This window comes from Burkholderia sp. BCC1972, assembly GCF_905339605.1.
Classification (GTDB): Bacteria; Pseudomonadota; Gammaproteobacteria; order Burkholderiales; family Burkholderiaceae; genus Burkholderia.
This window is the reverse complement of sequence record NZ_CAJPGH010000006.1, coordinates 1-228373: the sequence shown is the minus strand read 5'-3', so window position 1 is coordinate 228373 and position 228373 is coordinate 1. Positions and strand designations below refer to the sequence as shown.

Annotated in this window: 202 protein-coding genes, 2 tRNA genes, 3 pseudogenes and 3 riboswitches (1 of these 210 cut by a window edge); of the genes and pseudogenes, 117 read left to right on the top strand and 90 right to left on the bottom strand. The window is 67.0% G+C overall.

Going from position 1 to position 228373, the window contains the following annotated elements; all coding sequences use genetic code 11:
- The 4 genes from U5798_RS12305 to U5798_RS12290 form a co-directional block, all read left to right on the top strand.
- Positions 1 to 229 carry the 3' end of a MarR family winged helix-turn-helix transcriptional regulator gene (locus tag U5798_RS12305; RefSeq protein ID WP_124454588.1) on the top strand. It extends 410 nt beyond the left edge of the window, so only the last 229 of its 639 coding nucleotides appear in the window; the start codon falls outside the window, past its left edge; the stop codon is at positions 227 to 229.
- A 28-nt stretch (positions 230 to 257) separates the two neighbouring features.
- A complete protein-coding gene (locus tag U5798_RS12300; RefSeq protein WP_124454589.1) occupies positions 258 to 968 on the top strand; it encodes a glutamine amidotransferase in 711 nt (236 codons plus the stop codon).
- A gap of 213 nt (positions 969 to 1181) precedes the next feature.
- Complete coding sequence (locus tag U5798_RS12295; protein WP_124454591.1) at positions 1182 to 2294, top strand: NADH:flavin oxidoreductase/NADH oxidase; 1113 nt, start codon at positions 1182 to 1184, stop codon at positions 2292 to 2294.
- A 178-nt stretch (positions 2295 to 2472) separates the two neighbouring features.
- A complete protein-coding gene (locus U5798_RS12290; RefSeq protein WP_124454593.1) occupies positions 2473 to 3003 on the top strand; it encodes an SET domain-containing protein in 531 nt (176 codons plus the stop codon).
- 133 nt (positions 3004 to 3136) lie between these two features.
- On the opposite strand, the gene U5798_RS12285 is transcribed toward U5798_RS12290, so the two are convergent.
- Together U5798_RS12285 and U5798_RS12280 are read right to left on the bottom strand one after the other, a co-directional pair.
- Positions 3137 to 4621: a sensor histidine kinase gene (locus U5798_RS12285; protein WP_124454595.1), complete on the bottom strand. Its 1485-nt coding sequence runs from the start codon at positions 4619 to 4621 to the stop codon at positions 3137 to 3139.
- A gap of 120 nt (positions 4622 to 4741) precedes the next feature.
- A complete protein-coding gene (locus tag U5798_RS12280; protein WP_006401494.1) occupies positions 4742 to 5434 on the bottom strand; it encodes a response regulator transcription factor in 693 nt (230 codons plus the stop codon).
- Between the two features lie 122 nt (positions 5435 to 5556).
- On the opposite strand from U5798_RS12280, the gene U5798_RS12275 reads away from it, so the two are divergent.
- Positions 5557 to 5787, top strand: coding sequence for a DUF3717 domain-containing protein (locus tag U5798_RS12275; RefSeq protein ID WP_006401493.1), 231 nt, complete (start codon positions 5557 to 5559; stop codon positions 5785 to 5787).
- 92 nt (positions 5788 to 5879) lie between these two features.
- On the opposite strand, the gene U5798_RS12270 is transcribed toward U5798_RS12275, so the two are convergent.
- Positions 5880 to 6254 carry a 4a-hydroxytetrahydrobiopterin dehydratase gene (locus U5798_RS12270; RefSeq protein ID WP_124454597.1) on the bottom strand — a complete coding sequence of 125 codons (375 nt, stop codon included), beginning with the start codon at positions 6252 to 6254 and terminating at the stop codon, positions 5880 to 5882.
- A gap of 61 nt (positions 6255 to 6315) precedes the next feature.
- Entirely contained in the window at positions 6316 to 7242 is a 927-nt protein-coding gene (gene phhA, locus U5798_RS12265; protein ID WP_322082167.1) for a phenylalanine 4-monooxygenase, read from the bottom strand.
- Positions 7243 to 7347: 105 nt separating this feature from the next.
- Between phhA and U5798_RS12260 the strand changes: the two genes are divergently transcribed.
- Positions 7348 to 7833, top strand: a complete 486-nt coding sequence (locus tag U5798_RS12260) for an Lrp/AsnC family transcriptional regulator (RefSeq protein WP_006408082.1) — start codon at positions 7348 to 7350, stop codon at positions 7831 to 7833.
- Positions 7834 to 7887: 54 nt separating this feature from the next.
- Here the strand turns inward: U5798_RS12260 and U5798_RS12255 are convergent, their stop codons facing one another.
- Together U5798_RS12255 and U5798_RS12250 are read right to left on the bottom strand one after the other, a co-directional pair.
- Positions 7888 to 8421 (bottom strand): class IV adenylate cyclase, encoded by a 534-nt coding sequence (locus U5798_RS12255; protein WP_124454601.1) that lies wholly within the window; start codon positions 8419 to 8421, stop codon positions 7888 to 7890.
- Positions 8422 to 8539: 118 nt separating this feature from the next.
- A complete protein-coding gene (locus U5798_RS12250; protein ID WP_322082166.1) occupies positions 8540 to 9439 on the bottom strand; it encodes a LysR family transcriptional regulator in 900 nt (299 codons plus the stop codon).
- A 187-nt stretch (positions 9440 to 9626) separates the two neighbouring features.
- Here U5798_RS12250 and U5798_RS12245 point away from each other — a divergent pair, with 187 nt between their 5' ends.
- The 26 genes from U5798_RS12245 to U5798_RS12120 all read left to right on the top strand — a co-directional run bounded on the left by U5798_RS12245 (position 9627) and on the right by U5798_RS12120 (position 38694).
- Entirely contained in the window at positions 9627 to 11312 is a 1686-nt protein-coding gene (locus U5798_RS12245) for a GMC family oxidoreductase (protein ID WP_124454605.1), read from the top strand.
- Between the two features lie 437 nt (positions 11313 to 11749).
- Positions 11750 to 12529 carry an ABC transporter ATP-binding protein gene (locus tag U5798_RS12240; RefSeq protein ID WP_006477266.1) on the top strand — a complete coding sequence of 260 codons (780 nt, stop codon included), beginning with the start codon at positions 11750 to 11752 and terminating at the stop codon, positions 12527 to 12529.
- Positions 12526 to 13281 carry an ABC transporter ATP-binding protein gene (locus U5798_RS12235; RefSeq protein ID WP_124454606.1) on the top strand — a complete coding sequence of 252 codons (756 nt, stop codon included), beginning with the start codon at positions 12526 to 12528 and terminating at the stop codon, positions 13279 to 13281. The genes U5798_RS12240 and U5798_RS12235 overlap by 4 nt, the downstream gene beginning before the upstream one ends.
- Positions 13282 to 13358: 77 nt before the next feature.
- Positions 13359 to 14558, top strand: coding sequence for an ABC transporter substrate-binding protein (locus U5798_RS12230; RefSeq protein WP_124454608.1), 1200 nt, complete (start codon positions 13359 to 13361; stop codon positions 14556 to 14558).
- Between the two features lie 128 nt (positions 14559 to 14686).
- The gene (locus tag U5798_RS12225; protein ID WP_027783150.1) at positions 14687 to 15571 is read left to right on the top strand and encodes a branched-chain amino acid ABC transporter permease; all 885 of its coding nucleotides are present in this window, start codon (positions 14687 to 14689) and stop codon (positions 15569 to 15571) included.
- The gene (locus tag U5798_RS12220; RefSeq protein WP_322082165.1) at positions 15571 to 16548 is read left to right on the top strand and encodes a branched-chain amino acid ABC transporter permease; all 978 of its coding nucleotides are present in this window, start codon (positions 15571 to 15573) and stop codon (positions 16546 to 16548) included. Before U5798_RS12225 ends, U5798_RS12220 begins: the two co-directional genes overlap by 1 nt.
- Before the next feature lie 574 nt (positions 16549 to 17122).
- A complete protein-coding gene (locus tag U5798_RS12215) occupies positions 17123 to 17545 on the top strand; it encodes a hypothetical protein (protein WP_322082164.1) in 423 nt (140 codons plus the stop codon).
- Between the two features lie 76 nt (positions 17546 to 17621).
- Complete coding sequence (locus tag U5798_RS12210) at positions 17622 to 18779, top strand: ABC transporter substrate-binding protein (RefSeq protein ID WP_124454612.1); 1158 nt, start codon at positions 17622 to 17624, stop codon at positions 18777 to 18779.
- A gap of 198 nt (positions 18780 to 18977) precedes the next feature.
- Positions 18978 to 20033, top strand: a complete 1056-nt coding sequence (locus tag U5798_RS12205; RefSeq protein WP_322082163.1) for a branched-chain amino acid ABC transporter permease — start codon at positions 18978 to 18980, stop codon at positions 20031 to 20033.
- Between the two features lie 4 nt (positions 20034 to 20037).
- Positions 20038 to 21822, top strand: a complete 1785-nt coding sequence (locus tag U5798_RS12200) for a branched-chain amino acid ABC transporter ATP-binding protein/permease (protein WP_322082162.1) — start codon at positions 20038 to 20040, stop codon at positions 21820 to 21822.
- Positions 21822 to 22577, top strand: coding sequence for an ABC transporter ATP-binding protein (locus tag U5798_RS12195; RefSeq protein ID WP_322082161.1), 756 nt, complete (start codon positions 21822 to 21824; stop codon positions 22575 to 22577). The genes U5798_RS12200 and U5798_RS12195 overlap by 1 nt, the downstream gene beginning before the upstream one ends.
- Positions 22578 to 23084: 507 nt before the next feature.
- Complete coding sequence (gene mnmG, locus U5798_RS12190) at positions 23085 to 25055, top strand: tRNA uridine-5-carboxymethylaminomethyl(34) synthesis enzyme MnmG (RefSeq protein WP_322082160.1); 1971 nt, start codon at positions 23085 to 23087, stop codon at positions 25053 to 25055.
- On the top strand, positions 25052 to 25738 hold the full coding sequence (gene rsmG, locus U5798_RS12185) for a 16S rRNA (guanine(527)-N(7))-methyltransferase RsmG (RefSeq protein ID WP_322082159.1): 687 nt from the start codon (positions 25052 to 25054) through the stop codon (positions 25736 to 25738). The genes mnmG and rsmG overlap by 4 nt, the downstream gene beginning before the upstream one ends.
- Before the next feature lie 51 nt (positions 25739 to 25789).
- Positions 25790 to 26569, top strand: coding sequence for a ParA family protein (locus U5798_RS12180; protein WP_322082158.1), 780 nt, complete (start codon positions 25790 to 25792; stop codon positions 26567 to 26569).
- Between the two features lie 31 nt (positions 26570 to 26600).
- Positions 26601 to 27494 carry a ParB/RepB/Spo0J family partition protein gene (locus U5798_RS12175; RefSeq protein ID WP_011546803.1) on the top strand — a complete coding sequence of 298 codons (894 nt, stop codon included), beginning with the start codon at positions 26601 to 26603 and terminating at the stop codon, positions 27492 to 27494.
- Positions 27495 to 27504: 10 nt separating this feature from the next.
- The gene (locus U5798_RS12170; protein ID WP_322082157.1) at positions 27505 to 28635 is read left to right on the top strand and encodes an SLC13 family permease; all 1131 of its coding nucleotides are present in this window, start codon (positions 27505 to 27507) and stop codon (positions 28633 to 28635) included.
- A gap of 568 nt (positions 28636 to 29203) precedes the next feature.
- Positions 29204 to 29725: an ATP synthase subunit I gene (locus tag U5798_RS12165; protein WP_124454626.1), complete on the top strand. Its 522-nt coding sequence runs from the start codon at positions 29204 to 29206 to the stop codon at positions 29723 to 29725.
- A 109-nt stretch (positions 29726 to 29834) separates the two neighbouring features.
- On the top strand, positions 29835 to 30686 hold the full coding sequence (atpB, locus tag U5798_RS12160; RefSeq protein ID WP_039351439.1) for a F0F1 ATP synthase subunit A: 852 nt from the start codon (positions 29835 to 29837) through the stop codon (positions 30684 to 30686).
- A gap of 75 nt (positions 30687 to 30761) precedes the next feature.
- Positions 30762 to 31034 carry a F0F1 ATP synthase subunit C gene (gene atpE, locus U5798_RS12155; RefSeq protein WP_021160442.1) on the top strand — a complete coding sequence of 91 codons (273 nt, stop codon included), beginning with the start codon at positions 30762 to 30764 and terminating at the stop codon, positions 31032 to 31034.
- Between the two features lie 129 nt (positions 31035 to 31163).
- On the top strand, positions 31164 to 31634 hold the full coding sequence (locus U5798_RS12150; RefSeq protein ID WP_006751767.1) for a F0F1 ATP synthase subunit B: 471 nt from the start codon (positions 31164 to 31166) through the stop codon (positions 31632 to 31634).
- 2 nt (positions 31635 to 31636) lie between these two features.
- Entirely contained in the window at positions 31637 to 32176 is a 540-nt protein-coding gene (locus U5798_RS12145; RefSeq protein WP_124454628.1) for a F0F1 ATP synthase subunit delta, read from the top strand.
- 44 nt (positions 32177 to 32220) lie between these two features.
- On the top strand, positions 32221 to 33762 hold the full coding sequence (atpA, locus tag U5798_RS12140) for a F0F1 ATP synthase subunit alpha (protein ID WP_021160444.1): 1542 nt from the start codon (positions 32221 to 32223) through the stop codon (positions 33760 to 33762).
- A 68-nt stretch (positions 33763 to 33830) separates the two neighbouring features.
- Complete coding sequence (gene atpG / locus U5798_RS12135; RefSeq protein ID WP_124454630.1) at positions 33831 to 34706, top strand: F0F1 ATP synthase subunit gamma; 876 nt, start codon at positions 33831 to 33833, stop codon at positions 34704 to 34706.
- Positions 34707 to 34772: 66 nt separating this feature from the next.
- Positions 34773 to 36167, top strand: coding sequence for a F0F1 ATP synthase subunit beta (gene atpD, locus U5798_RS12130; protein WP_006477287.1), 1395 nt, complete (start codon positions 34773 to 34775; stop codon positions 36165 to 36167).
- A 118-nt stretch (positions 36168 to 36285) separates the two neighbouring features.
- Positions 36286 to 36711 carry a F0F1 ATP synthase subunit epsilon gene (locus tag U5798_RS12125; RefSeq protein ID WP_006477288.1) on the top strand — a complete coding sequence of 142 codons (426 nt, stop codon included), beginning with the start codon at positions 36286 to 36288 and terminating at the stop codon, positions 36709 to 36711.
- A 255-nt stretch (positions 36712 to 36966) separates the two neighbouring features.
- Positions 36967 to 38694 carry an AMP-binding protein gene (locus U5798_RS12120; RefSeq protein ID WP_124454632.1) on the top strand — a complete coding sequence of 576 codons (1728 nt, stop codon included), beginning with the start codon at positions 36967 to 36969 and terminating at the stop codon, positions 38692 to 38694.
- A 301-nt stretch (positions 38695 to 38995) separates the two neighbouring features.
- Here U5798_RS12120 and U5798_RS12115 read toward each other — a convergent pair whose 3' ends face one another.
- Together U5798_RS12115 and U5798_RS12110 are read right to left on the bottom strand one after the other, a co-directional pair.
- Positions 38996 to 39184: a hypothetical protein gene (locus U5798_RS12115; RefSeq protein ID WP_322082156.1), complete on the bottom strand. Its 189-nt coding sequence runs from the start codon at positions 39182 to 39184 to the stop codon at positions 38996 to 38998.
- Positions 39185 to 39431: 247 nt separating this feature from the next.
- Entirely contained in the window at positions 39432 to 40229 is a 798-nt protein-coding gene (locus tag U5798_RS12110; protein WP_322082155.1) for a transporter substrate-binding domain-containing protein, read from the bottom strand.
- A 150-nt stretch (positions 40230 to 40379) separates the two neighbouring features.
- Between U5798_RS12110 and hemE the strand changes: the two genes are divergently transcribed.
- The 4 genes from hemE to U5798_RS12090 all read left to right on the top strand — a co-directional run bounded on the left by hemE (position 40380) and on the right by U5798_RS12090 (position 49712).
- Positions 40380 to 41474: a uroporphyrinogen decarboxylase gene (gene hemE / locus U5798_RS12105; RefSeq protein WP_322082154.1), complete on the top strand. Its 1095-nt coding sequence runs from the start codon at positions 40380 to 40382 to the stop codon at positions 41472 to 41474.
- A 451-nt stretch (positions 41475 to 41925) separates the two neighbouring features.
- Positions 41926 to 44187, top strand: coding sequence for a primosomal protein N' (locus tag U5798_RS12100; protein WP_124454640.1), 2262 nt, complete (start codon positions 41926 to 41928; stop codon positions 44185 to 44187).
- Positions 44188 to 44555: 368 nt separating this feature from the next.
- Entirely contained in the window at positions 44556 to 48488 is a 3933-nt protein-coding gene (putA, locus tag U5798_RS12095; protein ID WP_322082153.1) for a trifunctional transcriptional regulator/proline dehydrogenase/L-glutamate gamma-semialdehyde dehydrogenase, read from the top strand.
- A gap of 84 nt (positions 48489 to 48572) precedes the next feature.
- The gene (locus tag U5798_RS12090; protein ID WP_124454643.1) at positions 48573 to 49712 is read left to right on the top strand and encodes a branched-chain amino acid ABC transporter substrate-binding protein; all 1140 of its coding nucleotides are present in this window, start codon (positions 48573 to 48575) and stop codon (positions 49710 to 49712) included.
- 228 nt (positions 49713 to 49940) lie between these two features.
- Here U5798_RS12090 and U5798_RS12085 read toward each other — a convergent pair whose 3' ends face one another.
- From U5798_RS12085 to U5798_RS12055, 7 genes are all read right to left on the bottom strand, one after another.
- Positions 49941 to 50348 (bottom strand): hypothetical protein, encoded by a 408-nt coding sequence (locus U5798_RS12085; RefSeq protein ID WP_322082152.1) that lies wholly within the window; start codon positions 50346 to 50348, stop codon positions 49941 to 49943.
- Complete coding sequence (locus U5798_RS12080) at positions 50345 to 50824, bottom strand: hypothetical protein (protein ID WP_322082151.1); 480 nt, start codon at positions 50822 to 50824, stop codon at positions 50345 to 50347. Before U5798_RS12080 ends, U5798_RS12085 begins: the two co-directional genes overlap by 4 nt.
- 4 nt (positions 50825 to 50828) lie before the next feature.
- The gene (locus U5798_RS12075; RefSeq protein WP_322082150.1) at positions 50829 to 51554 is read right to left on the bottom strand and encodes a M35 family metallo-endopeptidase; all 726 of its coding nucleotides are present in this window, start codon (positions 51552 to 51554) and stop codon (positions 50829 to 50831) included.
- Between the two features lie 4 nt (positions 51555 to 51558).
- Complete coding sequence (locus U5798_RS12070) at positions 51559 to 52104, bottom strand: hypothetical protein (RefSeq protein ID WP_322082149.1); 546 nt, start codon at positions 52102 to 52104, stop codon at positions 51559 to 51561.
- A gap of 10 nt (positions 52105 to 52114) precedes the next feature.
- Positions 52115 to 52774: a PAAR domain-containing protein gene (locus U5798_RS12065; protein WP_322082148.1), complete on the bottom strand. Its 660-nt coding sequence runs from the start codon at positions 52772 to 52774 to the stop codon at positions 52115 to 52117.
- A gap of 172 nt (positions 52775 to 52946) precedes the next feature.
- A complete protein-coding gene (locus tag U5798_RS12060) occupies positions 52947 to 54455 on the bottom strand; it encodes a class I adenylate-forming enzyme family protein (RefSeq protein WP_322082147.1) in 1509 nt (502 codons plus the stop codon).
- A gap of 33 nt (positions 54456 to 54488) precedes the next feature.
- Complete coding sequence (locus U5798_RS12055) at positions 54489 to 56141, bottom strand: acyl-CoA dehydrogenase family protein (RefSeq protein WP_322082146.1); 1653 nt, start codon at positions 56139 to 56141, stop codon at positions 54489 to 54491.
- A 120-nt stretch (positions 56142 to 56261) separates the two neighbouring features.
- On the opposite strand from U5798_RS12055, the gene U5798_RS12050 reads away from it, so the two are divergent.
- The 4 genes from U5798_RS12050 (at position 56262) to U5798_RS12035 (ending at position 60593) form a co-directional block, all read left to right on the top strand.
- Complete coding sequence (locus U5798_RS12050) at positions 56262 to 56930, top strand: TetR/AcrR family transcriptional regulator (protein ID WP_322082145.1); 669 nt, start codon at positions 56262 to 56264, stop codon at positions 56928 to 56930.
- Positions 56931 to 57158: 228 nt separating this feature from the next.
- Complete coding sequence (locus tag U5798_RS12045) at positions 57159 to 58313, top strand: pyridoxal phosphate-dependent aminotransferase (protein ID WP_124454653.1); 1155 nt, start codon at positions 57159 to 57161, stop codon at positions 58311 to 58313.
- Positions 58314 to 58360: 47 nt separating this feature from the next.
- A complete protein-coding gene (locus tag U5798_RS12040; RefSeq protein WP_124454655.1) occupies positions 58361 to 59149 on the top strand; it encodes an ABC transporter substrate-binding protein in 789 nt (262 codons plus the stop codon).
- 13 nt (positions 59150 to 59162) lie between these two features.
- Positions 59163 to 60593, top strand: a complete 1431-nt coding sequence (locus U5798_RS12035; protein WP_322082144.1) for an FAD-binding oxidoreductase — start codon at positions 59163 to 59165, stop codon at positions 60591 to 60593.
- 45 nt (positions 60594 to 60638) lie between these two features.
- Here U5798_RS12035 and U5798_RS12030 read toward each other — a convergent pair whose 3' ends face one another.
- Both U5798_RS12030 and cadR read right to left on the bottom strand, forming a co-directional pair.
- On the bottom strand, positions 60639 to 61211 hold the full coding sequence (locus tag U5798_RS12030; RefSeq protein WP_322082143.1) for a PadR family transcriptional regulator: 573 nt from the start codon (positions 61209 to 61211) through the stop codon (positions 60639 to 60641).
- A 68-nt stretch (positions 61212 to 61279) separates the two neighbouring features.
- Complete coding sequence (gene cadR, locus U5798_RS12025; RefSeq protein WP_128844787.1) at positions 61280 to 61711, bottom strand: Cd(II)/Pb(II)-responsive transcriptional regulator; 432 nt, start codon at positions 61709 to 61711, stop codon at positions 61280 to 61282.
- An 82-nt stretch (positions 61712 to 61793) separates the two neighbouring features.
- Between cadR and U5798_RS12020 the strand changes: the two genes are divergently transcribed.
- Positions 61794 to 64355 carry a heavy metal translocating P-type ATPase gene (locus tag U5798_RS12020; protein WP_322082142.1) on the top strand — a complete coding sequence of 854 codons (2562 nt, stop codon included), beginning with the start codon at positions 61794 to 61796 and terminating at the stop codon, positions 64353 to 64355.
- A 10-nt stretch (positions 64356 to 64365) separates the two neighbouring features.
- Complete coding sequence (locus U5798_RS12015) at positions 64366 to 64737, top strand: zinc ribbon domain-containing protein (RefSeq protein WP_322082141.1); 372 nt, start codon at positions 64366 to 64368, stop codon at positions 64735 to 64737.
- Between the two features lie 83 nt (positions 64738 to 64820).
- Here the strand turns inward: U5798_RS12015 and U5798_RS12010 are convergent, their stop codons facing one another.
- The gene (locus U5798_RS12010) at positions 64821 to 65702 is read right to left on the bottom strand and encodes an AraC family transcriptional regulator (protein ID WP_322082140.1); all 882 of its coding nucleotides are present in this window, start codon (positions 65700 to 65702) and stop codon (positions 64821 to 64823) included.
- 291 nt (positions 65703 to 65993) lie between these two features.
- On the opposite strand from U5798_RS12010, the gene U5798_RS12005 reads away from it, so the two are divergent.
- From U5798_RS12005 to eutC, 4 genes are all read left to right on the top strand, one after another.
- A complete protein-coding gene (locus U5798_RS12005; RefSeq protein WP_124454669.1) occupies positions 65994 to 67457 on the top strand; it encodes a mechanosensitive ion channel in 1464 nt (487 codons plus the stop codon).
- A 184-nt stretch (positions 67458 to 67641) separates the two neighbouring features.
- Entirely contained in the window at positions 67642 to 69051 is a 1410-nt protein-coding gene (eat, locus tag U5798_RS12000; RefSeq protein ID WP_124454671.1) for an ethanolamine permease, read from the top strand.
- A 96-nt stretch (positions 69052 to 69147) separates the two neighbouring features.
- The gene (locus U5798_RS11995; protein ID WP_124454673.1) at positions 69148 to 70545 is read left to right on the top strand and encodes an ethanolamine ammonia-lyase subunit EutB; all 1398 of its coding nucleotides are present in this window, start codon (positions 69148 to 69150) and stop codon (positions 70543 to 70545) included.
- The gene (gene eutC, locus U5798_RS11990) at positions 70542 to 71336 is read left to right on the top strand and encodes an ethanolamine ammonia-lyase subunit EutC (protein WP_124454675.1); all 795 of its coding nucleotides are present in this window, start codon (positions 70542 to 70544) and stop codon (positions 71334 to 71336) included. The genes U5798_RS11995 and eutC overlap by 4 nt, the downstream gene beginning before the upstream one ends.
- Here the strand turns inward: eutC and U5798_RS11985 are convergent, their stop codons facing one another.
- Positions 71337 to 72221: a LysR family transcriptional regulator gene (locus U5798_RS11985; protein WP_124454679.1), complete on the bottom strand. Its 885-nt coding sequence runs from the start codon at positions 72219 to 72221 to the stop codon at positions 71337 to 71339.
- Between the two features lie 163 nt (positions 72222 to 72384).
- Here U5798_RS11985 and U5798_RS11980 point away from each other — a divergent pair, with 163 nt between their 5' ends.
- The gene (locus U5798_RS11980) at positions 72385 to 73998 is read left to right on the top strand and encodes an MFS transporter (protein ID WP_322082139.1); all 1614 of its coding nucleotides are present in this window, start codon (positions 72385 to 72387) and stop codon (positions 73996 to 73998) included.
- Positions 73999 to 74114: 116 nt separating this feature from the next.
- Here U5798_RS11980 and U5798_RS11975 read toward each other — a convergent pair whose 3' ends face one another.
- Complete coding sequence (locus U5798_RS11975; protein ID WP_124454683.1) at positions 74115 to 74543, bottom strand: pyridoxamine 5'-phosphate oxidase family protein; 429 nt, start codon at positions 74541 to 74543, stop codon at positions 74115 to 74117.
- A gap of 321 nt (positions 74544 to 74864) precedes the next feature.
- Between U5798_RS11975 and U5798_RS11970 the strand changes: the two genes are divergently transcribed.
- The 3 genes from U5798_RS11970 to U5798_RS11960 all read left to right on the top strand — a co-directional run bounded on the left by U5798_RS11970 (position 74865) and on the right by U5798_RS11960 (position 78357).
- Entirely contained in the window at positions 74865 to 76391 is a 1527-nt protein-coding gene (locus tag U5798_RS11970; protein WP_124454684.1) for an aldehyde dehydrogenase family protein, read from the top strand.
- 180 nt (positions 76392 to 76571) lie between these two features.
- The gene (locus tag U5798_RS11965) at positions 76572 to 77117 is read left to right on the top strand and encodes a hypothetical protein (protein ID WP_322082138.1); all 546 of its coding nucleotides are present in this window, start codon (positions 76572 to 76574) and stop codon (positions 77115 to 77117) included.
- Positions 77118 to 77322: 205 nt separating this feature from the next.
- Entirely contained in the window at positions 77323 to 78357 is a 1035-nt protein-coding gene (locus tag U5798_RS11960; protein WP_124454688.1) for a helix-turn-helix domain-containing protein, read from the top strand.
- Between the two features lie 93 nt (positions 78358 to 78450).
- Here the strand turns inward: U5798_RS11960 and U5798_RS11955 are convergent, their stop codons facing one another.
- Positions 78451 to 79545, bottom strand: coding sequence for an ADP-heptose--LPS heptosyltransferase (locus tag U5798_RS11955; RefSeq protein WP_322082137.1), 1095 nt, complete (start codon positions 79543 to 79545; stop codon positions 78451 to 78453).
- Positions 79542 to 81245 (bottom strand): thiamine pyrophosphate-binding protein, encoded by a 1704-nt coding sequence (locus U5798_RS11950; protein ID WP_322082136.1) that lies wholly within the window; start codon positions 81243 to 81245, stop codon positions 79542 to 79544. Before U5798_RS11950 ends, U5798_RS11955 begins: the two co-directional genes overlap by 4 nt.
- 279 nt (positions 81246 to 81524) lie before the next feature.
- Between U5798_RS11950 and U5798_RS11945 the strand changes: the two genes are divergently transcribed.
- The 4 genes from U5798_RS11945 (at position 81525) to U5798_RS11930 (ending at position 83023) form a co-directional block, all read left to right on the top strand.
- A complete protein-coding gene (locus U5798_RS11945) occupies positions 81525 to 81986 on the top strand; it encodes a hypothetical protein (protein WP_124454696.1) in 462 nt (153 codons plus the stop codon).
- Positions 81983 to 82267 (top strand): type II toxin-antitoxin system RelE/ParE family toxin, encoded by a 285-nt coding sequence (locus U5798_RS11940; protein WP_124454698.1) that lies wholly within the window; start codon positions 81983 to 81985, stop codon positions 82265 to 82267. The genes U5798_RS11945 and U5798_RS11940 overlap by 4 nt, the downstream gene beginning before the upstream one ends.
- 118 nt (positions 82268 to 82385) lie before the next feature.
- Entirely contained in the window at positions 82386 to 82622 is a 237-nt protein-coding gene (locus tag U5798_RS11935; RefSeq protein ID WP_322082135.1) for a type II toxin-antitoxin system VapB family antitoxin, read from the top strand.
- Positions 82622 to 83023: a type II toxin-antitoxin system VapC family toxin gene (locus tag U5798_RS11930; protein WP_124454701.1), complete on the top strand. Its 402-nt coding sequence runs from the start codon at positions 82622 to 82624 to the stop codon at positions 83021 to 83023. Before U5798_RS11935 ends, U5798_RS11930 begins: the two co-directional genes overlap by 1 nt.
- Before the next feature lie 67 nt (positions 83024 to 83090).
- Here the strand turns inward: U5798_RS11930 and U5798_RS11925 are convergent, their stop codons facing one another.
- The 8 genes and pseudogenes from U5798_RS11925 to U5798_RS11890 form a co-directional block, all read right to left on the bottom strand.
- Entirely contained in the window at positions 83091 to 84479 is a 1389-nt protein-coding gene (locus U5798_RS11925) for an L-serine ammonia-lyase (RefSeq protein ID WP_124454703.1), read from the bottom strand.
- A 31-nt stretch (positions 84480 to 84510) separates the two neighbouring features.
- A complete protein-coding gene (locus tag U5798_RS11920) occupies positions 84511 to 85653 on the bottom strand; it encodes an alginate lyase family protein (RefSeq protein WP_124454705.1) in 1143 nt (380 codons plus the stop codon).
- 151 nt (positions 85654 to 85804) lie between these two features.
- Positions 85805 to 88732 (bottom strand): aminomethyl-transferring glycine dehydrogenase, encoded by a 2928-nt coding sequence (gene gcvP / locus U5798_RS11915; protein WP_322082134.1) that lies wholly within the window; start codon positions 88730 to 88732, stop codon positions 85805 to 85807.
- Between the two features lie 58 nt (positions 88733 to 88790).
- Positions 88791 to 89171, bottom strand: coding sequence for a glycine cleavage system protein GcvH (gene gcvH / locus U5798_RS11910; RefSeq protein ID WP_124454709.1), 381 nt, complete (start codon positions 89169 to 89171; stop codon positions 88791 to 88793).
- 116 nt (positions 89172 to 89287) lie between these two features.
- Complete coding sequence (gcvT, locus tag U5798_RS11905) at positions 89288 to 90406, bottom strand: glycine cleavage system aminomethyltransferase GcvT (RefSeq protein ID WP_322082133.1); 1119 nt, start codon at positions 90404 to 90406, stop codon at positions 89288 to 89290.
- Positions 90407 to 90489: 83 nt separating this feature from the next.
- Positions 90490 to 90623: riboswitch (glycine riboswitch) on the bottom strand.
- A gap of 33 nt (positions 90624 to 90656) precedes the next feature.
- A riboswitch (glycine riboswitch) is annotated at positions 90657 to 90760 on the bottom strand.
- 131 nt (positions 90761 to 90891) lie between these two features.
- Positions 90892 to 91260 (bottom strand): hypothetical protein, encoded by a 369-nt coding sequence (locus U5798_RS11900; protein ID WP_124454713.1) that lies wholly within the window; start codon positions 91258 to 91260, stop codon positions 90892 to 90894.
- A gap of 200 nt (positions 91261 to 91460) precedes the next feature.
- Positions 91461 to 92513, bottom strand: a complete 1053-nt coding sequence (locus U5798_RS11895) for an oxidoreductase (RefSeq protein ID WP_322082132.1) — start codon at positions 92511 to 92513, stop codon at positions 91461 to 91463.
- Positions 92514 to 92732: 219 nt separating this feature from the next.
- Positions 92733 to 92856: pseudogene (locus U5798_RS11890) on the bottom strand (SGNH/GDSL hydrolase family protein); the annotation flags it as partial.
- Between the two features lie 286 nt (positions 92857 to 93142).
- Between U5798_RS11890 and U5798_RS11885 the strand changes: the two are divergent.
- The gene (locus U5798_RS11885; protein ID WP_322082131.1) at positions 93143 to 95230 is read left to right on the top strand and encodes a UvrD-helicase domain-containing protein; all 2088 of its coding nucleotides are present in this window, start codon (positions 93143 to 93145) and stop codon (positions 95228 to 95230) included.
- A gap of 91 nt (positions 95231 to 95321) precedes the next feature.
- On the opposite strand, the gene U5798_RS11880 is transcribed toward U5798_RS11885, so the two are convergent.
- Positions 95322 to 96212, bottom strand: a complete 891-nt coding sequence (locus U5798_RS11880) for a c-type cytochrome (protein WP_322082130.1) — start codon at positions 96210 to 96212, stop codon at positions 95322 to 95324.
- A 252-nt stretch (positions 96213 to 96464) separates the two neighbouring features.
- On the opposite strand from U5798_RS11880, the gene U5798_RS11875 reads away from it, so the two are divergent.
- Positions 96465 to 96540 (top strand) — tRNA-Arg (locus U5798_RS11875).
- Between the two features lie 15 nt (positions 96541 to 96555).
- Here U5798_RS11875 and U5798_RS11870 read toward each other — a convergent pair.
- The 9 genes and pseudogenes from U5798_RS11870 to U5798_RS11830 form a co-directional block, all read right to left on the bottom strand.
- A pseudogene (locus tag U5798_RS11870) lies at positions 96556 to 97596 on the bottom strand (site-specific integrase); the annotation flags it as partial.
- Positions 97596 to 98567: pseudogene (locus tag U5798_RS11865) on the bottom strand (toprim domain-containing protein); the annotation flags it as partial. The pseudogenes U5798_RS11865 and U5798_RS11870, both read right to left, overlap by 1 nt.
- A gap of 324 nt (positions 98568 to 98891) precedes the next feature.
- Positions 98892 to 99737 carry an N-acetylmuramidase family protein gene (locus U5798_RS11860; RefSeq protein WP_322082129.1) on the bottom strand — a complete coding sequence of 282 codons (846 nt, stop codon included), beginning with the start codon at positions 99735 to 99737 and terminating at the stop codon, positions 98892 to 98894.
- 3 nt (positions 99738 to 99740) lie between these two features.
- Positions 99741 to 100007 (bottom strand): phage holin family protein, encoded by a 267-nt coding sequence (locus tag U5798_RS11855; RefSeq protein WP_322082128.1) that lies wholly within the window; start codon positions 100005 to 100007, stop codon positions 99741 to 99743.
- Position 100008: 1 nt separating this feature from the next.
- Complete coding sequence (locus U5798_RS11850) at positions 100009 to 100353, bottom strand: putative holin (protein WP_069246837.1); 345 nt, start codon at positions 100351 to 100353, stop codon at positions 100009 to 100011.
- A gap of 16 nt (positions 100354 to 100369) precedes the next feature.
- Entirely contained in the window at positions 100370 to 100576 is a 207-nt protein-coding gene (locus U5798_RS11845) for a tail protein X (protein WP_322082127.1), read from the bottom strand.
- A 764-nt stretch (positions 100577 to 101340) separates the two neighbouring features.
- Positions 101341 to 103194 carry a beta-galactosidase gene (locus tag U5798_RS11840; protein WP_322082126.1) on the bottom strand — a complete coding sequence of 618 codons (1854 nt, stop codon included), beginning with the start codon at positions 103192 to 103194 and terminating at the stop codon, positions 101341 to 101343.
- A gap of 725 nt (positions 103195 to 103919) precedes the next feature.
- The gene (locus U5798_RS11835) at positions 103920 to 104774 is read right to left on the bottom strand and encodes a hypothetical protein (RefSeq protein WP_322082125.1); all 855 of its coding nucleotides are present in this window, start codon (positions 104772 to 104774) and stop codon (positions 103920 to 103922) included.
- A 9-nt stretch (positions 104775 to 104783) separates the two neighbouring features.
- Positions 104784 to 105485: a phospholipase A2 gene (locus U5798_RS11830; protein ID WP_322082124.1), complete on the bottom strand. Its 702-nt coding sequence runs from the start codon at positions 105483 to 105485 to the stop codon at positions 104784 to 104786.
- A gap of 873 nt (positions 105486 to 106358) precedes the next feature.
- On the opposite strand from U5798_RS11830, the gene U5798_RS11825 reads away from it, so the two are divergent.
- Complete coding sequence (locus U5798_RS11825; protein WP_124454772.1) at positions 106359 to 106688, top strand: helix-turn-helix domain-containing protein; 330 nt, start codon at positions 106359 to 106361, stop codon at positions 106686 to 106688.
- A 140-nt stretch (positions 106689 to 106828) separates the two neighbouring features.
- Positions 106829 to 108340, top strand: coding sequence for a TIGR04222 domain-containing membrane protein (locus U5798_RS11820; protein ID WP_322082123.1), 1512 nt, complete (start codon positions 106829 to 106831; stop codon positions 108338 to 108340).
- Between the two features lie 70 nt (positions 108341 to 108410).
- Here the strand turns inward: U5798_RS11820 and U5798_RS11815 are convergent, their stop codons facing one another.
- Genes U5798_RS11815 through U5798_RS11790 form a run of 6 tightly spaced genes read right to left on the bottom strand, consistent with a single transcriptional unit; the run spans position 108411 to position 116542 of the window.
- Positions 108411 to 111779, bottom strand: a complete 3369-nt coding sequence (locus tag U5798_RS11815) for a glycosyltransferase (RefSeq protein WP_322082122.1) — start codon at positions 111777 to 111779, stop codon at positions 108411 to 108413.
- A 2-nt stretch (positions 111780 to 111781) separates the two neighbouring features.
- On the bottom strand, positions 111782 to 112939 hold the full coding sequence (rffA, locus tag U5798_RS11810; protein WP_322082121.1) for a dTDP-4-amino-4,6-dideoxygalactose transaminase: 1158 nt from the start codon (positions 112937 to 112939) through the stop codon (positions 111782 to 111784).
- A 58-nt stretch (positions 112940 to 112997) separates the two neighbouring features.
- A complete protein-coding gene (locus tag U5798_RS11805) occupies positions 112998 to 113645 on the bottom strand; it encodes a class I SAM-dependent methyltransferase (protein ID WP_124454744.1) in 648 nt (215 codons plus the stop codon).
- A gap of 10 nt (positions 113646 to 113655) precedes the next feature.
- Positions 113656 to 114378 carry a WbqC family protein gene (locus tag U5798_RS11800; RefSeq protein WP_124454749.1) on the bottom strand — a complete coding sequence of 241 codons (723 nt, stop codon included), beginning with the start codon at positions 114376 to 114378 and terminating at the stop codon, positions 113656 to 113658.
- Entirely contained in the window at positions 114375 to 115760 is a 1386-nt protein-coding gene (locus U5798_RS11795; protein ID WP_322082120.1) for an FAD-dependent oxidoreductase, read from the bottom strand. The genes U5798_RS11800 and U5798_RS11795 overlap by 4 nt, the downstream gene beginning before the upstream one ends.
- The gene (locus U5798_RS11790; RefSeq protein WP_124454753.1) at positions 115757 to 116542 is read right to left on the bottom strand and encodes a TylF/MycF/NovP-related O-methyltransferase; all 786 of its coding nucleotides are present in this window, start codon (positions 116540 to 116542) and stop codon (positions 115757 to 115759) included. Before U5798_RS11790 ends, U5798_RS11795 begins: the two co-directional genes overlap by 4 nt.
- Before the next feature lie 406 nt (positions 116543 to 116948).
- On the opposite strand from U5798_RS11790, the gene U5798_RS11785 reads away from it, so the two are divergent.
- The 3 genes from U5798_RS11785 (at position 116949) to U5798_RS11775 (ending at position 123659) form a co-directional block, all read left to right on the top strand.
- Positions 116949 to 118736: a tetratricopeptide repeat protein gene (locus U5798_RS11785; RefSeq protein WP_322082119.1), complete on the top strand. Its 1788-nt coding sequence runs from the start codon at positions 116949 to 116951 to the stop codon at positions 118734 to 118736.
- 241 nt (positions 118737 to 118977) lie between these two features.
- Positions 118978 to 121176 (top strand): tetratricopeptide repeat protein, encoded by a 2199-nt coding sequence (locus U5798_RS11780; RefSeq protein ID WP_322082118.1) that lies wholly within the window; start codon positions 118978 to 118980, stop codon positions 121174 to 121176.
- On the top strand, positions 121173 to 123659 hold the full coding sequence (locus tag U5798_RS11775; RefSeq protein ID WP_322082117.1) for a tetratricopeptide repeat protein: 2487 nt from the start codon (positions 121173 to 121175) through the stop codon (positions 123657 to 123659). Before U5798_RS11780 ends, U5798_RS11775 begins: the two co-directional genes overlap by 4 nt.
- 220 nt (positions 123660 to 123879) lie before the next feature.
- Here the strand turns inward: U5798_RS11775 and U5798_RS11770 are convergent, their stop codons facing one another.
- The 3 genes from U5798_RS11770 to U5798_RS11760 form a co-directional block, all read right to left on the bottom strand.
- A complete protein-coding gene (locus tag U5798_RS11770) occupies positions 123880 to 124176 on the bottom strand; it encodes a flagellar protein FliT (protein ID WP_322082116.1) in 297 nt (98 codons plus the stop codon).
- A 30-nt stretch (positions 124177 to 124206) separates the two neighbouring features.
- A complete protein-coding gene (fliD, locus tag U5798_RS11765) occupies positions 124207 to 125625 on the bottom strand; it encodes a flagellar filament capping protein FliD (RefSeq protein ID WP_322082115.1) in 1419 nt (472 codons plus the stop codon).
- 193 nt (positions 125626 to 125818) lie between these two features.
- Positions 125819 to 126637 carry a flagellin domain-containing protein gene (locus U5798_RS11760; RefSeq protein WP_039346846.1) on the bottom strand — a complete coding sequence of 273 codons (819 nt, stop codon included), beginning with the start codon at positions 126635 to 126637 and terminating at the stop codon, positions 125819 to 125821.
- A gap of 543 nt (positions 126638 to 127180) precedes the next feature.
- Between U5798_RS11760 and rpsU the strand changes: the two genes are divergently transcribed.
- Entirely contained in the window at positions 127181 to 127393 is a 213-nt protein-coding gene (gene rpsU / locus U5798_RS11755) for a 30S ribosomal protein S21 (protein ID WP_006401410.1), read from the top strand.
- A 323-nt stretch (positions 127394 to 127716) separates the two neighbouring features.
- Here the strand turns inward: rpsU and U5798_RS11750 are convergent, their stop codons facing one another.
- Positions 127717 to 128319: a DNA-3-methyladenine glycosylase I gene (locus U5798_RS11750; protein WP_124456908.1), complete on the bottom strand. Its 603-nt coding sequence runs from the start codon at positions 128317 to 128319 to the stop codon at positions 127717 to 127719.
- Positions 128320 to 128461: 142 nt separating this feature from the next.
- On the opposite strand from U5798_RS11750, the gene U5798_RS11745 reads away from it, so the two are divergent.
- Positions 128462 to 129343, top strand: a complete 882-nt coding sequence (locus U5798_RS11745; protein WP_322082114.1) for a BadF/BadG/BcrA/BcrD ATPase family protein — start codon at positions 128462 to 128464, stop codon at positions 129341 to 129343.
- 160 nt (positions 129344 to 129503) lie between these two features.
- The gene (locus U5798_RS11740) at positions 129504 to 130328 is read left to right on the top strand and encodes a Cof-type HAD-IIB family hydrolase (protein ID WP_322082113.1); all 825 of its coding nucleotides are present in this window, start codon (positions 129504 to 129506) and stop codon (positions 130326 to 130328) included.
- Positions 130329 to 130460: 132 nt separating this feature from the next.
- On the opposite strand, the gene aqpZ is transcribed toward U5798_RS11740, so the two are convergent.
- Entirely contained in the window at positions 130461 to 131204 is a 744-nt protein-coding gene (aqpZ, locus tag U5798_RS11735) for an aquaporin Z (RefSeq protein ID WP_322082112.1), read from the bottom strand.
- Positions 131205 to 131504: 300 nt separating this feature from the next.
- Here aqpZ and U5798_RS11730 point away from each other — a divergent pair, with 300 nt between their 5' ends.
- Complete coding sequence (locus tag U5798_RS11730) at positions 131505 to 131801, top strand: H-NS histone family protein (protein WP_262539596.1); 297 nt, start codon at positions 131505 to 131507, stop codon at positions 131799 to 131801.
- A 103-nt stretch (positions 131802 to 131904) separates the two neighbouring features.
- On the opposite strand, the gene U5798_RS11725 is transcribed toward U5798_RS11730, so the two are convergent.
- Positions 131905 to 132969, bottom strand: coding sequence for a glycosyltransferase family 4 protein (locus U5798_RS11725; RefSeq protein ID WP_124456912.1), 1065 nt, complete (start codon positions 132967 to 132969; stop codon positions 131905 to 131907).
- Positions 132970 to 133632: 663 nt separating this feature from the next.
- On the opposite strand from U5798_RS11725, the gene flhD reads away from it, so the two are divergent.
- The 26 genes from flhD (at position 133633) to metF (ending at position 159220) form a co-directional block, all read left to right on the top strand.
- A complete protein-coding gene (gene flhD, locus U5798_RS11720) occupies positions 133633 to 133953 on the top strand; it encodes a flagellar transcriptional regulator FlhD (RefSeq protein WP_069746442.1) in 321 nt (106 codons plus the stop codon).
- 93 nt (positions 133954 to 134046) lie between these two features.
- Entirely contained in the window at positions 134047 to 134601 is a 555-nt protein-coding gene (gene flhC / locus U5798_RS11715; RefSeq protein WP_011350591.1) for a flagellar transcriptional regulator FlhC, read from the top strand.
- Positions 134602 to 134781: 180 nt separating this feature from the next.
- The gene (gene motA / locus U5798_RS11710; RefSeq protein ID WP_011350592.1) at positions 134782 to 135642 is read left to right on the top strand and encodes a flagellar motor stator protein MotA; all 861 of its coding nucleotides are present in this window, start codon (positions 134782 to 134784) and stop codon (positions 135640 to 135642) included.
- Positions 135643 to 135658: 16 nt separating this feature from the next.
- Positions 135659 to 136678, top strand: a complete 1020-nt coding sequence (motB, locus tag U5798_RS11705; RefSeq protein WP_124456915.1) for a flagellar motor protein MotB — start codon at positions 135659 to 135661, stop codon at positions 136676 to 136678.
- A gap of 29 nt (positions 136679 to 136707) precedes the next feature.
- The gene (locus U5798_RS11700) at positions 136708 to 137085 is read left to right on the top strand and encodes a response regulator (RefSeq protein WP_124456916.1); all 378 of its coding nucleotides are present in this window, start codon (positions 136708 to 136710) and stop codon (positions 137083 to 137085) included.
- 33 nt (positions 137086 to 137118) lie between these two features.
- Positions 137119 to 139383 (top strand): chemotaxis protein CheA, encoded by a 2265-nt coding sequence (gene cheA, locus U5798_RS11695; protein ID WP_322082111.1) that lies wholly within the window; start codon positions 137119 to 137121, stop codon positions 139381 to 139383.
- A gap of 47 nt (positions 139384 to 139430) precedes the next feature.
- The gene (cheW, locus tag U5798_RS11690) at positions 139431 to 139946 is read left to right on the top strand and encodes a chemotaxis protein CheW (protein ID WP_124456918.1); all 516 of its coding nucleotides are present in this window, start codon (positions 139431 to 139433) and stop codon (positions 139944 to 139946) included.
- Positions 139947 to 139983: 37 nt separating this feature from the next.
- The gene (locus U5798_RS11685) at positions 139984 to 141948 is read left to right on the top strand and encodes a methyl-accepting chemotaxis protein (protein WP_322082110.1); all 1965 of its coding nucleotides are present in this window, start codon (positions 139984 to 139986) and stop codon (positions 141946 to 141948) included.
- A gap of 3 nt (positions 141949 to 141951) precedes the next feature.
- A complete protein-coding gene (locus tag U5798_RS11680) occupies positions 141952 to 142944 on the top strand; it encodes a CheR family methyltransferase (RefSeq protein WP_124456920.1) in 993 nt (330 codons plus the stop codon).
- Positions 142941 to 143660: a chemoreceptor glutamine deamidase CheD gene (gene cheD, locus U5798_RS11675; protein ID WP_124456921.1), complete on the top strand. Its 720-nt coding sequence runs from the start codon at positions 142941 to 142943 to the stop codon at positions 143658 to 143660. The genes U5798_RS11680 and cheD overlap by 4 nt, the downstream gene beginning before the upstream one ends.
- On the top strand, positions 143657 to 144748 hold the full coding sequence (locus tag U5798_RS11670; RefSeq protein WP_124456922.1) for a protein-glutamate methylesterase/protein-glutamine glutaminase: 1092 nt from the start codon (positions 143657 to 143659) through the stop codon (positions 144746 to 144748). Before cheD ends, U5798_RS11670 begins: the two co-directional genes overlap by 4 nt.
- Before the next feature lie 67 nt (positions 144749 to 144815).
- Positions 144816 to 145211 (top strand): chemotaxis response regulator CheY, encoded by a 396-nt coding sequence (gene cheY / locus U5798_RS11665; protein WP_026045350.1) that lies wholly within the window; start codon positions 144816 to 144818, stop codon positions 145209 to 145211.
- Between the two features lies 1 nt (position 145212).
- Positions 145213 to 145944: a protein phosphatase CheZ gene (gene cheZ / locus U5798_RS11660; protein WP_322082109.1), complete on the top strand. Its 732-nt coding sequence runs from the start codon at positions 145213 to 145215 to the stop codon at positions 145942 to 145944.
- A gap of 214 nt (positions 145945 to 146158) precedes the next feature.
- The gene (locus U5798_RS11655; RefSeq protein ID WP_322082108.1) at positions 146159 to 146662 is read left to right on the top strand and encodes a DUF2844 domain-containing protein; all 504 of its coding nucleotides are present in this window, start codon (positions 146159 to 146161) and stop codon (positions 146660 to 146662) included.
- Positions 146663 to 146678: 16 nt separating this feature from the next.
- Positions 146679 to 147917, top strand: a complete 1239-nt coding sequence (locus U5798_RS11650; protein ID WP_322082107.1) for a DUF3443 family protein — start codon at positions 146679 to 146681, stop codon at positions 147915 to 147917.
- A 172-nt stretch (positions 147918 to 148089) separates the two neighbouring features.
- A complete protein-coding gene (locus U5798_RS11645; RefSeq protein WP_124456926.1) occupies positions 148090 to 148587 on the top strand; it encodes a VOC family protein in 498 nt (165 codons plus the stop codon).
- A 29-nt stretch (positions 148588 to 148616) separates the two neighbouring features.
- Positions 148617 to 148889, top strand: coding sequence for a hypothetical protein (locus U5798_RS11640; RefSeq protein WP_124456927.1), 273 nt, complete (start codon positions 148617 to 148619; stop codon positions 148887 to 148889).
- A 17-nt stretch (positions 148890 to 148906) separates the two neighbouring features.
- Positions 148907 to 149287, top strand: coding sequence for a DUF805 domain-containing protein (locus U5798_RS11635; RefSeq protein ID WP_124456928.1), 381 nt, complete (start codon positions 148907 to 148909; stop codon positions 149285 to 149287).
- Positions 149288 to 149616: 329 nt separating this feature from the next.
- A complete protein-coding gene (flhB, locus tag U5798_RS11630; protein ID WP_322082106.1) occupies positions 149617 to 150816 on the top strand; it encodes a flagellar biosynthesis protein FlhB in 1200 nt (399 codons plus the stop codon).
- Complete coding sequence (gene flhA, locus U5798_RS11625; protein ID WP_322082105.1) at positions 150813 to 152915, top strand: flagellar biosynthesis protein FlhA; 2103 nt, start codon at positions 150813 to 150815, stop codon at positions 152913 to 152915. The genes flhB and flhA overlap by 4 nt, the downstream gene beginning before the upstream one ends.
- Positions 152912 to 154672 carry a flagellar biosynthesis protein FlhF gene (gene flhF, locus U5798_RS11620; RefSeq protein ID WP_322082104.1) on the top strand — a complete coding sequence of 587 codons (1761 nt, stop codon included), beginning with the start codon at positions 152912 to 152914 and terminating at the stop codon, positions 154670 to 154672. The genes flhA and flhF overlap by 4 nt, the downstream gene beginning before the upstream one ends.
- Complete coding sequence (locus U5798_RS11615) at positions 154665 to 155483, top strand: MinD/ParA family protein (protein ID WP_124456932.1); 819 nt, start codon at positions 154665 to 154667, stop codon at positions 155481 to 155483. Before flhF ends, U5798_RS11615 begins: the two co-directional genes overlap by 8 nt.
- Positions 155484 to 155505: 22 nt before the next feature.
- Positions 155506 to 156240, top strand: coding sequence for an RNA polymerase sigma factor FliA (locus tag U5798_RS11610; protein WP_124456933.1), 735 nt, complete (start codon positions 155506 to 155508; stop codon positions 156238 to 156240).
- An 87-nt stretch (positions 156241 to 156327) separates the two neighbouring features.
- Positions 156328 to 156453, top strand: a riboswitch (S-adenosyl-L-homocysteine riboswitch).
- Between the two features lie 32 nt (positions 156454 to 156485).
- Complete coding sequence (ahcY, locus tag U5798_RS11605) at positions 156486 to 157904, top strand: adenosylhomocysteinase (RefSeq protein WP_034188069.1); 1419 nt, start codon at positions 156486 to 156488, stop codon at positions 157902 to 157904.
- A gap of 96 nt (positions 157905 to 158000) precedes the next feature.
- Positions 158001 to 158354, top strand: a complete 354-nt coding sequence (locus U5798_RS11600) for a phage holin family protein (protein ID WP_006477367.1) — start codon at positions 158001 to 158003, stop codon at positions 158352 to 158354.
- Positions 158355 to 158389: 35 nt separating this feature from the next.
- Positions 158390 to 159220, top strand: a complete 831-nt coding sequence (metF, locus tag U5798_RS11595; RefSeq protein ID WP_322082103.1) for a methylenetetrahydrofolate reductase [NAD(P)H] — start codon at positions 158390 to 158392, stop codon at positions 159218 to 159220.
- Between the two features lie 117 nt (positions 159221 to 159337).
- Here the strand turns inward: metF and U5798_RS11590 are convergent, their stop codons facing one another.
- Together U5798_RS11590 and U5798_RS11585 are read right to left on the bottom strand one after the other, a co-directional pair.
- Positions 159338 to 160816: an amidase gene (locus U5798_RS11590; protein ID WP_322082102.1), complete on the bottom strand. Its 1479-nt coding sequence runs from the start codon at positions 160814 to 160816 to the stop codon at positions 159338 to 159340.
- A gap of 82 nt (positions 160817 to 160898) precedes the next feature.
- Positions 160899 to 161591 carry a dienelactone hydrolase family protein gene (locus tag U5798_RS11585; RefSeq protein ID WP_322082101.1) on the bottom strand — a complete coding sequence of 231 codons (693 nt, stop codon included), beginning with the start codon at positions 161589 to 161591 and terminating at the stop codon, positions 160899 to 160901.
- Between the two features lie 223 nt (positions 161592 to 161814).
- Between U5798_RS11585 and U5798_RS11580 the strand changes: the two genes are divergently transcribed.
- Together U5798_RS11580 and U5798_RS11575 are read left to right on the top strand one after the other, a co-directional pair.
- A complete protein-coding gene (locus tag U5798_RS11580; protein WP_322082100.1) occupies positions 161815 to 162897 on the top strand; it encodes a nitronate monooxygenase in 1083 nt (360 codons plus the stop codon).
- 418 nt (positions 162898 to 163315) lie between these two features.
- On the top strand, positions 163316 to 164458 hold the full coding sequence (locus U5798_RS11575; RefSeq protein WP_124456588.1) for a branched-chain amino acid ABC transporter substrate-binding protein: 1143 nt from the start codon (positions 163316 to 163318) through the stop codon (positions 164456 to 164458).
- A gap of 94 nt (positions 164459 to 164552) precedes the next feature.
- Here U5798_RS11575 and U5798_RS11570 read toward each other — a convergent pair whose 3' ends face one another.
- Complete coding sequence (locus tag U5798_RS11570) at positions 164553 to 165770, bottom strand: MFS transporter (protein ID WP_322082099.1); 1218 nt, start codon at positions 165768 to 165770, stop codon at positions 164553 to 164555.
- A 223-nt stretch (positions 165771 to 165993) separates the two neighbouring features.
- Between U5798_RS11570 and U5798_RS11565 the strand changes: the two genes are divergently transcribed.
- The 3 genes from U5798_RS11565 (at position 165994) to U5798_RS11555 (ending at position 168703) form a co-directional block, all read left to right on the top strand.
- Complete coding sequence (locus tag U5798_RS11565; RefSeq protein WP_322082098.1) at positions 165994 to 166653, top strand: HugZ family protein; 660 nt, start codon at positions 165994 to 165996, stop codon at positions 166651 to 166653.
- Positions 166654 to 167010: 357 nt separating this feature from the next.
- A complete protein-coding gene (locus U5798_RS11560) occupies positions 167011 to 167304 on the top strand; it encodes an H-NS family nucleoid-associated regulatory protein (RefSeq protein ID WP_006491875.1) in 294 nt (97 codons plus the stop codon).
- 241 nt (positions 167305 to 167545) lie between these two features.
- A complete protein-coding gene (locus U5798_RS11555) occupies positions 167546 to 168703 on the top strand; it encodes a cation diffusion facilitator family transporter (protein WP_124456585.1) in 1158 nt (385 codons plus the stop codon).
- 51 nt (positions 168704 to 168754) lie between these two features.
- Here U5798_RS11555 and U5798_RS11550 read toward each other — a convergent pair whose 3' ends face one another.
- From U5798_RS11550 to U5798_RS11540, 3 genes are all read right to left on the bottom strand, one after another.
- A complete protein-coding gene (locus tag U5798_RS11550) occupies positions 168755 to 169225 on the bottom strand; it encodes an Lrp/AsnC family transcriptional regulator (protein ID WP_006477376.1) in 471 nt (156 codons plus the stop codon).
- A gap of 79 nt (positions 169226 to 169304) precedes the next feature.
- The gene (locus U5798_RS11545) at positions 169305 to 169964 is read right to left on the bottom strand and encodes an exonuclease (protein WP_124456584.1); all 660 of its coding nucleotides are present in this window, start codon (positions 169962 to 169964) and stop codon (positions 169305 to 169307) included.
- Positions 169961 to 170605: an MBL fold metallo-hydrolase gene (locus U5798_RS11540; RefSeq protein ID WP_124456583.1), complete on the bottom strand. Its 645-nt coding sequence runs from the start codon at positions 170603 to 170605 to the stop codon at positions 169961 to 169963. Before U5798_RS11540 ends, U5798_RS11545 begins: the two co-directional genes overlap by 4 nt.
- A gap of 655 nt (positions 170606 to 171260) precedes the next feature.
- Between U5798_RS11540 and U5798_RS11535 the strand changes: the two genes are divergently transcribed.
- Positions 171261 to 171869: a septal ring lytic transglycosylase RlpA family protein gene (locus U5798_RS11535; RefSeq protein WP_322082097.1), complete on the top strand. Its 609-nt coding sequence runs from the start codon at positions 171261 to 171263 to the stop codon at positions 171867 to 171869.
- Between the two features lie 100 nt (positions 171870 to 171969).
- On the opposite strand, the gene rsmI is transcribed toward U5798_RS11535, so the two are convergent.
- Complete coding sequence (gene rsmI, locus U5798_RS11530; protein ID WP_322082096.1) at positions 171970 to 172857, bottom strand: 16S rRNA (cytidine(1402)-2'-O)-methyltransferase; 888 nt, start codon at positions 172855 to 172857, stop codon at positions 171970 to 171972.
- A 46-nt stretch (positions 172858 to 172903) separates the two neighbouring features.
- On the opposite strand from rsmI, the gene U5798_RS11525 reads away from it, so the two are divergent.
- The 5 genes from U5798_RS11525 (at position 172904) to U5798_RS11505 (ending at position 175365) form a co-directional block, all read left to right on the top strand.
- The gene (locus U5798_RS11525; RefSeq protein WP_322082195.1) at positions 172904 to 173332 is read left to right on the top strand and encodes a YraN family protein; all 429 of its coding nucleotides are present in this window, start codon (positions 172904 to 172906) and stop codon (positions 173330 to 173332) included.
- A gap of 126 nt (positions 173333 to 173458) precedes the next feature.
- On the top strand, positions 173459 to 174043 hold the full coding sequence (locus U5798_RS11520; protein WP_322082095.1) for an SIS domain-containing protein: 585 nt from the start codon (positions 173459 to 173461) through the stop codon (positions 174041 to 174043).
- A 17-nt stretch (positions 174044 to 174060) separates the two neighbouring features.
- Positions 174061 to 174861 carry a BON domain-containing protein gene (locus tag U5798_RS11515; protein WP_322082094.1) on the top strand — a complete coding sequence of 267 codons (801 nt, stop codon included), beginning with the start codon at positions 174061 to 174063 and terminating at the stop codon, positions 174859 to 174861.
- Between the two features lie 11 nt (positions 174862 to 174872).
- Complete coding sequence (locus tag U5798_RS11510) at positions 174873 to 175223, top strand: c-type cytochrome (protein WP_415859493.1); 351 nt, start codon at positions 174873 to 174875, stop codon at positions 175221 to 175223.
- A 66-nt stretch (positions 175224 to 175289) separates the two neighbouring features.
- Positions 175290 to 175365: transfer RNA gene (locus U5798_RS11505), tRNA-Ala, on the top strand.
- A gap of 650 nt (positions 175366 to 176015) precedes the next feature.
- Here the strand turns inward: U5798_RS11505 and U5798_RS11500 are convergent.
- The 4 genes from U5798_RS11500 to U5798_RS11485 form a co-directional block, all read right to left on the bottom strand.
- Complete coding sequence (locus tag U5798_RS11500) at positions 176016 to 176303, bottom strand: PAAR domain-containing protein (RefSeq protein WP_322082092.1); 288 nt, start codon at positions 176301 to 176303, stop codon at positions 176016 to 176018.
- A 13-nt stretch (positions 176304 to 176316) separates the two neighbouring features.
- Entirely contained in the window at positions 176317 to 177276 is a 960-nt protein-coding gene (locus tag U5798_RS11495; RefSeq protein WP_322082091.1) for a T6SS immunity protein Tli4 family protein, read from the bottom strand.
- A gap of 77 nt (positions 177277 to 177353) precedes the next feature.
- A complete protein-coding gene (locus tag U5798_RS11490; protein ID WP_322082090.1) occupies positions 177354 to 179300 on the bottom strand; it encodes an alpha/beta hydrolase in 1947 nt (648 codons plus the stop codon).
- Positions 179301 to 179332: 32 nt separating this feature from the next.
- Positions 179333 to 182023, bottom strand: coding sequence for a type VI secretion system Vgr family protein (locus tag U5798_RS11485; protein WP_322082089.1), 2691 nt, complete (start codon positions 182021 to 182023; stop codon positions 179333 to 179335).
- Between the two features lie 446 nt (positions 182024 to 182469).
- On the opposite strand from U5798_RS11485, the gene U5798_RS11480 reads away from it, so the two are divergent.
- The 4 genes from U5798_RS11480 to U5798_RS11465 all read left to right on the top strand — a co-directional run bounded on the left by U5798_RS11480 (position 182470) and on the right by U5798_RS11465 (position 186356).
- Positions 182470 to 183063 carry a hypothetical protein gene (locus U5798_RS11480; protein WP_322082088.1) on the top strand — a complete coding sequence of 198 codons (594 nt, stop codon included), beginning with the start codon at positions 182470 to 182472 and terminating at the stop codon, positions 183061 to 183063.
- Positions 183064 to 183209: 146 nt separating this feature from the next.
- Positions 183210 to 183818 carry a PspA/IM30 family protein gene (locus tag U5798_RS11475; RefSeq protein ID WP_322082087.1) on the top strand — a complete coding sequence of 203 codons (609 nt, stop codon included), beginning with the start codon at positions 183210 to 183212 and terminating at the stop codon, positions 183816 to 183818.
- Positions 183819 to 183851: 33 nt separating this feature from the next.
- The gene (locus U5798_RS11470; protein WP_226124075.1) at positions 183852 to 184511 is read left to right on the top strand and encodes a YqiJ family protein; all 660 of its coding nucleotides are present in this window, start codon (positions 183852 to 183854) and stop codon (positions 184509 to 184511) included.
- A gap of 87 nt (positions 184512 to 184598) precedes the next feature.
- Positions 184599 to 186356 carry a flotillin family protein gene (locus U5798_RS11465; protein ID WP_322082086.1) on the top strand — a complete coding sequence of 586 codons (1758 nt, stop codon included), beginning with the start codon at positions 184599 to 184601 and terminating at the stop codon, positions 186354 to 186356.
- A 191-nt stretch (positions 186357 to 186547) separates the two neighbouring features.
- On the opposite strand, the gene U5798_RS11460 is transcribed toward U5798_RS11465, so the two are convergent.
- From U5798_RS11460 to U5798_RS11445, 4 genes are all read right to left on the bottom strand, one after another.
- Complete coding sequence (locus tag U5798_RS11460; RefSeq protein ID WP_322082085.1) at positions 186548 to 186859, bottom strand: hypothetical protein; 312 nt, start codon at positions 186857 to 186859, stop codon at positions 186548 to 186550.
- 129 nt (positions 186860 to 186988) lie between these two features.
- Complete coding sequence (locus U5798_RS11455; protein WP_322082084.1) at positions 186989 to 188386, bottom strand: enolase C-terminal domain-like protein; 1398 nt, start codon at positions 188384 to 188386, stop codon at positions 186989 to 186991.
- Between the two features lie 62 nt (positions 188387 to 188448).
- The gene (locus tag U5798_RS11450; RefSeq protein WP_322082083.1) at positions 188449 to 189789 is read right to left on the bottom strand and encodes an MFS transporter; all 1341 of its coding nucleotides are present in this window, start codon (positions 189787 to 189789) and stop codon (positions 188449 to 188451) included.
- 211 nt (positions 189790 to 190000) lie between these two features.
- The gene (locus tag U5798_RS11445; protein WP_322082194.1) at positions 190001 to 190915 is read right to left on the bottom strand and encodes a LysR family transcriptional regulator; all 915 of its coding nucleotides are present in this window, start codon (positions 190913 to 190915) and stop codon (positions 190001 to 190003) included.
- A 100-nt stretch (positions 190916 to 191015) separates the two neighbouring features.
- On the opposite strand from U5798_RS11445, the gene U5798_RS11440 reads away from it, so the two are divergent.
- The 3 genes from U5798_RS11440 to U5798_RS11430 all read left to right on the top strand — a co-directional run bounded on the left by U5798_RS11440 (position 191016) and on the right by U5798_RS11430 (position 193847).
- Positions 191016 to 191747, top strand: a complete 732-nt coding sequence (locus U5798_RS11440; RefSeq protein ID WP_322082082.1) for a glutathione S-transferase — start codon at positions 191016 to 191018, stop codon at positions 191745 to 191747.
- A gap of 126 nt (positions 191748 to 191873) precedes the next feature.
- Positions 191874 to 192500, top strand: a complete 627-nt coding sequence (locus U5798_RS11435; RefSeq protein ID WP_124456571.1) for a DUF2239 family protein — start codon at positions 191874 to 191876, stop codon at positions 192498 to 192500.
- A 15-nt stretch (positions 192501 to 192515) separates the two neighbouring features.
- Entirely contained in the window at positions 192516 to 193847 is a 1332-nt protein-coding gene (locus tag U5798_RS11430) for a carotenoid oxygenase family protein (RefSeq protein WP_322082081.1), read from the top strand.
- 24 nt (positions 193848 to 193871) lie between these two features.
- On the opposite strand, the gene U5798_RS11425 is transcribed toward U5798_RS11430, so the two are convergent.
- The 4 genes from U5798_RS11425 to U5798_RS11410 are packed head-to-tail and all read right to left on the bottom strand — an operon-like array spanning position 193872 to position 198134.
- Positions 193872 to 195038: an ABC transporter permease gene (locus U5798_RS11425; RefSeq protein ID WP_322082080.1), complete on the bottom strand. Its 1167-nt coding sequence runs from the start codon at positions 195036 to 195038 to the stop codon at positions 193872 to 193874.
- An 8-nt stretch (positions 195039 to 195046) separates the two neighbouring features.
- Positions 195047 to 196201, bottom strand: a complete 1155-nt coding sequence (locus tag U5798_RS11420) for an ABC transporter permease (RefSeq protein WP_124456568.1) — start codon at positions 196199 to 196201, stop codon at positions 195047 to 195049.
- Between the two features lie 21 nt (positions 196202 to 196222).
- Positions 196223 to 196921, bottom strand: coding sequence for an ABC transporter ATP-binding protein (locus U5798_RS11415; protein ID WP_322082079.1), 699 nt, complete (start codon positions 196919 to 196921; stop codon positions 196223 to 196225).
- A 7-nt stretch (positions 196922 to 196928) separates the two neighbouring features.
- Positions 196929 to 198134, bottom strand: a complete 1206-nt coding sequence (locus U5798_RS11410) for an efflux RND transporter periplasmic adaptor subunit (RefSeq protein WP_322082078.1) — start codon at positions 198132 to 198134, stop codon at positions 196929 to 196931.
- 359 nt (positions 198135 to 198493) lie between these two features.
- Between U5798_RS11410 and U5798_RS11405 the strand changes: the two genes are divergently transcribed.
- Complete coding sequence (locus U5798_RS11405; protein WP_122944170.1) at positions 198494 to 198727, top strand: hypothetical protein; 234 nt, start codon at positions 198494 to 198496, stop codon at positions 198725 to 198727.
- A 79-nt stretch (positions 198728 to 198806) separates the two neighbouring features.
- Here the strand turns inward: U5798_RS11405 and U5798_RS11400 are convergent, their stop codons facing one another.
- Positions 198807 to 199586, bottom strand: a complete 780-nt coding sequence (locus tag U5798_RS11400; protein WP_124456565.1) for a Mut7-C RNAse domain-containing protein — start codon at positions 199584 to 199586, stop codon at positions 198807 to 198809.
- Between U5798_RS11400 and U5798_RS11395 the strand changes: the two genes are divergently transcribed.
- Both U5798_RS11395 and U5798_RS11390 read left to right on the top strand, forming a co-directional pair.
- Complete coding sequence (locus U5798_RS11395; RefSeq protein ID WP_322082077.1) at positions 199476 to 200552, top strand: NAD(P)-dependent oxidoreductase; 1077 nt, start codon at positions 199476 to 199478, stop codon at positions 200550 to 200552. The genes U5798_RS11400 and U5798_RS11395 overlap by 111 nt on opposite strands.
- Positions 200553 to 200623: 71 nt before the next feature.
- Positions 200624 to 201259 (top strand): LysE family translocator, encoded by a 636-nt coding sequence (locus U5798_RS11390; protein WP_124456563.1) that lies wholly within the window; start codon positions 200624 to 200626, stop codon positions 201257 to 201259.
- 94 nt (positions 201260 to 201353) lie between these two features.
- Here the strand turns inward: U5798_RS11390 and U5798_RS11385 are convergent, their stop codons facing one another.
- Positions 201354 to 202637: an MFS transporter gene (locus tag U5798_RS11385; RefSeq protein ID WP_322082076.1), complete on the bottom strand. Its 1284-nt coding sequence runs from the start codon at positions 202635 to 202637 to the stop codon at positions 201354 to 201356.
- A 97-nt stretch (positions 202638 to 202734) separates the two neighbouring features.
- On the opposite strand from U5798_RS11385, the gene U5798_RS11380 reads away from it, so the two are divergent.
- On the top strand, positions 202735 to 203664 hold the full coding sequence (locus tag U5798_RS11380) for a LysR family transcriptional regulator (protein WP_322082075.1): 930 nt from the start codon (positions 202735 to 202737) through the stop codon (positions 203662 to 203664).
- A 184-nt stretch (positions 203665 to 203848) separates the two neighbouring features.
- On the opposite strand, the gene U5798_RS11375 is transcribed toward U5798_RS11380, so the two are convergent.
- The 7 genes from U5798_RS11375 to U5798_RS11345 form a co-directional block, all read right to left on the bottom strand.
- On the bottom strand, positions 203849 to 204682 hold the full coding sequence (locus U5798_RS11375; protein ID WP_124456560.1) for an OmpW/AlkL family protein: 834 nt from the start codon (positions 204680 to 204682) through the stop codon (positions 203849 to 203851).
- Between the two features lie 18 nt (positions 204683 to 204700).
- Positions 204701 to 205951: a DUF2957 domain-containing protein gene (locus U5798_RS11370; protein WP_124456559.1), complete on the bottom strand. Its 1251-nt coding sequence runs from the start codon at positions 205949 to 205951 to the stop codon at positions 204701 to 204703.
- A 140-nt stretch (positions 205952 to 206091) separates the two neighbouring features.
- Entirely contained in the window at positions 206092 to 207513 is a 1422-nt protein-coding gene (locus tag U5798_RS11365) for a DUF2957 domain-containing protein (RefSeq protein ID WP_124456558.1), read from the bottom strand.
- Positions 207514 to 207947: 434 nt separating this feature from the next.
- Positions 207948 to 208898, bottom strand: a complete 951-nt coding sequence (gene argC / locus U5798_RS11360) for an N-acetyl-gamma-glutamyl-phosphate reductase (RefSeq protein ID WP_124456557.1) — start codon at positions 208896 to 208898, stop codon at positions 207948 to 207950.
- 161 nt (positions 208899 to 209059) lie between these two features.
- Positions 209060 to 209632 carry a flavodoxin family protein gene (locus U5798_RS11355; protein ID WP_322082074.1) on the bottom strand — a complete coding sequence of 191 codons (573 nt, stop codon included), beginning with the start codon at positions 209630 to 209632 and terminating at the stop codon, positions 209060 to 209062.
- Positions 209633 to 209824: 192 nt separating this feature from the next.
- Positions 209825 to 210421, bottom strand: a complete 597-nt coding sequence (locus U5798_RS11350) for a YbhB/YbcL family Raf kinase inhibitor-like protein (RefSeq protein WP_124456555.1) — start codon at positions 210419 to 210421, stop codon at positions 209825 to 209827.
- Between the two features lie 239 nt (positions 210422 to 210660).
- The gene (locus U5798_RS11345) at positions 210661 to 211347 is read right to left on the bottom strand and encodes an orotate phosphoribosyltransferase (RefSeq protein ID WP_006482887.1); all 687 of its coding nucleotides are present in this window, start codon (positions 211345 to 211347) and stop codon (positions 210661 to 210663) included.
- Between the two features lie 460 nt (positions 211348 to 211807).
- On the opposite strand from U5798_RS11345, the gene U5798_RS11340 reads away from it, so the two are divergent.
- Positions 211808 to 214078, top strand: coding sequence for an NADP-dependent malic enzyme (locus tag U5798_RS11340; protein ID WP_322082073.1), 2271 nt, complete (start codon positions 211808 to 211810; stop codon positions 214076 to 214078).
- Between the two features lie 150 nt (positions 214079 to 214228).
- On the opposite strand, the gene U5798_RS11335 is transcribed toward U5798_RS11340, so the two are convergent.
- Positions 214229 to 217819 carry an indolepyruvate ferredoxin oxidoreductase family protein gene (locus tag U5798_RS11335; RefSeq protein ID WP_322082072.1) on the bottom strand — a complete coding sequence of 1197 codons (3591 nt, stop codon included), beginning with the start codon at positions 217817 to 217819 and terminating at the stop codon, positions 214229 to 214231.
- 329 nt (positions 217820 to 218148) lie between these two features.
- Between U5798_RS11335 and U5798_RS11330 the strand changes: the two genes are divergently transcribed.
- Positions 218149 to 218343, top strand: a complete 195-nt coding sequence (locus tag U5798_RS11330; RefSeq protein ID WP_124456552.1) for a hypothetical protein — start codon at positions 218149 to 218151, stop codon at positions 218341 to 218343.
- A 131-nt stretch (positions 218344 to 218474) separates the two neighbouring features.
- Here U5798_RS11330 and hppD read toward each other — a convergent pair whose 3' ends face one another.
- Positions 218475 to 219572 (bottom strand): 4-hydroxyphenylpyruvate dioxygenase, encoded by a 1098-nt coding sequence (gene hppD / locus U5798_RS11325; protein ID WP_124456551.1) that lies wholly within the window; start codon positions 219570 to 219572, stop codon positions 218475 to 218477.
- Between the two features lie 213 nt (positions 219573 to 219785).
- Between hppD and U5798_RS11320 the strand changes: the two genes are divergently transcribed.
- On the top strand, positions 219786 to 220310 hold the full coding sequence (locus U5798_RS11320) for an Lrp/AsnC family transcriptional regulator (RefSeq protein ID WP_059528294.1): 525 nt from the start codon (positions 219786 to 219788) through the stop codon (positions 220308 to 220310).
- Between the two features lie 56 nt (positions 220311 to 220366).
- Here U5798_RS11320 and U5798_RS11315 read toward each other — a convergent pair whose 3' ends face one another.
- From U5798_RS11315 to paaA, 8 genes are all read right to left on the bottom strand, one after another.
- Positions 220367 to 221014, bottom strand: a complete 648-nt coding sequence (locus tag U5798_RS11315; RefSeq protein WP_176048849.1) for a GNAT family N-acetyltransferase — start codon at positions 221012 to 221014, stop codon at positions 220367 to 220369.
- A gap of 235 nt (positions 221015 to 221249) precedes the next feature.
- Entirely contained in the window at positions 221250 to 221855 is a 606-nt protein-coding gene (locus U5798_RS11310; RefSeq protein WP_006482923.1) for a TetR/AcrR family transcriptional regulator, read from the bottom strand.
- A 16-nt stretch (positions 221856 to 221871) separates the two neighbouring features.
- Complete coding sequence (locus tag U5798_RS11305) at positions 221872 to 222696, bottom strand: DUF1835 domain-containing protein (protein ID WP_322082071.1); 825 nt, start codon at positions 222694 to 222696, stop codon at positions 221872 to 221874.
- Between the two features lie 128 nt (positions 222697 to 222824).
- Positions 222825 to 223913 carry a 1,2-phenylacetyl-CoA epoxidase subunit PaaE gene (paaE, locus tag U5798_RS11300; RefSeq protein ID WP_124456548.1) on the bottom strand — a complete coding sequence of 363 codons (1089 nt, stop codon included), beginning with the start codon at positions 223911 to 223913 and terminating at the stop codon, positions 222825 to 222827.
- A gap of 2 nt (positions 223914 to 223915) precedes the next feature.
- Entirely contained in the window at positions 223916 to 224488 is a 573-nt protein-coding gene (gene paaD / locus U5798_RS11295; RefSeq protein WP_124456547.1) for a 1,2-phenylacetyl-CoA epoxidase subunit PaaD, read from the bottom strand.
- Positions 224489 to 224513: 25 nt separating this feature from the next.
- Positions 224514 to 225317 carry a 1,2-phenylacetyl-CoA epoxidase subunit PaaC gene (paaC, locus tag U5798_RS11290; RefSeq protein WP_124456546.1) on the bottom strand — a complete coding sequence of 268 codons (804 nt, stop codon included), beginning with the start codon at positions 225315 to 225317 and terminating at the stop codon, positions 224514 to 224516.
- Positions 225318 to 225327: 10 nt separating this feature from the next.
- Positions 225328 to 225612, bottom strand: a complete 285-nt coding sequence (gene paaB, locus U5798_RS11285) for a 1,2-phenylacetyl-CoA epoxidase subunit PaaB (RefSeq protein ID WP_006482881.1) — start codon at positions 225610 to 225612, stop codon at positions 225328 to 225330.
- Between the two features lie 36 nt (positions 225613 to 225648).
- Positions 225649 to 226647: a 1,2-phenylacetyl-CoA epoxidase subunit PaaA gene (gene paaA, locus U5798_RS11280; protein WP_322082070.1), complete on the bottom strand. Its 999-nt coding sequence runs from the start codon at positions 226645 to 226647 to the stop codon at positions 225649 to 225651.
- A gap of 199 nt (positions 226648 to 226846) precedes the next feature.
- Between paaA and U5798_RS11275 the strand changes: the two genes are divergently transcribed.
- Positions 226847 to 228112 carry an SGNH/GDSL hydrolase family protein gene (locus tag U5798_RS11275; protein WP_322082069.1) on the top strand — a complete coding sequence of 422 codons (1266 nt, stop codon included), beginning with the start codon at positions 226847 to 226849 and terminating at the stop codon, positions 228110 to 228112.
- The last annotated feature ends 261 nt before the right edge of the window (positions 228113 to 228373 follow it).

Genomic DNA, 228373 nt, shown 5'->3' with positions numbered 1-228373 from the left:
GCTGCTGAAGACGCTGCGCGAGCTGCAGGTGGCCGGCGCGACGCCGCCGCAACGCATGTGCGTGACGTGCGCCCACTTCCAGCCGGGCAAGCTGTCGAAGAAGACCGTGCATCACTGCGCGGCGCTCGACATCTCGATGACGGACAGCGATCTGCGTCTCGACTGCTCGGTGCAGGAAGAAGCCGACGCGGCGACGCAGAAGAAGACCTGGAAGATTTTCGCAGGCTGACGTCCGTCGATCGACCGGGAGGCCGATGATGAACGCTGAAGTCGTGGCGATCCGCCATGTGCATTTCGAGGATCTCGGAAGCTTCGAGCAGGTGCTCGGCGAACGGGGGAGGCGGGTGCGCTATGTCGACGTCGGATCGTCGCGGGTCGAGGTGCTCGACGTGCTCGAGCCGTCGCTGCTCGTCGTGCTCGGCGGGCCGATCAGCGTGTACGACGATGCGCAGTATCCGACGATTGCGCCGCTCCTGGCGCTCGTCCGGCAGCGCATCGACGCAGGGTTGCCGATCCTCGGCATCTGCCTCGGCGCGCAGTTCGTCGCGCGGGCACTCGGTGCACGCGTCTATCCGGCCGCGCAGCATGAACTCGGCTGGGCGCCGCTGGCGCTCACCGATGCCGGCCGCGCGTCGCCGCTGCGTCATCTCGACGGCGCGCTGACGTCGATGCTCCACTGGCACGGCGATACGTTCGACTTGCCGGGCGGGGCGATCCATCTCGCGTCGACACCGGCGTGCCGCCACCAGGCGTTCGCGTGGGGGCAGCACGTGCTGGCGCTGCAATGCCATCCGGAAATCCGCACCGACCGCTTCGAACCCTGGCTGATCGCGAACGCCGGCGAAATCGCTGCGATGCCCGGCATCGACGCACGCCAGTTGCGTGCCGATACCGCGCAGCACGGCCCCGTGCTCGAAACGGCCGCGCGACGCATGTTCGCGGAGTGGCTCGACGGCGTCGGGGTGTAGCGCCGCGGGCGGCCCCGCCCGCGGCGAAGGTTGAGTCCGGCCTGCATCCGCTGCAGGCCGGCGCGCTGCTGTACGCCACGCATGTTCCGCATCGTCGGCACGTTGCCGCCGGCCGCACCTGACCATCCGCTTACGGCCGGTTGCGCCGCCTGCACGCTTCAAGCCTGCGTGCTACGCTCGTCCGCTCTTTCCCTTTCCAGGCGAGCGGCTTCCATGACTGCGCTGTTTTCTCCGTTCACGCTGCGCGGCGTGACCCTTCCGAACCGGATCGTGATTTCCCCGATGTGCCAGTACTCGGCCGAACGCGGTGAAGCGACCGACTGGCACATGATTCACCTCGGCCATCTCGCGCTGTCGGGTGCGGGGCTGCTCTGCATCGAGGCGACCGCGGTGGAACCCGACGGGCGCATCACGCATGGTGACCTCGGCCTCTGGGACGACGTGACCGAAGAAGCGCTGAAGCCCGTGCTGGCCGCGATCCGCAAGCATTCGCCGGTCCGCATCGCGATGCAGCTGTCGCATGCGGGGCGCAAGGCGTCGAGCGCCGTGCCGTGGGAGGGCGGCCAACTGGTATCGGTGGCCGACGGCGGCTGGCTGCCGCACGGGCCGTCGGCCGTGCCGCACAAGGACGGCGAGACGCCGCCGCTTGCGCTCGATGCCGCGGGCCTGGCCCGTATCCGCGAAGCGTTCGCGGCCTCGGCGAAGCGTGCCGCACGGCTCGGCATCGACGCGCTCGAAGTGCATGCCGCGCACGGCTATCTGCTGCACCAGTTCCTGTCGCCGCTCGCGAACCAGCGCACCGACGAATACGGCGGCTCGCTCGAAAACCGGATGCGCTTTCCGCTCGAGATCTTCGAGATCGTGCGCGCGGCGTTTCCGGAGGACCGGCCGGTCGGCGTGCGTGTGTCCGCGACCGACTGGGTCGAAGGCGGCTGGGAGCTCGACGATACGATCGCGTTCGCGCACGAGCTGAAGCGGCGCGGTTGCGACTGGATCGACGTGTCGTCCGGCGGCGTGTCGCCGCTGCAGAAGATTCCGTTGTCGCCTGGCTACCAGGTGCCGTTCGCGCAGGCCGTGAAGCGCGCGGTCGGCATGCCGACGATCGCGGTCGGCCTGATCAACGAGCCCGAGCATGCGAACCGGCTGATCGAAGCAGGCGATGCCGACTTCGTCGCGATGGCGCGCGCGATGCTGTACGACCCGCGCTGGCCGTGGCATGCGGCGGCTGAGCTCGGCGCGCAGGTGACGGCGCCGCCGCAATACTGGCGTTCGCAGCCGCGCGAGCACAAGGCGTTGTTCGGCGACATCGCCTTCGGCCAGCGTTGAGCATCCGGCGCGCAATATTGAGCGCGATGTTGAACGAAGCAATCGTGAACGTGTAGGATGCGGGTGATTCGCCGCATGCCCGACGCGGCACCGACCGGTGCCGCGTTTTCGTTTGGCGCGACGCCGGGCGGGGATCGCGGCCGCTTCCATTCAAGTCGTCTTCACAAGGATTCGTTCGATGAGTTCACGCAGGATCGCGGTGCGCCGCTCGGGAGTACACGGCAAGGGCGTGTTCGCCGTGGCGCCGATCAAGGCCGGCGAGCGCGTAGTGGAATACAAGGGCGAGCGAATCTCGTGGAAGGAAGCGCTGCGCCGCCATCCGCACGACCCGAGCGAGCCGAACCATACGTTCTACTTCGCACTGGACGAAGGCGGCGTGATCGACGGCAAGATCGACGGCAACAGCGCGCGCTGGATCAACCACTCGTGCGCACCGAACTGCGAAGCCGAGGAAGTCAAAGGCCGCGTGTTCATCCATGCGCTGCGCGACATCGGGCCGGAAGAGGAGCTGTTCTACGACTACGGCCTCGTGATCGACGCGAAGCTGACGAAGACGCTCAAGCGGGAATACGCGTGCCATTGCGGCGCGCCGTCGTGCCGCGGCACGCTGCTCGCGACGTCGGACGAAGGCGGGAAGAAGAAAAAGAAGAAGGACAAGAAGGACGGCAAGTCCGAGTCCAGGTCGAAGGACAAGAAGAGCAAGAAGTAAGACAGGCGGCGGCGCACCATGCGCCGCCGCTGTCGTTTGGGGCGGACGGTTGCCGCATCGCGGCCGTCCTTGCTGTTTCCCGCACCTGGCGGGTGGTCCGGCGGTTGTCCACCGCGAACCATTCAGCTCGAGCTCAGTGCGTCGACGCCGCAGCCGGCGTTTCGCTGGCCGGCTTCTCCGCAGGCGCGACGAGCGGCACCCTCACCACGAAGCGCGAACCACCCTCCGACGCATCCTCGTACGACACGGTGCCGCCGTGCATCGCGATGATGTCGTGCACGATCGCCAGACCCAGCCCGGCACCCGTCTCGACGCCGTTGCCGCTTTGCGCGTCGCCGCGGAAGAAGCGCTTGAACAGGTCGGCCTGCTGGTTCGCGGGCACGCCGGGACCGTTGTCCTCCACGACGATCTCGGCGGCCGGCTGGCCGTCCTCGAGCGCGCCGCGCGCGACGTTCACCGTGATCCGCGCACCGTCCGGTCGCGCGAGCGGCACGTATTTCAGCGCATTGTCGAGCAGGTTCGCGATCACCTCGCGCAGCAGCACGGGGTTGCCGCGCACGGTCAGCTTTTCGTCGTCGTCCGCGCCGTCGGTGCGCTGGAAGCCGAGGTCGACATGCGACGCAAGCGCGCGCGGCACCCATTCGGCACCGGTCTCGAACGCCATCGCCGCGAGGTCGACGTCGACGAAGCGTGCGGCCTGCTCGCCCGGTTCCGCCCGGGCAAGCGACAGCAACTGGTTGGACAGCCGCACCGCGCGGTCGGCCGCCGCGCGCAGTTCGCGCACCGCGGCGAAGGTCTGGTGCGGGTCGCGCGCGACGGCAGCCTGCTCCGCGTGCAGCTTCACCGCGGTGAGCGGCGTGCGCAGCTGGTGGGCGGCATCGGCGATGAACTTGCGCTGCGCGTCGAGCGCGGTCTTCAGGCGGCCGAGCAGCGCGTTCATCGCGCTCGTCAGCGGCCGGATCTCCAGCGGCACCTCGGTTTCGTCGACCGGTTCCAGCGACGTGTGGGTTTGCCGGTTCAGCGAATCGGCGAGATGCGTGAGCGGGCCGAGCTGCTGGTTCACGACGCGCCACACGATGCCCCAGCCCGCGAGCAGCAGCAGCAGCAGCGGCATCATGATCGCGACGAGGAATTCGGCCGCGATCCGGTAGCGGTGCCGCACCGGCTGCGCGACCTCGACGACCATCGGCTTGCCGCCCTCGACGTTGTCGACACGCACCTGCGCGACGCGCACCGCGCGATTGTCGTATTCGGCCTCGAACACGTACGCGTGATGCATGCGGCGCACGTTGATGCCCTGCAGCGGCAGCTTCGGATCGCCGGCGAGTTCCTCCTCGCCGTCGCTGATCCGGTAGATCAGCGCTTCGGCCGGATCGGAGAACATCGCCTGCGCGAGCGGCGGCACCGTGAACTGCGCGTCGGGGCCGGCGATCTGGATCTGTTTGGAGATGGCGGTGGCGAGATCGGCGAGCGAGCGGTCGATCACGTGCTGCGTGTATTGCCACGCGAGCCAGTAGGCGATCAGGCCGCTCATCAGCGCGAGCATCGACAGCGGGGCGGCGAGGCGCCGGAGCAGCGAACGGCGCAGGCTGGTGGTCACAGCCGGATCAGGAGACATTTCGACGGGCAAATGGATAAGCGCCGCTCACGGGGAGCGGCGCGGTCGTACGCCGGGCGGCGAAACGGAGCGGGGCGCACACGCGCCGGCGGCACGCAGCCGGCCGGCGCGCGGCGCCGCTCAGACGCTCGCCGTCTGGCGGATTTCCTGCAGCAGGTAGCCGAAGCCGCGCACCGTGACGATTTCGACCCGGCACTGCTCGAGTTTCTTGCGCACCCGGTGCACGTAGACTTCGATCGCGGTGTCGCCGAGATCGCCGCCGAAGTGCGTGAGGTGATCCTGCAGCTGGGCCTTGCTGACCACGCGGCCGTGACGCAGCAGCAGCATTTCGAGCACCGCGAATTCGCGCGGCGACAGTTCGAGCGGCTTGTCGTCGTTGAAGATGCGGCGATCGACGCCCGACAGGCGGACGCCGCCGAGCGACACTTCCGGACGCGGCATGTCGCTGTGCGGGCCGCTGCGGCGCATCACCGCGCGGATGCGTGCTTCGAGCTCGGCCGGCTCGAACGGCTTGAGCATGTAGTCGTCGGCGCCCGAGTTCAGGCCCTGGATCCGGTCGTTCAGCTCGTCGCGTGCGGTCAGCACGATCACGGGCGTGTGGCGGTTGGTCTGGCGGAAACGCGTGAGCAGCGTCATCCCGTCGATGCCCGGCAGGCCGAGGTCGAGGATCACGAGTTCGTGGCGGTTTTGTGCCAGCGCCTGTTCGGCAAAGATGCCGTCATGCACCATGTCGACGGTGAAGCCAGCCTGCTCGAGGCTGCTCTGGATACCGCGTGCGATGGGGCGGTCGTCTTCGATCAGAAGGAGTCGCATGAAGTTCGCTCAAGTACAATGGGTTGGCGGTTCAGGCACGCGGACAGCACGACGCCGTTTCCACAGGGGCGCCGCATCGCCTGACATCAAGCATGGCGGCCAGCGAACGATTAAATCCAATCATGTCCGATATTTCGATCCACGACCTAGAAGCCGCGATCAATTTCTGGCGCGCCCGCTCGCCGTCGAGCGGCGACGAACTCAAACTCTGCGAAGAGGCCAGCGCGCTCTCCAAGCCGTATGCGCTGCTGATTGTACAGCGCGAAAGCGCGCTGCAACTGGAAGGTTTGGACCCCAAGGCGCGGAAAGCGTACGAGACTTACGTGCGCCTTAAGGATGGCTTGGAAAGCTGAAGGCTTTCGCTGACTACATCCTAGAAAACGTTCATCGAAATGAAAAGTTGACGCGCCGCGCATCGAAAGACGCGCGGCGGTAGAGGAATGCGTCAGGCGGCCGGTTGCGCGTGCGCGCCGGCACGGTCGATGAACTGCGCGAGTTCGATGTCGCGTTCGGTCAGGCCGTCGGCGTCGTGGGTCGACAGCGTGACGTCGACACGGTTGTATACGTTGAACCATTCCGGATGGTGGTTCATTTCCTGCGCCTTGATCGCGACGCGCGTCATGAAGCCGAAGGCTTCGTTGAAATCGGCGAAGCGCAGGCTGCGCTGGATCGCGTCGCGGCCCGGCACGGCCGTCCAGAGCGGCAGGCCCTCGAGTTTCGTCTTGCGTTCTTCTGATGTGAGCTTGTGGATCATCTTGCACCTCTCGTTCGATAGCGGCACCCGCGCACGGCTGCGCCGCGCGGCGAAGGCACCGTTCATTGTTTCATAGTTGCGCAAAGGGCGACGGGCAGCCGGCGGCCGGCCGCGGCGCACCGGCACGTCACGCGTCGTCGTCGTCGGGCCAGCCTTCGCCCGTGCCGCGGTGCAGCACGCGATCGGTGTCGAGCACCGCGCCGGCCGCGAATTCGGGCAGCGCCGCGAGCCGGTCGGCCAGTGCACGGCCGTCGACGTCGGCGAGCGCGAACAGCTGCGCGAAATCGTCGATCACGAAGTAGGTCTTCTGGAACGTGTCGATCCGGTACTTCGTGCGCATCACGCGCTCGAGGTCGAAACCGAGCCGGTTCGGCGCCGCGCTTTCGAGGCTGTACAGGCTTTCGCCCTTGCTCGACACGATCCCGGCGCCGTAGATCGACAGCCCGTTCGTGCCGCGCGGATCGCGGATCAGCCCGAATTCCACCGTATACCAGTAGAGCCGTGCGAGCCGCGCCAGCGCCGCTGCGTCGTCGGCGACCGCGAGCGCGGTGCGGCCGTACGCCTGCATGTAGTCGGCGAATACGCGGTCGATCAGCAGCGGCACGTGGCCGAACAGGTCGTGGAAGCAGTCGGGTTCCTGCAGGTAGTCGAGCTGGTCGGGGCGGCGCATCCACCAGGTGACCGGGAAACGCCGGTTCGCGAGATGCTCGAAGAACACGCGATCGGGCACGAGGCCCGGCACCGCGACGATCTCCCAGCCGGTCGCGGGCTTCAACTGGCGGTTCACGTCGGCGAACGACGGCACGCGGTCGGCCGGCAGCTCGATCTTGCCGAGCCCCGCGACGAATGCGTCGCAGGCACGCCCGCGCAGCAGCACCGACTGACGCGCGTAGAGCTGCCTCCACACCGCGTGATCGACCTGGCCGTAGCGCTGCAGCGGCTGGTCGATGGTGAAATCTGCGCGGGTTTCGAGGCCCGCGTCGAACTGCTCCTGCAGTTTCGCGGTGACGACGGTGGACATGATCAGGCTCTGCACGCTGTGGTGGGTAAGCATGCAAGTGTAGAGCGGGTAGCGCGCGGAAAGGGCGCATAGTTGGCGTTGATTCTTTGAATGATGCGATAATCGCGCATCAAATCACGAATCAATGCGGAGATTTTCATGCTGGAACTCGATCACTTCGATCTCGCGCTGCTGGACGTGCTGCAGCGCTTCGGTCGCGCGACGCATCAGCAGCTCGGCGAGGAGGTGCCGCTGTCGCCGTCGCAGATCGGCCGGCGGTTGCAGCGGCTCGAGGCGGCCGGCGTGATCGAAGGCTACCGCGTGATGCTGCGCCCGGAGAAGCTGGGGCTCGGCGTCACCGCGTTCACCAGCCTGAAGCTCAAGCATCACGGCGATTCGATCATCGAGCAGTTCCAGCAGCAGATCGACGTGCTGCCCGAAGTGCTCGAATGCCATGCGGTGGTGGGCGATGCCGACTACCTGCTGCGGATCGTCGCGCCGGACCTGAACGCGCTGTCGCAGTTCGTGATGAAGAAGCTGATGCGCGTGCCGGGCGTCGACAGCGTGCGCTCGAACATCGTGCTGACGACCTTCAAGCGCAACGGTGCGCTGCCGCTCGCGCACCTGGCGCCGGGCGCCGCGTGACGCCGCGGCGGGGTTGAAGGCGGTGCGTGCTGCACCGTCCGTCGTGGGGCCGGATCAGGCAGCTTCGTGCTGCGTGCCGGCGTTCAGCAGGTCGACGTATGCGACCGCGACGAGATCGTCCTGCGCCACGCCGAGCTTCGCGAACACGTCGTGCGCTTCGGCTTCGCCGCCGGCCTCGTCGTCGTCCGGGCCGAGCACGACTTCCAGCTCGATGAAATCGCCGAGGCCGTCGACGCGGTCGAGGTGGATGCGCGTGCGGCCCGCGAGATATACGTGGCGTTCCTTCGTCACGATCCCGCGCGTGGTCAGCGCGGTCGCGAGCAGCGAGTGCATCGCGTCGGGGTTCGTCACCGGGCTGCGCGTGTAGTACGACGCCTTCGGGCCGTCGCGGTCGTCGCGCTGATAGAAGATCAGTTCGGCCGGCGTGCCGTCCTCGAAGCGGCGCAGCTTCAGCCGGCCGCGCGGCACGTCGTAGAAGAAATCCTGCTGGCGGTAGAACAGCGGCGCTTCGGTCGCGAGCTTGGCAGCCTGTTCGCGCAGCCGGTCGAATTCGCGGGCGCGGGCTTTGATCTCGATGTTGCGGGCCATGCGGGTCTCCTTCAATCGGGGTCTCGCGGTGTGCGAACGCACAATCTAGCAAAAACGCGGAGACGGTGGCGTGACGGGATGACGCGCACGGACCCGGCCGCCGCGTCATCAGCGCCGCTCATATCGCCCACTGCGCATCGATCAGCCGCAGCGCGGCCGCGATCGCCGGTTCGTCGCGCCGCTCGGCGAGCGTCACGAACGTCAGTTCGGTCGGCACCGTCACGCGCTCGACGATCGTCAGCGCATGCGCGTGCGCTTCGGCCAGTGCGGTCGAGTCGCGGGCGAGCGTCAACCCGATCCCCGATTTGACGAGGTCGAGCATCGACTGCTCCTGGTCGACCTCGGCGACCTTCACGGGCTGGGCGCCGGCGTCGGCAAAGCGCCGCGACAGCAGCCGGTGGTGCGCGGACGCCGGCGGCGTCCAGATCCACGGCAGCGCGGCGAGCGCGCGCCAGTCGTGCGCGCGCTGCACGCGCTCCTTCCAGCCGGCCGGCGCGAGTACACGGTACTGGAAATGCGTGAGCGTGACGGTGTGAAACAGCGCGCCGTCGAGCGGATCGTCCTCGCCCGGCCGGCCGATGTAGTAGCCGACGTCGAGCGCGCGTGCGCGCACCTGTTCGATCACCCAGCCCGACATCCCGTGCCGCAGCGCCGTCTCGATCTGCGGATGGGTCTCGACCAGCGCGCGCAGGAAGCCGCCGAGCCGCAGGAAGCCCGGATCGAGGATCGTGCCGATCCGCAGCCGGCCGCGCACCTCGTGCCGCAGCGCAGCAGCGGCGCGCTGCACGTCGGCGGCCGCGGCAAGCGCGCGTTCCGCGTGCGGCAACAGCGTCTGGCCGTCGCGCGTGAGCGCGAGCCCGCGCGACGTGCGCGTGAACAGCGTGACACCGAGCGTTTCCTGCAGATGCTTGATCTGCAGGCTGACGGCCGGCTGCGTCAGGTGCAGCTGCGCGGCGGCGCGCGTCAGGTTGCCTTCGCGCGCGACCGTCGCGAAGGCACGGAGCAGGGTGAGATCCATCGTCGTGATATGAGCGCGGCTTATAACGCAGTTCAGCATAACTCATTGGATCGGCGGCCGGCGGCGGGAGTACGCTTCCTCGGGTCGTGGCGCGCGCGGCCCGCCAGCGCGGCCCGCGACGCACTATGCTGAAAATGCGCGCGGCATCGCGCCGCGCGGCGCACAACAAGGAAGAAGGGGACACGCCGTGAGTACTCCACGTACGCTCGAAGGCGAATTCGATTACGTGATCGTCGGCGCGGGCACCGCGGGCTGCGTGCTCGCGAACCGCCTGACCGAGGATCCCGACATCCACGTCCTGCTGCTCGAGGCAGGCGGCAAGGACGATTATCACTGGATCCATATTCCGGTCGGCTATCTGTATTGCATCGGCAACCCGCGCACCGACTGGCTGTACAAGACGCAACCCGAAGCGGCGCTCAACGGGCGCGCGCTGTCGTATCCGCGCGGCCGCGTGCTCGGCGGCTGCTCGTCGATCAACGGGATGATCTACATGCGCGGCCAGCGCGAGGACTACGACAGCTGGGCGGAAGCCACCGGCGACGCCGGCTGGTCGTGGGACAGCGTGCTGCCGATCTTCAAGCGCAGCGAGGATCACCATGCGGGCGCGAGCGACGCGCACGGCGCGGGCGGCTACTGGCGTGTCGAGAAGCAGCGGCTGCGCTGGGAGATCCTCGAATCGTTCGCGCAGGCCGCGCAGCAGACGGGCATCCCCGCCACCGACGATTTCAACCGCGGCGACAATACCGGGGTCGGCTATTTCGAGGTGAACCAGAAGCGCGGCGTGCGCTGGAATACGTCGAAGGCATTCCTGCGGCCCGCGATGGCGCGGCCGAACCTGACCGTGATCACCGGCGCGCACGTGCAGCGCGTGATCTTCGACGGGCGGCGCGCGGTCGGCGTCGAGTATCACGGCGGCGGCACCGATTACGTCGCGCGGGCGCGCTCGGAAGTGTTGCTGACGTCCGGCGCGGTGAATTCGCCGCAGCTGCTCGAACTGTCGGGTATCGGCGACGGCCGGCGGCTGCAGGCACTCGGCATCGACGTCGTGCAGGATCTGCCGGGCGTCGGCGAAAACCTGCAGGATCACCTGCAGTTGCGGATGGCGTTTCGCGTCGAAGGCGTGCGCACGCTCAACACGCTGTCCGCGCACTGGTGGGGCAAGCTGATGATCGGCGCGGAATATGCATTGCTGCAGCGGGGGCCGATGTCGATGGCGCCGTCGCAGCTCGGCGCATTCGCGAAATCCGATCCGGACGATCCCGCGCTCACGCGCCCCGACCTCGAATATCACGTTCAACCGCTGTCGCTCGAACGCTTCGGCGAGCCGCTGCACAGTTTCAACGCGTTCACGGCGTCGGTCTGCCATCTGCGGCCGACGTCGCGCGGCAGCGTGCACGTCACGAGCGCCGATCCTGGCGTCGCACCGGCGATCGCACCGAACTATCTGTCGACCGATCACGATCGTCAGGTCGCCGCGAACGCGCTGCGCCTGACGCGCCGCATCGCGTCCGCGCCGGCGCTCGCGCGCTATCGTCCCGCGGAAATCCTGCCGGGCACGCAATATCGAAGCGAAGCCGAGCTGATCGAGGCGGCCGGCGCCGTCGGCACGACAATCTTCCACCCGGTCGGCACGTGCCGGATGGGGCGGGCCGACGACGAGCGCGCGGTGGTCGACAGCCGGCTGCGTGTGCGCGGCATCGCCGGGCTGCGGATCGTCGATGCGTCGGTGATGCCGTTCATCACGTCGGGCAACACCAATTCGCCGACGCTGATGATTGCCGAGCGTGCGAGCGACATGATCCGCGCCGATCGCCGCGCGGCGCGTGAAGCGACGCCGGTGCGAACCGAGCCCGCGGTGACGGCCGCGTGACGGCACGCTGACACGCGCGACAGCGGGCCGTCATGAACGCGCCCGCTGATTCGCTATGCGAAACAAGCTGCCGTTGCGGTTGCCCGAACGGCACGATTCATGCGAGCCGCGCAGTCGCGCGGCTTTTTTCTTTTCATTACGTGCGTGCCGGGCATGGCGGCAGGTCAACGCGCGATGATGCACGTGTCAAAAAAGCATGGCGAAAAATCGCGCACAGCCGCGCGCGACAGGGCACCAGCCCTCTAAGTGCAAATCCCGATGATTGCACTGCACCAACGGCGCGACAATGTTGCGCAATGTGCATACGCGTCGGCGCGGGAGACCAACCCTCGAGGCGTACCACGGCGCCCGGGGGCAGCCCGCTGATCCGCTGACCTGTTCGCGGCCGCTTGCGCCAGGCATCCCGGTGCTTCGCCTGACTTCGTACGGAAGGGAACATGATTCTCGGCGACACGATTCTGGAAACACGCGGACTGACAAAAGAATTCAGGGGCTTCACCGCCGTGAACGGCGTGAACCTGCGTGTGCGGCGCGGCGCGATCCACGCATTGATCGGGCCGAACGGCGCGGGCAAGACCACCTGCTTCAACCTCCTCACCAAGTTCCTGACGCCGACGGCCGGCCAGATCGTCTTCAACGGCATCGACATCACCGACGAGCGCCCCGCGCAGGTCGCGCGGCGCGGCATCATCCGCTCGTTCCAGATCTCGGCCGTGTTCCCGCACCTGACCGCGCTGCAGAACGTGCGCATCGGCCTGCAGCGCGCGCTCGGCACCGAATTCCACTTCTGGCGCAGCGAACGCACGCTGAAACGGCTCGACGATCGCGCGATGGATCTGCTCACGCAGGTCGGCCTCACCGATTTCGCGCACGTGCCGACCGTCGAGCTCGCGTACGGCCGCAAGCGCGCGCTCGAGATCGCGACGACGCTCGCGATGGAGCCCGAACTGATGCTGCTCGACGAGCCCACGCAGGGGATGGGCCACGAGGACGTCGACCGCGTGACCGCGCTGATCAAGAAGGTCGCGAGCGGCCGCACGATCCTGATGGTGGAGCACAACATGAACGTGATCGCGGGCATCTCCGACACGATCACCGTCCTGCAACGCGGCGAGGTGCTGGCCGAAGGCTCGTATGCGGAAGTGTCGAAGAATCCGCTCGTCATCGAGGCCTACATGGGCAGTGCCGACGCGGCGCTCGCGGGGGCGCACGCATGAAGCACAGCGAACGGGAGGAACGCGAATTGAGCGGCGTCGAGAGCGGTACGCCCGCGCTGGAGATTTCGGGCCTGGAGGCCTGGTACGGGGAATCCCACATATTGCACGGTGTCGACCTGACGGTGCATCGCGGCGAGGTCGTCACGCTGCTCGGCCGCAACGGCGCGGGCCGCACGACGACGCTGCGCGCGATCATGGGCCTCACGGGCCGCCGCAGCGGGTCGATCAAGGTCGCGGGCAACGAGACGATCGGCCTCGCGACGCACCGCATCGCGCATTTCGGCATCGGTTACTGCCCGGAGGAGCGCGGGATCTTCTCGAGCCTGTCGTGCGAGGAGAACCTGATGCTGCCGCCGCTGATCGGGCCGCGCGAGCACGCGATGTCGCTCGACGAGATCTACGCGATGTTCCCGAACCTCGCGTCGCGCCGGCAGAGCCAGGGCACGCGGCTGTCCGGCGGCGAGCAGCAGATGCTCGCGGTCGCGCGGATCCTGCGCACCGGTGCGAACCTGCTGCTGCTCGACGAGATTTCCGAAGGCCTCGCACCGGTGATCGTGCAGGCGCTCGCACGGATGATCGTCGCGCTGAAGGCGCGCGGCTACACGATCGTGATGGTCGAACAGAATTTCCGCTTCGCCGCGCCGCTCGCCGACCGCTTCTACGTGATGGAGCACGGCAGCATCGTCGAGCATTTCCAGGCGGCCGAACTGGAAAGCAAGATGCCGACCCTGCACGACCTGCTCGGGGTGTGACGCCGCCCCGTTTGCCTGGCCGCTAGCCGTGGCGGCCCTCGAACAACCACAACGCATCAGAACAACAGGAGACGTCAATGAAAATGAAGACCCTCGCACAGGCCTGTCTCGCGCTCGCGACTGCCGCGTTCACCGCCGGCGCCGCACACGCGGCGGATACCGTGAAGATCGGCTTCATCACCGACATGTCGGGGCTTTACGCGGATATCGACGGGCAGGGCGGCCTCGAGGCGATCCGCATGGCGGTCGCCGACTTCGGCGGCAAGGTGCTCGGCAAGCCGATCGAAGTCGTCTACGCCGATCACCAGAACAAGGCCGACATCGCCGCGTCGAAGGCGCGCGAATGGATGGATCGCGGCGGGCTCGACCTGCTGGTCGGCGGCACGAACTCGGCCACCGCGCTGTCGATGAACCAGGTCGCGGCCGAGAAGAAGAAGGTCTACATCAACATCGGCGCGGGCGCCGACACGCTGACCAACGAGCAGTGCACGCCGTACACCGTCCACTACGCATACGACACGATGGCGCTCGCGAAGGGCACCGGTTCGGCGGTGGTGAAGCAGGGCGGCAAGTCGTGGTTCTTCCTGACGGCCGACTACGCGTTCGGCAAGGCGCTCGAGAAGAACACGTCGGACGTCGTGAAGGCGAACGGCGGCCAGGTGCTCGGCGCGGTGCGCCACCCGCTGTCGGCGTCGGATTTCTCGTCGTTCCTGCTGCAGGCGCAGGCGTCGAAGGCGCAGATCCTCGGCCTCGCGAACGCGGGCGGCGACACGATCAACTCGATCAAGGCCGCGAAGGAGTTCGGCATCACGAAGACGATGAAGCTCGCCGCGCTGCTGATGTTCATCGACGACGTGCACAGCCTCGGCCTCGAGACGACGCAGGGCCTCGTGCTGACCGACAGCTGGTACTGGAACCGCGACGCGGCGTCGCGCCAGTGGGCGCAGCGCTACTTCGGCAAGATGAAGAAGATGCCGTCGAGCCTGCAGGCGGCCGACTACTCGTCGGTGTCGACCTACCTGAAGGCCGTGCAGGCCGCCGGCACGACCGACTCCGACAAGGTGATGGCCGAGCTGAAGAAGATCAAGATCAACGACTTCTACGCGAAGGGCTACATTCGCCAGGACGGCAGCATGATCCACGACATGTACCTGATGGAAGTGAAGAAGCCGTCCGAATCGAAGGAGCCGTGGGACTACTACAAGGTGCTCGCGACGATTCCGGGCGAGCAGGCGTTCGGGACCAAGCAGGAAACGCGCTGCGCGGCGTGGAAATAAGCAGGACGTAGCGGCGCGCGCGGGCGCGCCGCTCGGTGGCGGCTGCGGCGACGTGCCCGCTGCGCCGCCCGCGCGTGCGACGCATGAAGGTTGCGCACGCAACGAAACTCATTCTGACGGCTAAGTCGATGGAAATCTTTGGCATTCCGTTGCCGGCGATGCTGAGCCAGTTGCTGCTCGGGCTCGTCAACGGCTCGTTCTACGCGATCCTGAGCCTCGGGCTCGCGGTGATCTTCGGGCTGCTCAACGTGATCAACTTCGCGCACGGCGCGCTGTTCATGCTGGGCGCGATGCTCGCGTGGATGGGCCTGTCGTACTTCGGGCTGCCGTACTGGGCGATGCTCGTGCTCGCGCCCGTGCTCGTCGGCGCGTTCGGGATCGCGATCGAGCGCTCGATGCTGCGCTGGCTGTACAAGCTCGATCACCTGTACGGGCTGCTGCTCACGTTCGGCCTCACGCTGGTCGTCGAAGGCGTGTTCCGGTCGATCTACGGATCGTCCGGCCAGCCGTACGACGTGCCGTCGCAACTGTCCGGCGCGACCAACCTCGGCTTCATGTTCCTGCCGAACTATCGCGCGTGGGTCGTCGTCGCGTCGCTCGCGGTGTGCCTCGCGACGTGGTTCGTGATCGAGAAGACGCGCCTCGGCGCGTACCTGCGCGCGGGCACCGAGAACCCGAAGCTCGTCGAGGCGTTCGGCGTGAACGTGCCGATGATGATCACGCTCACCTACGGCTTCGGCGTCGCGCTCGCCGCGTTCGCGGGCGTGCTGGCCGCGCCGGTGATCCAGGTATCGCCGCTGATGGGCCAGCCGATGATCATCACCGTGTTCGCGGTGGTCGTGATCGGCGGGATGGGCTCGATCCTCGGCTCGATCGTCACGGGCCTGCTGCTCGGCGTGATCGAGGGCTTCACGCGCGTGTTCTATCCCGAAGCGTCAGCCACCGTCGTGTTCGTGATCATGGCGATCGTGCTGCTGTTCCGCCCGGCGGGCCTCTTCGGCAAGGAAAAATGATGCAGAGAAAAGTGCTCTACGGCGTGCTGCTCGCCGCACTGCTCGCCGCGCCGTTCATCGGCGCGTATCCGGTGTTCGTGATGAAGGTGCTCACGTTCGCCCTGTTCGCGGCCGCGTTCAACCTGCTGATCGGCTATACGGGGCTGCTGTCGTTCGGCCATGCGATGTTCCTCGCGACGGCCGGTTACGCAACCGGCTATTCGATGCAGACGCTCGGTTTCACGCCGGAACTCGGCGTGCTGGCCGGCACCGTCGCGGCGACGCTGCTCGGGCTCGTCGTCGGGCTGTTCGCGATCCGCAGGCAGGGCATCTACTTCGCGATGATCACGCTCGCGTTCGCGCAGATGGTCTACTTCATCTACCTGCAGGCACCGTTCACGCACGGCGAGGACGGCCTGCAGGGCGTGCCGCGCGGCCGCCTGTTCGGGCTGCTCGACCTGTCGAACGACGTCGCGCTGTACTACGTCGTCGTGGCGGTGGTCGTCGCCGCGTGCGCGTTCATCGTGCGGGTCGTCCATTCGCCGTTCGGCCAGGTGCTCGTCGCGATCAAGGAGAACGAGGCGCGTGCCATTTCGCTCGGCTACGACACCGACCGCTTCAAGCTGCTCGCATTCATCCTGTCGGCCGGGCTGGCCGGGCTGGCCGGCTCGCTGAAGGTGCTGGTGCTCGGCTTCGAGACGCTGTCGGACGCGTACTGGACGATGTCGGGCCTCGTCGTGCTGATGACGCTGGTCGGCGGGATGGGCACGCTGTTCGGGCCGCTCCTGGGCGCCGCGCTGATCGTTGCGCTGGAAGACCGGCTCGGCGACATCGGCGAATGGCTCGCGTCGACGACGGGCGTCGCGTGGTTCCACTCGCTCGGCGAATCGGCGACGATCGTCACCGGCCTGATCTTCATCGCCTGCGTGCTGGCGTTCCGGCGCGGCATCGTCGGCGAGATGGTCGCGCGGATCAAGCCGCTCAGGGCGTCGTCGTGAGCATGCCGTGCGCGTCGCCGCGCGTTGATGCGAAGCACCATCCGGCGCGCCCCGGGAGGGCGACACGGCGGGCCCGGGCCTGCACCGCGCGGCCGGCTGGCGCCCCATTTTCGTGCGGCGATGCACCATAGGGGTAAATGCTAAGTTGTCGTGGTGCTTAAGCCTCTTTAAGATTCACCCTAGTTCTGATGCACCGCGAAACGAATTTGCAGGTGGAGAACGAGGAGACAATCGAGGCACAAAGTGCCCGGACCCCAAAGCGCTGTTGGACGGAATCCAACAGCGCTTTTTCATTTGCGTGCACGGATTTCCCTCGATGGTGCACCGGCCTGCGCGATCATCCTGTCGCGCGCCTGCATTCGCACCGCCTCTCTTCCGCGCTTCGCGCCGTCCCTCCGTTTTTTCCTGTTCCCGTCGTTCGTTCGCAGACCGCGCGCCATTGCGCACATGCTGTCCGGGCTTACCCGGTTGGCGTGCGCGAAACGCGTCCGTTACACTCAGCTTTCGCCGACCGCACGGTCGGGAAAACGGTCGGCAGTTCTCCTACAAGCAGAATGCAGAAGAGGGAGTACGGTTGGATGAGCAGCGCAGGACGATGGTTCGGGGCAGGAGAGGCGGCTGGCGCCGCTCGTTCGTCGCGGGGAAGGGGGCAGGTCATCGCGGCTTTCCCGAGCCGTTCCGCGGCCTGTATGCCCGTTCCGGTGCCATCGCAGGTCGTTGCGTTCGCATCCGTATCCGCTGCCTCATGAGCCGCCCGCTTTCCGACGTTTCACCGCTGGTCCATCCGGTCGTGTCAGGCCGGATCGGCGTGCGTTCCCGCTATCGTTGCGCTCGCATCGATCTCCCGCACGATCCTGCATTTCTTCGCCTTCTTCATCGTGACGACATTGCTGTTGCGCATCGTGACGGTCGAATGACCGTTCCGGCCGGCATGCGGCGCATGGGTGAGGCGTTTCACGGGAAAACGAGCATGGGCGCGGCTGGGCGAGATAATTAAGATATTAACTTGTTTGGGGACCGGGAGCCGCCGAGCGACCCGAGGCTTTTTCGAGCAGCGTTTGGAGACAACGTAGATGAAGATGAATCGATGGATGGAGGCCGTGCTTGCCGCGGGCCTCGTGTGCGCGGCGGCCACGGCGTCGGCGCAGGTGAAGATCGGCGTGACGCTGTCGGCCACCGGGCCGGCCGCGTCGCTCGGGATTCCGGAAAAGAACACGATCGCGCTGCTGCCGAAGGAAATCGCGGGCAAGAGCGTGCAGTACATCGTGCTGGATGACGCGTCCGACACGAGCCGCGCGGTGCAGAACGTGCGCAAGCTGATCGACGAGGACCACGTCGACGCGATCATCGGCTCGTCCGTCACGCCGAACTCGCTCGCGATGCTCGACCCCGTGTCGCAGGGCAAGACGCCGACGATCTCGCTCGCGGCGAGCGCGCAGATCATCGCGCCGATGGACGCGAAGCGCGCGTGGATGTTCAAGGTGCCGCAGAATGACCAGCTGATGGCCGACGCGATCGCCGGCTACATGGCGAAGCACGGCGTGAAGACGGTCGGCTTCATCGGCTTCGCCGATGCGTACGGCGACAGCTGGTACAAGACGTTCGATGCGGCGGCCGCGAAGAACGGGCTGAAGCTCGTGTCGAACGAGCGCTTCAACCGGACCGACGCGTCGGTGATGGGGCAGGTGCTGAAGCTGATGGGCTCGAACCCGGATGCGGTGTTGATCGCAGGCTCCGGCACGCCGGCGGCGCTGCCGGCGAAGACGCTGAAGGAGCGCGGCTACAAGGGCAAGGTGTACCAGACGCACGGCGTCGCGAACAATGACTTCCTGCGCGTGTGCGGCAAGGATTGCGAAGGCGAGATCCTGCCGGCCGGCCCGGTGCTCGTGACCGACCAGCTGCCCGATTCGAATCCGGTGAAGAAGCCGGCGCTCGGCTACAAGGCCGCGTACGAGAAGGCCTACGGCGCGGGTTCGCTGGCGACCTTCGGCGGCCATGCGTGGGATGCGGGGCTGCTGCTGCAGCGGGCGATTCCGGAAGCGCTGAAGAAGGGCCAGCCGGGCACCGAGGCGTTCCGCGAAGCGCTGCGTGCATCGATCGAAAGCGTGAAGGACCTCCCCGTGTCGCACGGCGTGATCAACATGACGGCGACCGATCACAACGGCTTCGACACGCGTGCGCGCGTGATGGTGCAGATCGTCGACGGCAAGTGGAAGCTGCAGGCCGAGTAAGCATCACGTGAAACCGGCGTGCGCGACGCGAACGGCGCCGCGCACGCCGTCGGCAGGGCGCCGGACTGACGGGCCGCGCCCGTGCCGCCCGGAACGTCCGGGGCCCGACACATGGCGCATGATGCGTCTGTCGTGTCGTCCGCGGCCCGGCCGTTTCCGTCTTTCGTTTCCCCGCAGCATTCTCGATACACGAAACGTATGGATCTCTCGATTGCGGCGATCCTCGCGCAAGACGGCATCACGACCGGCGCCATTTATGCACTGCTGTCCCTGGCGCTCGTGCTGGTGTTTTCCGTCACGCGGGTGATCTTCATTCCCCAGGGCGAATTCGTCGCCTACGGTGCGCTGACGCTTGCCGCGTTGCAGGCGCAGAAATTCCCCGCCGCCTGCTGGCTGCTGTTCGTGATGGGCATCGCGTGCTTCCTGCTCGACGTCTGCGGCCTGATCCGGCATCGCGAACGCCGCCATCAGCTCGGCCGCACGCTCGCGACGCTCGGCAGCCGCTACGTCCTGCTGCCGCTCGCGGTGTTCGCGATCACGCGCAGCTTTGCCGCGCAGCCGATGCCGATGCTTGCGCAGATTGCGCTGACGCTCGCGATCGTCGTGCCGATGGGGCCGTTCGTCTACCGGCTCGTGTACCAGCCGATCGCCGAAGGCACGACGCTGCTGCTGCTGATCGTGTCGGTTGCCGTCCACTTCGCGATGGTGGGCCTCGGGCTCGTGATGTTCGGCGCGGAAGGCTCGCGCACCAATGGATTCTCCGACGCGTCGCTCGCGATCGGCAGCATGACGGTGTCGGTGCAGAGCATCCTGGTCGTCGTCACGGCGCTCGTGCTGATCGGGGCGCTCTACGTTTACTTCGGCCGCACGATCGCCGGCAAGGCGCTGCGCGCGACGTCGGTGAACCGGCTCGGCGCGCGGCTCGTCGGCATCGGCACGACGGAAGCGGGGCGGCTCGCGTTCACGTTCGCGGCGGGGCTCGGCGTGCTGTCCGGGATCCTCGTCGGCCCGCTGACGACGATCTACTACGACTCGGGCTTCCTGATCGGCCTGAAGGGCTTCGTCGGCGCGATCATCGGCGGGCTCGTCAGCTATCCGCTCGCGGCGGCAGGCTCGCTGCTCGTCGGCGTGCTCGAATCGTATTCGTCGTTCTGGGCGAGTGCCTACAAGGAGGTGATCGTGTTCACGCTGATCATTCCGGTGCTGTTGTGGCGGAGCTTCGTGACGCCGCACGCGGAAGAGGAAGAGGAGTGACGCGATGAAGACGATGGTGCGCAACAAGACCTTCTGGGTGTTTCTCGTGGTGCTGTTCGCGCTGCCGGTGCTGCCCGGCGCGCTGCAGGTGCCCGAGTACTGGATCACGCTGCTGAACTACATCGGCCTCTATGCGATCGTCGCAATCGGGCTCGTGCTGCTGACAGGCGTCGGCGGGATGACGAGCTTCGGGCAGGCGGCGTTTGTCGGCATCGGCGCCTATGCGACCGCGTTCCTGACGACACGCTACGGCGTGTCGCCGTGGCTCGCGCTGATCGTCGGCGTCGTGCTGACGGCGCTCGTCGCGCTCGTGCTGGGCGCGGTCACGATGCGGCTGTCCGGGCACTTCCTGCCGCTCGGCACGATCGCGTGGGGCCTCGCGCTGTTCTACCTGTTCGGCAACCTCGAACTGCTCGGCAAGTACGACGGGATCAACGGGATTCCGGCGCTGAACCTGTTCGGCATCACGCTCGAAAGCGGCCGCAGCCTGTACTTCCTGATCTGGGCGGTCGTCCTGGCCGCGATCGTGTCGGTGCAGAACCTGCTGAACAGCCGGCCGGGACGCGCGATCCGCGCGCTGCGCGGCGGCGGCATGATGGCCGAGGCGATGGGCGTGAACACCGCGTGGATGCGCGTGGTGATCTTCGTCTACGCGGCGGTGCTGGCAGCCGTGTCGGGCTTCCTGTACGCGCACCTGCAGCGGGCGGTGAACCCGACCCCGTTCGGCTTGAACCACGGGATCGAATTCCTGTTCATGGCCGTGGTCGGCGGCGTATCGCATGTGTGGGGCGCGGTGCTCGGCGCGGCGATCCTCACCGTGCTGCAGGACTATCTGCAGACGCTGCTGCCGAAGCTGCTCGGCTCGGAAGGTAACTTCGAGATCATCGTGTTCGGCGTGCTGATGGTGCTGTTGCTGCAGTACGCGCGCCAGGGCGTGTGGCCGTTCGTTGCCAGGCTGTTCCCGCGCGGGCCGCGTGCGCATGTGCCGGAGCAGGCCGATCCGTTGCCGCAGCGCGCGAAGCCAACGGCCGGCGAGCCGCTGCTCGTCGTCGACAACGCACACAAGCAGTTCGGCGGCCTTGTGGCCGTCAACGACGTCAGCTTCGACGTGAAAGCGGGGCAGATCATCGGGCTGATCGGCCCGAACGGGGCCGGCAAGTCGACTACGTTCAACCTCGTGACGGGCGTGCTGAAGCCGACGGGCGGCACGATCACGTTCCGTGGTGAGCGCATCGACGGGCTCACGTTGCGCCAGATCGTCCGCCGCGGCATCGGCCGCACGTTCCAGCACGTGAAGCTGCTGCCGGCGATGACGGTGCTCGAGAACGTCGCGATCGGCGCGCATCTGCGCGGCCATACGGGCGTGTGGCGCAGCATCGCGCGGCTCAATGCGCACGAGGAAGCGCAGTTGCTGGCGGAGGCCGCACGCCAGATCCAGCGCGTGGGGCTCGAGAAGCACATGTACGACGAAGCAGGCAGCCTCGCGCTCGGCCAGCAGCGGATTCTCGAAATCGCACGCGCGCTGTGCTGCGATCCGACGCTGCTGCTGCTCGACGAGCCGGCTGCTGGGCTGCGTTACCAGGAGAAGCAGCAGCTCGCCGACCTATTGCGGCGGCTGAAAGCGGAAGGCATGAGCGTGTTGCTCGTGGAACATGACATGGATTTCGTGATGAATCTCACCGACCGGCTGGTGGTGATGGAGTTCGGCACGCGGATCGCGGAAGGGCTGCCGCAGGATGTGCAGCAGGATCCGGCCGTGCTCGAGGCGTATCTGGGCGGGGTGGAGTGATGACGGACACGACGATGCCGATTCTCGAAGTGCGCGAGCTGGCGGTGCGGTACGGGAAGGTGGAGGCGCTGCACGGCGCGGCGATCAAGGTCGGCGCCGGGCAGATCGTCAGCGTGATCGGCCCGAACGGCGCGGGCAAGTCGACGCTGCTGAACGCGATCATGGGCGCGCTGCCGGTAACGGGGCATGCATCGGGTGCGGTCGTATATCGCGGCAAGGACATTGGCGCATTGCCGGTCGAGCAGCGTGTCGCGCGCGGGATGTGCCTCGTACCGGAAAAGCGTGAGCTGTTCAGCACGATGACGGTCGAGGACAACCTCGTGCTGGGTGCGTATCGCCGCAAGCAGGCGGGGGAATCGAACTTCCTCGACCAGCTTGATCACGTGTTTGCGCTGTTTCCGCGGCTGAAGGAGCGCCGTAAGCAGGCGGCCGGCACGCTGTCCGGCGGCGAGCGGCAGATGCTTGCGGTCGGTCGCGCGCTGATGGGCAAGCCCGACCTGCTGATGCTCGATGAGCCGAGCCTCGGGCTCGCGCCGCTGATCGTGAAGGAGATCTTTCGTATCATCAGCGCGTTGCGTGGTACGGGCGTGGCGACGCTGCTGATCGAACAGAACGCGCGGGCTGCGTTGCAGATTTCGGACTACGGCTACGTGCTGGAGACCGGTGAGTTTGCGCTGGAGGGGCCGGCTGCCGAGCTCGCGCAGAATCCGCGCGTGATCGAAACGTACCTTGGGCTGGCGAAGAAAACGGCTTGATGGTTGGGCAGTTGGCGGGAAACGAGCGGCGTGTTTCACGTGAAACACGCCGTTTTTGTTTGCGGTGAAGTCTTGATGGCCTCAGGTGTGAGGATAAGTGGCGAGGGAACAGTCGGAAGATCTGTGCTGAGGCGGCTTGTTCCACAGGCCGATGATGTATCGAACCCTCGGTGGACAAGTATTGGGGCAACCGGCAGAAATGCTGTGAGGAGGAGGGTGGGCACAGCGTGTCGCGTTCGTTTTGTCGCGCCGGCCACAGACATCGAGCGGATTACTAATTCCTCATGGCCAAGTTTTTGCACAGACCCAACGATGTGCGGCGGACCGCCCACAGCCATTGCTGGAGCGGCTCCGACAACCCGGATTCACCCGTCCACAGCCGAAAAAACGACGAAATGCACAGACCCTACCATTCGGACGGCATTCGGGTGAAAAGCGAACCCGCTATAATTCGGCCCATACATTTCTCTGATAGGTTCGTGCGCAGCTCTGCGTGCGGAATCCACCATGCTTTTTCCCACAGAATTTGACGTCATCGTCGTCGGTGGCGGTCATGCCGGCACGGAAGCCGCGCTGGCGTCTGCCCGTATGGGCGCGAAGACGCTGCTGCTGACTCACAACATCGAAACGCTCGGGCAGATGAGCTGCAATCCGTCGATCGGCGGCATTGGCAAGGGCCATCTGGTCAAGGAAGTCGACGCGCTGGGCGGCGCAATGGCCGCGGCCGCGGACGAGAGCGGTATTCAGTTCCGGATCCTCAATTCGTCGAAGGGCCCGGCCGTGCGGGCGACGCGTGCACAGGCCGACCGCATCCTGTACAAGGCTGCGATCCGCCATCGGCTCGAGAACCAGCCGAACCTCTGGCTGTTCCAGCAGGCCGTCGACGACCTGATGGTCGAAGGCGACCGCGTGGTGGGCGCCGTTACGCAGATCGGCATCCGCTTCCGCTCCCGCGCGGTCGTGCTGACCGCCGGCACGTTCCTCGACGGCAAGATCCACGTCGGCCTGAACAACTACACGGGCGGCCGTGCGGGCGATCCGGCGGCCGTGTCGCTGTCGTCGCGCCTGAAGGAGCTGAAGCTGCCGCAGGGCCGCCTGAAGACCGGTACACCGCCGCGTATCGACGGCCGGACGATCGACTTCTCGCAGCTCGACGAGCAGCCGGGCGACCTCGATCCGATCCCGGTGTTCTCGTTCCTGGGGCGCGCGGAACAGCATCCGCAGCAGCTGCCGTGCTGGGTCACGCACACGAACGAGCGCACCCACGACATCATTCGCGGCGGCCTCGACCGTTCGCCTATGTATACAGGCGTGATCGAAGGCGTCGGGCCGCGCTATTGTCCGTCGATCGAGGACAAGATCCACCGGTTCGCATCGAAGGAATCGCACCAGATCTTCCTCGAGCCGGAAGGGCTGACGACCAACGAGTTCTACCCGAACGGGATCTCGACGAGCCTGCCGTTCGACGTCCAGCTCGAGCTCGTGCACTCGATGCGCGGCCTCGAGAATGCGCACATCCTGCGCCCCGGCTACGCGATCGAGTACGACTACTTCGACCCGCGCGCGTTGAAGGCGTCGCTCGAAACGAAGGCGATCAGCGGGCTGTTCTTTGCGGGCCAGATCAACGGCACGACCGGCTACGAAGAAGCGGCAGCGCAGGGCCTGCTGGCCGGCCTCAACGCGGGCCGCTACGTGCAGGAGAGGGACGCATGGTGCCCGCGCCGCGACCAAGCCTACCTGGGCGTGCTGGTCGACGATCTCGTGACGCGTGGTGTGGCCGAGCCGTACCGGATGTTCACGAGCCGCGCCGAGTATCGCCTGAGCCTGCGTGAAGACAATGCCGACATGCGCCTGACCGAGATCGGTCGCGAGCTGGGGCTCGTGGACGACGCGCGCTGGGACGCATTCAGCCGGAAGCGCGACGCTGTTTCACGTGAAACCGAACGCCTGAAGTCGACGTGGGTCACGCCGAAGACGCTGCCGCCGGAAGAGGCGACTGCGCTGCTGGGCAAGGCCATCGATCACGAATACAGCCTCGCCGATCTGCTGCGCCGCCCGGGTATCAGCTACGACGGCGTGTGCGGCCTGAAGGGCGGCGAATGCGGCCCTGCGGAACCGCTGGCCGACGATCCCGTGCTGCTCGAGCAGATCAAGGAGCAGGTCGAGATCGGTATCAAGTATCAGGGCTATATCGAGCGTCAGGCATCCGAGATCGAGCGCAACGATGCGAACGAGAACACGCGTTTGCCGGACGGGATCGATTACCGTGAAGTGCGCGGGCTGTCGTTCGAAGTGAGCCAGAAGCTCAACGAGTTCCGGCCGGAAACGATCGGGCAGGCGTCGCGTATCTCGGGCGTCACGCCGGCGGCGATCTCGCTGTTGATGGTGCACCTGAAGCGCCGCGGCCTGGGCCGCCGGAATGGTACTGCCGCCGAGGCAACGGAGCAGGGGGGCGGTGCCGTCCCGACGCAACAATGACGGCGCGTCGCGCGCCGGCGGTTAATCGGGACGTACTGGAACAGATGCTCGTCGAAGGCACGACGGCGCTCGACCTCACGTTGACGGATACACAACGCAACCAGCTGCTCGACTACGTCGCACTGCTCGGCAAGTGGAACGCGGTCTACAACCTGACCGCGATTCGCGACCCGAAGCAGATGCTGATCCAGCACATCCTCGATTCGCTTTCGATCGTCCCGCATCTGCGCGGCCGTGCGTCGGCGCGTGTGCTCGACGTCGGCTCGGGCGGCGGGCTGCCCGGCATCGTGCTGGCGATCGTCGAGCCGGACTGGCTGGTCACGCTGAACGATATCGTGCAGAAGAAGTCTGCATTCCAGACGCAGATGCGCGCGGAGCTGAAGCTGGCGAACCTGTCGGTGGTCACCGGCCGGGTCGAATCGCTGCAGCCGGGTATCGAAGTGCCGGAAAAATTCGACATGATCGTATCCCGCGCTTTCGCGGATCTATCCGACTTCGTTAAACTTGCTCGACATCTGGTTGCGCCGGGCGGATCGATCTGGGCAATGAAAGGCGTGCACCCGGATGACGAAATTGCGCGCTTGCCGGAAGGCAGCCGCGTGAAGCAGACGATACGGCTGGCGGTGCCGATGCTCGATGCCGAGCGGCATCTGTTCGAAGTGGCCGTCGACGACGCGAATTGAAGGCACGCGGTAGCGTGCCGTTTGTTTGAAGGTAAAGGGAACACACCAACGATGGCAAAGATCTTCTGCGTTGCGAACCAGAAGGGGGGCGTCGGCAAGACGACGACATCGGTCAATCTCGCCGCAAGCCTTGCAGCGCAGGAGCAACGAGTCCTGCTGATCGATCTCGACCCGCAGGGCAACGCGACGATGGGCAGCGGGATCGACAAGGCCGCCTGCGAAGCGACCGTGTACGAGGTACTGGTCGACGGCGTGTCGGTGACCGACGCGCGCATCCGCCCGGACGGCGTCACCTACGACGTGCTGCCCGCGAACCGCGAGCTGTCCGGTGCCGAGATCGAACTGATCAGCATCGACAACCGCGAGCGCCGTCTGAAGGCCGCGCTCGAGCGCGTGGCCGACGACTACGATTTCGTGCTGATCGATTGCCCGCCGACGCTGTCGCTGCTGACGCTGAACGGGCTGTGCGCGGCACATGGCGTCGTGATCCCGATGCAATGCGAGTACTTCGCGCTGGAGGGGTTGTCGGACCTCGTCAACACGATCAAGCAGGTTCACGCGAACATGAACCGCGACCTGAAGATCATCGGCTTGCTGCGCGTGATGTTCGACCCGCGCATCACGCTGCAGCAGCAAGTCTCCGATCAACTGAAAGCGCACTTCGGCGACAAGGTGTTCGATGCGGTGATTCCGCGCAACGTGCGCCTGGCGGAAGCGCCGAGCTACGGGTTGCCGGGCGTCGTGTTCGACCGCAACTCGCGCGGTGCGCAAGCGTATCTCCAGTTCGGTGCCGAGATGATTGAACGCGTGCGCGCGTTCGAGGTGTCGTGATCCGGACATGAGCGAAGCGAGGAAGAAAGACATGAACGCGGTACCAAAGAAGAAGGGCTTGGGACGTGGCCTCGAAGCGCTGCTCGGCGGCAGTGCCGATATCACCGAAGCGGTGAAGATCGAAGGGGCACCGAACACGCTCGCGCTCGGCAAGCTGCAGGCCGGCAAGTACCAGCCGCGGACGCGGATGGACGAGGGCAGCCTGCAGGAGCTCGCGGCGAGCATTCGCGCGCAGGGCGTGATGCAGCCGATCCTGGTTCGGCCCATTTCATCAGACAAATACGAGATCATCGCGGGCGAGCGGCGTTTCCGTGCAGCGCGCCTGGCCGGCCTCGATGAAGTGCCGGTACTCGTGAAGGACGTATCCGATCAGGCCGCCGCCGCGATGGCGCTGATCGAGAACATCCAGCGCGAGGACCTGAACCCGCTTGAAGAAGCGCACGGTATCCAGCGCCTGCTCGACGAATTCGGTTTCACGCACGAACAGGCGGCCGAATCGGTCGGCCGTTCGCGCAGCGCGGTGTCGAACCTGCTGCGCCTGCTGAACCTCGCGTCGCCGGTGCAGACGATGCTGCTGGCCGGCGATCTCGACATGGGCCACGCGCGTGCGCTGCTCGCCGTCGATGCGGCAACGCAGATCACGCTCGCGCATCAGGTCGTCAACAAGCGCATGTCGGTGCGCGAGACCGAGAAGCTGGTGTCGCACACGACGAAGGAAGCGCCGGCCGTGAAGGCGCGCGCGAAAGACGATGGCGGCCGCGATACGCGCCGTCTCGAGGAGGAGTTGTCTGACCTGCTCGCGTCGACCGTGAAGATCAAGCTCGGCCGCCGCGGACGCGGGCAGGTGTTGATCGACTTCGGCAACCTCGACGCGCTCGAAGGCATTCTCGCGCGGCTGCGCGGCAACGTCGCAACTGAAGAGTAACGGGCCGCCGATGGAGGAGACGGGTGCATCGGCGCCGCGCCGGTGGCTCGGCTGGCTTGCGCAGGAACCGGTTCTGTCGGTGCTTGCGCTCGGCCTGATCGTGCTGCAATGGGTGCGTCCGCAACCATTTGGGGTGCTTGCCGGTCGCGTCGACTGGCAGACCGTCGCGACGCTCGCGGGCCTGCTGATGCTGACCAAGGCGCTCGAGCTGTCCGGCTGCCTGATGTGGCTCGCGCACCGCATCGTTCATCACGTGCATTCCGAGCGCGGGCTCGCGATGCTGCTCGTCGGGTTCGCCGCGGTGCTGTCGATGTGGCTCACCAACGACGTCGCGCTGTTCGTCGTCGTGCCGTTGATGGTGTCGCTGCGTGCGCTGACGCCGCTGCCGTTCCGTCGTCTCGTGATCGTTGTCGCACTGGCCGTCAACGCGGGGTCCGTCGCGACACCGCTCGGCAACCCCCAGAATCTGTTCCTGTGGCAATTGAGCGGCGTGTCGTTCGGGCGTTTCGTGGTCACGCTCGGGCCGCTCGCACTTGCGCTGATGGCGCTGCTGCTCGTGCTTACCGCATGCGTGTTTCGCGCGAAGCCGCTCGACCTGTCGGGCGACGCCGACGCATTCCCCGTACAACGCATGCACGCGCTGATCGCGGCGGTGCTGTTCGCCGCGTTCGTGTTGCTCGCCGATGCGCACCATCCGCTGCCCGGCCTTGTCGGCGTCGCCATCGTGCTGCTCGCCGTCAAACGTGACGCAGTCCTGAAGATCGACTGGCTGCTGCTGCTGATCTTCGTCCTGATGTTCGTCGTGCTGCGCACGGCGGCTGCGCTGCCCGTCGTGCACGACATGATCGCGCATGCGCAACTCGATTCGCCGCTGCGCGTCTATGCCGCCGGCGCGCTGCTGTCACAGGTCATCAGCAATGTGCCGGCCGCGATCCTGCTGTCGGAATTCACGCACGACTGGCGTGCGCTCGCATTCGGCGTATCGGTCGGCGGTTTCGGTTTCGCGATCGGCTCGCTCGCGAACCTGATCGCGGTGCGTCTCGCGAAGGAGCCGCGCATGTGGCTGCCGTTTCATCTGGTGTCGATTCCGTTCGCGCTCGTGAGCGCGGTACTCGGCGCGTGGCTGCTCGTTCACGGTTGAGCAAGGCGGGGGTGCGCGGCACAGGTGCGCGATTCCCGCGACGGAGAGGGCGCACAGCGTTCGCAGTGGCTACAGGCTGTTGATAAGTGCTGCAACCCACAGTCGAACATCTGTGGTGGCGCGACAACTGATTGGACGGATCGATGCGTGAGCGTCCGGCCGAAATTCGCACGTTGCGCGCGGTCGATCGGCCGCGGCGTATCGCGTGTTCAGTCCGTCGCGCCGAGTCATTCCGCGCGGTTGCTTTGCCGCACCTTCCCCGTGGTGATCGCGCCGCTCCGTCCGGGCCCGTATCGGGCATCGTTTTCCCGTCATTCCCCCCTGTCGCCGGCATTTTTCGCGCAAGAAATACCGGTGCAAAAAAGCGACCTTACAACTGTCATCGTACGTCGTCGAATCGGGTGTTTTTTCACATGATGAGGCGTCGTTTTATGCAGGTTTTTGTCGCGTCTAAAGCCTTGAATCACTTGCAACTATCGCTTACAATCGCCCGGATTTGTTAGCTAGGCACCCCTGAAAGCTTTCAGAAAGCTTGGGGTCGGGTTCAAGGACTTTGCGGAAGATTGCGATGGCGGGTCAGGCGCCGGACGACAGGCACGATGATCAGCGCACGCAACGCCCCGCTTCGGCGGCCGGCGAGTGGCGCGAATCCGACGACTGGGATGTCGAGCAGCAAGATAACAACATCGTTCCGCTTACACGGACAGAGGCCGAGAGGCTGTTCGGTCCGGACGTGAGCAAGCCCTCGCGCGTGACCCCCTACAAGGTGGTGTTCGCGCAAGTGGTCCTGTCCCTGGTTGCAACGCTGGCGTGGTGGCTGTTTTCGAAGTCGCCGGGCGCCGCTGCGCAATCCGCGTTTCTGGGCGGAGCGATCGGCTGGGTGCCCAGTGCGGTATTCGTGGCACGACTGAAGGCAGGTGGCTCGGCCACCGTGATGAGCTGGGTGATGGGCGAAGCCCTGAAGCTTGCTCTGACGATCGGGATGTTCACTGCAGTGGCGTTCGGCTGGGCGGGCGTGCACTGGGTGCCGTTCCTCGTCACGTACCTCGTCGTGCTGAAGACGTACTGGATCGCGCTGGCCTGGCGGTAAGGAACAAGCAGCGTGCGGTTTCGACAACGAACCGCACCGGCCCGTTCCCGCAATAGCGTGTTGCGGAACGGGCAAAACGATTTTCGACAATTTGGGTGGCATTAACGATATGGCAGCTAGCGAAGGCACGCGCGGTCCGGATCCGTCCGAGTACATTGCGCACCACTTGCAGAATTTCTCCACCTCGCATCAGACGTCGATTTTCGACATCCACGTCTGGAATCTCGACACGCTGTTCTGGTCGATCGTGTGCGGCATCGTGACGATCCTCCTGCTGCGTCTGGCCGCCCGCAAGGCGACGTCGGGCGTGCCGGGCCGTTTCCAGTGCGCCATCGAGATGCTCGTCGAAATGGTCGAAGACCAGTCGAAGGCCATCGTCCACGGCAATCGTACCTTCATCGCGCCGCTCGCCCTCACGGTGTTCGTGTGGGTCGCGCTGATGAACTCCCTCGACTTCCTCCCGGTCGACCTGCCGGGCCGCGTGATCGGCCTGCTCGGTCTGTCGGACGTGATTTCCCACCATCGCATCGTCCCGACGGCCGACCTGAACGGCACGCTCGGCATCGCGCTCGGCGTGTTCGTCCTGATGATCTACTACAGCATCAAGATCAAGGGCGCGGGCGGCTTCGTGCACGAGCTGCTGTCGGCACCGTTCGGCGCGCACCCGCTGCTGTGGATCCCGAACCTCGCGCTCAACATTGTCGAATATCTCGCGAAGACCGTCTCTCTCGGTATGCGGCTGTTCGGCAACATGTACGCGGGTGAGCTGTTGTTCCTGTTGATCGCCCTGCTCGGCAGCATGTGGAGCTTCGGTGGCGACGCAACGTTCCTCGGCTTCGTTGGCCATGTGATCGCGGGTAGCGTCTGGGCAATCTTCCACATCCTGATTGTTCTGTTGCAGGCATTCATTTTCATGATGCTGACGCTGGTGTATCTCGGCCAGGCGCACGACAAGCACTAAGCGCGGCGTGCAAGAAAGAGTTTCCGTTTTAGTTTTTTAAATCTCAGTTCCAAGTCTTTTCACAAAGGAGTGATCATGCAAGCTTACATCGCCAACATCCAGGGTCTGACCGCCATCGGTATCGGCATCATCATCGGCCTGGGTGCAATCGGCGCCTGTATCGGTATCGCGCTGATGGGTGGCAAGTACATCGAAGCCTGCGCACGTCAGCCGGAACTCATCAACCCGCTGCAAACGAAGATGTTCCTGCTGGCTGGTCTGATCGACGCTGCATTCCTGATCGGCGTGGGTGTCGCAATGCTGTTCGCGTTCGCGAACCCGCTCCTGTCGAAGCTCGTCGCAGGCTAAGGTTCCTCGGAAATATGCGTCCGGCGCAAGCCGGCGCAGGGCGGAACGGAGACTTGGGGCGCTGATCGAATGCAACTCGATGAGCGCCTTACCGTTTCATTTTTCCGGAATAGCAGATAAGGAAACACCGTGAATCTCAACGCAACTCTGTTTGCGCAAATGGTCGTGTTCCTGGTCCTCGCGTGGTTCACGATGAAATTCGTGTGGCCGCCGTTGATCAACGCCCTCGACGAACGTTCGAAGAAGATCGCCGACGGCCTCGCCGCCGCGGAGAAGGGCAAGGCGGAACTCGACGCAGCGCACAAGCGCGTGGACCAGGAACTCGCGCAGGCCCGCAATGACGGCCAGCAGCGCATCGCCGACGCTGAAAAGCGTGCCCAGGCGGTCGCCGAGGAAATCAAGGCCAACGCCCAGGCTGAAGCCGCCCGCATCGTCGCTCAGGCGAAGGCGGAAGCAGAACAGCAAATCGTGAAGGCGCGCGAAGCGCTGCGTGGCGAAGTCGCCTCGCTGGCCGTGAAGGGCGCCGAGCAGATCCTGAAGCGCGAAGTCGATCAAACGGCCCACGCCCAACTGCTGAATCAACTGAAAGCCGAGCTCTGATCATGGCCGAACTTGCAACCATCGCCCGCCCTTACGCAGAAGCGCTGTTCCGCGTGGCCGAGGGCGGTGACATCGCCGCCTGGTCCACGCTCGTGCAAGAGCTGGCCCAGGTTGCGCGTCTGCCGGAAGTACTGTCGGTCGCGTCGAGCCCGAAGGTGACGCGCACGCAAGTAGCCGAGTTGCTGCTTGCTGCGGTGAAGTCGCCGCTCGCGGCCGGCGCCGAAGCGAAGAACTTCGTGCAGATGCTGGTCGACAATCATCGCATCGCGCTGCTGCCGGAAATTGCCGAGCAGTTCGAGGCGCTCAAGAACGAACGTGAAGGCGCAGCCGACGCCGAGATCGTGAGCGCGTTCCCGCTGAACGGCTCGGATCTCGAAAGCCTCGTCTCGGGCCTCGAACGCAAGTTCAAGCGCAAGCTGAAACCGACGGTCGAAGTCGATTCGTCGCTGATCGGCGGCGTGCGCGTGACGGTCGGCGACGAAGTGCTCGACACCTCGGTTCGCGCGCGCCTCGCATCGATGCAGGCTGCCTTGACCGCCTGAGCGCCACGCCGGCACGCAACAGAATTGACTATCAGGAGCGAATAATGCAACTCAATCCCTCTGAGATCAGCGAGCTGATCAAGAGCCGGATCCAGGGCCTTGAAGCGAGCGCAGACGTTCGCAACCAGGGCACCGTGATCTCCGTGACCGACGGTATCGTGCGTATCCACGGCCTGTCGGACGTGATGCAGGGCGAAATGCTCGAGTTTCCGGGCAACACGTTCGGTCTCGCGCTGAACCTCGAGCGCGACTCGGTCGGCGCGGTGATTCTCGGCGAATACGAACACATCTCGGAAGGCGACATCGTCAAGACGACGGGCCGCATTCTCGAAGTCCCGGTTGGCCCGGAACTCGTCGGCCGCGTGGTCGATGCGCTCGGCAACCCGATCGACGGCAAGGGCCCGGTCAACGCGAAGCTGACCGACGCGATCGAAAAGATCGCCCCGGGCGTGATCTGGCGTAAGTCGGTGTCGCAGCCGGTGCAGACGGGCATCAAGTCGATCGACGCGATGGTGCCGATCGGCCGTGGCCAGCGTGAGCTGATCATCGGCGACCGTCAGTGCGGCAAGACCGCGGTGGCGCTCGACGCGATCATCAACCAGAAGGGCAAGGACCTGATCTGTATCTACGTCGCGATCGGCCAGAAGGCTTCGTCGATCATGAACGTGGTTCGCAAGCTCGAAGAAACGGGCGCGATGGAATACACGATCGTCGTCGCTGCTTCGGCATCGGATTCGGCTGCGATGCAGTACCTCGCACCGTACGCCGGCTGCACGATGGGCGAATACTTCCGCGACCGTGGCCAAGACGCGCTGATCATCTATGACGACTTGACCAAGCAAGCCTGGGCATACCGTCAGATCTCGCTGCTGCTGCGCCGTCCGCCGGGCCGTGAAGCGTACCCGGGCGACGTGTTCTATCTGCACTCGCGTCTGCTGGAGCGTGCGGCTCGCGTGTCGGAAGAGTACGTCGAGAAGTTCACGAACGGTGAAGTGAAGGGCAAGAGCGGTTCGCTGACGGCACTGCCGGTCATCGAAACGCAGGCTGGCGACGTGACCGCGTTCGTTCCGACGAACGTGATCTCGATTACCGACGGCCAGATCTTCCTGGAAACCGACCTGTTCAACGCAGGCATCCGCCCGGCAATCAACGCCGGCGTGTCGGTGTCGCGCGTTGGTGGCGCCGCTCAGACGAAGGTCGTGAAGAAGCTGTCGGGCGGTATCCGTACCGACCTCGCGCAGTACCGTGAACTGGCTGCATTCGCGCAGTTCGCATCGGACCTCGACGAAGCGACCCGCAAGCAGCTCGAGCGCGGCCGCCGCGTGACGGAACTGCTGAAGCAGCCGCAGTACCAGCCGCTGCAGGTCTGGGAACTGGCCGTGTCGCTGTACGCCGCGAACAACGGCTACCTCGACGACCTCGACGTCAAGCAAGTGCTGTCGTTCGAGAAGGGCCTGCGCGAAAACCTGAAGACCAGCCACGCTGACCTCATCAAGCGCATCGAAGACACCAAGGATCTCTCGAAGGACGACGAAGGCGCACTGCGCTCGGCGATCGAATCCTTCAAGAAGTCCGGTGCCTATTGATCCGCGAGTGACACACTGAGGCCGCGCGGGTGCCGAGCACCCGCGCCGCTTCGGTCAAGGAGCAAGCTATGGCTGGAATGAAGGAAATTCGCGGCAAGATCAAGAGCGTGCAGAACACGCGCAAGATCACGAAGGCGATGGAGATGGTGGCTGCATCGAAGATGCGTCGCGCGCAGGAACGCATGCGCGCCGCTCGTCCGTATGCAGACAAGGTCCGTGCCATCGCCGCGCACATGAGCCGCGCGAACCCCGAGTACCGCCACCCGTTCATGGTGGCAAACGACGGCGCGAACACGGCTGGTGTCATTCTCGTCACGACGGACAAGGGTCTGTGCGGCGGTTTGAACACCAACGTGCTGCGTGCGACGGTTCAGAAGTTCAAGGAGCTGGAAGAGAAGGGCCAGAAGGTCGAAGCCACCGCGATCGGTAGCAAGGGCCTCGGGTTCCTGAACCGCTTCGGCGCGAAGGTGATGTCGCAGGTCGTGCACCTCGGCGACACCCCGCATCTGGACAAGCTGATCGGCGCCGTGAAGACGCAGCTCGATCTGTACTCGGAAGGCAAGCTGTCGGCGGTTTATATCGCTTACACGCGCTTCGTCAACACGATGAAGCAGGAAGCCGTGATCGAGCAGCTGCTGCCGCTGTCGTCGGAACACTTCGAAGCCGATGACGGTACGCCGGCCACGTCGTGGGATTACATCTACGAGCCGGACGCGCAGGCAGTCGTCGACGAACTGCTCGTGCGTTACGTCGAGGCGCTGGTGTACCAGGCCGTCGCGGAAAACATGGCGTCCGAGCAATCGGCGCGCATGGTCGCGATGAAGGCCGCGTCCGACAACGCGAAGACGGTGATCAGCGAACTGCAGCTCGTGTACAACAAGAGCCGTCAGGCCGCGATCACGAAAGAACTGTCGGAGATCGTCGGCGGCGCAGCCGCTGTTTAAGCGCGCGCCCGGGACGACAACTGCGCCTTTGCGCGAGTAAAGAATCAGGTATTTAAAGGAAAAGCGATGAGTACTGCTGCTTTGGTAGAAGGCAAGATCGTACAGTGCATCGGCGCCGTTATCGACGTGGAATTCCCGCGCGACAGCATGCCGAAGATCTACGACGCGCTTATTCTCGATGGCTCGGAACTGACGCTCGAAGTCCAGCAGCAGCTGGGCGACGGCGTGGTCCGTACCATTTGTCTGGGTGCATCCGACGGCCTGCGCCGCGGCCTGACCGTGAAGAACACGGCAAAGCCGATCTCGGTGCCGGTCGGCAAGCCGACCCTCGGCCGGATCATGGACGTCCTCGGCCGTCCGATCGATGAAGCTGGCCCGATCGAAAGCGACGTGACGCGTTCGATCCACCAGAAGGCTCCGGCGTTCGACGAACTGTCGCCGTCGACCGAACTGCTCGAAACGGGTATCAAGGTCATCGACCTGATCTGCCCGTTCGCGAAGGGCGGCAAGGTTGGCCTGTTCGGCGGTGCCGGCGTGGGCAAGACCGTCAACATGATGGAGCTCATCAACAACATCGCGAAGGAACACGGCGGTTACTCCGTGTTCGCGGGCGTGGGCGAGCGTACCCGTGAAGGGAACGACTTCTACCACGAAATGAAGGACTCGAACGTTCTCGACAAGGTCGCGCTGGTGTACGGCCAGATGAACGAGCCGCCGGGCAACCGTCTGCGCGTCGCGCTGACCGGCCTGACGATGGCCGAGCACTTCCGTGACGAAGGCCTCGACGTGCTGTTCTTCGTCGACAACATCTACCGTTTCACGCTGGCCGGTACCGAAGTGTCGGCACTGCTCGGCCGTATGCCGTCGGCAGTGGGCTATCAGCCGACGCTGGCTGAAGAAATGGGCAAGCTGCAAGAGCGCATCACGTCGACCAAGAAGGGCTCGATTACGTCGGTCCAGGCCGTGTACGTCCCTGCGGACGACTTGACCGACCCGTCGCCGGCTACGACCTTCGGCCACCTGGATGCAACCGTCGTTCTGTCGCGTGACATCGCTTCGCTGGGTATCTACCCGGCGGTCGACCCGCTCGACTCGACGTCGCGCCAGATCGACCCGAACGTGATCGGTGAAGAGCACTACTCGATCACGCGTCGCGTTCAGCAGACGCTGCAGCGCTACAAGGAACTGCGCGACATCATCGCGATTCTGGGCATGGACGAACTGTCGCCGGAAGACAAGCTGTCGGTCGCACGTGCACGTAAGATCCAGCGTTTCCTGTCGCAGCCGTTCCACGTTGCTGAAGTGTTCACGGGCTCGCCGGGCAAGTACGTGCCGCTGAAGGAAACGATCCGTGGCTTCAAGATGATCGTCGACGGCGAGTGCGACCACCTGCCGGAACAGGCGTTCTACATGGTCGGCACGATCGACGAAGCCTTCGAGAAGGCCAAGAAGATCCAGTAAAGGCTTGAGTGAGTCGCAAGCCGGCGTGTGCCGGCCGGAGCAATGAGTCAGCGATGACTTATCCGGCCGCCCGCGCCGGCCGCAATACGCTCAACCTGTGGATGAGATCGGAGTCGATATGGCAACCATCAAAGTAGACGTCGTCAGCGCGGAAGAGCAGATCTTCTCGGGCGAGGCGAAATTCGTCGCGCTGCCGGGCGAAACGGGTGAGCTGGGTATTCTGCCGGGCCACACGCCGCTGATCACGCGGATTCGTCCGGGTGCGGTGCGCATCGAAGTCGAGGGCGGCAACGACGAATTCGTGTTCGTCGCGGGCGGCATTCTCGAAGTGCAGCCGGGCGCCGTGACGGTGCTCGCCGATACCGCGATCCGCGGCAAGGACCTCGACGCGGCGAAAGCCGAGGAAGCACGCAAGCGTGCCGAGGAAACGCTGCAGAACGCGAAGTCGGATCTCGACCTCGCAAAGGCGCAATCCGAGCTCGCGACCGCGATGGCGCAGCTCGAAGCGATCCAGCGTCTGGCGAAGATCCGCAGCCGGCACTGAGCCGCGCCGCGTATCCCGCGAAAGAAAGCAGCCTTCGGGCTGCTTTTTTTTCGTCTGCGTTTTACGGGTCGGATCATTCCGTCCGGTCGTGCTATTTCACCCGTCCGCCGCGATTCGATGTCAGAGTGTCGTCAGCGGAGCGCGGCATCATCCGCGATGAGGCCGCCCGTTGCGATCATTGCGGCGGAGGCGCGCGCAGCAGGCGTGCACAGCCGGCGCGCGCGGGCCGATCAGACAAAACGGACGGAGACATCGATGGCAGCAGACCTTGGCAAGGAGGCGCTGATCGCGCCCGAGAACGGCTTGTCGTACGTGCGCGGCGCGACCGACGTGCCGCTGTCCGAAGCGACGATCGGCCGGTTCCTGCTCGACACGGCGGGCCGCTTTCCCGATCGTCCGGCCGTCGTGTTCCGCGAGCAGCAGGTGCGCTGGACCTGGCGCGAGTTCGCGAACGAGGTCGACGTGCTCGCGGCCGGCCTGGCCGCGCTCGGCATCGTGAAGGGCGACCGCGTCGGTATCTGGTCGCCGAACCGCAGCGAATGGCTGCTCACGCAGTTCGCGACCGCGCGGATCGGCGCGGTGCTCGTCAACCTGAATCCGGCCTACCGGCTCGCGGAGCTCGAATACGCGCTGAACAAGGTCGGCTGCAAGGCCGTGATCTCGGCCGAGCGCTTCAAGTCGTCGGCCTATGTCGAGATGCTGCAGACCATCGCGCCGGAGCTCGCGACCGCGACGCCGGGCGACCTGCATGCGGCACGCGTGCCGAGCCTGCGCACGGTCGTGTCGATGGGCGACGTCGCGCCGGCCGGCATGTTCCGCTTCGCGGACGTGATGACGCGCGGCCGCCAGGCGGTCGATCCCGCGTTGCTCGATGCGATCGGCGCGTCGCTCACGGCCAACGACCCGATCAATATCCAGTTCACGAGCGGCACGACGGGCAGCCCGAAGGGCGCGACGCTCACGCATCGCAACGTCGTCAACAACGGGCGCTCGATCGCGACCGCGATGCGCTTCACCGAGCAGGACACGCTGTGCATTCCCGTGCCGCTGTACCACTGCTTCGGGATGGTGCTGGCCGTGCTCGCATGCGTGTCGAAGGGCGCGGCGATGGTGTTCCCGGGCGAGGCGTTCGACCCGGTCGCGACGCTCGCGGCCGTGGCCGGCGAGCGCTGCACCGCGCTGCACGGCGTGCCGACGATGTTCATCGCGGAGCTCGATCATCCGGCGTTCCCGACGTTCGACCTGTCGACGCTGCGCACTGGGATCATGGCCGGCTCGCCGTGCCCGATCGAGACGATGAAGCGCGTCGTGTCGCAGATGCACCTGTCGGAGATCACGATCGCATACGGGATGACGGAGACGAGCCCCGTGTCGTTCCAGAGTTCGACCGACGATCCGCTCGAGAAGCGCACGACGACGGTCGGCCGCATCCAGCCGCACCTGGAAGTGAAGATCGTCGATGCGAGCGGCGACATCGTGCCGGTCGGCGCAACGGGCGAGCTGTGCACGAAGGGCTATTCGGTGATGCTCGGCTACTGGGCCGACGACGCGAAGACGCGCGAGGTGCTGGTCGACGGGTGGATGCACACGGGCGACCTCGCGACGCTCGACGCGGACGGTTACTGCAACATCGTCGGCCGCCTGAAGGACATGGTGATCCGCGGCGGTGAGAACGTCTATCCGCGCGAGATCGAGGAGTTCTTGTTTCGGCATCCGAAGATCCAGAGCGCGCAGGTCTTCGGCGTGCCCGATGCGAAATACGGCGAGGAGCTGTGTGCGTGGATCGTGCTGCGCGCGGACGAGCAGATGACCGAGGACGACGTGCGTGCGTTCTGCACCGGGCAGATCGCGCATTACAAGATTCCGCGCTACATCCGCTTCGTCGACGAGCTGCCGATGACGGTGACGGGCAAGGTGCAGAAGTTCGTGATGCGCGACCGGATGATCGAGGAACTGAAACTCGACGTGCAGAAGACCGCTTGACGCGGTGCGGCGGCGGGAAAAAACGTGGCGGCCTGCGGGCTGCCCCATGCAGGTCGCTACGCTTTCTATGGACGAAAAAAAGCGGGCTTATTAGCCCGCTAAAAACCACACGCTACGGGGTTAGCGCGAGGAGACCAAAGATGAAACCGAATCCGGCGGGGGGCCGGAAACGACTCCAACAGGGATGCCCCTCGGAAGGGCTTCGGTACGTGACCGACTGGCTCGCAGCGCTTCGCGTCCGCTCACACTTGGCACACGAGACCGCATCCGTGTTGAAACCGTTGAGGCCATTGTGGGCGAATTAATGACCCGTCGCGGTAACAAAGTGTTTCAGGTTGTAACGCCCGCCAGATAAGGCTTGGCGGGATTTTTTTCTGTTTTCGGGGTCCTGAAAAAGGTCATTTTTACCCATATTTTCCGCAGCGTTTTCAGCGCATGCGCGCGATGCGTTTTTCATGCGTATCGGGCGCGATGAATTGCCGATTTTCACGCGAGAAAGTGCGTGGCATGACCGATACCGCCTATGACGATTCATTCGTCAGAAAGATTTTGAAACGTGATTGGAATGCGCGGAAGTCGGCCGAACGGCCGATTCAAATGGTTTTGCCGCGATCGCGGAGCGCTTCGGCACGACGGCGACGTGTAACGGCGGCAGGTTTGCCGCCGCCATGCCGCGCATTCGGGAGGCAGCGGCCGCGGGGTCGAGGCCCGTTATCGGCCGCCGCGCGCGGGCGCGCTCACTTCAGCCATTTGTCCGAAATCGCCTGGTATTCGCCGGTCGACAGCGCGAGATGCAGCCACTGGTCGACGTACTGCTGGAACGCGACATCGCCGCGCGGCACCATGTACGCCTTCTCGCCGAACTGGAACGGCTTGTCCGGATGCACCGAGCACAGCCCCGGATTCAGCTTTTGCTGCAGCTGCGTCTCGGACGCGTCCGTCACCATCACGTCGGCCTTGCCCGCGAGGATCTGCTTGAAGATCGTCACGTTGTCCGGATAGACGGTCAGGTTCGCATGCGTGAAGAACTGCTTCGCGAAACGCTCGTTGGTGCCGCCCGGGTTCACGATCACGCGCGTCTCGGGCCGGTCGATCTGCGCGACGGTCTGGTATTTGTCGGCGTCCGCGCAGCGCACGATCGGCGTCTTGCCGTCGACGACGTACGGCTGCGTGAAGAACACGCGCTTCTGGCGCTCGAGCGTCGTCGACACGCCACCCACCGCGATGTCGCATTTCGCGACGAAATCGGCGGTCAGGTTCGGCCAGCTCGTCTTCACGAAGTCGGTTTTCACGCCGAGCGATTTTGCGAGCGATTCGGCCATGTCGATGTCGATGCCCTCGAAACGGCCGTCCGCGCGGTAGTACGAATACGGCTTGTAGTCGCCCGTCGTGCACACGCGCAGCGTGCCGCGCGCGAGCACGTCGTCGAGCCGCGAACCGGCGCCCGGTGCGGCGGCGGTGCCCGTGGCGGTCTGCGCGTGCGCGGCGGCGCAGCAGAGCAGCGCGGCCGCGGCGAGCGTGGCGAATGTCTTCATCGGTCTCCCTCCTTCGTTTCGTGCGATATGAGCGTCCGATCATAACGGAGCCATCGCGCGCGTCATATGGCCGCCATCGCGTCGGCATGCGCAGCCTGAGGGCGGCTGTCCGGTAAAATGCCGCTTTGCCTTCGCATCGTCGCTCCTACCGTGGCCCATAACCTGCTCAACGACACCTTCCTGCGTGCGCTTCTGCGCGAGCCGACCGACTACACGCCGATCTGGCTGATGCGCCAGGCCGGCCGCTACCTGCCCGAATACAACGCGACGCGTGCGCGCGCCGGCAGCTTCCTCGGTCTCGCGAAGAATCCCGACTACGCGACCGAGGTGACGCTGCAGCCGCTCGAGCGCTTCCCGCTCGACGCCGCGATCCTGTTCTCGGACATCCTGACGATTCCGGACGCGATGGGGCTCGGCCTCGACTTCCAGGTCGGCGAAGGGCCGAAGTTCGCGCATCCGGTGCGCACCGAGGCCGACGTCGCGAAGCTCGCGGTGCCGGACATCGAGGAGACGCTCGGCTACGTGACGGGCGCCGTGCGCGAGATCCGCCGTGCGCTCACCGACGGCCAGGGCCGCCAGCGCGTGCCGCTGATCGGCTTCTCGGGCAGCCCGTGGACGCTTGCGTGCTACATGGTCGAAGGCGGCGGGTCGGACGATTTCCGTACGGTGAAGTCGATGGCGTATTCGCGCCCCGACCTGATGCACCGGATCCTCGACGTGAACGCGCAGGCGGTGGCCGCGTACCTGAACGCGCAGATCGAAGCGGGCGCGCAGGCCGTGATGATCTTCGATACGTGGGGCGGCGCGCTGGCCGACGGCGCATACCAGCGCTTCTCGCTCGACTACATCCGCCGCGTGGTGTCGCAGCTCAAGCGCGAGCACGACGGCGAGCGCGTGCCGGTGGTCACGTTCACGAAGGGCGGCGGGCTGTGGCTCGAAGAGATCGCGGCGACCGGCGTCGACGCGGTCGGGCTCGACTGGACGGTCAACCTCGGCGCCGCGCGCGAGCGCGTCGGCGGGCGTGTCGCGCTGCAGGGCAACCTCGATCCGACGATCCTGTTTGCGCCGCCGGCCGCGGTGCGCGAACAGGCGCGTGCGGTGCTCGACAGCTATGGCAACCACCCCGGCCACGTGTTCAACCTCGGCCACGGCATCTCGCAATTCACGTCGCCCGATCACGTCGCCGAACTCGTCGACGAAGTGCACAGCCACAGCCGCGCGATCCGTAGCGGAGCGGCGCGCTGAACGCAAGTGCCGTCATGCTGCGCTGCGGCATGACGATGTTTCGTTTTTGAAACTAAACAGGGCGCAACCCCGCACCCGTTGCCGATTCGGTGCTTGTCAAGACTTGACTTATACACATTTTCCACGTTGCAGCGCGGTAGAGCCCTGTATCGGTCAATTTGTCTCGCTATGGTTCGGTAATTTGAATAGCAGCCTTATGGAATAAGGCTTCGCGGGGCGGCGCAATGCGCGGCGAAAAACAGCGAAAAGCACGGCCCCGCGCGCGTTGCGGCCATTGAGCGGCGAGTTCTCAACAAAGTTATCCACAGGCTGGCCAGGGTATACGGCGATTCCTAATGCGAATCCAAAACTTAGCGCCGAATCTGAAGTTTTACTTTAAGTCTGCTGCCGCGATGCGGACGCGGATGCAAGCCGCCTGCACTTCGCGCATCGCTGCCGCCGGAGCGCCGCAATGAGCGGCACCTACCTGCGCGTCGCGCTCGACCATCCGCTCGCGACCCTGTTCGACTACCGCTGCGACGCGCATCCGGCACCCGTGCCCGGCACGCTCGTGCAGGTGCCGTTCGGCAAGCGGCAGGCGGTCGGGCTCGTCTGCGAAGTGACGACTCACACCGATGTGCCGCCGTCGCGGCTACGCGCGGTCGACGCAATCTGCACCGATCTCCCGCCGCTGTCGCCCGACTGGCTCGCGCTCGTGTCGTTCGCCGCCGATTACTATCAGCGCGGGCGCGGTGAGGTCGCGTTGCCGGCGTTGCCGCAGGCGCTGCGCGACGCCGGGCGCTGGGGGCGGTTGCTCGCGCCCGAAGTGCGCTACCAGCCGACGGACGCCGGCCGCGCGGCGCTGCCCGATGCGCTGCCCGCTCGCGGCGCGGCGCTGCGGCGGCTCGCGCAGGCGCTCGTCGACACCGGCTCGCTGACGCTGCCCGATGCGCGCGCGCTGCATCCGAAGGCGGCCGCGACGCTCGACGACTGGGCGGCACGCGGCTGGGTCGACGTCGAGGAGATCGGCTGGGCCGACGCTCCTGTGCCCAAAGCTGTGGATAACCTGTCGACAACCGGTGGACGAACTGTGCCGCCAGCGCTGACCGACCAGCAGGCCGAGGCACTCGACGCGATCCGCGCGGGCGAGGGCTTCGCGCCGTTCCTGCTGCACGGCGTGACGGGCAGCGGCAAGACCGAGGTCTACCTGCATGCGCTCGCGTCGCTGCTCGACGCGCGGCCGGACGCGCAGGCGCTCGTGCTCGTGCCCGAAATCAACCTGACGCCGCAGTTCGAGGCCGCGTTTCGCGCGCGCTTCGCGGGCGCGCTCGCCGACGATGCGATCGTCACGCTGCACAGCGGGCTCGCCGAGGGCGAGCGGGCGCGCAACTGGCTGGCCGCGCACACGGGGCGCGCGCGGATCGTGCTCGGCACGCGCCTGGCGGTGCTCGCGTCGATGCCGATGCTCGCGTTGATCGTCGTCGACGAGGAGCACGAGCCCGCATACAAACAGCAGGAAGGGCTGCGCTATTCGGCGCGCGATCTCGCTGTGTGGCGCGCGAAGCAGCTCGGCATCACGGTGGTGCTCGGCTCGGCCACGCCGTCGCTGGAAAGCTGGTGGCAGGCCGAGCAAGGGCGCTACACGCGGCTCACGCTGTCGCGTCGCGCGGTGGCCGACGCGACGCTGCCGACCGTGCGGCTGATCGATCTCGAAGAGGAGCGGCGGCGCGGCCGTGCGTCGATGGGCGGGCTGTCGGGGCCGCTCGTCGCGGCGCTGAAGGCGCGGCTCGAGCGCGGCGAGCAGAGCCTCGTGTTCCTGAACCGGCGCGGCTACGCGCCGCAGCTCGCGTGCGACGCATGCGGCTGGGTCGCCGGCTGCCCGCGCTGCAGTGCGTACGTCGTGCTGCACAAGCCCGAGCATGCGCTGCGCTGCCATCACTGCGGCTGGGAAGCGCGCATTCCGCGGTCGTGCCCCGAGTGCGGGAACGTCGACATCGCGCCGCTCGGGCGCGGCACGCAGCGCATCGAGGAGGCGCTGGCCGAGGCCGTGCCCGGCGCGCGCATCTTGCGGATCGACGCGGACAGCACGCGCCGCAAGGGCAGCGCGCAGGCGCTGTTCTCCGACGTGCACGCGGGCGAGGTCGACATCCTGGTCGGCACGCAGATGATCGCGAAGGGGCACGACTTCCAGCGCGTGTCGCTCGTCGGCGTGCTCAATGCCGATACCGCGCTGTTCTCGCACGACTTTCGCGCGAGCGAACGGCTGTTCGCGCAGCTGATGCAGGTGAGCGGTCGTGCTGGCCGCGCGGGGCTGCCGGGCGAGGTGATGGTGCAGACGCGCTACCCGCGCCACGCGCTGTACCACGCGCTCGGGCGGCAGGATTACGTCGGCTTCGCGAATTCGACGCTCGGCGAGCGCCGCGACGCGCACCTGCCGCCGTTCGTCTACCAGGCGCTGCTGCGCGCCGAGGGGCGCACGCTCGACGCGGCGCTCGCGTTCCTGCTGCAGGCCGCGGCCGCGTTGCCCGGCCTGCCGGGCGCCGATCGCGTGACCGTCTACGACGCGGTGCCGATGACGATCGTCAAGGTCGCGAACGTCCACCGAGCGCAGTTGCTGCTCGAAAGCGCGTCGCGGGCGGCGCTGCAGCACGCGCTGCGCGCATGGCAGCCGGAGTTGCGCGCGCTGAAGGGCGTGCTGCGCTGGAGCGTCGAGGTCGATCCGCTGGATATCTGAGCGGCGTGCTGCCGTAGCCAGTCAGCCTGCAAGCAGTCCGGCCCGTCGGGCGCCGCTCGACTGTCTCTTGTCGCGCCCCCGGCCGGGCGCCGCATCCCGTCATCCCACCCAGTGCAACCCGTTTTCGGCCGCTTCCGCGCGCGCAGAAGGTTGCACGCGCGTGTCGAATCGCCCCGATCAGGGAAAACACCGATCCTCCGACCACGGGCAACCCCTAGGTTGCAACCGCATAAGTGACTGATTATATTGGCTAACTTATGGGTGCAACCTACCTCGCAATTTGGTTGCACCTTTTTATTGCGTGCCGTAGGATTTCGCGCATCCTCTCACACCACATTGCCGGGCTCGCACCGGCGCACGAACCCACCATGGCAAGCACGACTCTCGGCGTCAAAGTCGACGACCTTCTCCGCTCGCGCCTCAAGGACGCCGCCGCGCGTCTCGAGCGCACTCCCCACTGGCTGATCAAGCAGGCGATCTTCGCGTATCTCGAGCGGATCGAGCACGGCCAGCTGCCGCCGGAACTGTCGGGCCACAGCGGCGTGACGGAGCTCGCCGACGGTCAGGCGGCGGACGGCGACGACGACAACTCGCCGCATCCGTTCCTCGAGTTCGCGCAGAACGTGCAGCCGCAATCGGTGCTGCGCGCGGCGATCACGGCCGCGTACCGCCGCCCCGAGCCGGAATGCGTGCCGTTCCTGCTCGGCCAGGCGCGCCTGCCGGCGAACCTGCAGGCGGACGTGCAGGCGCTCGCGACGAAGCTGGTCGAGGCGCTGCGCGAGAAGAGTTCGGGCGGCGGCGTCGAAGGGTTGATCCACGAGTTCTCGCTGTCGAGCCAGGAAGGCGTCGCGCTGATGTGCCTCGCCGAAGCGCTGCTGCGCATTCCCGACCGTGCGACGCGCGATGCGCTGATCCGCGACAAGATCAGCAAGGGCGACTGGCGCTCGCACGTCGGCCACGCGCCGTCGCTGTTCGTGAACGCGGCGACCTGGGGGCTGATGATCACCGGCAAGCTCGTGACGACCAACAGCGAAGCGGGCCTGTCGTCGGCGCTCACGCGCCTGATCGGCCGCGGCGGCGAGCCGCTGATCCGCAAGGGCGTCGACATGGCGATGCGCCTGATGGGCGAGCAGTTCGTCACCGGCGAAACGATTTCCGAAGCGCTCGCGAACAGCCGCAAGTACGAAGCGCGCGGCTTCCGCTACTCGTACGACATGCTCGGCGAAGCGGCGACGACCGAAGAGGACGCGCAGCGCTACTACGCGTCGTACGAACAGGCGATCCACGCGATCGGCAAGGCGGCCGGCGGCCGCGGCATCTACGAAGGCCCGGGCATCTCGATCAAGCTGTCGGCGCTGCATGCGCGCTACTCGCGCTCGCAGCAGGACCGCACGATGAGCGAGCTGCTGCCGCGCGTGCGCGCACTCGCGCTGCTCGCGCGCCGCTACGACATCGGCCTGAACATCGACGCGGAAGAAGCCGACCGTCTCGAACTGTCGCTCGACCTGCTCGAAGCGCTGTGCTTCGACCCGGAGCTCGCCGGCTGGAACGGCATCGGCTTCGTCGTGCAGGGCTACCAGAAGCGCTGCCCGTTCGTGATCGACTACCTGATCGATCTCGCGCGCCGCAGCCGTCACCGCCTGATGATCCGCCTCGTGAAGGGCGCGTACTGGGATAGCGAGATCAAGCGTGCGCAGGTCGACGGCCTCGAAGGCTATCCGGTCTACACGCGCAAGATCTACACCGACGTGTCGTACCTCGCGTGCGCGAAGAAGCTGCTCGCGGCACCGGACGCCGTCTACCCGCAGTTCGCGACGCACAACGCGCACACGCTGGCCGCGATCTATCACCTGGCCGGCCAGAACTACTACCCCGGTCAGTACGAATTCCAGTGCCTGCACGGGATGGGCGAGCCGCTGTACGAGGAAGTCACCGGCCGCGACAAGCTGAACCGCCCGTGCCGCGTGTATGCGCCGGTCGGCACGCACGAGACGCTGCTCGCGTACCTCGTGCGCCGCCTGCTGGAAAACGGCGCGAACACGTCGTTCGTGAACCGCATCGCGGACAAGACCGTGCCGGTGAAGGAACTGGTCGCCGATCCGGTCGACGAGGCGTCGAAGGTCGTGCCGCTCGGCGCGCCGCACGCGAAGATCCCGCTGCCGCGCAACCTGTACGGCGACGAGCGTCCCAACTCGATGGGCCTCGACCTGTCGAACGAACACCGTCTCGCGTCGCTGTCGTCCGCGCTGCTCGCGAGCGCGCACTTCCCGTGGCGCGCGGCGCCGATGCTCGACGACGATACGCTCGCCGACGCACCGGCACGCGACGTGCGCAACCCGGCCGACCAGCGCGACCTGGTCGGCACGGTCAGCGAAGCGACGGCCGAGCACGTGAGCGCGGCGCTCGCGCATGCGGTGGCCGCCGCGCCGATCTGGCAGGCGACGCCGGTCGACGCACGCGCCGACTGCCTGGTGCGCGCGGCCGACCTGCTCGAAGCGCAGATGCACACGCTGATGGGCCTGATCGTGCGCGAAGCCGGCAAGTCGCTGCCGAACGCGATCGCCGAGATCCGCGAAGCGGTCGACTTCCTGCGCTACTACGCGGCGCAGATCCGCGACGAATTCTCGAACGACACGCACCGTCCGCTCGGCCCCGTGGTTTGTATCAGCCCGTGGAACTTCCCGCTCGCGATCTTCATGGGCCAGGTGGCCGCGGCGCTTGCCGCCGGCAACACGGTGCTCGCGAAGCCGGCCGAACAGACGCCGCTGATCGCCGCGCAGGCCGTGCGCCTGCTGCGCGAGGCCGGCGTACCGGCCGGCGCGGTGCAGCTGCTGCCGGGCACGGGCGAGACCGTCGGCGCGGCGCTGGTTGCCGATCCGCGTACGCGTGCGGTGATGTTCACCGGTTCGACCGAAGTCGCGCGCCTGATCAACAGGACGCTCGCCGCGCGCCTCGACCCGGACGGCAAGCCGATTCCGCTGATCGCCGAAACGGGCGGCCAGAACGCGATGATCGTCGACTCGTCGGCGCTCGCGGAGCAGGTCGTCGCGGACGTGATGCAATCGTCGTTCGACTCGGCCGGTCAACGGTGTTCGGCGCTACGCGTTCTGTGTCTGCAGGACGATGTCGCGGACCGCACGCTGACGATGCTGAAGGGCGCGATGCACGAGCTGGCGCTCGGCAACCCCGACCGGCTGTCGACGGACGTCGGCCCGGTGATCGACGGCGAAGCGAAGCAGACGATCGACGCGCACGTCGCGACGATGAAGGAGAAAGGCCATGCGGTCACGCAGCTGCCGGCGCCGGACGCCTGCGCGCACGGCACGTTCGTGCCGCCGACGCTGATCGAGATCGGCAGCATCGACGAACTGAAGCGCGAAGTGTTCGGCCCCGTGCTGCACGTGGTGCGCTACCGCCGCAGCCAGCTCGACAAGCTGCTCGAGCAGATCCGCGCGACCGGTTACGGGCTGACGCTCGGTATCCACACGCGGATCGACGAGACGATCGCGCACGTGATTTCGAACGCGCACGTCGGCAACATCTACGTGAACCGCAACGTGATCGGCGCGGTGGTCGGCGTGCAGCCGTTCGGCGGCGAAGGGCTGTCGGGCACGGGCCCGAAGGCCGGCGGCGCGCTGTACCTGCAGCGCCTGCTCGCGACGCGTCCGTCGGGCCTGCCGCGTTCGCTTGCGCAGGCGCTGATCGCTGACGGCGCGGTCGACGGCGATGCGCGCGGCAACCCGGCCGCGGCGCTCACGACGTTGCGCGACTGGCTGATCGAGCAGCGCGAGCCGGTACTGGCCGCACGTTGCGACGGCTATCTGGCACAGGTGCCGGCCGGTGCGACCGCCGTGCTGGCCGGGCCGACGGGCGAGCGAAACACGTATACACTCGGCCCGCGCGGCACGGTGCTGTGTGTCGCGGCCACGCCGGGCGGTGCGCGTGCGCAGTTCGCGGCGGTGCTGGCGACCGGCAACCGTGCGCTGTTCGCGGGCGCGGCCGGCGAGGCGCTGGTCGCCGCGCTGCCGGCGTCGCTGAAGGCGCATGCGAGCGTGCGCAAGCAGGCCGACGCGCCGTTCGACGCGGTGCTGTTCGAAGGCGACAGCGACGAACTGCAGACGCTCGTGAAGGACGTCGCGCAGCGGCCGGGCCCGATCGTGTCGGTGCAGGGCGTGTCGGTGGGCGCGTTCGAGAACGGCGATGCGGAAGATTACGCGCTGGAGCGGTTGCTGACGGAGCGCTCGGTGAGCGTGAATACGGCAGCGGCCGGCGGCAATGCAAATTTGATGACGATCGGCTGACCATCCTTGCCGTTCGGATCAAACAAAGGAAGCGGCAAGGCGATCCCGAAGCCGCTCCATTTACCCTGGTACCAAGGAGATGCTATGCAACACACGATGAAAAAGCTGGCAGGCGCGACGTTCGTCGCGGTCATGTCGCTGGCGGGGACGGCCCATGCGGATGACGTGAAGATCGGTTACGCAGGGCCGATGACGGGCGCGCAGGCGCACTACGGCAAGGATATGCAGAACGGGATCGTGCTCGCGCTGGAGGACTTCAACGCGACCAACCCGAAGATCGGCGGCAAGCCGGTGAAGTTCGTGCTGAGCACGCAGGACGACCAGGCTGACCCGCGCACGGGCACGACGGTCGCACAGAAGCTCGTCGACGACGGCATCAAGGGCATGCTCGGCCACTTCAACTCGGGCACGACGATTCCCGCCTCGCGCATCTACGCGAATGCGGGCATTCCGGAAATCGCGATGGCGACGGCACCGGAATACACGCAGCAGGGCTACAAGACGACCTTCCGCATGATGACGTCCGACACGCAGCAGGGCTCGGTGGCCGGCACGTTCGCATCGAAGGATCTCGGCATGAAGAAGATCGCGATCGTCGACGACCGCACGGCCTATGGCCAGGGTCTTGCCGACCAGTTCGAGAAGGCCGCGAAGGCGGGCGGTGCGACGATCGTCGACCGTGAATTCACGAACGACAAGGCTGTCGACTTCAAGGCCATTCTGACCAAGCTGAAGGCTGCGAAGCCGGACATGGTCTACTACGGCGGCGCGGATTCGCAGGCAGCGCCGATGGTCAAGCAGATGAAGGCGCTGGGCTTCACCGCACCGCTGATGAGCGGCGAAATGGTGAAGACGCCGACGTTCCTGAAGATCGCGGGCAACGCGGCCGACGGCACGATCGCTTCGCTGGCCGGCCTCCCGCTGGAAGAAATGCCGGGCGGCAAGACCTACGCCGACAAGTACAAGAAGCGCTTCGGCGAAGACGTGCAGACGTACTCGCCGTACGCGTACGACGGCGCGATGGCGCTGCTGAACGCGATGAAGAAGGCCGATTCGACCGATCCGGCGAAGTACCTGCCGGTGCTCGCGAAGACCGACATGGCGGGCGTGACGTCGACGCACGTCGCGTATGACGCGAAGGGCGACCTGAAGAACGGCGGCATCACGATGTACAAGGTCGAGAAGGGCGAGTGGAAGCCGCTGAAGAGCATCGGCGGGAAGTAAGCAGCTTGATGTGATGTGAGGCGCGGGCGGCGGCGCATGTCGCTGCCCCGTCGATCATGCGAAAAAGCCACCGGGCCGTCGGGCCGGGTGGCTTTTTCTTTGGCGGTGCACGGCCAGGTAGTACATACGGCTCTTGCCGGCGATGATTCAACGGTTTGGGTATGTTCTGACGGGGGCGCCGCGTGTGTACGTCAATGCCTCATCGATGCGACTGGCGGCAGTGCGAGGTTACTTATCTGCACAGCACTTGTTGGGGCAATCGGGCAGGAAGGAAATTTCCACACGCCGCCCATTATCCACGTCCCCATGCGAATAGACGCGGGCGCTCGTCTTAATGGTTCCGCGTAAAAAACCGAGTTGCTCCAGCAGCGCATACGCGGTTTGCATTCGCGATTGCGCAAGGGGCAGTGCGCTCTGTTCGCTTTCCTCGGCATGGCCGCTAATCAGCGTTGTTTCCTTGGTTACGTGACGCGCGTAGGCGATTTTCTGGTCTGCTGCCCAGTTTGCAGTGCGGACGATTTCAGAATTCGATACATATGAACTTTCTTTCGGAAAATGGATATCGAAATTTTCGCTTGCGACACACGCAGATGCATGACTAGACGCGACGACGCTTAGGCCAGCAATTAATTTCATAGTTTATTATTTGGTGAGTTTTGTTGTCGGCGAGACGCCGGAGCGTCGCATAAATTTTCACATCCATTTTTGCAGAAAGGCAGAAGACTCACGCCGATCTGCAAGTATCCTCCATGGCCGGTGCTATCGATTGGGTATGTAATTCGATTGACGTGCGTATCAACATAGATAGATTGAGGCTTGATGCCAAGCTGTATCAGGAAGTCTTTCAGCTGGGCACCTCTTGACTTTGCCAGATTCAAGGGGTTGCGTTCGCCGACATATGCGCTGGCGATGATTTGCGCCTGCACTTCAACATCGCGCCATTGACGTGCAGCCAAAACCATATCCACTATCTTTATTCGATATGCATTTGGAATACCGGGATAATTCAGAGGCACGCTTTCGAGCATGTTTTCCGATATCGTGCAAGCGCTTGCGTGTTGAATGAAAACGGCACCAGCAAGCGCAGCAACGGGAATCAGAAATTTTATCATTCAATCACCAAATATTCTTTCTTAAGAATTCACTTATGTCATCAAAGTGCGCGATGTAGCATGCAATGCTGTCTGCATTTCTATGTGCACCTTCTGGATTGGCTTGTGCCCAATACCCGATCCCTCGAGCAAACCCATAGTTGACGTCGTCCGCGTCGAATGTGTCAATGTAATGGGAACATTCGTGAATGAGAATTTTCAATTTACAGTTTCCCGCAACGTAAACATCCTCGACAGTGCAGAAATGCGGGTAGATCGCGATTATCCGACGTGCCGAATCGGGCTTGCATACAGCCGCGTCATTTGCGCCAGTATCAGGGGCCACTGAGCATGTAAGTTGCCGCTGGCTTTGTTCGTCCCATCTGATGATCTTCTCGGGCTGTAGTTCGCACATAGCCGCAGCGAGCCTGGGGAGGCCGAAACTTAGTTTTTGACGTATCGCTTCGTCGCTTCGGCCAAACCAGAATTGCACTCTATCTCGGGCAATTTTATCCCATCGCGCCAGATCCGATATGCGCTCCTCAATTAATATCACCGCGGTGTCCCGTAGTCGCATTATTAGGGATCTGAATGCCTTGTTACTCATGTTGGGGCAAATTGGCATCGTGTTGATTGATATATAGACCATGGACCCCGGATTGGTATTGGTGACGGCCCCCGAATGGACGAGGACCCATTCTTCGTTTTCCTGAACTTCGAAGTCGTATTTATTTCCCGAAAAACCGCTCATCGCGTCAATGCCCCTTCGTATAGATTTTCAGAGATGCTGCGGCGTCGGTGGCAATTCGATCTGTTTGCCCGGCCACGTCCGTGGTGCCTGCGAAGATCTGCCCGGTGTCGGTGACGATTCGATAGCGAACGTTGGCGAGCGGACGGTGTGCATCATCGAGCAAGGTAAATTGCTCGTCATGTGCGGCATCCGATAAGGCAAACGGCAAATGGGCTGCACCAGGTTTGCGCCCATCCAGCGTCGAAATTTCGCCCGCAGTAAAAATCATCCGCATGCCGCGCTCAGCGTAGAAGACCGGCGGTGGGTTGCATCCGCAGACATTGATATCCCCGCTCAATGCCCATTGTTTGCCGTTCGGGCCCGTACCTGGCCAGCGCGGCCCTTGCGGTGCGATGTACCCTTCACGCTTGCAGGCCGAACAGTAGGTCTTCATATCCAGCGTGGCGATATGAACCCTCGGCGGCGGATTGGAACAGGTCACGGTGTCGAGGCCTTCGACAATCACCGCTTCCCCGGCGCGGTCGCCTTTGGCAAGAAAGTAGCGGATCATGGACGCTACCTCAGCGGGGCATGGGCGAGCGGGTGACGACGCTAAACACGACGGACGACGCTACGCCTTGTCGCTCGGGACTATCGGTGATCGTGTCGCCGTTATCGAGTTGGCTGCCCACGAATGCGAGCGGCGCGAAGTCGGGCGCGTCGGTCAAACCCAGGCCGCTCGTAACGCGCGCGGTTGAACCGTCCGGATAGTGGATCAGGTCGCCCACCGTGGCAGCCTTGCCCAAGTGCGGCGCCACTTCCCACGTGCCGGACGGCTCGCGCAATGCACCGCCGCGCGCTGTTGTCGCGCCACATACCGCCAATCTGTAGGCGGGCGGCGCCGGCGGCGGCACATAGGTCGGATCGAACAGGCCCGCAACGCTTTGCCCGTCTCGCACATGAATGCCGCATGAGGTGCGCAGCGTTTCGGTAATGCGATCACCGTTGCTCAACCGGCTGCCGACCAACGCGAACGGCTTGCCGCCGCTATGGTTGTTTCCCGCGCCGTCGATTATCGCGGCCTCGCTGCCGTCGTTATAAGTCACTACGTCGCCAACGCGGGCGACTTCCAATCCAGCCAGGGTCAGGCCGCTGGTTGCAGTCGTGACACGTCCACCGCGTTCCGTGAGTGCGCCAACGGTGGCAAAAAAATGGGTCGGTGCTTCGAGTTCGTTTTTCATCCGGCTTCTCTGTCTCAGTAAATGGAATGGCTACCTTGAGACGCTATTCCAGATAAGAAACGTCGATCAATCGGACGAATATGATTCAGCGCTGGCAACTTCTATTACTTGTTCCGTTCTGCCTTTTGCACTGACCGCGCGTGTGCGAATGCGCCGGCTCAATCGCGGATGCTCAGCCCGCCCGCACCCGCAGCAGGAACTTCTGCAGCTTGCCGGTCGGCGTGCGCGGCAGCGCCTGCGCGAACGTGAACTCGCGCGGAACCTTGTATGCCGCAAGCCGCTCGCCGCAGAACGCGCGCAGCGCATCCGCGTCGGGCGCGGCGTTCGCACGCAGCACGACGTGTGCGACGACCGTCTCGCCCCAGTCGGGATGCGGAACGCCGACGACGGCCGCCTCCGCGATGTCCGGGTGCGCGCCGAGCACGTCCTCCACTTCCTTCGAATAGATGTTCTCGCCGCCCGAGACGATCATGTCCTTCAGCCGGTCGACGATGAACAGGTAGCCATCCTCATCGATTCGCGCGATGTCGCCGGTGCGATACCAGCCGTCCGGCGTGAACGCCGCGCGCGTCGCGGCCGCGTCGTCGAGATAGCCGAGCATCATGCAGTCGGCCTTCAGCCAGATTTCGCCGGTTTCACCCGGCTGCGCGTCGATGCCGTCCATCCGCACGACACGGAGGTCGACGCCCGGTCCGCCCTGGCGGCCGATCGAACCGGCCTTCGCGATCTGCTCGTCCGGATACAGCGTCGTGCCGGCCGGTCCCGTCTCGGTCATGCCGTACACCTGGAAGAACGCGTCGCTGCGATACGCGCGGGCGAGCCGTTCGGCCTGCGCGGCGCCGATCGGGCCGCCGCCGTACAGCCACGCGCGCACGCTCGACAGGTCAAACGCGCCGAAGCCGTCGATCGTGTCGAGCGGCAGCGTGTACGACACGGGTGCGCCGAAATACATCGTCACGCGTTCACGCTCGATGGTCTGCAGGAAACGCAGCGGATGGTATTCGCGCAGCAGCACGACGGTGCCGCCCGCGAACAGCGTGCCGCCGAACCAGTTGTTCAGCGGCGACGAATGCCAGATCGGCATCGCCATCAGCGTGCGCTCGTTGCGGCCGATGCCGGTCGCGAGCGCGGCCTGCATCGCCGCGAGCGTCACGGCGCGATGGCTGTGCATGCAGCCCTTCGGGCGGCCCGTCGTGCCGGACGTATAGAGGATCTGCGCGATGTCGCCGTCGGCCGGCTCGATGCCCGCGAGGCCGTCCCGCGTCGCGCACATCGTGTCGAAGTTCGGCACGCCGTCGAGCTCGCCCTCGGTCACGAGCCGCCGCGCCGGATGCACGAGGCGCTCGACCACCGGTGCGAGCGCCACGTCGAACAGCAGCGCCTTGCAGCGGCTGTGTTCGAGCACGTAGTCGACTTCCGGCGCCTGCAGCTTGTGGTTGATCGGCACGAACGCCGCGCCGAGCCGCCACGCGCCGAACATCAGGTCGACGAAGGCCGGCGTGTTGAAGCACATCGCGGCGACGCGGTCGCCGGCCGCGACGCCGAGCGCGCTCAACACGGCCGCCGCGCGGTGCGAGCGCTCGCGCGCGGCGGCATACGTAATCGTCGCGGATTCGCTGACGAGGAACGGCTTGTCGGGCGTCGCACGGGCGGCGCGGTCGAGGGCGGCGACGAGGTTCATCGGGGCTCCGGGCGAGGCGGGAGGCGGTGCAGGTCAGGCCGGGTACGCGCGCTGCAGCAGCGCGGCGACGGCGATCGCGTGCGGCTCGAAGCCGCCCGCGATGCGGCCCCAGTCGGGCGCGGCGAGCCGTGTCGCGACGAATGCGTCGGCGACGGCGGCCGGCGCATCGCGGCGCAGCAGGCACGCCTGCGCGACGAGCGCGAGCCGCTGCGCGAACACGCGGCCCGACGCTTCGAGCGTGTCGGCCGGCGCGGCGAGCATCGCGCGCAACGCGTCGAGCGCCGCGCGGATGCGCGGCTCGCCGGCGCCGACGTCGGCGAGTTCGTCGAACAGCGCGGCGGCCGCGTCGGGTTCGCGCGACACCGCACGCAGCACGTCGAGGCACATCACGTTGCCCGAGCCTTCCCAGATCGAGTTGACGGGCGCCTCGCGGAACAGCCGAGCGATCGGGCCGTCGTCGACGTAGCCGTTGCCGCCGAACACTTCCATTACTTCGCCGGTCAGCTCGACCGCGCGCTTGCAGACCCAGAATTTCGCGGCGGGCGTGACGATCCGCTTCCACGCACGTTCGAGCGGCGAGTCGTCGCGTTCGAACGCGTCGGCGAGACGCATCGCGAGCGACAGCGCGGCTTCGCTTTCGAGCGCGAGATCGGCGAGCACGGTGCGCATCAGCGGCTGCTCGGCGAGCGCGCGGCCGAACGCGTGGCGCTGGCGCGTGTACGCGATCGCCTGGACGACGCCCTGGCGCAGCATCGCCGCGCTGCCGAGCACGCAGTTCAGCCGCGTGTGGGTGGCCATCTCGATGATGGTCGGAATGCCGCGGCCTTCGTCGCCGAGCATGATGCCCCACGCGTCGTTCAGCTCGATTTCGCTGCTGGCGTTGCTGCGGTTGCCGACCTTGTTCTTCAGCCGCTGGATCTCGACCGCGTTCTTCGTGCCGTCCGGCCGCCAGCGCGGCACGTAGAAGCACGACGGGCTGCCGGCTTCGGTGCGCGCGACGACGAGGTGCGCGTCGCACATCGGCGCGGAGAAGAACCACTTGTGGCCGCGCAGCCGGTATTCGCCGCCGCGCCCGCCCGCGCCGACGGGCGTGGCGAGCGTCGTGTTCGCGCGCACGTCGGAGCCGCCCTGTTTCTCGGTCATGCCCATGCCGAACCAGATCGAGCGCTTGTCGGCGACCGGCACGTCGCGCGGATCGTAGTCGTCGCTGTAGAGCTTGTCGCGCAGCAGGTCCCACAGCGCGGGCTCCTTCTGCAGCACGGGGATGGCGGCCTGCGTCATCGTGGCCGGGCACAGCGTGCCGGCCTCGATCTGGCCGTGCAGGTAGAAGCCGGCGGCGGTCGCGGCCCAGCGGCCGCGGCGCGTGTCCCGGAACGCGAGCGACACGAAGCCTTCGCGGCGGTACTGGCCGAGCAGCGCGTGCCAGGCCGGATGGAAGTCGACGCGGTCGATGCGCCGGCCGCGCCGGTCGAACGCGTCGAGCTCCGGCGGGTGGCGGTTCGCTTGGTCGGCGAGCTGCGCGGTGTCGGCGCTGCCGAGCCGCGCGCCGTACGCGTCGAGCTGCGGCACGGCCCAGTCGGCGCCTGCCCGGGCGAGCGCGTCGCGCAGCGCGAGATCCGTCGCGAAGAGGTTATAGTCGACGAGTTCGTCGAACTGGTTCGTGACGGCGTGAGTCGCTTCGGTCATCGGGGGTGTCTCCGGTCTCATGCTTCGCGGGCCGCCGGCGTCACGCCGCACGGAAGGCGCTTCGGCGCGGGTTCCGGCGCCCGGAAAAACGTGTTCCCTGCTGATTTCAGAGTAGCAAATATGCCGCCGCGACATGTTCAGGTTCCGGCGCCGCCCGGCCAGCCGGCGGCGCAACCCGCGCCCGCGTTGCGCCGCCGGCCGCGCCAGTCGCGCGCGCAGGCGAGTTCCGATGCGCTGCAGCAGGCGTTCGTTCAGCTTTTGCTCGAACGCGGCTACGCGAAGGCGACGATCCGCGAGATCGCGGCCGTCGCAGGCGTCAGCATCGGCACGTTCTACGAGTATTTCGGCGACAAGCAGAGCCTTGCGGCGCTCTGCATCCACCGCCGCGTGCTGGCGCTGGCCGACCGGCTGCGCGATGCGGTCGAGCGTTTGCGTGGCGTGCCGCGGGCCGAACTCGCGGCCGCGCTCGTCGACCTGCAGGTCGACGCGATCGCCGCCGATGCGGCGCTGTGGGGGGCGCTGTTCGTGCTGGAGCGGCAGGTGTCGCCGCTTGCCGCGTACCGCCGGCATTACGACGCGTATGTCGCGCTGTGGCGCGACGCGCTGGCCCATGCGGCCGATCCGCCGCCGGCCGGGCGGCTCGACGGGCTCGCGCGCATGGCCCACGCGGTCTGCTACGGCGGCCTGTCGCAGGCGTTGCTGACGCTCGGGCCCGCACTCGATTTCGCGGTGCAACGCCGCGAACTGCGGGCCGTGCTGCTCGCGTACCTGGCGGCGGCCGATGCGTAGCGCCCCCAGGGCGTGAACACGCCCTAAGGGAAATGCCTGATTCGCATGTCGGGCCCGCCGGCCAGCCGTTCCGTTCCGCACTTCTCCCCATGAGCCATGAGAAAAATGCATGGGCTCCATGACGAACTTTCGATTGTCCGCCGATATTGGCTCGGGCTAAATCATGCGGCAGATGCAGGGCTGCGCACGCCGCGCAGGCCTGCGGGAAGGACATCAGAAGGAGAAGTCATGCGAAGCGCCACCGCGCCCCGTTCGAAACTGCCCGACGTCGGAACGACGATCTTCACGGTGATCGGCCAGCTGGCTGCCCAGCACGATGCGTTGAACCTGTCGCAGGGCGCGCCGAATTTCGCGCCCGATCCGGCGCTCGTCGAAGGCGTCGCGCGTGCGATGCGCGACGGCCACAACCAGTACGCGCCGATGGCCGGCGTGATGGCGCTGCGCGAGCGGCTCGCCGAGAAGACGGAAGCGCTGTACGGCGCGCGCTACGACCCGGAAACCGAGATCACGGTGATCGCGAGCGCGAGCGAAGGGCTCTATGCGGCGATCAGCGCGCTCGTGCATCCGGGCGACGAAGTGATCTATTTCGAGCCGTCGTTCGACAGCTATGCGCCGATCGTGCGGCTGCAGGGCGCGACGCCGGTCGCGATCAAGCTGTCGCCCGAGCATTTCCGCGTGAACTGGGATGAAGTGGCGGCCGCGATCACGCCGCGCACGCGGATGATCATCGTCAACACGCCGCACAACCCGACCGCGACCGTGTTCTCGGCCGACGATCTCGAGCGGCTCGCGCAGCTCACGCGCGACACGGGCATCGTCGTGCTGTCCGACGAAGTCTACGAGCACGTCGTGTTCGACGGCGCGCAGCACCAGAGCGTCGCGCGCCACCGCGAGCTGGCCGAGCGCAGCGTGATCGTGTCGTCGTTCGGCAAGTCGTTTCACGTGACCGGCTGGCGGGTCGGTCATTGCCTCGCGCCGGCCGAATTGATGGACGAGATCCGCAAGGTGCACCAGTTCATGGTGTTCTCGGCCGATACGCCGATGCAGTTTGCGTTCGCGGAGATCCTCGCGCGGCCGGACAGCTATCTCGGCCTGTCGGCGTTCTACCAGGCCAAGCGCGACCTGCTCGCGCGCGAGCTGGCCGACGCGCGTTTCGAGCTGCTGCCGAGCGAAGGCTCGTTCTTCATGCTCGCGCGCTTCCGGCACTTCTCGGACGAAAGCGACAGCGATTTCGTGCTGCGCGTGATCCGCGACGCGCGGGTCGCGACGATCCCGCTGTCGGCGTTCTATACCGACGGCACCGATGCCGGCGTGATCCGGCTCAGTTTTTCGAAGGACGACGCGACGCTGGTCGAAGGCGCGCGGCGGCTGCGTTCGCTTTAAGAAACCAGCGACGGGCACGTCGCATCGACCAGTCACAGGAGATCACGATGAAGCACACGGCTACCCTGAAACTCGCGTTTGCGCTCGCATGCGCAATCGGCTCCGGCGCGGCGCTCGCCGACGCGCAGACGCTGCGTTTCGGCCTCGAAGCGCAATACCCGCCGTTCGAATCGAAAGCGCCGAACGGCGACCTGCAGGGCTTCGACATCGACGTCGGCAATGCCGTCTGCCAGACGGCGAAGCTGTCGTGCAAATGGGTCGAGACGTCGTTCGACGGGCTGATTCCGGCGCTGAAGGGCCGCAAGTTCGACGCGATCAATTCGGCGATGAACGCGACCGAGCAGCGCCGCCAGGCGATCGACTTCACGACGATCATCTACCGCGTGCCGACCCAGCTGATCGCGCGCACCGGCAGCGGGCTGCTGCCGACGCCCGAATCGCTGAAGGGCAAGCGCGTCGGCGTGCTGCAGGCGTCGATCCAGGAAACCTTCGCGAAGGCGCACTGGGAACCGGCCGGCGTCGCGGTCGTCGCTTACCAGGACCAGAACCAGGCGTATGCGGACCTCGTCGCGGGCCGCCTCGACGCGACGCTCGTGCTCGCGCCGTCGGGCCAGCGCGGCTTCCTGTCGCGCCCGGACGGCAAGGGCTTCTCGTTCGTCGGCCAGCCCGTGCACGACGACAAGATCCTCGGCAGCGGCATCGCATTCGGCCTGCGCAAGGGCGACGACGCGCTGAAGGCGAAGCTCGACGCGGCGATCGACAAGCTGAAGGCGGACGGCACGGTGAAGACGCTCGGCCTGAAGTATTTCGGCGATATCGACATCTCGACCAAGTAAGCGGAACCGCGCGATGCAGAACCGGGATACGGCGGCCGCGGGCGGAGAACCGCGCGACGTGCCGCTGTCGGGCGAGGCGCTCGACGCCGTGCTCGTCGCCGAACTGGGCGACGTGCTCGTCACGCGTTCCGCCGACATCGATCCGCGTTACTTCACCGCGTACAACGAGCCGGCCGGCGTGCGGCCGCGCGCGCTGGTGCGCCCGCGCAGCGTCGACGACGTGTCGCGCACGCTCGCGCTGTGCGCGCGGCTCGGGCAGCCGGTCGTGCCGCAGGGCGGGCTGACCGGGCTCGCGCGCGGCGCGGTCGCGCTCGGCGGCGAGGTCGTGCTGTCGATGGAGCGCTTTGCGGGTATCGAGGCGATCGATGCGGCGGCAGGCACGATGACCGTGCGGGCGGGGACGCCGCTGCAGACGGTGCAGGAAGCAGCGGAAGCGGCGGGCTTCACGTTCGGCGTCGACCTCGGGGCGCGCGGCTCGTGCCAGATCGGCGGCATGCTCGCGACCAATGCGGGCGGCACGCGCGCGATCCGCTACGGGATGATGCGCGAGCAGGTGCTCGGGCTCGAAGCGGTGCTCGCGGACGGCACGGTCGTATCGTCGATGAACCGGATGCTGAAGAACAACGCGGGCTACGACCTGAAGCAGCTGTTCATCGGCAGCGAGGGGACGCTCGGCGTCGTCACGCGCGCGGTGTTGCGGCTGCATCCGCTGCTCGCCGCGCCGGCCACGGCGCTTTGCCGCGTGCGCGATTACGACGCGGCGGTCGCGCTGTGGAACCGCGTGCGCACGTTGCCGGAAGTCGTCAGCTTCGAAGCGATGTGGCCGGCGTTCTACGACTACGTCGCGCGTCATACGCCGGGCGTCACGGCGCCGTTCGTCGGCGACGACGGCTTCGCGGTGCTGATCGAATGCGCGACGAGCGCGCCGGGCGGCGATGCGCACCAGGCGCTGGAAACGGGCCTCGCGGCGGGGTTCGACGCAGGGCTGGTGGACGACGCGGTGCTCGCGACGTCGGAGCGGCAGGCGCGCGATCTTTGGACGCTGCGCGAAGGCCTCGCGATCGATGCATTGCCGCACCTCGTCAACTTCGACGTGAGTTTGCCGACGGGTGAACTCGGCGCGTTCGCCGAACGTTGCGAAGCAGCACTGCGGGCGCGCTGGCCGGACGTCGTGTGCCTGTTCTTCGGCCATGTGGGCGACGGCAACGTGCATATCGGCGTGTCGCTGGCCGCGATGGCCGACGCGGACGTCGATACGCTCGATCACTGCGTGTACGAGGTGGTGCGCGACATGGGCGGCTCGGTGTCGGCCGAGCACGGGATCGGCGCGCTCAAGCGTCCTTATCTCGCGCACACTCGCAGCGACGCGGAAATCGGGCTGATGCGGCGCCTGAAGGCCGCGCTGGACCCGCACGGCATCCTCAATCCCGGCAAGGTACTTTGACGGCAGCGACTCCCGTCACGGACGGGAATCGGCCTGCGTGAACCATCAGCCGTCCACCCAGCGCAGCGCGCCGATCTTCAGGTGTTCGACGACGCTGCGTGCCCAATCGAGCTCCGCATTGAGCAGCACCAGCGCATGTTCGTTCTGCAGCAGGAACAGGCGCGGCACCTGGTCGGCCTGCGCGGTGGCGCGCAGCGCTTCCAGCCGTTCGCGTTCGGCGTCGAGCCGCGCGATCCGCTGTTCGAGCTGGCGGCGCGCATCTTCGGCGTCGAGCAGCGGCAGGAAGGCGAGGCCGGCGCCGAACACCGGGAATTCACGCGCGGGCTCCGCGAGCAGCGCGTGCAGCCACGCCTGCCCCGCCGTGTGCCCGGCTTCGGTGAGCGCATACAGCGTGCGTTCCGGAAACGCGCCGTCGCGCTCGGTGTCGTGCACGGCGATCAGCCCGTCGCGCAGCAGCCGGTCGATCGTCTGGTAGAGGCTCGTGCGCTGCCGCACGTTGACGACTTCGTCGTATCCGCGGGCCTTCAGTTGCTGCAGCATCCCGTACGGATGCATCGGCGTTTCGGTGAGCGTCGCGAGGACGGCCAGCGCAAGCGGGGACGGGCGACTCGTAGACATGAATAGTTATTGAATACCTAGTAAGAATATAACCATTCTCAGCCAGACTATCTTATTCCGCAAGGGTTTCAGCCGAGGTGCGAGCGCTTCGCGGCCGGCGCGACGGTTTCCATCGTCGCGAGACCATGCACGATCCCGCAATCCTCGACCGAATGTTCGCCGACGCACTGGCGGCGCAATTCGGAGAGCTGGTCGCGCAGATGCGTGAGTTCCGCGAGGCGCGCATCGACGTGCCCGATGTGGTCGTCGAGCAGCGAATTGATCGAATCGCAGCGGTCGGCCGGCGTGTCGGTAAGCTGCAGCAGCGCGCGGATTTCGTCGTGCGCCATGTCGAGCGCGCGGCAGTTGCGGATGAAGCGCAGCCGCTCGACGTGCACGTCGGTGTAGTTGCGGTAGTTCGAGTCGGTGCGCTCCGCATCCGGCATCAGACCCTCTTTCTCGTAGAAACGGATCGTCTCGGGCGTGCAGCGGGCCGCTTTGGCCAGTTCGCCAATCTTCATGCCTTTCTCCCGTGTAAGGGTTGACCTTGTAGTGGCTTCAGGGTGTTAACTCTACACCGTCAAGCCACAAAAGGAGGTTGTCATGACCGACGCCCAGCGTCTCCACGACCCACGACACCGTCATGCCGGCGGCGCCGATACGTGCTGCGCCGACCCGCGCGACACGCAGACGGCGACCGTTGCCGACGCGGTGCCGGCGGCCCGCGAGCGCGCGCACGGCGAGGCTGGAGCGCGCAGCCACGATCATTCGCACGGCGACGCGCATCGGCGCGGTGCTGCAGGCTCGCACGATCTTGCCGCGCACGACGAAGCCGGTCATGGCTACGACCACGATCATTCTCACGGCGATGCGCATGTGCACGGCGCCGCGTGCTCGCACGACCATGCCGGTCACGACCACGACCACGACCACGACCACGACCACGACCACGCGGCCGGCGACTGCTGCGCGCCTGCGGCGCTGACGCTCGCGCCGCTGCCGGTCGCGCAGGCGACCGCATCGGGTCACGTGCGCTCGGCGTTTCGGATCATGCAGATGGACTGCCCGACCGAGGAAACGCTGATCCGCAAGAAGCTCGGCGGGATGAACGAAGTGTCGGCGCTCGAATTCAACCTGATGCAGCGGATGCTGACCGTCGACCACGTGCCCGGCGCGCAGCCGGCAATCGAAAGCGCGATCCGCACGCTCGGGATGACGCCCGAAGCCGCGGCGGCCGGCGCGCCGGCGGCGCGCGCCGCCGACGCGCCCGCGAAGCCGTGGTGGCCGCTGGCGCTGGCCGGCGTCGCCGCGATCGCGTCCGAGGGCGCGACGTGGGCCGGGCTGCCGGTGTGGCTGTCGGCGGCGCTCGCGCTCGCCGCGGTGCTCGCATGCGGGCTCACCACGTACAAGAAGGGCTGGATCGCGATCCGCAACGGCAACCTGAACATCAACGCGCTGATGAGCATCGCGGTGACGGGCGCGATGGCGATCGGCCAGTGGCCGGAAGCCGCGATGGTGATGGTGCTGTTCACGATCGCCGAGCTGATCGAGGCAAAGTCGCTCGACCGCGCGCGCAATGCGATCCAGGGCCTGATGCAACTCGCGCCGGATACCGCGACCGTGCGGCAGGCCGACGGCTCGTGGCGCACGATCGAGGCCGCGCAGGTTGCGCTCGGCGCGGTCGTCCGCGTGAAGCCGGGTGAGCGGATCGGGCTCGATGGCGACGTCGTCGCGGGCCGCTCGACGGTCAACCAGGCGCCGATCACCGGCGAGAGCCTGCCCGTCGAAAAGACGACCGGCGACGCCGTGTACGCGGGCACGATCAACGAATCGGGCTCGTTCGAATACCGCGTGACGGCCGTCGCGGCCAACTCGACGCTCGCACGGATCATCCACGCGGTCGAGGAGGCACAGGGCGCGAAGGCGCCGACGCAACGCTTCGTCGACCAGTTCGCGCGCGTCTACACGCCGATCGTGTTCGCGGTCGCGTTGCTGGTCGCGGTGGTGCCGCCGATCGCGATGGGCGGCGCGTGGCACGACTGGATCTACCGCGCGCTCGTGCTGCTCGTGATCGCGTGCCCGTGCGCGCTGGTGATCTCGACGCCGGTGACGATCGTGTCGGGTCTCGCGGCTGCCGCGCGGCGCGGGATTCTCGTGAAGGGCGGCGTCTACCTGGAAGAAGGGCGCAAGCTCGCGTGGCTCGCGCTCGACAAGACCGGCACGATCACGCACGGCAAGCCGGTGCAGACCGATTTCGACGTGCATGCGGACGACGCCGATGCGGCGCGCGTGCGGCATCTCGGCGCGAGCCTCGCGGCGCGCTCCGATCACCCGGTGTCGCAGGCGATCGCTGCCGCGGCACGCGACGCCGGCACGACGGCATTCGCCGATGTACAGGACTTCGAAGCGATCGTCGGGCGCGGCGTGCGCGGCACGATCGACGGCACGCGCTACTGGCTCGGCAACCACCGGCTCGTCGAGGAGCTCGAGCGCTGCTCGACGGCGCTCGAAGCGAAGCTCGACGCGCTGGAGCGGCAGGGCAAGAGCGTCGTGGTGCTGGTCGGCGAAGCGCGCGTGCTCGGCATCTTTGCGGTGGCCGACACGATCAAGGACACGAGCCGTGAGGCGATCGCCGATCTGCACGCGCTCGGCATCCGCACCGCGATGCTGACGGGCGACAACCCGCATACCGCGCAGGCGATCGCGCAGCAGGCCGGCATCGACGACGCACGCGGCAACCAGTTGCCGGAAGACAAGCTCGCGGCGGTCGAGGAGCTGTCGGCCGGCGGTGCGGGCGCGGTCGGGATGGTCGGCGACGGGATCAACGATGCACCGGCGCTGGCCCGATCCGACATCGGTTTCGCGATGGGCGCGATGGGCACCGACACGGCGATCGAGACGGCCGACGTCGCGCTGATGGACGACGACCTGCGCAAGATCCCCGCGTTCGTGCGGCTGTCGCGCGCGGCGCACCGCGTGCTGGTGCAGAACATCGGCTTCGCGCTCGGCGTGAAGGTCGTGTTCCTCGGCCTCACGGTCGCGGGGCTCGGCACGATGTGGATGGCGGTCTTCGCCGACGCGGGCGCGAGCCTGATCGTCGTGGCCAACGGCTTGCGGCTGCTGTCGTCCTCCGGGGCGGTCGGCGGCACGCGGGCCGCGCGTTGAGGAGCGGGCGATGAGCTTTCTGAAACGGATCCTGGGCGGCCATGGCAACGGGCATGGCAGCAGCGGGAACGGTGGCCACGGTGGCGGAGGCGGGCATCACGGCGGGCAGCGCGGAGACGGGCTCGGCGGTCACGATGCGCGCGGCCGCGATCGCCACGGCTGGGGCTGGCAGGCACCGGCCGATGCGGCCAACGGCGGGCAGGGCGGCAACGTGCCGCTGAGCCAGCTTGCGTGTGCGGGCTGCGGCGCGCTCAATGCCGCCGATGCGCGGTTCTGCGCGCAGTGCGGCGCCGCGCAACGCAGCCGGGCCTGCAGCCGCTGCCACACGGCGCTGGCGGCCGACGCACGCTTCTGTCCCGGGTGCGGGACGCAGGCGACGTAACAAGCATGGCGCTCATTCGCGCCGGCTGCGCATGGGCGCAAGCCGGCGCGTTTCGTTTCAGGGCGGCCGCAGCGGCCCTTCGCTCAGCGCAACGGCAGGTGAATTTCGGTGAGCAGGTCCGCTGGCGCCGTGTCCATCGGCGTATTGAGGTACAGCTCGAACGGCGGCGCGTCGGCGGCCTCGCGGCCCGAGTGATGCAGCCAGTCGCCGTAGAGCCACTGGTAGGCCGTCTTCAGGTCCGCATACGGCCCCGTATGCAGCAGCACCGCGTACTCGCCGCCTGCGATCGTCGCACGCTCCACCGGCGGCACTGGCTCGACGTCCGGCGCGCCGTCGGCCGGCATGAAGCAGGCCTTCGCGCGCAACTGCGCTTCGGGCGTCGTGTCCGGATCGTCGTAGAAAATCCCGATCATCTTCGCGCCCGGCCCGATCAGCCCGTGCTGCGCGACCCACGCGCCGATCCGCCCGAACGCATCGCCCACCTTCATGTACGCGCCGGTGTGCGCCACCGCGTAGCCGTGCAGTTCCGGCAGGCGCCGGATTTCGACTTCATGCTTGAACATGTCTTCCTCTCCTCGCTGTAGTGGATAAATCGGCCGGTGGGTGCCCGTGCGGCGATGCTCCGCAGGCAGCACGCCGTACGCGTCGCGAAACGCCCGCGCGAACGCGTGCGTCGAACCGTAGCCCGCGCGCCGCGCGATCTCGTCGAGCGGCCGCGCGGTACAGACCAGATCCTCGGATGCCCGCACGATCCGCATCCGCCGCACCGTCAGCACGATCGACTCGCCGTACAGCGCGCGGTAGACGCGCTGCCAGTGATACGGCGACAGGCATGCGACTTCGGCAAGCCGGTTCAGGTCGAGCGGGCCGTCGAGATGCGCGTTGATATACGCGTGGACGCGCGCCACGCTCGCCGCGTAGCGGACCCACGCGGGCGGGTCGGTTTTCGTTTCGGCTGGGGTCATCGACGTGTCCGGGCTGGAACCGACGTCACGGTAGCACGGGCCGAATGGACAAATCTTGCGGAAATGTCGCGCCGCGAATGAATCCGCCCCTTTTAAAAATTTCACGAAATGGGGTCTTGCCCCTCCGCGATCAACGACTAAAGTTAAAGACGGTGAAATCGGGTGATCGCGTCATTTTTCTCGGGTAAGTTGCTCGAACCGGTCACCCAAGCCGGGCAGCACGCTTTTCGAAGTACGCAGGTAGTTCGTCGATGTCCAATCGCAACACCACGTTTTTCGGGAGAAGAAGAAATGGATGCTTCCAGCTTCATCACGTCGCTGCAGACCACGCTAGGCGGATACCTGCCCAAGATCGCCGGCGCGATCGGCATCCTGGTGATCGGCTGGCTGATCGCCGTGGTGGTGCGGGCCGGCGCGCTGCGCCTGCTCAACGCGCTGAAGGTCGACAAGCGGATCACCGACAGCACCGGCCAGGGCGCGTGCGTCGAGCGCATCATCGCCGGCGGGCTGTTCTGGCTCGTGCTGCTCGTCACCGCGGTGGGCATCTTCAACGTGCTCAACCTGTACGCGGTGTCCAATCCGTTCTCGCTGCTCGTCACGCACATCGTCAACTACCTGCCGAACCTGATCGGCGGCGCGGCGCTGACGCTGATCGCGTGGCTGATCGCGTCGCTGCTGCGCAGCCTCGCGAACCGCGCGCTGAAGGCCAGCAAGATCGACGACAAGCTGTCCGAAGGCGCCGGCATGCAGCCGATGAGCGGCTATCTCGGCGACGTGCTGTTCTGGCTCGTGATCCTGATGTTCCTGCCGGCGATCCTCGCGTCGTTCGCGCTGTCGGGCCTGCTGTCGCCGGTGCAGGGGATGGTCGACAAGCTGCTCGCGATCGTGCCGAACCTGTTCGCGGCCGCGGTGATCGGCTTCGTCGGCTGGATCGTCGCGCGCGTGCTGCGCGGCCTCGTGACGAACCTGCTCGTCGCCGCCGGCGCCGACCGCCTCACGCAGCGTCTCGACAGCCCGACGCCCGTGCGCGTGTCGAGCCTGATCGGCACGATCGTCTACGTGTTCGTGTTCGTGCCGACGCTGATCTCCGCGCTCGACGCGCTGAAGATCGAGGCGATCTCGATTCCCGCGACCAACATGCTGAACCAGTTCCTCGGCGCGGTGCCGGACATCGTCGCGGCGATCGTGATCGTGCTCGTCACGTTCTACTTCGCGCGCTTCGTCGCATCGCTCGCGCAGAAGCTGCTCGAAGCGGCCGGTGTCGACGGGCTGCCGGCCGTGCTCGGCGTCGAGCGCGTGTTCTCGGGGATCCTGCAGCCGTCGGTGCTGGTCGCACGGCTGATCGTGTTCTTCGCGATGCTGTTCGCGTCGGTCGAAGCCGCGAACCGGCTCGGCTTCTCGCAGGTGCGTGACGTCGTCACGCTGTTCATCGAATTCGGCGGCCACGTGCTGATGGGCGGCGTGATCCTCGTGATCGGCGTGTGGCTCGCGGGCCTCGCGCGCCGCGTGATCGAGCAGGCCGACCGTGAGCACAGCGTGCTGTTCGCGCGCATCGCGCAATTCGCGATCCTCGGCCTCGTGTTCGCGATGGGGCTGCGGGCGATGGGGATTGCCAACGAAATCGTCCAGCTCGCGTTCGGCCTCGTGCTCGGCGCGATCGCGGTGGCGGTGGCGTTGTCGTTCGGCCTCGGCGGCCGCGAGGCGGCCGGCAAGCTGCTCGACCGCTGGTTCAACCAGCGCGGCGGCGGCCAGTAAGCACGGGCGATCCGGCCTGCGTCGCGCGGCCGGATCGCCGTCGCAACGAGCTCGGCGGGCGTTTCTGCAAGCGAAACGTCAGCCGCGATCTTTGCCGAATTTCGATAACACGTCGTTTAATGACTCTCTAGCATCGATTCTCAGTCGCGCGGGCCGGCAGCCCGGCGCCTTTGAGGAGAGTCCGATGAAAGCAGAGTCGAATGGCCGGCCCGCCGCCGGCGCAAAGTCCGGCCAGCCCGCGCTGCAGCAGACGCTCGGGACCTGGCAACTGTGGGGCATCGCGGTCGGCCTCGTGATTTCCGGCGAATACTTCGGCTGGAGTTACGGCTGGGCGAGCGCAGGCACGCTGGGTTTCGTCATCACCGCGCTGTTCGTCGCGGCGATGTACACGACCTTCATCTTCAGTTTCACCGAGCTGACGACGTCGATCCCGCACGCGGGCGGCCCGTTTGCGTATGCGCGCCGCGCGTTCGGTCCGACCGGCGGCTACCTCGCCGGCGCCGCGACGCTCGTCGAGTTCGTGTTCGCGCCGCCCGCGATCGCGCTCGCGATCGGCGCGTACCTGCACGTGCAGTTCCCGGGCCTCGAGCCGAAGCATGCGGCGATGGGCGCGTATCTCGTGTTCATGGCGCTGAACATCGTCGGCGTGCAGATCGCGGCGACCTTCGAGCTCGTCGTCACGCTGTTCGCGATCTTCGAGCTGCTGGTGTTCATGGGCGTCGTGTCGCCGGGCTTCGCGTGGAGCAACTTCATGAAGGGCGGCTGGTCGGGCGCCGATCATTTCAGCATGGGCGCGTTCCACGGGATGTTCGCGGCGATCCCGTTCGCGATCTGGTTCTTCCTCGCGATCGAAGGCGTCGCGATGGCCGCCGAGGAAGCGAAGAACCCGAAGCGCTCGATCCCGATCGCCTACGTGGCCGGGATCCTGACCCTCGTCGCGCTCGCGATCGGCGTGATGGTGTTCGCCGGCGGCGCGGGCGACTGGACCAAGCTCGCGAACATCAACGATCCGCTGCCGCAGGCGATGAAGTATATCGTCGGCGCGAACAGCGGCTGGATGCACATGCTCGTGTGGCTCGGGCTGTTCGGGCTCGTCGCGTCGTTCCACGGGATCATCCTCGGTTATTCGCGCCAGATCTTCGCGCTGGCCCGCGAAGGCTACCTGCCCGAATGGCTCGGCAAGGTGCATCCGCGCTTCAAGACGCCGCATCGCGCGATCCTCGCGGGCGGCGTAGTCGGCATCGCGGCGATCTACAGCGACGAGCTGATCCAGTTCGGCGGGCAGACGCTCACCGCGAATATCGTGACGATGTCGGTATTCGGTGCGATCGTGATGTATATCGTGAGCATGGCGTCGCTGTTCAAGCTGCGCCGCTCGCAGCCGAACATGGCGCGGCCGTTCCGCGCGCCGCTGTACCCGATTTTCCCGGCCTTCGCGATCCTGGCGGCACTCGTCTGTCTCGCGACCATGGTGTACTTCAACGGGCTGGTCGCGCTGGTGTTCGTCGGCTTCCTCGCGGTCGGCTACGCGTACTTCCTCGCGACGCGTTCGCAGCGGGCGAGTGCGCCGGGCGACGCGCTGCTGGAGGAGTGAGCAGGTGAAGGCGAAAGTGGCAGGCCGTTTCTGACGGTATCCGGCGCGCCCTGTCGAACGGGCGCGCCGTCGGCTTTTGGCAAGGAGATTCGAACGATGTCCTACACGGAGACGATCGGTCCGCGCACGTACCGCTTCGCGGACCTGAAGACGCTGCTCGCGAAGGCGAGCCCGCTGCGTTCCGGCGACCAGCTCGCCGGTGTCGCGGCGGCGAGCGAGGAGGAGCGCGTGGCCGCGAAGATCGCGCTCGCGGGCGTGCCGCTGAAGGCGTTCCTGAACGAAGCGGTGATTCCGTACGAAAACGACGAGGTCACGCGCCTGATCATCGACGATCACGACGCGCACGCGTTCGCGGAAATCTCGCACCTCACCGTCGGCGATTTCCGCAACTGGCTGCTGTCGCCCGCCGCCGACGGCGCGGCGCTCGAACGGATCGCGCCGGGCCTCACGCCCGAGATGGTCGCGGCCGTGTCGAAGCTGATGCGCAACCAGGACCTGATCGCGGCCGCGCGCAAGCGCCGCGTGGTCACGCGTTTTCGCAACACGGTCGGGCTCGCCGGCCGGATGTCGGTCCGGCTGCAGCCGAACCACCCGACCGACGACGTGAAAGGCATCGCCGCATCGATGCTCGACGGGCTGATGTACGGCTGCGGCGACGCGATGATCGGCATCAACCCGGCGACCGACAGCCTCGCGGCGATCATGAAGCTGCTCGCGATGATCGACGGGTTCCGCGAACGCTACGGCGTGCCGACGCAGTCGTGCGTGCTCACGCACGTGACCAACACGATCGGCGCGATCGAGAAGGGCGCGCCGGTCGACCTCGTGTTCCAGTCGATCGCGGGCACCGAGAAGGCGAACGCGAGCTTCGGCATCTCGCTCGCGCTGCTCGGCGAAGCGCACGAGGCCGCGTTGTCGCTCAAGCGCGGCACCGTCGGCAACAACCTGATGTACTTCGAGACCGGCCAGGGCAGCGCGCTGTCGGCGAACGCGCATTTCGGCGTCGACCAGCAGACCTGCGAAGTGCGCGCGTATGCGGTCGCGCGCAAGTTCAACCCGTTCCTCGTGAACACGGTGGTCGGCTTCATCGGCCCCGAGTACCTGTACGACGGCAAGCAGATCATCCGCGCGGGGCTCGAGGATCACTTCTGCGGGAAGCTGCTCGGCGTGCCGATGGGCTGCGACATCTGCTACACGAACCATGCGGAAGCCGACCAGGACGACATGGATACGCTGCTGACGCTGCTCGGCGCGGCCGGCATCAACTTCATCATGGGGATTCCGGGCGCGGACGACGTGATGCTGAACTACCAGAGCACGTCGTTCCACGACCAGCTCTATGTGCGCGAGGTGCTCGGGCTGCGCCGTGCACCGGAATTCGAGGAGTGGCTGGAGACGATGGAGATCGCCGACGCGCACGGCGCGCTGCGCGCCGCGTCGGCCCGCGTGCCGCTTCTGGCCGGCGCGAACGACTGGATGGGGTTGTCAGCATGAGCGATGCCGTCGAAAAGAATCCGTGGGGCCAGTTGAAGTCGTTCACGAACGCGCGGATCGCGCTCGGCCGCGCGGGCAACAGCCTGCCGACCGCGCCGCTGCTGGCCTTCAACCTGTCGCACGCGCAGGCGCGCGACGCCGTGCACCAGCCGCTCGACGCGGACGCGCTGCGGCGCGAGATCGAGGCGGCCGGCCTGCTGCCGACGCTGCGCGTGCAGAGCGCCGCGCCGGACCGCGACCACTACCTGCGCCGGCCCGATCTCGGCCGCAAGCTGTCGGACGAGAGCTGCGGGCTGCTCGCCGGTTACGGCGCGGCGCTCGACGATGCGCCCGACGTCGTGTTCGTGGTCGGCGACGGGCTGTCGGCGTTCGCGGCCGCGAAGCAGGCGCTGCCGCTGCTGCAGGCCGTGCGGCCGCGGCTCGAGGCGGACGGCTGGCGGATCGGCCCGGTGGTGGTCGCGACGCAGGCGCGCGTCGCGCTCGGCGACGAGATCGGCGAGCTGCTGCGCGCGAAGGTCGTCGCGATGCTGATCGGCGAACGGCCGGGGCTCAGCTCGCCGGACAGCCTCGGCGTGTACCTGACGTGGGCGCCGAAAGTCGGCTGTCACGATGCGCTGCGCAACTGCATCTCGAACGTGCGGCCCGAAGGGCTGTCGCACGCGGCCGCCGCGCACAAGCTGCATTACCTGATGACGCATGCGCGCAGGCTCCAGCTGACGGGCGTCGGGCTGAAGGACGACAGCGACGCGCTGCTGCCGCCGGTGGAAGCGGAGCGGATCGGGGCGGCGTGACTACCTGAACAGCCGCTCGCACAGGAAATCGACGAACACGCGCAGCTTCGGCGACAACTGCCGGCTCGACGGCCACACGATCGAGAACTGGCCCGGCGCGATCCGGTAGTCGTCGAGCACGGTGACGAGCGCACCCTGTTCGAGCGCGTCGCGCGCGAGGAAGTCGGGCATGTAGCCGATGCCGAGCCCCGCGAGCACGGTGCCGCGCAGCGCTTCCATGTTGTTGCAGGTCATCGCGGTGCGCAGCTTCAGCGGCGTGCCGTCGTCGGCGGCGAACGCCCAGTCCTGCAGCTTGCCGGTGGTCGGGAAGCAGTAGCGCACGCAGTCGTGCGCTTCGAGGTCGCGCGGCGTGCGCGGCGTGCCGGCCTGCGCGAGATACGCGGGCGTCGCGCACAGCACGAACGCGAACGGGCCGAGCCGCCGCGACATCAGGCTCGAATCCGACAGCGGCCCGCTGCGGATCACCGCGTCGAACCCGCCTTCGACGACGTCGACCATCCGGTCGTTGAAATCGAGATCGAGCTCGACGTCCGGGTAGCGCTGCCGGAATTCGGGCAGCACGGGCAGCAGGAAGCGGTAGCCGATCACCGGCAGGCTCACGCGCAGCTTGCCGCGCGGGCGCTGCGCCGACGCCGTCACGGTCGCCTCCGCGTCGCGGAAATCCTCGAGGATCCGCTGGCAGCGTTCGTAGAAGTGCCGCCCCTCTTCGGTCAATGTGACGCGGCGCGTCGTGCGGTTGAACAGGCGCACGCCGAGCGACTGTTCGAGTTTCGCGATCGTCTTGCCGACCGCCGATGCCGAGATGCCGAGCGTGCGGCCGGCCGCGACGAAGCTCAGCGCTTCGGCGGTGCGGACGAACGCGACGATGCCGGTGAGGTTTTCCATCTTTCCATCGAATCGAAGGGCGTACGACGACGCACGCGGCCAGGGTGATTGCGGAATTTTAGTCCGTTATATATGGAACTTCGCGTAGTTTTTCGCAGATTGAATCGGATTTATCTTCTGTCGCTCTGACGGCGCATCCGCGCCGGCTTTTCGAGGAGCGATGATGGATCACCCTGTTTCAGCCGTTTCGGCCCAGTCGGCGCGCCGGCGCGCATGGGTGCTGGCCGCCGTCTGCATGGCCGCTGTCGCGCTGCCGCTGTCGTTTTCGGGCGGCGCGGTCGCGACGCCGGCGATCGGCCGCGACCTGCACGGCAGCCCGGTCGCGATGAACTGGATCACCAACGCGTTCATGCTCGCGTTCGGCAGCTTCCTGATGGCATCGGGCGCACTCGCCGATCAGTTCGGCCGCAAGCGCCTGTTTGCGATCGGCGTCGGCGGCTTCACGCTGATGTCGGTCGCGCTCGCGTTCGCGCCGTCGATGCTCGCGGTCGACCTGCTGCGCGCCGCGCAAGGGCTCGCGGCGGCCGCGGCGCTCGCGGGCGGCACGGCCGCGCTCGCGCAGGAATTCGACGGCGCGGCGCGCACGCGCGCGTTCAGCCTGCTCGGCACGACCTTCGGCATCGGGCTCGCGTTCGGGCCCGTGCTGGCCGGCGGCCTGATCGGGCATTACGGCTGGCGCGCGATCTTCGTGACGAGCGCGGTGGCCGGCGTGCTGTCGCTGGTGTTCGGGCTGCCGCGCATGCACGAGTCACGCGACCCGCATGCAACGGGGCTCGACTGGCCCGGCACGGCGGCGTTCACTGCCGCGCTGACGCTGTTCACGTTCGGCGTGATCGAGGCGCCCGCGCGCGGCTGGTCGAGTACGCTCGTGATCGCGCTGCTGGCCGGCGCGGCGCTCGGCGCGGGCGCGTTCGTGATGATCGAGACGCGCGTCGCGCGGCCGATGCTCGACCTGTCGCTGTTTCGCATCGCGCGCTTCGTCGGCGTGCAGGTGCTGCCGGTGTCGACGTGCTGCTGCTACATCGTGCTGCTCGTCGTGCTGCCGCTGCGCTTCATCGGCATCGACGGCTTCAGCGAAATCGACGCCGGCTGGCTGATGCTCGCGATCTCCGCGCCGATGCTCGTCGTGCCGTTCGTCGCGGCGACGCTCACGCGCTGGCTGTCGGCCGGCGTGATCTCGGGGCTGGGGCTCCTCGTCGCGGCGGCGGGGCTCGTGTGGCTCGGCATCGCGCTGCGGGGCGGCGCGGGGGCCGCGGCGATCGCGCCGATGCTCGCGATCGGCGTCGGCGCCGGCATGCCTTGGGGGCTGATGGACGGGCTGTCGGTGAGCGTCGTGCCGAAGGAGCGGGCCGGGATGGCGACGGGCATTTTCAGCACGACGCGCGTGGCCGGCGAGGGGATCGCGCTGGCGATCGTCGGCGCGGTGCTCGCCGGGCTGGCGCGAACGGGACTGACGCAGGCGGCAGGTGCCGCCGGCACGCCGGACGCGACGCTGCGGGCCGCCGCGCGGCTCGCGACCGGCGATCTCGCGGGCGCGGCGGCCGCGTTGCCGGGTGTCGGGCACGCGGCGTTGATCGCGAGCTACACGCATGCGTTCGACCGGCTGCTGACGGGGCTGGCCGTCGTCACCGTGCTGTGTGCCGGCGTGGTGTTCGTGTTTCTCGGCGGGCGTCCGGCTCACGACGAAACGGGCGACGAAACGGACGGCCGGGCGCATGCCGATGCGTCGGCGCGCAGCCGGGTCGAACCGGCCTGTGCGGAGACGCACGGGCGTTGAGCGTTGCGTCGCGGCGCATCGGCGCATCGGCACATCTGTGCTTCTGCACATCGGTCAATGCCGCCACCGTGCCCGCATGGTCCGCTGTTCTGCGCGGTACCCGCCGGGGCCGTGCATCACGCCAGCACGAGCGACGGCAGCGCCGCATCTGTCCGCGCCTGTGCCCGTTCCACGTCGATCACCACATGGCGCAGCGCATCGGGCCACAGGTGCGCGCGGCTTCCCGCCTCCTCGTCGAGCGTCGCGCGGCCCTGCACGAGCCAGGTCGTCTGGCGCACGAAATCGACGAACAGCAGCGCGATCGCCGGATTCACGAGCAGGTTGCCGATCGTGTTGAACAGGTTGTTGCCCGCGAAGTCGGGCAGCACCAGCGTGCGGCGGTCCGGGATATCGACGAGCGGCTCGAACGAGCCGTCGCCGCGCGGCTGGCGGCCGCGGTACGAGCAGTCGCTGTTGCCGGCCGCGTCGGCGGTCGCGACGATCAGGAAGGCCTGCTCGCGGATGAACGCGATGGCGTCGTCGGTCAGGGGGCCGCGATCGTTCATGGTGTCGGTCGGCAGGTGCGCCGTGGCGTATGGATCCCCGATCCGCACGCAAGCGACATGCCACGCGCCAAGGTGCGCGTCCGCGGGCAGCGCACCGCCACTCACTGTGGAAATTCCGAACACCGGCCGCATCGCTGCGCAACCGCGGTGTTCAGAATCGGTACACCGGCCATGCCGCGCGCGCGAACGCCGCACGGTGCGCACGCGGGCCGGCCGTGATCGACGTGCTCCCATCCTGTTTGGCACGCATGTTGCGTAAACGAGTGCAGCGCATTCCAACCGGCGCTGTACTCACACAAGCACGATGAACAGGAGACATGTATGAACCCGTTTGACCTGAAGCAACTGGGCCTCGACGTCGAATATCCGTACCGTCAGCAGTACGACAACTTCATCGGCGGCAAGTGGGTGGCGCCGGTGAAGGGCGAGTATTTCGAGAACGTGTCGCCGATCAACGGCCAGCCGTTCTGCCGCATCCCGCGCTCGGGCGCGGACGACATCGAGCTGGCGCTCGACGCCGCGCATGCCGCGCGCCGCAAGTGGGGCAAGACGTCGGTGGCCGAGCGTGCGAACCTGCTGCTCGCCGCCGCCGACCGGATGGAAAAGAACCTCAAGCTGCTGGCCGTGGCCGAGACGATCGACAACGGCAAGCCGCTGCGCGAGACGATGGCAGCCGACCTGCCGCTCGCGATCGACCACTTCCGCTACTTCGCGGGCTGCATCCGCGCACAAGAGGGCGGCATCTCCGAAATCGACGACAACACCGTCGCGTATCACTTCCACGAGCCGCTCGGCGTCGTCGGCCAGATCATCCCGTGGAACTTCCCGCTGCTGATGGCCGCATGGAAGCTCGCGCCGGCGCTCGCGGCCGGCTGCTGCGTCGTGATGAAGCCGGCCGAGCAGACGCCCGCGTCCGTGCTGGTGCTGATGGAACTGATCGGCGACCTGTTCCCGGCCGGCACGATCAACATCGTGAACGGCTTCGGCAAGGAAGCGGGCGAAGCGCTCGCGACCAGCAAGCGGATCGCGAAGATCGCGTTCACGGGCTCGACGCCGGTCGGCAAGCATATCCTGCGTGCGGCGGCCGACAGCCTGATCCCGTCGACGGTCGAACTGGGCGGCAAGAGCCCGAACATCTTCTTCGCCGACGTGCTCGACCAGGACGACGCGTTCCTCGACAAGGCGCTCGAAGGGCTCGCGATGTTCGCGCTGAACCAGGGCGAAGTGTGCACGTGCCCGTCGCGGATCCTGATCCAGGAATCGATCTACGAACGCTTCATCGAGAAGGCCGTCGCGCGCGTCGAGCGCATCAAGTCCGGCCACCCGCTCGACCTGCAGACGATGATCGGCGCGCAGGCGTCGCAGCAGCAGCTCGACAAGATCCTGTCGTACATCGACATCGGCCGCGGCGAAGGCGCGCAATGCCTGACGGGCGGCGAGCGCACGGCACCGGCCGCCGAACTCGGCACGGGCTACTACGTGAAGCCGACGATGCTGCTCGGCAACAACAAGATGCGCGTGTTCCAGGAAGAGATCTTCGGGCCGGTCGCGTCGGTGATGACGTTCAAGGACGAGCAGGAAGCGATCGAACTCGCGAACGACACGTTCTACGGGCTCGGCGCGGGCGTGTGGACGCGCAACGGCACGCGTGCGTACCGCATGGGCCGCGAGGTCGAGGCCGGCCGCGTGTGGACCAACTGCTACCACCTGTACCCCGCGCACGCGGCGTTCGGCGGCTACAAGCAGTCGGGGATCGGCCGCGAGACGCACAAGATGGCGCTGTCGAACTATCAGCAGACGAAATGCCTGCTGGTCAGCTACCAGGCCGAGGCGCTCGGGTTCTTCTGATCGCCGAAGCGGTGGCGGAGCGCCGGGGCCGGTCGGTCCCGGTGCCTCCGCCCCGTTCGATTCCGGAATTCGACGCCCGGCGCGGGCCGCGTTGTCTTGCGGCCGGCGCCGGAAACGATGCCGGCAGCCGCGGGCACGCGGCGGCACGGCGCATCGATGCGCGCGACGACGACAACCAGCATGGCAGAGCCGCCCCGATCCTTTCCGCGTCACCCGGTATTCCATGCGGGTGAGCTCGATGCGCAGCACCGCTTCGGCGTCGCCGACGAAGCCGAGCGGATGAGCGACGTCGTGACCACGCGCCTGAGCCTCGGCGTGCGGCAGTTCGTCGAGTCGCAGCCGCTCATGTTCGTCGGCATTGCAAGCGGCACGCCCGCCGTCGTGACCTGCGACATCGTGCAGAGCCTGCGCGACACGAACGGCGATCTGCTGCCCGTCGCGCGCGTGATCGACACGAAGACGCTGCGGTTCGCGTTGCCCGTACCGGACGGCGGCGGCGGGCGGATCGACGCGGCGGCGTGCGACGGCAGCGGCGTCGGGTTGCTGTTCGTCGATTTCGTGCGCGGGATCCGCTACCGGATCAACGGTCGTGCGACGTTGCGGGCCGATCTGCCGGAAGCGGATGCGGCGCCGTGGGCGGCCGGCAGCGCGATCGTCGAGCTGGCGGTCGCGCAGGCGTACGGCAACTGCGGCACGCGGGTCGTGCGGCTGAAGCCGGCCGGGTAACCGGTAGCCGGGAGGCGATCACGGCGCGGATGCGCAGTCGTCGCGCGTGCCGCACCGGCGGCGTGCGCGGTACGCCGTCTTCGGGTGCGCCCGCATGGCGCGCGCCGGCCGGACTGTGTGGAATGGCGGGTCGTGCGCCGGGCCGGGCGGTTCGGCACGGGACTTGCGTGATACACGCAGTTCCGGGCAGGAGAGGGAGGACACGATGGATCAACACGTGGCGTGTAGCGAAGAACCGACCGCCGAAGACACGCGGCGCAACGCGCAGGGCGACGACGCGCTGGCCGGGCAGGCGGTCGTCAGCGTCGCGCACGATGCGGACGAGCAGGCGCGCAACCTGATCGGCTGGCGGCAGACCTACGACCAGCTCGCGGCGGGCCGCTTCGTCGGCACGCTGACCGAGCTGCCGCTCGACACGATGAAGCTGTTTCGCGAATCGACGAGCCATCTGCTGCGCCAGGCCTGCGAAGTGCGCGGCGACGCGTACTGGTTCGGCATCCCGCTCGTGTGCGACGGCACTGCGCGCGTCGATGCGTGCCGGATCGGGCCCGGCGCGCTTGCGTTCCGGCCCGGGAACGTCGAATTCGAACTGGTGACGCCCGCGCAGTTCTCGATCTACGGCGTCGTCGTGCGCGGCGACGTGCTGCGCCGTTATGCGGAGGAAGTCGAGCGTCGCGCGCTCGACGAGCGGCTGTTCACGCAGCGCGTGATGCAGGTCGGCGATGCGCGACTCGCGCGCCTGTGCGCGCTGCTCGGCAGCCGTCTCGACGGCGCGGTGGCGATGGACGGCCCGCTGCCCGATGCGCAGCGCGACGACCTGCAGGCCGACGTGCTGGCCGCGCTGTTCGACGTGTGCGCGCAACCGGCCGACGACGGCAGCGGCGCCGCGCCGTCGACGCGGCGCTGGATCGTCGAACAGGCGCGCGACTACGTGCTCGCCCATCGCACGCGCCCGGTCGGCGTGCCGGAATTGTGCGAGCAGCTGCACGTGAGCCGGCGCACGCTGCAGTACTGTTTCCAGGACGTGCTCGGGATGGCGCCCGCGACCTATCTGCGCACGCTGCGGCTGAACGGCGCGCGGCGCGACCTGTGCGGCCGCGCGGCCGGCTCGGTGCAGGATGTCGCGGAGGCGTGGGGTTTCTGGCACCTGAGCCAGTTCGCGACCGATTACCGGCGGCTGTTCGGCAAGCGGCCGTCGGAGACGCTGCGCGATCGCGCGGTGACGGTCGCGGCGGGGTGAGCCGGGCAGCCGGGGCGGCGCCGCGTCGGCACGGGGGGCGTGCGTGCACGGCTACTTGTTCGTTTGTCCTGCCGAAGGCCGCGTCGGGTTTGCTCAGTTGACCGCCGGTGCCACTTCGCGCGGTGCGGGCCACGCCAGCGCATCCCAGTCGATGGCGCGGTAAGCCGCTTCGACTGCGGCCAGATCGTCCGGCTGCTCGCTGCGATGCAACCCGTGCAATTCGACGGGCAGCTCGAGCGCGACCGGCACGCAATGCGGATAGTCGCGCACGCGCAGCGCCGGCCCGATCGTCGTGAAGCACGCGAGCGTCGGCACGTCGAACCCGTCGGCGAGATGCAGCGCGGCCGTGTCGGGCGTGAACAGCACGCTGGCGCCCTTGACCCAGGCGATGAAGCGCGCGGTGTCGGTGGCGTCGCTGCTCACGTCGACGTAAGCGGGATGCTCGACCGCGCCGAAGCCGGCCACCGGCAGCCCGTAGCGCCGCACGAGCCGATCCACGAACGCCGCGCGCAGCGCCGGCGGCACGCTGCGCACGGCCGTGCTCGCATTCGGGCAGAACAGCACGTACGGCCGCTGCCAGGCGGCCGGCAGCGCAGGCAGCGGCAACCGTGCGAGCCAGCGGTTGCGCTTCGCGGCGGCCGGCACGGCGGCCGGGTCGGCGCCGAGCGCATCCAGGAAGAAATCGATCATCGGCAGCCGCGCGAACGCGGGCCAGTACAGGTGATTGCCGACGTCGATGCACGGTGCATCGGCGGGCAGTGCTTCGACCGGGCACGGCAGCGTGCGCGACGGCGCGACGACGTCGGCCGCGAGCGCATACAGCGCATCGACGTAGCGCGGTGCGCGGGCCGGCCGGTACAGCGTGAAACGCAGGCCCGGGTGGGCCGCACGCAGCGCGGCGACGGCCGTCAGCCCGATCACCGAATCGCCGAGCGTGACGCCCATGCCGTTGATCACGTGCACGTGCCGCGTGCCGTCATGGTCGAGCCGGAACGGCCGGTGCGCGGCGTGCAGCAGGCCGAGCGCGGGCGCGGCCGGCACGTGGCCGTCGGCACGTCCGCCGCCGTGCTCGACGTCGTACGGCGCGACGAGCGTGCCATCGGGTGCGAGCAGCGTGCCGGGGCAGGCCAGCGCGTCCTCGTGCGACAGCGCGCCGCCGGGCGGCGCGGTGGGCGTATCCACCGTCATCCGCCGCGCGCGCGGCGGCCTTGCTCGCGGATCTGCTCGAGCGTCGCGGCCGGCGTGCTGGCGTCCTGCGGAATGCGGATCTCGATCACCGCGGGCAGCCCGCAGGTCAGCGCGCGTTCGAGCGCGGGCGCGAAATCGGCGGTGCGCTCGACCGTCTCTCCATGCGCGCCGAACGCACGCGCATAGGCGGCGAAATCGGGGTTCGTGAGCCCCGTGCCGTGCACACGGCCCGGGTAGTTGCGCTCCTGATGCATGCGGATCGTGCCGAAATGCCCGTTGTTGACGACGATCGCGACGATGTTCAGCCCGTACTGCATCGCGGTGGCGAGCTCGTTGCCGGCCATCATGAAGCAGCCGTCGCCTGCGAGCGCGACGACCGCGCGCTGCGGATACAGCGATTTCGCGGCGAGCGCAGCCGGCAGCCCGTAGCCCATCGCGCCGCTGGTCGGCGCGAGCTGCGAACGGAAATGCCGGTACGCAAAGTGGCGGTGCAGCCAGATTGCATAGTTGCCGGCGCCGTTGGTGAGGATCGCGTCGTGCGGCAGGCGCTCGCGCAACTGCACCATCACGTCGCCGAGCTGCACGTCGCCGGGCATCGGCAGCGGCGCATGCCATTCGCGATACGCGCGATGCGCGTCGGCGGCCGTGCCGGTCCACGCGGGGCGTTCGGGCGCCTCGAGCGCGGCGAGCGGCGCGGTGATCTCCGGCATCCCCGACACGATCGGCAGGTCGGCCGCGTAGACGCGGCCGAGCTCGTCCGCGCCCTGGTGCACGTGAATCAGCGTCTGGCGCGTCTTCGGGATGTCGAGCAGCGTGTAGCCGCCGGTCGTCGCTTCGCCGAGGCGTGGCCCGATGACGAGCAGCAGGTCGGCGTCGCGGATGCGTTTCGCGAGCGCGGGATTGATCCCGAGCCCGACGTCGCCCGCGTAGTTCGGGTGTGCATTGTCGATCGTGTCCTGGAAGCGGAACGCGCAGGCGACCGGCAACTGCCAGCGTTCGACGAAAGTGCGCAGGTTCGCGCACGCGTCGGGCGTCCAGCCGCTGCCGCCGACGATCGCGACCGGCCGTTCCGCGCGCGCGAGCCGCTCGCGCAGCTCGTCGACCTGCGCGGCCGACGGAGCGGCCGCGATGCGTTTCGCGGCCGGCACGACGGGCTGCGACGCGCACGCTTCGGACAGCACGTCCTCGGGCAGCGCAAGCACGACCGGGCCGGGGCGGCCCGACGTCGCGACGTGGAACGCATGGCTCAGGTATTCGGGGATGCGGCGCGGGTCGTCGATCTGCGCGACCCATTTCGCCATCTGGCCGAACATCCGGCGGTAGTCGATTTCCTGGAAGGCTTCGCGGTCGAGGTGCTCGCGTGCGCACTGGCCGACGAACAGGATCATCGGCGTCGAATCCTGGAACGCGGTGTGCACGCCGATCGACGCGTGGGTTGCGCCGGGCCCGCGCGTGACGAAGGCGATGCCGGGGCGGCCGGTCAGCTTGCCGACCGCTTCGGCCATGTTCGCGGCGGCCGCCTCGTGGCGGCAGACGACCGTCTGGATGCGCGCGGTGTCGTCCGCCAGCGCATCGAGTACCGCGAGGAAACTCTCGCCCGGCACGCAGAACACGCGTTCGACGTGATTGGCGAGCAACGCATCGACGAGCAGTCGCGCACCGGTGGTGGCGCGCGGCTCGAGATCCTTGGAATGCGACATGGGCTGCCGTCTCCCTGGGTAGCGGGACGTACAGCTTACGCCGGTACGCCGGTCGCTGAAAAGTGTCGGAACGCTGGGTGGTGCGGCGGGTGCGTCAGGACTTCGGTGGCGGAATGGCCAGCTTGGGCGGATGCGCGCGACGGTGAAAAGTGGATGCTGTTGGGACCGAGCCGGATGTCTGTCGTGGCCACGGGAACTAGGTCTCCCAAACAATAATAAAATGGCATCTCATTTAACAGTAAAATTTCCAACGAACCCACAGCTGGATCGAGGAACACCATGGCAACCGAAACAATCGATCAGAAGACGCTGACTGAGCTGGTCGAGGCCGGCGCCGTAAGTGCGGCCCGCGTGGTGGGCTGCCGCAACGGCTGGGCGATCTCGGCACGTTGCGGCGCGAATGACCGATTCCTGTCGGCCAAGCGCGGCGACGTGCGGGTGTTTCGCCGTTTCGAAACGCTGGTTGGCTTTCTGCGCGACATCGGCATCAGCCGGTTCGATGTGGATGCGTCGACGTTCGATCCGGATGCGGCCGGTCGGGCGGCCCGGCCCGATCGCTCAGCCGCGTTGAAGGCGGCGCACGAGGCAGCAGCCCACGACCGCTGGTTTCGCGAACAGGTGCAGCAGGCGCTGGACGATCCGCGTGCGTCGATTCCCGACGCCGAAGTCAGCGCCGACTTCGCATCGCGCCGCGCGGCGCTACGCCGGCGAATATCGGACAAGCGAGGGAATGTTTCTTGACCCTCGAGTTGCACTGGAATCCCAAGGCGTACGAGGATCGCGTCGCGATCATGGACTACATCAGCGAGGACGACCCGGCGGCCGCGCTCGAACTCGACGAGCTGCTGGAAGAAAGGGCCGCGGCGTTGACGACCCATGCCGAGCTTTATCGGCATGGGCGTGTGGCAGGTACGCGAGAACTGGTGGTCGCGCCGAACTATGTGCTCGTGTATCGCATCCGGCCGGCCGCGCGCATCGTGGAGATCCTTCGCGTGTTGCATGCGCGACGGCAGTGGCCGTGATGCGCGTATTCATTGCCGGCTCGTCAGCCAAGGAAAGACTGCCATGTACACACATGGATTTACATTTCGACCTGCATCGGATAATGTACATACAATGTACATCCGACCGGAGATCGACATGCATACCACGAGGGTATTCAGGAACGGCAACTCGCAGGCCGTGCGAATTCCTGCGGACCTTACTTATGATCGCAGCGATATCGAACTGGAAATCGAGCGCGTCGGTGACGAAATCCGCATTCGGCCGATGCGGCGGCCTTTGACGCACGTACTTGAGAAGTTCGCGAAATTCGGGCCCGACTTCATGACCGAAGGGCGGGGCGACCAGGAGCAGGCCGAACGCGAGGGCTTGTGATGCCGCGATTCATGCTCGACACCAACATGTGCATCTATCTGATGAAAAATCAGCCGGAGCAGGTCGCGAGACGGTTTGCGCAGTGCTACACGGGCGACGTCGTCATGTCGGCGATCACCTATGCGGAGCTCGAGTACGGCGTGACCGCATGCACGAGCCCCGCGCGAGAGCGCCGCAATCTCGCCGCATTGATCGAGGATATTCCCGTCGCGCCTTTCGACGCCGCGGCAGCGCAAGCGTATGGTCCGGTCCGCGACGCGACCCGCGAGCGAAAGAAGGATCACCTCGACAAATTGATCGCCGCTCATGCGGTGTCGCTCGATGTCGTCCTCGTTACCAACAACGAGCGGGATTTCGTCAGCTATCCGGGGTTGCGACTGGAGAACTGGCTGAACGACTAGCGTCGGGCGCCATGCCCGGCGGCAACGCAGGGTGTCGATCCACCGCGCGCCATCGCCGGATCCGGCATCAGCACTCGACGATATTCACCGCCAGCCCGCCGCGCGACGTTTCCTTGTACTTCGTCTTCATGTCGGCGCCCGTCTCGCGCATCGTCTTGATCACGGAGTCGAGCGACACATAGTGCGAGCCGTCGCCGCGCAGCGCCATGCGCGCCGCGTTGACGGCCTTCACCGACGCCATCGCGTTGCGCTCGATGCACGGAATCTGCACCATCCCGCCGACCGGGTCGCAGGTGAGGCCGAGGTTGTGTTCCATCCCGATTTCGGCCGCGTTCTCGACCTGCTGCGGCGTGCCGCCGAGCACGGCCGCGAGCGCGCCGGCCGCCATCGAGCACGCGACCCCCACTTCACCCTGGCAGCCGACTTCCGCGCCCGAGATCGACGCGTTGAGCTTGTAAAGAATGCCGATCGCGGCGGCCGTCAGCAGGAAGTCGATCACGCCTTGCTCGTTCGCGCCGGGCGTGAAGCGCGTGTAGTAGTGCAGTACGGCCGGGATGATGCCGGCGGCGCCGTTGGTCGGCGCGGTGACGACACGGCCGCCGGCCGCGTTTTCCTCGTTGACCGCGATCGCGTACAGGTTGATCCAGTCGATCATCGACAGCGGATCCTGCAGCGCGCGCTCCGGGCTGCCCGTCAGCGTGCGGTACAGCTGCGGCGCGCGGCGCTTGACCTGGAACGGGCCGGGCAGGTTGCCGTCGGCATCGGGGTTGCCGATCCCGCAGCCGCGCGACACGCACGACTGCATCACCGACCAGATCTTCAGCAGCCCGTCGCGCGTTTCTTCCTCGGTGTGCCACGCGCGCTCGTTGTCCCACATCAGCTGAGCGATCGACTTGCCGGTCGACTCGGTCAGCGCGAGCAGCTCGGCGCCGGTGCGGAACGGGTGCGTCATCTGCTCGGCCGCGCTCAGCACCTTCGTGTTCGGCGCGCCGGCCGTCACGACGAAGCCGCCGCCAACCGACAGGTAGGTGCGCTCGACCAGCACCGTGCCGTTCGCGTCGGATGCGCGCAGCTTCATCCCGTTCGGATGCTCGGGCAGCGCCTGGCGGTAGAACGCGATGTTCTCCTTCAGCACGAACGGCACCGGATGCGTGCCGAGCAGCGCGAGCTGCTTCGACTTGCGCACGTCTTCCAGCCGCGCGTCGATCGTGTCGGGATCGACGGTGTCGGGCGCGTCGCCGAGCAGGCCGAGCATCACGCCGCGGTCGGTGCCGTGGCCCTTGCCAGTGGCGCCGAGCGAGCCGTACAGCTCGACCTTCACGTGGGCCGTCGCGTCGAGCTGCCCGTCGCGCTCGAGGCCCTGGACGAACATCAGCGCCGCGCGCATCGGTCCGACCGTGTGCGAACTGGACGGACCGATGCCGATCTTGAAGAGGTCAAACACGCTGACTGCCATTTCGATACCTGCCTTGCTATAAGAATAATTGCTAGCGCGCCTGCAATGGCAGGCACGCGGCGAGCCATGCGGGCGGCGTTGGGGAAAGCTGCTGCGCGACGCGGGCATAGCGCCCGTCGAGCCGCGCGGCCAGATGAAAGAGTTCGGTGGCGTTTTTCGGGTCCCACTGCCCCGTGTAACCCGGCAGGCCGGCCTCGCGGCGCTTCGCGTCGAACGGCACCGGCGAATTCACGAATTCCTCATGGGTTTTCTCGCCGAGCGCGTACGGCACGAGCCAGTCGAGCGCCGCCGCGAGCGTTGCGCCGTTCGCGCCGCGTTCACGCAGCCAGTTGCGGTTGAAGCGGCGCGCGGCGAGCGCGGCCGTCACCAGCGGCTGCAGGTCGTAGACCGCGTAATGCAGCGCATCGCGTTCCTCGAAGTCCCAGGTCTTGCCGTCCGGGCCGATGTTGTCGGCGAGATGCTCGACGAACAGCCGCTGCGCGGCGTTCATCATCTTGCGGTCGCCGAGCGTGAACGCGGACAGCGCGATCAGCTTGATCCGGTGGCTCTGCCAGTTGTTGCGCCAGGTGCCGGTGAGCGGGCGCTTCTGCGCGTCGATCTGCGCGACATAGCCGGCGCCGAGCTTCGCGATGAACGCGGCCGTCGCGTTGCGTGTTTTTACCGGCAGCGCGCTCGCGGTCATGTCGTACGCGACGATCAGGCTCTCGAAGCGCGTTTCGTCGATCGGATTGAAGCTCGGCTGGTAGGTCGAGACCCACGCGGACAGGAAGCGGTCGACGAGCTGCAGGTAGCGCGGCGCGTTCGTCACGCGCCACGCGAGCGCCGCGTCGCGCATCAGGTCCATGTCCTTCAGCGCGGCCGCACTCTGGTCGTAGATGCCTTCGTGCGGCAGCGTGCCTTCGGTATGCACGCGCGCCATTGCCTTCGGCTGCTCGCCGATGCGCGCGTCGACGCTGCGGATCAGCGCCTGCACGCCCGGTTCGGCCTGCGTCGTCTCGCTCGCCTGCAGGGCCGGCGCCGCGCAGAAATTCATCGCCGCGCGCGCGCTGCCGGACGCACCGAGGCCAGCAGCGGCCAGCGACAGCGAGGCGACGAGCATCGGCACGAACCGGCCTGCGCGCATGCACGGCCGCTTCTTGGTTGCACCATGGCCCGGAAACATCGGACGCACCATGCGGAACTCCTTCATTGGCTGGATCGCGTGTGATGTTAGCCGGATTGGCGGAGGAACGTGAACCGGTTCGCCCGGCGAACGCAAAAACCGCACGCAACCCCGGGTTGCGTGCGGTGCGGTCACCATCGGGCGGTTCCGGGCCTGGCGTGCGTTATGCGTATTCCGACATCGGCACGCACGAGCAGAACAGGTTGCGGTCGCCGTACGCGTTGTCCGCGCGGCCGACCGGCGGCCAGTACTTGTTCGTGCCGAGCGAGGCGACTGGGTACGCAGCCTGCTCGCGCGAGTACGCGTGCGGCCATTCGTTCGCGGTGACGACGGCTGCCGTGTGCGGTGCGTGACGCAGCGGGTTGTCCTCGCGATCGGCGCGGCCTTCCTCGACCGCGCGGATTTCCTCGCGGATCGCGATCATCGCGGCGATGAAGCGGTCGAGTTCTTCCTGCGATTCGGATTCGGTCGGCTCGACCATCAGCGTGCCCGGCACCGGGAAGCTCATCGTCGGCGCGTGGAAGCCGTAGTCCATCAGGCGCTTCGCGACGTCGTCGACGCTGATGCCGCTCGATTCCTTGATCGGACGCAGGTCGAGAATGCACTCGTGCGCGACCAGCCCGCCCGGGCCCGAATACAGCACCGGGTAGTGCGGCGCGAGGCGCTTCGCGATGTAGTTCGCGTTGAGGATCGCGGTTTCCGTCGCGGCGGTCAGGTTCTTCGCGCCCATCATCGCGATGTACATCCACGAGATCGGCAGGATCGACGCCGAGCCGTACGGCGCGGCCGATACCGCGCCGATGCCGTCTTCGGCACGGGCGTAGCCGGTCGAACGCTGGTTCGGCAGGAACTTCGCGAGGTGCGCGCCGACCGCGACCGGGCCGACGCCCGGGCCGCCGCCGCCGTGCGGGATGCAGAACGTCTTGTGCAGGTTCAGGTGCGACACGTCGCCACCGAACTGGCCCGGCGCGGTCAGGCCGACCATCGCGTTCATGTTCGCGCCGTCGACGTACACCTGGCCGCCGTGCGTGTGGACGATCTCGCAGATCTCGCGGACGTTCTGCTCGAACACGCCGTGCGTCGACGGATACGTGATCATGATCGCCGCGAGGTCCTTCGAATGTTCTTCGGCCTTCGCCTTCAGGTCGGCGATGTCGACGTTGCCCTGTGCATCGCAGGCCACGACCACGACCTTCATGCCGGCCATGTGCGCCGACGCCGGGTTCGTGCCGTGCGCGGATGCGGGGATCAGGCACACGTCGCGATGCGCTTCGCCGCGCGATGCGTGGTACGCGTGGATGATCAGGAGGCCCGCGTACTCGCCCTGCGAGCCGGCGTTCGGCTGCAGCGACACGGCTGCGTAGCCGGTGGCCGCGACGAGCATCTGCTCGAGCTGGTCGATCATCTCGCGGTAGCCGACGGTCTGCTCGGCCGGGGCGAACGGGTGGATGCCGCCGAATTCGGGCCACGTGACCGGCAGCATTTCCGACGTCGCGTTCAGCTTCATCGTGCACGAGCCGAGCGGGATCATCGAGCGGTCGAGCGCGAGATCCTTGTCCGACAGGCTGCGCAGGTAGCGCAGCATTTCGGTTTCGGAATGGTGGCAGTTGAACACGTGGTGCGTCAGGTACGCGCTCGTGCGCTCGAGGCCGGCCGGCAGCGCGGCGACGCCGGCGAGGCCCGCATCCAGCGCGTCGACGGCCGGTGCGGTGCCGCCCGCGGCCTGCGCGAACACGTCGAGCAGGTCGGCGAGGTCGTCGCGCGTCGTGGTTTCGTCGACCGATACGCCGACTTGCGTGTCGCTCACGCGGCGCAGGTTGATGCGCTTCGCCTTCGCGAATTCGTGGACCTGCGCGGTGCGCGCGCCGGTGTCGATCGTCAGCGTGTCGAAGAACGTGTCGTTGACGGTCGCGAAGCCGAGCTGCTTCACGCCGGCGGCGAGCAGCGCCGCGATGCGGTTCACGCGCAGCGCGATCGTCTTCAGGCCGTGCGGGCCGTGGTAGACCGCGTACATGCTGGCCATGATCGCGAGCAGCGCCTGCGCGGTACACACGTTCGACGTCGCCTTCTCGCGGCGGATGTGCTGTTCGCGCGTCTGCAGCGCGAGGCGCAGCGCGGGCTTGCCCTGCGCGTCGACCGTCACGCCGACGAGGCGGCCCGGCATCTGGCGCTTGAATTCGTCACGCACCGCGAGGTACGCGGCGTGCGGGCCGCCGAAGCCCATCGGCACGCCGAAGCGCTGCGTGTTGCCGATCGCGACGTCCGCGCCCCATTCACCGGGCGGCGTCAGCACGGTGAGCGCGAGCAGGTCGGCCGCGACGACCACGTGGCCGCCGGCCGCGTGGATCGCTTCGGTGAGCGCGCGGTAGTCGCGCACGTCGCCGTTCACGCCCGGGTATTGCAGCAGCACGCCGAATGCGTTTGCCTGCGCGGCGTCGGCGGCCGGGCCCGTCTTGACCTCGATGCCGACCGGCAGCGCGCGCGTGCGGATCACTTCCAGCGTTTGCGGCAGCACGTCGTCGGCGACGTAGAACACGTTCGACGCCGGCTTGCCGGTGCGCTGCAGCAGCGTCATCGCTTCGGCCGCGGCAGTGGCCTCGTCGAGCAGCGATGCGTTCGAGATCGCGAGGCCCGTCAGGTCGGCGACCATCTGCTGGAAGTTCAGGAGCGCCTCGAGGCGACCCTGGGAAATTTCGGGCTGGTACGGCGTGTAGGCCGTGTACCACGCCGGGTTTTCGAGCACGTTGCGCAGGATCACGGCCGGCGTGTGCGTGTCGTTGTAACCCTGACCGATATACGAGCGGAACACCTGGTTCTTGTCCGCGAGAACCCGCAGTGCGGCGAGCGCTTCGGCCTCGCTCTTCGGCTGCGCGAACGGGCCGAGCGGCAGCGTTTCGGCGCGGCGGATCGAGGCCGGGATCACGGCGTCGATCAGGGCGGCGCGCGACGCAAAGCCGAGCGTGTCGAGCATGGCCTGCTGGCTGGCGGCATCGGGGCCGATGTGGCGTTCGGCGAACGCGTCGTGCGTTTCGAGCGCGGCGAGCGAGAGGGGCGTGCGGTTCATCAGGCGGTCCGGGTGTTCGAGCTTCATGGCGTGACTCTGGTCCCGCGCGCGCCGAGGCCGGCGCCGCGCGGTTCGGGTAGGGGAATTAGTCGATCAGCTTGCTGTAGGCGGCAGCGTCAAGCAGGTTGTCGGTCGATGCGCCGGCCGCGAGCTTGATCTTGAACAGCCACGTGCCGTATGCGTCGCTGTTCACTTCTTCCGGTGCGTCGGTGGCGTCCGCGTTGATGGCGACCACTTCGCCGGTGACGGGCGCGTAGATGTCGGATGCGGCTTTCACCGATTCGACGACGCCGATCGCGTCACCCGCCTTCACTTGCTTGCCGACTGCCGGCAGCTCGAGGAAAACGATGTCGCCGAGCGTGTTCTGCGCATGATCGGTGATGCCGATCGTCAGCGTGCCGTCGGCTTCGGCGTGGATCCACTCGTGTTCGTCGGTGTATTTCAGATCGGCCGGGACGTTGCTCATCGGATGCTCCTGGATAAAAGGGTGTAATTCGTTCTGCTGGCGCGCCGCGATGGCGCGCCGGGTAGGGTTGCGCCGGGCGCCATTTCCCGGCTTACCGGGAGGCGGCCCCCCGGCCGTTACGCAGCGAGGACCTTGCCGTTGCGCACGAACGGCAGTTTTACCACGCGCGCGGGAAGATTCTTGTCTCGAATTTGCACCTGGACCAGGTCGCCGATCTGGACGGCGGCCGGCACGCGGGCGAACGCGATCGATTCCTGCATCGACGGCGAGAACGTGCCGCTCGTGATCTCGCCTTCGCCGTGCGGCGTGACGACCTTCTGGTGCGCGCGCAGCACGCCGCCTGCCTTGCCGTTTTCCTTCTGCAGGATCAGGCCGACGAACGCGGCGCGCGTGCCGTTGGCTTCCAGTGCGGCGCGGCCGACGAAGTCGCGCGGCGCGGTGAGGTCGACCGTCCACGCGAGGCCCGCGTCGAGCGGGGAGACGGTGTCGTCCATGTCCTGGCCGTACAGGTTCATGCCGGCCTCGAGGCGCAGCGTGTCGCGCGCACCGAGCCCGCACGGGCGCACGCCGTTTTGCTGCAGTGCGGCCCACAGCGCTTCGACGTGCACGGCCGGGACGATCACTTCGAAACCGTCTTCACCGGTATAGCCGGTGCGGGCGATGGTGAGATCGCCGAACGGCGTGGCGGCGACCTGCGCGGCGTTGAACGGCTTCAGCTCGCTGGTCGCGGCACGGGCGGAAGGCACCGTCGTCCAGACCTTTTCGCGGGCGTTCGGGCCCTGTACGGCGACGATCGCGAAATCGCGGCGCGGTGCGATCGTGAGACCGTAGCCGCCTTGCTCGTTCAGCTGGTTGAACCACGCGATGTCTTTCTCGGCCGTGCCGGCGTTGACGACCACGCGGAAGAATTCTTCGGTGAAGTAATAGACGATCAGGTCGTCGATGACGCCGCCCTGCGGGTTGAGCAGGCACGAGTAGAGGGCCTTGCCGGGCGTCTTGAGCTTGCCGACGTTGTTCGCGATCGCGTGCTCGAAGAACGCGCGCACGCGGCTGCCGGTGAAGTCGACCACGCACATGTGCGACACGTCGAACATGCCGGCGTCGGTGCGCACGGCTTCGTGTTCTTCGATCTGCGAGCCGTAGTTGACGGGCATGTCCCAGCCGCCGAAGTCGACCATGCGGGCATTGAGCGCGCGGTGCGCGGCGTTGAGCGGGGTGTGATTCAGTGCAGTCATCGAGGCCTCAGGCAAGGCGCTTGCGCGCGGATCAGAACGGCCATGTGCCGACCGCCGCGGCCGATGGCCTCGAGCGATCCGGTACATGCCCCTCTGTCCTCGATACCTGAGAGATTGCGCGGCGGGCAAAGCCCGGCCGGCGCGCGCCCCTTCGGTGGGCAGCCTGCCCGCGCAACCAGTGCGCTGCGGGCTACTGCCGCTCTCCAGAGTGCGGGGAGAGTGTGGCCCGCGCAGTGCGCGGACGCGATTCCCCGACGCGGTCGGTCCTTTTGCCTGAGAGTTTGCGGGTGTGCCCCTTCGGCGGCGCAACCGGTGTCGAAACGACCCGGTTACACGCTCTCCCGACGCGTGCGGGCGACTGTACGCGAGCGGGTGGGCATTGTCAATTTGGGCAAAAGAATGTCGCTTCGCGACAAGCGGCGGCGTGGGGTGCCGCCGCTTTTGCCGACGCCTGCCGGCACCGGCGGGTGTCGGCGTTGCCGGGATTACTCGCCGATCGCGCGCGCGGCCGTGTCGAGTTCCTGGTTCAGCACGCGCTGCTCGTCGCCGGACAGGCCGCCGCTGTGCTGGGCCGCCATGTCGTTCGATTCCTGGCGGATCACGTCGAGGCGGTGATGCAGCTGCGCGCCATACGGCGGCGGATAGTAGCCGCCGTTCACGCGTGCGTCGATGCGGCGGTGCAGGTTGTCGATCCGGCCCTGGACCTCCTGCATGCGGTCGTTCGCGACGACCTGCGGATTCGGACGCGGCGGGGGCGGAGGCGCCTGCCGGACCGGCCGCTGCGGCTGCACGATACACGCAGCGAGCGAGGAAACCAGGACGCAGCATGCTGCTGCGCGAATCAACCGTTGCATCACATTCTCCTGACGGATTGGTGTCGGATCGACTTTTTGAGAAACGCGTCAGACCGGACGACCGCTGACTTTCGTTCCCGCACCATTTGTAACGGAATGTTCGGGACGGGGCCGGCGCGGCGGCTGACGCAGGGCCGCTGCCCGCCCGCCGTGCGGGAGGGCGGCAGCGGCCGGGTCGGCACTGACCCGGCCGGCGGCCATCATACGATGCGTCGCACGAACGGTACCCGGCGGCCGTCGTGCTCGCTCTGCGCGGCGAGTTCGATGATGGTCATCACGTCGACGGCGTCCTGCGCGGTGACGGGGAACGGTGCGCCGTCGCGGATCGACGCGGCGAGCGCACGGTAGAACTCCGCGTACTGGCCATCGAGCGTCGGAACCGGGCGCTCGACCTCGACGTCGCCGTCGAGCACGCGCAGCAGGCCGGGCGGGTTGCCGCCGCCGAATTCGACGTCGTCCGCGGTGAGGCCGGCCTTGAGCTGGTCTTCCTGCGTGTCGAGCCCGAATTTCTCGTAGCTGCCGCGCGTGCCGTGCAGCGTGAAGCGCGCGGGTTCGATCGCCGACAGCGCGCTCGCATGCAGCGCGACGTCCTTGTCCGGATAGCCGAGCAGCAGGTGGACGAAATCGGGCGCCGTGCCGTTGTCGCGACGTGTCTTGACGGTCGCGCTCACCGTTTCCGGCGTGCCGAACAGCGCGAGCGCCTGGTCGATCAGGTGCGGGCCGAGATCGAGCAGCAGGCCGCCGCCGCGAGCCGGCTCTTCGCGCCAGCGCGTGCGCGGCGTCGGCCGGAAGCGGTCGAAATGCGATGCGAAATAGGTGAGGCGGCCGAGCTCGCCCGACTTGACGATGTCGCGCACGGTGAGGAAATCGCCGTCCCAGCGGCGGTTGTGGAACGGCGCGAACAGCCGGCTGCGCGCGTTCGCGAGCCGTGCGAGCGCAAGCGCCTCGTCGGCGGTGAGCGTGACGGGCTTGTCGACGACCACATGGCGGCCGGCTTCGAGCACCTGGCGCGCGAGCGTGAAGTGCGTGTCGTTCGGCGTGGCGATCACCACGCACTCGATGTCGTCGAGGCCGAGCAGCGTGTCGAGGTCGGGGACGACGCGCGCGCCCGGATACGCGGCCTGCGCGCGATCGGGCTGCCCCGTTGCGATCGCGGCGACTTCAGTGCGGCCGCTCGTGGCGATCACCGGCGCGTGGAACGTCGCGCCGGCGAAACCGAAACCCATCAAACCAATCCTGAGCAATGACGACATGGCAATCCCTGGCTGCGAAGGAAACTAAAGGATGGCGCGCCGAAGCGGCGCGAAGACGACCGGCTATTTTGGCATGGCGCCGCCGCTTGCACAGGGGCGGCGGGCGAAACGCGCGACGCGATGCGGCGCTTGCGCAAGGAAGCGCGGCATTTTGCGCGGGGCCGCGCCCTGCGCGCGGCATGGCCGGCTGCCCGGCTGCATGGTGAACGACCGGCGCGCTGCCGCCCGCCACGCCATCGCGCGGGACGGCCGCCTCGGGCAACCGCGGCGTGACGCGGCGCACGTAGCGGCCTTGCGCGAACAGCAGCGGGCCGAGGGCGGCGGTGGCGAACAGGTAATCCACGAGGTCGATCCGGTAGTGGTTCAGGCGAATGAAATCGGGCCGGAGCGGGCGGCGCCGGGGGAGACATATTCTGACCGATCGGTGCGCGAACGGGGCCGGATTGGCCGGACGGACAGGGCGCGCCCGGCCGGTCGGCCTGCGCGGCCCCGTCCGGCGGCGCTCCCGAAATGCACGCCGCCGACGTGTTAACATGCGCGTCCTGCCCGCGTGTCCGCCTGCTTCGCCAGCCCGCCGCGCACGGCATCCTCCCGGCGTTCCGCCTTCAACCGCAACACCATCCGCCATCATGTCAGCAGGCCTCAATCCCGCTCAGAACGAAGCGGTGCGCTACCTCGACGGTCCCTGTCTCGTGCTCGCCGGCGCGGGCAGCGGCAAGACTCGCGTGATCACGCAGAAGATCGCGCACCTGATCGAAGCGAAAGGCTTCGAGCCGCGCCATATCGCCGCCGTCACGTTCACGAACAAGGCGGCCGCCGAAATGCGCGAGCGCGTGTCGAAGCTGCTCGAGGGCAAGACGCTCACCACGCCCGGCAAGGAAGGCCGCAAGGTGCCCGTCAACCAGCTCACCGTCTGCACGTTCCATTCGCTGGGCGTGCAGATCCTGCGGCAGGAGGCCGAGCATGTCGGCCTGAAGCCGCAGTTCTCGATCATGGATTCGGACGACTGCTTCGGGATGATCCAGGAACAGCTCGGCACGACCGACAAGGGGCTGATCCGCAAGATCCAGAGCATCATCTCGCTGTGGAAGAACGGCCTGATCATGCCCGACGAGGCGATGGCGATCGCGGCGAACGAGGACGAGCACCAGGCCGCGCTCGTCTACCGCAACTACGTCGCGACGCTGCATGCGTACCAGGCGGTCGATTTCGACGACCTGATCCGCCTGCCGGCCGAGCTGTTCGCGAAGAACGAGCAGGTGCGCGACCGCTGGCAGAACAAGCTGCGCTACCTGCTGATCGACGAGTACCAGGACACCAACGCGTGCCAGTACGAGCTGGTGAAGCTGCTTGCAGGCCAGCGCGCCGCGTTCACGGCGGTCGGCGACGACGACCAGGCGATCTACGGCTGGCGCGGCGCGACGCTCGAGAACCTCGCGCAGCTCGGGAAGGATTTCCCGAAGCTGCACCTGATCAAGCTCGAGCAGAACTACCGGTCGACGGTGCGGATTCTGACCGCCGCGAACAACGTGATCGCGAACAACCCGAAGCTGTTCGAGAAGAAGCTGTGGTCCGAGCACGGGATGGGCGATTCGATCACCGTCACGGCGTGCAACGACGAGGAACACGAGGCCGAATCGGTCGTGTTCCGGCTGTCCGCGCACAAGTTCGAGCGGCGCGCGCAGTTCCGTGACTACGCGATCCTGTACCGCGGCAACTTCCAGGCGCGCATCTTCGAGCAGGTGCTGCGGCGCGAGCGGATCCCGTACGTGCTGTCCGGCGGCCAGTCGTTCTTCGACAAGGCCGAGATCAAGGATTTGTGCGCGTACCTGCGGCTGATCGCGAACGCCGACGACGATCCCGCGTTCATCCGCGCGATCACGACGCCGCGCCGCGGCATCGGCAACACGACGCTCGAGGCGCTCGGGTCGTTTGCGGGGCAGGCGAAGGTGTCGCTGTTCGAGGCCGTGTACATGGGCGGGATCGAAGCGCGGCTGTCGGCGCGCCAGGTCGAGCCGCTGCGGATGTTCTGCGACTTCATCCAGCGCCTGACCGAGCGCGCGGACAAGGAGCCCGCGACCGTCGTGCTCGACGACATGATGGAAGCGATCCACTACGAGGCGTACCTGTACGACGCGTTCGACGAGCGGCAGGCGCAGTCGAAGTGGCAGAACGTGCTCGAATTCCTCGAATGGCTGAAGCGCAAGGGCACCAAGCCCGAGACGGAGGCCGTCGACGGCGAGGCCGAAGGCTTCCACAACGCGGATGGGCTCGCCGATACGGGCAAGAACCTGCTTGGCCTGATCCAGACCGTCGCGCTGATGTCGATGCTCGAGGGCAAGGAGGATGATCCGGACGCCGTGCGGCTGTCGACCGTCCATGCGTCGAAGGGGCTCGAGTATCCGCATGTGTTCCTGGTGGGCGTCGAGGAGGGCATCATGCCGCACCGCGGCGGCAGCGAGGACGACGGCCCGATCGACAGCGAGCGGATCGAGGAAGAGCGCCGGCTGATGTACGTCGCGATCACGCGCGCGCAGCGCAGCCTGCATCTGAACTGGTGCAAGAAGCGCAAGCGGGCGCGCGAGACGGTCGTGTGCGAGCCGTCGCGCTTCATCCCGGAGATGGGGCTCGACGAAGCGCCGCCGCCGACGCCGGAAGAAGCGCCGATGTCGCCGAAGGACCGGCTCGCGAGTTTGAAGGCGTTGCTGCAGAAGTGAGGCGGCGGGCCGGCGGACCGCCGCACCGGAAAGAGAAAACCCCCGCGATGCGCATGCGTCGCGGGGGTTTTTTACGAATGGCCCGGCGCGGTTACTTCGACGCGTTGACCATGTAGTCGACGGCCGCCTTCACGTCGGCGTCGGAAGCGGTCGACCCGCCCTTCGGCGGCATCGCGCCCTTGCCGTGCAGCGCGTAGTTGTAGACCGTATCCATCGAGTCCTTCAGGCGCGGCGCCCAGTCCTCCTTGCTGCCGAACTTCGGCGCGCCGAGTACGCCGGCCCCGTGGCAGGCCACGCAGGTCGACGAGTACAGCGCCTTGCCGGCGTCGGCGCTGGCCGGGGCGGCCGCTGCTGCAGGCGCTTCACCGGCCTTCGGGATCGCGGCGATCGCAGCCTGTGCCGCGGCGACTTGCGCGCTCGCGGCGTCGGCCGCGCCCGATGCGGCTGCAGCGCCGCTGGCGGCCGGTGCCGCATTGGCTGCCGGCGCTGCCGGTTCGGGGAAGTTCGCGCCGTCGTTGTTCGCCATGTAGACGATCGCTCGGGCGATTTCATAGTCGCTGACGTCGTCGGGGCTCGTGCCGCCGCGCGGCGGCATCGCGCCCTTGCCGGCGAGGGCCGTCTTCAGCAGCGTGTCGAAGCCTTGCGAGATGCGCGGCGCCCAGTCGTCCTTGTTGCCGAACTTCGGTGCGCCGGCGGCGCCCGTGCCGTGACAGGTCACGCAGACGGCCTTGTAGACTTCCTCGCCGGTCTTGTACGTGCGGGGCGCGTTGGCGTCCTTCACGTCGACCTTGGCGAGCGGCGCGATACGCGCAGCAACCTGCTCGTCGGATAGCGCATCGGTGCCGGCGCCGGAACGGAACGCATGGTTCGCATAGTTGGCGAACAGGACGATCAGGATGATCGGAATCGCGAACGACGCGATGATGACGGCAATCAGCTGCCCGGGTGTCTTGACGGGAGATTCGTGGGGTGCTTCGCTCATGCTTGCCTCGTCTCCATGAATAGGAATTGTGAGCGCGGTGCAACGGCAAAATGGCAGTCCAATGAAGCACGGACGATTATAGACGGAACGTTTACATCACGGCGAGCGGTGCGGTGGCGCGTGTTTACCCGCACGCAGCCCGGCCTAGCGGCCATTCGGCGGGCAAGGTGGACGCGTCATGGGAAACCGGGTATCCTTGCCGTCTTGCCAAACGTGGGCGGCCTGTATATTGGGGTCGCTTCACTGTCTCACGCGCCCGTAGCTCAATGGATAGAGTACTGCCCTCCGAAGGCAGGGGCTGCTGGTTCGATCCCAGCCGGGCGCGCCAAGCCTAGTCAGGCTTTCAGCAGTTTTCCCCCTTCGTCGTACCGTCTCGTTGCAGCTGAATTGCAGCTGGCACCGGCATGGGCTCGGCCGTCAGCGGCGTGACCCACTGCGCGAGGTGGTCGGCCGACAGGTGTGCGTAACGCTGCACCATCTCCATCGTCTCCCATCCGCCCAGCTCCTTGAGTACCTGCAACGGCGTGCCGCGCTGCACGTGCCAGCTCGCCCAGGTGTGGCGCAGATCGTGCCAGCGGAAATCGCTCAGGCCGGCACGCTGCAGCGCCTTGGCCCAGGCGGCCGTCGCCGTCTGGTAGACCGGTCTGCCGCGATAGGTGAACACGCTGTCCGCGCATTCCGGCGCCCGCGGGTTCGCGTGCTGGCGGCGCAGCACGGCGATCGCGGTATCCGAAAGCGGCACCGTGATGGCCTTGCGCGCCTTCGCCTGATCCGGGTGGATCCACGCGACGCGACGCGCGAGGTCGACTTGCGACCACCGCAGCCCCGTCACGTTGGCGCGGCGCAGGCCGGTTTCGAGACTGAAGCGCGCCATGTCGGCGAGATGCGCGGGCAGTTCGGCGAGCAGCCGCTCCGCTTCTGCCGGGGTCAGCCAGCGGATGCGTTTCGAGACGATCTTCGCGCGTTTCGTGACCGGCGCGCGTTCCAGCCATTCCCATTCGACTGCCGCGTTCAACACCGACTTCAACACGCCGATCACGCGGCGCACGGTGCCGTCGCTGACGGCTCGGTCGGTCTCGACGATGCCGTGCCGGGTGCGCACCGTGCGCGGCTCTTGGCGCTTGGCCTGCGCGATCGCGTCGATGCGGTTCCGGTCGATGGCGGCGAGCGCGACGCCGGACAGGTGCCGGTCGAGCCAGCGCAGGTGAATCTTCGACGTTTCCAGGCTGGCGAGCCCCGCGCGTTCGCCGACGTAGCGCACGACCGCGTCGTTCCACGAATGGCGTGGCTTCGTACCGAGCCGCGCCTGGTTCCACAGGTCGACCTTCAGCCGGTCGTGGAATTCCTGGGCCTGCGCTTTGTCGCGGGTGCCAGTGCTTCCCTGTTCTGCCGGAACGTCGTCTGGTAGGCGGCGATCACGCGGCGCGCGTCGCTGACCGGGCCACCCGGGAACGTGAGGTTGTGATACGGGCACTGCTTGTCGGCTTCGGTGAAGTAGCAGTCGGGGCCTTCGTTGACGATCAGCCGCCCGTCGCGCCATGCGAGCCCGACGAAGTTCGCGGCGCGGCGCGCGCCGAGATCGGCGCCGCGCTCGAGAATGTTCACCATCCGCTTGAACGGCGCCGGCGCCCAGATCGGGCCGAACTTGCTCCACTGGTCGACGTTGTGCAACTGGTCGTCGAGCATCACGCGGCGGATCAGCTGCGCACCGTGCCGCGGCGCCTGCACCGACACGGCGAAGTAGATGGTGGGCGCCTGGTCGGCGTCACCCGTCATCGTGGACGTCGCGCTCGCGACGGCCACGCGGCTGATGCCGGCGATGCGGAAGCCGCACAGGTCGGTCATCACGGGCGTCTCGACGCCGGATTCCTCGTTGCGATCCATCTTGGAGATGTAGTTCGTGAAGTCGGGCCGCACGCGAAACCGCCAGTACTGCGCGAAATCGTGCGCCGGCAGGAAGATGCGCGGCCGGCCGCGGCGCGATGCGTCGCCGGGCAGGCCGGCGACGAGCCACGGTTCGAGCTGGTCGAGCGCGCGCGCCAGGTCGGCCGGGCCGCGCAGTTGCAGGTAGTCGTTCACGTCGTTGATCGGCGTGCGCGCGGCGTCGCCGTCCGCCAGATCCGCCAGCCAGTCCGACTGGTCGACCAGCACGGCGCTGATGTCGAGCGCGGTCAGCCGTTCATGGAGTGCCCACGCGGCCTCGGGACCGGGGCGCTGCCCGGCGCGCGGGTGGCCTTCCGCGAACGGCTCGTCGTTGTCCAGGCAGATCGTGACCTGCTTGCCGCGCAGGAACGTGAAGTCGATGCGCTCGACGTTCGCGAGGCCGCGCAGCGCAAGCGCGGCCGTGCCGGGCAACGTCGTCAGGCAGACGAGTGCCAGCCCAGGCGCGAAGCGCGGCGTTTTCATCGGTCAATCTCCGGTTTTCAAGTCGGGTGGCGTCGAGCTTCGATGCGATCGCAGCCTGCGAACGGTCGAGCCGGGCCTGCTGTCGTGCGCGCTCGGCGGTGTCCTGCCGCATGCGCGAGATGACGTCATCGCGCCCGGCAAGCGCCTGTCGTGCGTCGACGAGTTGCTGCCGTGTGGCGCCCAGGTCCGCGTGCAGCTCACGCACGTACAGCGCCGCGGCGGCGCACGCGGCAAGCGCGGCGATGCAGGCGGCGAATTTCGCGGCGAAACCGTTCATGCGGCGGACGTGGCGCCGGCCGATACGGATCCGCTCGGCGTCGACGCGGCCGGTTGCGACGCATAGCGGTCATAGGCGCGTGCGAGCTTCACGTCGTAGAGGTTCGCCGCGTAGTCGGGGCCGTTGTACGCACGTGCGAATGCGGCCCACTGGCGGGCGGCGAGCGCGCGGCGCAGCGCGTCGTCGGCCGCGATGTAACGGACGAAGGCCTCGAGGTGCTGGGCTTCGCCGCTCTCCATGCACGCGACGAATTCGTCGACGCCGGCGTAGCCGAGGCGCTCCCAGTGGTAGCCCATCACCTGGAATGCGCCCCAGCTCGCGGATTCCAACGCGGCGCCGGCATCGATCGACTCGGCCGTCGCGAGACGCGTGTATTCCGCGGCGCCGCCGCGATAGCCGCCGCGTGTGCGCGACACGATGTCCGGCTGCCGCGCCGCGAACGGTGCGGGATCGATGCCGCGTGCTTGCAGACGCTTCCAGAACACGTGGCGTTCGAACAGGATCACGGGCCGGCCGTCGGGCAGGAACCCGGCGCCGCGCGACTCGACTTCGTTGACCGCGCGAATGCATGCGAGCGGCGCGTCGAGCATGCGTGCGGCGCGTTCAAGATCGGCGAGCGCGAGGTGGGACGGATCGCGCCGGCCGGTGGCGAGCGCGGCGCAGGTCTTCGGGCCGGCGATGCCGTCGTCGACGAGGCCGCTCTTCCGTTGCAGCGCGATCACGGCGGCTTCGGTTGCCGCGTCATAGAGGTGCGTGACCTGCACCGGGTAGCCGGCGCGGATCAACCGGCGTTGCAGCAGGCCGACGTCGTCGCCGTGGTCGCCGAGGCGGCGGGTCTTCATGATTCATTCACTCCTGAGCAGGCGGGCCACGTTGCCGCGCGTGCCGCAGACGGACATCGCCAGCAGGACGGCGGTAGCCGCTTCGAAGAAGCCGACGGAGCCGGCATGCAGCAGCAATTCGATCGATGCGCCGCCGGCGACCGCCACGACGATCCATGCGAACCAGGACGCGTGATGCCGGTGCCGCGCGCCGTTGCGCCGGTAGGTGAGCACGCGCACGAGCACGGCGACGTGGGCGCAGAGCGCGATCAGCACGAGCGGGAGCGGCATGTCATCCCCCCTTGCGGAACAGCGCGAGCAGGTCCAGCGTCTTGACCCGTTCGATGAGTTGCAGCGTGACGGCGATGACGAGCGCGGCCGCGAAGAACGCGGCGACGCCCGTCGAGTGGATCGGCGTGGCGCCGACGATTTCCGGCGCGGCGAGATAGCCCATCACGAGCGAGATCAGCAGGTACGCGGCGCGCCGCGCGACGCCGATTTCCTTCGACGTGACGACCACGAGTGCGGCGCCCGTGAACGCGCCGATCAGCGCGTTGCCGTCGATGCCGGGCGCGAGCCCGGCGACGCCGATCGCGGCGGACAGCATCGCGGCGGTGGTGAGGTTCGGTTCGGCCATGCAGGCGATTCCAGGGTCAGTCAAACAGTTGCAGCAACGGCCGTGCGCGCGTGGCGGTGTCGAGCGGCGGCAACTGGACGGGCGTGCCGGCCGGCAGCACGACGCCGAGGCTGGCGAGCCCGGTGTTGGCTTCGAGCACGGTTTCGACGGTGCCGTCCGTGCGGCCGTAATGGCGCCAGCACAGCGCGTCGACGGAGTCGCCTTGCAAGGTGCGCACGATCATGGCTGGCGCTCCCGATGCGGGAACGCGACGCAGTCGCCGGCCGGCGCGTGGTGGAGGTTTGTCGATGTCGTGCTGCTTGCCATGGCGAGGTTCCGGGCGTGAGGCAGTGGATAGGGTTCCCATGGTCGAGCTTCGCCGAGCGGCGTTCAACGACACGCATGCGTGGCCTGTGCGGAGACGCAGCATGACGCGTGTCGCGATGGGCATCGGGCCTTACGCTTTCCGTGGGGGTGCTCGATGTCGCGGGCGGGTGCGGCGTGAGCCGTGCAGCGGGATTGCAGCTGGCGTGAGCCGCGGCGGCCTTGATTGATCTTGTGCAGCCTTGGTTTTGCACTGTGCGACGCGTGGTGAGCCTTGCCGGGCAAGGGCGGGGGGGACGTAGGTAAAACTCCGAAGGCAGGGGTTGCTGGTTCGATCCGGGCGCGCCGAACCTGGTCAGGCTCTCGGCGGTTTCGTTACTTCATCGTTGCCCCCGACTACGATGAAATTGCAGTTAGCCGGCGCCGGTTGGCCGTGTTTACGCTGTGGCTGGCGCGGCTGCCGGTGGTGACCGATCCTCGCGATCGCCGACTTAGCGGATGGCCGCAGCGTTCCGGGCGTGGCGCGGCGTGTGGTCGAGCCTCGCGTGGTTCCACCGCGCGACCTTCAGCCGGTCGTGGAACGCCTGGGCCTGCGCTTGGTTGCGGGTGCTGTCTTGTACGACTGGACCGCGCCCGATGGGGTGGTCGAGCGGAATGCCAAGGCTGCTGTGGCGCGGCGGCGGATCAGCCGGTGAGCGTTGAACGAAGGTCGATCGGCGCCGGCGTGATTTGATGCATGTCGAAGATAACCACTTCGTTGTACCCGGTTCGCAGCCACGGGGCGGGGCAGAACAGTCGATATTGAGGGCCGACGTTCCAGTAGCGGCCGAGGTTGCGCCCATTGACCCAAACGATGCCTTTGATCCAGTCGCGCATGTCCAGGAACGTATCGCCCACCTGGTCGAGCACCAGTGCCGCCTTGAAGAACAAACCCGGTCGTGTCGGATTCGTGCAGCGTTGCTGCAGTGTCGTGATGTACTCGGCGTCCATCGGGAGCGCATAAGTTGTCCATCCACGTAACGGCTTCGCACCGACCGCCACATCCCCGTCAATACCCTTTCGATCAATCAGGTCGTCACCGTAGTTGACGCGGCCCATGCCTTCGACGAGCACATCGAGCACCTTGCCACCGGTCGGAAGCGTGACGTGCTCAGTGTTTGATACGACGCGCAGCCCTTCCGCGAGATAGCGCGGCATTTTCGCTCGCGTGATGCCGCCAGCATATTCGGCGTCGACGAACACGCTCGCATAGTCATGAACGTCCCCCGTCAATAGCGGGCCGCCGGCTCCGCCGATGTCCGCGTGGCGGTAAAGAACGAAGCCGGCCTGTTGGCCGTGCATTTCCATCGGCCGCGGCGCGTCGCTTGTGGCGGTCGGCGCCGGCAGGTTGTCCCAGAGCGATGCGAAAAGAAACGGTCGCAGAGAATGATCGCCGGCGAGCTCGATCGTGGGCGGTGCAGCCGGTACGGGCGGAAGCGGTTCGGACAGGTGCGCCTGGATCAGGTCGCGGTAGCGCATGAAGCTTGCCGCCGCGCGTCCCTGCTCGTCGATTGGCGCGAAGTAGTCGTAGCTCGTGATGTCAGGTTGATAGTCACCTGTCTTGTGATCGCGGTTCGCGCCGGCCGTAAAGCCGAAGCTCGTGCCGCCGTGGATCACGTAAATGCTGAACGACAGGCCGTAGCGCATGAAATCCGCTAGCTCGCGCGAGATATCGGAGTCATCCCCCTGGAATTTCCGGTCGCCCCAATGGGTGAAGAAGCCCGGATAGACTTCGCCGCCCATAACGGTAGAGCCGGGGAATTCTTCGCGTATCCGATCGATGTCGTGTGCTTTCGGTCCACTGAGGCCGATCGCGCAGCCGTCAAGGGCAGTGCGGTTTTCCCGCAATTGCTTGACACCGTCGTCGGTAAAGAACGGCCCGGCGATTCCGCCGTCCACCCATGCCCGCCGTATTTCCTCCAGATAGGCGATGTCGTCACCATAGGTCGCATACTCGTTTTCGATCTGGATCAGTAAGATCGGCCCGCCGTTTGCCGACATCAACGGGCGCACGCGCGGCACAAGCTCGGCAATGTACTGGCGCGCCGCGTCCATGAAGCGCGGGTCACGGTGCGAGCCCACACGCAATTGAATGTCATCGTGTGCGAGCAAGCGCGAAGGGATGCCACCCAGATCCCACTCGCCGCAGATGTACGGGCCGGGCCGCAGCAGCACCCACATGCCTTCGTCCTGGCAGAGCTGCATGAATGTCTCGACGTCGCGCTCGTCTGATTCGAAATCGAATTCACCCGCGGCCGTCTCGTGGAAATTCCACATGACGTAGACCGCGATGGTGTTCATCCCCATCGCCTTCGCCATCTGGATTCGCTGGCGCCAGTACTCGCGCGGGATGCGCGCCGGATGCATTTCGCCGCTACGAATCTGGAATGGCACACCGTCGAGCAGGAAAGTGATGCCGTCGTCGCCGAACGTCAGTGTGTGACTGCCCCCGTTTTTCGGCGTAGGGCCGGAGAGGATTTGCCGTGGTTCGAACGTCACGGACGTTTTGTTGCGACCGCATGCCCCGAGAAGCGGCACCAACGCTGCCGCCATCAAAAAGTTTCGCCTGTTCAAACTTGTGTTCCGGTTCTTTTTTAGGGATTCGCCGAGCCTGGCCCTGGCTCGCCTTTCAGTAGCACAACATTATCTTACGAATCCCATCTTCGGGTCAGATCGCAATCAGCCGCGGGATGCGCCACGGGCGTCTGGTGCGGTCGGTTGAACTGCGACGACAAATTGGGGCGGGTGATGAACACGAGGGGAGCCAAGCCCTCGTAGCAGGACGCCGATGCCATTTCCAGGAGGGACGGGGAGGGGGAATGTACCGGGCCTGCGGCCGCCGCCGCGCGGTCCCCTCCCCGCCTGCGGGCTTCGCTTGGCAGGGTGGTTTTTGTGCACCGGGCCGACCAGCTCGGCGGCCCTTGTGGTGCGGGGTTCCGGGCGATTCGCGGCGCGCGGAAATCGTGCGTTTTGGTGCGCAGCGATGCGAGTTCATGCGCGCAGTTGTGACCCCGCCCCACCCGCACATAAAAATGAATTGTTTTTATGCACTCATGCACCGGGCTCTCAGGGCCGGCCAGCACGGGCCGCGCGGCGATTCGCGGCCCGATTCTTCTATGTGCTTTTGTGCGCCTTGGTTATGCAGTCTCGGCACTTGCCTGCCTTGACAACCTGTCAGCTCTAAAACTTCAACTCACCTCAACGGGCTTGTGGTGGTGATCGAATCAGTACCTTATTCCGACAGAGTATCTATCTGGAAACTCGGCAGGCTTTCCGAGAAATACGTTGGGATTTGCTAGGCGCATCATGTCCATTTGCACCGACAAAGCGGATACCAAAGATCGAGTATCAACATTCTCTGCGTGAGCAAGAGCATTTAACGCACGCGTATCACCCATAACGCTGGCCAAGGCATATCCAGCATAGACGCCTTCAGGGGTATTTCCCTCCTTAGCGGCACGGGCTGCAAAAATGTACCCGGCGAATGGCGAGCCGCTTGCCCTGACAAGCCTTTCTGCATTGACTAATCTTTGAGACCATTGGCTATCGGTGCCGGTCTTATTAATCTTGTCAAGAACGCTCTCACTTTCTTTTCCGTAGACCTCCCTCATTAGATAAAAGTAACTCGCCTTAATATTCCCTTGGTCGACAAGATTTCCTAATTCATCGACGCTCATTTTTTGCGCGGTGATAACATCTTGCGGCATTGGGTATCCATTTTTCACAAGCCAATCGTATTGTTCTGGTTTGGTAAATGCGATGGCATTCTGATCGAATTTTCCGTAGAAGTCGTCCATAACCAAACGGTCCGATCCGTTAAATGAATTCCGCAAGTCCTCGTCGTTGCGAAAATCTTTGGGCGCTGTTGCTTCAGTGAGTTGATATTTTTTTGGAATGACAATTTCTCCATCTTTCACCGTCGTTTTGCTGGTCGAATCTGCGGCGGGATGAGGGCTGTCGTTTGAAACAATTTCCCGTGCATCTTTTAAAGGTGGCGTGGATTTAATCGATGATCTATAGCCGAAGTAACCCAACACTGCTATCGCGAGAACGATCAATATTCCCCATCTGTGTTTCATGGAAACCTCTTAAAAAATACAAAGGCTTGCGCCATAATATTGACCAACTTTATTGCGCATGTAACCAAAAAGCGCGCAAAACCATTGATCTACTGAGTCTTGATATGGACCGTCACCAAATTTCCGAACGGCGTCAGCATAGTTTCGCGCCGTCGCTTCGCACACTCCGGAACCGCCGCACGTTTGCATCATGTCTCGCTCAAATGCGTCGTCACAGGATTTCTTGCCCCATCTGCTGCCGTAACATACGTCGTGATTATTGCATGCATTGGTGAAGTCATATCCGAACGGGGCATTGGGGATGACATGCTTCATCCAGCCATTGGCCGGCCCACACCCATTTTGCAGTGCTGCTGGATTTGGTGTGAAAAAAACTCCCTTTGTAAACGGCTCCTTCTTTCCGACCTTGTTGTCAAGTTTGAATTCACCAATATTTGGCGGATTAGCAAAATTGCAGTTTTTCAGGTCTTGCCTGAGTGATTTGGTAAATTCACATTGAAGTTTGGGGCTGATAGGCATGAAGGCTACACCGAAAACGGTTGGTCCTTTTGCCGGTGGGCCTATATCGCCTACAAAATCAATTGTGAACGAGTTGATGTTTGGTCTGGATGCACTTACATTGATAGTTGGGAGAACCTCTTGTCCATGCGTCACATCGATGCAAAGCAGTGCGCTAAGCAAGAGCAATATTGATGCGAATATGTTCTTCATTTTATCCCGTGGTCATAAAATATTTAAACTTAATGTCACATGAATTACCGAATCTATTTCTATGCTTGATTCGCTCGCCAACGAGTGGCCATGGTGTGGACATCCGTCGACATTACAAATGCAAATAATTATCATTTGCATTTGTATGGAAACTACAGCAACACTTGATGGAGGTCAAGTTCTTGGCGGTTACGAATGGAGAGCTGGATCTGAGCGGCTGGCTTGTAGATGAGGTCGTAGTCGTGGCCTGCACGATTACGAGATTCCGTCGATGCCGCCGACCTCGTAGCGCATACGGAGATACGAAGTCATGCGGCAGGGCCGCATGCCGAACAGCCAGCCGCAGCCAATCTTGAGTTTGGGACCGGCGCGATTGTGTTTCAGTGGCGACACAGACCTGTCAGAGTCGCTAGGGCGGGACGGTTGCCGCGCGGGGAGAAGATGCTTAAAGCTGTTTCGCTATATAGCGACGGGGTACAGTGGAATTACAGTTTGGATGACCTTGGACAGCCCTGATTGACCTTGATTAGCCTTGGTTTTGCCGATTGCGAGTCGTGTAAGGCTTTGATTTTTAAAGGGGCATGGAGTGTCGGTAAAGCTCCGAAGGCAGGGGTTGCTGGTTCGATCCCAGCCGGGCGCGCCAAAACATGCCTGTTCAGGCTTTCAGCGGTTTCTCCGCATCATTGTTTTCCCGTTTGCAGTAACATCCCGGCCGATTGCCGTCATGGCGGTTATCGATCGCGTGCGCATCCGGCACGGCGAAACCCTTCGCTGATCCGGTTCGACGTGCCCGAAGCCCGCCCGAAGACGCCGCTCGAGCCTATCGACCGAAACCAGGAGCAGCCGCATCGCATCGCGATCGGCCATCGCCGGATGAGCAAATCACTTTCCGTTCAGATCATCAACGGGCCGGACGGCGCGCCGGCCTTCGTCGTGATTCCGTACGCGGAATACATGGCGCAGCGCGACCAAGAGCGCGACCTGATTCCGCACGAAGTCGTGACGCGCGCCGTGTTCGACGGCGGCTCGCCGGCACGTGCATGGCGCGAGTATCTCGGGCTGACGCGCGCCGAAGTCGCGCGGCGGATCGGCATCGGCCGGGCGGACTATGCGAAACGGGAAAAGCGCCCGAAGCTGCGCAAGCCGATGCGCAGGAAGATTGCCACCGCACTCGGCATCACGCTCGCGCAGCTCGATTTCTGACGGCCTGACGCGCAGCGCGGCGAACCGCGAGGGCCGCACACGCATCGGTGCCGTGCCGTCTCGCCGTTGTGCGAGAATCGCCGGCAACGACAACTCAAGCGTCGATCGCGGCGGCCGTCCGCGCATCGCGCCGACTCCCGATGGCTGCCACCCCGTCTCCCTCGACCGCAGTCGATGCCCGCGCGCTGACCGATGCGCAGCAGGCGCTGCTCGCGCGTCTGAATGCCTATTCCCCCGACGATCCCGACGCGCCGCTGCCATACAGCCGACGCCTCGCCGAAGCCGAAGGCTGGTCGCATGCTCATGCGCTGGCCGTGATCGACGAGTACAAGCGCTTCGCGTTTCTCGCGCAGGCGGCCGGGCATCCGGTCACGCCGTCGGTCGCGGTCGATGCCGCGTGGCATTTCCACCTGCAGTACACGCTCGAATACTGGGACGTCTTCTGCGCCGACGTGCTGCGCGCGCGACTGCATCACATGCCGGGCACGGGCGCGCCGGACGAGGGCGCGGTGTACGCGCAGCGCTATCGCGACACGCTCGACAGCTACCGCCGGCTGTTCGGCCATGCGCCGCCGGAATCGATCTGGCCCCGCCCCGTCGACCGGCCGGCCGAAGCGGCGCCGCCGCAGGCAGACGAGCCGGCCTTCACGCCGACGCGCCGCACCTGGCGCAGCCGGCTGCCGAAACTCGCGTGGCCGGCGGCCGCCGCGAGCGTCGCCGCGACCTGCGCATCGGCGCAGGACTTCAACGTGCTGGACTACACGGGGCCGCAGTTTCTCGCGTTCTACATCCCGGCCTGCATGGCCGCGCTGCTGTTGATCGGGCTGGCGCAACAGATCGAATACCGGTGCCGGCGCAGGCGCGCATTCTCGTCGGACCTGACGGTCGAGCAGGCCGCGTACCTCGCCGGCGACGAGTCGCGGGTCGTGCAGGTCGCGACGCTGTCGCTCGTTCACGCGGGCGCGATCGAGCTGGCGATGGCCGGGCGGCTGGGTGGGCGCGTGCGGCTTGTCGATGCGACACGGGCCGGCGAATACGGGGACGAATGCGAATGGCTGGCCGGTCAGCCTGACGGGGAGGCCAGCTTCGGCGCATTCCGTCAGCTGCTGGCGCGTCGCGCTGCCGAGCAGGCGAAATCGTTGCGCGCGCGGGGCTGTTTCTGGGCGCCGGGCGACATGTGGACGGCGCGCGTGGCCGCCCGCGCGATCGCGCTGGGGGTGCTCGGCACGGGCGCGGCGAAACTGGCGGTCGGGCTGAGTCGCGGCCGGCCGGTCCTGTTGCTCGTGATCTGCATGGCGGCGTTCGCGATTGCATACGGCATCGTCGTGGGGCGGCTGACCGGGTTCGGGCGGCCCGGCCTGACGGTGGGCGGGCAGGCGTCGCTCGCGGCCCGGCGAACCGTGCGCAGCGGCGAACACGACCGGCCGGACGCGTTGCTGTGGACCGCCGCGCTGTTCGGCGCGGGCGCGCTGGCCGGCACCGCGTGGGCCGCGCATTCGATGGTGCTGATGGAACCGCCGCCGTTGACGCCGACCGCCGCGCGGGCGGGCGGATCGACCGGTTCGTCCTGCAGTTCGAGCGACTCGTCGTCGAGCTGCAGTTCGTCGAGCTCATGCAGCTCGAGCAGTTGCGGCGGCTGTTCGAGCAGCTGAGCACAGGGCGCGCTGCCGGGATAGCGCGCCGGGCCGCCAGCGTCAGGCAAGCGGCACGGCGCGCGCCGAACTACGCGATCGCGGCATCGGCGGGCGTTCGTGCCTGCGCAGCACGCCCGTCGCCCGCCTCGACGATCAGCGTCCAGTCGAACGCCGGCAGTGCGCAGAGCTGCTCGACGGTGGCCGTGTACTCGTGCGCGGGCGCGTGCAGGTAGCGCACCTTGTCGGTCCATTCGGGCAGCGGCGCCTGCGACGTGGTCACCACGACCGCCAGCAGATCCTGTTCCGGCCGCCTTGCGATTTCCTGCAGGCTCAGCCGGACCTTGTCGAGGTCGCCCTCGGCGTCGAGGATCAGCGCGCCGGGGATCGGCGCATCCGGCCGGCCGGGCGGGTTGCCGACAGCGCCTTTGTCGATGCACTGCTGATACACATGGCGATAGCGCGGCAGCGCCTGCTGCAGCGCGTGATGCTTGCGGACCTTCGCCTGCGCCGTGCGCGCGAGCCCGCGGCGCAGCGCCGGGTTCGCGATCAGCCGGTCGAGCGCGTCGACCCAGGCCTGCGGCGCATCCGGGACCAGCAGGCCGTCGCAGCCGTCGTGCAGCGCGAGGCGATAGGCTGGCCGGTCGCTGACGATCGAAGCGATGCCGGCCGCCGCGTATTCCTGCCACTGGATCGTGCTCGTGCCGGCGTTGTAGTCGTGGTCGGCGAGCGGCAGCAGCGCGATGTCCCAGCACCGTTCCGGCAGGCGTTGTGCGTGCGCGTCGTAGTCGTGAAGCTCGGGCTCGCACGCGGCGTCCGGGTGGCCGGCCCAGCCTGGCGGGACGTCTGCGCCGACGAAACTCACCTTGACCTTGCCGGGATGACGCGCGCAGATCGCCTGCAGCGCCGCGTCGACGAGCGCAAAGTTGTCGGCGCGCAGCGACGCGCCGGCGATGCCGATCGTCACGCAGTCGTCGCCGCGCGCCGTCACGGGGCGGTAGAACCGGTCGAAGTCCACGCTGTCGGGCAGCACGTGAACGCGCGGGTGCGACAGCCGGTAGCGGCTGGCGATGAACGGCGTGGATACGATCACGGCGTCCGCGTTGCGCAGCACGAGCTCGATCCCCGCGCGGGCCATCCTGCCTTGCGCGGCGAGCGGGTGCGCGGCCGGCAGGTCGGTCAGCAGGTCGTCGGTCTCGTAGATCACCGGCTTTTCATGCCTGAAGATCGTATACAGGTCGTTGCCCGTCAGGATGCCGGGCGTCAGCCGGTGCAGCAGGATGGCGTCGGCCGTGGCCAGCACGCTGCTGTCGATCTGGCCGTCCCGGATGCCCGGGACGAGTTCCCATTCGTCGTTCAGCAGACCGAACGGCAGCGTGAGGCGAATGCGCGACGACGCGCACGCGTCCGGATCGGTCGAATACACGATCAGGCGCTTGCGGCGCGGTGTGGCGTCCGCAGTCGCGGCGACGGGCGCCATCGTTCGGTTCTCCGCGAGCAGCCGCGCGTACAGCGCGCCGTGGCGCGCGGCGTTGCGGCCGATGTCGTGCTGCGCACGGATCTCATCCTGCGCGGCCGCGGCGAGTTGCGCGCGGGTTTGCGGATGTTCGATCAGGTGCGCGATCGCGTCGACCCACGCATCGGCGGTGTCGGCGACGAGCCAGCCCGTGCGGCCGTGGACAACCGGGCAGCCGTCCGCCGGCGTGGCGACGAGCACCGTGGCCGCGCCGGCCGCCGAGCATTCGAGCCATGCGCGCGGCGGCGCATCGTCGCGCAACGTGACCGGCGCCGCGACCAGCGCGATGTCGAGGTCCGCGCGCTTCAGCGCGTCGGCGTAGCTGTCGTAAGGGGCAGGCTCCGCGATCAGCGTGACGTCCGGTTCGCGGTCCCAGCCGGCCGGCAGCGCCGCGCCGATGAACGACACCCGGAGCTTCCCCGGAAACCGGCGGCGGAGCTCGGCCAGCGCCTGGCGGACCTGCTCGAGACGCACGCCGTCGAGACCGGTGCCGGAAACCGCGAGGTTCACGTGGTCGCGCACGCCGGGCGCCGCGCGGTGCAGACGCTCGAGATCGACGCCGGTCGGCAGCACGTGGACCGATGCGTTGACATGACGGTACTGCCGCACCAGCGCTTCCGACGGCACGACGAGCGCATGCGCGCGCTGCACGGCGCTGCGGATGCCGGCCTTGCGGCGCGCGTTGTCGGCCGCGCCGGGGATGTCGGCGAGCAGCGTGTCGAGCGGCGCGTCGATCTCGAGGACGATCGGCTTGCCGAGCGAGAACAGGTGTTCCAGCGTGGCGGGGGACAGCAGGCCCGGCGTGTCGCCCTGCAGCACGATCAGGTCGGCGCGCTGCAGCGCGTCGGGATCGATGCCGGCTTGCGTGACAGGGAAAGTCAGTGCCCATTCGCGGTCCAGCCGCGCGAACGGCTGCGTGAAACGCAGGCTGGTGCGCGCGTGGTCGGCCGGTTCTGCGGTGACGACCGCGATGCACGAGCGCGGCGCGGACGCGGGCTGTCCCTGGGCGGCGGCGCCCGTCGCGACGGCCTGCGCATCCAGCTTGTCCGCGTGTGCCTGGGTCCGCTCGACGAAGTTCTGCAACTGCTGCCAGAACGCCTCCTCTTCCTTCAGGTAGACGCTGCGCGCTTCGTGAACGGTGGCCTTCGCGTGGGCGATCTCGTGTTCGTCGAGCCCCCACGCGATGCCCTTGCCGTCCATCACCCACCGGGTCGGCTCCGACAGCGACGCGTCATTCATGATGCACACGACCGGGCAGCCGCACAGCAGTGCTTCGAACACGGCGGTGGACCACTCGTACATGTACACGCACTCGACCTGTCGGAACAGCGCCGCGAGTTCGTGCGCCGAACGTTCCGGCACGCGGGTCGAGATTTCGATCGAGTCGGCGGTGACCGGATGCAGCGTGCCGCCGCGCCGCAGGTGGCGATTGATGAAGACGGCCGTGCCGTTGCGGCGGGCGTCGTCGACACCGTCGCTGTTGAAGATGCGCGTGTCGACCAGCGGTATGCGCAGCAGGTCCGCCTGCCATTCTTCTGGCACCAGCGACGGCCCGAACGTGAAGACGAGGTCGTTCGGCTGCAGCGTGATCGGTTCGCCGTTGATGCGACCGGGCTCGGCCAGCAGGTAGCGCACGACGCAGCGCGCGTTGAACGGATTGCCGGTGACGACATCCGGGTAGACGACGATCGGGCTGCGATTCGCGCGGGCGTGCGCCTGCACGATGTCGTTGGTCAGCGGCGGCGTGCGCAGGTCAGGATGCACGACCGGCGTGCAGACGTACGCTTCGTGGCCGAGCAGGTTCAGCACGTGGCACAGGTAGTGCATCGCGCGGATCCCGCCGGAGGTTTGCCGGAAATTCGGCGCGTGTATGTAGTACGGGTGGCCGAGTCGCGTAAAGATGCGCGAACCGCCGTGCGCCAGGCCAGGTTGGGGAGTCGTCATCGTTATCGGGTGCGGTAGAAATCGAAGACCACGTCGAGGATGCGATCCTGTTCGGCTTCGGTCATGTCGTGGTACAGCGGCAGCCGGACGAGCCGGTCGGCGACGAGGTCCGTCACCGCCATGCCGGACCCGCAGCGCCCGTAGCGCTGGCCGGCCGGCGAACTGTGCAGCGGCACGTAGTGGAACACCGCGTTCACGCCCACCGCGCGGATCTGCTGCAGCAGCTCGGTGCGTTCGGCGAGGTCGCGTGCGAGGAAATAGAACATGTGGCCGTTGCCGCGCTCGGCGAGCGAAATCGCGGGCAGCTCGATCAGCCCGTCCGCGTGCAGCGGCTGCAGTGCGTCCTGGTAGCGCTGCACGGTCGCGCGCCGCTGCGCGGTGATCACGTCCGCGTGCTCGAACTGCGCGTACAGGAACGCCGCGATCAGCTCGCCCGGCAGGAACGACGAGCCGACGTCGACCCAGGTGTACTTGTCCACCTGCCCGCGGAAGAACTGACTGCGGTTGGTGCCCTTCTCGCGGATGATCTCCGCGCGCTCGACGAGGCGCGGGTCGTTGACCAGCAGCGCGCCGCCTTCGCCCGAGATCACGTTCTTGGTCTCGTGGAAGCTGAGGCACGCGAGGTGGCCGAGGCTGCCGAGCGGCTTGCCGTTCCACGACGACTGCAGCGCCTGGGCGGCGTCCTCGATCACCCACAGGTCGTGGTCCGCCGCGAGCTGCCCGATCACGTCCATGTCGCATGCGACGCCCGCGTAGTGCACCGGCACGATCGCGCGCGTGCGATGGGTGATCGCGGCGGCGATCTGCGTCTCGTCAAGGTTCAGCGTGTCGCGGCGGATGTCGACGAACACCGGCGTCGCGCCGCGCAGCACGAACGCGTTGGCGGTCGACACGAACGTGTAGGACGGCATGATCACTTCGTCGCCGGGCTGCACGTCGGCGAGGATCGCGGCCATCTCGAGCGCGGCCGTGCAGGAGTGCGTGAGCAGCGCGCGCTGGCAGCCGACGCGCGCTTCCAGCCAGCGGTGGCAGAGCTTCGTGAACGCCTGGTCGCCGGCGAGGCCGCCCTGCTCGACCGCTTTCGCGATGTAGTAGAGCTCCTTGCCGACCACGAACGGGCGGCCGAACGGAATGCAGTCGAGGTTGGGTGGGCCGAACATGGTCAGGCTCCGCGGTGAGGGTGGGACGTTCGGCCGCGCGGCTTGCGCGCGGCACCGCTCAGATGTCCTTGCGGACGAGAATCGTGAATTCGTACAGGCCGTAGTCGTGCAGCAGCGCGACGTGGCGCGAATAGCGGCGCTTGCAGCGATCGAACAGCGCGCACGGGTCCGCGTAGTACAGGAGGTCCGGGCGCATGAACGGCGGATCGGAATACGACGTCAGGCAGTTGAACGCGAAGCCCAGTCGGCTCGTCGCGTGCAGCGTGTCGAGTGTCGCGTGGATGTAGTCGAGCCATGCGTCGTCGCCGTGACCGCGCCTGACGTTGAAGATGCCGGATGCGATCCCGTAGTCCGACGCGGCCGGCGGCACCGCGCCGACATGAAACGCGACGTTCGCGTCTTCGCGGTAGCGCTGCCGCGCGGCGTCGACCATGTCGGACGAGATGTCGTAGCCCGCATACGCGAAGCCGTCCGGCAGCGCGCGCGCCTTCAGGAAATCGACCAGCGCGCCGTAGCCGCAGCCGATGTCGTTCACCGAGTGGCCGCCGGACGCGGGCAGGATCTTCGTCAGTTGTTCGAAGCGCAGGAACTGACTGGTTTCGCCGTTCCAGTCGACGCCGCGCGCGGTCGCGCCGTGCTCCGCCAGCCGCGCGCTGTAGTACGCGGCTACTTCTTCCAGCAGGCTCGCATGCCGGGATTCGCTCATGGACATCGCCTCAGTCTTTCGAGGTCAGCGCGTATCGGCGCGCTTCGGGACCGCAGTTGAACAGTACGTCGAGCACCGTCACGCCGTGGACGAAGTCGCCCCACTGCTGCGGATACTCGGGATAGGTCGGATAGTCGAACCAGCGCACCGCGACGCCGGCATCGGCGAACAGGTTCTCGTCGAGGTAGCTGCGCGCGGCCGGGCCGGACAGGTACTCGGTCGCGCCCGCCTGCACGCACAGGTTCAGCAGCTTCTCGGTGCGGTCGCCGTGGAGCGCATAGTCCGACGTCGACGACACGCGCGTGCCGATCTCCAGTTGCCGCAGGACCCACGTCAGCATCGCGAAATTCAGCTCGCTCAGCATCCCGTAGGGGCGACCGGTGTAGAGCGCTTCGAGCTCGTCCGCATAGCGCGCGAAGTGCGGCGCGCGCGCGTAGTTCTGCTGCAGGGCCTTCCAGTGCAGCGGCGCCCAGTCGGCGCCGTCGATCTCGGTTTCGCGGATCGACTGGTGATACTTGCCCTTCACCTTCACCGGCACGCTCAGCCATTGAACGCCCTGCGGCGTCTTGATCTGGTTGCGGTTGCGCCAGTCGCGGCGCGTGTACTGCGCGTCATCGTAGAGGATGAACTCGTCGCTGGCGGCGATCAGGTCGAAGTAGCCCTTCCACGGAATGTAGTTGGACTGGACGATCGCTACCCGCTTCGCATCGCGGTTCATGGTCGCACCGCTCATGCCGGAATGTGGCCGTACCGGTACATGTCGACGAGCTCGGGCGGAATGCCCCAGTCCGTTGCGCCCAGCTTGTCGTGCAGCGCCTCCAGGTCCGCGCGCATCGCGTTCCGAAGCTGTTCGACCATGCGGTTGCGCGCCGGCACGAAGTCGTGCTGGTACGCGGCATTGATCTGATGGCGTACCGTCTTCGCGATCGCGGCCTCGCGCGTCATGTTGCGGATCAGCGGGCGTTCGGGCGCGAGTTCCGCGTAGCGCGGATCGATCGGCTCGCCGCGCATCGCCGCGACGAGATCGCGGCACAGCACCGGCGACAGGTGGAAGCCGTCGCGCTTGGTGCCGCCGAGAATCCACAGGTCGCGCACGCTGGTTTCGCCGAACAGCGGATACAGGTCGGACGTCGTCGGCCGCCACCCGACGTTGACGTTGACCAGGCTCGCGCGCGAGAAGCGGGTGTTGATCTGGTCCATCGCGGACTTGAGCAGCGTGTACGCGCTGCCGGCGTGGCCGTGCTCGTGCGGCACCGGGCTGATGTAGTTGCTGGCGCCGACGAGGGTCCGGTCAGGCCCGTACGGCGCCGAATACACACCGCACGCGAGGCCGCGGTTGGTCGTGCGCACGCAGTGCGTGTGCACGTTCTCCGCGCTCTGCAGTTCGATCGACATGCCGATGCCGTAGAACATCCGCTGCACCGGCAGCTCGGGCAAGCTCGCCTGCAGCACGCGCGTCACGTTGGCGCCGTTGCAGAGGATGAAGCGGTCCCCGCCGAGCACGCTGCCATCGGACAGGCGCGCGCCGGTGACGCGTCCGGCCGCGGTGTCGAGCCGCTCGACCTCGGCGTCGATGAAGCGCACGTTGCCGGCTTGCGCGACCGACGCGGTCAGCGCGTCGAGAAACTGTTTCGGATTGGCCCAGCCTTCGCGCTTCAGGAAGACCGCCTTCAGCGCGCGATAGCGCGGGTCCGGATGATAGTTCGGGATGCCTGACGGATCGACCGCCTCGCAGGGCTCCTCGAATTCGCGGCAGAACCGCTGCACGGCCGCGAAGTTCTCGTCGTCGAGCGCGTCGGTCGCCGCGTTGTTCAGCACGAAGGTGCCGAAGCCGTGCGCGACCGCGCGCTCCGGCGTGCAGATTTCAGCGAATACGGCGGGCCAGGCCGCCGTCGCGCCGCGGCTCAGGTCGAACTTGAAGCGGTCGATCGGCGTGCCGAGCGAATCGCCCTCCAGTTCGGTGAACGAATTGAGCATCGCCGCCGCGGCGCGCGTGGCCGAGCCGGGCCGATGCGCGTGGCCGACGATCACGAGCTCGACGCCCGGCTCGGCCTGCTGCCATGCGCGGGCCGTCATCAGGCCGAGAATGCCGTTGCCGAGGATTGCGATCTTCATTTGCGGGTGCCCCCACCTTCGGGGAACGACAGGTAGCAGAGCGACGGATATGCCGCCGCCTTGTGGATCTGGTGCGGACGGTTGCCGAGCAGGTCGCGCAGGTAATGGATGCCTTCCGCGGGCAGCTGGCCGCCGCGGGTGAGCTGCCAGAACGCGACGACGCCGCCGGGCACCAGCCGCTCCATCACCGCGTCGAACGCGTGCCGGGTCGGCTCGATCACGTTCAGGTCGAACCACGCGAGCGCGACCATCTCGCCGGGATGCGCTTCGTCGAACGCCGCCAGCGTGTCGCGGCAGTCGCCTTCCCACACGTGATGCTTGTCATGCACGTGTCCCATCGCGTTGCTGCGCTCGTGCAGGTTCAGCAGCTTGCGCAGCAGGTCGGCGTACTCGCCGGACAGCGAGTACGTGCCGTCGGAGAACAGCTTGCGGTCGCGCGCGTCGTGCTCGGCGAAGCCCGTGTAGCCAGTGAACGTATCGAATGCGTGGATGCGGCGCTGGAAGTTCAGCGGCTCGAGAATCGCGCGGAAGTTCTCGCACAGCACGGCGGTCTGCCCGCGCCACGTGCCGAGATCGAGGATCGCGCCCGGCAGCGGCACGATTTTTTGATAGATCTCAAAGGTCGCGAGAATGCGTGCGAGGAGCGAGCCGCGCACGAACAGGCCGAGCGACCGTTCCAGTTCCTCGCGCGTCGCGGGGTAGGTCTGCATCAGGTCGAACAGTTCGCGGCGCGCCGCGAGCTGATCGCCATCTGCGTTGGTGATGATCGCTGATTCGTGCATACACAGGGCTCCAGGCGCAAAGGGTGTGGCCGGACGAGCGCGTGTCGGCGCGGTGGCATCGGAATGCGCAACCGTCCGAGCGGCGCAGGTCGGACATCTTTCTACGATCAAGTCTAGCGAGCGCCGCCCGGATCGAATGTCGGATTAGCGGGTGGTTTCACCCCGCATTTCGATGGATGCGCGGGTGTCCGGCGCGAATTCGGGGCGCCCGCGGGTGCGGCTCGCAGTAGCGGGAATAGCGACCAATTCCAGCACCTGCTCGCCAAATTGGAACGCGGCGTGCGCGAGGAGAATTCGGACACGTCGGAGACCGTCGGTGCGTGCGTCCGCGGGCGAAGGCATGTGCCGGCGCAGCGGCGCCGGCCGCGATTCGAATCCCGTATTGGCTACCAGGACGACCTAGCTCATGATGCCCACCTCCCCCGCCGCCGCCACGATCGAACAGGCGCTGGCGCACCATCAGGCCGACCGGCTGGAAGAGGCCGAGACGCTGTACCGGCAGATCCTCGACACCGATCCCCGGCACGCGGACGCGCTTCACCTCCTCGGCCTGATCGGCCATCAGTACGGGCGCTATCAGCAGGCATCCGACCTGATCATGGCGGCGATCGAGATCCGGCCGGACGCGATGTACTACTACAACCTCGGCAACGTGATGCAGGCGGACAACCGTCACGCCGCCGCCGCCGAGTGCTTCCGTCTCGCGATCGAGCTGCGACCCGACTACGTCGATGCGTACAACAACCTCGGCAACGCGCTGCGGCTCGCCGGCGACGCCCGCGCGGCCGTCGATGCGTTCTGCCAGGCCATCGCGCTGACGCCGGACAACGGCCAGGCCTACAACAATCTTGCGAATGCGCTGTTCGACCTGAACGAGATTCCGGCCGCGCTCGAGGCTTACCGGCACGCGGTCGCCCTGCGCCCCGAACTGCCGGAGCCGCGCAGCAACCTGCTGTTCGCGAGCCACTGCAGCGAAGCGTTCGACCACGACGCCTATCTCGCCGAGGCCGCGCGCTACGACGAACTCGTCACGCGGCGCGCGAAGCCGTGGACGGACTGGCTCGTCGACCTGACCGCCCGCGCCGGGCGGCCGCTGAAGGTCGGCATCGTGTCGGGCGACCTGAAGTCGCATCCGGTCGGCTATTTCATCGAGAGCATGCTGAAGCATCTCGACGCGAACCGGATCGAGATGCATGCGTACCCGACGCGCGACGTCGAGGACGACGTGACCGCCCGGCTCAAGCCGGCCTTCGCGACGTGGACCTGCATTGCCGGCCTGAGCGACGAAGCGGCGGCTGCGCGTGTCCGCGCGGACCGCATCGACGTGCTGCTCGACGCGGCGGGCCACACGATCTACAACCGCTTGCCGCTGTTCGCGTGGAAGCCGGCGCCGCTGCAGGCGAGCTGGCCCGGTTATTTCGCGAGCACCGGCGTGCGCGCGATCGACTACGTGATCGGCGACCGTCACGTGCTGCCGCCCGCCGAGGCCGCGCATTTCACCGAGCGGCCGTGGCATCTGCCGGACAGCTATCTGTGCTTCACGCCGCCGGCCGAGCCTGTCGACGTCGGCGCGCTGCCGATGCTCGCGAACGGCCATCCGACCTTCGGCTATTTCGGCAAGCTCGCGAAGGTCACCGATCACGTCGTCGCGGTCTGGTCGCGCGTGCTGCAATCGGTCGCGGGCGCGAAGCTGTTCGTGAAGGCGGAGCATCTCGACGATCCGCGCGAGCAGCAGGCGCTTGCCGCGCGCTTCGCGGCGCACGGCATCGACGCGCAGCGCCTGATCCTCGAAGGCCGCTCGCCGCGCGCCGAATACCTGGCCGCGTACCGGCGCGTCGACCTGATGCTGAGCCCGTTCCCGTATCCGGGCGGCACGACGACCGCCGAAGCGCTGTGGATGGGCGTGCCCGTTCTGTGCCGGCGCGGCGAGCGCTTCCTGTCGCACATCGCCGAGAGCCTGCTGCATTCGGCGCGGCTGCCTGAGTGGATCGCGGACGACGACGACGCGTATGTCGCGAAGGCCGTCGCGCAGGTCGGCCAGCCCGCCGAGCTGACGGCGCTGCGCACGACGCTGCGCGCGCAGGTGCTCGCGTCGCCGCTGTGCGACGCGCCCCGCTTCGCGCGCCACTTCGAGGACGCACTGCACGGCATGTGGGCGCAGCACGTCGAAGCCGCGCCGGTCGCATCCGTGTGAGGCCGCTCACGACTTGATGTGCGTGGGCATTTCCACGGAGGCGGCCAGCGGAACATGGCGTCCCTCGCGCTGAACACCGCGCCGGCCGGCGTGATCGTCATTCCGACCGGTGGCGCGTGCGCGACACCGTCGTCGGCATGGCGCGCGATGGGATGGCGGCGCCGGCCGTGACGATCGGGCACGGCGGCAGGCTGATCGACTTCCGACGCGAACGGCATCCCTATTGAGCAGAGCAGACGAGATGGACGGAACAGGACAGGCATTGCAGTCCGCGCTCGCGCATCATCAGGCGGGGCGTCTCGCGGAAGCGAAGACGCTGTACGACGCGATCCTCACTGCGCAGCCGGGCCAGCCGGACGCGCTGCATTTCCTCGGGCTGCTGGCGTGCCAGCTGAAACAGTACGACGCCGGGCTCGCACTGATGGAGCAATCGCTCGTCGAGCGGCCGGACGCGTCGTACTTCAACAACCTGGGCAACATGCTGCGCGAAAGCGGCCGGCTCGACGACGCGATCGCGCACTACCGGCGCGCGGTGGCGCTGCGTCCGGACTATCCGGAGGCGCACAACAACCTCGGCAACGCGTTGCGCGACGCACGCGAGCCGGCGGCCGCGATGCAGAGCTGCGCGCGCGCGATCGAGCTGCGCCCCGGTTACGCGCAGGCGTACAACAACCTCGGCAATGCGCTGCAGGATCTGGGCGACCTCGATGGCGCCGCCACGCATTACGGCCGCGCGATCGAGCTGGATGCGTCGATGGCGATGGCCCACGCGAACCTGAGCGCCGTGCGTCACAAGCAACTGCGCTGCGCGGAAGCGCTCGCGCATGCACAGGACGCGATCCGGCTCGCGCCGAACCTCGGCGACGCACATAACCACGCGGGCAACGCGTATCACGGACTGGACCGGCTCGAGGATGCGCAAGCGTGCCATCGCACGGCCGTCACGCTCAATCCGGCGGACGCCGGCGCGTGCCACAACCTGTCCGTCGTGCTGCTGAAGCTGCAGCGGCTCGACGAGGCGCTCGTGTATTGCCGGCAGGCGTTGCAGGCCGGCCCGCCGGCTGTGTTGATGCACGTCAATCTCGGCGACATCCAGCGCGCGCAGGGCAACGTCGATGCCGCGGTCCACGCGTATCGCGATGCGCTCGCGCTGGTGCGCGACGACGCCGACGACGTCGCGGCGACCGTGCTGAACCGGCTGCTGTTCAGCGCAGCGGCATCCGCTTGCGTGAACCCCGCCGACTACCTGGCCGACGCGCGACGCTACGGCCGGCACCTGGCCGCGCGTTCGACGCGCTACGCGCACGATCCGCGCGAGCGGGCCGCACGCGCGCAAGGGCGGCCGCTGCGCGTCGGCTTCGTGTCCGGCGACCTGCGCCTGCATCCGGTCGGGATATTCCTGGAAAGCGTGCTCGCGCACCTCGAGCGCACGCGCATCGACCTGCGCGTGTACGTGACCACGGACGAGGAGGACGCGATCACCGCGAAACTGAAGCCGCACGCGAATGGCTGGCGCTCGATCGCCGCGCTGGGTCCGGAGGCGGCCGCGCGGATGATTCACGACGACGAAATCGACGTCCTCGTCGACCTCGCGGGCCATACGCAGTCGAGCGGGCTCCCCGTGTTCGGCTGGAAACCCGCGCCGGTGCAGGCGAGTTGGCTCGGCTTCTTCGCGTCGACCGGCTGCGACGCGATCGACTACTTCATCGGCGACCGCTACACGCTGCCGGACGCCGAAGCGCATCACTTCGTCGAGAGGCCGTGGCGGCTGCCGGACAGCTTCCTGTGCTTCACGCCGCCGGCCTGCGACGTCGAGGTCGGCCCGCTGCCGATGGCGGCGCGCGGCCATCCGACGTTCGGTTGCTTCGGCCAGCTCGTGAAGATCGGCGACGACGTCGTGCGCGCGTGGTCGCGCATCCTGCACGCGCAGCCGGACGCGCGGCTGCTGCTCAAGGCGCACGAGCTCGGTCGCGAGGGCGTGCGCGACGCGACCACCGCGCGTTTCGCGCGGCACGGTATCGGCGCGGACCGGCTGATCCTCGAGGGCGGTTCGCCACGCGAGGAATACTTTGCCGCGTACCACCGCATCGACGTCGCGCTGAGCCCGTTTCCGTACCCGGGCGGCACGACCACGGCCGAAGCGTTGTGGATGGGCGTGCCGGTGCTCGGGATGAAGGGCAGCAGGTTCGTCACGCACATCTGCGAAAGCGTGCTGCACGCGGCGGGCATGGGCGAATGGGTCGCTGACGGCGAGGACACCTATGTCGCGAAGGCGATCGCGGCGGTGCGCGATCGCGAGCGCCTCGCGGCGCTGCACGCGAGCCTGCGTGCGCAGCTGCTCGCGTCGCCGTTGTGCGACGCGCGCCGGTTCGCGGCGCATCTCGAAGCGGCTTTCATCGGCATGTGGCAACGCTATACGAACTCGGAACACGAAGCATGAACGATATCCACGACACGCTGCAGTCCGCGCTCGCGCATCATCAGGCGGGGCGTCTCGCGGAAGCGAAGACGCTGTACGACGCGATCCTCACTGCGCAGCCGGGCCAGCCGGACGCGCTGCATTTCCTCGGGCTGCTGGCGTGCCAGCTGAAACAGTACGACGCCGGGCTCGCACTGATGGAGCAATCGCTCGTCGAGCGGCCGGACGCGTCGTACTTCAACAACCTGGGCAACATGCTGCGCGAAAGCGGCCGGCTCGACGACGCGATCGCGCACTACCGGCGCGCGGTGGCGCTGCGGCCGGACTATCCGGAGGCGCACAACAACCTCGGCAACGCGTTGCGCGACGCACGCGAGCCGGCGGCCGCGATGCAGAGTTGCGCGCGCGCGATCGAGCTGCGCCCCGGTTACGCGGAGGCGTACAACAACCTCGGCAACGCGCTGCAGGACCTGGGCGAGCACGAAGCGGCGGCCGCGAGCTACGCCAAGGCCGTCGCGCACCAGCCGCAGTACGCGGATGCGTACTGCAATCTCGGCAACGCGCTGCATGCGCAGGAGAAATTCGACGACGCAGCGGATGCCTATCGTCGCGCCATCGCGCTGCAACCGGGCTTTCGTATCGCGCACCGGGGGCTGAGCGCGACGCTGCGCGCGGCCGGCGATCTGCACGGCGCGATCGACCATGCGCGCGAGGGGCTCGATCCGGGCGACGCGGACGCGCACTGCGTGCTGGCAAGGCTGCTGCAGCGCATCGGTGATTTCGACAAGGCGCTCGAACTGCTCGAGCAGGCGCTCGCGATCGCCCCCGCGCATGCACAGGCATGGGCGTGGCTCGGCGATTTGCGCAACCAGCAGGGCGAATACGGGCAGGCGGTGCAGGTGTGCCGGCGTGCGATCGAGCTTGATCCCGAGCTGGCCGACGCATACAACTTCCTCGGCTTCGCGTATCACAACCTCAACTTGCTGGCTGCCGCGGAGTTGAGCCATCGGCATGCGATCGACCTGAACCCGGACGATGCCGACGCGCATCACAACCTCGCCGCCGCGCTGTTTCGGCTCGAGAAGCTCGACGAGGCGATGAAGCACACCGAGATCGCGCGGGAGCTCGGCATCGATCCGCTGAAAGTCCAGATGACGCTCGGCGACATCCTGTGGGCGAAAGGGGATCACGCCGGCGCGCTGGGTGCGTTCCGCTCGGCGATCCGGCACGACCTGCATCGCGCGTACTCGCGGATGCTGTTCAACATGTCGAGTTCGCCCGCGTTCGAGCCGCAGGAGTGGGTCGCTGAAGCGCGCCGCTACGGCGAGCATCTCGAGCGCGACGCGCATCCGTTCGAGCACGACCGCGCGCAGCGCGTCGCGCAGGCGCAGGGGCGGCCGCTGCGCGTCGGCTTCGTGTCGGGAGACCTGCGCCAGCACCCGGTCGGCATCTTCCTGGAAAGCGTGCTCGCGCGGATCGACCGGTCGCGCATCGAGCCACATGCCTATGTGACGTTCGTCGGCGAGGACGACGTGACCGCGCGGCTCAGGCCGAACTTCGCGAGCTGGAAGAAGGTGGTCAGCCTGGGCCGCGAGGAGGCCGCGCAGCTGATTCGCGACGACGGCATCGACATCCTGATCGATATGGCAGGCCATACCAACTGGAGCGGCCTGCCGATCTTCGGGCACAAGCCCGCGCCGGTGCAGGCGAGCTGGCTCGGTTTCTTCGCGACGACCGGTTGCCGCGCGATCGACTATTTCATCGGCGATGCGCATACGCTACCGGCCGACGAGGCGCATCACTTCACCGAACGGCCGTGGCGGCTGCCGGACAGCTACCTATGCTTCACGCCGCCGCCGTACGATGTCGCGGTCGGCCCGCTGCCGATGGCGGCGCATGGCGGCGTCACGTTCGGCTGCTTCGGCAAGCTGATCAAGGTCAGCGACGAGGTCGTCGCGCTGTGGTCGCGCATCCTGCATGCACTGCCGGACGCGCGCCTGCTGCTGAAGGCCCATGAGCTCGGCGCCGGCGACGTGAACCAGGCGACGCTCGACCGCTTCGCGCGGCACGGCATCGGCGCGGATCGGCTGATTCTCGAAGGCGGTTCGCCGCGTGCGGAGTACTTCGCCGCATACAACCGCATCGACATCGCGCTGAGCCCGTTCCCGTATCCGGGTGGCACGACCACCGCCGAAGCGCTGTGGATGGGCGTGCCGGTGCTCGGGATGAAGGGCAGCCGGTTCGTCACGCACATTTGCGAAAGCCTGCTGCACGCGGCGGGCATGGGCGACTGGATCGCGACGGACGAGGATGCGTACTTCGCGAAGGCCGTCGCGTTCGCGCGCGACCGCGACGGGCTGGCGACGCTGCGTGCAACGCTGCGCGAGCGCGCGCTCGCGTCGCCGCTGTGCGATGCGTCGCGCTTCGCACGCAACCTCGAGGACGCGCTGCACGGCATGTGGGCCCGCTACGCGGCCGGCGAGACGGCGCCCCGGGGCGCGTGACGAGCGGGATCGCGCCACGGCTGGCAGCCGCGCTCGCGCATCGTCGGGCCGGCCGCCCGAGATGATCGACGCGGCCGTAGCCGGCGCGATCCGGCTCGCGCTGCCGCCTGCCGGCGAAAAAAAGCCGCATTGAAGCGGCTCGACGGTACGGCGACAACGGACCGCTCGACTGGCGGCGTCTTTTAATTCGACATGCGCGGCGGGCGGGACGCCCGGCCGGTCACAGCATGCCGGCCTTCTGGTACTGGCTCGCGGCCTTGATCCGCTCCTGGGACTGCGCAAACTCCGCAGCCAGGCGGTCACGGTCCGTCTGCGCATGCGCCGTGATCGACGCGTCGATCGCCATGATCTGCCGCACCTGGTCCAGCATGTCCGGGGTCTGCTCGCCGGACAGGTTCATCAGCAGCGGCGAGCGTTCGTCGACGAGGGCCGCGACGCGCACCCAGTCGCGCGCATCGGCCGCCGACTGCATGGCACGGGTCAGGTCGAAGGCGCGGGACAGGGTGTCGTTCGTCATGGTTCTGCTCCGAAGGGGGGCGGCCGAGGCTTACTTGTTGTTGGCCATCGCGCCGGCGCTGTTCTGGCCGCCGAACAGCTGGGTCAGGTAGCGGGTGTTGTTCGCCATCGTCGCCATCAGCGTGTTCAGCGCGGTGAACTGCGCATTGTATTGCTTGGTCAACTGGTCCGAGTAGCTCTGCAGCTGCGTCGCCTGATTCTGCACACTCTTCAGATCGGCGTTGATCGCGTTGGTGCGCTGGTCGATCAGGCCGGACGTCTGCGTGTACGAGTTGATGTTCGCATTGAGCGCCTGGGCGATGCCGTTCGTCTGGTTGAAGATCGCCGCCACCGCGGAACCGTTCGACTTGAGCGCGGTGGTCAGCGCGGCGGTGTCGACGGACATCGCGCCGGTCGAGTCCACGTTGATGCCGATGCTGCCGAGCGCATAGGTCGTGCCGCCCGTCGTGACGCCGCTGCTGAGCGTCGTCGCGAGCGTGTTCCTGATCGTGTTCAGCATCGCGTCGCCGAGCATCGGGCCGGCGGTCTTCGCCGTCGGGTCGTAGGACGACAGCGATTTCGCGGTATTCACGAAGTTGGTATACGCGGTCGCGAAATTGTTGATCGCGGTCGTCGCCGCGGCCGTGTCCTGCGACAGCGTGACGGTTTGCGTCGTGCCGACAGCGGCCTGCGACAGCGCCAGCGTGACGCCCGTCAGCGCGCCCGACACGTTGTTCGACGCGCTCGACACCGGCGTGCCGTCGATCGTCAGCTTCGCGTCGGCGGCCGGCGTGACCGTCGTGTACCCCGACGTCAGTTTCGAATTGACGCCCGTACCCGAGATCGAAATCGTGTTGGCCGCGCCGGTGGTGTTCGACTGCATCACGAGATGCTGGCCGTCCGAACCGGTGATGACCGACGCGGTGACGCCGGCATTGCCGGATGCGGAATTGATCGACGACGCGATGTCGGACAGCGACGCGCCGGCCGCCACGTTGACGTTGAACGCGGGGTTGCTGCCGAACGTGATGCTCAGCGAGCCGGCCGAGATCGTGTCCGCCGACGTCACGCCGGCCGACGACAGCTTGTTGGCGGTCGCGAGCTGCGTGACATTGACCGAATACGAACCGGCCACCGCGCCGCTGCCGCTCTTGATCGTCGTCGCGATGCCCGTGCCGCTCGCCGTCGCGGCCAGGCTGCCGAGCGCGGTGCCGTCCGAGAGGCCGGTGAGCGCGGTCTGCAGCGCGGACAGCGCACCCTTCAGCTGGCCGATCGCGGACAGCTGCGTATTGTCGTTCGTCTGGCGGGTCTGCAGGGTTTGCAATTGCCCGGCCGTCTTCGCGTTCACCAGCGTCGTGACGAGCGTATTGACGTCGAGCGACGAATTGGTCGCGCCGCTGATGATCGATTGACCTGCATTCGCCAGGATCGTGCTGATGTCCGTGCTGCTGACGGGGGTCGTGGTGGCCATGCCGTTGCTCCGGTCGTCCGCGCAATCAACGTGCGCGATGCGGCGGGGCGCCGCGGTTCAATGCAAAGAGGGAGGCGTGCCTCCCTGGAGAATTCTGATCCGTGCGGTTTCGGCGGCGTCGCGATGCGTCGCATGGCGACACCGCCGTGCCCGGAGGCGGGCGGGCGCGTGGCCCGCCGCGGGTGCTGCTCGATTAGCCGAGGAGCTTCAGGACTTGCTGCGGCAGCGAGTTCGCTTGCGCCAGAACCGAGATACCAGCTTGTTGCAGCACTTGCGCCTTGCTCAGGTTCGCCGTTTCCGTCGCGAAGTCCGCGTCGGTGATCTGCGAGCGAGCAGCGGTCATGTTGGTTGCCTGGGTTTGCGTCGTCGAGATCGCAGCCTGGAACGTGTTCTGTGCTGCGCCCAGCGTTGCCTGGAACGTGTTGACTTGCTTCAGTGCCGCGTCGATCGCCGTGATCGCCGATTGCGCGCCCGACTGGGTGGCGACGCTCAGGGTGTTCACGCTCATGCCCGTGCTGTTCCAGTTCGCCGTGCCGAAGTCGACGGTAACGACCTGGTTCGCTGCTGCGCCGATCTGGAACGTGACGCTGCCGGTGCCGCCCAGGATGGTCTGGCTGTTGAACGTCGTTTGCGATGCGACACGGTCGATTTCGCCGAGACGCGTCGAAACTTCAGCTTGCAGGTTTGCGCGAGCGCTCGAATCCAGCGAGCCGTCGCCCGCTTGTTGCGCCAGCGTACGGATACGCTGCAGGTTGTCGACCGTCGATTGCAGCGCGCCGTTGGCGGTCTGGATCATCGAGATGCCGTTGTTCGCGTTTGCAACACCTTGCGTCAGCGCATTGATTGCCGCCGTTTGCGACGTCGAGATCGCCAGGCCTGCTGCATCGTCAGCAGCGGTGTTGATGCGCTTGCCCGACGACAGGCGGTTGATCGCTTGCGACAGTGCGCTTTGCGAGCCCGACAGATTCGTCTGCGTCGTCAGCGAAAGGATGTTGGTGTTGATGTTCAGCATTTGCTTCCTCGTTTTGGAAAATGCCTGAGATACAGACAGGTTCTGGTATCGGCGTTGCGCTTTTTCGCGTCTGGCGCTGCCCGCCTTTCCTGGTTGACGGCGGCACCCGGCGAAAACTTTAGAGGGATGTTTGAGGAAATTCGGGACGGAAGGATGGCTGTCGGCCGAAAGGCCCGCCCGGCTTGGCCGGCCGGCCCGCGGGCAGGCGCGGCACCCGGCCCCGTTCGACGGGGCGATCGGCCGCGCCACGCGGAGCGACGAACCGGGAGATGCAAAAGGATAGTTTTATCTGTGATTCTCTGCTATGATGGCGGGCTGAATTGAGATTTCTGTCACGCCTCTGCCGTTTTCGGCATGTCTGCTGGCAGTCAAACGCGGCGCTGCACGCGGCTGTGAAGCGTACTCGCGGTGCTTTCCGCCTCTCTTTTCCGGCCTCCGAGGCCGTATTTCCGCTCGTTTCGCCTGTTTGTGGGGACGCTCGGATGGCCGGTGCGTGGCGCTTGGCCGCTACGTTTTTGACCGTTTAAGCAATTTAGGAACGACATGACGACGATTCTTCTGAAAGAAAACGAGCCGTTCGAAGTGGCGATTCGCCGCTTTCGCCGTGCTATCGAAAAAAATGGCCTGATCGCTGAACTGCGCGAACGCCAGTCCTACGAAAAGCCGACCGCAGTCCGTAAGCGCAAGAAGGCAGCAGCCGTCAAGCGCCTGCACAAGCGCCTGCGCAGCCAGATGCTGCCGAAGAAGCTCCACTAAGAGCGTCTTACGGTTCGCCGCGAAACGGCGGAGTGTGCCTCGAAAGAGGCCGCTCCGCCGTTTTGCTTTTGTGGGCCGGAAAAATTGCGGAGCGTGGCGGAAAAGTGGCCGATCGGCCGGCAGGCGGCGGCACGGCCAGGTGGCGACATGACCAGGCGACGGCACGGCCGCGCGGCCGTACCGTCGGCGGCCAACGGGTAAGGCTGCCGGCGCAGCACGTGGAAATCGGCGCCGCGTGCGGGTTCACCGGCGCGGATCATCTGGCGGCGCGTGCCGACGTGCCGGTGCGGCAGCGACTCGCCCGCCCATGAGTTGCGTCGCCGTCAGGCCGCCTTGTGCTTCCGTGCCGGCTGCTTGCCGCCGAGCGCCGCGCACTGCGCGTGGCACGGGCAGCCGGCCTCGTGGTCGTTGACCATGCCGGTCGCCTGCATCAGCGCATAGCAGATCGTCGAGCCGACGAACTTGCAGCCGTAAGCCTTCAGCGCCTTGCTGAGCGCGTCGGACTGTTCGGTCGACGCAGGCGCGTCGCGATACGACTGCCATGCGTTCTGGATCGGCGTATCGCCGACGAACGACCACAGGAACGCGGCGAGCGACCCGTGCTCCTCGCGGATGCGCTGCACGGCGCGCGCGTTGGTGACCGCCGATTCGACCTTCGCGCGGTTGCGCACGATGCCGGGATTCTCCAGCAGCTTCTCGATGCGCTTCGGCGTGAAACGTGCGACGGCGTCGACGTCGAACTCCGCGAACGCTTCGCGATAGCCCGCGCGCTTGTTCAGGATCGTCGACCACGACAGCCCGGCCTGTGCGCCTTCCAGGATCAGCATTTCGAACAGGTGGCGATCGTCGTGCGACGGCACGCCCCACTCGGTATCGTGATAGTGAGCATCCGCTTCCGTCCTTACCCAGTTGCACCGCTGCGACATCGTTTCCCTCGTTTTCGGTATCGATTCGATCGTGCCAGCATAGCGGAAGCCCCTTGTGCGGAATAGCCGGCCGAACGGCAGATGGGCGCGCGGCGCCGATCCGGTTAAGCTTGGCGCCTGTTCGAATCAGCGGGATGAAGGCATGGCGGCATTACTTTTTGCGATCGGCATCGACGGCGGCGGCACGGGCACGCGCGCGGTGCTGGCCGACCGGCACGGGCGCGAGCTCGCACAGGGGCGCGGCGGCCCGTCGGGGCTCGGTCTCGGTATCGAGCGCGCGTGGGCGTCGATCGGCGCGGCATGCGCCGATGCGTTCACGCAGGCCGGCTTTGCGTTCGACTGGTCGCAGTGCGCGCTCGGCTGCGGGCTCGCGGGTGTGAACAACGCAGCGTGGCTCGCGGCGTTTCGCGCGCAGGCGCCGCTCGGCGCGCTTGCGATCGAGAGCGATGCCTATACGACGGTCGTCGGTGCGCACGGCGGCGCGCCGGGGCTCATCGTCGCGCTCGGCACCGGCAGCATCGCGGCGGCGCTCGATGCGGCCGGTGCGTGCCGGATCGCCGGCGGGTTCGGTTTTCCGTCCGGCGACGAAGCGAGCGGTGCGTGGCTCGGCGTGCGCGCGCTCGCGTATGCGCAACAGGCGCTCGACGGCCGCGTGCCGCACGATGCGTTCGCCGCTGCACTGCTCGCGGAAACGGGCGCGCAGGATCGCGACGCGCTCGTCCAGTGGTCGTGCGATGCGAACCAGACGATCTACGCGCGTCTCGCGCCGGTCGTGTTCGCGCACCGCGCGCACCCGGTCGCGGGCGCGCTGATCGCGCAGGCCGGCGACGAGATCGGCAAGATGATCGACGCGCTCGATCCGCAGCAGGCGCTGCCGGTCGCGCTGTGCGGCGGGCTGGCGGACGCGCTTGCACCGGCCGTGCCGGCGCGCCATGCCGCGCGGTTGCGCGCACCGCTCGACGATTCCGCACACGGCGCGTTGCGGCTGGCACTGCAGGCGCTGCGGGCGGCGGAAGGCAGTTGAGGCGGGATAACGTGCGGCGGCAGGCGCGGTGGAAGGTGCAGTGGGAGCTGCGTCGACACGGCACCGAAGGCGGCGCTCGACCGGGAACCGTCCGGCGCGCCGCCGGGCGCGACGTTAGAATGGCGATTCCGCAGAGCCCTGAGCGCCATTCTCCCGTCCCATGTACAAAGTCATCGCCACCGATCTCGACGGTACCCTGCTGAACAGCGACCACCAGCTCGACCCGTACACGATCGACACCGTCCGGCGGCTCGACCGCGACGGCCTGCAGTTCGTGATCGCGACGGGGCGCCACTATGCGGACGTCGCCGGCATTCGCGACGTGCTCGGCATCCGGCCGTACCTGATCACGTCGAACGGCGCGCGCGTGCATGCGCCGGACGACACGACGATCCACGCGCAGGACATCGCTCCCGCGATGGTCCGCGGCCTCGTGCAGCCTGACGTCACCGGCGCGCATGGCCGCGTGATCGTCAACCTGTTCACCAACGACGGCTGGCTGATCGACCGCGACGCGCCGCACCTGCTCGACTTCCACCAGGATTCGGGCTTCCGGTACGACGTGATCGACATGGCCGCGCACGACGGCGCCGGTATCGCGAAGGTGCTGTACATCGGCGAGCCGGCCGATCTGGCGGTGGTCGCCGAGCAGATGCGCGTGCGCTTCGGCGATGCGCTGTACGTCACGTACTCGCTGCCCGACTGCCTCGAAGTGATGACCGCGAACGTGTCGAAGGGCCGTGCGCTGCGCTCGGTCCTCGCGCGGCTCGGCGTCGATTCCGGCCACTGCATCGCGTTCGGCGACAACATGAACGACATCGACCTGCTCGAAACCGCCGGTCACGCGTTCATGATGAACAACGCGAATCCCGACCTGGTCGCGCGCCTGCCGCACATCCCGCGGATCGGCAACAACTTCGATGCGGGTGTCGCACGCCATCTGCGCACGCTGTTCTCGCTCGAAGACAAGGTCGCCGCTTCCTGAGCGCCCGGCGCCGGGCGCGTTTCCCGCGCGGACATGAAAAACGGGCGCCAATGGCGCCCGTCGAAACCACCTGCCTCGATGTTCTTGGACAGCGTGAGGCTCGCTGCTCTGCTCGCTTGACCCCGTAGTGTTTTATTCGCTTGTGCGAGCCGATGCCGGCAGCAGGTCGACGGCGTCGTCACGCCCGGCGACCAGCGGGTAAATGATCCCTGCGAGTACCGCGCCGATCAGCGGCGCCACCCAGAACAGCCAGAGCTGGCCGATCGCGTCGCCGCCGACGAACAGCGCCGGGCCGGTCGAGCGCGCCGGGTTCACCGACGTGTTGGTGACCGGGATCGAGATCAGGTGAATCAGCGTCAGGCACAGGCCGATCGCGATCGGCGCAAAGCCGGCCGGCACACCGCGCTTGTCGGTCGCGCCGAGGATCACGAACAGGAAGAAGCCCGTCATCACGACTTCGCAGATGAACGATGCGGTCAGCGAGTAGTGGCCGGGCGAGCGATCGCCGAAGCCGTTCGTCGCGAAGCCGCTGCCGACGACGTCGAAGCCCGGCTTGCCGGTTGCGATCAGGTACAGCACGAACGCACCGAGCGTGGCGCCGACGACCTGCGCGACGATGTACGGCGCGAGATCGCGAGCCGGGAAGCGGCCGGCGACCGTCAGGCCGACGCTCACCGCCGGATTCAGGTGGCAACCCGAAATGTGGCCGATTGCGAATGCCATCGTCAGCACGGTCAGGCCGAAGGCGAGAGCGACGCCGGCAAAGCCGATGCCGAGGCCCGGAAAGGCGGCGGCCAGCACGGCGCTTCCGCACCCGCCGAGCACCAGCCAGAACGCGCCGAATACCTCTGCAGCGAGACGCTGAGAAAGATTCATGTAAGGACCTCGTTCAAGTGGGTTGAAGACCGCCGGACGACACTGCGGATTTAATCCGTCGCCCGGAATTGGTCTGGATTATAGGAAATGAATCGCGTCCGGGAGGGTCAACGATTGTTAAATTTGAATGGCTGACGAATGCGTTTTATTAGAATAAGCCCGCATTCTCGATATAGCCGAATTGGTTAAAGATGACAGCATTTATTTCCAGGAGCAGGGCGGCAGTACAGATGGCGTAACGGGTGTGGTTGTCCCGGCCGGATTCGCCGGGGCCGCATCATCGAAAAGGGGAGTCGAAAAATGTCTCAATACGCGAAACTCAAGGCGCAGATCGCGGATCTGCAGGCCCAGGCGGACGACGTGCGCCGCCAGGAAGTGGCGGCGGTCATTGCCGACGTCCAGCGAATGATTGCGGAATACGGCCTGACGGCCCAGGACCTGGGCTTCGCGGAACGCGCACGGCGCGGGCGCCCGCCGAAGAAGGCGCCGCTGCCGCCGAAATACCGCGACCCGAAATCGGGTGCAACCTGGAGCGGGCGCGGCAAGCCGCCGAATTGGATCGTCGGGAAAAACCGCGATCGTTTCCAGATCGAATGACCGGAAGCCAAAAAGAAAGAGCCGCATCGGCGATGCGGCTCTTTTGTTTTACGCGCGGATTTCGGCGCGGATTTTCCCGAATATTTCGGCGTGGATTTCCGTGTCAGGCACCCGCGACCCGGCGCAATACCGGTTGCTTGGTCGCCGCGCAAAGCGATTCGTAAGTTTCGACATAACGCTGCGCCATTGCCTTCGAGCTGAAACGCGTGTCGAAACGCTGGCGGATCGCGGTGCGCGACAGCGTGTCGATCCGGTGCAGCGCACCGACCGCGCCCTGCACGTCCTCGACGATGAAGCCGGTCACGCCGTCCTCGATCACTTCCGGCACCGAGCCGCGGTTGAACGCGACGACCGGCGTGCCGCAGGCCATCGCCTCGATCATCACGAGGCCGAACGGCTCCGGCCAGTCGATCGGGAACAGCAGCGCCTTCGCGCCGGACAGGAACGCGGGCTTCTGCGCCTCGTTGATCTCGCCGATGAACTCGACGTGCGCCTCGCCGAGCAGCGGCTCGATCACTTCCTTGAAATAGTCGGCGTCGGCCTTGTCGACCTTCGCGGCGATCTTCAGCGGCAGCCCGCTTTGCGCGGCGATCCGGATCGCGGTGTCGACGCGCTTTTCGGGACAGATCCGGCCGAGGAACGCGAGGTATTCGGGCTTCACGCCCGGCTGCGGCGTGAGCAGCGTGTCGGGCAGCCCGTGATACACGGTGCCGGCCCACGCGGCCTGCGGCAGCGGCTTGCGCTGGTTGTTCGAGATCGACACGACCGGCGCGTCCGGGAACGCGTCGAACACCGGCTGCAGCTCCGGCAGGTCGAGGCGGCCGTGCAGCGTCGTCACGTACGGCGTGTCGAGGCGCGACATCAGCGGGAACGGCAGGTAGTCGAGGTGGAAGTGCAGCACGTCGAATTCGTGCGCGACCCGGGCGACCTGCTCGAGGAGCCGCATGTGGGGCGCCATCGAATCGCGGATCGACGGGTCGAGCCGCAGTGCGCGCGGCCATGCCGCCTCGAGACGGGCCGACGTGACGGAGTCGCCGCTGGCGAACAGCGTCACGTCGTGGCCGAGTTCGACGAGCGCCTCGGTGAGGTAGGACACGACACGCTCGGTGCCGCCGTAGAGTTTCGGCGGAACGGCTTCGTAAAGCGGCGCGATCTGGGCAATTCGCATGGGTGTTCTCCGGTTTCGATCCGAGGGCGCCATGGCGCCGATATGGATCCCATACAACGTTGCGGAACTCGCCGACGTACGCATTCGGCGGTACGTGGCCGGGCCCTGGACGGGGTGCGCGGGGCGCCGGACGGCAAGCTGGGGGCGGGCCGGCACGTCTCGCGCCGCCGCCCATTGGAGTCCATTATCGATATCGGCCTGCGGGGTTCGAGTGTTTTTTCAAACACTTAAGGCTTGTTACACGATGAAATACGCGAAAACCCCGATAAAAAGGGCACGGATTCGTGAAGCGAGATGACCGCAACTATTGTTGCGCTATCGTGAAAAAGCACTATAATTTTTACCGATCCGATTGTCGGCAGCCCTGCCGGCAAGCCTTCCGCCACCGAGCGGCGGCGATCGGCACCCTCACAGCCGAATTTGCGCTGTCACCCGTTTTCCCGATTACGCCTTTCAATTCGCTTTGTCGGAAAAATTCCTACACGGTTTACAGACAAATCCTGCATGGCATACGCCACTTCGCTGATACCGACATAAATGGCGTTTGGCCAAAATTCGCCCTGTAAGACTATAAACGAGCCGACCGAGCGCCAAGAGCGCTCCGAGCGAGCAAACGTTTTCATAACACGAATGGCCAAAGCAAAGCTCTTTAACGGGGGAATCATGAGCGCTACCAGCGAAATGCTCAGTGAGATCAAAGAGGTCAACCTGTCCTACCTCCTCCTCGCGCAACGCCTGCTGCGGGAAGATAAAGCGATGGGCATGTTCCGCATGGGAATTTCCCAGGAACTCGCCGACGTGCTCGCCAACCTCACGCTCGCACAGACCGTGAAGCTGGCCGCGTCGAACCAGATGCTGTGCCGCTTCCGCTTCGACGATCATGCGCTGCTGTCGTCGCTCGCCGACAAGGGCCGTAGCGACGTCGTCGCGCATGCCCACTCGGCCATCCTGATGGCCGGGCAGCAGGTCGAAAGCGTCCGCTGATCCATCCCGCCTTGCGTTGTGTCCCGGCGTACCGCGCCGGAGGGCAGCGTATTGGCCATCCATCCGAACAACGTCAAGCGGACGGTTATCACCATGGCAAGCAAAAGCGTCGTGATCGAGGTGAAGGAAATCACCCTCGCCATCGAACTGATCGAACTGGGCGCCCGGCTGCAGCTGCTGGAGGCGGAGACGAGCCTGTCGCGGGACCGTCTGATCAAGCTGTACAAGGAACTGAAGGGCGTGTCGCCGCCGAAGGGGATGCTGCCGTTCTCGACCGACTGGTTCATGACGTGGCAGCCGAACATCCACTCGTCGCTGTTCTACAACATCTACCGGTTCATGCAGGACCACGGCCGCTGCGAGCCGATCCAGTCGATCGTGAAGGCGTACCGGCTCTATCAGGAGCACGTGAACCTGTCCGGCGACGAGGCCGCGCTGAGCCTCACGCGGGCGTGGACGCTCGTGCGCTTCTTCGATTCGGGGATGCTGCAGATGACCCCGTGCACGCGCTGCGGCGGCCATTTCGTCGCGCATGCGCATGATCCACATCAAGGTTTCGTGTGCGGCCTGTGCCAGCCGCCGTCGCGCGCGGGCAAGACCCGCAAGGCCGCCGCGGCGCGCGCCGAACTGGCTGCCGCCGCCGCCTGACGCCGGGCCGGACGGGGCCGGGCGGGGTGCAGGCCCGTTGCCGCCGGCCGTGCGAATCGTCCGTGCATTGCTGGTAAACACCGTCGGGCCGCCGCCGGGCGGCCGCGAAAGTTTTCCTGCCGACTGCCGTAAACCTGTTTAACGGCGGTCTTCCCGCCGGTCTTTCGTGAGGGACAGGCAGTGCTGATTATCGTGGGAACACTCGTGACGCTGTTGTCCGTCTTCGGCGGTTATGCGCTGGCAGGCGGGCATCTGGGCGCATTGATCCAGCCCGTCGAGATCCTGATGATCGTGGGCGCGGGCGTGGGCGCGTTCATCCTCGGCAACGGCGGCAAGACCATCAAGGCCACGCTGCGCGTGCTGCCGACGCTCTTCAAGGGTTCGAAGTACACGAAGGACGTCTATATGGAGCTGATGGCGCTGCTTTACGTGCTGCTCGCCAAGGCTCGCAAGGAAGGCACGCTCACGCTCGAGGCCGACATCGACGATCCGGAAAAGAGCCCGATCTTCACGCAATACCCGAAGATCCTCGCCGATCATCACATCGTCGAATTCCTGACCGACTACCTGCGCCTGATGGTGGGCGGCAACATGAACGCGTTCGAGATCGAGAGCCTGATGGACGAGGAGATCGAGACGCACCACGCGGAAGGCGAAGGCCCCGCGCACGCCTTGATGCGCGTCGGCGACGCGATGCCGGCGTTCGGCATCGTCGCGGCCGTGATGGGCGTGGTGCACACGATGGCATCGGCCGACAAGCCGCCCGCGGTGCTCGGCGCGATGATCGCGCAGGCGCTGGTCGGCACGTTCCTCGGGATCCTGCTGTCGTACGGGCTGATCGGGCCGCTCGCGAGCCTCGCGGAGCAGCGCGTCGCCGAGTCGACCAAGATGTTCCAGTGCATCAAGGTGACGATCCTCGCGACGCTGAACGGCTATGCGCCGGCGATTGCGGTCGAGTTCGGCCGCAAGGTGCTGTTCTCGACCGAGCGCCCGTCGTTCTCGGAGCTCGAAGAGCACGTGCGCCGCGTGAAGGCGAAGTGACGCGAAGGAGCGCCCGATGAGCAAGAGCAAGGATCGCGCGATCGTCGTCAAGCGGGTGGCCCCGGCGAAGAAGGGCCACCACGGCGGCGCATGGAAGCTCGCGTACGCGGACTTCATGACCGCGATGATGGCGTTCTTCCTGCTGATGTGGCTGCTGAGCTCGGTCACGCCGGTGCAGCTGAAGGGGATCGCCGAATACTTCAACACGCCGCTGAAGGCCGCGCTGTTCGGCAGCGGCGACCGCAGTTCGCAGGATTCCAGCATCATCAACGCCGGCGGCCGCGACCTGTCGAGCGTCGACGCCGGCACGCTGCGCCGCACCGACGGCACGACGCAGCTCGCCGAACGCCTCTCGAAGATGGGCGACGAGCATTCCCGGTCGCAGGCGCAGGGCGCGCAAGACCGGCTCGAGCAGGCGCGCCTGCACGACCTGCAGATCAAGCTGATGGCCGCGATCGAGGCCAACCCGACGCTGCGCCAGTTCAAGCAGCAGATCCGCATCGACTCGACGCTGATGGGGCTGCGCATCGAGATCGTCGATTCGCAGAAGCGGCCGATGTTCGCGATGTCGAGCGACCGCGTCGAACCGTACATGCGCGACATCCTGCGCGAGATCGGCAAGACGCTGAACGACGTGCCGAACCGGATCATCGTCCAGGGCCACACCGACGCCGTGCCGTACGCAGGCGGCGAGGGCGGCTACAGCAACTGGGAGCTGTCGGCCGACCGCGCGAACGCATCGCGCCGCGAGCTGGTCTCCGGCGGCATGGACGAGGCGAAGGTGCTGCGCGTGCTCGGCCTCGCGTCGACGCAGAACCTGAACAAGGCCGACCCGCTCGATCCGGAAAACCGCCGGATCAGCGTGATCGTGCTGAACCGCAAATCCGAAGAGGCGCTGATGCGCGACGACGCGACGACCACGACGCTGTCGGCCGATGCGGCCGGCTCGAAGCAGCTCGCGCAGCAGCTCGGCGGCGCGGCGCCGGCCGTGCGCCCGGCGCTCGCGGCGTCCGCCGTCGCCGTGCCGAAACCCTGATATCGACAAGACCTGCTTCCGAGACAGACATGATCCGAACCATTCTCGCCATCGACGACTCCGCGACCATGCGCGCCCTGCTGCAGGCGACGCTTGCACAGGCCGGCTATGACGTGACGGTGGCGCCGGACGGCGAAGCCGGCTTCGACATGGCCGCGACCACGCCGTACGACCTGGTGTTGACCGACCAGAACATGCCGCGCAAGAGCGGGCTCGAGGTGATCGCCGCGCTGCGCAAGCTGACCGCGTATGCGGATACGCCGATCCTCGTGCTGACGACCGAGGGCAGCGATGCCTTCAAGGACGCCGCACGCGACGCGGGCGCGACCGGCTGGATCGAGAAACCGATCGACCCGGCCGTGCTGATCGACCTGGTCGCGACGCTGTCCGAGCCGGCTGCCTCCTGACATGAACGCGACGAATTCAACCGGTGACCGGGCATGACTCTCGACATCACTCAGTTCTACCAGACCTTTTTCGACGAAGCGGACGAACTGCTCGCGCAGATGGAGCAGCTGCTGCTGAACCTCGACGTCGACTCGCCCGACCCCGAGGACCTGGCCGCGATCTTCCGCGCCGCGCATTCGATCAAGGGCGGCGCGGCGACGTTCGGCTTCTCCGCGCTGACCGATACGACGCACATCCTCGAATCGCTGCTCGACCGCGCGCGCAACCATGAGCTGACGCTGACCAAGGACATGGTCGACGCGTTCCTCGAGACCAAGGACGTGCTGTCCGACCAGCTCGTGGACTACCGCGCGAGCGCCGAACCGGACGCGGCGGCTGCCGCGACGATCTGCGCGAAGCTCGAACGGCTGAAGGCCGAGAGCGGTGCGGATGCGCCGGCTGCTGCCGCCGCGCCGGCGCCTGCCGCACCGGTCGCCGCTGCCGTTGCCGTTGCTCCGGCCGCCGAACCCGCTGCCGGCGGCGACCGCGCGCCCGATCACGTGGTCGAGCAGGCCGTCGCGGCCGCGCATCCGGCGGGCGACAGCGACGCCGGCGGCCCGCACCTGAAGATCACGCTGGTCGCCGTCGACGCGAAGGACCAGGCGCTGCTCACCGAAGAACTCGGCAACCTCGGCCGGATCGTCGGCCGCGAGGAAGCGGGCGCCGACCTGTCGCTGTGGCTCGAATCCGACGTGCCGTCCGACGACATCGTCGCCGTGTGCTGCTTCGTGATCGACGAAAGCCAGATCCGCGTCGCGCGCGGTACGGCGCCGGCCGCACCGGCCGCGCCGGCTGCCGCGCAGGACATCGCGGCACCGGCTGCCGAACCGGCCGCCGCCGCGCAACCCGCGCGCGTCGAGGTGTTCGCGCCGCAGGCTGCCGCACCGCAGGCCGCGCCGGCACCGGCGCCTGCCGAACCGGCCGCGGCCGCGGCCCCGGCTCCGGCCCAGCCGCCGCAACCCGCGCAGCAACCGCAAGCCGAACACGCGGCGCCGGCCGCCGCGCATCACGACGACAAGCGTGCGCGTCCGGCCGCCGCCGCCGCGTCGGGCGCCGAGGGCAGCTCGATCCGCGTCGGCGTCGAGAAGGTCGACCAGCTGATCAACCTCGTCGGCGAACTCGTGATCACGCAGGCGATGCTCGCGGAGACCGCGAGCGCGTTCGATCCGGCGCTGCACGACCGCCTGTTCAACGGGATGGCGCAGCTCGAGCGCAACGCGCGCGACCTGCAGGAAGCGGTGATGTCGATCCGCATGATGCCGATGGACTACGTGTTCAGCCGCTTCCCGCGCCTCGTGCGCGACCTCGCCGGCAAGCTCGGCAAGCAGGTCGAGCTCGTCACGTTCGGCCAGGCGACCGAGCTCGACAAGAGCCTGATCGAACGGATCATCGATCCGCTCACGCACCTCGTGCGCAACAGCCTCGACCACGGCATCGAAACCGTCGACAAGCGCGTCGCCGCCGGCAAGGATGCGGTCGGCCAACTGGTGCTGTCGGCCGCGCATCACGGCGGCAACATCGTGATCGAGGTGAGCGACGACGGCGCGGGCCTGAACCGCGAGCGGATCCTCGCGAAGGCCGCGAAGCAGGGCATGCAGGTGTCCGACAACATCAGCGACGACGAAGTCTGGCAGTTGATCTTCGCGCCTGGCTTCTCGACCGCCGAGACGGTGACCGACGTGTCGGGCCGCGGCGTCGGGATGGACGTCGTGAAGCGCAACATCCAGTCGATGGGCGGCCACGTCGAGATCACGTCGCTGGCCGGCCGCGGCACGACCACGCGGATCGTGCTGCCGCTCACGCTGGCGATCCTCGACGGGATGTCGGTGAAGGTCGGCAACGAGATCTTCATCCTGCCGCTGAACTTCGTGATGGAGTCGCTGCAGCCGTCGACCGACGACATCTACACGGTCGGCAACGGCGAGCGCGTGGTGCGCGTGCGCGGCGAATACCTGCCGCTGGTCGCGCTGCACGAGGTGTTCTCGGTGGACGACGCGCGCACCGACCCGACGCAGGGGATCGTCACGATCATGGAAACCGAGGGACGCCGCTTCGCGATGCTGATCGACGAGCTGGTCGGCCAGCAGCAGGTGGTCGTGAAGAACCTCGAAACCAACTACCGCAAGGTACACGGCATCTCGGCGGCGACCATCCTCGGCGACGGCAGCGTCGCGCTGATCGTCGACGTCGCGGCACTGAACCGCGAAACCCGTGCGATGCACGGCGCCCGTGCCGGCGCCGAGCTCGCGATGTTCTGACTCTCGCCATCAACCGATTGGGGGCAAACGTGTCTGCTGAAGTCCAAATGATCAATCCGGCCGCGGCGAACGCGGCAACCAGCCGCCGCGACGCGGCGCACGGCGACGCGACGGGCCAGGAATTCCTCGTGTTCACGCTCGGCGACGAGGAATACGGGATCGACATCCTGAAGGTGCAGGAAATTCGCGGCTACGACAGCGTCACGCGCATCGCGAACGCGCCGGAGTTCATCAAGGGCGTGATCAACCTGCGCGGGATCATCGTGCCGATCGTCGACATGCGGATCAAGTTCCATCTCGGCCGCGTCGAGTACGACCACCAGACCGTCGTGATCATCCTGAACGTCGCGCATCGCGTGGTCGGGATGGTGGTCGACGGCGTGTCGGACGTGCTGACGCTGCAGACCGACCAGATCATGCCGGCGCCGGAATTCGGCGCGACGCTGACGACCGAGTACCTGACGGGCCTCGGCACGGTCGACGGCCGGATGCTGATCCTGATGGACATCGAGAAGCTGATGTCGAGCCGTGAAATGGCGCTGATCGAGACGCTCGGCGGGTAAGCGCGCCGCGCGCGCAGCAATTTCGGGAGAATCTGCAATGTTGCATAACTGGTCGATCCGCACGACGCTCACGGCGGTCGGACTCATCCTCGTGTGCCTGGCCGCCGCGGTCGGCGGGCTCGGCCTCTACGCGCTGAATCAAGCGAGCCGCTCGCTCGACGAGATCGCGCACGTCGACCTGCCGGCGATCCACACGCTCGACGACACGGCCGCGCAGCTGCTGCGCTCGCGCGTGGCGCTCGATCGCTTCCGTACGCTGACCGAAGGCGGCAATGCGGCCGACGCGGCGAAGGTGCTCGACCGTGCGCAGGAGCTGTTCACGAAGTCGAACCAGAACTGGCAGGCGTTCCAGTCGACGCCGAAGCTCGGTGTCGAGCAGGCGCTCGTCGACGAGCTCACCGCCCGCTACACGACGATCGTGAAGGAAGGCGTCGAGCCCGAATTCGCGGCGGCGCGCGCGGGCGACATGGCCGCGTACCACGCGATTGCGGACACGAAGATCAGCCCGATGTTCATCGCGTTCGACCAGTCGGCGGCGGCCGTGGTCGCGGCGCTGCAGAAGCGCGCGGAAGAACGCCAGGCCGAGACGCAGTCGCAGATCTCGCTGATGGTCGCACTGATCGCGGCCGGCATCGCGATCGCGTTCGTCGTCGTGATCGCGATCCGCTTCGCGCTGCGCGGACTGATCGTGCAGCCGCTCGAGGACGCGATCGCGCACTTCGAGCGTATCGCCGGCGGCGACCTCACGCAGCCGGTGAACGTGTTCAGCACGAACGAGATCGGCCGCCTGTTCGGCGGCATCAAGCGGATGCAGGACGCCGTCACGACGATGGTGCAGGCCGTGCATCGCGGCACCGAGTCGATCGACGTCGGCGCACGCGAAATCGCGACCGGCAACATCGACCTGTCGCAGCGTACCGAGCAGCAGGCCGCATCGCTGCAGGAAACCGCGTCGAGCATGGAGCAGCTGACGGGCACCGTGCGGCAGAACGCGGAGAACGCGCGGCAGGCGAGCCAGCTCGCGGTGAACGCGTCGGACATCGCGACGCAGGGCGGCGAGGTGGTCGGCCAGGTCGTGTCGACGATGCAGGACATCGCGGCGAGCTCGGGCAAGGTCGTCGACATCATCGGCACGATCGAGGGCATCGCGTTCCAGACCAACATCCTGGCGCTGAACGCGGCGGTCGAAGCCGCGCGTGCGGGCGAACAGGGCCGCGGCTTCGCGGTCGTCGCGGGCGAGGTGCGCTCGCTCGCGCAGCGCAGCGCGAGCGCCGCGAAGGAAATCAAGCAGCTGATCGGCGATTCGGCAGACAAGGTCGAAAGCGGGTCGGCGCTCGTGTCGCGCGCGGGCTCGACGATGGACGAGATCGTGCAGGCCGTGCGCCGCGTGACCGACATCATGGGCGAGATCAGCGCCGCGTCCGACGAGCAGTCGACCGGCATCGAGCAGGTCAACCGCGCGGTCGGCCAGATGGATTCGGTCACGCAGCAGAACGCGGCGCTCGTCGAGCAGGCGGCCGCCGCGGCGGCGTCGCTCGAGGAGCAGACGCGCCAGATGAAGGCGATCGTGTCGGGCTGGCGCGTCGCGGGCGGGATCGTGCTCGCGCCGTCGCGCGGTGCCGCGCGGCCGGTCGCGCATGAACCGGCGGCCGTGCCGGCACTGCCGTCGGAGCCGCGTCACGATGCGGCGCCGGTCGCCGCGCTGCCGGCCCCGCACGCAGCGGCACAGCCGGCGCGCCGCGCCGCGCCGGCAACGCGTGCGGCGGCATCGGGCGCCAGCCACGAACCGAAGCATGCGGCCGATACCGCCGCACGCCCGCAGAAGGAAGCACCGGCGTCCCGCGGCACCGCCGCGGGCGGCTATGGCCCGCGCCTCGCGAAGTCGGCCGCACCGGCGGACAAGCCGGCCGCGAAGCCCGCGCTCGTGCGCCCGGCGCTGAACGGCGAGAAGCCGGCGCTGGCGGCAGCCGGCACGTCCGACGACGACTGGGAGACCTTCTAAACCATGCCGCATGCGCGCGCGCCGTTTCGACCCGATGCACCGGATGCGTCGCCCCGCGCGGGCGAGCCGGGGCGCGACTTCGCGTTCACGGGCGCGGATTTCGCACGCATTCGCGCGCTGATCCATCAACGCGCGGGAATCTCGCTGTCCGAACACAAGCGCGACATGGCGTACAGCCGTCTTGCACGGCGGCTGCGTGCGCGCGGCCTCGACACGTTCCGCGACTACCTCGACCTGCTCGAGCAGGAAGACGATCCGCTCGAGTGGGAAGCGTTCACCAACGCGCTGACGACCAACCTGACCGCGTTCTTCCGCGAGTCGCACCATTTCCCGATCCTGTCAGATTTCGTGAAAGGGCGCCCGGCGCCGGTGTCGGTCTGGTGTTCGGCGGCGTCGACCGGCGAGGAGCCGTATTCGATCGCGATCACGCTGATCGAGGCGCTCGGCGAAACGGCCGCGCGCGGCGCGTCGATCCTCGCGACCGATCTCGACACGCAGGTGCTCGCGAAGGCGGAAGCCGGCATCTATACGTACGACCAGGTCAAGCACCTGTCGCCGGAGCGCCTGAAGCGCTTCTTCCTGAAGGGCACGGGCCCGCAGGCCGGCCGCGTGAAGGTGCGCCCCGAGCTGCGCGCGATGATCCGCTTCGAGCAGCTGAACCTGACGGATGCGGACTACGGGATCGCGAAGCCGTTCGACGCGATCTTCTGCCGCAACGTGATGATCTATTTCGACAAGCCGACGCAGGGGCAGGTGCTGTCGCGCTTCGAGCCGCTCGTGAAGCCGGGCGGGCTGCTGTTCGCCGGCCACTCGGAAAACTTCACGTATGTGACGCAGGCGTTCCGGCTGCGCGGGCAGACGGTGTACGAACTGACCCGCGACGCCGCGCAGGGTGCGCGGCCGCGTGGCGCGCAGGCGAGCGCGGCGGCCCCGATGCCGTCGCCCGTGCGTGCGCGGGCCGGCGTCGCCGCGCCCGCCTATGGAGATCGCGGATGAGCGCACTGCCGATCGCGACCAATCGCTACTTCGACAGCCACTTCGCCCTTCCCGGCGTGAAGCTGCTGCCGAACGAGTTCTACACGACGGGCGAGGACATGGTGCTGATGACCGTGCTCGGCTCGTGCGTCGCCGCGTGCCTGCACGACCCGTACGCGCGGATCGGCGGGATGAACCACTTCATGCTGCCCGACGACGGCGCCGATCCGGGCGCGGCCGCGTCGGAATCGATGCGCTACGGCGCGTATGCGATGGAAGTGCTGATCAACGAGCTGATCAAGGCCGGCGGGCGCCGCGAGCGGATCGAGGCGAAGGTGTTCGGCGGCGCGGCCGTGCTGGCCGGGATGACGACGATCAACATCGGCGATCGCAACGCGGATTTCGTGCGCCGCTACCTCGCGCTCGAACGCATCCGCATCACCGCGGAAGACCTGCAGGGCGTCCACCCGCGCAAGGTCGCGTTCATGCCGAACAGCGGGCGCGCGATGGTGAAGAAGCTGCGGCTGCAGGTGCCGGGCGTCACCGAGCGCGAAGCGGCGCTCGCGCGCGAGGCCGAGCGCGCTCGCCGCGCGCACGTCGAGCTGTTCGCCGCGAAGCGGCCCGCGGCGCCGCAACCGGCGCGCCCGCGCATCGAACTGTTCGGCGCGCGTGGCGCGGCGCCGGCCGGCGCCGGCAGCGTGCGGGCGGCGAACCAATCCAGAAAGCAGGAGGCATGACCGCAGTGCAGAAGATCAAAGTATTGTGCGTCGACGATTCGGCGCTGATCCGCAGCCTGATGACCGAGATCATCAACAGCCAGCCCGACATGACGGTGGTCGCGACCGCGCCCGATCCGCTCGTCGCGCGCGAGCTCATCAAGCAGCACAACCCCGACGTGCTCACGCTCGACGTCGAAATGCCGCGCATGGACGGGCTCGACTTCCTCGAGAAGCTGATGCGCCTGCGGCCGATGCCGGTCGTGATGGTGTCGTCGCTGACCGAGCGCGGCTCGGAAATCACGCTGCGCGCGCTCGAACTCGGCGCGGTGGATTTCGTCACGAAGCCGCGCGTCGGGATTCGCGACGGGATGCTCGACTACGCGGAAAAGCTCGCCGACAAGATCCGCGCGGCCTCGCGCGCGCGCGTGCGCCAGGCGCCGCAGCCGCAGGCCGTCGCGCGTACGGCGGACGGCCCCGCGGCCGCGCCGATGATCAACAACCCGCTCGTCAGTACCGAGAAGCTGATCATCATCGGCGCGTCGACGGGCGGCACCGAGGCGATCCGCGAAGTGCTGACGCCGCTGCCGCCGGATGCGCCGGCCGTGCTGATCGCGCAGCACATGCCGCCGGGCTTCACGAAGTCGTTCGCGCAGCGGCTGAACGGCCTGTGCCGGATCGCGGTGAAGGAAGCCGAGCACGGCGAGCGCGTGCTGCCGGGCCATGCGTATATCGCGCCGGGCCACGCGCACCTGTTGCTTGCGAGAAGCGGGGCGAACTATATTGCGCAACTGTCGGACGAGCCGCCGGTGAACCGGCACCGCCCGTCGGTCGACGTGCTGTTCCGCTCGGCGGCGACGCACGCGGGCAAGAACGCGATCGGCGTGATCCTGACCGGGATGGGCCGCGACGGCGCGGCCGGCCTGCTGGAAATGAAACGCGCGGGCGCACACACGTTCGCGCAGGACGAAGCGAGCTGCATCGTGTTCGGGATGCCGCGCGAGGCGATCGCGCTCGGCGGTGCGGACGAGATCGCGCCGCTCGCCGACATGAGCCGCCGCGTGATGGCGCGCCTGGCGACGATGGGCGACCGCGTGCAGCGCGTTTGAATGGAATGTCACGGGGCGCGTGCCACGATACGCGCCTCGACGGAAACGAATCTGGAAAGGAACGACGATGGACAAGAGCATGAAAATCCTGGTGGTGGACGATTTCCCGACGATGCGCCGGATCGTCCGCAACCTGCTCAAGGAACTGGGCTACACGAACGTCGACGAGGCCGAGGACGGCGCGGCCGGCCTCGCGCGGCTGCGCGGCGGCGGCTTCGACTTCGTGATCTCGGACTGGAACATGCCGAACCTCGACGGCCTCGCGATGCTGAAGGAAATCCGCGCGGACGCGACGCTCACGCACCTGCCGGTGCTGATGGTCACGGCCGAGTCGAAGAAGGAGAACATCATCGCGGCCGCGCAGGCCGGCGCGAGCGGCTACGTCGTGAAGCCGTTCACGGCCGCGACGCTCGACGAGAAGCTGAACAAGATCATCGACAAGATGGCGAAGACCGGGAGCTGACGTGAACGAGCCGATCCATGCGGCGCTCGCCGGCGCGGGGTTCAGCGCCGACAGCCACCCCGAAGGCGTCGATTTCGCGAGCGACCGCATCCTCGCGCGCATCGGCCAGGTCACGCGCGCGCTACGCGATTCGATGCGCGAGCTCGGGCTCGACAAGCATGTCGAGCGCGCGGCGGAGGCCGTGCCCGATGCGCGCGACCGGCTGCGCTACGTCGCGACGATGACCGAGCAGGCCGCCGTGCGCGTGCTGAATGCGATCGAGGTCGCGAAGCCGATGCAGGAGCGCATCCAGAACGAGGCCGAGGCGCTCGACGCGCGCTGGGCGCAGTGGTATGCGGCGCCGATCGAGCACGCGGAAGTGCGCGCGCTGATGGACGACACGCGCACATTCCTGCGCACGCTGCCCGAATCGACGTCGGCGACCAGCGCGCAGCTGCTCGAGATCATGCTCGCGCAGGATTTCCAGGATCTCACCGGGCAGGTGATCAAGAAGATCATGGACATGGTCTACCTGATCGAGCAGCAGCTCCTCACCGTGCTCGTCGAGAACATCGCGCCCGAGCGGCGCGAACAGTTCGCGGCCACCGCGGCCGCGCTCGCGGCCGAGCAGATCAGCGCGACCGGCAGCCCCGAGTCGCTGCTGAACGGCCCGCAGATCGCGCCGGAAGGCAAGTCCGACGTGGTCCAGGACCAGGGGCAGGTCGACGATCTGCTCGCGAGCCTGGGCTTCTGACGCTGCCGCCACGTCCCGTTCCCCTCGTTTCCCCTGACGCGCCGCGCCCTTGCGGCGCGGCGTGATCCTGCGTCAAATTGACACTTCGCCACACTCAGCAGGCATACTACGCGTCAGCAGCAACGTAGCGTCATTCGTACGATTCAAAGGTTGGCAGGCGGCGCGGGCCCGACGGCGGCGCCGCCGGCAACGAAGCCAGTCCCTGGGGGGGAACGTGAAGCTGAAACGCTTGGGCTGGACCGTCGCGCATGCGACGGCTGCAATGGGTGTGCTGTGGGCCGTCCACGCACACGCCGAACTGGGCGGCGCGCCGATGTCGCCGCCCGCGGACGACCAGGCCGCGACCGTGCGCGCGCTGCAGCGCGCCATGCGCTCGGCGGACGGCGTGCAGACGAGCACGGCCGGCTATACCGTCCGCGAGATCACGCTCGGATCGGGCACCGTCATCCACGAATACACGTCGGCCGCCGGCAGCGTGTTCGGCCTCGCGTGGAGCGGGCCGACGATGCCGGATCTCGCGTCGCTGCTCGGCAGCTATTTCCCGCAGTACACCGCAGGCGTCCAGGCGGCCCACAAGGCGCGCGGCTGGCGCGCGCCCGTGGCCGTCGACACGAGCGGCCTCGTGATCCGGACGGGCGGCCACATGGGCGCGTTCTCGGGTCAGGCGTGGCTGCCGGCGGCACTGCCCGCCGGCCTGACCGGCACCGACATCCAGTGACAGCGGGAGAGCGATCTTGAGAATTCCTCGTACATTCAAGCGCTGGCTCGGCGTGCTGGGCCTCGCGGCCGCGACGGCCGTGCTCGTGACCGCCTGCGGCGGCGGCGACGGCGGCAGCGGCAGCAACGGCAACAACTCGGGCAACAACGGCAACAGCGGATCGGACGGCAACAGCGGCAACACGGCCGTCATCACGGTCGGCACCGGCGTCGCGAACGTGATCAACATCCCGACCGTCAGCGTGAAGGTCTGCGTGCCGGGCACGTCGAACTGCCAGGTCGTCAGCAACGTGCTGGTCGATACCGCGTCCTACGGGCTGCGGCTCGTCGGCGGCGCCGTGTCGGGCGTGCTGGGCAACCTGCCGCAGGTGACGAGCGGCGGCGCGCCGGTCGCCGAGTGCGGCAAGTTCGTGTCGAGCTATACGTGGGGATCGGTGCGGACGGTCGACCTGTCGATCGGCACCGAGCAGGCGACCTCGCTGCCCGTGCAGATCATCGGCGACCTCGGCACGACGAACGTGCCGAGCTCGTGCACGAACGGCGGCGCGTCGGCCAACTCCGCGAGCGCGCTCGGCGCGAACGGGATCCTCGGCATCGGGCCGGCACCGTACGACTGCGGCACCACGTGCGCGACGTCGACGTCGACGAACAACAACTACTACGCGTGCCCGAACGGCGACAACGCGAGCTGCACGGTGGCGCTCGTGCCGCTGGCGCAGCAGGTGGCCAACCCGGTTCATCGTTTCGCGAACAACGACGGCGTGAGCGTGCAGATGCCGGCCATCTCGAGCAACGGGCAGTCGAGCGCGACCGGCACGCTGACGTTCGGCCTGCCGAGCATGAGCGGGAAGACGGTGCTGACGTCGACCACGACGGGCGACGTCAGCGCGACGTTCCAGGGGCGCAACGTGACCGCGTTCTTCGATACGGGCTCGAATGCGTACTTCTTCAACGATACGTCGGGCACGTTGCCGGCCTGCCCGAAGAACACGCAGTTCTACTGCCCGTCGTCGACGACCAGCAGTTCGGCGACGCTGACCGGCCAGAACGGCGTGAGCGGCACGGTGACAATGCCGGTCTCGAACGCCGATTCGCTGTTCTCGAACTCGTCGACGTTCGCGTTCAACGACATCGCGGGCCCGTTCGGCTCGTCCAGCTGGCTCGACATCGGCATGCCGCACTTCTACGGCAAGACGATCTACTTCGGGATGGACAAGACCGCGAGCGGCGGCGCGCAGCCGTTCGTTGCGTTCTGACCGCGCGGCGCGGCCGCCGGCACCAACAAAGGGGGCGAGTGATCGCCCCCTTTTTTTATTTGGCCGCTGTGCAAGCGCTACGGACCGGATTTCCGCCACGCGCGGGCGCAGCGCCTACGATGTAAGACCGGCACCGGCACCGGTGCCGGCACGACATCGAGGAGACAACGCCATGAGCCCGCGAATCCAGCGCATCACGCCGTTCCTGTGGTTCGACCGCGACGCCGAGGCGGCGGCCGGCTTCTACGTGTCAGTGTTCGACAACGCGCGCATCGTGCACGTCGCGCGCTACGGCAAGGCCGGCGCGCACGCGTCGGGCAGCGCGGAGGGCGCGGTGATGACCGTCGCGTTCGAGCTCGACGGGCAGGCGTTCGTCGCGCTGAACGGCGGCCCCGTGTTCCAGATCACGCCGGCCGTGTCGTTCGTCGTCAACTGCCGCGACCAGGACGAGATCGATCGTTACTGGGCGCGCCTCTCCGAAGGCGGCGACGAGCGCGCGCAGCAGTGCGGCTGGTTGCGCGACCGCTTCGGCGTGTCGTGGCAGGTCGTGCCGGTGCAGCTGACCGAACTGATGACCGGTGATGCGGCGCGCGCCGAACGCGTGATGGCGCAGGTGATGACGATGAAGAAGCTCGATCTCGCCGCGCTGCAAAGGGCGGCGGCCGGCTAGGCCGGTTGGACCGCTCAATCGAATGCCGCATGCGCGAACCGATTATCGATCATGCCGGATTTCATTCGGATGTAATCAAGGGGTGGATTATCGCGGGCTGTAGTTTCTGTCAGGTCTTCATGATTATTAAAATGACGCGACATGCAAACCCGCGGCGCCGCATTATGCTGCCGCGGCCGTTCCTGCGCCGTATTGGAGGGCATCGGGAATGGGCGAATGCGCCGGCCGGCAAGCGAAAAGAGATGGAATCCGGCGAAATTAAAACATATAATGCCGGCGTTGTTTCCGGGGTGCCAATATAAAACAGGAGGGTAATAAAATGGGTTTTTCCGAAGCCGTTCGTACCGCACTCAATAAATACGCGACATTCGAAGGCCGTGCGCGTCGTGCGGAATACTGGTATTTCACGCTGCTGAGCGTCATTCTCTCGATCGCGGCCCAAGTCATCGGCGCGGGCGGCCGCGACGGCGGCCTGGTCACGCTGCTGCTGCTCGGCATCATCTGCCTGGCTTCGCTGGCGCTGCTCATTCCGGGCATCGCGGTCAGCGTGCGCCGGCTGCACGATACGGGCCGCTCGGGCTGGTTCCTGCTGATCGCGCTGATTCCGGTCGTCGGCGGCATCCTGCTGCTCGTGTGGATGTGCTCGCGCGGCACCGACGGCCCGAACCGCTTCGGCGCCGATCCGATCCCCGCGATCTGACCGACGCCTGCCCCGGCGCGCGACCGTCGCGCCGGGGCCTGAATGCCACGCCTTTCCCTTCCGTCGTTCCTCCGTTTTCCCCGCTTCCCCCGCTTCCCGCTGCCGGCATCCTGCCCGCGGCCGACCCCTCGCCGTCGCGTCGACCGGTACGTTTTTCCGCGTTGCCGCGCCGCGCTCCGCCCCTGCGCCAGCCGCGTTCGCAACGGTTCGCCCGATTCCCCGAAATACCCCCCTTTCCCGGCTTTGCTCGACCGATCGGCGTTTGACGCCTGCATGAATAATCGGTGTCACTGGAAAGCGGCATTCCGCCGTACCCGACTGGAGGCCCCGTGGCAGACGAGAGCGATCTCGACAAGACCGAAGCCGCCACTCCCAGGCGCCGCGAGAAGGCGCGCGAGGAGGGGCAGGTCGCGCGTTCGCGCGAGCTGGCTTCGTTCGCGCTGCTCGCGGCCGGGTTCTACGGTGCATGGCTGCTCGCGGGCCCGTCGGGCGCGCATCTGCAGACGATGCTGCGCGGTGCGTTCACGTTCGATCGCACGATCGCATTCGACACCAACCGGATGCTGTCGGCGGCCGGCAGCGCGAGCCTCGAGGGCCTCACCGCGCTGCTGCCGATCCTCGCGCTCACCGGCGTTGCCGCGCTGCTCGCACCGATGGCGCTGGGCGGCTGGCTGATCTCGCAAAAGACCTTCGAGCTGAAGTTCGACCGCCTGAACCCGATCTCGGGCCTCGGCCGGATCTTCTCGATCCAGGGGCCGATCCAGCTCGGGATGTCGATCGCGAAGACGATCGTCGTCGGCGGGATCGGCGGCGTCGCGATCTGGCGCAGCAAGGACGAGCTGCTCGGCCTCGCGACGCAGCCGCTCGGCGCCGCGCTCCCCGACGCGCTGCACCTGGTCGCCGTGTGCTGCGGCACGACGGTCGCCGGGATGCTGGTGGTCGCCGCGCTCGACGTGCCTTACCAAATCTGGCAGTACAACAAGAAGTTGCGCATGACGAAGGAAGAAGTGAAGCGCGAGCATCGCGAGAACGAAGGCGATCCGCACGTGAAGGGGCGGATTCGCCAGCAGCAGCGCGCGATCGCGCGCCGCCGGATGATGGCGGCCGTGCCGAAGGCCGACGTGGTCGTCACGAACCCGACGCACTTCGCCGTCGCGCTGCAATACACGGACGGCGAGATGCGCGCGCCGAAGGTCGTCGCGAAGGGCGTGAACCTCGTCGCCGCGCGCATCCGCGAACTCGCGGCCGAACACAACGTGCCGCTGCTCGAAGCGCCGCCGCTCGCGCGTGCGCTGTATCACAACGTCGAACTCGAACGCGAGATCCCCGGCTCGCTGTACTCGGCCGTCGCCGAAGTGCTCGCGTGGGTCTACCAGCTCAAGCGCTTCCGTTCGGAAGGCGGCGCGTTCCCGGCGGTGCCGGTCGATCTCGACGTGCCGGCCGAACTCGACAAGGGCACGTCGGTGGCCGCCGACGACGAGCGCGAAGAAGCCGAAGACACGCTCGGCAAGCAAGGAAGCGCAGCATGAGCACCCCGACCACCGGCCTGTTCGCGAAGCGCGCGAACCCGTTCGCAGGCACGAACCTGCGCGCGCTCGCGGGCCCGATCCTCATCTGCATGATCCTGGGGATGATGATCCTGCCGCTGCCGCCGCTGCTGCTGGATCTGCTGTTCACGTTCAACATCGCGCTGTCGGTGATGGTGCTGCTCGTCAGCATGTACACGATGAAGCCGCTCGACTTCGCGGCGTTCCCGAGCGTGCTGCTGTTCTCGACGCTCTTGCGCCTGTCGCTGAACGTCGCGTCGACGCGCGTCGTGCTGCTCGAAGGCCACATCGGGCCGGACGCGGCCGGCCAGGTGATCGAGGCATTCGGCCACTTCCTCGTCGGCGGCAACTTCGCGGTCGGCATCGTCGTGTTCGTGATCCTGATGATCATCAACTTCATGGTGATCACGAAGGGCGCGGGGCGGATCGCCGAAGTGTCCGCGCGCTTCACGCTCGACGCGATGCCCGGCAAGCAGATGGCGATCGACGCCGACCTGAACGCCGGCCTCATCAACGAGGAGCAGGCCCGCAAGCGCCGCCTCGCCGTGTCGCAGGAAGCCGAGTTCTACGGGTCGATGGACGGCGCGTCGAAGTTCGTGCGCGGCGACGCGATCGCCGGCCTGATCATCATGGCGATCAACGTGATCGGCGGGCTGATCGTCGGGATGGTCCAGCACGACATGTCGTTCGCCGCGGCCGGCACGAACTACACGCTGCTGACGATCGGCGACGGCCTCGTCGCGCAGATCCCGTCGCTCGTGATCTCGACCGCGGCCGGCGTGATCGTGTCGCGCGTCGCGACCGACGAGGACATCGGCACGCAGATCACCGGCCAGCTGTTCACGAACCCGCGCGTGCTGACGATCACCGGCGTGATCATCGTGATCATGGGCCTGATCCCCGGCATGCCGCACTTCGCGTTCCTCGGGCTCGGCGGCGGCGCGATCTGGCTGGCCCGCACGCAGATCAAGCGCGCGGCGGCCCGCAAGGCGGCCGGCGACCTGACCGACATCGCGCCGCCCGCCGTGCTGCCGTCCGACAGCCACGAGGCGACCTGGGACGACGTGCAGCTGATCGATCCGCTCGGCCTCGAAGTCGGCTACCGGCTGATCCCGCTCGTCGACAAGGGCAGCGACGGCGAGCTGCTCAAGCGCATCAAGAGCATCCGCAAGAAATTCGCGCAGGAAATCGGCTTCCTGCCGCCGGTGATCCATATCCGCGACAACCTCGAACTGCGGCCGAACGCGTACCGGATCGCGCTGAAGGGCGTCGAGATCGGCGTCGGCGAAGTGTTCCCGGGCCAGTGGCTCGCGATCAACCCGGGCCAGGTGACGGCCGCGCTGCCGGGCGCCGTCACGCAGGATCCCGCGTTCGGCCTGCCGGCCGTGTGGATCGACGTCGCGATGCGCGAGCAGGCGCAGGTGTACGGCTACACGGTGGTCGACGCGAGCACGGTCGTCGCGACGCACCTGAACCATCTCGTCGTCCAGCACGCGGCCGAACTGCTCGGCCGCCAGGAAGTGCAGGCGCTCATCGAGCGCACCGGCAAGGACGCGCCGTCGCTCGTCGAGGACCTCGTGCCGAAGACGATCTCGCTGACGACGTTGCAGAAAGTGCTGCAGAACCTGCTCGAGGAAGGCGTGCCGATCCGCGACATGCGCACGATCCTCGAGGCCGTGTCCGAACACGCGGGCCGCGGCGACGCGTACGAGATCACCGCCGCGGTGCGGCTCTCGCTCGGCCGCGCGATCACGCAGCAGTGGTATCCGGGCGCCGGCGAGATGCAGGTGATGGGCCTCGACGCGAATCTGGAGCGCGTGCTGTCGCAGGCGCTCGCCACCGGCGCGAACCCGGGCCTCGAACCCGGCCTCGCGCACAACCTTCTGACCGGCACGCAGCAAGCGATGCTGCGTCAACAGAATCTCGGGCTGCCGCCCGTGCTGCTCGTGCAGCACGCGCTGCGCGCGATGCTCGCGCGTTTCCTGCGCCGCAGCCTGCCGCAATTGAAAGTGCTGTCGTATGCCGAAGTGCCGGACACACGCACGATCAAAGTCGTTAACGTCATCGGGGGTTCCGCTTGAACATTCGCAAATTCACCGGCGCAACGAGCCGCGACGCACTTCGTCTCGTGCGCGAGGCGCTCGGCGCCGACGCGGTCGTGCTGTCGAACCGCACGCTCGATGACGGCAGCGTCGAAATCGTTGCACTCGCCGATTCGGACCTGGCCGCGGTGACGCCGCCCGCCGCCCGCCCGCGTCTCGCCACGCCGCGCCAGCCGGAATCCGTGCCGGCCGCCGCCGTGCCCGGCATCGTGTCGCGCCCCGGCGCCGCAGCGGTGCGGCCGTCCATCAACCCTTACGCCGCCGGCGAAGGCGGGCTGCCGGACGTGTTCTCGTCCGTGTTCGGCGCGAGTGCCGATGCGGACGACGCGCACGCGTATGCGCCGGCGATCGACGCGGATGCGCCGGTCGCGGCTTCGCCGTCGATCACCGTACCCGCTGCCGGTATGCCCGCCGCCGATACATCGGCCGCTGGCGCGTCCGAACCCGCACCGTGGCTGGTCGAGCACGCGAAGCGCCTGACGCAGCAGCGCGACGCGCTGATCGCTCGCGCGCAGGCGCCGGCCGCGCCGCCCGCGAGCGCGCCCGCGTCGCAGGCCGCCGCGCGCGCGACGCCGCCCGACTGGGCGCGCGACATCGTGCGCGACGCCGAACGCCGGATGCCGGCCGCCGCGACCCGCGCGCCCGACACGAGCGCCGCGCACGCGGCGAAGACGGCCGAGCGCACGCGCCTGTCCGCGGACGCGGCCGCCGCGGTGGCCGATGCGGTGAAGTCGCGCATCGAGCGGATCGTCAACGACACGGTGATGCAGGAGCTCGGCGAACTGCGCGGCATGATGGAAGAGCAGTTCGACAGCCTGAAGTGGCACGACCGCCAGCGTCGCAGCGCCGTGCACGGCGCGCTGACGAAGCACCTGTTCGCGGCCGGTTTCTCCGCGCAACTCGTGCGGATGCTGGTCGACAACCTGCCGTCCGGCGACGGCGCGCAGACCTTCGAACAGGCTGCCGAATGGGCGCAGTCGGTGCTCGCGTCGAACCTGCCCGTGCTCGACAGCGAGGATGCGCTGATGGAGCGCGGCGGCGTGTTCGCGCTGATGGGGCCGACGGGCGTCGGCAAGACGACGACCACCGCGAAGCTGGCGGCGCGCTGCGTGATGCGCTTCGGCGCGAGCAAGGTCGCGCTGCTGACCACCGACAGCTACCGGATCGGCGGCCACGAGCAGCTGCGCATCTTCGGCAAGATCCTCGGCGTGCCGGTGCACGCGGTGAAGGATGCGGGCGATCTCGCGCTCGCGCTGTCCGAGCTGCGCAACAAGCACATCGTGCTGATCGACACGATCGGCATGAGCCAGCGCGACCGCGCGGTGTCCGACCAGATCGCGATGCTGCACGGCGCGAACGCGCCGGTGCAGCGCCTGCTGCTGCTCAACGCGACGAGCCACGGCGACACGCTCAACGAAGTCGTGCAGGCGTATCGCAGCGCGGGCGAGCACCCTGACCTCGCCGGCTGCATCCTCACGAAGCTCGACGAGGCGACTCACCTCGGCGGCGTGCTCGACACGGTGATCCGCTACAAGCTGCCGGTCCACTACGTGTCGACCGGCCAGAAGGTGCCGGAGAACCTGTACGTCGCCTCGACCAAATTCCTGCTGAAGAGCGCGTTCTGTGTGCCGCGCGACGGCTCCCCCTTCGTGCCGCAAGACGAGGACATGCCGACGCTGCTTTCCGCACTGACCGCACGTTCCACCGCCGAGCTGCACGAGGTGCGATTTGGATAAACGGATCATCGACCAGGCTGAAGGGCTGCGGCGCCTGCTGGCCGGGCGCGCGTCGCGCATCGTCGCGGTGACGGGCGGGCCGGCGGGTGTCGGCTGCACGTCCACCGTCGTGAACCTGGCCACGGCGCTTGCGTCGCTCGGCAAGGACGTGCTCGTCGTCGACGAGCGCGCCGACGTGCATTCGGCCAGCGCGACGCTGGCGGGCGCGTGGCTGCGCGACGGCGAACGCACGCGGGTGGCCGCCGGCTTCGGCCTGTGCGCGGCCGCGCGGCTCGCGCGCGCCGGCTACGGCGACGCGCAGCTGAGCGATTTCATCGACGGCCCGGCCGACATCGTGCTGGTCGACGCGCAGCTCGGCGCCGACGGCGCGTTCTCGGCGCTCGCACGCGAGGCGCACGACGTGCTGGTCGTCACGCGCGTCGCCGCGCAGGCGATCACCGAGGCGTACGCGTGCATGAAGCGGCTGCATTTCGCGCACGCGTTCGCGCAGTTCCGCGTGCTGACCAATCACGTCGGCAGCCACGCGGACGCGAAGACGGCGTTCGACAACCTCGCGGGCGTCGCGAGCCGCTACCTGACCGTGTCGATCGCCGACGCGGGCTGCGTGAGCGCCGATCCGCTCGTCGAGCATGCGCGCGAACTGACGCATGCGGTGGTCGACGCGTTCCCGTCGTCGCCGGCCGCGCGCGATTACCGGCAGATTGCCGCCGACCTGCTGTACTGGCCGATGCGCCCGCGTTCGGGTGCGGGGCGCGCGGTCCACGCGGGCGGCAAACCGTCGTACGAGGCGGGCGCGGCACACGCCGCGTGAGCGCCACCGCAAGGAGAGAGCCATGATGTACAACGCTCAAGGAAAGATGTCCCAGGCCGACGTGCTCGCGCAATATGCGCCGCTGGTGCGCCGCCTCGGTCTGCAGCTCGTCGCGAAGATGCCGGCGAGCGTCGATCTCGACGACCTGATCCAGGCCGGCATGATCGGCCTGATGGACGCGGCCGGTCGCTACAAGGAAGACCAGGGCGCGCAGTTCGAGACCTACGCGACGCAGCGCATCCGCGGCGCGATGCTCGACGAGCTGCGCAGCAACGACTGGCTGCCGCGCAGCATGCGCAAGACGTCGCGCGAGGTCGAGCACGCGGTGCACCAGGTCGAGCAGCATCTCGGCCGCTCGGCGAGCGAGACCGAGATCGCCGAGCACCTGAAGATGCCGCTCGACGAATACCAGGGGATGCTGCAGGACCTGCACGGCAGCCAGCTCATCTACTACGAGGATTTCGACCGTGCGGCCGACGACGAGCCGTTTCTCGACCGCTATCGCGTCGATCACGCCGATCCGCTGTCCGCGCTGCTCGACGAGCACCTGCGCGAGGCGCTCGTCGAGGCGATCGAGCGGCTGCCGGAGCGCGAGAAGCTGCTGATGTCGCTCTATTACGAACGGGGTCTGAATCTGCGCGAGATCGGCGCGGTGCTCGAGGTGAGCGAGTCGCGCGTGTGCCAGCTGCACAGCCAGGCCGTCGCGCGCCTGCGCGCGCGGCTGCGCGAACAGGCCTGGGTCGGCGCGGAGTCCTGACCCTTTCAGGGCGGCCACGCGCGCCGACGCCGCGCGCGGGTATCGTGCTCGCGCATTTTGCGCGCCGATTTGCTACAATCCCCTCCGTTTTCCGAGGAGCGTTGCGACGGACATCCCTGTCCGCCAGGCTCGGAAGGCTTCACCAAGCAGCCGTGCGGCACGCATTTCGCGACCGTCGCGCCGGCCCCGCTTCCTGAACGGCGCTCACGTCACCAATCTAGAAACTTTTTAGAAAGGAGGGCGTGATGAACGCCATTATCGATTCCAAGGCTTCCCACGATTACGTCGTCGCCGACATGGCGCTGGCCGGCTGGGGCCGCAAGGAACTCAACATCGCCGAGACCGAAATGCCGGGCCTCGTGCAGATCCGCGACGAATACAAGGCACAGCAGCCGCTGAAGGGCGCGCGCATTGCCGGTTCGCTGCACATGACGATCCAGACGGGCGTGCTGATCGAGACGCTGAAGGCGCTCGGCGCGGACGTCCGTTGGGCGTCGTGCAACATCTTCTCGACGCAGGACCACGCTGCGGCAGCGATCGTCGAAGCCGGCACGCCGGTGTTCGCGTTCAAGGGCGAGTCGCTCGACGAGTACTGGGAATTCTCGCACCGCATCTTCGAATGGCCGAACGGCGAATTCGCGAACATGATCCTGGACGACGGCGGCGATGCCACGCTGCTGCTGATCCTCGGCGCGAAGGCCGAGAAGGACCGTTCGGTGATCGCGAAGCCGACCAACGAGGAAGAAGTCGCGCTGTACAAGTCGATCGCGAAGCACCTCGACATCGACGCGACCTGGTACTCGAAGCGCCTCGCGCACATCAAGGGCGTGACCGAAGAAACCACGACCGGCGTGCACCGCCTGTACCAGATGGAAAAGGACGGCCGCCTGCCGTTCCCGGCGTTCAACGTGAACGATTCGGTCACGAAGTCGAAGTTCGACAACCTGTACGGCTGCCGTGAATCGCTGGTCGACGGCATCAAGCGCGCGACCGACGTGATGATCGCGGGCAAGGTCGCGGTCGTCGCGGGCTACGGCGACGTGGGCAAGGGCTGCGCGCAGTCGCTGCGCGGCCTTGGCGCGACCGTGTGGGTCACCGAAATCGATCCGATCTGCGCACTGCAGGCGGCGATGGAAGGCTACCGCGTCGTGACGATGGAATACGCGGCCGACAAGGCCGACATCTTCGTGACGGCCACCGGCAACTACCACGTGATCAACCACGATCACATGAAGGCGATGCGCCACAACGCGATCGTCTGCAACATCGGCCACTTCGATTCGGAAATCGACGTTGCGTCGACGCGCCAGTACCAGTGGGAAAACATCAAGCCGCAGGTCGACCACATCATCTTCCCGGACGGCAAGCGCGTGATCCTGCTGGCGGAAGGCCGCCTCGTGAACCTCGGCTGCGCGACCGGCCACCCGTCGTTCGTGATGTCGAACTCGTTCGCGAACCAGACGCTCGCGCAGATCGAGCTGTTCGTGCGCGGCAACGAGTACGAGAACAAGGTGTACGTGCTGCCGAAGCATCTCGATGAAAAGGTCGCGCGCCTGCACCTGGCGCGCATCGGCGCGAACCTGTCCGTGCTGTCGGACGAGCAGGCTTCGTACATCGGCGTGCAGAAGGACGGCCCGTTCAAGCCGAACCACTACCGCTATTGATGCGCGGCCGCCGCCGCACCGTGCGCGCCCGTTGCGGGCGCACGGCGCGGCGGCGCTCATCGATCGTACCGATCGACCACTGAACCGGAGCACTCCATGAGCGTCATCCTCACCTGGGTCATCAACGCGCTCGCGCTGCTGATCATCACGTATCTCGTGCCGTCGATCCACATCAAGAGCTTCGGCACCGCGCTGATCATCGCGGTCGTGCTGGGCCTGATCAACACGGTGATCCGTCCGGTGCTGATCCTGCTGACGCTGCCCGTGACGATCGTTACGCTCGGGGTGTTCATCCTCGTCGTGAACGCGCTGTGCTTCTGGTTCGCATCGTCGCTGCTGAAGGGCTTCGAGGTGTCGGGATTCTGGTCCGCGTTCTTCGGTTCGATCCTGTACAGCATCGTGTCGTGGCTGCTGTCCGCCCTGATCTTCGGCCAGCGCGACATCGGCTGACGGGCCGGCGGGCGCAGGCCCAACCCCATCGAATCATGAAACCGATCGAACTCTCGTTTGAATTCTTCCCGCCGAAGACGGCGGACGGCGTCGAGAAGCTGCGCGCGACGCGCGCGCAGCTGCTGCCGCTGCAGCCGAAATTCGTCTCCGTGACGTTCGGCGCCGGCGGCTCGACGCAGCAAGGCACGCTCGATACCGTGCTCGACATGCAGAAGGACGGCCTCGAGGCCGCGCCGCACCTGTCGTGCATCGGCTCGTCGCGCGACAGCCTGCGCGCGATCCTCGACCAGTACCGCTCGCACGGCATCCGGCACATCGTCGCGCTGCGCGGCGACCTGCCGTCGGGGATGGGCGAGGTCGGCGAGCTGCGCTATGCGTCCGAGCTCGTCAGCTTCATCCGCGCCGAGCATGGCGACTGGTTCCACATCGAAGTCGCCGGCTATCCGGAGTACCACCCGCAGTCGCGCTCGCCGAAGGCCGATCTCGAGAATTTCGCGCGCAAGGTGAAAGCCGGCGCGAATTCCGCGATCACGCAGTACTTCTTCAACGCGGACGCGTATTTCCGCTTCGTCGACGATGCGCGCAAGCTGGGTGTGGACGTGCCGATCGTGCCGGGCATCATGCCGATCACGAACTTCTCGCAGCTGATGCGCTTCTCCGAGATGTGCGGCGCCGAAGTGCCGCGCTGGGTCGCGCGCCGGCTCGAGAGCTTCGGCGACGATCGCGAGTCGATCCGCGCGTTCGGCGCGGACGTCGTCACGGGCCTGTGCCAGCGCCTGATCGATGCGGGCGTGCCGGGCCTGCACTTCTACACGCTGAACGCGGCGACCGCCACGCGAACGATCTGCGAACGGCTCGCCGTGTAAGCGCGGTCAAGGCGCGGTCACGCGGTTGCATGCGCACAAGCCCCGCCGGGTTCGCCGGCGGGGCTTTTTTCGTCGTGACGGTTGATGCGTGACGTGCGGCGGAGGCGCTTGCCCGCGTCAGCGCTGCGCCTGCATCAGCGGCGGGCGGCGGTCGAACCACGGCCGCGCCTGTTCGAGCTGCCGCGCGAGCTTCAGCAACAACGCTTCGTCGGCGTGGCGCGCGGCGAACTGCACGCCGATCGGCAGCCCGCGCGCATTCCAGTAGAGCGGAACCGACATCGCCGGCTGGCCGGTCAGGTTGAAGAGCTCGGTGCAGCCGGCCCACGCGAACGCCTTCTCCGACGACTTCGCGAGCATTTCCTTCAGCAGGGGTTTCACCGGCAGCGCGGCAAGCAGCTTCATCTGCGCGGATTCGAACGGCGTCGGCTGCAGCTCGCCGATCTTCACCGGCGGCGCGGCGAGCGACGCGCACAGGATCGCGTCGTAGCGCGACACGAGGCCGGACACCTGCACGGTCAGTTGGCGCTGCCATTCGAGCACGTCCGGCAGGCGCGTGCGCGCGAGGCGCCGGCCGACCACGGCCATCGCCCACGTCGCGGCCTCGAATTCGCCGCGTCGCGGCGTGCGGCCCGTCAGCTCGCGCGCGCCGAGCACCATTTCCTCGGCGATCGTCGCCCACAGCGTGAGGAAGGTCTCGGCCGCACGCGCGTAGTCGACGTTCAACGTCGCCGGTTCGACATGGTGGCCGAGCGATTCGAGCAGCGCGGCCGCATCGTCGAGCGCCGCGCGCGTGTCGTCGGCGAGCGCCGGCGCGAGCATCGGATCGACGACGAAACCGATCCGCAGCGGGCCGGGCGGCGTGTCGAGTGCGCCGAGGAAGGTGCCGGGCGCGCCGGCCGGCAGCGTCTGGCCGGTCGTCACGTCGAGCAGCAGTGCGCTGTCGCGCACGCTGCGCGATATCGCATGCTGGACGACGAGCTCGCCGTTCGACGGCAGGTCGACGAGTGCCGGGTTGCGGCTCGGCTTCAGGCCGAACAGCCCGCAACACGATGCGGGGATGCGGATCGAGCCGCCGCCGTCGGACGCATGCGCGAGCGGCACGATGCCGGCCGCGACGGCCGCCGCGGCGCCGCCGCTCGAGCCGCCGGGCGTGTGGTCGAGATTCCACGGATTGCGGCACGCGCCGAACAACTCGGGTTCGGTGTACGGCATCTGGCCGATTTCCGACGTATTGGTCTTGCCGAACACGTTCAGGCCCGCCGCGCGGCTGCGTGCGATCACCGGCGAATCGTCGGCCGGCACGAAATACCGGTAATGCCGGCTGCCCATCGACAGCGGCAGCCCGGCGACGGCCGCACCGAGATCCTTGACGAGATAAGGCACGCCCGCGAACGGCGCGTCGGCGCCGGGTTCGGGCGCGGCGGTCGCGCGCTGGCGCGCGGCTTCGTAATCCTGCAGCACGATCGCGTTGATCGCGCCGTTGACCGCTTCGGCCTGGCCGATCGCGGCGTCGAGCAGTTCGCGCGGGCTGGCCTTGCGGTCGCGCACGAGCGCCGCGAGGCCGGTTGCGTCATGCGCGAGATAGTCCGAGTGCATCGCAGTCACCCCCGTCGTGACACGTGGCGATGATGGGAGCATAACGCGGGCCCGGCGCGCCGGGCCCGCGGCCGGGCGTTATTTACAGGTGCTCGGCGAGGAACGTCAGCGTGCGGCCGTGCGCGAGCGCCGCTGCGCGCTGGTTGTACGACGCGCGGTCCGTACAGTTGAAGCCGTGCTCGGCGCCCGGGTACACGTGGAACGACGCGTGGCCGCGGCCGGCGAACGCGGCCTTCACCTGGTCGACGGCCGTGAGCGGGATGCCGTGGTCGTTTTCGGCGTAGTGGAACAGGATCGGCTGCGTGACCTTGCCGGCGAGGTCGAGTGCGTTCTGGATGCCGCCGCCGTAATAGGACACCGCCGCGTCGAGCTTGCCGGTCGCGGCCGCGCGGTACGCGAGCTGGCCGCCGAAGCAGTAGCCGATCGCGGCGACCTTGCCGGCCACTTCGGGGCGTGCACGCAACGCGTCGGCCGCCGCGCCGATGTCGGCCACCGCGAGACCGACGTCGGTCTTCTTCATCAGCTCGATGCCCTTGTCGCGATCCGCGCCGTCGTAGGTCAGCTCGACGCGCGGCTGCGTGCGCCAGAACACGTCCGGCGCGAGCGCGACGAAACCGTCGGACGCGTATTGCTCGGCGACCGCGCGGATGTGCGAGTTCACGCCGAAGATCTCCTGGATGATGATGACGGCAGGGCCCTTGCCGCGCTTGGGCAGCGCGAGATAGCCGCCGAAGCTGTCGTTACCGGTCGGGATGTCGATCCATTGGGCAGTCACGTTCTGAACTCCTGGCGAACGGGATGCGCGATGCGCACCCCGGGGTGAAAGAGGGCGGCCTAGTGTGCCACCAATCGTCGGGTGCTGCAGTGCACACGCCCGCTTCTCGCGCAGCGATCGTTTCGATCTCGATTATTCATTTTTCGGCGCTGCGCCGCTTCGATAGAGTCGATGTACCGGCCTTTACAAAGCGCTTTCGCGCATCGTCATCGAAGGATTCGCCATGTCTGCCCGTCTGTTTTCCACCGCCTTTTCCGAACGCTTCGGCCTGCGCCTGCCGCTCGTGCAGGCGCCGATGGTCGGCGCGACCACGACCGCGATGGTCGCCGCCGCATCGAACGCCGGCGCGCTCGGCAGCCTCGGCGCCGGCGCGCTCGCGCCCGAGCGTATCGAGGCCGAAGTCGCGGCGATCCGCGCGGCGACCGATCGCCCGTTCGCGATCAACCTGTTCGTGTTGCCCGATGACGCCGCGCCCGATGCGGCGACCGTCGCGCGCGCACTGGCCGCGATCGACCCGCTGAACGCGACGCTCGGCCTGCCGCCGGGCACGGCGCCGGCCCGCTACGCGCCCGACTTCCGCGCGCAGCTCGATGCACTCGTCGCGCTGCGCGTGCCGGTCGCGAGCTTCACGTTCGGCGTGCTCGACGCGGCCGACGTCGCGCGCCTGAAGGCGGCCGGCACCTATGTGATCGGCACCGCGACGCACGTGGCCGAAGGGCTCGCGTGGCAGGCGGCCGGCGCCGATGCGCTGTCCGCGCAGGGTGCCGAGGCGGGCGGCCATCGCGGCACGTTCATCGGTTCCGCCGACGATGCGCTGATCGGCACGCTCGCGCTCGTGCCGCAGCTCGTCGACGCGACCGGCCTGCCCGTGCTCGCCGCGGGCGGCATCATGGACGGCCGCGGGATCGCGGCCGCGCTCGCGCTCGGCGCGCAGGGCGCCCAGCTCGGCACCGCGTTCCTCACCTGTGCGGAAAGCGCGATCGCGGCGGACTGGAAGGCGCGCCTGCTCGCGAGCACCGATACGTCGACGCAGGTCACACGCGCGATCACCGGCCGCCACGCGCGCGGGTTGCGCAACACGCTGATGGCGCGGCTCGGCGAACACGTGGCCGACGTCGCGCCGTACCCGGTGCAGAACGCGCTGACGCAGCCGCTGCGCCAGGCGGCCGCGCGCGCGAACGACGGCGACTACCTGTCGCTGTGGGCCGGGCAGGGCGCGCCGCTCGCGCGGCGGCGCGGCGATGCGCTGACGACGTCGCAGCTCGTCACGGCGCTCGACGCGGAATGGCGTGCGTCGTTCGCCTGAATCGTTCATATCGGACGATGAAACGCGCGCGTTGTCACGCGCGTTTCATTCAATGATCCCGCGCACAAAATACCGAATCGAAATGCCCCGGGAATCGATTGAATCGACCTTTCGGCAAGCTGCCGAAAACTAGCGGAAACCCTTATCCGGCGGGGCTTGCGACGATATTCGAGTCTTCATTCCAAAGCGTGCATATCAGTAGTGTTACCACTACCCCAAAAAAGTCCCACAAATTAATTTGATCACCTACACTTGCGCGCAAGTACGGACGGGCGGCTGCTAAAAGCGGCTGTTTTTCACGTGCTTGAGGCCAAGTGCATGAAGGATGCAACCGGCGAATCGTCCAGTGATTGCAAACACAGGGATGGCAGCGGGGCACCGGGCGATGGCGTTTATTGGGACCGAACTGGAGACTTACATGAATATCAAGATGCAAAAGCTGTTGCCGATCACCGCAGCGGCGATGCTGTGTGCTGCAGCTGCAAGCAACGCGTCCGCCGATCAAGTCGTCAAGATCGGCCACGTCGCGCCGTTGACGGGCGGCATTGCACACCTGGGCAAGGACAACGAAAACGGCGCACGTCTCGCAGTCGAAGAGATCAACGCGAAGGGTCTCACGGTCGGCGGCCAGAAAATCACGCTGCAACTGGACCCGCAGGATGACGCGGCCGACCCGCGCCAGGCCACGCAGGTTGCGCAGAAGCTCGTCGACGACAAGGTCGTCGCCGTGGTCGGCCACCTGAACTCGGGTACGTCGATCCCGGCCTCGAAGATCTACAGCGATGCGGGCATCGTGCAGATCTCGCCGTCGGCGACCAACCCGGCCTACACGCAGCAAGGCTTCAAGACCACGTATCGCGTGGTCGCGACCGATGCGCAGCAGGGCCCGGCACTGGCGAACTACGCGCACTCGAAGGGTGTCAAGAGCGTGGCGGTGGTCGACGATTCGACCGCATACGGCCAGGGTCTCGCGAACGAGTTCGAGAAGAAGGCGAAGGCGCTCGGCCTGAAGGTGCTGTCGCACGACGCGACGAACGACAAGGCAGTCGACTTCCGCGCGATTCTGACCAAGATCAAGGGCGAGAATCCGGACGCGATCATGTACGGCGGCATGGACGCCACCGGCGGCCCGTTCGCGAAGCAGGCGAAGCAGCTCGGCCTGCGCGCGAAGATCTTCGCGGGCGACGGCGTGTGCACGGAAAAGCTGGCCGACCTGGCCGGCGACGCGACCGACAACATCGTGTGCTCGGAAGCCGGTGCTTCGCTCGAGAAGATGCCGGGCGGCGGCGCGTTCAAGGCGAAGTACGAGAAGCGCTTCGGCCAGCCGATCCAGATCTACGCACCGTTCACGTATGACGCCGTGTACATCATCGCCGACGCGATGAAGCGCGCGGACTCGACGGATCCGGCGAAGATCCTCGCGGCGATGCCGGCGACGAAGTACACGGGCGTGATCGGCACGACGACCTTCGACTCGAAGGGCGACCTGCAGCACGGCGTGATCTCGCTGTACAACTACAAGAGCGGCAAGAAGTCGCTGCTCGACGAAGTGAAGATGTAACGCGACGAGCGGTCAACAGAAGGGGTGAAAGCGCGCATGCGGCAACGCATGCGCGCTTTCTTTTTGGCCGTTCGGCCCGGCCGGCGCCGTGCCGTCAGATCTTCAGGTGCGCGAGCACCTTCGGCGCGATGATCGCGACGAGCGCCGCGCACAGCGCGACGACCGACAGGCCGATCGTCAGGTTCGCGGCCTGCGCGACCGCACCGATCACGACCGGACCGGACAGCAGTCCGAAATACGCGAGCCCGGCCACGTGCGCGAGCCCTTCGGCCGCGTGGATGCCCTTCACGCGCGCGGCGGCGGCGAACAGCACGGGCATCATGTTCGCGAGGCCGAGGCCCATCAGCGTGAAACCGGTCAGTACCACGACCGGATTCGGCAGCAGCAGCGCGCCGATCATCCCCGCGCACGCGAGCGACGCGCTCGCGAACACGAGCTGCGGCGCGCCGAAGCGCGCGCGTACGGCGTCGCCCGCGAAGCGTGCGATGGCCATCCCGCCCGAGAACGCCGCATACGCGGCACTCGCGAGCGCGGGGCTCGCCGCGACCACGTCACGCATGTAGACCGTCGCCCAGTCGTACATCGCGCCTTCGGCGATCAGTGCGATCAGCGCGATGCCGCCGAGCATCCACAACGCGGCCGAGCGCCAGCGATTGCCGCCGCCGTGCGCGTGTTCGTGGTGCGGCACCTGCGGCAGCACGGCCGGGCTGGCGGCCACGAGCACTGCGGCGCTCACGGCCGCCGCGAGCGCGAGATGCACGGCCGGCGCCATGCCGGCCGACAGCAGCGCGCCGCCGGCGGCCGCGCCCGACATCCCGCCGATGCTGAACATCCCGTGCAGCGACGACATGATCGGTTTGCCGAGCGCGATCTCGACCGCGCTGGCCTCGGCGTTCATCGCGACGTCGAGCGTGGCCATCGAGAAGCCGAACAGCGCGAGCACCGCGAGCAGCATCCCGTAGTCGGGCACGACGAGGATCAGCGCCGCGCACGCGGCCATCACGAGCCCGCCGGCGAGGCACGCGGTGCGCGAGCCGACGCGGGTGATCCAGCGCGCGACGGTCAGCATCGCGGCGATCGAGCCGCCGGCGACCGCGAACAGCGCGATCGACAGCAGGCCGGGGCTCAGCGCGAACTTGTCGCGCACGGTCGGCACGTGCACGCCCCACGACGCGTACATCATGCCGGCGACGAAGAACAGCGCCATCGACGCCGTGCGCGCGCGCTGGCGGGCCGGCAGCGGCAGCGCGCGATGCGCGGCGGGCGGCGCGGCGAACGGGGACGACGACTGCGGAGAAGAGGATTCGGACACGGGAAGGCTCGTCAGGAAATGCACGGACGCACGCGGCGTCCGTCGGAATTGTCCGATTCTATCGAACCGCTTACGATCCTGCCGGGCGCTGCCCATTCGGCCGACGATCGGCCGACCGGACTGCATCGGCCGTCTGGCCGACGCGCGGCGTGCCGCATCGGCGGGTAACATCGAAGTGCATGCGGCATGAACGATGCGCCGCCCTTCGACCGCAGGAGTCCTCTTGAACATCGATCCCGCCCTCGCGTTGCATTTGCTGCACCGTTGTGCGCTCGGCACGCTCGCCACCCATACGCGCGAACCGCAGGGTTTCCCGTATCCGACGGTCGTCCCGTTTGCGCCCGATGCAAGCCATCGGCCCGTGATCCTCGTCAGCGGCCTGGCCGAGCACACGCGCAATCTCGCCGCCGATCAGCGGTCGGGCTTCCTGGTCGTCGACGCGCCGGATGGCGACGTGCTGAATGCCGAGCGCGCGACGCTGCTCGGCCGGTTCGTGCCGCTCGGCGACGATCCGCATGCCGCTGCGCGCTACCTGCGCTACGAGCCGGACGCCGCGCGCTATCTCGCACTCGGCGATTTCTCGTTCTGGGCGCTCGATATCGAGCGGCTCCGCTATATCGGCGGGTTCGGGCGGATGGGCTGGGTCGAAGGCACGCATCTCGGCGCATGGCCGCCGCTCGCGTTCGACGACGAGCAGGCGCTGTGGAACGCCTACGATGCCGGCGACGCACGTCGCGACGGGCTCGACCTGCTCGGCGTCGATCGTCACGGTGCCGACTGGCGATACGACGGCCGCCGCGTGCGCACGCCATTCGATGCGCCGTCGGCCGATATCGGCGCGCTGCGCGACCGGCTGATTGCATGCGCGCGCGATGTGACGTGACGTCGCGGGTCAGTGACTTGTCCGTTTAGCAAACCACGTCATGTGATTTTTAGCAAAACTGTCGTCCGATGAAAGCTTCTATTTTTCCGAATACAGGGTAATTGCGTATGTTGATAGACCTAATAGACAATCGCTAATGTCCTAATCTCTGTACACGGACGTAAAAATTTGAGAAAAGGCCGCGGCCGGTCAAATTGACATGTGCGAATTACAATTGGTCTCGGGATTTTCGTGAATCTCGCTTCTATCAAATCTTTTTTGTGCTAATCTCTGCCTTCGAAAATCCGAGGCACATATATTTCATGAATGGTGAGCTGGCTGCAGACCGGCGCCATTAGTCAGATAGAAAGGGAAACTATGTCTTCTTACAAGGACCTGCTGGCCCAGCGGGAGAAGCTGGAGAAGCAAATCGAAGAAGCGAAGTCGCGTGAATACGCTGAAGTGCTGAATGACGTGAAGCAGAAAATTGCCGACTACGGCTTTTCGCTCGCCGAACTCGGTCTCAGCCGCGCGAAGGCAGGCAAGGTTGGCCGTCCGCGCGCCGGCGTGGCCGCGAAGTACCGCGATCCGGAAACGGGCGCGACGTGGTCGGGCCGTGGCAAGCCGCCGCGCTGGATTGCCGGCAAGAACCGCGAGCAGTTTGCGATTTAAGCGTTTTTTTAAGTCGCCCGCGCTTCGAAAGAGCCGCGTATCCGTTCAGGAGCGCGGCTTTTTTGTTTCCGGGCACCGCCGGTGTGCACGCATTGTCATGAAAATGTAATGATTCAATGTGAATGAAAATGCGACACGTTCGCATAAGCGATTGATTTAAATAAGAAATTTGTGGGTATTGGGCGGGTTCGCGAGGCGCGTTTGATAGAATTGCGCATCGCTCACCGATATCTCATATTTCATGTCCACGTTTTCCGGCGACGCGCAGAGCGCAGATAAGCACGCCGTTGCGCGCAAGAGCACGCTCGTCAGTATTGTGCTGAATGTCGTGCTTGCGACATTTCAGATCGTCGTCGGTACGATTGCGCATTCGCAGGCATTGATTGCCGACGGCGTGCATTCGATATCCGATTTGATCTCGGATTTTGTCGTGCTGGTTGCGAATCGCCACAGCGGTGCATCGCCGGATGCCGACCACAATTACGGCCATAGCCGCTACGAGACGGTCGCGTCGCTGTTTCTCGGCGCGATCCTGATTGCAGTCGGAATCGGCATGCTCTGGCGCGCCGGCGATCGCCTCGTTAATCTCGAAAACATTCCGGCCGTCCATTTCTCCGCGCTGATCGTCGCGCTGACGGTGCTCGTGTCGAAAGAGGCGCTGTTTCGCTACATGCTGCGCGAGGCGCGGCGCGTGCGTTCGGCGATGCTCGTCGCGAACGCGTGGCATGCACGTTCGGATGCCGCGTCGTCGCTGGTCGTCGCCATCGGCATCGTCGGCAGCCTGGCCGGCGTGAAACTGCTCGACCCGATCGCGGCCGCGATCGTCGGCTTCATGGTCGCGCGGATGGGCTGGACGTTCGGCTATGACGCGCTGCAGGACCTGTCCGACCGCGCGCTCGACACGGCCGACACGGCCGAGATCCGCGCGCTGCTCGCGGCGACGCCGGGCGTGCGCGACGTGCACGACCTGCGTACGCGCAAGATGGGCGATGCCGCGCTCGTCGACGCGCACATCCTCGTCGATCCGAAGATCTCCGTCTCCGAAGGGCACTACATTGCCGAAACCGCGCGTGCGCGCGTGCTGACCGACCCGCGCGTGCTCGATGCGCTGATTCACGTCGACCCGGAGAACGACGCGGCGCGCCGCCCGGCGCTCGCGCTGCCGCCGCGCGGCGAGATCGCGGCACGGCTCGAGGCGGCGCTCGCGCAGCGCGGCCTGCAGGCGACGGCGATCAACCTGCATTACCTGAGTACGGGGCTCGAGATCGACGTGACGCTCGCCAGCGATCCGCGCGAACCCGATGCGGCGCTGGCCGGCCGGATCGACGTCGGCGCGCTGGAGCGCGAGTTCGGTGCGCGCCGGATCGGCTTCACGCGCGCGATGCCCGTGCAGGCGTGACCGGCGGCCGGCAATCGCGCTCGCCGAGCGCCAGCCGGGCCGGCCTGCGCGTTACAGCGGCAGTTGCGTGTCGAACTTGATTTCGCGCAGCACGACGCTCGTGCGCACCTGCGACACGGCCGGGATCTTGAAGATGCGTTCGTGCAGGAACACGTCGTAGGCCTTGATGTCCGGCGCGACGATCTTGAGGATGTAATCGGCTTCGCCCGTCGTGCTGTAGCACTCGGTGACTTCCGGGCAGGTTGCGATCTCGCGCTCGAACTGCTCGACGCCGCCTTCGTTGTGGCGCGTGAGGTGCACGTGCGCGAGCGCGCAGACGTGCAGGCCGAGCTTCTCGCGATCGAGCAGCGCCGTGTAGCGCTGGATCACGCCTGATTGTTCCATGTCCTTGATGCGGCGCCAGCACGGCGTGCTCGACAGGCCGACCTGGTCGGAAATTTCCTGTACGGAACGGCGCGCGTCGAGCTGCAACAGGCGAAGGATTTTTTGCGAAAAGGAATCGAGCGTCACCTGCGCCTCCATGCGGCAGCAACAACATGCTGAATGTTAGAGGGCCGGAAAAGGAAAGGCAATCTGGTGTGGCGCTGGTGAGCGAGATTCGCTAATTTGCTCGCGGATCCGTGGGGTTTTGTCCCGCCCCAGCCTTGTCCGACCGATCGGTGTCCGACACGGCGAGGCCTGCGAGCGCGGCCTGCTGCCGGCGCAGGTCGGCGAGCATGTTGCAGAACAGCGCGCCTTGCTCGATCGCGTCGTCGAGCGCGACGTGCGTATGCGGATGGTCGTCGAACCAGTGCTTCGGAAAGCGCGGCTTGATCGCCTTGCGGTACGGCAGGCCCGTCATCGCGAACGCGAGCGTCTTGATGTCGAGCGCGGACCACGAGAACGGGCAGCGCCCCGCGAAGCGCATCATGTACCAGAACATGAACGTGAAATCGAAGCCGGCCGGCATCGCGACGAACACGGGCTTGCCGGGCAGCGCCTCGACCCAGTCGACGTACGCGACCAGCGCCGCCTCGGGCGCCTGCAGGTCGCGCCGGCACGCGGCCCACGCGTCGGGTTCGGTCTTCCACCACGCTTCCTGCACCGGGTGCGCCTGCGCGCCGGGCAGCGTCTCGAGGTTGGCCGAGAATGTCGCGATCAGCTGCTTGTCCTCGGTGTAGGCGGCCGACGCGAAGCTGAGCATCGAGTGCGGGCCGGGAATCGGGCCGTCGGCCTCGACGTCGGTGCTGACGTAAATTTCCGGGATGGCGGTCTGGTTCATCCGAATACCTTGTCGGACACGAACGGGTTCGTGCGGCGCTCGTCGCCGAACGTCGACACCGGGCCGTGGCCCGGCACGAACGTGACGTCGTCGCCGAGCGGCCACAGCTTTTCCTTGATCGAACGGACGAGATCCTCGTGGTTGCCGCGCGGAAAATCGGTCCGGCCGATCGAGCCGGCGAACAGCACGTCGCCGACGATCGCGACGCGATGCGCGCGGCTGAAGAACACGACATGGCCGGGCGTGTGGCCCGGGCAGTGATAGACCTCGAGCGTCTCGTCGCCGAACTGCACGGTGTCGCCGTCGTTCAGCCAATGGTCGGGCTCGAAGATGTCGGCGGCCGGGAAGCCGAAGCGTTCGCTCTGCATCGGCAGCTTCTCGATCCAGAAGCGTTCTTCTTCCTGCGGCCCTTCGATCGGTACGCCGTAGTGCGTCGCGAGCGTCTTCGCGCCCGCGCAGTGATCGATGTGCCCGTGCGTGAGCAGCACTTTCTCGACCTGCACGTTCTGCCGCGCGACTTCCTGCTGGATCCGGTCGAGATCGCCGCCCGGATCGACGACGGCGGCACGGCCCGTTTTCTCGCAGACAAGCAGCGAGCAGTTCTGCTGGAACGGCGTGACCGGAATGAGCGTGACTTTCATGGAGGCACCGGCGGCTAAAAGGAGCGATTGTACCGGTCGCGCGCGCCGCCTGCCGTTCGTGCGGCGCGTGCCGCGACGCACCGATGCGGGCATTCCCCGAGCATGTCGATTGTTACAGCCATAGTGAGAATCAATGGTCCGCCGGGGGTGCTTTTCGAGACAAGGTTTTGATTTATGTATAATGCGCTCCATTGCGCGTGAATTTCATGCCATTCGCTGGTGTTTCGGCCCCGTTAAAAGAGGCGTCCGATTCACCGTCAAGCATCAGCCGCCGGGGAGTCCGGCGGTGTATCCAGCACCGATATTCGGTGCTCACGTCTTGTCCGGCCGGGTGCTGCGCGCCCGCCTTGCGGCCCAGCTGCCGCGCCGCCGGATGAGGCCTGTGCCGCCGTTCCCGTGCGTTGGTCGTATCGACGCGCGCGAACGTGAAACCATGTTCGATGGCGGCATGCGGGGTCTGGTCAGGCTGTTGGGGACAGGTTGCGCCAGACGTGAAAACTAATCAGGACGGTTGCGGCATAGACGAAAGCCGCGCCCATGCTAGCCGCCTGCTCGCATCCGAGCGGGGCGTGCACGCATTTGCCGTCCGGGCCGCGTGCCTGCGTAGTGACGCAGCGTCGTGAAGGAGCGGCCCGAACCAGAAGGCGACACGTCGATGAATTTACGTTTTCCGAGTCGATTCGGGACCATTGCATTATTTTTTGCGCTGACGGGCTGTGCGGTGCCACCCAGCCAGACCACCAGCAGCGCGAACCAGAAGAACGCAGTCGACAAGACGGCCGCTGCCGCGAAGGCGGACGCCGACAAGCAACTCAATTTCGATTCCGCGCTGGCATCGATGCCGGCTACAGACAGCAAGGACGCGAAGAAGTCGTCGCTGGCCGACGCCGAGCCGATCGACGGCAAGGATGTGTCCGACTTCCGCCAAATGGGCCGCGCGTCGTGGTATGGGCGGGATTTCCATGGCCGCCGCACCGCGAACGGCGAGCGCTTCAACATGAACGCGTTCACCGCCGCGCACCGCACGCTGCCGCTGTCGTCGTACATCAAGGTGACGAACTCGTCGACCGGCAAGTGGGTCGTCGTGAAGGTCAACGATCGCGGGCCGTACAAGCGTGGCCGTGTGCTCGACCTGTCGTATGCCGCTGCCAAGGTGATCGGCCTCGTGCACGCCGGCACGGGCCGCGTGAAGATCGAAGGGCTGTCGCCGCAGGAAGCGCGCGAGGCACGCGACGAAATGTTCGCGTCGATCTCGGCGAAGTAACGCGGCGGATCGTCCGCTCACGCATTCAGGGATCACGCATCAAGTACAAAGGGCTGCCTTCCGGCAGCCCTTTATCGTTTCGGCGCGGCAATGTCGCGCGTCAGCCTTCCTTCCCTTCCTTCAGCGCGAGCGCACGCGCATACAGCGTGTTGCGCGAGGCGCCCGTCAGCGCGGCCGCGAGCTTGGCCGCGCTCTTCACCGGCACTTCTTCCAGCAGCAGTTTGAGCAGCGCGTCGTGCGCGGTGTCGTCGGCTTCGCCGCTCGCCGCCGGCGCGCCTTCGACGACCAGCACGAACTCGCCGCGCTGCCGGTTCGCATCGCCGGCCAGCCAGGTCTGTCCTTCGGCCAGGGTGCCCTGGAACAGCTGCTCGTGTAGCTTGGTGAGTTCGCGCGCAATCAGCAGCCGGCGCGCGGGGCCGAACGCATCGGCGAGCGCGGCGACGGTTTCGGCGATCCGGTGCGGCGCTTCGTAGAACACCAGCGCATACGGATGCGACACCAGCGCCTGCAGCGCGGTTGCGCGCTGCTTGGCCTTCGGCGGCAGGAAGCCCGCGAACGTGAACGCGCCGGCCCAGTCGCCGGCCACGCTCAGCGCGGTCACGGCCGCGCTCGCGCCCGGCAGCGGGATCACCGCGAAGCCGGCCGCGCGCACCGCGTCGACGAGCCGCGCGCCGGGGTCCGAGATGCCGGGCGTGCCGGCGTCCGATACGTAGGCCACGCGTTCGCCGCCGCGCAGCAGTTCGATCACGCGCTGGGCGGCTTCGCGTTCGTTGTGCTCGTGCACGGCCAGGAGCGGCTTCGAGATCCCGTAGCGGGCGAGCAGCTGGCCCGTGTTGCGGGTGTCTTCGGCCGCGATGCGGTCGGCGAGGCCGAGCACGTGCAGCGCGCGCAGCGTGATGTCGGCCGTATTGCCGATCGGCGTGGCGACCACGTAAAGCGCGGCGTCCGGGTAGTGCTGCGTATGCGCGAGTTCGAGGAGGGCAGTCATGGCAGGCAATGCACGCAATCGCGGCGCAAGCGGAACAAGGTCGGCATTGTGCCACGCGGCGCCGGCCGGCCCGGGCGACGGGCGCGGTTTGGCGCGCGCGGGCGACAACTTTTCCGGCGCGGCGCGATCCAAACCGGTCGGCGCCGCGTTCGAGCAGCGCGCGCGGCAGTTTCTCGAGCGGCGCGGCCTCGGGTTCGTCGCGGCGAACGTGACGATGCGCGGCGGCGAGCTCGATCTCGTGATGCGCGAGCCCGACGGCATGCTGGTGTTCGTCGAGGTGCGCGCACGGCGCAGTGTCCGGCACGGCGGCGCGGCCGCGAGCGTCGGCTGGCGCAAGCGGCGGCGTCTCGTCGCGGCGGCGCTGCAGTTCTGGGCGCGGCATGGTGCCGGTGCCGCGTGCCGGTTCGACGTCGTCGCGTTCGAGGCTGGCCGGCTCGCGTGGCTGCGCGACGCATTTCGTACCGACGATGCGTAGCCGCGACGTGTGACGAGATGTAAAGAGTTCTTGCCGGACCCCCAGAGAGCGTGCCGGAGTACGGTAAACTCGCCGCACCCACGATGTCGCGCGATATGTGCCACGCGCCCAGTTCACCAGGAATCGATGTCAGTCGAACGTATTCAGCAACAATTCCACGACAGCGCCGCGCTTCACGCCGAAGCGGCCGACGCACTGTCGTTGCCGATCGCAGCCGCGGTCGATGCGATGTTCGCCGCGCTGGCGAACGGCAACAAGATCGTTGCGTGCGGTGAGGGCCCGTCGGCCGCCGCCGCGCAGTATCTCGCCGCGTCGCTCGTCGGCGGCTTCGAGCGCGAGCGTCCGGGCCTGCCCGCGATCGCGCTGGCCACCGATGCGTCGCAGGCCGGCCTCATGGGTGCGGTGGCCGCCGAGCAGCTGTTCGCGCAGCAGGTGCGCGTGCTCGGCCAGACCGGCGACATCCTGCTGGTGCTCGATTCGGGCGGTGCGTCGCCGCGCGTGCTGGCGGCGATCGACGAGGCGCACGAGCGCGAGATGACCGTCGTCGCGCTGACGGGCGGCAACGGCCACGCAGTCGCGGCCGCGCTGTCCGATACCGATATTCCGATCAGCGTGCACGCCGTTCGCGCGGCACGCATTCAAGAAGTCCATCTGCTGACCATCCACTGCCTGTGCGACGGCATCGACGCGATGCTGCTGGGTGAGGATTGAACGAAGGAGAGCCGTCGATGAATCAAAGCCGCGTCAAACAGACGCTCGTCAGAACCACGCTGCTCGCCGCACTGACCGCGGGCCTTGCCGTGTCGCTGCAGGGTTGTGTGCTCGGAGTCGTGGGCGCAGCGGCCGGCGGCGGCGCGCTGATCGCGACCGATCGCCGGACGCTCGGCGCGCAGACGGAAGACCGCGAGATCCAGGTCAAGTCGCTCTCGCAGATCAACAACGGGCTGCCGGACCAGTCGCACGTGAACGTGACGGTGTTCAACCGCCGCGTGCTGCTGACGGGTGAAGTGCCGAACGATGCGTCGAAGCAGCGTGCCGAGGAAATCGTGCGCGGCATCAACAACGTGAACGGCATCGTCAACGAGCTGTCAGTCGGGCCGGCGTCGTCGCTGTCGTCGCGCGCGAACGACTCGTATCTCGAAGGGCGCGTGAAGTCCGAGCTGATCGCGACGAAGGGTATCTCGGCGAACTACTACAAGGTCGTCAGCGAACGCGGCAACCTTTACCTGATGGGCCTCGTGACGGTGGACGAAGGCAATCGCGGCGCGGAAGCCGCGAGCCAGGTGCCGGGTGTCGAGAAGGTCGTGAAGGTGTTCCAGTACGTGAAGCCGCAGGACGCGCAGGCGCTGCAGGATGCGTCGCCCGCGAGCGGCGCGTCCGGCGTGCCGGCTGCTGCCGCGCCGGCCGACAGCGCGACGGTCGGCGCCGTGCCCGACGCGTCGGTGCAGTCCGCGCCGCTGCAGTCGCCGGCCCCGATCTCGAATTCGTCGAACGTGCATCCGGGCAACCCGAAGGCGCCGAAGCAATGACGAGCGTGCCGATGAAGCAGATGAAGCGCTGGATGGTGCAGGGTGCCGCGGCCGCGGCGCTCGTGGCCGGTACGCTCGGCGCTGCCGCGCACGCGGACGTCGGCGACGGCCTGAAGGTGGCGCGCAGCAACGCCTGCATGGGCTGCCACGCGGTGGACCGCAAGCTCGTCGGCCCGTCGTTCAAGGATATCGCCGCGCGCTACAAGTCCGATCCGCAAGCCGTCGCGAAGCTGTCGAAGAAGGTGAAGGACGGCGGTTCGGGCGTCTGGGGCGCGATTCCGATGCCTGCGCATCCGCGCATGAGCGACGCCGACGTCCGTTCGGTGGTCGAATGGGTGCTGGCCGGCGCGCCGTCAAAGTGACGCTGCAGGGGTGACGTAACCCCTATTGCCAAGCGCAGAAATGCGTGTGTATGATGATTGACTGTTGGGGCGGTAGCTCAGCTGGGAGAGCGTCGCGTTCGCAATGCGAAGGTCGGGAGTTCGATCCTCCTCCGCTCCACCAACGGAATCTGAAAGGCCTGATCGCAATGAGACAGGAAGGATATTTTTGCCCCAAGTGCAAAGATATGCTTCTGCTTGAAAAGTGCAGCCTTATGCTTCGCGTACAAAGCCGGCCTTGAGCCGGCTTTGTTGTTTTTGTACGACTTGCGATGGTCTACTTGGCCGAACATATGCCGCGTGCGGTCCAGACTCATGTCGGACGGCCACACGCTCGAGGGATCGAGAGCGGCAAGCGTTGGCGCATAGTCGAAGTCAACGACCCTCGGCCATGTACCCCTGCTGACCTAAACAAGGCATCGCACCATGCCGGGCACATACTGAACTTCGACCTAGCGCAGATCGCCTGTGCCTTCTGGCGCAGCCTGCTAGCACCAGCCGCAGCGTTGTCTGTGCTGGCCATGGGCATCGCCGCCAGAAGCATCAAGAAGTACCTCAAGGGGGCAGGAGCGGCTCCGCCGGAGCCGCCGATACCTTGCATCAGTGGCAGCCGCCGCCCAGTGCCTGCACGCAGTCCCGGAACGATTGGCAACCGGAGAGAGCCAACGTCCACGCCAGCAGCAGGACCATTCCCATCCATTGTTTGACCATCACACGACTCCCTAGCTGAAAAGAACTACATTCGCTGTCGGCGTCGGCAACTCGCGGCCGACGCTACGCATCCACATACGACGTCTGCTGAGATGGCACCAGGCGTGGTGGTGGCGTACACACGCAGACACACAGATCATCGCTCAGCGCCGCCTGCCTTCCATCGGGTCCGGTCGTGGAGACGCGCGGACCTTCGCACTGGATATGTCCCATGGTCTTGCAGACAGGACACCAGACCGGATCAGTCTCATACGCCTGCTCGCGGCCACCGAGCAGATCGTGCGCGTCGCCGCCCTGCACGATCCCACCGACCGTCGTCAGGTCACCTTTCACGATATCGTAGCGGCGCATCGTTCGGCTCCGGTCAGACCGCGCCCGGTCGCGCGCGCAGGCTGTTCACCAGCGTGTCCCACGTCTGCAGCGCCCCAGCTTCGCTGACCGGCGACGTGGCCTGGTCCGGCGGCAGGTCGTCGCGCGCCGGCGCACCCAGTAGCAGTTCGACGGAGGTATGCGGCTGCGCCATCGTCGCTGGATTCCCCGGTGCGAGCAGGTAGAAGCGATACACTGTGACGTCGCCGTCCTTCAGCGCAAACAACACTTCCTCGGCGGCCATGCCGGCCACTGTCCGCTTGCCCTGTCGCAGGATGCGATAGCTGCCGGGCATGCGATCGAGTGTCGCACGCAACGCGGACAGGCTGCTGGTGAGCGGCTGGGCTTGATCCTCTTCGATCGCGTCGCGCAACTTGATTACCAGCAGCGCCGGCCGGCCCGGCATCAGCGCAAACGACTGGCTGACCTCTTCCGTATAGGTCGACGGACCCGTGACGATGCCGCCATCGAAGCAGAAACCCGATTCCGTCGGTACGTTCCAGTTATCGCGCACCTTGATGCGGCGGTAGATGTCGTTATAGATGCTTTCGGCCTGGTCCAGCACATCCGGACCGATCATGCTCGTCGTATGGACGAGCGTGCGGTTGGCGAACAAATAGCCTTCAGTGTCGAACGGTAATGCCGCCGCCTTCGCCACCGAGTCGTTGAAGACGAAAACCCGCGAATGTGGCACCGGAGAAAACGCCTTTTCCAGCCACGCATGCCCCGTCTTCTCCTTCAGATTGACGGGATTCACACGTTGCTTGGTGCGTAGTTCCGTCTCACGCCCCGCGACCTTGGCGTTATATGTCTCCGCGGGCACGTTGTGCGTCGTGACGAGTTTTTCCCCGCGGTACTTGTAACTCTCATTCGAGATTTCGCTCGAAACGGGGCGATCGAACACGAGGCGACCGATGCACCACGGACGTACTTTGGACAGCAGCGGATTGTTCATTGTTGGTTCCACGGAAAACGCGAGAGAGCAGGCACACAGGCCCGCCAGCAAAAAGAGTGTGCGAACGAAACGCGCCATCATGCACCTCCCGGCACATCGATATCCTTCACGATCTGCACCACACTGTAGAGGAGCGCCCAGCGTGTCCAGGGATGCGCGTAACTCTTCATGTGCTCATACCCGGCCTGCACGAACGCCATTCGCACGCCATGGGCCGGATCACCCGGCACATCCGGCTTCAGGCCGCGCGCTTGCGCGTCCGCCGACCACGCCGGCACAGTGCCGTCCCCTCGAATAATGCCGGTCTTGCTCGCCACACGATCCCAGTCGGTTGTGGCGCTCACGTCAGGGATCTTGTTGGTCTTCTGCATCGTGAACGTGATGCTCAGATTGCGCTGCTGCAGCAGCACGCGGATCTCACCCTTGCCTGAATCGTCCAGCAGCTTGGCCGCGCGGAGCTCGGATTCCTGCACATCGGCCGGCACGTCGCCGGTCCAGATGGCATTGCCCCACGCCAGCAAGTTCTTCGTCAGTTCCCCTTGCTCGATGGTGGGATTGTCCTTGTTGGTAGCCTCGGTCGTCGTGCCGGACGCGGGAGATCGTGTGTCCAACCCCCCGTTGCCATACGCGACATACGTGTTGCCATGGTAATTGTTCGTCAACTGGCTCTGCCGGTTAACCACCTTCTTCAAGGTGTCCTTGTAATGGTTGACCAGAACATTGGCGCCTTTCGCATCCCTGCCCAGTCGCTTTCTCACCAGTTTGGCCGGATCAAGTTGATCTTCCTTTGGCAGTAAACCGTACCAATCAGCATTGAGATACAGCTCGTTGTAGGCGTCACCATGCTTCGGGAACTGCATGACCATCGTTCCGTCAGGTCGAGCGAAAATCCACCATGCTGCGCCGTTGTTATAGTCCGGCATCGGTGTCAATTCCATCGGCCCAGGTGCGTTCGCCATTACCGCGATGAATTCGTCCGCATCGCGTCCGAGCAGGCTGCCGTTGATGAATCCGTTCATGCCACCCTCGGGACCGCCACCCGTCTTGTAACGCTTGGCCGCCAGCGGCGCCCCGGTGGCCGGCTGCGCACCGTGAAATACCCCGTGGATCGAGCCTTCCGCGCCGTGGTTCAACACGGCAAAGCGAGCTACCAGACCACCCATCGAATGCGTCAGGATAATGGCCTTGCCCGTGTCGTTCTCGTTGCAGATCTCGGTGATGCCCATGAGCCGCGTTTTCTTCTTGGTCTGCGGATCGGGGCAATCGACACCCGTGACCACATCACGCCCAGAATCGTCGTTCGACTGAAGCCAGTTGTAGCCAATTGCGTAGACACGATAGCGAAACTTGACGAACCGCTTGAACTCCGGGGATTCGTCGGTGATCGCCTCGCCTTTTCCGTATGCCCCGTATTGTGTCGGCGCGGTGCCGAGCACCGGATGCAGCGTCCACGTCTTGCCTTTCGGATCGGGCTCGCACCAGGCACCTTGCAACTCGCCGCACAGCATGGGATTGTTTAATTGCTGCTCAAGCCACAGCAGCACGGGCTGATAGCTGGTGCGGTAGACCGAACCCCAGCCGCGCCGCCGCGCCTCCTTTTCGGTGATCGTCTTGCCATCGCCTACGTTGATCGGCCCGAGCGGTGTCACCGACACATTGAGAGGATCGAAACGGGTCTCGCGCGACGACGCGCTTTGAAACCACCCGACGATGACCGACAACAATCCGCCGAGCATCGCACCGACCGTGTCCATGTTCGGCGCGAAGAAGGCCTCGTTGCCGGTGTCCTTGGTGACGATGGGCGAACCCATGACGCCGGGAATGAAGATCACCGGGATGATGGGGCGCAGGTCATGCAACGTCTCCTTGGCTCGGGTATCGTCGGGCGGCGTCAGGGTGGCATGGGCGTAGGAGTCACCCTCTTCATCGGTATGCGATGCCAGACGGACGACGTCGTGCTCGGCCTCGTCGTCGCCGAAATCCTGGTCCGGCGTGCCCGGGCTGTCAGGTTGATTTTCACTCATGGATGTTCGCCGGTAGAGGTTGCGAGTGCTGCCTAGGAATTTCGGGTGCCCGGTCGCAGCGCACGGATCATCACGGTTTCGATATCGTTGTTCTTCTGCTCGGTCGTATGGCCCAGTTCGTCGGTGACGCCGCTCAGGCGCGTGCCATCGCCACGAACGATCTCGTACGGATGGTTCTTGAGCGGATCGCCCGTGATGCGGTCGCGCAAGATGTACTTGTCGTTGAACGCCGGCTTCGGAAGGCTGTTCATGTGTTCGGCCACCGAACTGGGCCCTTGCCGGCTGAACGACGCCGACTTGACGGTACGCGCACCGCGGGTACCGTCCTCAATGCCTTCGGCGGTAATCCGGATATACGAACCGCCACACTTGAGCATCAGTTCAGTCTTGGCATCGATCACTATGCTGCCGTTGTTGCTCTTGAGCGTCATGCCGAGTTCGGAAAGCAGGCGCAACTGGTCGCTGAGTGCCTGGATGTCGACCGCGCCTTTTCCCGCGATCAGTTTCATGCCGGCACGCTGAACAAAGATGCTGATTTTTTCCGCGACGCCCGCCACCAGTGATTTGCCGACCGCCCAGTAGGTGTCCTTGCCGCTCACCAGATTCAGGTGCTCGTCGGCCACCAGCTGTGCCGACGCACGCGTGGTCAGGCCCATGCTTTCCTGACTTGATCCGAGCATCACGGGTTTCGCGAAAACGTTCGCGTTGCCGGTCCCGCCACCGGCCGTGCTACCGCCCTTGGAAACACCCGCCTTGCTATGCTGGGTTGCCTTCGCGAACGCGGCGAGGGCTTCGCGTCCCGGCTTTAGATCTTCGCCCTTGGCCGTCGTGCTGGCGGAGGACAGCGACTCGACCAGTAGATCGGCCCGCGCCAGGATTTCGCGTGGCTGGCTGGTATCGAGCGGCTGGCCGTCGACGCTGGTGGAATGGGTGCTGAAGTACAGTCCCTCGCCCGCATGAATCGCGCCGGCATTGTCGGTACGCAGCGTAAAACCGCTACCCACATAGGCGCCCCGGGTATTGCCGTCCTGAACGATCTGGTAACCGAGGTGCAGGCTGCTCATGCCGTGGCTACTCATCACACGCATCCGAGGCTGGCCGGTCGAATCGTCCATGACGTGCTGGTTGTAACCGCCACCGCCGCCATACTCCCGTGACTGATAGCCGGACAGCAGGCCGTTCGAATGCCACTGCGGTTTCGCCGCGCCGTTGTACACGCGATGCAGCGCAATTGGGCGGTCGATATCGTTGCCGATGTGGCCGATCAGGAGTTCCTCGCCCGCACGCGGCATGTGGACGCCGCCATAGCCTTCACCGGTGTCGGACTGTGCGATGCGCACCCAGCACGACGCACGTTCGTCACCCTCGTTGAGCCGATCCCAGATGAACAGAACCTTCACCCGGTTCAGTTCGTCGGTATAGCATTCCTGCCCTTTCGGACCTGCCACGATTGCCGATTCCAGCTTCGCCTCGGGCTTATGATGATCGAACGGACTGCGGTACTGCACCGCCCTGCGCTGCGCCTCGATGGCGATCCGGTAAAACCCTGTCGATCCGTCGGCATGGGACACGCCGAACGTCTGGGCGGAATCGTCGCCACGGGCCTCGGCCAGCGCATGACTCAGGCTGTGGGGAAAATTCGTTTCATGTCCGGAGAGCGGTAGGTTGTTCTCGATGGTCCACTCCACCTCGATGCTCGCGAATTCGTTCTGGTTCGCGGCGTCCTGATCGTGCTCCGGATGTCCGGTTAGCGTGAAGCGCCGACCCGCATCGATGGCACGTAGACCGCCGATGCCGTGAAAGCGTTTGGCCTGCGACTCCCACTCCTCCATGCGGATTTTCGACAGATGGTCGCCTCGATCCTGTTCCGGATACGTATAGCCACCGGTGTATTCATAGACTTCCGCTTGTGCGGGCAACGCGCCCTGGTTCGCCATTGTCGGCACCGATGTCGCTTTCGGATTGAAGGGTGTCGAAGGATTTTTGTAGTCGAAGGTGCGCGTTGACAACAACACGGATTGCAGCGTGCGGGTCCCTGCCCATTGGGTCAGTGCATCGGCCTCGGTGTGGATGCCCGCACGATAGAACTCAACGGTGGCCGGCGACAGCGGTTCGAGCGTGTCGAGGCGATCGGTGATCACAAGCGTATGCGATTTGCCGTCGGCAGCCTGTTGCCAGACACCGTACAGACCTTCCGACTCCAGGAGCCGGTGCACGAAGTTCCAGTCGGTCTCGTCCTGCCTGCAATAGGAACGTGCCGGCAACGGCATCGAGAGCGCAAAGCGGTACATGCCCTTCGCCTGCGGGTGCTCATTGAATACATCCGCAATGATTTCGTCCGCGGTCTTGTCTTGCCAGTGCCGCTGGTCGCGACGGAACCTCAGGAAGTGCATCCACGAGGAAAAACCGAGCTGATAGCTTGTCAGGCCACCGTCTGCTCCCAGCCGACGGGCCGTATGCACATAGCCGTGATGCGGGAGATAGGAGCCATCGGCCTGCTGAATCCAGAGGGTCACGGCCTGGGAAATCAGCGTTTTGAGCTGGACATCGCTGGACGTGGAGACGCAATCGAGCAGGAAGAGGTAATCGCGGCCGATTCGAGAACGTCCGGTCACGCGATGGGGCAATAGGACGTTCTGACCTGCCGGCGTGTCGAGTTTTAGAAGACGGTCCTGCTGCGCTAATCCGCCAGTGATTGCCACGACTATGTCACGCGTGCCCATACCGCCTCTCAGTGGTTTATTTTTACTTCCCGCGCGATTTTACGGTGAAAACCCTCGGATGATTATTAGGATTTGAAAAAATCCGGCGTGACCAAGTGCGAAATCGATATTGGGGACGCATCAATGAATAAGCTTCCTCGCAAACACCCCCTGCTTGTGTGACGGATTTCGCAATTCTGCCGCGCGTGTCGACTCATTTTCTTCCATACAACCATACCTGTATCAAACGGGGATCTGCATCAGAAGCGGGCCATAATCACCACCACGACACCACATGCACAAAGTGCAATGCAATCAGGGCAACTGGGACGAAGTGCAAAGAATTTTTTCATCCGCCCGGTTCCCGTTTTGCAGAGTCCTTTGATCCCCGTGGTTGGAGTGCAAAGAGATGCGTCCCTTTGCGTACAAGGATTTGCTCCCTGTCTCATCGCAAGATCAGGCTTTTTTTGACGCGCCAGATTCCCGGATTTATCTCGAAATACAAACGTATACATTTGCATACGGACGCACTATGCTTTGAGCAAGCGACTCGAAGGATGAACGTCATGCAAACCGTATCGGTACGAATTCCGGAGGACGATCTCGCGTGGCTGGTCGAACTGCAATTGCCGGATGCGACGAGCCCCAGCGACAAGATTCGCGCGCTGATTGCCGACGCGCGCCGCCGCGTCAAGGGCGCCCATGATTTCGTCCGATGCGCCGCGCTGTTCAGGGAGCAGGTGCGGCCGGTGCTCGACGCGATCGACGCGTACGAACACGCCACGCATCACCGCTCTGAAATCGTGACGCTGCTCGCGTCGCAACTCCCGGAGCTCATGGCCAGCCTCGTGACGGCGGCGCCGCCGGGCAAGCCGATCGGCGAAGCCGCCGCCGAACTCGAAGCGCGGCTGACCGCGAAGAGCATGCGCCTGCTGCTCGGCCTGCTTCGTCTTGCCGTAACCGGCAATCCTCCCGCCTATCATCCGGCCGTGCTCGATGCGTACGTGCACGAGGTCAAGGAATTGGCGAGTCTCATTCAGCCGGCTCAGGCCAATCCGTAATCGGCCCGCGAATCCGGCGTCTGGCGGCTGGCCCGCCTGAATCCCTGAAGGAGTGACACGTCGTGACGACAGAACATTTCGGTATCCGAGTCAAAAGGCTGCTGACTGCAAACGTGCATGCCTTGATCGGTTCGCTCGAAAGCCGCATGCCGCAAGCCATCCTCGAGCAGTACCTGCGCGAATTCGACGAGGTGATCGCACACGCGCGGGTTGCGCTGGGGCGGCACGAAGCGGCACGGCACCAGGCGGCTAAGGCGATCGCGCGCATCAACAACGAGATCGAGCGGTTGAACGACCTGCTTGGCACCGCGCTGGCCCGCAACGACGATGCGGCCGTGCGTGCCGGCGCGGAGCGGCAGATCGAGCTCGAGGATCAGCTCGGCGTGCTCCAGCAATCGCTTCACGAGGCGAGCGAGCGCGCGCAGGCGGCCGAGGCCGACCTGCTGGGCCTGCGCGCGAAACGCGTGGAGATGGAAGCGGGGCTGCGCGAACTGATCGCGGCGCGTACGGCCCGTGACGGCGAGCGTCCGGCGGAAGGCGCCGCGAGCGCCGATCCGCGGGCGGAGCAGCTCGAACAGGGTTTCAACCGGACGATGGCCGGCGCGACCGGCACGGCAGGGTTGGGCACCAGCCCCTCGTCGGCGGACCCGTCGCTGCTGTATCGTCTGGAAACGCTGCACAAGGAACAACGAATCGAGGAACGCGTCGCCCGCCTGAAGTCACGATCGGGAACGTCGGCGGACGACATGTCGTGATGATTCGCTCCCGAACCTGAGAGCAAGACAACAATGACTTCTTCACTGATGCTGCCGGGCAATGCGCCGTTCGTCGTCGCGATCGGGTTGATGATCGTCATCGGCGTGCTGGAATGCGTGTCGATGCTGATGGGGCTGAGCCTGACCGAGCACGCCGGCAACCTGCTCGTCATGCATTTCGGGCTCGACCACGCGGACGCCGGCCCCGACGCCGGCGTTTTCGGCCAGTTTCTCGGCTGGCTGCATGTGGGCCGGGTTCCGCTGCTGATCCTGCTGATTCTCTTCCTGCTCGGCTTTTCGGTGGTCGGGCTCGCCTTGCAGACCTCGCTGCAGGCGTTGGCCGGCTTCATGATGCCCACGGCGCTGGCCGTCGGGCTGGCCGCGGTCGCGGCACTGCCGTTCGTCCGCCACACCGGCAAGTTCGTCGCCCGTTTTCTCCCGCAAAGCGAAACGACGGCGGTGTCCGAAGCCGATTTCATCGGCCGTACGGCGCGGATCGTCACGGGCGAAGCGTCGTTCGGCAATCCGGCCGAAGCGCGGCTCGTCGACGAGCACGGTCAGCAGCACTACGTCCGGGTGGAGCCGGACGAGGCCGGACGGACATTCGCGAAAGGCACGACGGTCCTGCTCGTGTCGCGCGTTTCGGGTTCGCGCTATCACGCCATCGAAAATCCCCGGCCCGAATTGCTGTGAATCCCGTTTCACCAGCCGGCCGCCCCGGGCGGCGCGGGTTGGCGCACGTTGCTGTCACCATCCGTACACAGGAGTCGAACAAACATCATGATGAATGCACTCTCATTCTGGGGCGCTGTCGCATTGGCAGTGGTGGTGGGTATCTGCGTGATCGGCATGATATTCGCGCGTCTTTACGTTCGGGCATCCGCGGAGCGCGCGTTTGTCCGTACCGGTCTCGGCGGGCAGAAGGTGATCATGAGCGGCGGCGCGGTGGTGCTGCCGGTGTTTCACGAGGTGATCCCGATCAACATGAACACGCTGAAGCTCGAAGTGAGCCGGGCGACGCGTGACAGCCTGATCACGAAGGACCGGATGCGTGTCGACGTGGTCGTGGCGTTCTTCGTGCGGGTCGCGCCGACCGAAGAGGGCGTGTCGACCGCGGCGCAGACGCTGGGTCAGCGCACGCTCGCACCGGAAAACCTGCGTGCCCTCGTCGATGACAAGTTCGTCGATGCGCTGCGCTCGACCGCGGCGCAGATGACGATGCAGGATCTGCAGGACGCCCGCGAAAAATTCGTGCAGGGCGTGCAGAACACGGTCGCGGAAGACCTGACGAAGAACGGGCTGGAGCTGGAGAGCGTGTCGCTGACCAATTTCAACCAGACGTCGAAGGAATACTTCGATCCGAACAACGCATTCGACGCGGAAGGCCTGACGAAGCTCACGCAGGAAACCGAGCGGCGCCGCAAGGAGCGCAACGAGGTCGAGCAGGACACCGAAGTGGCCGTGCGTGAAAAGAACCGTGACGCGCTGTCCCGCAAGCTCGAGATCGATCAGCAGGAAGCGTTCATGAAGCTCGAGCAGGAGCAGCAGGTCAAGACGCGCACGGCCGAGCAGAACGCGCGGATCGCCGCGTACGAGGCCGAGCGTCATCAGGAGGCCGAGCAGAGCCGGATCGGCGCCGAGCGGCAGATCCAGGAATCTGAGATCGAGCGCGAGCAGGCAGTGCGTACCCGCAAGGTGGAAGCGGAGCGCGAAGTGCGCGTGAAGGAGATCGAGCAGACGCGCGTCACGCAGATGGCGGCGATCGAGCAGGCGAAGGTCACTGAAATCGCGCAGCAGGAAAAGGCCATCGTGATCGCGGAGAAGTCCGAGGCACAGTCCCAGGCGCAGGCGCGCGCGAGCGAGTCGCTCGCGGATGCGGTGCGGGCCGAACAGCAGGTCGAGACGACGCGCCGCACCGCCGAAGCCGATCGGGCGAAGCAGGTCGCGCTGATCGAGGCGGCGCAGGAGGCGGAAACGCAGGCCGTCCACATCACGACGCAGGCACGGGCGGAACGCGATGCGGCCCAGATGCAGGCGGCCGCGATGGTCGAGCTGGCCGAGGCGGCGCGCAAGAAGGGGCTCGCCGAAGCGGAAGCGCAACGTGCGCTGAACGACGCGATCAACGCACTGTCGTCCGACCAGACGAGCCTCAAGTTCAAGCTGGCGCTGCTGCAGGCCCTGCCGGCCGTGATCCAGCAGACCGTCGAGCCGATGAAGGCGATCGACGGCATCAAGATCATCCAGGTCGACGGGCTCAACCGCGGCGGCGCTGCCGCGGACGGCGTCACGCCTGCTGCGAACGGCAGCAATCTGGCCGAGCAGGCGATGTCCGCGGCGTTGTCCTATCGCGCACATGCGCCCCTGATCGATTCGCTGCTCGGTGAAATCGGGTTGTCCGGCGGGTCGTTGCAAGGGCTGGTGCCGGGTGTCGGGACGGAGGTGGTGGCACCGATGCAGGCACATCAGCATGCACCTGCACCGGTCACGGTCCATGCGGTCGGCGGTGCATCGCCCAAGGCCGACGGCGCGATGGCATAACGCGCGGAGTGCGGGGCACGCCGCCCCGGCCCGGTAGCGGCGGGTCGGATGCGGATGGAGCAGCGCGATGAAGCATCGTCGCGCCTGGCTCGCGTTCCCGTCGGCGTTGGACAGGCCCGATCGACCGATCGGGCCTGTTTTGTTTCAGGGCCCGCCCGCGATGACGATACGCCTCACGTTCTTTCCACCGGCTAGCTCAGCAACTCGCAGGCGGCCTTGAACGTCGGCACCGACAAAGCGGCGAACGCCACCGTGATGGCCACCAGAACTGCGGGTCTTTTCCGCAGCAGCACGCCGATCCCGATGCCCAGCAGATAGAACACCAGCGTCAGCACGATCGTGAGCCAGAGCCATGCGTAACCGGCGCCGCCCTCGAAGTGCGAAATGTCGCGCGTCTTCACGAGCGCGGCGTAGCCCGCGACGGTGATGCTCGCAGGCAGGCACAGCAGCGAGTAGGGGACGAGGACGATGACCTGTCGCAGGTTCGGATCGGAAGACGTCATGGCGAGCGGTCGTTGTTCTGTCGGACGGAGGCGTGCCGAACCGGTTGCCGTGCGGCCGGATTCGGACAGCCGCAGGATGCGGGCGTTTCCCGCGTTTGGCAACTGCCCCCACCGTCCCGTCGCCCCGCTCTAAACCCGCCCTAAACTCGGCCGCTTCGGATCATACGTCCACCCCGGCACCAGATAGCGCATCGCGACCGCGTCATCGCGCGCAGTACCACCCACCGCGTTGTACAGCGCATGCGCGGCCTCGACTTGCGCCATGTCGATCTCGATCCCGAGCCCCGGCCGCTCCGGCACGGCCACCTTGCCGCCGACGATCGCGAGCGGCTCGCGTGTGAGCCGCGCATCGCCTTCCTGCCAGATCCAGTGCGTGTCGATCGCGGTGATCGTGCCGGGCGCGGCGGCCGCCGCATGCGTGAACATCGCGAGCGACACGTCGAAGTGGTTGTTCGAGTGCGAGCCCCACGTGAGCCCCCAGTCGCGGCACAGCTGCGCGAGCCGCACCGAGCCCTGCATCGTCCAGAAATGCGGGTCGGCAAGCGGGATGTCGACTGCCTGCAGCCGCACCGCGTGATCCATCTGCCGCCAGTCGGTCGCGATCATGTTGGTCGCCGTCGGGATCCCCGTCGCGCGGCGGAATTCGGCCATCACCTCGCGGCCCGAGTAGCCGCGTTCCGGCCCGCACGGATCTTCCGCATAGGCGAGCAGGTGGCCTTGCCCGCGGCACAGCGCGACGGCTTCGTCGAGCGACCACGCGCCGTTCGGGTCGAGCGTCGTGCGCGAATCGGGGAAGCGTGCCTTGATCGCCGCGATCGCTTCCATCTCGTCGGCGCCGGCCATCACCCCGCCCTTCAGCTTGAAATCGGCGAAGCCGTAGCGCTCGACCGCGGCTTCGGCCTGCCGCGCGATCTCGGCCGGCGTGAGCGCTGCCTCGTTGCGCAACCGGAACCAGGCGTCCGAAGCGTGCGTCTCGTCGCGATACGGCAGGTCGGTGCGGCGCCGGTCGCCGATGTAGAACAGGTACGCGAGCATCGGCACCGCGTCGCGCTGCTGGCCTTCACCGAGCAGCGCCGCGACCGGCACGTCGAGATGCTGGCCGAGCAGGTCGAGCAGCGCGGCCTCGATCGCGGTGATCACGTTGTCGAGCCGCAGGTTGATCTCGTGCGGCTGCCGCAGCACCGCCGCTTCGCCGGCCGACGTCACCTCGTGGCGGATCGTGCGGCCCGCACCGGCACCCGCACCGGACAGCGCCGCGCGTACCGCATTGAGCGTCGCCTGGTAGCGCCCGATCGGCTGGCCGACCACGAGATCGGTCATGCGCTCGAGCGCGTGGCGGATGCCTTCGCCGCCCGGCACTTCGCCGACACCCGTATGCCCGCTGCTGTCGTCGAGGATCACGAGGTTGCGCGTGAAGTAGGGCGCGTGCGCGCCGCACAGGTTGAGCAGCATGCTGTCGCGGCCGGCGACGGGGATCACCTGCATGCGCGTGACGCGCGGCGTGCCGGTACGGCTGGGTTCGGACATCGGTTCGCTCCTGGTTCCGGTGGCGCGCGGGCCGCCGGACAGGCCGGCGCGGCCCGCGCCGTTCATTGAAGCTCGACGCGGCGGATCTCGCCGACGACGAACAGGTAGCAGATCACGGCGACGAGCGCGTGCGCGACGACATAGACGAGCGCGCCGTTGAACGAGCCGCTGCGGTCGACGATATAGCCGATCGCGATCGGCGTCGTGATGCTGGAAAGGTTGCCGCACGTGTTGAGCAGCGCGCCGCTCAGCCCCGCGATCTGGCGCGGCGCGGTGTCGGCGTTGACGGCCCAGCCGAGCGCGCCGAGCCCCTTGCCGAAGAACGACAGCGCCATGAACAGCACGACGAGCACGTGCGAATCGGTGTAGTTGCAGACGATCATCGACATCGACAGCAGCATGCCGAACACGATCGGCACCTTGCGCGCGACCGACAGCGACCGGCCCTGCTTGAGCAGTGCGTCGGACACGACGCCGCCGAGGATCCCGCCGAGGAACCCGCATACGGCCGGGATCGACGCGACGAGCCCCGCGTTGAGGATCGACATCCCGCGTGCCTGCACGAGATAGACGGGAAACCACGTGATGAAGAAATAGGTGAGCGCGTTGATGCAGTACTGCGCGACGTACACGCCGATCAGCATCCGGCTCTTCAGCAGCGCTTTCACGTGACGCATCGACGGGCCGCCGTCGCGCCCGCCCGTCGCCTGGTCGATGTTGACGAGCGCGCCGCCCTCGGCGAGGTAGTCGAGTTCCGCGCGGTTGATGTTCGGGTGGTCCTTCGGGTCGTACATCGTGCGGTTCCACACGAGGACGAACGCGAAGCCGAGCACGCCCATCACCGCGAACACCGACTGCCAGCCGAACGCGTGCACGAGCCAGCCCATCAGCGGTGCGAACACGACGGTCGCCGCGTATTGCGCGGCGTTGAAGATCGCCGATGCGGTGCCGCGTTCGGCGGCGGGGAACCACGCGGACACGATCCGGCTGTTGGCCGGGAACGACGGCGCCTCGGCCGCACCGACCAGGAAGCGCAGCCCGAACAGCAGCGCGAACGCGGCCGCGCCGCCGAAGAAGCCGATCGAGCCCTGCAGCAGCGTGAACAGCGACCAGAAGAAGATGCTGAATGCGTAGACGATGCGCGATCCGTAGCGGTCGAGCAGCCAGCCGCCGGGCAATTGCGCGATCACGTACGACCAGCCGAACGCGGAAAAAATGAAGCCCATCTGCACGTGGCTCAGATGCAGCGCGCGGGCGAGGCTCGGGCCCGCGATCGCGATCGCCGCGCGGTCCGCGTAGTTGATCGTCGTGACCGCGAACAGGACGGTCAGCACGAGCCAGCGCACGCGCGTGCGCCGGGCCGTCGCCGACGCGGACGCCGGCAGCGCGTGAAGCGGATTCATGACTTGTCTCCTCCGAAGGGCGGAAGGTGCCGTCGTGCGGCGGCGCGTCGATGCGCGCGTGATGTGTGCGGATGCCGCCGGTTCGAGGGCAGGCACCGGACGCCGAAGCAGGCAGGGCGTCCGGGCCATTCTGTCATGTCGTCATTTGCGCTTTCATGCCAATTGCTGACTTGATCGATTCAGCATTTGAATCGATCGGATCCGCGATCGCTCAGGGGCGCGCGTCGTCCGCGCCGGTACCGTGATGGCGCGCCACATGCTGCGCGAGAAACTCGACGGCGGCGCGCACGCCGGGCAACTGGCCGCGGCGGTGCGGCATCAGCAGCGTCGTCGTGACGGTGCCCGTGCGCCAGCCCGGCAGCACGCGCACGAGTGCGCCGGACGCGAGCGCGGTGCCCGCGATCCAGTCGGGCAGGCACGCGATGCCGAGGCCGGCCGTCGCCGCCTGCAGCAGCAGCGTCGATTCGTCGGCCTGCAGGCGGATGCGCGGCGCCACGTCGACGGTGTCGCTGCCACGCTGCAGCCGCCAAGGCTGCTGGCCGGGGTGGAGGCCGTCGTGCCGCGCGAGGTCGGCGGGCTCGTCCGGGGTCCCGGCACGCGCGAGATAGGCCGGCGATGCCACGGCGATGATCGGCGAGGCCGCGAGCGGACGCTGCACGAGCGCGGAATCGGGCAGCGGCGCGAAATGGCTGCGCACCGCGATGTCGAAGCCTTCCTGCGCGATGTCGACGAGGCGGTCGCTCGCGTGAACCTGCAACAGCAGCTTCGGGTGCGCGATCGCCAGCGCCGGCAGGCACGGCGCGAGGATGTGCTGCGCGACCGGCACCGAACTCGTGAGCCGCACGATGCCGGCCGGCTCGGCGGCCTGCCGCAGCACCGCGTCGCGAGCGCTGTCGGCCTCGATCACGGCCGCGCGTGCATGCTCGAAGAATTCGGTGCCGACCGGCGTCAGCCGGAAGCTGCGCGACGTGCGATGCACGAGCCGCGCGCCGAGCGTGCGCTCGAGCTCGGCCACGCGCTTGCTGACGGTCGATTTCGGCAGGTCGAGCCGGCGCGCCGCTGCCGACATGCTGCCCGCATCGACCGCCTGCACGAACAGGTAGAGATCGTTCAGATTCACTTTCAGCGTCCACGTGAAGAAACGATGGGTTTCGATTTTAGCGGCTACTGCGTCATCGTTCGCCGTGGGAGCATGATTGCTCGTTCAACTTCTGCGGAATCCTCCGATGTCTCCCATCCTTCTCTACGGCATTCCCGCCGGCTGCTCGTTCGGCTCGATCGTCGCGCTCGAATGGATCGGCCGCCCGTACCGGCTGTCGCGCATCACGATGCCCGGCGCCGTGACGAGCGACGCGTACCTCGCGCTGAACCCCGTCGCCGAGACGCCGGCGTTTGTCACCGCGAACGGCGACGTGCTGACCGAAAGCCTCGCGATCCTCGGCCACATCGGCGCGCAGGCGCTCGGCAGCGGCCTCGCGTTTCGCCAGGGCAGCACGGATTTCGACCGGCTGAACCGGATGCTCGCATGGCTGAACACGACGTTCTTCAACGCGTTCGGCGCGCTCTGGTACGTGTACGAACACGACACCGAAGGCGCGGAGAAAGCGGCGCTGCAGGCATACGGCCGCGGCAAGGTGCTGAAGGCGCACCGGCAGCTCGAGGCGCTGCTCGAACGCGGCGAGGGCCCGTGGCTGCTGGGCGCGCGGCGGACGCTGGCCGACGCTTACTTCGCCGGGATCGCGCGCTGGGCCGACTATCACGCGGTGTTCGAGCGCGATGCGTTCCCGCGTGTCGCCGCACTGCGCGCACGGCTCGCCGACGATGCAGGCGTGCAGTTCGCGCACGCAATCGAGGAAAACCTGCCGGTGCCGGCATCGCTGGCGTTCGAAGGGCATGTGTCGCTCGACGACGCGCTGGCAAGCGCACGCGGCGTCGCGGCTCCGGCTCGCGCGACCTGACCCGTACCGTGGTCGCCCGAATGAATCGAACGCGCGGTCGTCAATTTTTACCCGGACAATATTGACATCTAATTAATACCCGGATAAAAATAGCGTCATTCTGATTCCTGCCCGCGGGCGACCACGATGACCACCTCCACGCTCCTTCCTTCGTACACGGCCTTTGACGGCCACCGGCGGCTCGCGTCGGGCCCGCTCGCGACGGTCGCGCTCGCGGTCCGGCAGGCTGCCGGCGCGGCGACGCCGGGCACGATCCTGATCTTCGACGATGCGACGGGCCGCTCGATCGACCTCGACCTGCGCGGTACCGACGACGACATCCGCGCGCGCTATGCACCGCCGTCAGGCGACCCGTCCGGCGCTGCCGGCGAGCTGTCCGGCGCCGGCGAACCGCGCGGCCGCGGCCGGCCGAAGCTCGGCGTCGTGTCGCGCGAGGTCACGCTGCTGCCGCGTCACTGGGAATGGCTCGGCGCGCAGCCGGGCGGCGCGTCGGTTGCACTGCGCAAGCTCGTCGAGGACGCGCGGCGCACGCATGCGGCGGCCGACCGGCACCGCGATGCGCAGGCGCGCGCCTACCACTTCATGTCGGCGATGGCGGGCGACCTGCCCGGTTTCGAGGAGGCCGCGCGGGCGCTGTATGCGAACGATCCGGCGCGGCTGGCGGAATTGGTTGCCGACTGGCCGGACGACGTGCGCGACCATGCGCTCGCCTTGGCGCGCGGCGACCTGCCGCCGTCCGCCGAAGATTGCTGACGGAGCGCCGACGCAATGACCGTATTCGACCTGCACCGCGGCGCGATCGCGCCGGTCGCCGACGAAGCCGATATCGTCGACCTGCGCGTGACGGGCGCCGTTCCGCGCGAACTCGACGGCACGTTGCTGCGCAACGGCCCGAATCCGCCGGGCGGCCGCTTCGAAGGCAGCGACATGCTGTCGTGGTGGCCGGAAGCCGCGATGCTGCACGCGATCGCGTTCGACGACGGCCGCGCGACCGGCTACCGGAACCGCTGGGCGCGCACGCAGCGCTGGGCGGCCGTGCATGCGCCCGCGCAGGCGCCGCAGCTGCCCGACACGAATCCGAACGTGAACGTGCTGCAGCATGCGGGCGAGCTGCTCGCGCTGGCCGAGGGCGGCGCGCCGCTCGCGATCACGGTCGCGCTCGATTCGCTCGGCGTGCCGGCGCGGCATGCGGTCTTCGGCGGCGGGATGACCGCGCATCCGAAGGTCGACCCGGTGACCGGCGAGCTGATGACGTTCCGTGCGGACTGGCGCGCGCCGTGGCTGCGCTACGGCGTGATCGATGCGCACGGCGTGCAGCGTGTCGACGTCGAGATCGACCTGGATGCGCCGTCGATGATGCACGACCTCGCGATCACCGAAACCCGCAGCCTGCTGCTCGACCTGAACGTCGGCTACGACTTCTCGCTGCTGAAACAGGGCCACCGGATGCCGCTGCGCTGGCACGACGACCGGCCCGCGCGCATCGGCGTGATGCCGCGCCACGGCGGCGCGGTGCGCTGGTTCGAGGTCGAGCCGTGCTTCATCCAGCACGTCGTGAACGCGTACGACTGCGACGCGTCGTGCATCGTGCTCGACGCGGTGCGCTATCCGTCGTTCCTGCGGCTCGACCCGCGCACGGGCCGCTTCGCCGACAACCCGGTCGGCGAGCTGTGGCGCTACGTGATCGATACGGCGAACGGGCTGGTCGACGAAGGGCCGCTCGCCGACGGCGGCATCGAGCTGCCGCGCATCAACGAAAGCCTGACGGGGCGCCGTTACCGCTACCTGTATGCAGTCGAGCAGCCGAACAACGCGGAAATGCGCGGCGTGATGCGCTTCGATCACCTGCGCGGCACGACGACGCACTACGCGGTGCCGGCCGGCGACCAGAACGGCGAGCCGGTGTTCGTGCCGCGCGCGGGCGGCACCGGCGAGGACGACGGCTGGCTGCTGGTGATGGTCTACCGCGCGGCGACCGATACGAGCGACGTCGTGATCCTCGATGCACGCGCGATCGACGCGGGGCCGGTCGCGACCGTGCACCTGCCGCGCCGCGTGCCGGCCGGGTTCCACGGCGCGTGGGTGCCGCGCTCAAGCTGATGAACGGCTGCGCGCGTCATTGCGTTACTGCGCGCGCAGCGCGTCGACGATCTTCAGCCGCGCGGCGCGCATCGCCGGCAGGAACCCGCCGACGAGCCCCATCACGAGCGAGAACAGCAGCGTCTTCACGACGATCGCGGGCGTCAGCACGAAGCGGAACGACAGGTCGGAGAAGGTCTGGAAGTTGGTGGTCGAGAACGACGCGAACTGCATCAGCGACGCGCACGCGAGCCCCGCGACGCCGCCGACGAAGCCGAGCAGCAGCGCTTCCAGCAGGAACGCGGCGAGCACGTTCCTGCGCTTGAAGCCGAGCGCGCGCAGCGTGCCGATCTCGGCCACGCGGTTCGCGACCGACGCGTACATCGTGATCATCGCGCCGATCATCGCGGCGATCGAGAAGATCGTCGACAGCGTGATGCCGAGGATGTTGATGAACGTCGACAGCGACTTCGACTGGTCGCCGTAGAACGTCTGCTCGCGCTTCGCCTCGTCGGTCAGCCGCGGGTCGACGTCGATGTCGGCCTTGAAGCGCGCGAAGCCGTCGGCGCTCGGGATGCGCAGCACCATCGACGAATAGCTGGTGCGCCGGAACGACTGCATCAACTGGTCGACGTCGCCCCAGATCTCCGAGTCGAAGCCGCTGCCGCCCGCGTCGAAGAGGCCGACGATGGTCCAGTCGCGCTGCGCGAAATGCAGGCGGTCGCCGAGCTGCGTGCCGCTGAAGCCTTTCGCGATCGCGCTGCCGACGATGATCTCCGACGAGCCGGGCGCGAACATCCGGCCGGCCGCGAGCGTCACGTGCGGGCGCAGCGCGAGCCCGGCCGGCGACACGCCGCGGATCACGACGTTCGACGGCTTGCCGGTCGACGTCTTCACGAGCGAGATCAGTACGACGGCTTCCTTCGACACGCGCGGCCGGCCGTCGGGGCCGAGTGCGACGGCCGGGTGCATCTCGAGCGCGTTGGCCTGCGCGTGGTCGATCGAACTCTGGATCTCGGTCTCGGCGCCCTTGCGGATCACCACCGCGTTGTCGGGTTCGCCGGTCGACACGAGCGTCTGCGTGAGCCCCGCGTCGAGCATCTGCACGGTCGCGAACACGAAGATCACGAGCGCCATCCCGCCCGCCGTGAGCGCGGTGGTAAGGCGCCGGGTCCACAGGTTGCGCGCGATGTAGGTGAGCGGGATCGCCATGCGCGTCGTTACCCGATCGCCCGCAGGCCTTCGACGACACGCACGCGTGCGGCCTGCCACGCCGGCACGATCGCGGCCGCGAAGCCGACCGCGACCGAGCATGCGGCCTGCAGCGCGACCGTCTCGGCCGACACCTTGAACACCGGGAAGATGCCGCCGGCCGCCTGCTTGAACAGGCTCGCGGCGGGCGGTGTCGCGAGGATCCCGAGCGCGCCGCCGGCCACGGCGATCACGACCGATTCGCCGAACACGATCAGCGCGAGAAAGCCGGGGCCGAAGCCGAGCGCCTTCAGCGTCGCGTACTCGGCCGTGCGTTCGCGCGCGCTCATCGCCATCGCGTTCGCCATCACGGCCATGATGATCAGGATCACCACATACGACACCAGGCGGATCGCCGCGATGATCTGGTTCGACATCGCGACGAAGCCGAGCTGGAACGCCTGCTCGGTCTCGGTCAGCGTCTCGGCGAGCGAGTTCTTGAACACGGTGTCGACGTTGCGCGCGATCGATGCGCCGTCGTCGGGGTTCGCGACGCCGAGCACGAACACGCCGACCTGGTCGGCCTGCTTCGGCGTGCGCTTGCGCACCGTCTCGTTCAGGTAGTCCCAGTGGAACACCAGCTGGCGCGTGATCGTCGAGTCGTCGCGGCCGTCGAGGATCCCGCGCACGACGAAATCCCACGTGCCCGGGTAGATCGTGCCCTTCAACGGGATCACGTCGCCGACCTTGAAGCCGAACTGCGCCGCGAGCTGGCGGCCGACGAGGCAGCCGCGGCGGTCGCGGTCGTAGTCGGCGCGCTGCTGCGCCGGGATGATGAATTCCGGATACAGGTCGAGATAGTTCTCCGACACCGCGAAGCTCGCGAAGAAGTTCTTCGGGTCGCGGTAGATGCCGCCGAACCAGTTCGAGCGGACGACGGCCGTCACGCCGTCGACGCCGCGGATCCGGTTCTCGTAGCTGACGGGCAGCGGAAACACGAGCGAGATCGCGTTGCGCGTGACGAGCCGTCCGCTGGACGCGGCGGCCGCACCCGCGTACCACGCGTCGACCACGGTATGCAGCAGCCCGAACGCGAGCACGGCGATGGTCAGCCCGAGCACGGTCAGCAGCGTGCGCAGCCGGTGGCGCAGCGCGTTGCGCGCGATCAGCTTCAGCACATGCATCGCGCGCGCTCCCGCCGCCGCTCAGCCGGCGTGCCCATCGATCAGCTCCCCTTTTTCCAGATGCACGAGCGAGCGCGCGGCGCCGGCCGCGTGCGCGTCGTGCGTCACCATGATGATCGTCTTGCCGAGCTCGGCGTTCATCCGCTGCAGCATCGCGAGCACGTCGGTGGCCGACGCGCGGTCGAGGTCGCCGGTCGGCTCGTCGGCGACGATCAGCACGGGGTCGGTGATCAGCGCGCGTGCGATCGCGACGCGCTGCTGCTGGCCGCCCGACAGCTCGGACGGGTAGTGGCTGGTGCGGTCGCCGAGGTTCACCATGTCGAGCACGAGCTCGACGCGCTCGCGCCGCTCGCGGCGCGACAGGTGCGTGAGCATCAGCGGCAGCTCGACGTTCTCGAACGCGGTGAGCACGGGCATCAGGTTGTAGAACTGGAAGATGAAGCCGACGTTCGCCGCGCGCCATTCGGCCAGCTGCGCCTCCGCGAGCCGCGAGATGTCGAGGCCGCCCACGCGCAGCTCGCCGCTGTCGGGCCGGTCGATGCCGGCCACCAGGTTCAGCAGCGTGCTCTTGCCGGAGCCCGACGGCCCCATCAGCGCGACGAAGTCGCCTTCGCCGATGTCGAGCGTGATGTCGGTCAGCACGGGCACGATCTGGTTGACGCGCCGGTACGACTTCGCGACGTGGCTGATCTCGACGAGGGGCGGCGGTGCGTCGTTCACGCGCGCGCTACTTCTTCGCGACGGTCACTTTCGCGCCGTCCTTCAGCTTCACGCCCGGCGCGAGCACGACCGTGTCGCCGGGTTTCACGCCGCGGATCGCCACCAGTTCGCCGATCCGCATGCCGCGCGTCACGGCTGCCGCGCGCACGGTGTCGTCCTTCACGACGAACACGACCGGCCGGCCGTCGCGCTCGACCACCGCGCTCGCCTGCACGGCCGTCACGGGCTGGCGGTCCTGCGCCGACACGGGTTTCGACAGGAACGCGATCTTCGCGCTCATGTCGGGCAGCACGCGCTCGTCACGGTCGACGAAGCGCACCTTCACGAGCACGGTGGCCTTCGAGCGGTCGACGGTCGGCACGATGCGCGACACGCGGCCCGCGAAGCGCAGGTCCGGCAGCGCGTCGAGCTGGATCTCGCACGGCTGCTCGGCGCGGATCTTCGCGATGTTCGATTCGGCGACGTCGGCCTCGACTTCGAGCGTGTCCATGTCGGCGATCGTCACGACCGCGCCCTTGCTGTCCGACGCGGACGAGAACGGCGTGATGTTGTCGCCGACGTTCGCATGCTTCGCGAGCACGATGCCGTCGAACGGCGCACGGATCACCGTCTGGTCGACCGCGACCTGGGCGGCTTGCGCGTTCGCTTCGGCCGACGCGATCGCGGCCTGGTCGCTGCCGACCGACGCGCGCGCCTTGTTCACGCGAGCCGTGTCGATGTCGAGCTGCGCGGCCGGCACGGCGCCCTTCGGCGCGAGCGCGGCGGTGCGGCGCAGCGCGATTTCGGCGTCCTTCTGCTCGGCCAGCGCCACGCCGAGGTTGGCGCGGGAGACCTGCACCTGCGCGCGCGCCTGCGCGAGCGACGCTTCCACGTCGCGGCTTTCGAGGCGCGCGATGATGTCGTCCTTCTTCACGCGCGTGCCTTCGAGCACGCCGAGCCATTCGACGCGCCCCTGGCCCTTCGACGCGACCGCGGCCTTGCGCTGCGGCACGACGTAACCGGTCGCGTTGAGCTGCGTGTCGTTCTGGTACGGATAGGCGGACGTGACGGACGTGGTTTCGACGGTCGGCCGGCCGGTGAGCGCGAGGCCGGCGCCGATCGCGATCACGATGATCGCGGCGGCGGCCGCATAGCGGACCCACCGGCGCCGGCGGGGCGGCGGCGCGATCGGACGCCGGTCGATTTTCAGTTTGTCCAGATTGTGATCGGGCAATTTGAGCGCCTCGAGACGGCGGCGGTCTGGCGACCGGCCGCGATCCGGTTTCCCGGGAAGGGACGGATGGACGCCAGTATAAGCGTCGCCCCGATGGCGCGCGAGCGGGTTTGCCGCGCCGCTGTCGCGGCCGCCGGACGGGGCGCCGGGACCGGAGCGCACGCGCGCCTCCGGGGAAACCCGAGGGACGCAAGCAACGTGTCAACTTGCCGCGAACACGAGGCGTTATGGAACCAGTGCGTCAGGTTTTGTCGCGACGGAACGGCGAAAGCCGGCCTCGCGGCCTGGGGCTCCGATGCGAATGCCTCGCATCTTTACTTACCGGTACGTTTGATTTTTTCTCCGCTAAAGGAAGAACAATGAAGAAGACGCTCGCTTCGATCATCGCCGCAGCATTCGCACTCGCATCGGTTTCGGCATTCGCACAGGCGTCCGCGCCGGCAGCCGACACGTCGGCAGCTGCCCCGGCACCGGCCAAGAAGGATCACAGCAAGCCGAAGCACCAGCTGAAGCACCACGGTTCGAAGAAGGGCCAGGCGAAGGCTGCTGCCGCATCGGCCGCCGGCACGAACGACGCAGGCGCGCAAAACTAAGCGGCTCGCCGCCACGGCCGGCGTTGCCGGTCATCGGTCGGCCAACCCCGCATGCTCCGGCATGCGGGGTTTTGTTTTTTCAGGCGCCGAGTTCGTCCGGTTCGCCCGGTTCGTCGAGCCGGACGGGCTGCGGCGCGCGCATCGCGTCGACCACCGCGCGCATGCGCCGCCAGTGCGAGCCCTCCCAGAACACGCGCCGGCACACGTCGCACGCGGCGAAGCGCCGGTGCCGCTGCCGGACGCCGTCCGGCACACGCGGTGCGGCGGCAGCCGCCTCGAGCGGGTGCAGCGGCGCATTGCAGCGCAGGCACAGCCGGAACGGCCGCATGTGCGGCGCGAGGTCGAGCCGCGCGAACAGTTCGCGCAACTGGTCGGCCGGCTGCACGGCGTGCAGGTAGCAGCCGCGCACGACCGCGCGCCGCTTGAGCAGTTCGCGGTCGCGGGTCAGCACGATCCGGCCCTCCCGCTCGGCCAGCGCCGCGAGTTCGTCGTCGCGGTAGTGGTTGTCGTAACAGGTGTCGAAGCCCGCGAGGCGCAGCAGTTGCGCGAGGCCGCCGAGATGCGCATCGGCGACGAAGCGCCACGGCGCCGGTTGCGGCGCGGTGGTGCCGTTCGCCGCCGGCCGCGCGCGTTCCGGAAAGGCTTCGACGCGGTCGCCGTCGCCGAGCGGCCGGTCGAGCGCGGCCGGTACGCCGTTCACGCAAAGCCGACCGATTTCGGTATGCGGGACACCCAGCGCCTCGATCGCATGCTTCACGGTCGCGTCGCGCGCACACGCGTGCCCGAACGCGCGCTCGCGCTGCGCGCGCGGGAGAAAGGCGTTCAGTTCGCCGTGGAAGCGGAAGGTCGCGGTCGCCATCCGTCCAGTATCGCACCGCGCCCGGCCGGTGGCAGGCGCTGCAGGCAGCCGCCATCTGTGATTAACTCGCGGCTTCACGGAGCGAAGGAGAGGGCGATGGATCTCGGGTTTATCGGGCTGGGCGAAATGGGGCAGGCGATCGCGACGAACCTGCTGAAGGCGGGCCACACGGTGCGGGTCTGGAACCGCTCGCGCGAGCGTGCCGAGCCGCTCGCGGCGTTCGGCGCGCAGATCGTCGACACGCCGGCCGACGCGTTTCGCGGCGACGCGGTGTTCTCGATGCTCGGCGACGATGCCGCCGCTCGCGCCGTGTTCGACGAGGCACTGCTCGCGCAGGCGCCGCGCGGGCTGATTCACGTGAACATGGCGACGGTATCGGTCGCGCTCGCCGAATCGCTCGCGCACGCGCATGCGTCGCGCGGCATCGACTATGTCGCCGCACCGGTGATGGGGCGGCCCGACGTGGCGGCCGCCGCGCGCCTGACGATCATGGCGGGCGGCCCGGCCGAGGCGATCGACCGCGTGCAGCCGCTGTTCGACGCGATCGGCCAGAAGACCTGGCGGTTCGGTTCGCTGCCGCAGCATGCGAACGTCGCGAAGATCGCCGCGAACTTCACGCTCGCATCGGCGATCGAGACGCTCGGCGAGGCGTCGGCGCTGCTGGGCGCGCACGGCGTCGCGATGCGCGACTTCCTCGACGTGATCACCGGCAGCGTGTTTCCGGGGCCCGTCTACGAAGGCTACGGCTCGATGATCGCCGAGCGGCGTTACGAGCCCGCGCGCTTCAAGGCGCGGCTCGGGCTGAAGGATGTGCGCCTCGCGCTGGAAGCCGGCGACGCGACGTCGGTGCCGTTGCCGGTGGCGAGCGTCGTGCGCGACAGCCTGCTCGATGCGCTTGCGCACGGCGGCGGCGACCAGGATTTCGCGGTGCTCGGCGAGGTCGCGCTGCGCCGCGCCGGCCGCTGACGCGCGACAGGCGCGCGCTGCTCACGGCATAATCGACGTTTCATTTCCCCGACATTCAGGCAGAGGCAGTCATGAACTTGCATACGTGGTGGCTTTTCGTGGCGACGGTGTTCGTCGTGTCGGCGATTCCGGGTCCGAACATGCTGCTCGTGATGACGCACGGTGCGCGGCACGGGCTGCGCCGCTCGGCCGCGACGATGGCCGGCTGCCTGAGCGCGCTGGTGCTGATGCTCGCGGTATCCGCGGCGGGGCTCGGCGCGGTGCTCGAGGCATGGCCGGCGATGTTCAATGCGTTGCGCTTCGCGGGCGCGGCCTACCTGATCTATCTCGGCGTGAAGGCGTGGCGTGCACGCGTGGACGACACGCCGGCGGCCGACGTCGATGCCGTGTCGCAAGGCGCATCGGTGTCGCGCATGGTGCTGTTCCGCAATGGCTTCCTGGTCGCGGGCAGCAACCCGAAGGCGATCCTGTTCGCGGCCGCGCTGCTGCCGCAGTTCATCAACGCGGCCGAGCCGACGTTGCCGCAGTTCGGCATCCTCGTCGTCACGTTCGCGGCGATCGAGGTGAGCTGGTATCTCGTCTACGCATCGTTCGGCACGCGCATCGGCGCGACGCTGAAGAGCCAGAGCGTCGCGAAGGTGTTCAACCGGCTGACGGGCGGGCTGTTCGTCGGCTTCGGCGCGATGATGGCGCTGGTCCGTCACTGATTTCGGCCTGGCCGGATCCCGGCGTATCGAACGCCCCGTCCCTCGCAAGAGGGCGGGGCGTTCGGTTTTTCGGCGTCGCGTCGTCGCTGCCCGCTTACGCTCGCGGGCGAGTCAACGCCGCCGTGCCGGCCCCGCGTCCGGCCGCGAGCCCGAACAGGGCGGCTGCGCCGGCGAACGCGAAGCCGACGCCGCACACCGCGCTCCATCCGCCCCATGCCCACGCGCTGCCCGCGAGCGCCGCGCCGAGCGCGCCGCCGACGAAGAACAGGCCGACGAACAGCCCGTTCAGGCGGCCGCGCGCGGCCGGATTCAGCAGGTTGATCGCGCGGCGGCCGATCGTCTGGTCGACGATGACGCCCGCGTCCAGCAGCGCCGCGCCGCCGGCCAGCAGCGCGAGTGCGATGCCGCGATGCGCAGGCGCGTCGAAGCCGAACCAGCCGGCCCCGGCGATGCCGAGCACGACGAGCGCCGCGAGCATCGTGCCGTGCGCGATCCGCTGCGCGGCCGGGCCGTGGCCACGGTCGCCGGCGCGGCCGGCGAGCGGCGTGACGATCGCGCCGCTGGCGCCGGCGAACGCGAACAGCGCGATCCCGTGCAGGTCGAGCGCGAACGGCGGCTGCGCGAGCCGCAGCCCGACGGCCGTCCAGAACGCGCTGAACGCGGCCATCGCGAGCGCGGCCGACAGCGCATGGCGGCGCAGCACGCGTTCGTCGGCAAGCAGGCGCCCCAGCGACGCGAGCAGCGCGCGGTAGCCGGCCGTGGCCGTCGGCGTGCGCGACGGCAGGCGCAGCGCGAGCACGACGGCGATCGCCGCGTTCGCGAGCGCGGCCAGCAAGTAGAACGCGCGCCAGCCGGCCGAGCCCGCGATCAGGCTCGCGAGCGGCCGCGACAGCAGGATGCCGAGCATCAGCCCGCTCATCACGTTGCCGACCGCGCGGCCACGCTGCGCTTCGGGCGCCATCGATGCGGCCATCGGCACCAGCATCTGGATCACGCTCGACGCAGCGCCCGCCGCCAGCGTCGCCAGCAGGAAGACGGTGCCGGACCGCGTGAACGCGGGCAGCGCGAGCGCGGCCGCACACGCGGCGAGCGTCGCGACGATCAGGCGGCGGTTTTCGAGCAGGTCGACCAGCGGCACGAGCAGCACGAGTCCGGCCGCGTAGCCGAGCTGCGGCAGCATCGCGACGAGGCCGGCGAGGCCGGGCGGCAGGTGCAGGTCGGCGCTGATCGGGCCCGTCAGCGGCTGCGCGGCGAACAGGTCCATCACGATCACGCCGACCGTCGCGGCGAAGAACAGCGTCATCCCGGCGCTCAGCGCGGGCGGCGCGGTGACGGACGGCGGAACGGAGGCGGGGCAACGGTTGGCAGGACAGTTCATCGGAAGCCTGGGACAAGGGGCGAAGGAATCCCCATCGTAGGCGCTCGATGTTTATGCGACAATTGAAATATCTCTAACATGATTATGCGAGTTTGTTTTGAATACGCGTGATCTCCAGGCATTCGTCGCGGTGGTCGACAGCGGGTCGATGGTTGCCGCGGCCGCGAAGCTCCACCTGACGCAGCCGGGCCTGACGCGGCGCGTGCAGAACCTCGAAACGCTGCTCGGCATGCCGCTGCTCGAACGGCAAAGCAAGCCGCTGAAGCCGACGGCCGCCGGGCGCGACGTCTATGCGCTCGCGCGCAACGTGCTGCTCGCGGTGGACGAGCTGATGGCGGCGGGCGCGCCGGAGAGCGAGCCGTCGGGCGAGTTGCGTATCGGCGTGCCGCCGTTCCTGTCCGAGCTCGCGCTGGAGCGGCCGATCGACCGGCTGCGCGACGCGTTCCCGCGCCTCACGCTGCGCGTGACGGCCGGCTGGTCGCCGGCGCTGTTGCAGGGCATCGAGCGCGGCACGCTCGACGTGGCGGCCGTGATGGTGCCCGCCAGTGCGGCGCTGCCCGACACGATCACCGCGACGCTGCTCGGCACGCAGCCGACGGTGCTCGTCGCCGCGCGCGACTACCCGTTGCCGGACGGTCCGCTGTCGATCGACACGCTGTCGGGGTTTCCTTGGGTGCTGAGCCAGGACGGCTGCGGGATGCGTTCGGCGCTGAGCCGCTCGCTCGGCGCGGCCGGGCTGCCGTTCGATGTCGCGGTCGAGGCATTCGGCTCGGAACTGCAGCTGTCGCTCGTCGCGCGCGGTGCCGGCATCGGCATCGCGGCACCGAATGCGCTGGCGCGCAGTGCGCATCGCGATGCGCTGAGAGTGGTGGAAACGACGGGGCTGGAGACGCGGATCAACGTGTGGATCGCGCACGGCACGCTGCCGGGCCGACTGGCGCGGCCTGTCGCGCTGCTGCGCGACGCACTGGGCGAGGTGCTCGACCGGGAAAACGGGAAGGGGTCAGATACGGCAATGGCGAACTAGAGGCAGCGTTCGAGGGAAAATCCTTATTTTCTCTACGGAAATGTTGCAATGCGGAAACTGATTCGATATAGTGGCACCTGTCTCCTCCATGTCTCCTCTGATATGGATTCAGCCCGCCTCTTAGGCGGGCTTTTTTTTGCCTGCGATTTTGCCGCGGCAATCCATTCGTCGGCGCTCGCCGGCGTCAGAACTTGTACGTCATCCCGACGTAGCTGATGATCGGGTCGGCCTTCAGGTCCGATTTCGACTCGGCGAGCACCGAACCGTCGGCCGCCTTGATCGTCACCGTCGACGTCGTCTTCAGCGGGATGTACGTCACCGACGCGATCAGCCCGAAATGCTCCGTCATGTTGTACTGCAGGCCCGCGTTGAACACCGGCTGCCATGACGACGACGCCTTCGCTTCCACCGATGTCGTACCCGGCTTGCCCGCGCCCGCCGCGAGGATCGCGCCGAGGTTGTCCTGCGTCTGCTTGATGAAGTTCGTGTTGAGCTGCAGGTCGCTGAACCAGTTGTACGACACGCCGAGGCCGAGGAACGGCCGGAACTTCGCGGTCGCCTGCCCGAAGTAGTACTGCAGGATCACCGCCGGGCTCCACTGCCGCACGCTCTTCACGATCGGGTTGACCGAGGCCAGCCCGATGTTCTGCGTGCCGAGCGCGCCGGCCGGTCCGGGCGGCTTGATCGTGCCCTGGCCCGACACCTTGAACACCGGCGGCACGCCGGCCACCGACGTGACCGCGATGTGGTCGGTCAGGAAGTGGCTGACCGTCAGGCCGACGGTGTCGGCGCCGCTCGTGTGCAGCCCGGTGCCCGGCGATGTGAACGACGGCGGCAGCCGCAGCGGCGTGTTGATCGGCGTCGGCGCGACGTTGGTCGTCATCGGCGTACTGCTCTGCTGCGGCATGATATGGAACCAGCCGAGCGTGACGACGTTGCTGCCGGCGCTCTGCGCGTGCGCCGCGAGCGGCGCCAGCACGGCGGCGCCGGCAGCCGCGCGGAGAAGGGTTTTCTTCATCACGGCTTCCGCCTCCGCTTACTGGACGAACGCGCCGATCGTGAAATACGGCGTCGATCCCGCGTTATCGAGGAAACCGAACACGCCACCCGTGAAGATGAACTTGCCGGTCGGCGACGTGCTGCCCGAACCCGTGTGAATCGTCGTGACGGTGCCCGGCACCTTCTGCGTGTAGTCGAGGTCGAGCGCGGTCGCGAGCGATGCCTGCGACGGCTGGAACGGATCGAGCAGCGTGGCCTGCTTGTCGATCAGCGCGGTGGTCCGGTAATCGAACTGGCTGTCGACGCCGATGTACTCGCCGTTCTGCGAGCCGGCCGCGACGGCCGTCTGCGGCGCGAGGATCGAGATGCTCGATTCGTCGTCGGCGGTGAGGCCCGGCACGCCGTTGCTGTCGGGCGTCGGGTTCGGGTTCGCGACGCCCGTGCGCACGAGGATCGGCACGAGCTGGTTACGCAGCTTGCCGACGATCATGAAGCCCTTGCCCTGCGGCGTCGCCGACAGCGTCGGCTTCAACTGGCTCGCGTAGTTGTTCGACTGGAACGCGCCGCTGCCGTCGGCCGACGGCACGAAGTTCGTGCCCTGCTGCGCGCACGCGCCGCCGGCGAACTGGCCGGTCGTGTCGCACTTGGTCCACGTGCCGTCCGCGTTGATCGTCACCTTCGCGTCGATCGACGCCGGCGCGAATTTCTGCGACGGCACTTCGCCGAAGCCGACGTGGCTGTACGTGCCCGCGACCTTCGTGATGTCGGTTTCGATCGACGAGAAGCCGATGAACGGGTAGTACGGGAATTTCGTGTCGGGCACCGCGGCCTGGCCGAGCACGCCGTCGAACTGGATCTCCTTGCCGGGAATCGTGCCGCCCGCGACGCCGAAGCCGACGAAGATGCGCGCCGGACGCGATGCATCGAGGCTCGCGCCGTTCAGGCGGAACGCGCACTGGTTCAGCTTGTTGGTCGGCAGCATCGTTTCCTGCGTGAGCGTGCCGCTGTCGACGGTGCCCGCGCGGGTCGGCGTGACCGTGCCGGTCTTTTGCGGCACGGCCGATTCCACGTACGTCACCTGCCAGGTCATCTTGGTCGTGTCGAGCTGGACCTTCGCGAGCTCGCCGCTGCCCGCGCCGCCCGTGAACACGGTGTTGTAGTCGAGCGTGGCGGGGCAGAGCCGGTCTTCGACGAGCGGGGGCGGGTTGTCGCCGCCGCTGCCGCTGCCGCCGCAGGCGGAAAGAAGGGGGGCGGCAAGGGCCGCCGCCAGAATGAGGTTGCGCTTCATGTTGCTCCTCCAGATTTGTCTTGTGCGGCGGCCAGCTCCCTGTCGGCCGCTTCTGTTGGGGGTACTCGTCCTGCCCGCGCCGTGCCGCGCGCGTCGTGCGTAACGCGGCGGCGGGCCAGCCGCCGCCGCGTCCTCGTCCGCTACTTGCTGATCTGCGCGCCCACGCCGAAGTACGGTGTCGACGACGTCGTCGCGTTCGCCGACGTCGACGTGACGCCGCCGTTCACCGTGCCCTGGACCAGTGCCGCGTACAGCCCGCCCGTCGCGATCACCACGCCCGATGCGGACGGGTAGCTCGCACCGCTCGGCGGTGTCGTCTTCGCGTTCAGCAGGCCCGGCGTCGCCTGGCCGTAGTCGAGCGTGAAGCCGTCTTCCTCGGCCTGCGTAGACGGGTTGATGAACGACGCGTTGCTGCCGCGGATCAGCGCAGCCGTGTACTTGAAGTTCGAGTCCGCGCCCGCGTAGCCGCCGTCGATCGCGCCCGACGTGATCGCCGTCGCCGCGCCGAGCACCGCGATGCCCGATTCGTCGTCGACCTGCGCGTCGAGGTGCAGCGGCGGCGTGCCGAGGTTCACGTTGCCCGTGCGGACGATCACCGGCACCGTCGCACCGTTGAGCTGGCCGATCACCATGTGGGCGGTTGCCGACTTGCCGGTCGCGCCGACGATCGGCAGTTGCGTCTGCGGCAGCGTCTGCGGCGCCTTCGTGCTGTCGAAGTAGCCGCCGTTCGCGGTGTTCGCGGTCCACGGGTTGCCGGTCGTCTGGCAGCCGCCGGTGCTCGTCGACGTACACGCGCCGTTCGCATCGAACGTCTCGCTCGAGTTCGTGCCTTTCGTCGCGTAGTTGCCCGACGGCACGAGGTGGTAGATCAGCGCGTTGTACGTGCCCGGCAGCTTCGACAGGTCGGTCGTCGTATTCGCGAAGCCGAGGAACGGGTAGAAATCGAAGTGGCGGTTCGGCACCTGGCCGACGTTCTGCACGACGCCCGGGATGATCGTCAGCCCGTCGTACTGGATCGTTGCGCCGGGAATGCCGCCGCCCGCGACCCCCATGCCGACCAGCAGCATCGGCGGGTTCGCCTGGTTGAAGTCGGCGGCTGTCGAATAGGTCGAGCCGTCCGCCGCGGGGCCCGTGCCCGGCGTGAGGATGAACGCACAACGTGTCTGCTCGGCGGTCGGCAGCGTGCCGGTCGGCGGATGGATGACCTTGCCGGTGATCGTCGTGCCGACACGGCTCGGCGTGACGGTGCCCGTCTTCAACGGAATCGGCGATTCGAGCCACTTGAGCGTGTACGTCATCGCGACCGCGTCGATGTTGACGCTGACGATCTCGCCGCTACCTGCGCCGCCGAGATACGTGCTCTTCACGATGTCGGCGTTGGCCGGACACAGTGCGCCGTTGATGGGCTGCGACGGCGGCTGCCCTTGCGTGCCGCAGCTCGCTCCGGAACATTGGGGCGCGTTGATCGGCGCAGGTGCGCCGCCGTCCCCCCCACCACAGGCAACCAGGAAAGGGGCAATGGCAAAGGCCGTTGCCACCCCCTTCGATAAGGTGTGCGACATGCCGCTGTCTCCAATCGTTTAATTGTGCGAGCTAATGTCGCTGCCTTGATTTTTGCTGTCAATTGATGAACCCGTCTAAAAAAGGCGATTTAAACGGGTATCGGGTATTGATTCCTTTCCCCGTGCGGCATTCGGTAAGAATTTAAACGCGCAAGGGACTGCCGAAAGCTGCCGGAGTGGGGGATGTGCCACGCTTGGCAGGCTGTCGGAGGGCCTTCCTGCGTATAACGGCAGCGTTTAAAGCGGCGGTATCCGGTTTATCCCTATTCGGGATTGACTGGAGAGGGAAGGGGGAAGTTAATTCGCTGGTAATCGCGCAATTGAAAGCTTGTAAATATTTGTAAATGCGCGATCCGGAATTCTTTATTTATTGCCTGATACGGGTAAATAAAAAGCCGGCCAGTGGCCGGCTTTGCATGGCATGCGATGCTGAATCAGCGTTTGAGACCTGCATCCTCGGCCGCGCCGATGCTCAGGTTCATGCACTGGATCGCGGCGCCCGATGCGCCCTTGCCGAGGTTGTCGAGGCGCGCGACCGTGACGAAGCGCTCGGCGTTGCCGAACACGAACAGGTCGACACGGTTCGTATCGTTGTTCGCCTGCACGTCGAAGAAGCCGCCGTCGAGATTCGCGTCCGCGTCGAACGGCGCGACTCGCACGAACGCTTCGTCCGCGTAGTACTCGGCGAACACGCGCTGCACGTCCTGCGGCGTCGCGCGCTTCGCGAGCTGCTCGGGCGTGAAGTAGGTCGTCACCGCGAGACCCTTCAGGAACGGGCCGACGATCGGCGTGAAGATCGGTGCGTTCGCGAGGCCCGTGTGCGCAGCCATTTCCGGCAGGTGCTTGTGCGTGAGGCCGAGCGCGTACGGACGCGGGCTCGCGAGCTTGCCGCCCGGCGCCGCATTCTCGTAGTCGGCGATCATCGACTTGCCTCCGCCGCTGTAGCCGGTGATCGAGTAGCTGTGCGCGGCGAACGTCGGGGCGACGATGCCGGCCTCGACGAGCGGGCGCATCGCGAGCACGAATGCCGATGCGTGGCAGCCGGGCACGGCGATGCGCTTCGACGTGCGAATCTTCTCGCGCTGGGCGCGGGTCAGTTCCGGCAGGCCATAGGCCCAGTCGGCGCTGGTGCGGAACGCGGTGCTCGCGTCGATCAGGATCGTGTTCGGGTTCTCGACGAGCGAGGCCGATTCGCGCGACGCGACATCCGGCAGGCACAGGAACGTGACGTCCGACGCGTTGATCAGGCGGCGGCGCTCTTCGACGTCCTTGCGCTTCGCTTCATCGATACGCAGGATCTCGATGTCGCTGCGTGCCGACAGGTATTCGAAGATCTTGAGGCCGGTCGTGCCTTCCTGGCCGTCGACAAAAACTTTGGTGCTCATCTCGCTCTCACTGAATGAAACGCGGGCCCGCGCCCGGAAACCGCCATTTTAAGACGTCAACCGGCGGGGCTGCGCCGCGCGGGGCGAAAAAAGACGGCCGGCGGGCCGTCTTGTGTCCCTTTGGCGCCCGCCGGTGCGGGCGCGCGGGCGTCGGCGCAGGCTCAGCGGCCGCCGGCCGCCCAGCGGGCGGTCGCTTCGGCGACGCGCCGCCCGAACGCCTTCGCGGTCTCGAGGTCGCCGGGCAGCGGGCCCTCGTCGGGCGTCGCGTCCGCGGGCGACTGCGCGAGCAGGCCCGTGAAGCCGCCGACGTAGTTGATGTCGTTGCGGGTGGCCGCCTTCGAGTTGGCCGGCATCATGCCCGTGCCGACCCACACCATCCCATGCTGCATCGCCAGCGTGACGAAATACTGAATCGTCGAGAACTTGTCGCCGTTCATCGTCGCGGAGTTCGTGAAGCCCGCGGCGATCTTGTCCTTCCATTTCTGCGTGAACCACGGTTTCGACGTGGCATCGGCGAATTGCTTGAACTGCGCCGACGGGCCGCCCATGTAGGTCGGCGCGCCGAAGACGATCGCGTCGGCCGCGTCGAGGGCGGCCCAGCCCGCGTCGTCGATCTCGCCGACCGCGATCAGGCGTGCGGTGGCGCCGGCGTCCTGCGCGCCTGCATGGACGGCGTCGGCCAGTTTCTGCGTGTGACCGTAGCCGCTGTGATAGACGATGACGATGTTCGACATGAAGCGTTCTCCGGAAAGGGACGGGAACGGCGGACCGCAGGTTCGCCGCGTCACGCGTCGCCGGCGGGCGGCGCGACGGATGCGCGGCATGGCGCCGCGACCGGTGACAATGAGTCTAGCAAGCCGAAATGACGGGAAAACGCGCGCGGGCGGCGCACTGAAATTCGCGGCGGCCGGCAATCGCGGCGCACGTTATTGCCCGTAGTTGACCGTCAGTTGCGCGGTGCCGATCGTCAGCGTGCCGATCTCGTGCTCGAACATCGGCGCGGGACGGCCCTGCGACACGCGCAAGTCGGTGCCTTTCAGCGCATGGACGGTGATCACGTAGCGGTGCGGCTTGCCGGGCGGCGGGCACGGGCCGCCGTAGCCGTCGATGCCGAAGTCGTTGCGCGCTTCGCTCGCGCCGATGCGCCGCAGGAAGCCGGACGCGCTCGCGTCGGCGGGCAGGCTCGTGACGGTGGCCGGGATACCCGCGACGGCCCAGTGCCACCAGCCGTGCCCCGGTGCGTCGGGATCGAAGATCGTGACCGCGTAGCCGCGCGTGCCGGGCGGCGGGTTGTGCCAGGTGAGCTGCGGCGAGCGGTTCGCGCCCTTGCAGTCGCCACGGTCGAACACGTTCGCGGCACGAACGCGCCCACCGGGCGTCAGGTCGTCGCTCGTCACGGTGAACGGGCTTTCCGCGTGCGCGGGCAGCGCCGCGAACACGGCGGCGCAGATGAAGACGAAGAGGATGGACGGAGACGGGCGGCCCGATGGCGCAGGCGGAGTGATCCGGCGATCCACACGCATAGGGTGCTTCTCCGTCACGTGGGCCGGGCCGATGCTCCCGGCGTTGTTGGCGTTGTGCGTTGCCCGCGCTGCTGATGGCGGCGATGGTTCCAGTCTAGCATTAGGGTTCGATGAGCGACGTACACCGCAACCCGCGATTGCGATCGGTCATCGGGCGGATCGACGGACGAAAAAAAACCGCCCGCGATCGAGCGGGCGGTTTCTTCGGCCGGGACGCCGGCATGCATGCCGGCGCGGCGTCATTCCTTCGGGGCCGTCGCGCCGCCGTGCGCAGCCGACCACTCGGCCGGCGCGTGCAGGAATTTCTCGACTTCGTCGAGCGTCTTCGTCTCGAAGTAGCCCGATGCCTTCGCGACGCGCAGCACGTCCCACCACGTCGCCAGCGCGTGCAGGTCGACGTCGATGTCCTTCAGGACCGACACGCTTTCCTTGAAGATGTTGTAGTGGAACAGCACGAAGCAGTGGTTCACCGTCGCGCCCGCGGTGCGCAGCGCGTTGACGAAGTTGATCTTGCTGCGGCTGTCGGTCGTCAGGTCTTCCACCAGCAGCACGCGCGAGCCTTCTTCCAGATGGCCTTCGATCTGCGCATTGCGGCCGAAACCCTTCGGCTTCTTGCGCACGTACTGCATCGGCACCATCATCCGGTCCGCGATCCAGGCCGCGAACGGGATGCCGGCCGTCTCGCCGCCCGCCACCGCGTCGATCTGCTCGAAGCCGATGTCACGCGTGATCGTCGTTTCCGCCATTTCCATCAGCGCCCGGCGCACGCGCGGGTACGAGATCAGCTTGCGGCAGTCGATATAGACGGGGCTTGCCCAGCCGGACGTGAAGATGAACGGTTTTTCGGCGTTGAAGTGCACCGCCTGCACTTCGAGCAGGATTTTGGCGGTCGTATCCGAGATCGACTGACGATCGTAGCCTGTCATGGGCATTCCTTGGGTGTTGAGCGAGGAGCGGGCGCGGGCCCGGTGGCGCAGCAAGGGGAACCTGCCCAGGGGGCCGGGGCGCGATCGGAGGGCCAATCGCATCGCTGCGCGCGTAGCCGGCTATTTTACCCGATTCAGGCCGGTTTTCGGCGGAATTCGCGCGGGTTCGCCGTGCCGCTCACCACCGGCGAAACAAACGGGGCCCGACCACCTCGGCGCTGATGCCCGGGATGCGGCGCTGCACCAACGGAGGTCATTTAGGGGGTGTACACTAGGCGACCCTTAGAAATCGTTCAGTACTTTGTACTTTCCTCTTGCCACCCGCCAAGGTTCGATGGCGTGCCGACCCGGCGCGTCGCGTGCCGTCTCGCAGTCGACCATCCCCTCGATTCAAGCAGACGCGGCCGAAGGTGCTGTGTACTGAGCCGTCAATATTTCGCATGTCTCTCGCAGGTCAATCATGGACGAACAACTGAAGCAGGCCGCACTCGCCTATCACCAGAACCCGAAACCCGGCAAGATTTCGGTCACCCCGACCAAGCCGCTGTCGAACCAGCTCGATCTGTCGCTCGCATATTCGCCCGGCGTCGCCGCGGCGTGCATGGCGATCTTCGACGAGCCGCTCGATGCGCAGAAGTACACGTCGCGCGGCAACCTCGTCGGCGTCGTGACGAACGGCACGGCGGTGCTCGGCCTCGGCAACATCGGCCCGCTCGCGTCGAAGCCGGTGATGGAAGGCAAGGGCTGCCTGTTCAAGAAATTCGCGGGCATCGACGTGTTCGACATCGAACTGTCGGAAACCGACCCGGACAAGCTCGTCGAGGCGATCGCGATGCTCGAGCCGACGCTCGGCGGCATCAACCTCGAGGACATCAAGGCGCCGGAGTGCTTCTACATCGAGCAGAAGCTGCGCGAGCGCATGAAGATCCCCGTCTTCCACGACGACCAGCACGGCACCGCGATCATCGCGTCGGCCGCGATCCTGAACGGCCTGAAGGTCGTCGGCAAGAAGCTGTCCGAAGTGAAGCTCGTGTGCTCGGGCGCCGGCGCCGCGGCCATCGCGTGCCTGGACCTGCTGGTGAACCTCGGCCTGACGAAGTCGAACGTCCTCGTCACCGATTCGAAGGGCGTGATCTACGAAGGGCGCGGCAACCTCGATCCGTCGAAGCAGCGCTATGCGGCGACCACCGACGCGCGCACGCTCGCCGACGCGATCGTCGGCGCGGACGTGTTCCTCGGCTGCTCGAGCGCGGGCGTGCTGAAGCAGGACATGGTCAAGACGATGGGCGACCGCCCGCTGATCCTGGCGCTCGCGAACCCGGAACCGGAAATCCGCCCGGAAGACGCGAAGGCCGTGCGCCCGGACGCGATCGTCGCGACCGGCCGCTCGGACTACCCGAACCAGGTCAACAACGTGCTGTGCTTCCCGTTCATCTTCCGCGGCGCGCTCGACGTCGGTGCGACGACGATCACGGAAGAAATGAAGCTCGCGTGCGTGCGCGCGATCGCCGAGCTGGCCGAGGAAACTGACCAGAGCGAGGAAGTCGCGAAGGCATATGAAGGCCACTCGCTCGAATTCGGGCCGGATTACCTGATTCCGAAGCCGTTCGACCCGCGCCTGATCATCAAGATCGCGCCGGCCGTCGCGCAAGCCGCGATGGATTCGGGCGTCGCCACGCGTCCGATCCAGGACATGGACGCGTACCGCGAGCAACTCGGCACGACCGTCTACCGCACCGGCATGGTGATGCGCCCGGTGTTCGCGACCGCGAAGCAGAAGGAGGCCCGCATCGTGTTCGCCGAGGGCGAGGACGAGCGCGTGCTGCGCGCCGCGCAGTTCGTGCTGCAGGAAAAGATCGCCAAGCCGATCATCATCGGCCGTCCGTCGGTCGTCGACATGCGCCTCGCGAAGATCGGCTCGAAGCTGAAGGCCGGCGTCGATTTCGAGATCGTCGATCCGGAAGACGATGCGCGCTACCACCGCTACTGGCAGGCGTATCAGGAGATTGGCGCGCGTGACGGCGTGACGCCGGAAGTCGCGAAGGCCGCGATGCGCAAGTTCAACACGCTGATCGGCGCGATGCTCGTGCACCTGGGCGACGCCGACGGGATGATCTGCGGGATGATCGACACGTTCCACAGCCACCTGAAGTTCATCGAGCAGGTGCTGGGCCGTGCGAAGGGCGCCGAGCATTTCGCCGCGATGAACCTGCTGATGCTGCCGGGCCGTAACTTGTTCGTGTGCGACACCTACGTGAACGAACTGCCGAGCGCCGAACAGCTCGCCGACATGACGATCCAGGCCGCGGCCGAGATCGAGCGCTTCGGCATCGCGCCGAAGGCTGCGCTGCTGTCGAACTCGAACTTCGGCAGCGCGCCGTCGGCGTCGTCGCGCCGGATGGCCGAGGCCCGCAAGCTGATCGTCGAGCGTGCGCCGAACCTGGAAGTCGACGGTGAAATGCACGGCGACGCGGCGCTGTCGGAAGTGATCCGCAAGCAGGCGTTCCCGGGCACGACGCTGTCGGGCGAAGCGAACCTGCTGATCATGCCGAACGTCGAGGCGGCGAACATCGCGTACAACCTGCTGAAGATGGTCGGCGGCGAAGGCGTGACGGTCGGCCCGTTCCTGCTCGGCGCAGCGAAGCCGGTCCACATCCTGACGCCGGCCGCGACCGTGCGCCGGATCATCAACATGACGGCCGTTGCCGCCGCGAACGTGAACACGAAGTAAGTCCACGCCCGCGTGTGCCGCGCTTCGCGCGCGGCGCAATGAAAAACGCCACGGAACCTGCGTTCCGTGGCGTTTTTTTTCGCGTGAACCGCAACGGGCGGCGGCGCGGGCGGGCGTTCCGGCTTCGAACGCCTTACCGCGTACCGCGCGTTACGCGACCTGCTGGTGCGACTGGCCGCCAGCCGGCGAACGCCACTTCGCGAGCAGCGCGTCCCACTTCACGCGTACCGCGCGCAGGTTGTTCTCCTTCACGTGGCCGTAGCCGCGAATGCCGTCCGGCAGTGCCGCGAGCTCGAGCGCGAGCGGGCGGTTGGCCGCGTTCAGCTTGGCCGTCACCTCGCCGATCAGCGCTTCGTACTCGCCGATCAGCGCGCGCTCGGTGCGACGCTCCTCGGTACGGCCGAACGGGTCGAGCGCCGTGCCGCGCAGGAACTTCGCTTTCGCGAGCAGCCGGAATGCCGACATCATCCACGGGCCGTACGCCTTCTTCACGAGATGGCCGTGGGCGTCCGTCTTCGCGAACAGCGGCGGCGCGAGGTGGAATTTCAGCTTCCAGTCGCCTTCGAACTGCGCGGTCAGGCGGGCGAGGAACGCGGGGTCGGACTGCAGCCGCGCGACCTCGTATTCGTCCTTGTACGCCATCAGCTTGAACAGGTTGCGCGCCACCGCTTCGGTCAGCGGCTCCTGCACCGTGTCGCCGTCCGCCAGCGCGCGCTCGGCGGCGCGCACCTTGTCGACGAAGGCCGCATAGCGCGATGCATAGGCGGCGTTCTGGTATGCGGTGAGGAATTCCACGCGCTTCGCGATCAATGCGTCGACCGCCTTCTTCGTGTGCAGCGCGATCACCGTGGCGCCTTGCGCGGGGCGTGCGTCGCCGGCCGCGGCCTGCTTCACGCTGGCCAGGTCGTACGCGGCGCGGCGGCCCCAGTCGAACGCCGCGCGGTTCTTCTCGACCGACACCGCATTCAGCTCGATCGCGCGTTCGAGCGACGCGAGCGTGAGCGGCAGCCAGCCTTTCTGCCACGCGTAGCCGAGCACGAACGGGTTCGTGTAGATCGCATCGCCGAGCAGCGCGACCGCGAAGCGGTTCGCATCGATGAAGTCGACCGCGTCACCTGCCGCCGCGCGGATGTCGTTCTCGGCAGACACGCCCGGGAACGCCCAGTTCGGGTTCTTGATGAACTCGGCGGTCGGCGTCTGCGCGCTGTTGACGACCACGCGCGTCGCGTCGTGCCGCATCCGCGACGTGCACTCGTCGCCGGCCGTGACGATCGCATCGCAGCCGATCACGAGGTCGGCTTCGCCCATCGCGATCCGCGTGGCGTGAATGTCGGTCGGCGCGTGCGAGATCTGCACATGGCTCATCACGGCGCCGCCTTTCTGCGCGAGGCCCGTGACGTCGAGCACGGTCACGCCCTTGTTTTCCAGGTGCGCAGCCATCCCGAGCAGCGCGCCGATCGTGACGACGCCCGTGCCGCCGACGCCGGTGACGAGCACGCCGTACGCGCGGTCGATGTCCGGCAAGGTCGGTTCCGGAATCGGCGGCAGTGCGCTGCCGTCGACCGACACGGCCTTCGGCTTCTTCAACTGGCCGCCCTCGACGGTGACGAAGCTCGGGCAGAAGCCCTTCACGCACGAGAAGTCCTTGTTGCAGCTCGACTGGTTGATCTGGCGCTTCGTGCCGAATTCGGTTTCCAGCGGCTCGACCGACAGGCAGTTCGATTGCACCGAGCAGTCGCCGCAGCCTTCGCACACCGCTTCGTTGATCACGACGCGTTTCGCCGGGTCCGGATACGTGCCGCGTTTGCGGCGGCGGCGTTTCTCGGTCGCGCAGGTCTGGTCGTAGATCAGGATCGTCGTGCCTTCGATCTCGCGCAGCTCGCGCTGCACGTCGTCGAGCTGGTCGCGGTGATGGATCGTCACGCCCGGCGCGAGCAGCGCCTTCTGGCTGTCGTACTTCTCCGGCTCGTCGGTGACGATCACGATCTTCTTCGCGCCTTCGGACGCGAGCTGGTGCGTGATCTGCGGCACCGTCAGCACGCCGTCGACCGGCTGGCCGCCCGTCATCGCGACCGCGTCGTTGTAGAGGATCTTGTAGGTGATGTTCGCCTTCGACGAAATCGCCGCGCGCACGGCCAGCAGGCCCGAGTGGAAGTAGGTGCCGTCGCCGAGGTTCGCGAACACGTGCTTCTCGTCCGTGAACGGCGCCTGGCCGATCCACGGCACGCCTTCGCCGCCCATCTGGCTGAAGGTGCTCGTGCTGCGGTCCATCCATACGGTCATGTAGTGGCAGCCGATGCCGGCGATCGCGCGCGAGCCTTCCGGCACGTTGGTCGACGTGTTGTGCGGGCAGCCCGAGCAGAACCACGGCTTGCGCTCGGTCTGCACGTGCGGTTTCGCGAGCGCCATTTCCTTCGCGTTGATCACCGCGAGCCGTGCGGCGATGCGCGCGCGCACGTCGGACGGCAGCTCGAACTTCTCGAGGCGCGTCGCGATCGCCTTCGCGATGATCGCGGGCGACAATTCATAGTGCGCGGGCAGCAGCCAGTTGCCCATCGGCACCGACCATTCGCCGCCGGCGCCGTCCTTCTCGTCGAACTTGCCGAACACGCGCGGCCGCTGGCCGTCCGGCCAGTTGTACAGCTCTTCCTTGATCGCGTATTCGAGGATCTGGCGCTTTTCCTCGACGACCAGGATTTCGTCGAGGCCGCGCGCGAACGCCTGCGCGCCTTGCGCTTCGAGCGGCCACACGCAGCCGACCTTGTAGAGCCGGATGCCGATCCGCGCGCAGGTTTCGTCGTCGAGGCCGAGGTCGGTCAGCGCCTGGCGCACGTCGAGGTACGCCTTGCCGCCTGTCATGATCCCGAAGCGCGCGCTCGGCGAATCGATCTCGATCCGGTCGAGCTTGTTCGCGCGCACGTAGGCGAGCGCCGCGTACCACTTGTAGTCGAGCAGCCGCGCTTCCTGCACGAGCGGCGGGTCGGGCCAGCGGATGTTCAGCCCGCCTTCCGGCACGATGAAGTCGGTCGGCAGCACGATCTCGGTGCGATGCGGGTCGATGTCGATCGACGCTGACGATTCGACGACGTCCGTCACGCACTTGAGCGCGACCCACAGGCCCGAATAACGGCTCATCGCCCAGCCGTGCAGGCCGAAGTCGAGATATTCCTGCACGTTGGACGGGAACAGCACCGGCAGCCCGCAGGCCTTGAAGATGTGCTCGGACTGGTGCGCGAGCGTCGACGATTTCGCCGCGTGGTCGTCGCCGGCCAGTACCAGCACGCCGCCGTGCCGCGACGAGCCGGCCGAGTTCGCGTGCTTGAAGACGTCGCCGGTGCGGTCGACGCCCGGACCCTTGCCGTACCACATGCCGAACACGCCGTCGTGCTTCGCGCCGGGGTACAGGTTCACCTGCTGCGAGCCCCACACGGCGGTGGCGGCGAGATCTTCGTTGAGGCCGGGCTGGAACACGATCTGGTGGGCCGCCAGGTGCTGCTTGGCTTTCCAGAGCGACAGATCGAGGCCGCCGAGCGGCGAGCCGCGGTAGCCCGAGATGAAGCCGGCCGTGTTGAGACCGGCGGCGCGGTCGCGTTCCTGCTGGAGCATCGGCAGGCGCACGAGGGCCTGGATGCCGCTCATGTACGCGCGACCGCGCTCCAGTGTGTATTTGTCATCTAGCGTGACGGACTTCAGCGCGGCTTCCAGCGACGCGCGTTGGTCTGCGTCTAGCGGGGCATTCATTAACTGTCTCCTCCACCCAGTTTGGGATCACCAAAACTCGACCGCTTCAGGCATCTTGTGGATGCATCGGCGTGGCCGGCATGTTCGCCGGTTTTAAGCGATGGTAGCACTGGGGCAAACCCGCCGCCCATCGGTTGGAATCCGGGTGAAATGGCGGCGGCGCACCAGAAAAAAGGGCGTGATGATGCGTTACATCATGTAAAGGCATGTAAAGCCGCGTTCATCCGCGGGCAAATGCCGTTAATCTTGTCGGCCTGCCGGAGGTGCCCGGTCGCGCTGGTTCGTTTCGACGCAATCGGGGAGGCGCCGGCAGTTTTACAGGAGGTGCAATGAACACACGTCATATCCAGAGTTTCCTGATCGTGTCCACCGCGTTTTTCGCGATGACCGGCCCGGTGCACGCGCGCGGCGCGAGCGCACTGGCGGCAGCCGGCGCGCAGATGCGTCAGATCGTGCCGGCCCAGGACGCCGCCGCACAGCCGTCGGCCGAGCGCGCCGTCGTGTCGAGGGCGAACGCGCGTTGATCCGGTCGCGCGGCCGGCAGGCCGCGCCGGAATGAAAAAGGGCGGGAATCCGAGGATTCCCGCCCTTTTTTTTTGTGCCGCCGGATCGTGCGGCCGGCCCGGTTGCCCGCGACGGCCGCCTGCCGAGTGCGTCAGGCCTTGTCCTGCACGACGCCGCGGCGAATCTGGTCGAGTTCGATCGATTCGAACAGCGCCTTGAAGTTGCCTTCGCCGAAGCCCTGGTTGCCCTTGCGCTGGATGATCTCGAAGAAGATCGGCCCGATCTGGTTCTCGGTGAAGATCTGCAGCAGCAGGTCGTCTTGCGCGCCGTCGATCAGGATCTTGCGCTTGCGCAGCTCGTCCAGCGATTCGCCGTGGTTCGGCACGCGGCGGTCGACCAGCTCGTAATACGTGTCGATCGTGTCGAGCAGCTTCACTTCCTTGCTGCGCAGGCCGTCGACTGCCTGGTAGATGTCGCTCGCGCCGAGCGCGATGTGCTGGATCCCTTCGCCGTGGTACGCGTCGAGGTATTCCTGGATCTGGCCGGCCGTTTCCGAGCCTTCCTCGTTGATCGGAATGCGGATCTTGCCGCACGGCGACGTCATCGCCTTCGACTTCACGCCCGTCACCTTGCCTTCGATGTCGAAGTAGCGCACTTCGCGGAAGTTGAACAGGCGCTCGTAGAACTCGGCCCATTCCTGCATGCGGCCGCGGTGCACGTTGTGCGTCAGGTGGTCGATGTACGTGAGGCCGTGGCCGACCGGGTTCGGGTTCGCGCCGGGAATCGGTTCGAAGTCGACGTCATAGATGCTGATGTCGCCGATCGCGCCCGGCTGTGCGCCGTTCTTGCCGCGCCAGCGGTCGACGAAGTAGATCAGCGAATCGCCGATGCCCTTGATCGCCGGGATGTTCAGCTCCATCGGGCCCGTCTTGTTGTCGAAGCCCCACGCGCCGAGGTCGAGCGCGTGCCGGTATGCCTTCGCGGCGTCCTGCACGCGGAACGCGATCGCGCAGATCGACGGGCCGTGCAGGCGTGCGAAGCGTTGCGCGAACGAATCGGGTTCGGCGTTGATGATGAAGTTGATGTCGCCCTGGCGGTAGACCGTCACGTCCTTGTGGCGGTGGCGCGCGATTGCAGTGAAACCCATCCGTTCGAACAGTTGTCCGAGCGCTTTCGGGTCCGGTGCCGTGTATTCGATGAATTCGAAGCCGTCGGTGCCGACGGGGTTGTCCCAGTTGGGGATCTGCATGTCGTGTCTCCTGTGCGGGGCGATCGGCCAGGCGACGTGCGCCTGCCTGGCCTGGTTCGATGTCGAGGGTTGCGCGTGCGATGAGCGTGCGCAGCGAGTCGATACATGCGACAGAGTGTAGCGGGCGGCCGCGAGCGGAAACTTGCGAACTTAATCGCAGGCCCCTACGATGGCGCAATTTCCAGTCTCGAAACAAACATTGGAGGGCAGAAGATGGCGCAAGCCGAATTGGATGCCATCGACCGGCGGATTCTCGCGATTCTCCAGGAGAACGGGCGCCTGTCGAACCAGGAGATCGCCGAGCGCGTGAACCTGTCGCCGAGCCCGTGCCTGCGGCGGATCCGGCGGCTCGAGGAGATCGGCGTGATCACCGGCTATGTCGCGCTGCTGAATCCGCAGAAACTCGGGCTCGACCTGCTCGCATACGTGAGCGTGCGGCTCGAGAAGCGCGGCGGCCTTGCGCCGGTGCGGGTCGACGAGACGTCGGCGCGCGCGGGGGCGACCCATGCGGAGCTGTTCCGCGCGGCCGTGCAGACCTGGCCGGAAGTGGTCGCGTGCCACGCGATGACGGGGGACATGGATTACCTGCTGCGCGTGCAGGTCGAGGACATGGCGCATTTCTCCCGCTTCGTGCAGGAGCACTTGCTGCATCACCCGTCGGTGATCGACGTGAAGACGAGCTTCTCGCTCGAGTGCTTCAAGGAGACGACGGCGTTGCCGATCCGTTCGGTGCGCTAGAGCGCAGGGGAAGGTGGGGGCCGGGCGCGCGGCAGGCGCGGCCCGGCTGGCTGAGGTTACGCCGTCAGTGCGGCGGGCATCAGCGATTCGATGAACTTCGTCGTGCGGTGCGCCTGGCGCTTCATCGCGTAGTCGAACACCGCGGCCTGTTCCTGCAGCATCTCGGCGATGATCGTCGAGTGGTCGGCCGGCGGCAGCGACAGGTACGCATCGGCTTCGCCGTATGCGTACTCGATCCGCATGCCGGACTTCTTCGCAATGTGCATCATCGTCGCGTTACGCGACAGGCAATGCATGTACAGCATCGTCACGCGCGTGTTGCGGCTGCGGATCGCCGCGCGCTCGAACAGCTTCGAGCCGACGCCGCGGCCGCGTGCGCTTTCGAGCACCGACACGCCGAACTCGGCCGTGCGCTTGTCGCCCTCGGCCGGCAGATAGGCCAGGTGGCCGACGCCGATCAGTTCGAGGTCGTGGTCGAACACGCCGAACACGGTGTCGCGACCGAAGTCGATCGTGCGGACGTAGTTCTCGATCACGTGGTCGGGCACCATCTGGCCGAAGCGCAGCAGGCGGTCCTCTTCGTCGAGCGAGAGAAAGTGGGTGAGCATCTGCTCACGGTCTTTGGAAGCCAGTTCCCTGACGAGAACCGGCGCACTGCCGACCGTGCCGACGACTTCGGCAGGGCCGTTGAATTGCGTGTTCATCGTGGGTTCCTCAGTGTGTGGCTGCACAAGCGGGTTGTGCAATGCAACAGCATTTTACCCGACGAGGGTTGGGGAAAACCCGTATTTAACGTTGTTTGTGCCGAGGAGAAATTCTAAAACCGCTTAGTTAATTTTGTATCTATTTGATTTTGAACGGATTTAAAATTCATCATATGAAATGCGCGGCGGGCCGTCACAGTGTACCCATCGCGCAACGCATGCTGCTGCGCGGCAATCACGCTGCCGTCGACAGCCCGCGTTCGATCAGGTCGATCACCTGCTCGGCGAAGTCGCGGTAGCCGAGGCGGCCGCCCGGCTTCAGCCACGTGAACGTCCAGTTGATCATCCCGAACACCATCATCGTCACCGATGTCTGGTTTTCCTTCGAGATGCGGTCCGGGTACGCGCGCGCAAGCTGGCGCGTGAATGCCGCAACGATGTCGCGCTGGCGGTCGAGCACGATTTCGCGCTGCGCGTCCTCGAGATACTTCACGTCGTTGAGCAGCGCGACGTGCCGGCTGTGCGACGTCTCGTATTCGGCGAGGAACGCGCGCACGAGCTCGGCGAACGCGTCGCGCTCGCTGAGGCCGCGCCGCTGGCTCGCGCCTTCGACCTCGGCGATGATCAGCATCAGCCGTTTGGTGTAGCGGTCGAGCAGGTCGAACAGGATCGCTTCCTTGCTCTCGTAATAGTGATAGAGGCGTGCCTTCGACGTGCCGCTCGCGGTCGCGAGATCGGACATCGACGTGCTCGGGTAGCTCGTCTGCGCGAATTTCTCGGCGGCCAGATCGAGGATCTGCTCGCGCTGGGATTCGTGGTCGGGCGCTCGGGTACGGGCCATGGTCGAATGCGAAAGATTAGCGGTGCGCGAGCGCCGTGCGGGCCGCGCGCACCTGCGTGGAAGAGAGGGCGTCGGGCGCGTCGTCCTGCAGCTCGAGCCGGCCGGCTGCCGCGAGCTCGCGGCAGCGCCACCAGGCGATCGAATCGCTGACGAACAGCCCGCCGCGGTCGGCGGCGGCCATGATGCTGCCGACGAGGCGTCGCGCGGGCAGCCAGTCGGCTTCCGCGCGCGAGACGATCAGCGCGTCGAGATCGGCGTAGTGGCCGCTCTTGATCGTGTTGCTGACCCAGTAGCGCAGTTCGGCGTTCAGGTGTTTCGCCTCCTGCCATTCGAGTGCCAGGCGGCCGATCCGCAGCACCGAGATCGGCGCGGCCACCGGGCGTTTGCGTGCCAGCTCCGCCGGCGAGAACATCCCGGTCGAGCAGGCCTGGTCGGCACGCGACAGCGCCGTGCGCTGCGCCGAGTCGAAATCGGCGGCCGACAGCCGCACCTCGTTCAGGCGCTGCGGCACGTTGCGCAGGTGGTAGGCGACGCGGCGCAGCAACAGCTTGTCGCCGACGCTCGGCGCGTGCCACACGACCACCTGGCCCGTATCCATTGCGAGCTGGTCGAGACGCGCGAACTCGCCCTCGATTTCCGCGTTCCAGTCGGGGATCTGGTCGCCGAGCACGTGGTGCCAGAAGGCGGCGCGCGTGTCGGGCGTCTCGTCGGCGCCCTTGAGCGGTCCGACGCCGAGATCGTCGAGCAATCCGACGACGCGCTCGTCGCGCCCGGCTTGCGCGAGGGCCTCGCGCAACGACGCGGCGGCGGTGCCGCCCTGAATCACATGAATGGTACTCATCGGCCTGTCGTCAACAAAAGAAAACCGCCGGCCGGGCGGACGTTGCGATGTCCAGCCGGCCGGCGGCCCCTAGTGTAAGCGAGATGTGTGACGGCGAGAAACCGTCCGGCGCCGCGACGCAACGCCGCTCAGCGCTCGTCGTAGCTCACGACGACCTTGTCGCTGATCGGGTGGCACTGGCACGTGAGCACGAATCCGTCCTTCACTTCGTGTTCCTCGAGCGTGTAGTTCTTCTCCATCCGTACCTCGCCCTCGATCACCTTCGCGCGGCACGTGCAGCACACGCCGCCCTTGCACGCATACGGCAGCGCGAGGCCCGCGCGCAGGCCGACGTCGAGCAGGCTCACGCCCTGGTACGGCAGGCGCAGCTTGCGCTTCTTGCCGTCGAGCACGATTTCGAGGTCGGCGGCCGGCGTCTGGTCGGTAATTTCGACGACCGGCGTGCCCGCTTGCGGCAGCGGCGTGCCGAAGCGCTCGACATGCACCTTCGCCTGCGGCACGCCGGCCGCCTTCAGCGCGGCTTCGGCCGCGTCCATCATCGGCGCCGGGCCACAGATGAACGCTTCGTCGATCGCGTCGGCCGGCGTCAGCGTGTCGAGGAATTCCGCGCATTTCGCCTGATCGAGCACGCCGTTGAACAGTTCGACGTCCTGGATGTCGTCCGACAGCACGTGATACAGGACGAAGCGGTTCATGTAGCGGTTCTTCAGGTCCTCGAGCTCCTCGGCGAACATGATCGCGTCGACGCTGCGGTTCCCGTAGATCAGCGTGAACGTGCTGCGCGGCTCGAGTTCGAGCGTCGTCTTCACGATCGCGAGCACCGGCGTGATCCCCGAGCCGCCGGAAAACGCGACGTACTGCTTGCCGTGGTCGGCGTTCAGGTGCGTGAAGAAGCGGCCGTCCGGCGTCATCACGTCGATCGTGTGGCCGGGCTTCAGCGTGTCGAACGCGAAGTTCGAGAAGCGGCCGCCGCGCACGCGCTTGATGCCGATGCGCAGTTCGCCGTCACGGTCGTAGTCCGTCGTGCCGACGCAGATCGAATACGAGCGGCGCGTTTCCTCGCCGTCGATGTGGGTCTTCAGCGTGACGAACTGGCCCTGCGTGAAGCGGTACGCGTCGCGCAGCTCGGGCGGCACGTCGAAGGAGACCGTTACGGCGTCGGCGGTCTCGGGCCGCACGTCGCGGATACGCAGCGGATGAAATTGCGGGGTCGCCATATTCAGTAGGGTTTGAAGTAGTCGAAGGGTTCGCGGCAGTCGACGCAGCGATACAGCGCCTTGCAGGCCGTGGACGCGAATTGCGCGAGACGCTCGGTGCGGGCGGAGCCGCAGCGCGGGCAGGTGGGCGCCGCGACCGGCCGCGGCACGAAGCGCACGACGTTCTCCCGCGGCGCGCTGCTGCCGCACTGGCCGACCGGCGGCGCGATGCCGTACGCCCGCAGCTTGTCGCGCGCTTCCTGCGTGATCCAGTCGGTCGTCCAGGCGGGCGCGAGCACCGTCTCGATCCGGTGCGGCGGCAGGTCGGCGGCCTGCAGCGCGGCGGCGATGTCCTCGGCGATCTGCGACATGGCCGGGCAGCCCGAGTAGGTCGGCGTGATGACGACTTCGAGCTGGCCGTCGTCCGCGCGGCGGACGTCGCGCAGGATGCCGAGCTCGCGGATCGACACGACCGGGATCTCGGGATCGGGCACGGCTTCCAGCACGTCCCACGCGCGAGCGAGCAGCGGATCGTCGTAGTGCGCGGCGGGTGCGGCGGGTATGGCGTGGGCAGGGGTAGCGGTCTGGACGGACATCGTCGGGCTCCGTGGCGTGGGCCGGTTACCAGGTCGCGCCGGGATGCTGGCGCGCGAGGCTCTGCATTTCGGCAAGCAGGTAGCCCATGTGCTCCGAGTGCTCGCCCTGCTTGCCGGTCGTCACGTGCTTCACGGGCGCGGGCAGCGTGAGCGTCGCCTCGGCGAGCGCATCGTCCACGTCCGCGCGCCACGCGGCTTCGAGCGCGGCCGGCGCCGGGCCGATGCCCGGGGCGGCGATTGCGTCGTCGATCGCATCGGCCGCGAAGAATTCACGCGTATACGGCATCAGGTAGTCGAGCGCATCCTGCGCGCGGCGGTGCGACGCGTCGGTGCCGTCGCCGAGGCGCACGAGCCACTCGCGCGCGTGCTGGACGTGATAGCGGGTTTCCTTCACCGATTTCGCGGCGATCGCGGCGAGCTGCGTGTCGGCCGACGTTTCCAGCGCGCTCCAGACGTGCAGCATCAGCGTCGCGTACAGGAAGTTGCGCACGATCGTCACCGCATAGTCCTTGTCGGCGTGTGCGGTGCCGGAGACCGGGCCGTAATGCGGCAGCTCGGCGAGCGTGAAGTTCGCGAATTCGCGCTCGGTCCGGAAGTACGCGTAATCGTCCTCGGTCTTCGTCGCGCCGTTGAGCTGGCGCTCGAGCTCGGCCGCGTGCGTATACAGCATGCGTGCCTGGCCGATGAGGTCGAGGCTCATGTTGGTGAGCGCGATGTCTTCCTCGAGGATCGGGCCGTGGCCGCACCATTCGGCGTTGCGCTGACCGAGGATCAGCGCGTTGTCGGCGAGGCGCAGCACGTAGGAGAGGTGTTCGGGCGTGATCGTCATGGCGCGGGCGTTACATGTGGTTGACTTCGTCGGGCAGCGTGTAGAACGTCGGGTGACGGTAGATCTTGTCGCCTGCCGGTTCGAACAGCTCGGCCTTCTCGCTCGGGTCCGACGCGGTGATCGCCGACGACGGCACCACCCAGATGCTCACGCCTTCCTGGCGGCGCGTGTAGACGTCGCGCGCCATGCGCAGCGCCATCGTCGCGTCGGCGGCGTGCAGGCTGCCGCAATGCTTGTGGTCGAGGCCCTGCTTGCTGCGCACGAACACTTCCCAGATCGGCCATTCCTTGTTCATCGCTTTCTCCTGATTCCTGAATTCGAGTGTTGCCGCTCAGGCGGCGTGCTGTTCGGCGCGGGCGCGGCGCTTTGCTTCGTGCGCGAGCGCGGCTTCGCGCACCCAGGCACCGTCGTCGTGCGCTTTCACGCGGGTTGCGAGGCGCTCCTTGTTGCACGGGCCGTCGCCGTTGACCACGCGCCAGAATTCGTCCCAGTCGATCGTGCCGTAGTCGTGATGGCCGCGCGCTTCGTTCCATTTCAGGTCGGGGTCGGGCAGCGTCACGCCGAGCACCTTCGCCTGGTCGACCGTCGCGTCGACGAATTTCTGGCGCAGGTCGTCGTTCGAGATCCGTTTGATGCCCCATTTCGCGGACTGGCTGCTGTGGACCGAATCAGCGTCGCTCGGGCCGAACATCATCAGCACCGGCCACCACCAGCGGTCGACGGCCTGCTGGACCATCGTGCGCTGCGCGTCGGTGCCCTTCATCATCGACAGCAGCGCATCGAAACCCTGGCGCTGGTGGAACGACTCTTCCTTGCACACGCGGATCATCGCGCGTGCATACGGGCCATACGTGCAGCGGCACAGCGGGATCTGGTTCATGATCGCGGCGCCGTCGACGAGCCAGCCGATCACGCCGACGTCGGCCCAGGTCGGCGTCGGATAGTTGAAGATGCTCGAATATTTCGCCTTGCCGGCGTGCAGTGCGTCGATCAGCGAATCGCGTGACACGCCGAGCGTTTCGGCCGCGCTGTACAGATAGAGGCCGTGACCGGCTTCGTCCTGGACCTTCGCGAGCAGGATCGCCTTGCGCTTCAGGCTCGGCGCGCGCGAGATCCAGTTGCCTTCCGGCAGCATGCCGACGACTTCCGAGTGCGCGTGCTGCGAAATCTGGCGCACCAGCGTCTTGCGATAGGCGTCGGGCATCCAGTCCTGCGGTTCGATCTTGCCGTCGGCCGCCATCACCGCATCGAACCGCGCCTGCTCAGGCGACTCGGCTGCGGCGTCGAGCGGCGCGACGTTGCCGGGGATGTCGAGGGATTGCGTGTACATGGCGAGGCTCTCGTCCGGTTGAATGTGTGCGAAGTATAAACCAACCGACCGGTCGGTTAATAAATTTCTTGCGCATTTGCGGCGAGACTCGGGTAAACGAGGGACGTCGGGGCGTGATCCGATGGTGCGAGCGCGGTCCCGCACGTGAGTCTCGTGCCTTCTGCGGCACAATGCCCGCTTTCCGATGAGGATTTTGCCGATGTCATTCCGAAGCAGTTTCGCCGCGGCCATGCTGGGTGCGGCCGTTTTCGTGTCGCCGCTCGCGGCGTCGGCCGCGCCGGCCGGATGGGTTGCCGCGTGGGCAACGGCGCTGCAGCCGATTCCCGACCTTGCCGCGCCGCCGCCGCTTTACCGCGCGCCCGACGTGGCCGGGCGGACCGTGCGCCAGATCGTGTATCCGACGGTGTCGGGGCGTGCCGCAAGGATTCACGTGAGCAATGCCTACGGCAGCGCGCCGCTGGTCGTCGAGGCCGCGAGCCTCGCGCGCGCCGGTGAGGGTGCGGCGCTCGCCGGCGACGCGGCCGTGCCGGTCCGGTTCGGCGGCAAGCCGTCGGTGACGCTCGCGCCGGGCCAGGAACTGGAAAGCGATCCGGTGGCCATCGACGTGATGTCCGCGCAGCCCTATGCGATCAGCCTCCAGATGGGGGCGAACCAGCGAATGACTGTCTGGCACCGCGTATCGAACCAGTTCAACTATGTGTCGGCGCCGGGCGATCACGTGAGCGATCCGGGCGCTGCCGCGTTCCGCACCCGTTTTACCCAATATGCATGGGTGACCGAGCTGGCTGTCGAGGCCGGCACGGCGCGCGCCAGCGTCGCGGCGATCGGCGATTCGATCACCGACGGGCTGCGCTCCAGCGTGAACCGGAACCGCCGCTGGCCCGATGCGCTCGCGCGCCGGCTGGCGGCGTCGGGTGCCGACTCGGTGGGCGTCGTGAATCTGGGTATCAGCGGGAACCGGCTGCTCAGCGATTCGGCGTGCTACGGCACGTCGCTGGCCTCGCGGTTCGAGCGCGATGCGCTGTCGCGTGCGGGCGTGAAGGCGGTGGTGGTGCTGATCGGGATCAACGACATCAACTTCGCGGCGATGCCGCCGCGTGCGGGGCTCGATTGCGACCACCCGCACACGCAGGTCACGGCTGCATCGCTGATCGACGGATATCTCCGGCTGATCGAGGCCGCGCATCGCCGGGGCGTGAAGGTCTACGGCGCGACGCTCACGCCGGCCGCGTTGCCGGCCGGGCGCGAGGCGATCCGGCTCGAAGTGAACCGGTGGATCCGGAGCGGTGGCGGGTTCGACGGCGTGGTCGACTTCGACGCGGTGCTGCGCGATCCGGCGCGCCCGAGCGTGCTGCAGCGCCGATACGATAGCGGCGACGGTATCCACCCGAGCGACGCGGGCTACACGGCAATGGCCGACGCGGTGCCGTTCGAGCAGCTGCAGGCTGCCGTGGGCGGCAAGTGATGCGCCTCTATATATAGAAGGCAGCGTTGCCGGCGGCGTCGAAGTCTGCGGCGTGACGTGGTCCGTCGAGCCCCAAGCCCCGTGCGCGGCAGCGCACGGGGCTTTTTCAAATTTCTTCACAAAAGGGCTTGCGGGAATGGCGTGAGGTGCATAGAATCACGCCTCTTTCGCGCTAACGGAAACGCGGCGCGGGAGGAAGGGAAGCAGTGCTGTTGAGGCTTGGTGGTAGCAGCCTCGGCGGTACGGAAGTTGAGCCCCGCA

What these genes read in the sequence shown, in the direction of transcription:
- U5798_RS12300 (WP_124454589.1), top strand. Translation starts at nt 258, where the DNA reads ATGAACGCTGAAGTCGTGGCGATCCGCCATGTGCATTTCGAGGATCTC.
- U5798_RS12295 (WP_124454591.1), top strand. Translation starts at nt 1,182, where the DNA reads ATGACTGCGCTGTTTTCTCCGTTCACGCTGCGCGGCGTGACCCTTCCG.
- U5798_RS12290 (WP_124454593.1), top strand. Translation starts at nt 2,473, where the DNA reads ATGAGTTCACGCAGGATCGCGGTGCGCCGCTCGGGAGTACACGGCAAG.
- U5798_RS12285 (WP_124454595.1), bottom strand. Translation starts at nt 4,621, where the DNA reads ATGTCTCCTGATCCGGCTGTGACCACCAGCCTGCGCCGTTCGCTGCTC.
- U5798_RS12280 (WP_006401494.1), bottom strand. Translation starts at nt 5,434, where the DNA reads ATGCGACTCCTTCTGATCGAAGACGACCGCCCCATCGCACGCGGTATC.
- U5798_RS12275 (WP_006401493.1), top strand. Translation starts at nt 5,557, where the DNA reads ATGTCCGATATTTCGATCCACGACCTAGAAGCCGCGATCAATTTCTGG.
- U5798_RS12270 (WP_124454597.1), bottom strand. Translation starts at nt 6,254, where the DNA reads ATGAACGGTGCCTTCGCCGCGCGGCGCAGCCGTGCGCGGGTGCCGCTA.
- phhA (WP_322082167.1), bottom strand. Translation starts at nt 7,242, where the DNA reads ATGCTTACCCACCACAGCGTGCAGAGCCTGATCATGTCCACCGTCGTC.
- U5798_RS12260 (WP_006408082.1), top strand. Translation starts at nt 7,348, where the DNA reads ATGCTGGAACTCGATCACTTCGATCTCGCGCTGCTGGACGTGCTGCAG.
- U5798_RS12255 (WP_124454601.1), bottom strand. Translation starts at nt 8,421, where the DNA reads ATGGCCCGCAACATCGAGATCAAAGCCCGCGCCCGCGAATTCGACCGG.
- U5798_RS12250 (WP_322082166.1), bottom strand. Translation starts at nt 9,439, where the DNA reads ATGGATCTCACCCTGCTCCGTGCCTTCGCGACGGTCGCGCGCGAAGGC.
- U5798_RS12240 (WP_006477266.1), top strand. Translation starts at nt 11,750, where the DNA reads ATGATTCTCGGCGACACGATTCTGGAAACACGCGGACTGACAAAAGAA.
- U5798_RS12235 (WP_124454606.1), top strand. Translation starts at nt 12,526, where the DNA reads ATGAAGCACAGCGAACGGGAGGAACGCGAATTGAGCGGCGTCGAGAGC.
- U5798_RS12230 (WP_124454608.1), top strand. Translation starts at nt 13,359, where the DNA reads ATGAAAATGAAGACCCTCGCACAGGCCTGTCTCGCGCTCGCGACTGCC.
- U5798_RS12225 (WP_027783150.1), top strand. Translation starts at nt 14,687, where the DNA reads ATGGAAATCTTTGGCATTCCGTTGCCGGCGATGCTGAGCCAGTTGCTG.
- U5798_RS12220 (WP_322082165.1), top strand. Translation starts at nt 15,571, where the DNA reads ATGCAGAGAAAAGTGCTCTACGGCGTGCTGCTCGCCGCACTGCTCGCC.
- U5798_RS12210 (WP_124454612.1), top strand. Translation starts at nt 17,622, where the DNA reads ATGAAGATGAATCGATGGATGGAGGCCGTGCTTGCCGCGGGCCTCGTG.
- U5798_RS12205 (WP_322082163.1), top strand. Translation starts at nt 18,978, where the DNA reads ATGGATCTCTCGATTGCGGCGATCCTCGCGCAAGACGGCATCACGACC.
- U5798_RS12200 (WP_322082162.1), top strand. Translation starts at nt 20,038, where the DNA reads ATGAAGACGATGGTGCGCAACAAGACCTTCTGGGTGTTTCTCGTGGTG.
- U5798_RS12195 (WP_322082161.1), top strand. Translation starts at nt 21,822, where the DNA reads ATGACGGACACGACGATGCCGATTCTCGAAGTGCGCGAGCTGGCGGTG.
- mnmG (WP_322082160.1), top strand. Translation starts at nt 23,085, where the DNA reads ATGCTTTTTCCCACAGAATTTGACGTCATCGTCGTCGGTGGCGGTCAT.
- rsmG (WP_322082159.1), top strand. Translation starts at nt 25,052, where the DNA reads ATGACGGCGCGTCGCGCGCCGGCGGTTAATCGGGACGTACTGGAACAG.
- U5798_RS12180 (WP_322082158.1), top strand. Translation starts at nt 25,790, where the DNA reads ATGGCAAAGATCTTCTGCGTTGCGAACCAGAAGGGGGGCGTCGGCAAG.
- U5798_RS12175 (WP_011546803.1), top strand. Translation starts at nt 26,601, where the DNA reads ATGAACGCGGTACCAAAGAAGAAGGGCTTGGGACGTGGCCTCGAAGCG.
- U5798_RS12170 (WP_322082157.1), top strand. Translation starts at nt 27,505, where the DNA reads ATGGAGGAGACGGGTGCATCGGCGCCGCGCCGGTGGCTCGGCTGGCTT.
- U5798_RS12165 (WP_124454626.1), top strand. Translation starts at nt 29,204, where the DNA reads ATGGCGGGTCAGGCGCCGGACGACAGGCACGATGATCAGCGCACGCAA.
- atpB (WP_039351439.1), top strand. Translation starts at nt 29,835, where the DNA reads ATGGCAGCTAGCGAAGGCACGCGCGGTCCGGATCCGTCCGAGTACATT.
- atpE (WP_021160442.1), top strand. Translation starts at nt 30,762, where the DNA reads ATGCAAGCTTACATCGCCAACATCCAGGGTCTGACCGCCATCGGTATC.
- U5798_RS12145 (WP_124454628.1), top strand. Translation starts at nt 31,637, where the DNA reads ATGGCCGAACTTGCAACCATCGCCCGCCCTTACGCAGAAGCGCTGTTC.
- atpA (WP_021160444.1), top strand. Translation starts at nt 32,221, where the DNA reads ATGCAACTCAATCCCTCTGAGATCAGCGAGCTGATCAAGAGCCGGATC.
- atpG (WP_124454630.1), top strand. Translation starts at nt 33,831, where the DNA reads ATGGCTGGAATGAAGGAAATTCGCGGCAAGATCAAGAGCGTGCAGAAC.
- atpD (WP_006477287.1), top strand. Translation starts at nt 34,773, where the DNA reads ATGAGTACTGCTGCTTTGGTAGAAGGCAAGATCGTACAGTGCATCGGC.
- U5798_RS12125 (WP_006477288.1), top strand. Translation starts at nt 36,286, where the DNA reads ATGGCAACCATCAAAGTAGACGTCGTCAGCGCGGAAGAGCAGATCTTC.
- U5798_RS12120 (WP_124454632.1), top strand. Translation starts at nt 36,967, where the DNA reads ATGGCAGCAGACCTTGGCAAGGAGGCGCTGATCGCGCCCGAGAACGGC.
- U5798_RS12110 (WP_322082155.1), bottom strand. Translation starts at nt 40,229, where the DNA reads ATGAAGACATTCGCCACGCTCGCCGCGGCCGCGCTGCTCTGCTGCGCC.
- U5798_RS12100 (WP_124454640.1), top strand. Translation starts at nt 41,926, where the DNA reads ATGAGCGGCACCTACCTGCGCGTCGCGCTCGACCATCCGCTCGCGACC.
- putA (WP_322082153.1), top strand. Translation starts at nt 44,556, where the DNA reads ATGGCAAGCACGACTCTCGGCGTCAAAGTCGACGACCTTCTCCGCTCG.
- U5798_RS12090 (WP_124454643.1), top strand. Translation starts at nt 48,573, where the DNA reads ATGCAACACACGATGAAAAAGCTGGCAGGCGCGACGTTCGTCGCGGTC.
- U5798_RS12085 (WP_322082152.1), bottom strand. Translation starts at nt 50,348, where the DNA reads ATGAAATTAATTGCTGGCCTAAGCGTCGTCGCGTCTAGTCATGCATCT.
- U5798_RS12080 (WP_322082151.1), bottom strand. Translation starts at nt 50,824, where the DNA reads ATGATAAAATTTCTGATTCCCGTTGCTGCGCTTGCTGGTGCCGTTTTC.
- U5798_RS12075 (WP_322082150.1), bottom strand. Translation starts at nt 51,554, where the DNA reads ATGAGCGGTTTTTCGGGAAATAAATACGACTTCGAAGTTCAGGAAAAC.
- U5798_RS12070 (WP_322082149.1), bottom strand. Translation starts at nt 52,104, where the DNA reads ATGATCCGCTACTTTCTTGCCAAAGGCGACCGCGCCGGGGAAGCGGTG.
- U5798_RS12065 (WP_322082148.1), bottom strand. Translation starts at nt 52,774, where the DNA reads ATGAAAAACGAACTCGAAGCACCGACCCATTTTTTTGCCACCGTTGGC.
- U5798_RS12060 (WP_322082147.1), bottom strand. Translation starts at nt 54,455, where the DNA reads ATGAACCTCGTCGCCGCCCTCGACCGCGCCGCCCGTGCGACGCCCGAC.
- U5798_RS12055 (WP_322082146.1), bottom strand. Translation starts at nt 56,141, where the DNA reads ATGACCGAAGCGACTCACGCCGTCACGAACCAGTTCGACGAACTCGTC.
- U5798_RS12050 (WP_322082145.1), top strand. Translation starts at nt 56,262, where the DNA reads ATGCCGCCGCGACATGTTCAGGTTCCGGCGCCGCCCGGCCAGCCGGCG.
- U5798_RS12045 (WP_124454653.1), top strand. Translation starts at nt 57,159, where the DNA reads ATGCGAAGCGCCACCGCGCCCCGTTCGAAACTGCCCGACGTCGGAACG.
- U5798_RS12040 (WP_124454655.1), top strand. Translation starts at nt 58,361, where the DNA reads ATGAAGCACACGGCTACCCTGAAACTCGCGTTTGCGCTCGCATGCGCA.
- U5798_RS12035 (WP_322082144.1), top strand. Translation starts at nt 59,163, where the DNA reads ATGCAGAACCGGGATACGGCGGCCGCGGGCGGAGAACCGCGCGACGTG.
- U5798_RS12030 (WP_322082143.1), bottom strand. Translation starts at nt 61,211, where the DNA reads ATGTCTACGAGTCGCCCGTCCCCGCTTGCGCTGGCCGTCCTCGCGACG.
- cadR (WP_128844787.1), bottom strand. Translation starts at nt 61,711, where the DNA reads ATGAAGATTGGCGAACTGGCCAAAGCGGCCCGCTGCACGCCCGAGACG.
- U5798_RS12020 (WP_322082142.1), top strand. Translation starts at nt 61,794, where the DNA reads ATGACCGACGCCCAGCGTCTCCACGACCCACGACACCGTCATGCCGGC.
- U5798_RS12015 (WP_322082141.1), top strand. Translation starts at nt 64,366, where the DNA reads ATGAGCTTTCTGAAACGGATCCTGGGCGGCCATGGCAACGGGCATGGC.
- U5798_RS12010 (WP_322082140.1), bottom strand. Translation starts at nt 65,702, where the DNA reads ATGACCCCAGCCGAAACGAAAACCGACCCGCCCGCGTGGGTCCGCTAC.
- U5798_RS12005 (WP_124454669.1), top strand. Translation starts at nt 65,994, where the DNA reads ATGGATGCTTCCAGCTTCATCACGTCGCTGCAGACCACGCTAGGCGGA.
- eat (WP_124454671.1), top strand. Translation starts at nt 67,642, where the DNA reads ATGAAAGCAGAGTCGAATGGCCGGCCCGCCGCCGGCGCAAAGTCCGGC.
- U5798_RS11995 (WP_124454673.1), top strand. Translation starts at nt 69,148, where the DNA reads ATGTCCTACACGGAGACGATCGGTCCGCGCACGTACCGCTTCGCGGAC.
- eutC (WP_124454675.1), top strand. Translation starts at nt 70,542, where the DNA reads ATGAGCGATGCCGTCGAAAAGAATCCGTGGGGCCAGTTGAAGTCGTTC.
- U5798_RS11985 (WP_124454679.1), bottom strand. Translation starts at nt 72,221, where the DNA reads ATGGAAAACCTCACCGGCATCGTCGCGTTCGTCCGCACCGCCGAAGCG.
- U5798_RS11980 (WP_322082139.1), top strand. Translation starts at nt 72,385, where the DNA reads ATGGATCACCCTGTTTCAGCCGTTTCGGCCCAGTCGGCGCGCCGGCGC.
- U5798_RS11975 (WP_124454683.1), bottom strand. Translation starts at nt 74,543, where the DNA reads ATGAACGATCGCGGCCCCCTGACCGACGACGCCATCGCGTTCATCCGC.
- U5798_RS11970 (WP_124454684.1), top strand. Translation starts at nt 74,865, where the DNA reads ATGAACCCGTTTGACCTGAAGCAACTGGGCCTCGACGTCGAATATCCG.
- U5798_RS11965 (WP_322082138.1), top strand. Translation starts at nt 76,572, where the DNA reads ATGGCAGAGCCGCCCCGATCCTTTCCGCGTCACCCGGTATTCCATGCG.
- U5798_RS11960 (WP_124454688.1), top strand. Translation starts at nt 77,323, where the DNA reads ATGGATCAACACGTGGCGTGTAGCGAAGAACCGACCGCCGAAGACACG.
- U5798_RS11955 (WP_322082137.1), bottom strand. Translation starts at nt 79,545, where the DNA reads ATGACGGTGGATACGCCCACCGCGCCGCCCGGCGGCGCGCTGTCGCAC.
- U5798_RS11950 (WP_322082136.1), bottom strand. Translation starts at nt 81,245, where the DNA reads ATGTCGCATTCCAAGGATCTCGAGCCGCGCGCCACCACCGGTGCGCGA.
- U5798_RS11945 (WP_124454696.1), top strand. Translation starts at nt 81,525, where the DNA reads ATGGCAACCGAAACAATCGATCAGAAGACGCTGACTGAGCTGGTCGAG.
- U5798_RS11935 (WP_322082135.1), top strand. Translation starts at nt 82,386, where the DNA reads ATGCATACCACGAGGGTATTCAGGAACGGCAACTCGCAGGCCGTGCGA.
- U5798_RS11930 (WP_124454701.1), top strand. Translation starts at nt 82,622, where the DNA reads ATGCCGCGATTCATGCTCGACACCAACATGTGCATCTATCTGATGAAA.
- U5798_RS11925 (WP_124454703.1), bottom strand. Translation starts at nt 84,479, where the DNA reads ATGGCAGTCAGCGTGTTTGACCTCTTCAAGATCGGCATCGGTCCGTCC.
- U5798_RS11920 (WP_124454705.1), bottom strand. Translation starts at nt 85,653, where the DNA reads ATGGTGCGTCCGATGTTTCCGGGCCATGGTGCAACCAAGAAGCGGCCG.
- gcvP (WP_322082134.1), bottom strand. Translation starts at nt 88,732, where the DNA reads ATGAAGCTCGAACACCCGGACCGCCTGATGAACCGCACGCCCCTCTCG.
- gcvH (WP_124454709.1), bottom strand. Translation starts at nt 89,171, where the DNA reads ATGAGCAACGTCCCGGCCGATCTGAAATACACCGACGAACACGAGTGG.
- gcvT (WP_322082133.1), bottom strand. Translation starts at nt 90,406, where the DNA reads ATGACTGCACTGAATCACACCCCGCTCAACGCCGCGCACCGCGCGCTC.
- U5798_RS11900 (WP_124454713.1), bottom strand. Translation starts at nt 91,260, where the DNA reads ATGCAACGGTTGATTCGCGCAGCAGCATGCTGCGTCCTGGTTTCCTCG.
- U5798_RS11895 (WP_322082132.1), bottom strand. Translation starts at nt 92,513, where the DNA reads ATGTCGTCATTGCTCAGGATTGGTTTGATGGGTTTCGGTTTCGCCGGC.
- U5798_RS11885 (WP_322082131.1), top strand. Translation starts at nt 93,143, where the DNA reads ATGTCAGCAGGCCTCAATCCCGCTCAGAACGAAGCGGTGCGCTACCTC.
- U5798_RS11880 (WP_322082130.1), bottom strand. Translation starts at nt 96,212, where the DNA reads ATGAGCGAAGCACCCCACGAATCTCCCGTCAAGACACCCGGGCAGCTG.
- U5798_RS11860 (WP_322082129.1), bottom strand. Translation starts at nt 99,737, where the DNA reads ATGAAGACCCGCCGCCTCGGCGACCACGGCGACGACGTCGGCCTGCTG.
- U5798_RS11855 (WP_322082128.1), bottom strand. Translation starts at nt 100,007, where the DNA reads ATGCCGCTCCCGCTCGTGCTGATCGCGCTCTGCGCCCACGTCGCCGTG.
- U5798_RS11850 (WP_069246837.1), bottom strand. Translation starts at nt 100,353, where the DNA reads ATGGCCGAACCGAACCTCACCACCGCCGCGATGCTGTCCGCCGCGATC.
- U5798_RS11845 (WP_322082127.1), bottom strand. Translation starts at nt 100,576, where the DNA reads ATGATCGTGCGCACCTTGCAAGGCGACTCCGTCGACGCGCTGTGCTGG.
- U5798_RS11835 (WP_322082125.1), bottom strand. Translation starts at nt 104,774, where the DNA reads ATGAAACACAGATGGGGAATATTGATCGTTCTCGCGATAGCAGTGTTG.
- U5798_RS11830 (WP_322082124.1), bottom strand. Translation starts at nt 105,485, where the DNA reads ATGAAGAACATATTCGCATCAATATTGCTCTTGCTTAGCGCACTGCTT.
- U5798_RS11825 (WP_124454772.1), top strand. Translation starts at nt 106,359, where the DNA reads ATGAGCAAATCACTTTCCGTTCAGATCATCAACGGGCCGGACGGCGCG.
- U5798_RS11820 (WP_322082123.1), top strand. Translation starts at nt 106,829, where the DNA reads ATGGCTGCCACCCCGTCTCCCTCGACCGCAGTCGATGCCCGCGCGCTG.
- U5798_RS11815 (WP_322082122.1), bottom strand. Translation starts at nt 111,779, where the DNA reads ATGACGACTCCCCAACCTGGCCTGGCGCACGGCGGTTCGCGCATCTTT.
- rffA (WP_322082121.1), bottom strand. Translation starts at nt 112,939, where the DNA reads ATGTTCGGCCCACCCAACCTCGACTGCATTCCGTTCGGCCGCCCGTTC.
- U5798_RS11805 (WP_124454744.1), bottom strand. Translation starts at nt 113,645, where the DNA reads ATGAGCGAATCCCGGCATGCGAGCCTGCTGGAAGAAGTAGCCGCGTAC.
- U5798_RS11800 (WP_124454749.1), bottom strand. Translation starts at nt 114,378, where the DNA reads ATGAGCGGTGCGACCATGAACCGCGATGCGAAGCGGGTAGCGATCGTC.
- U5798_RS11795 (WP_322082120.1), bottom strand. Translation starts at nt 115,760, where the DNA reads ATGAAGATCGCAATCCTCGGCAACGGCATTCTCGGCCTGATGACGGCC.
- U5798_RS11790 (WP_124454753.1), bottom strand. Translation starts at nt 116,542, where the DNA reads ATGCACGAATCAGCGATCATCACCAACGCAGATGGCGATCAGCTCGCG.
- U5798_RS11785 (WP_322082119.1), top strand. Translation starts at nt 116,949, where the DNA reads ATGATGCCCACCTCCCCCGCCGCCGCCACGATCGAACAGGCGCTGGCG.
- U5798_RS11780 (WP_322082118.1), top strand. Translation starts at nt 118,978, where the DNA reads ATGGACGGAACAGGACAGGCATTGCAGTCCGCGCTCGCGCATCATCAG.
- U5798_RS11775 (WP_322082117.1), top strand. Translation starts at nt 121,173, where the DNA reads ATGAACGATATCCACGACACGCTGCAGTCCGCGCTCGCGCATCATCAG.
- U5798_RS11770 (WP_322082116.1), bottom strand. Translation starts at nt 124,176, where the DNA reads ATGACGAACGACACCCTGTCCCGCGCCTTCGACCTGACCCGTGCCATG.
- fliD (WP_322082115.1), bottom strand. Translation starts at nt 125,625, where the DNA reads ATGGCCACCACGACCCCCGTCAGCAGCACGGACATCAGCACGATCCTG.
- U5798_RS11760 (WP_039346846.1), bottom strand. Translation starts at nt 126,637, where the DNA reads ATGCTGAACATCAACACCAACATCCTTTCGCTGACGACGCAGACGAAT.
- rpsU (WP_006401410.1), top strand. Translation starts at nt 127,181, where the DNA reads ATGACGACGATTCTTCTGAAAGAAAACGAGCCGTTCGAAGTGGCGATT.
- U5798_RS11750 (WP_124456908.1), bottom strand. Translation starts at nt 128,319, where the DNA reads ATGTCGCAGCGGTGCAACTGGGTAAGGACGGAAGCGGATGCTCACTAT.
- U5798_RS11745 (WP_322082114.1), top strand. Translation starts at nt 128,462, where the DNA reads ATGGCGGCATTACTTTTTGCGATCGGCATCGACGGCGGCGGCACGGGC.
- U5798_RS11740 (WP_322082113.1), top strand. Translation starts at nt 129,504, where the DNA reads ATGTACAAAGTCATCGCCACCGATCTCGACGGTACCCTGCTGAACAGC.
- aqpZ (WP_322082112.1), bottom strand. Translation starts at nt 131,204, where the DNA reads ATGAATCTTTCTCAGCGTCTCGCTGCAGAGGTATTCGGCGCGTTCTGG.
- U5798_RS11730 (WP_262539596.1), top strand. Translation starts at nt 131,505, where the DNA reads ATGTCTCAATACGCGAAACTCAAGGCGCAGATCGCGGATCTGCAGGCC.
- U5798_RS11725 (WP_124456912.1), bottom strand. Translation starts at nt 132,969, where the DNA reads ATGCGAATTGCCCAGATCGCGCCGCTTTACGAAGCCGTTCCGCCGAAA.
- flhD (WP_069746442.1), top strand. Translation starts at nt 133,633, where the DNA reads ATGAGCGCTACCAGCGAAATGCTCAGTGAGATCAAAGAGGTCAACCTG.
- flhC (WP_011350591.1), top strand. Translation starts at nt 134,047, where the DNA reads ATGGCAAGCAAAAGCGTCGTGATCGAGGTGAAGGAAATCACCCTCGCC.
- motB (WP_124456915.1), top strand. Translation starts at nt 135,659, where the DNA reads ATGAGCAAGAGCAAGGATCGCGCGATCGTCGTCAAGCGGGTGGCCCCG.
- U5798_RS11700 (WP_124456916.1), top strand. Translation starts at nt 136,708, where the DNA reads ATGATCCGAACCATTCTCGCCATCGACGACTCCGCGACCATGCGCGCC.
- cheA (WP_322082111.1), top strand. Translation starts at nt 137,119, where the DNA reads ATGACTCTCGACATCACTCAGTTCTACCAGACCTTTTTCGACGAAGCG.
- cheW (WP_124456918.1), top strand. Translation starts at nt 139,431, where the DNA reads ATGATCAATCCGGCCGCGGCGAACGCGGCAACCAGCCGCCGCGACGCG.
- U5798_RS11685 (WP_322082110.1), top strand. Translation starts at nt 139,984, where the DNA reads ATGTTGCATAACTGGTCGATCCGCACGACGCTCACGGCGGTCGGACTC.
- U5798_RS11680 (WP_124456920.1), top strand. Translation starts at nt 141,952, where the DNA reads ATGCCGCATGCGCGCGCGCCGTTTCGACCCGATGCACCGGATGCGTCG.
- cheD (WP_124456921.1), top strand. Translation starts at nt 142,941, where the DNA reads ATGAGCGCACTGCCGATCGCGACCAATCGCTACTTCGACAGCCACTTC.
- U5798_RS11670 (WP_124456922.1), top strand. Translation starts at nt 143,657, where the DNA reads ATGACCGCAGTGCAGAAGATCAAAGTATTGTGCGTCGACGATTCGGCG.
- cheY (WP_026045350.1), top strand. Translation starts at nt 144,816, where the DNA reads ATGGACAAGAGCATGAAAATCCTGGTGGTGGACGATTTCCCGACGATG.
- U5798_RS11645 (WP_124456926.1), top strand. Translation starts at nt 148,090, where the DNA reads ATGAGCCCGCGAATCCAGCGCATCACGCCGTTCCTGTGGTTCGACCGC.
- U5798_RS11640 (WP_124456927.1), top strand. Translation starts at nt 148,617, where the DNA reads ATGCGCGAACCGATTATCGATCATGCCGGATTTCATTCGGATGTAATC.
- U5798_RS11635 (WP_124456928.1), top strand. Translation starts at nt 148,907, where the DNA reads ATGGGTTTTTCCGAAGCCGTTCGTACCGCACTCAATAAATACGCGACA.
- flhA (WP_322082105.1), top strand. Translation starts at nt 150,813, where the DNA reads ATGAGCACCCCGACCACCGGCCTGTTCGCGAAGCGCGCGAACCCGTTC.
- U5798_RS11610 (WP_124456933.1), top strand. Translation starts at nt 155,506, where the DNA reads ATGATGTACAACGCTCAAGGAAAGATGTCCCAGGCCGACGTGCTCGCG.
- ahcY (WP_034188069.1), top strand. Translation starts at nt 156,486, where the DNA reads ATGAACGCCATTATCGATTCCAAGGCTTCCCACGATTACGTCGTCGCC.
- U5798_RS11600 (WP_006477367.1), top strand. Translation starts at nt 158,001, where the DNA reads ATGAGCGTCATCCTCACCTGGGTCATCAACGCGCTCGCGCTGCTGATC.
- metF (WP_322082103.1), top strand. Translation starts at nt 158,390, where the DNA reads ATGAAACCGATCGAACTCTCGTTTGAATTCTTCCCGCCGAAGACGGCG.
- U5798_RS11590 (WP_322082102.1), bottom strand. Translation starts at nt 160,816, where the DNA reads ATGCACTCGGACTATCTCGCGCATGACGCAACCGGCCTCGCGGCGCTC.
- U5798_RS11580 (WP_322082100.1), top strand. Translation starts at nt 161,815, where the DNA reads ATGTCTGCCCGTCTGTTTTCCACCGCCTTTTCCGAACGCTTCGGCCTG.
- U5798_RS11575 (WP_124456588.1), top strand. Translation starts at nt 163,316, where the DNA reads ATGAATATCAAGATGCAAAAGCTGTTGCCGATCACCGCAGCGGCGATG.
- U5798_RS11560 (WP_006491875.1), top strand. Translation starts at nt 167,011, where the DNA reads ATGTCTTCTTACAAGGACCTGCTGGCCCAGCGGGAGAAGCTGGAGAAG.
- U5798_RS11555 (WP_124456585.1), top strand. Translation starts at nt 167,546, where the DNA reads ATGTCCACGTTTTCCGGCGACGCGCAGAGCGCAGATAAGCACGCCGTT.
- U5798_RS11550 (WP_006477376.1), bottom strand. Translation starts at nt 169,225, where the DNA reads ATGGAGGCGCAGGTGACGCTCGATTCCTTTTCGCAAAAAATCCTTCGC.
- U5798_RS11545 (WP_124456584.1), bottom strand. Translation starts at nt 169,964, where the DNA reads ATGAACCAGACCGCCATCCCGGAAATTTACGTCAGCACCGACGTCGAG.
- U5798_RS11540 (WP_124456583.1), bottom strand. Translation starts at nt 170,605, where the DNA reads ATGAAAGTCACGCTCATTCCGGTCACGCCGTTCCAGCAGAACTGCTCG.
- U5798_RS11535 (WP_322082097.1), top strand. Translation starts at nt 171,261, where the DNA reads ATGAATTTACGTTTTCCGAGTCGATTCGGGACCATTGCATTATTTTTT.
- rsmI (WP_322082096.1), bottom strand. Translation starts at nt 172,857, where the DNA reads ATGACTGCCCTCCTCGAACTCGCGCATACGCAGCACTACCCGGACGCC.
- U5798_RS11520 (WP_322082095.1), top strand. Translation starts at nt 173,459, where the DNA reads ATGTCAGTCGAACGTATTCAGCAACAATTCCACGACAGCGCCGCGCTT.
- U5798_RS11515 (WP_322082094.1), top strand. Translation starts at nt 174,061, where the DNA reads ATGAATCAAAGCCGCGTCAAACAGACGCTCGTCAGAACCACGCTGCTC.
- U5798_RS11510 (WP_415859493.1), top strand. Translation starts at nt 174,873, where the DNA reads ATGAAGCAGATGAAGCGCTGGATGGTGCAGGGTGCCGCGGCCGCGGCG.
- U5798_RS11500 (WP_322082092.1), bottom strand. Translation starts at nt 176,303, where the DNA reads ATGCGCCGCTACGATATCGTGAAAGGTGACCTGACGACGGTCGGTGGG.
- U5798_RS11495 (WP_322082091.1), bottom strand. Translation starts at nt 177,276, where the DNA reads ATGAACAATCCGCTGCTGTCCAAAGTACGTCCGTGGTGCATCGGTCGC.
- U5798_RS11490 (WP_322082090.1), bottom strand. Translation starts at nt 179,300, where the DNA reads ATGAGTGAAAATCAACCTGACAGCCCGGGCACGCCGGACCAGGATTTC.
- U5798_RS11485 (WP_322082089.1), bottom strand. Translation starts at nt 182,023, where the DNA reads ATGGGCACGCGTGACATAGTCGTGGCAATCACTGGCGGATTAGCGCAG.
- U5798_RS11475 (WP_322082087.1), top strand. Translation starts at nt 183,210, where the DNA reads ATGCCGCAAGCCATCCTCGAGCAGTACCTGCGCGAATTCGACGAGGTG.
- U5798_RS11470 (WP_226124075.1), top strand. Translation starts at nt 183,852, where the DNA reads ATGACTTCTTCACTGATGCTGCCGGGCAATGCGCCGTTCGTCGTCGCG.
- U5798_RS11465 (WP_322082086.1), top strand. Translation starts at nt 184,599, where the DNA reads ATGATGAATGCACTCTCATTCTGGGGCGCTGTCGCATTGGCAGTGGTG.
- U5798_RS11460 (WP_322082085.1), bottom strand. Translation starts at nt 186,859, where the DNA reads ATGACGTCTTCCGATCCGAACCTGCGACAGGTCATCGTCCTCGTCCCC.
- U5798_RS11455 (WP_322082084.1), bottom strand. Translation starts at nt 188,386, where the DNA reads ATGTCCGAACCCAGCCGTACCGGCACGCCGCGCGTCACGCGCATGCAG.
- U5798_RS11450 (WP_322082083.1), bottom strand. Translation starts at nt 189,789, where the DNA reads ATGAATCCGCTTCACGCGCTGCCGGCGTCCGCGTCGGCGACGGCCCGG.
- U5798_RS11440 (WP_322082082.1), top strand. Translation starts at nt 191,016, where the DNA reads ATGTCTCCCATCCTTCTCTACGGCATTCCCGCCGGCTGCTCGTTCGGC.
- U5798_RS11435 (WP_124456571.1), top strand. Translation starts at nt 191,874, where the DNA reads ATGACCACCTCCACGCTCCTTCCTTCGTACACGGCCTTTGACGGCCAC.
- U5798_RS11430 (WP_322082081.1), top strand. Translation starts at nt 192,516, where the DNA reads ATGACCGTATTCGACCTGCACCGCGGCGCGATCGCGCCGGTCGCCGAC.
- U5798_RS11425 (WP_322082080.1), bottom strand. Translation starts at nt 195,038, where the DNA reads ATGGCGATCCCGCTCACCTACATCGCGCGCAACCTGTGGACCCGGCGC.
- U5798_RS11420 (WP_124456568.1), bottom strand. Translation starts at nt 196,201, where the DNA reads ATGCATGTGCTGAAGCTGATCGCGCGCAACGCGCTGCGCCACCGGCTG.
- U5798_RS11405 (WP_122944170.1), top strand. Translation starts at nt 198,494, where the DNA reads ATGAAGAAGACGCTCGCTTCGATCATCGCCGCAGCATTCGCACTCGCA.
- U5798_RS11395 (WP_322082077.1), top strand. Translation starts at nt 199,476, where the DNA reads ATGCTTCACGGTCGCGTCGCGCGCACACGCGTGCCCGAACGCGCGCTC.
- U5798_RS11400 (WP_124456565.1), bottom strand. Translation starts at nt 199,586, where the DNA reads ATGGCGACCGCGACCTTCCGCTTCCACGGCGAACTGAACGCCTTTCTC.
- U5798_RS11390 (WP_124456563.1), top strand. Translation starts at nt 200,624, where the DNA reads ATGAACTTGCATACGTGGTGGCTTTTCGTGGCGACGGTGTTCGTCGTG.
- U5798_RS11385 (WP_322082076.1), bottom strand. Translation starts at nt 202,637, where the DNA reads ATGAACTGTCCTGCCAACCGTTGCCCCGCCTCCGTTCCGCCGTCCGTC.
- U5798_RS11375 (WP_124456560.1), bottom strand. Translation starts at nt 204,682, where the DNA reads ATGAAGAAAACCCTTCTCCGCGCGGCTGCCGGCGCCGCCGTGCTGGCG.
- U5798_RS11370 (WP_124456559.1), bottom strand. Translation starts at nt 205,951, where the DNA reads ATGAAGCGCAACCTCATTCTGGCGGCGGCCCTTGCCGCCCCCCTTCTT.
- U5798_RS11365 (WP_124456558.1), bottom strand. Translation starts at nt 207,513, where the DNA reads ATGTCGCACACCTTATCGAAGGGGGTGGCAACGGCCTTTGCCATTGCC.
- argC (WP_124456557.1), bottom strand. Translation starts at nt 208,898, where the DNA reads ATGAGCACCAAAGTTTTTGTCGACGGCCAGGAAGGCACGACCGGCCTC.
- U5798_RS11355 (WP_322082074.1), bottom strand. Translation starts at nt 209,632, where the DNA reads ATGTCGAACATCGTCATCGTCTATCACAGCGGCTACGGTCACACGCAG.
- U5798_RS11350 (WP_124456555.1), bottom strand. Translation starts at nt 210,421, where the DNA reads ATGCGTGTGGATCGCCGGATCACTCCGCCTGCGCCATCGGGCCGCCCG.
- U5798_RS11345 (WP_006482887.1), bottom strand. Translation starts at nt 211,347, where the DNA reads ATGACAGGCTACGATCGTCAGTCGATCTCGGATACGACCGCCAAAATC.
- U5798_RS11340 (WP_322082073.1), top strand. Translation starts at nt 211,808, where the DNA reads ATGGACGAACAACTGAAGCAGGCCGCACTCGCCTATCACCAGAACCCG.
- U5798_RS11335 (WP_322082072.1), bottom strand. Translation starts at nt 217,819, where the DNA reads ATGAATGCCCCGCTAGACGCAGACCAACGCGCGTCGCTGGAAGCCGCG.
- U5798_RS11330 (WP_124456552.1), top strand. Translation starts at nt 218,149, where the DNA reads ATGAACACACGTCATATCCAGAGTTTCCTGATCGTGTCCACCGCGTTT.
- hppD (WP_124456551.1), bottom strand. Translation starts at nt 219,572, where the DNA reads ATGCAGATCCCCAACTGGGACAACCCCGTCGGCACCGACGGCTTCGAA.
- U5798_RS11320 (WP_059528294.1), top strand. Translation starts at nt 219,786, where the DNA reads ATGGCGCAAGCCGAATTGGATGCCATCGACCGGCGGATTCTCGCGATT.
- U5798_RS11315 (WP_176048849.1), bottom strand. Translation starts at nt 221,014, where the DNA reads ATGAACACGCAATTCAACGGCCCTGCCGAAGTCGTCGGCACGGTCGGC.
- U5798_RS11310 (WP_006482923.1), bottom strand. Translation starts at nt 221,855, where the DNA reads ATGGCCCGTACCCGAGCGCCCGACCACGAATCCCAGCGCGAGCAGATC.
- U5798_RS11305 (WP_322082071.1), bottom strand. Translation starts at nt 222,696, where the DNA reads ATGAGTACCATTCATGTGATTCAGGGCGGCACCGCCGCCGCGTCGTTG.
- paaE (WP_124456548.1), bottom strand. Translation starts at nt 223,913, where the DNA reads ATGGCGACCCCGCAATTTCATCCGCTGCGTATCCGCGACGTGCGGCCC.
- paaD (WP_124456547.1), bottom strand. Translation starts at nt 224,488, where the DNA reads ATGTCCGTCCAGACCGCTACCCCTGCCCACGCCATACCCGCCGCACCC.
- paaC (WP_124456546.1), bottom strand. Translation starts at nt 225,317, where the DNA reads ATGACGATCACGCCCGAACACCTCTCCTACGTGCTGCGCCTCGCCGAC.
- paaB (WP_006482881.1), bottom strand. Translation starts at nt 225,612, where the DNA reads ATGAACAAGGAATGGCCGATCTGGGAAGTGTTCGTGCGCAGCAAGCAG.
- paaA (WP_322082070.1), bottom strand. Translation starts at nt 226,647, where the DNA reads ATGTACACGCAATCCCTCGACATCCCCGGCAACGTCGCGCCGCTCGAC.
- U5798_RS11275 (WP_322082069.1), top strand. Translation starts at nt 226,847, where the DNA reads ATGTCATTCCGAAGCAGTTTCGCCGCGGCCATGCTGGGTGCGGCCGTT.